The organism is Microbacterium murale (genome assembly GCF_014635185.1).
Lineage (GTDB): Bacteria > Actinomycetota > Actinomycetes > Actinomycetales > Microbacteriaceae > Microbacterium > Microbacterium murale.
The window spans coordinates 1-230,686 of the sequence record NZ_BMCM01000004.1; the positions used below are offsets into that span (position 1 = coordinate 1).

General features: G+C 67.2%; 209 protein-coding genes, 2 tRNA genes and 1 riboswitch (1 of these 212 cut by a window edge). Of the genes, 88 read left to right on the forward strand and 123 right to left on the reverse strand.

From position 1 onward, the window contains the following. Nucleotides 1-610: 610 nt before the first annotated feature. Nucleotides 611-1,858 (forward strand): CoA transferase, encoded by a 1,248-nt coding sequence (locus tag IEV67_RS12375; protein ID WP_229703090.1) that lies wholly within the window; start codon nt 611-613, stop codon nt 1,856-1,858. Here IEV67_RS12375 and IEV67_RS12380 read toward each other — a convergent pair. Genes IEV67_RS12380 through IEV67_RS12390 form a run of 3 tightly spaced genes read right to left on the reverse strand, consistent with a single transcriptional unit; the run spans nt 1,785 to nt 4,876 of the window. Then, nucleotides 1,785-2,594 carry a DUF4184 family protein gene (locus tag IEV67_RS12380; protein ID WP_188436900.1) on the reverse strand — a complete coding sequence of 270 codons (810 nt, stop codon included), beginning with the start codon at nt 2,592-2,594 and terminating at the stop codon, nt 1,785-1,787. The two genes, IEV67_RS12375 and IEV67_RS12380, sit on opposite strands and share 74 nt — an antisense overlap. Continuing rightward, nucleotides 2,594-3,895, reverse strand: a complete 1,302-nt coding sequence (tyrS, locus tag IEV67_RS12385) for a tyrosine--tRNA ligase (RefSeq protein WP_188436901.1) — start codon at nt 3,893-3,895, stop codon at nt 2,594-2,596. Before tyrS ends, IEV67_RS12380 begins: the two co-directional genes overlap by 1 nt. Nucleotides 3,896-3,922: 27 nt before the next feature. Further along, entirely contained in the window at nt 3,923-4,876 is a 954-nt protein-coding gene (locus IEV67_RS12390; RefSeq protein WP_188436902.1) for an aldo/keto reductase, read from the reverse strand. A gap of 54 nt (nt 4,877-4,930) precedes the next feature. Between IEV67_RS12390 and IEV67_RS12395 the strand changes: the two genes are divergently transcribed. Then, on the forward strand, nt 4,931-5,287 hold the full coding sequence (locus IEV67_RS12395) for a MerR family transcriptional regulator (RefSeq protein WP_188436903.1): 357 nt from the start codon (nt 4,931-4,933) through the stop codon (nt 5,285-5,287). A gap of 1 nt (nt 5,288) precedes the next feature. On the opposite strand, the gene IEV67_RS12400 is transcribed toward IEV67_RS12395, so the two are convergent. Next, nucleotides 5,289-6,452 (reverse strand): ATP-binding protein, encoded by a 1,164-nt coding sequence (locus tag IEV67_RS12400; RefSeq protein ID WP_188436904.1) that lies wholly within the window; start codon nt 6,450-6,452, stop codon nt 5,289-5,291. Nucleotides 6,453-6,543: 91 nt separating this feature from the next. On the opposite strand from IEV67_RS12400, the gene IEV67_RS12405 reads away from it, so the two are divergent. Further along, entirely contained in the window at nt 6,544-7,116 is a 573-nt protein-coding gene (locus tag IEV67_RS12405; protein ID WP_188436905.1) for a DUF1349 domain-containing protein, read from the forward strand. A gap of 5 nt (nt 7,117-7,121) precedes the next feature. On the opposite strand, the gene argH is transcribed toward IEV67_RS12405, so the two are convergent. The 19 genes from argH to IEV67_RS12500 all read right to left on the reverse strand — a co-directional run bounded on the left by argH (nt 7,122) and on the right by IEV67_RS12500 (nt 28,434). After that, complete coding sequence (gene argH, locus IEV67_RS12410) at nt 7,122-8,552, reverse strand: argininosuccinate lyase (RefSeq protein WP_188436906.1); 1,431 nt, start codon at nt 8,550-8,552, stop codon at nt 7,122-7,124. A gap of 34 nt (nt 8,553-8,586) precedes the next feature. Beyond that, the gene (locus tag IEV67_RS12415) at nt 8,587-9,675 is read right to left on the reverse strand and encodes a heparan-alpha-glucosaminide N-acetyltransferase domain-containing protein (protein ID WP_229703093.1); all 1,089 of its coding nucleotides are present in this window, start codon (nt 9,673-9,675) and stop codon (nt 8,587-8,589) included. A gap of 67 nt (nt 9,676-9,742) precedes the next feature. After that, the gene (argF, locus tag IEV67_RS12420) at nt 9,743-10,666 is read right to left on the reverse strand and encodes an ornithine carbamoyltransferase (RefSeq protein ID WP_188436908.1); all 924 of its coding nucleotides are present in this window, start codon (nt 10,664-10,666) and stop codon (nt 9,743-9,745) included. Further along, nucleotides 10,663-11,880, reverse strand: a complete 1,218-nt coding sequence (locus IEV67_RS12425; RefSeq protein ID WP_188436909.1) for an acetylornithine transaminase — start codon at nt 11,878-11,880, stop codon at nt 10,663-10,665. Before IEV67_RS12425 ends, argF begins: the two co-directional genes overlap by 4 nt. Then, nucleotides 11,877-12,794, reverse strand: a complete 918-nt coding sequence (gene argB, locus IEV67_RS12430) for an acetylglutamate kinase (protein ID WP_188436910.1) — start codon at nt 12,792-12,794, stop codon at nt 11,877-11,879. The genes IEV67_RS12425 and argB overlap by 4 nt, the downstream gene beginning before the upstream one ends. Next, entirely contained in the window at nt 12,791-13,948 is a 1,158-nt protein-coding gene (gene argJ, locus IEV67_RS12435) for a bifunctional glutamate N-acetyltransferase/amino-acid acetyltransferase ArgJ (protein WP_188436911.1), read from the reverse strand. The genes argB and argJ overlap by 4 nt, the downstream gene beginning before the upstream one ends. Beyond that, a complete protein-coding gene (argC, locus tag IEV67_RS12440) occupies nt 13,945-14,988 on the reverse strand; it encodes an N-acetyl-gamma-glutamyl-phosphate reductase (RefSeq protein WP_188436912.1) in 1,044 nt (347 codons plus the stop codon). Before argC ends, argJ begins: the two co-directional genes overlap by 4 nt. Nucleotides 14,989-15,227: 239 nt before the next feature. After that, nucleotides 15,228-16,187 (reverse strand): NAD-dependent epimerase/dehydratase family protein, encoded by a 960-nt coding sequence (locus IEV67_RS12445; RefSeq protein WP_188436913.1) that lies wholly within the window; start codon nt 16,185-16,187, stop codon nt 15,228-15,230. Between the two features lie 7 nt (nt 16,188-16,194). Beyond that, a complete protein-coding gene (locus tag IEV67_RS12450; RefSeq protein ID WP_188436914.1) occupies nt 16,195-18,411 on the reverse strand; it encodes a bifunctional hydroxymethylpyrimidine kinase/phosphomethylpyrimidine kinase in 2,217 nt (738 codons plus the stop codon). Beyond that, nucleotides 18,408-19,277, reverse strand: a complete 870-nt coding sequence (gene thiM / locus IEV67_RS12455; protein WP_188436915.1) for a hydroxyethylthiazole kinase — start codon at nt 19,275-19,277, stop codon at nt 18,408-18,410. The genes IEV67_RS12450 and thiM overlap by 4 nt, the downstream gene beginning before the upstream one ends. Continuing rightward, a riboswitch (TPP riboswitch) is annotated at nt 19,268-19,362 on the reverse strand. Its footprint overlaps the gene before it by 10 nt. 25 nt (nt 19,363-19,387) lie before the next feature. Further along, nucleotides 19,388-20,101 carry a DUF402 domain-containing protein gene (locus IEV67_RS12460; protein WP_188436916.1) on the reverse strand — a complete coding sequence of 238 codons (714 nt, stop codon included), beginning with the start codon at nt 20,099-20,101 and terminating at the stop codon, nt 19,388-19,390. Then, nucleotides 20,098-20,535: a cupin domain-containing protein gene (locus IEV67_RS12465; protein ID WP_188436917.1), complete on the reverse strand. Its 438-nt coding sequence runs from the start codon at nt 20,533-20,535 to the stop codon at nt 20,098-20,100. The genes IEV67_RS12460 and IEV67_RS12465 overlap by 4 nt, the downstream gene beginning before the upstream one ends. Nucleotides 20,536-20,615: 80 nt before the next feature. After that, nucleotides 20,616-23,111: a phenylalanine--tRNA ligase subunit beta gene (gene pheT, locus IEV67_RS12470; protein ID WP_188436918.1), complete on the reverse strand. Its 2,496-nt coding sequence runs from the start codon at nt 23,109-23,111 to the stop codon at nt 20,616-20,618. Beyond that, the gene (gene pheS, locus IEV67_RS12475) at nt 23,111-24,151 is read right to left on the reverse strand and encodes a phenylalanine--tRNA ligase subunit alpha (RefSeq protein WP_188436919.1); all 1,041 of its coding nucleotides are present in this window, start codon (nt 24,149-24,151) and stop codon (nt 23,111-23,113) included. The genes pheT and pheS overlap by 1 nt, the downstream gene beginning before the upstream one ends. 42 nt (nt 24,152-24,193) lie before the next feature. After that, nucleotides 24,194-25,099, reverse strand: coding sequence for an amino acid ABC transporter permease (locus tag IEV67_RS12480; protein WP_188436920.1), 906 nt, complete (start codon nt 25,097-25,099; stop codon nt 24,194-24,196). Next, nucleotides 25,096-25,752 carry an amino acid ABC transporter permease gene (locus tag IEV67_RS12485; RefSeq protein ID WP_188436921.1) on the reverse strand — a complete coding sequence of 219 codons (657 nt, stop codon included), beginning with the start codon at nt 25,750-25,752 and terminating at the stop codon, nt 25,096-25,098. Before IEV67_RS12485 ends, IEV67_RS12480 begins: the two co-directional genes overlap by 4 nt. A gap of 63 nt (nt 25,753-25,815) precedes the next feature. Further along, on the reverse strand, nt 25,816-26,733 hold the full coding sequence (locus tag IEV67_RS12490; protein WP_188436922.1) for a glutamate ABC transporter substrate-binding protein: 918 nt from the start codon (nt 26,731-26,733) through the stop codon (nt 25,816-25,818). 35 nt (nt 26,734-26,768) lie between these two features. Next, nucleotides 26,769-27,518 (reverse strand): amino acid ABC transporter ATP-binding protein, encoded by a 750-nt coding sequence (locus IEV67_RS12495; RefSeq protein WP_188436923.1) that lies wholly within the window; start codon nt 27,516-27,518, stop codon nt 26,769-26,771. A 103-nt stretch (nt 27,519-27,621) separates the two neighbouring features. Further along, nucleotides 27,622-28,434 (reverse strand): TrmH family RNA methyltransferase, encoded by an 813-nt coding sequence (locus IEV67_RS12500; RefSeq protein ID WP_188436924.1) that lies wholly within the window; start codon nt 28,432-28,434, stop codon nt 27,622-27,624. Nucleotides 28,435-28,520: 86 nt separating this feature from the next. Here IEV67_RS12500 and IEV67_RS12505 point away from each other — a divergent pair, with 86 nt between their 5' ends. Continuing rightward, the gene (locus tag IEV67_RS12505; RefSeq protein WP_188436925.1) at nt 28,521-28,943 is read left to right on the forward strand and encodes a ribosomal maturation YjgA family protein; all 423 of its coding nucleotides are present in this window, start codon (nt 28,521-28,523) and stop codon (nt 28,941-28,943) included. 68 nt (nt 28,944-29,011) lie between these two features. Here IEV67_RS12505 and rplT read toward each other — a convergent pair whose 3' ends face one another. The 3 genes from rplT to infC form a co-directional block, all read right to left on the reverse strand. Continuing rightward, nucleotides 29,012-29,398, reverse strand: a complete 387-nt coding sequence (rplT, locus tag IEV67_RS12510) for a 50S ribosomal protein L20 (RefSeq protein ID WP_033106886.1) — start codon at nt 29,396-29,398, stop codon at nt 29,012-29,014. A gap of 33 nt (nt 29,399-29,431) precedes the next feature. Then, nucleotides 29,432-29,626 carry a 50S ribosomal protein L35 gene (gene rpmI, locus IEV67_RS12515; protein ID WP_017828564.1) on the reverse strand — a complete coding sequence of 65 codons (195 nt, stop codon included), beginning with the start codon at nt 29,624-29,626 and terminating at the stop codon, nt 29,432-29,434. Between the two features lie 71 nt (nt 29,627-29,697). Further along, nucleotides 29,698-30,321, reverse strand: coding sequence for a translation initiation factor IF-3 (infC, locus tag IEV67_RS12520; RefSeq protein ID WP_188437238.1), 624 nt, complete (start codon nt 30,319-30,321; stop codon nt 29,698-29,700). 270 nt (nt 30,322-30,591) lie between these two features. On the opposite strand from infC, the gene IEV67_RS12525 reads away from it, so the two are divergent. Further along, complete coding sequence (locus IEV67_RS12525) at nt 30,592-30,978, forward strand: DUF1844 domain-containing protein (protein ID WP_373284484.1); 387 nt, start codon at nt 30,592-30,594, stop codon at nt 30,976-30,978. A gap of 33 nt (nt 30,979-31,011) precedes the next feature. Here the strand turns inward: IEV67_RS12525 and IEV67_RS12530 are convergent, their stop codons facing one another. From IEV67_RS12530 to IEV67_RS12560, 7 genes are all read right to left on the reverse strand, one after another. Then, nucleotides 31,012-31,410, reverse strand: a complete 399-nt coding sequence (locus IEV67_RS12530; RefSeq protein ID WP_188436926.1) for a hypothetical protein — start codon at nt 31,408-31,410, stop codon at nt 31,012-31,014. A gap of 25 nt (nt 31,411-31,435) precedes the next feature. After that, nucleotides 31,436-32,245 (reverse strand): SseB family protein, encoded by an 810-nt coding sequence (locus IEV67_RS12535; RefSeq protein WP_188436927.1) that lies wholly within the window; start codon nt 32,243-32,245, stop codon nt 31,436-31,438. After that, complete coding sequence (priA, locus tag IEV67_RS12540) at nt 32,229-32,975, reverse strand: bifunctional 1-(5-phosphoribosyl)-5-((5-phosphoribosylamino)methylideneamino)imidazole-4-carboxamide isomerase/phosphoribosylanthranilate isomerase PriA (protein WP_188436928.1); 747 nt, start codon at nt 32,973-32,975, stop codon at nt 32,229-32,231. Before priA ends, IEV67_RS12535 begins: the two co-directional genes overlap by 17 nt. A gap of 111 nt (nt 32,976-33,086) precedes the next feature. Beyond that, complete coding sequence (gene hisH / locus IEV67_RS12545) at nt 33,087-33,722, reverse strand: imidazole glycerol phosphate synthase subunit HisH (protein ID WP_188436929.1); 636 nt, start codon at nt 33,720-33,722, stop codon at nt 33,087-33,089. After that, on the reverse strand, nt 33,719-34,342 hold the full coding sequence (gene hisB, locus IEV67_RS12550) for an imidazoleglycerol-phosphate dehydratase HisB (protein ID WP_188436930.1): 624 nt from the start codon (nt 34,340-34,342) through the stop codon (nt 33,719-33,721). The genes hisH and hisB overlap by 4 nt, the downstream gene beginning before the upstream one ends. After that, nucleotides 34,339-35,433: a histidinol-phosphate transaminase gene (locus IEV67_RS12555; protein WP_188436931.1), complete on the reverse strand. Its 1,095-nt coding sequence runs from the start codon at nt 35,431-35,433 to the stop codon at nt 34,339-34,341. Before IEV67_RS12555 ends, hisB begins: the two co-directional genes overlap by 4 nt. 13 nt (nt 35,434-35,446) lie before the next feature. Further along, entirely contained in the window at nt 35,447-35,821 is a 375-nt protein-coding gene (locus IEV67_RS12560; protein ID WP_188436932.1) for a LysM peptidoglycan-binding domain-containing protein, read from the reverse strand. 309 nt (nt 35,822-36,130) lie between these two features. Between IEV67_RS12560 and lexA the strand changes: the two genes are divergently transcribed. Beyond that, complete coding sequence (gene lexA / locus IEV67_RS12565; protein WP_188436933.1) at nt 36,131-36,817, forward strand: transcriptional repressor LexA; 687 nt, start codon at nt 36,131-36,133, stop codon at nt 36,815-36,817. A gap of 60 nt (nt 36,818-36,877) precedes the next feature. On the opposite strand, the gene metE is transcribed toward lexA, so the two are convergent. Both metE and IEV67_RS12575 read right to left on the reverse strand, forming a co-directional pair. Further along, a complete protein-coding gene (gene metE, locus IEV67_RS12570) occupies nt 36,878-39,193 on the reverse strand; it encodes a 5-methyltetrahydropteroyltriglutamate--homocysteine S-methyltransferase (protein ID WP_188436934.1) in 2,316 nt (771 codons plus the stop codon). Between the two features lie 23 nt (nt 39,194-39,216). Next, entirely contained in the window at nt 39,217-40,164 is a 948-nt protein-coding gene (locus tag IEV67_RS12575; protein ID WP_188436935.1) for a methylenetetrahydrofolate reductase, read from the reverse strand. A gap of 199 nt (nt 40,165-40,363) precedes the next feature. Here IEV67_RS12575 and IEV67_RS12580 point away from each other — a divergent pair, with 199 nt between their 5' ends. Continuing rightward, nucleotides 40,364-42,241 carry a S9 family peptidase gene (locus IEV67_RS12580; protein ID WP_188436936.1) on the forward strand — a complete coding sequence of 626 codons (1,878 nt, stop codon included), beginning with the start codon at nt 40,364-40,366 and terminating at the stop codon, nt 42,239-42,241. 2 nt (nt 42,242-42,243) lie between these two features. On the opposite strand, the gene smpB is transcribed toward IEV67_RS12580, so the two are convergent. The 3 genes from smpB to ftsE form a co-directional block, all read right to left on the reverse strand. After that, on the reverse strand, nt 42,244-42,720 hold the full coding sequence (gene smpB, locus IEV67_RS12585) for an SsrA-binding protein SmpB (protein ID WP_188436937.1): 477 nt from the start codon (nt 42,718-42,720) through the stop codon (nt 42,244-42,246). Nucleotides 42,721-42,829: 109 nt separating this feature from the next. Next, nucleotides 42,830-43,744, reverse strand: coding sequence for a permease-like cell division protein FtsX (ftsX, locus tag IEV67_RS12590; RefSeq protein ID WP_188436938.1), 915 nt, complete (start codon nt 43,742-43,744; stop codon nt 42,830-42,832). Then, a complete protein-coding gene (gene ftsE, locus IEV67_RS12595) occupies nt 43,741-44,718 on the reverse strand; it encodes a cell division ATP-binding protein FtsE (protein WP_188436939.1) in 978 nt (325 codons plus the stop codon). The genes ftsX and ftsE overlap by 4 nt, the downstream gene beginning before the upstream one ends. Nucleotides 44,719-44,889: 171 nt before the next feature. Between ftsE and IEV67_RS12600 the strand changes: the two genes are divergently transcribed. Then, nucleotides 44,890-45,759 (forward strand): DUF2510 domain-containing protein, encoded by an 870-nt coding sequence (locus IEV67_RS12600; RefSeq protein WP_188436940.1) that lies wholly within the window; start codon nt 44,890-44,892, stop codon nt 45,757-45,759. A gap of 98 nt (nt 45,760-45,857) precedes the next feature. Here IEV67_RS12600 and prfB read toward each other — a convergent pair whose 3' ends face one another. Next, complete coding sequence (gene prfB / locus IEV67_RS12605; RefSeq protein ID WP_188436941.1) at nt 45,858-46,967, reverse strand: peptide chain release factor 2; 1,110 nt, start codon at nt 46,965-46,967, stop codon at nt 45,858-45,860. Nucleotides 46,968-47,073: 106 nt separating this feature from the next. Between prfB and IEV67_RS12610 the strand changes: the two genes are divergently transcribed. Further along, nucleotides 47,074-48,291 (forward strand): MFS transporter, encoded by a 1,218-nt coding sequence (locus IEV67_RS12610; protein ID WP_188437240.1) that lies wholly within the window; start codon nt 47,074-47,076, stop codon nt 48,289-48,291. Nucleotides 48,292-48,307: 16 nt separating this feature from the next. On the opposite strand, the gene IEV67_RS12615 is transcribed toward IEV67_RS12610, so the two are convergent. The 7 genes from IEV67_RS12615 to IEV67_RS12645 are packed head-to-tail and all read right to left on the reverse strand — an operon-like array spanning nt 48,308 to nt 52,727. Next, nucleotides 48,308-48,733: a pilus assembly protein TadG-related protein gene (locus IEV67_RS12615; RefSeq protein WP_188436942.1), complete on the reverse strand. Its 426-nt coding sequence runs from the start codon at nt 48,731-48,733 to the stop codon at nt 48,308-48,310. Then, nucleotides 48,730-49,185, reverse strand: a complete 456-nt coding sequence (locus tag IEV67_RS12620; RefSeq protein ID WP_188436943.1) for a TadE family protein — start codon at nt 49,183-49,185, stop codon at nt 48,730-48,732. Before IEV67_RS12620 ends, IEV67_RS12615 begins: the two co-directional genes overlap by 4 nt. Beyond that, nucleotides 49,154-49,555 (reverse strand): TadE/TadG family type IV pilus assembly protein, encoded by a 402-nt coding sequence (locus tag IEV67_RS12625; RefSeq protein ID WP_229703094.1) that lies wholly within the window; start codon nt 49,553-49,555, stop codon nt 49,154-49,156. The genes IEV67_RS12620 and IEV67_RS12625 overlap by 32 nt, the downstream gene beginning before the upstream one ends. A gap of 1 nt (nt 49,556) precedes the next feature. Continuing rightward, nucleotides 49,557-49,754 carry a hypothetical protein gene (locus tag IEV67_RS12630; RefSeq protein ID WP_188437242.1) on the reverse strand — a complete coding sequence of 66 codons (198 nt, stop codon included), beginning with the start codon at nt 49,752-49,754 and terminating at the stop codon, nt 49,557-49,559. A gap of 38 nt (nt 49,755-49,792) precedes the next feature. Next, nucleotides 49,793-50,731: a type II secretion system F family protein gene (locus IEV67_RS12635; RefSeq protein WP_188436944.1), complete on the reverse strand. Its 939-nt coding sequence runs from the start codon at nt 50,729-50,731 to the stop codon at nt 49,793-49,795. Continuing rightward, nucleotides 50,728-51,588, reverse strand: coding sequence for a type II secretion system F family protein (locus IEV67_RS12640; RefSeq protein ID WP_188436945.1), 861 nt, complete (start codon nt 51,586-51,588; stop codon nt 50,728-50,730). The genes IEV67_RS12635 and IEV67_RS12640 overlap by 4 nt, the downstream gene beginning before the upstream one ends. Then, nucleotides 51,585-52,727 (reverse strand): TadA family conjugal transfer-associated ATPase, encoded by a 1,143-nt coding sequence (locus IEV67_RS12645; RefSeq protein ID WP_188436946.1) that lies wholly within the window; start codon nt 52,725-52,727, stop codon nt 51,585-51,587. Before IEV67_RS12645 ends, IEV67_RS12640 begins: the two co-directional genes overlap by 4 nt. Nucleotides 52,728-52,866: 139 nt before the next feature. On the opposite strand from IEV67_RS12645, the gene IEV67_RS12650 reads away from it, so the two are divergent. Both IEV67_RS12650 and IEV67_RS12655 read left to right on the forward strand, forming a co-directional pair. Beyond that, a tRNA-Leu gene (locus IEV67_RS12650) sits at nt 52,867-52,948 on the forward strand. A 46-nt stretch (nt 52,949-52,994) separates the two neighbouring features. Further along, nucleotides 52,995-53,753 (forward strand): DedA family protein, encoded by a 759-nt coding sequence (locus IEV67_RS12655; protein WP_188436947.1) that lies wholly within the window; start codon nt 52,995-52,997, stop codon nt 53,751-53,753. Between the two features lie 18 nt (nt 53,754-53,771). Here the strand turns inward: IEV67_RS12655 and ku are convergent, their stop codons facing one another. Continuing rightward, nucleotides 53,772-54,578, reverse strand: a complete 807-nt coding sequence (gene ku, locus IEV67_RS12660) for a non-homologous end joining protein Ku (RefSeq protein WP_188436948.1) — start codon at nt 54,576-54,578, stop codon at nt 53,772-53,774. A gap of 60 nt (nt 54,579-54,638) precedes the next feature. On the opposite strand from ku, the gene IEV67_RS12665 reads away from it, so the two are divergent. Then, a complete protein-coding gene (locus IEV67_RS12665) occupies nt 54,639-57,059 on the forward strand; it encodes an ATP-dependent DNA ligase (protein ID WP_188436949.1) in 2,421 nt (806 codons plus the stop codon). Nucleotides 57,060-57,068: 9 nt separating this feature from the next. Here IEV67_RS12665 and IEV67_RS12670 read toward each other — a convergent pair whose 3' ends face one another. From IEV67_RS12670 to murI, 4 genes are all read right to left on the reverse strand, one after another. Continuing rightward, nucleotides 57,069-57,986: a cation diffusion facilitator family transporter gene (locus tag IEV67_RS12670; protein WP_188436950.1), complete on the reverse strand. Its 918-nt coding sequence runs from the start codon at nt 57,984-57,986 to the stop codon at nt 57,069-57,071. Between the two features lie 84 nt (nt 57,987-58,070). Beyond that, nucleotides 58,071-58,661, reverse strand: a complete 591-nt coding sequence (gene rdgB / locus IEV67_RS12675) for an RdgB/HAM1 family non-canonical purine NTP pyrophosphatase (RefSeq protein ID WP_188436951.1) — start codon at nt 58,659-58,661, stop codon at nt 58,071-58,073. Beyond that, nucleotides 58,658-59,407: a ribonuclease PH gene (gene rph / locus IEV67_RS12680; RefSeq protein WP_188436952.1), complete on the reverse strand. Its 750-nt coding sequence runs from the start codon at nt 59,405-59,407 to the stop codon at nt 58,658-58,660. The genes rdgB and rph overlap by 4 nt, the downstream gene beginning before the upstream one ends. Next, nucleotides 59,404-60,270 carry a glutamate racemase gene (gene murI, locus IEV67_RS12685; protein ID WP_188436953.1) on the reverse strand — a complete coding sequence of 289 codons (867 nt, stop codon included), beginning with the start codon at nt 60,268-60,270 and terminating at the stop codon, nt 59,404-59,406. Before murI ends, rph begins: the two co-directional genes overlap by 4 nt. Before the next feature lie 82 nt (nt 60,271-60,352). On the opposite strand from murI, the gene IEV67_RS12690 reads away from it, so the two are divergent. Beyond that, nucleotides 60,353-61,678 carry a nicotinate phosphoribosyltransferase gene (locus IEV67_RS12690; protein ID WP_188436954.1) on the forward strand — a complete coding sequence of 442 codons (1,326 nt, stop codon included), beginning with the start codon at nt 60,353-60,355 and terminating at the stop codon, nt 61,676-61,678. A gap of 25 nt (nt 61,679-61,703) precedes the next feature. Here IEV67_RS12690 and IEV67_RS12695 read toward each other — a convergent pair whose 3' ends face one another. From IEV67_RS12695 to IEV67_RS19000, 3 genes are read right to left on the reverse strand one after another with little or no spacing between them, the layout of a single operon-like run. Next, nucleotides 61,704-61,970 carry a DUF3039 domain-containing protein gene (locus IEV67_RS12695; protein ID WP_033106861.1) on the reverse strand — a complete coding sequence of 89 codons (267 nt, stop codon included), beginning with the start codon at nt 61,968-61,970 and terminating at the stop codon, nt 61,704-61,706. A 49-nt stretch (nt 61,971-62,019) separates the two neighbouring features. After that, nucleotides 62,020-63,549, reverse strand: coding sequence for a hypothetical protein (locus IEV67_RS12700; RefSeq protein ID WP_229703096.1), 1,530 nt, complete (start codon nt 63,547-63,549; stop codon nt 62,020-62,022). An 11-nt stretch (nt 63,550-63,560) separates the two neighbouring features. After that, nucleotides 63,561-65,318 carry an ABC transporter ATP-binding protein gene (locus IEV67_RS19000; protein WP_229703097.1) on the reverse strand — a complete coding sequence of 586 codons (1,758 nt, stop codon included), beginning with the start codon at nt 65,316-65,318 and terminating at the stop codon, nt 63,561-63,563. Between the two features lie 234 nt (nt 65,319-65,552). Here IEV67_RS19000 and IEV67_RS12710 point away from each other — a divergent pair, with 234 nt between their 5' ends. The 5 genes from IEV67_RS12710 (at nt 65,553) to IEV67_RS12730 (ending at nt 69,611) form a co-directional block, all read left to right on the forward strand. After that, nucleotides 65,553-66,245, forward strand: a complete 693-nt coding sequence (locus IEV67_RS12710) for a phosphocholine cytidylyltransferase family protein (RefSeq protein WP_033106859.1) — start codon at nt 65,553-65,555, stop codon at nt 66,243-66,245. An 81-nt stretch (nt 66,246-66,326) separates the two neighbouring features. After that, nucleotides 66,327-67,265 (forward strand): hypothetical protein, encoded by a 939-nt coding sequence (locus IEV67_RS12715; RefSeq protein ID WP_229703098.1) that lies wholly within the window; start codon nt 66,327-66,329, stop codon nt 67,263-67,265. Between the two features lie 75 nt (nt 67,266-67,340). Further along, nucleotides 67,341-67,646, forward strand: coding sequence for a hypothetical protein (locus IEV67_RS12720; protein WP_188436956.1), 306 nt, complete (start codon nt 67,341-67,343; stop codon nt 67,644-67,646). Nucleotides 67,647-67,761: 115 nt separating this feature from the next. After that, nucleotides 67,762-69,348 carry an acyl-CoA carboxylase subunit beta gene (locus IEV67_RS12725; RefSeq protein WP_188436957.1) on the forward strand — a complete coding sequence of 529 codons (1,587 nt, stop codon included), beginning with the start codon at nt 67,762-67,764 and terminating at the stop codon, nt 69,346-69,348. After that, the gene (locus tag IEV67_RS12730) at nt 69,345-69,611 is read left to right on the forward strand and encodes an acyl-CoA carboxylase subunit epsilon (protein WP_306440997.1); all 267 of its coding nucleotides are present in this window, start codon (nt 69,345-69,347) and stop codon (nt 69,609-69,611) included. The genes IEV67_RS12725 and IEV67_RS12730 overlap by 4 nt, the downstream gene beginning before the upstream one ends. A gap of 252 nt (nt 69,612-69,863) precedes the next feature. Here IEV67_RS12730 and IEV67_RS12735 read toward each other — a convergent pair whose 3' ends face one another. Genes IEV67_RS12735 through IEV67_RS12750 form a run of 4 tightly spaced genes read right to left on the reverse strand, consistent with a single transcriptional unit; the run spans nt 69,864 to nt 74,001 of the window. Next, a complete protein-coding gene (locus tag IEV67_RS12735) occupies nt 69,864-70,889 on the reverse strand; it encodes a putative universal stress family protein (protein WP_188436958.1) in 1,026 nt (341 codons plus the stop codon). Continuing rightward, nucleotides 70,886-72,121, reverse strand: coding sequence for a sensor histidine kinase (locus IEV67_RS12740; RefSeq protein ID WP_188436959.1), 1,236 nt, complete (start codon nt 72,119-72,121; stop codon nt 70,886-70,888). Before IEV67_RS12740 ends, IEV67_RS12735 begins: the two co-directional genes overlap by 4 nt. Then, a complete protein-coding gene (locus IEV67_RS12745; protein WP_188436960.1) occupies nt 72,111-72,773 on the reverse strand; it encodes a response regulator transcription factor in 663 nt (220 codons plus the stop codon). The genes IEV67_RS12740 and IEV67_RS12745 overlap by 11 nt, the downstream gene beginning before the upstream one ends. 28 nt (nt 72,774-72,801) lie before the next feature. Continuing rightward, a complete protein-coding gene (locus IEV67_RS12750; protein ID WP_188436961.1) occupies nt 72,802-74,001 on the reverse strand; it encodes a class I SAM-dependent RNA methyltransferase in 1,200 nt (399 codons plus the stop codon). A 23-nt stretch (nt 74,002-74,024) separates the two neighbouring features. Here IEV67_RS12750 and IEV67_RS12755 point away from each other — a divergent pair, with 23 nt between their 5' ends. From IEV67_RS12755 to IEV67_RS12820, 14 genes are all read left to right on the forward strand, one after another. Further along, nucleotides 74,025-74,666, forward strand: coding sequence for a Maf family protein (locus IEV67_RS12755; RefSeq protein ID WP_188437245.1), 642 nt, complete (start codon nt 74,025-74,027; stop codon nt 74,664-74,666). A 93-nt stretch (nt 74,667-74,759) separates the two neighbouring features. Continuing rightward, nucleotides 74,760-76,526, forward strand: a complete 1,767-nt coding sequence (locus IEV67_RS12760) for an acetyl/propionyl/methylcrotonyl-CoA carboxylase subunit alpha (protein ID WP_188436962.1) — start codon at nt 74,760-74,762, stop codon at nt 76,524-76,526. 168 nt (nt 76,527-76,694) lie between these two features. Further along, nucleotides 76,695-78,014 carry a hypothetical protein gene (locus IEV67_RS12765; RefSeq protein ID WP_188436963.1) on the forward strand — a complete coding sequence of 440 codons (1,320 nt, stop codon included), beginning with the start codon at nt 76,695-76,697 and terminating at the stop codon, nt 78,012-78,014. Nucleotides 78,015-78,019: 5 nt separating this feature from the next. Further along, the gene (locus IEV67_RS12770; RefSeq protein ID WP_188436964.1) at nt 78,020-78,736 is read left to right on the forward strand and encodes a GAP family protein; all 717 of its coding nucleotides are present in this window, start codon (nt 78,020-78,022) and stop codon (nt 78,734-78,736) included. Nucleotides 78,737-78,747: 11 nt separating this feature from the next. Then, nucleotides 78,748-79,761 (forward strand): DUF998 domain-containing protein, encoded by a 1,014-nt coding sequence (locus IEV67_RS12775; RefSeq protein ID WP_229703099.1) that lies wholly within the window; start codon nt 78,748-78,750, stop codon nt 79,759-79,761. Between the two features lie 147 nt (nt 79,762-79,908). Further along, entirely contained in the window at nt 79,909-88,338 is an 8,430-nt protein-coding gene (locus IEV67_RS12780) for a DUF5979 domain-containing protein (protein WP_188436966.1), read from the forward strand. 56 nt (nt 88,339-88,394) lie between these two features. After that, a complete protein-coding gene (locus tag IEV67_RS12785; protein ID WP_188436967.1) occupies nt 88,395-89,477 on the forward strand; it encodes an AI-2E family transporter in 1,083 nt (360 codons plus the stop codon). Nucleotides 89,478-89,584: 107 nt separating this feature from the next. Then, a complete protein-coding gene (locus tag IEV67_RS12790; RefSeq protein ID WP_188436968.1) occupies nt 89,585-91,246 on the forward strand; it encodes a SulP family inorganic anion transporter in 1,662 nt (553 codons plus the stop codon). Nucleotides 91,247-91,289: 43 nt separating this feature from the next. Beyond that, nucleotides 91,290-91,724: a DUF6325 family protein gene (locus IEV67_RS12795; RefSeq protein WP_188436969.1), complete on the forward strand. Its 435-nt coding sequence runs from the start codon at nt 91,290-91,292 to the stop codon at nt 91,722-91,724. A 1-nt stretch (nt 91,725) separates the two neighbouring features. After that, complete coding sequence (locus IEV67_RS12800) at nt 91,726-92,079, forward strand: SHOCT domain-containing protein (RefSeq protein ID WP_188436970.1); 354 nt, start codon at nt 91,726-91,728, stop codon at nt 92,077-92,079. 6 nt (nt 92,080-92,085) lie between these two features. Beyond that, nucleotides 92,086-92,757, forward strand: a complete 672-nt coding sequence (locus tag IEV67_RS12805) for a GAP family protein (protein ID WP_188436971.1) — start codon at nt 92,086-92,088, stop codon at nt 92,755-92,757. A gap of 75 nt (nt 92,758-92,832) precedes the next feature. Then, nucleotides 92,833-93,408, forward strand: a complete 576-nt coding sequence (locus IEV67_RS12810) for a hypothetical protein (protein ID WP_229703100.1) — start codon at nt 92,833-92,835, stop codon at nt 93,406-93,408. A gap of 7 nt (nt 93,409-93,415) precedes the next feature. Further along, nucleotides 93,416-94,372 carry an HAD family hydrolase gene (locus IEV67_RS12815; protein ID WP_188436973.1) on the forward strand — a complete coding sequence of 319 codons (957 nt, stop codon included), beginning with the start codon at nt 93,416-93,418 and terminating at the stop codon, nt 94,370-94,372. Further along, nucleotides 94,369-96,003: a SulP family inorganic anion transporter gene (locus IEV67_RS12820; protein ID WP_188436974.1), complete on the forward strand. Its 1,635-nt coding sequence runs from the start codon at nt 94,369-94,371 to the stop codon at nt 96,001-96,003. Before IEV67_RS12815 ends, IEV67_RS12820 begins: the two co-directional genes overlap by 4 nt. 9 nt (nt 96,004-96,012) lie before the next feature. Here IEV67_RS12820 and IEV67_RS12825 read toward each other — a convergent pair whose 3' ends face one another. Beyond that, the gene (locus tag IEV67_RS12825; protein ID WP_188436975.1) at nt 96,013-96,906 is read right to left on the reverse strand and encodes a formylglycine-generating enzyme family protein; all 894 of its coding nucleotides are present in this window, start codon (nt 96,904-96,906) and stop codon (nt 96,013-96,015) included. Between the two features lie 48 nt (nt 96,907-96,954). Between IEV67_RS12825 and IEV67_RS12830 the strand changes: the two genes are divergently transcribed. Next, a complete protein-coding gene (locus tag IEV67_RS12830) occupies nt 96,955-98,013 on the forward strand; it encodes an AI-2E family transporter (RefSeq protein WP_229703101.1) in 1,059 nt (352 codons plus the stop codon). A gap of 3 nt (nt 98,014-98,016) precedes the next feature. Here IEV67_RS12830 and IEV67_RS12835 read toward each other — a convergent pair whose 3' ends face one another. Further along, on the reverse strand, nt 98,017-100,350 hold the full coding sequence (locus IEV67_RS12835; RefSeq protein WP_188436976.1) for an arylsulfatase: 2,334 nt from the start codon (nt 100,348-100,350) through the stop codon (nt 98,017-98,019). 139 nt (nt 100,351-100,489) lie between these two features. Here IEV67_RS12835 and IEV67_RS12840 point away from each other — a divergent pair, with 139 nt between their 5' ends. Beyond that, nucleotides 100,490-102,160, forward strand: coding sequence for a SulP family inorganic anion transporter (locus IEV67_RS12840; RefSeq protein ID WP_188436977.1), 1,671 nt, complete (start codon nt 100,490-100,492; stop codon nt 102,158-102,160). A gap of 6 nt (nt 102,161-102,166) precedes the next feature. Here IEV67_RS12840 and IEV67_RS12845 read toward each other — a convergent pair whose 3' ends face one another. Further along, on the reverse strand, nt 102,167-102,997 hold the full coding sequence (locus IEV67_RS12845) for a mechanosensitive ion channel domain-containing protein (protein ID WP_188436978.1): 831 nt from the start codon (nt 102,995-102,997) through the stop codon (nt 102,167-102,169). Between the two features lie 117 nt (nt 102,998-103,114). Between IEV67_RS12845 and IEV67_RS12850 the strand changes: the two genes are divergently transcribed. Continuing rightward, complete coding sequence (locus tag IEV67_RS12850) at nt 103,115-105,682, forward strand: winged helix-turn-helix domain-containing protein (protein ID WP_188436979.1); 2,568 nt, start codon at nt 103,115-103,117, stop codon at nt 105,680-105,682. Nucleotide 105,683: 1 nt separating this feature from the next. On the opposite strand, the gene IEV67_RS12855 is transcribed toward IEV67_RS12850, so the two are convergent. The 4 genes from IEV67_RS12855 to IEV67_RS12870 form a co-directional block, all read right to left on the reverse strand. Then, entirely contained in the window at nt 105,684-105,983 is a 300-nt protein-coding gene (locus IEV67_RS12855) for an SHOCT domain-containing protein (protein WP_188436980.1), read from the reverse strand. 28 nt (nt 105,984-106,011) lie between these two features. Beyond that, nucleotides 106,012-106,434 (reverse strand): DUF6325 family protein, encoded by a 423-nt coding sequence (locus IEV67_RS12860; protein WP_188436981.1) that lies wholly within the window; start codon nt 106,432-106,434, stop codon nt 106,012-106,014. Between the two features lie 22 nt (nt 106,435-106,456). Beyond that, a complete protein-coding gene (locus tag IEV67_RS12865; RefSeq protein ID WP_306440998.1) occupies nt 106,457-106,876 on the reverse strand; it encodes an SHOCT domain-containing protein in 420 nt (139 codons plus the stop codon). Between the two features lie 67 nt (nt 106,877-106,943). Beyond that, entirely contained in the window at nt 106,944-108,392 is a 1,449-nt protein-coding gene (locus IEV67_RS12870; protein ID WP_188436982.1) for an NAD(P)H-quinone dehydrogenase, read from the reverse strand. Between the two features lie 49 nt (nt 108,393-108,441). On the opposite strand from IEV67_RS12870, the gene IEV67_RS12875 reads away from it, so the two are divergent. Genes IEV67_RS12875 through IEV67_RS12885 form a run of 3 tightly spaced genes read left to right on the forward strand, consistent with a single transcriptional unit; the run spans nt 108,442 to nt 111,221 of the window. Beyond that, nucleotides 108,442-109,275 carry a purine-nucleoside phosphorylase gene (locus tag IEV67_RS12875; RefSeq protein WP_188436983.1) on the forward strand — a complete coding sequence of 278 codons (834 nt, stop codon included), beginning with the start codon at nt 108,442-108,444 and terminating at the stop codon, nt 109,273-109,275. After that, on the forward strand, nt 109,272-110,948 hold the full coding sequence (locus IEV67_RS12880; RefSeq protein WP_188436984.1) for a phospho-sugar mutase: 1,677 nt from the start codon (nt 109,272-109,274) through the stop codon (nt 110,946-110,948). Before IEV67_RS12875 ends, IEV67_RS12880 begins: the two co-directional genes overlap by 4 nt. 9 nt (nt 110,949-110,957) lie before the next feature. Continuing rightward, a complete protein-coding gene (locus IEV67_RS12885; protein WP_188436985.1) occupies nt 110,958-111,221 on the forward strand; it encodes an HPr family phosphocarrier protein in 264 nt (87 codons plus the stop codon). Between the two features lie 38 nt (nt 111,222-111,259). On the opposite strand, the gene IEV67_RS12890 is transcribed toward IEV67_RS12885, so the two are convergent. Continuing rightward, complete coding sequence (locus IEV67_RS12890) at nt 111,260-113,182, reverse strand: BglG family transcription antiterminator (protein ID WP_188436986.1); 1,923 nt, start codon at nt 113,180-113,182, stop codon at nt 111,260-111,262. A 124-nt stretch (nt 113,183-113,306) separates the two neighbouring features. Between IEV67_RS12890 and IEV67_RS12895 the strand changes: the two genes are divergently transcribed. From IEV67_RS12895 to IEV67_RS12930, 8 genes are all read left to right on the forward strand, one after another. Next, nucleotides 113,307-113,636 (forward strand): PTS sugar transporter subunit IIB, encoded by a 330-nt coding sequence (locus tag IEV67_RS12895; RefSeq protein WP_188436987.1) that lies wholly within the window; start codon nt 113,307-113,309, stop codon nt 113,634-113,636. Further along, nucleotides 113,633-113,917: an HPr family phosphocarrier protein gene (locus IEV67_RS12900; RefSeq protein ID WP_033106842.1), complete on the forward strand. Its 285-nt coding sequence runs from the start codon at nt 113,633-113,635 to the stop codon at nt 113,915-113,917. Before IEV67_RS12895 ends, IEV67_RS12900 begins: the two co-directional genes overlap by 4 nt. Continuing rightward, on the forward strand, nt 113,914-115,599 hold the full coding sequence (ptsP, locus tag IEV67_RS12905; RefSeq protein ID WP_188436988.1) for a phosphoenolpyruvate--protein phosphotransferase: 1,686 nt from the start codon (nt 113,914-113,916) through the stop codon (nt 115,597-115,599). Before IEV67_RS12900 ends, ptsP begins: the two co-directional genes overlap by 4 nt. Continuing rightward, nucleotides 115,596-117,227, forward strand: a complete 1,632-nt coding sequence (locus IEV67_RS12910) for a PTS mannitol transporter subunit IIBC (protein WP_188436989.1) — start codon at nt 115,596-115,598, stop codon at nt 117,225-117,227. Before ptsP ends, IEV67_RS12910 begins: the two co-directional genes overlap by 4 nt. A gap of 55 nt (nt 117,228-117,282) precedes the next feature. After that, nucleotides 117,283-117,717 (forward strand): PTS mannitol transporter subunit IIA, encoded by a 435-nt coding sequence (locus IEV67_RS12915; RefSeq protein ID WP_188436990.1) that lies wholly within the window; start codon nt 117,283-117,285, stop codon nt 117,715-117,717. After that, nucleotides 117,714-118,859 carry a mannitol-1-phosphate 5-dehydrogenase gene (locus IEV67_RS12920; protein WP_188436991.1) on the forward strand — a complete coding sequence of 382 codons (1,146 nt, stop codon included), beginning with the start codon at nt 117,714-117,716 and terminating at the stop codon, nt 118,857-118,859. Before IEV67_RS12915 ends, IEV67_RS12920 begins: the two co-directional genes overlap by 4 nt. A gap of 78 nt (nt 118,860-118,937) precedes the next feature. Beyond that, a complete protein-coding gene (locus tag IEV67_RS12925; protein ID WP_188436992.1) occupies nt 118,938-120,230 on the forward strand; it encodes a flavin-containing monooxygenase in 1,293 nt (430 codons plus the stop codon). Between the two features lie 78 nt (nt 120,231-120,308). Continuing rightward, nucleotides 120,309-121,007 (forward strand): alpha/beta hydrolase, encoded by a 699-nt coding sequence (locus IEV67_RS12930; RefSeq protein WP_188436993.1) that lies wholly within the window; start codon nt 120,309-120,311, stop codon nt 121,005-121,007. 9 nt (nt 121,008-121,016) lie between these two features. Here IEV67_RS12930 and IEV67_RS12935 read toward each other — a convergent pair whose 3' ends face one another. The 9 genes from IEV67_RS12935 to IEV67_RS12975 all read right to left on the reverse strand — a co-directional run bounded on the left by IEV67_RS12935 (nt 121,017) and on the right by IEV67_RS12975 (nt 131,328). Then, nucleotides 121,017-121,640, reverse strand: a complete 624-nt coding sequence (locus IEV67_RS12935) for a PfkB family carbohydrate kinase (protein ID WP_229703102.1) — start codon at nt 121,638-121,640, stop codon at nt 121,017-121,019. A 258-nt stretch (nt 121,641-121,898) separates the two neighbouring features. After that, nucleotides 121,899-123,017, reverse strand: coding sequence for an adenosine deaminase (locus IEV67_RS12940; RefSeq protein WP_188436994.1), 1,119 nt, complete (start codon nt 123,015-123,017; stop codon nt 121,899-121,901). Nucleotides 123,018-123,078: 61 nt separating this feature from the next. Beyond that, nucleotides 123,079-124,371: a thymidine phosphorylase gene (locus tag IEV67_RS12945; RefSeq protein ID WP_188436995.1), complete on the reverse strand. Its 1,293-nt coding sequence runs from the start codon at nt 124,369-124,371 to the stop codon at nt 123,079-123,081. Then, nucleotides 124,368-124,766, reverse strand: a complete 399-nt coding sequence (locus IEV67_RS12950; protein ID WP_188436996.1) for a cytidine deaminase — start codon at nt 124,764-124,766, stop codon at nt 124,368-124,370. Before IEV67_RS12950 ends, IEV67_RS12945 begins: the two co-directional genes overlap by 4 nt. Before the next feature lie 19 nt (nt 124,767-124,785). Further along, on the reverse strand, nt 124,786-126,066 hold the full coding sequence (locus IEV67_RS12955) for an ABC transporter permease (RefSeq protein ID WP_188436997.1): 1,281 nt from the start codon (nt 126,064-126,066) through the stop codon (nt 124,786-124,788). Continuing rightward, entirely contained in the window at nt 126,063-127,370 is a 1,308-nt protein-coding gene (locus IEV67_RS12960; protein ID WP_188436998.1) for an ABC transporter permease, read from the reverse strand. The genes IEV67_RS12955 and IEV67_RS12960 overlap by 4 nt, the downstream gene beginning before the upstream one ends. After that, entirely contained in the window at nt 127,367-128,887 is a 1,521-nt protein-coding gene (locus IEV67_RS12965) for an ABC transporter ATP-binding protein (RefSeq protein WP_188436999.1), read from the reverse strand. The genes IEV67_RS12960 and IEV67_RS12965 overlap by 4 nt, the downstream gene beginning before the upstream one ends. A gap of 112 nt (nt 128,888-128,999) precedes the next feature. Further along, on the reverse strand, nt 129,000-130,082 hold the full coding sequence (locus tag IEV67_RS12970) for a BMP family lipoprotein (RefSeq protein WP_229703103.1): 1,083 nt from the start codon (nt 130,080-130,082) through the stop codon (nt 129,000-129,002). Between the two features lie 130 nt (nt 130,083-130,212). After that, the gene (locus tag IEV67_RS12975; RefSeq protein ID WP_188437000.1) at nt 130,213-131,328 is read right to left on the reverse strand and encodes a mannose-1-phosphate guanylyltransferase; all 1,116 of its coding nucleotides are present in this window, start codon (nt 131,326-131,328) and stop codon (nt 130,213-130,215) included. Nucleotides 131,329-131,495: 167 nt separating this feature from the next. Here IEV67_RS12975 and sdhC point away from each other — a divergent pair, with 167 nt between their 5' ends. The 8 genes from sdhC to IEV67_RS13015 all read left to right on the forward strand — a co-directional run bounded on the left by sdhC (nt 131,496) and on the right by IEV67_RS13015 (nt 138,816). Next, on the forward strand, nt 131,496-131,930 hold the full coding sequence (gene sdhC / locus IEV67_RS12980; protein WP_229703105.1) for a succinate dehydrogenase, cytochrome b556 subunit: 435 nt from the start codon (nt 131,496-131,498) through the stop codon (nt 131,928-131,930). After that, nucleotides 131,930-132,382, forward strand: coding sequence for a succinate dehydrogenase hydrophobic membrane anchor subunit (locus IEV67_RS12985; protein WP_188437002.1), 453 nt, complete (start codon nt 131,930-131,932; stop codon nt 132,380-132,382). Before sdhC ends, IEV67_RS12985 begins: the two co-directional genes overlap by 1 nt. A gap of 17 nt (nt 132,383-132,399) precedes the next feature. Next, nucleotides 132,400-134,205, forward strand: a complete 1,806-nt coding sequence (gene sdhA, locus IEV67_RS12990) for a succinate dehydrogenase flavoprotein subunit (RefSeq protein ID WP_188437003.1) — start codon at nt 132,400-132,402, stop codon at nt 134,203-134,205. A 1-nt stretch (nt 134,206) separates the two neighbouring features. After that, entirely contained in the window at nt 134,207-134,968 is a 762-nt protein-coding gene (locus IEV67_RS12995; protein ID WP_188437004.1) for a succinate dehydrogenase iron-sulfur subunit, read from the forward strand. Between the two features lie 48 nt (nt 134,969-135,016). After that, nucleotides 135,017-136,225, forward strand: coding sequence for a YihY/virulence factor BrkB family protein (locus tag IEV67_RS13000; protein WP_188437005.1), 1,209 nt, complete (start codon nt 135,017-135,019; stop codon nt 136,223-136,225). 10 nt (nt 136,226-136,235) lie between these two features. Continuing rightward, nucleotides 136,236-137,075, forward strand: a complete 840-nt coding sequence (locus IEV67_RS13005; protein WP_188437006.1) for an exodeoxyribonuclease III — start codon at nt 136,236-136,238, stop codon at nt 137,073-137,075. Nucleotides 137,076-137,118: 43 nt separating this feature from the next. Next, complete coding sequence (trpS, locus tag IEV67_RS13010) at nt 137,119-138,123, forward strand: tryptophan--tRNA ligase (RefSeq protein ID WP_188437007.1); 1,005 nt, start codon at nt 137,119-137,121, stop codon at nt 138,121-138,123. A gap of 69 nt (nt 138,124-138,192) precedes the next feature. Further along, a complete protein-coding gene (locus IEV67_RS13015; protein ID WP_188437008.1) occupies nt 138,193-138,816 on the forward strand; it encodes a hypothetical protein in 624 nt (207 codons plus the stop codon). A gap of 39 nt (nt 138,817-138,855) precedes the next feature. Here the strand turns inward: IEV67_RS13015 and pth are convergent, their stop codons facing one another. Beyond that, nucleotides 138,856-139,437: an aminoacyl-tRNA hydrolase gene (gene pth / locus IEV67_RS13020; protein WP_188437009.1), complete on the reverse strand. Its 582-nt coding sequence runs from the start codon at nt 139,435-139,437 to the stop codon at nt 138,856-138,858. Nucleotides 139,438-139,521: 84 nt separating this feature from the next. Further along, nucleotides 139,522-140,145, reverse strand: coding sequence for a 50S ribosomal protein L25/general stress protein Ctc (locus tag IEV67_RS13025; RefSeq protein ID WP_188437010.1), 624 nt, complete (start codon nt 140,143-140,145; stop codon nt 139,522-139,524). Between the two features lie 223 nt (nt 140,146-140,368). On the opposite strand from IEV67_RS13025, the gene IEV67_RS19095 reads away from it, so the two are divergent. Together IEV67_RS19095 and gnd are read left to right on the forward strand one after the other, a co-directional pair. Beyond that, nucleotides 140,369-140,494 (forward strand): hypothetical protein, encoded by a 126-nt coding sequence (locus tag IEV67_RS19095; protein ID WP_268238588.1) that lies wholly within the window; start codon nt 140,369-140,371, stop codon nt 140,492-140,494. Nucleotides 140,495-140,649: 155 nt separating this feature from the next. Continuing rightward, nucleotides 140,650-142,098 (forward strand): NADP-dependent phosphogluconate dehydrogenase, encoded by a 1,449-nt coding sequence (gnd, locus tag IEV67_RS13030; protein WP_188437011.1) that lies wholly within the window; start codon nt 140,650-140,652, stop codon nt 142,096-142,098. Between the two features lie 71 nt (nt 142,099-142,169). Here gnd and IEV67_RS13035 read toward each other — a convergent pair whose 3' ends face one another. From IEV67_RS13035 to IEV67_RS13060, 6 genes are all read right to left on the reverse strand, one after another. After that, on the reverse strand, nt 142,170-143,408 hold the full coding sequence (locus IEV67_RS13035) for an FAD-binding oxidoreductase (RefSeq protein WP_188437012.1): 1,239 nt from the start codon (nt 143,406-143,408) through the stop codon (nt 142,170-142,172). Nucleotides 143,409-143,464: 56 nt separating this feature from the next. Continuing rightward, entirely contained in the window at nt 143,465-144,505 is a 1,041-nt protein-coding gene (locus tag IEV67_RS13040) for an alcohol dehydrogenase catalytic domain-containing protein (protein WP_229703107.1), read from the reverse strand. A 6-nt stretch (nt 144,506-144,511) separates the two neighbouring features. Next, nucleotides 144,512-145,663 carry a galactonate dehydratase gene (dgoD, locus tag IEV67_RS13045; RefSeq protein ID WP_188437013.1) on the reverse strand — a complete coding sequence of 384 codons (1,152 nt, stop codon included), beginning with the start codon at nt 145,661-145,663 and terminating at the stop codon, nt 144,512-144,514. A 5-nt stretch (nt 145,664-145,668) separates the two neighbouring features. Next, nucleotides 145,669-146,550 (reverse strand): carbohydrate ABC transporter permease, encoded by an 882-nt coding sequence (locus IEV67_RS13050; protein WP_188437014.1) that lies wholly within the window; start codon nt 146,548-146,550, stop codon nt 145,669-145,671. Continuing rightward, entirely contained in the window at nt 146,547-147,473 is a 927-nt protein-coding gene (locus IEV67_RS13055; RefSeq protein ID WP_188437015.1) for a carbohydrate ABC transporter permease, read from the reverse strand. The genes IEV67_RS13050 and IEV67_RS13055 overlap by 4 nt, the downstream gene beginning before the upstream one ends. A gap of 68 nt (nt 147,474-147,541) precedes the next feature. After that, complete coding sequence (locus tag IEV67_RS13060) at nt 147,542-148,852, reverse strand: ABC transporter substrate-binding protein (protein WP_188437016.1); 1,311 nt, start codon at nt 148,850-148,852, stop codon at nt 147,542-147,544. A 135-nt stretch (nt 148,853-148,987) separates the two neighbouring features. Between IEV67_RS13060 and IEV67_RS13065 the strand changes: the two genes are divergently transcribed. Then, nucleotides 148,988-149,758 (forward strand): FadR/GntR family transcriptional regulator, encoded by a 771-nt coding sequence (locus IEV67_RS13065; protein WP_188437017.1) that lies wholly within the window; start codon nt 148,988-148,990, stop codon nt 149,756-149,758. Nucleotides 149,759-149,783: 25 nt separating this feature from the next. Here the strand turns inward: IEV67_RS13065 and IEV67_RS13070 are convergent, their stop codons facing one another. Next, nucleotides 149,784-150,488, reverse strand: coding sequence for an ABC transporter ATP-binding protein (locus IEV67_RS13070; protein ID WP_188437018.1), 705 nt, complete (start codon nt 150,486-150,488; stop codon nt 149,784-149,786). 52 nt (nt 150,489-150,540) lie between these two features. Next, a complete protein-coding gene (locus IEV67_RS13075; RefSeq protein ID WP_188437019.1) occupies nt 150,541-152,043 on the reverse strand; it encodes an ABC transporter permease in 1,503 nt (500 codons plus the stop codon). A 178-nt stretch (nt 152,044-152,221) separates the two neighbouring features. Here IEV67_RS13075 and IEV67_RS13080 point away from each other — a divergent pair, with 178 nt between their 5' ends. Together IEV67_RS13080 and IEV67_RS13085 are read left to right on the forward strand one after the other, a co-directional pair. Next, nucleotides 152,222-152,950 carry a response regulator transcription factor gene (locus tag IEV67_RS13080; RefSeq protein ID WP_188437020.1) on the forward strand — a complete coding sequence of 243 codons (729 nt, stop codon included), beginning with the start codon at nt 152,222-152,224 and terminating at the stop codon, nt 152,948-152,950. A gap of 26 nt (nt 152,951-152,976) precedes the next feature. Beyond that, nucleotides 152,977-154,500: a sensor histidine kinase gene (locus IEV67_RS13085; protein ID WP_444543180.1), complete on the forward strand. Its 1,524-nt coding sequence runs from the start codon at nt 152,977-152,979 to the stop codon at nt 154,498-154,500. Here IEV67_RS13085 and IEV67_RS13090 read toward each other — a convergent pair. The 6 genes from IEV67_RS13090 to IEV67_RS13115 all read right to left on the reverse strand — a co-directional run bounded on the left by IEV67_RS13090 (nt 154,494) and on the right by IEV67_RS13115 (nt 160,023). After that, on the reverse strand, nt 154,494-156,068 hold the full coding sequence (locus tag IEV67_RS13090; protein WP_373284481.1) for a flavodoxin reductase: 1,575 nt from the start codon (nt 156,066-156,068) through the stop codon (nt 154,494-154,496). The two genes, IEV67_RS13085 and IEV67_RS13090, sit on opposite strands and share 7 nt — an antisense overlap. A 15-nt stretch (nt 156,069-156,083) precedes the next feature. Continuing rightward, nucleotides 156,084-156,953 (reverse strand): FAD:protein FMN transferase, encoded by an 870-nt coding sequence (locus IEV67_RS13095; protein ID WP_188437021.1) that lies wholly within the window; start codon nt 156,951-156,953, stop codon nt 156,084-156,086. Between the two features lie 5 nt (nt 156,954-156,958). Beyond that, nucleotides 156,959-157,435 (reverse strand): FMN-binding protein, encoded by a 477-nt coding sequence (locus tag IEV67_RS13100; protein WP_188437022.1) that lies wholly within the window; start codon nt 157,433-157,435, stop codon nt 156,959-156,961. Nucleotides 157,436-157,477: 42 nt separating this feature from the next. After that, complete coding sequence (locus IEV67_RS13105; RefSeq protein ID WP_188437023.1) at nt 157,478-158,512, reverse strand: ribose-phosphate diphosphokinase; 1,035 nt, start codon at nt 158,510-158,512, stop codon at nt 157,478-157,480. A 7-nt stretch (nt 158,513-158,519) separates the two neighbouring features. Further along, complete coding sequence (gene glmU / locus IEV67_RS13110; protein ID WP_188437024.1) at nt 158,520-159,950, reverse strand: bifunctional UDP-N-acetylglucosamine diphosphorylase/glucosamine-1-phosphate N-acetyltransferase GlmU; 1,431 nt, start codon at nt 159,948-159,950, stop codon at nt 158,520-158,522. A 1-nt stretch (nt 159,951) separates the two neighbouring features. Then, nucleotides 159,952-160,023 (reverse strand) — tRNA-Gln (locus tag IEV67_RS13115). A gap of 126 nt (nt 160,024-160,149) precedes the next feature. Between IEV67_RS13115 and IEV67_RS13120 the strand changes: the two genes are divergently transcribed. Genes IEV67_RS13120 through IEV67_RS13130 form a run of 3 tightly spaced genes read left to right on the forward strand, consistent with a single transcriptional unit; the run spans nt 160,150 to nt 162,899 of the window. Then, nucleotides 160,150-161,394 (forward strand): HNH endonuclease signature motif containing protein, encoded by a 1,245-nt coding sequence (locus IEV67_RS13120; protein WP_188437025.1) that lies wholly within the window; start codon nt 160,150-160,152, stop codon nt 161,392-161,394. A 59-nt stretch (nt 161,395-161,453) separates the two neighbouring features. Further along, entirely contained in the window at nt 161,454-161,948 is a 495-nt protein-coding gene (locus IEV67_RS13125; protein ID WP_188437026.1) for a MarR family winged helix-turn-helix transcriptional regulator, read from the forward strand. 39 nt (nt 161,949-161,987) lie between these two features. Next, a complete protein-coding gene (locus IEV67_RS13130; RefSeq protein ID WP_229703148.1) occupies nt 161,988-162,899 on the forward strand; it encodes a pseudouridine synthase in 912 nt (303 codons plus the stop codon). A gap of 22 nt (nt 162,900-162,921) precedes the next feature. Here IEV67_RS13130 and IEV67_RS13135 read toward each other — a convergent pair whose 3' ends face one another. Genes IEV67_RS13135 through IEV67_RS13145 form a run of 3 tightly spaced genes read right to left on the reverse strand, consistent with a single transcriptional unit; the run spans nt 162,922 to nt 165,800 of the window. After that, the gene (locus IEV67_RS13135) at nt 162,922-163,587 is read right to left on the reverse strand and encodes a response regulator (RefSeq protein ID WP_188437028.1); all 666 of its coding nucleotides are present in this window, start codon (nt 163,585-163,587) and stop codon (nt 162,922-162,924) included. Continuing rightward, nucleotides 163,584-164,861 (reverse strand): sensor histidine kinase, encoded by a 1,278-nt coding sequence (locus IEV67_RS13140; RefSeq protein WP_188437029.1) that lies wholly within the window; start codon nt 164,859-164,861, stop codon nt 163,584-163,586. Before IEV67_RS13140 ends, IEV67_RS13135 begins: the two co-directional genes overlap by 4 nt. A 9-nt stretch (nt 164,862-164,870) precedes the next feature. Beyond that, the gene (locus tag IEV67_RS13145; RefSeq protein ID WP_229703109.1) at nt 164,871-165,800 is read right to left on the reverse strand and encodes a type II CAAX endopeptidase family protein; all 930 of its coding nucleotides are present in this window, start codon (nt 165,798-165,800) and stop codon (nt 164,871-164,873) included. A 220-nt stretch (nt 165,801-166,020) separates the two neighbouring features. Between IEV67_RS13145 and IEV67_RS13150 the strand changes: the two genes are divergently transcribed. The 10 genes from IEV67_RS13150 (at nt 166,021) to IEV67_RS13195 (ending at nt 180,650) form a co-directional block, all read left to right on the forward strand. Beyond that, nucleotides 166,021-167,406 (forward strand): serine hydrolase domain-containing protein, encoded by a 1,386-nt coding sequence (locus IEV67_RS13150; protein ID WP_188437031.1) that lies wholly within the window; start codon nt 166,021-166,023, stop codon nt 167,404-167,406. Nucleotides 167,407-167,486: 80 nt separating this feature from the next. Next, complete coding sequence (locus IEV67_RS13155; protein ID WP_188437032.1) at nt 167,487-169,073, forward strand: ABC transporter substrate-binding protein; 1,587 nt, start codon at nt 167,487-167,489, stop codon at nt 169,071-169,073. Nucleotides 169,074-169,084: 11 nt separating this feature from the next. Continuing rightward, on the forward strand, nt 169,085-170,089 hold the full coding sequence (locus IEV67_RS13160; protein ID WP_229703110.1) for an ABC transporter permease: 1,005 nt from the start codon (nt 169,085-169,087) through the stop codon (nt 170,087-170,089). Further along, nucleotides 170,089-171,834: a dipeptide/oligopeptide/nickel ABC transporter permease/ATP-binding protein gene (locus tag IEV67_RS13165; protein WP_188437034.1), complete on the forward strand. Its 1,746-nt coding sequence runs from the start codon at nt 170,089-170,091 to the stop codon at nt 171,832-171,834. Before IEV67_RS13160 ends, IEV67_RS13165 begins: the two co-directional genes overlap by 1 nt. Next, entirely contained in the window at nt 171,831-172,580 is a 750-nt protein-coding gene (locus IEV67_RS13170) for an ABC transporter ATP-binding protein (RefSeq protein ID WP_188437035.1), read from the forward strand. The genes IEV67_RS13165 and IEV67_RS13170 overlap by 4 nt, the downstream gene beginning before the upstream one ends. A gap of 32 nt (nt 172,581-172,612) precedes the next feature. Next, on the forward strand, nt 172,613-175,972 hold the full coding sequence (locus tag IEV67_RS13175; RefSeq protein WP_188437036.1) for a serine hydrolase: 3,360 nt from the start codon (nt 172,613-172,615) through the stop codon (nt 175,970-175,972). Continuing rightward, the gene (locus IEV67_RS13180) at nt 175,972-177,114 is read left to right on the forward strand and encodes a M20 family metallopeptidase (protein ID WP_188437037.1); all 1,143 of its coding nucleotides are present in this window, start codon (nt 175,972-175,974) and stop codon (nt 177,112-177,114) included. The genes IEV67_RS13175 and IEV67_RS13180 overlap by 1 nt, the downstream gene beginning before the upstream one ends. Further along, nucleotides 177,102-177,905: a GNAT family N-acetyltransferase gene (locus tag IEV67_RS13185; protein WP_188437038.1), complete on the forward strand. Its 804-nt coding sequence runs from the start codon at nt 177,102-177,104 to the stop codon at nt 177,903-177,905. The genes IEV67_RS13180 and IEV67_RS13185 overlap by 13 nt, the downstream gene beginning before the upstream one ends. After that, nucleotides 177,905-179,011, forward strand: a complete 1,107-nt coding sequence (menC, locus tag IEV67_RS13190; protein ID WP_188437252.1) for an o-succinylbenzoate synthase — start codon at nt 177,905-177,907, stop codon at nt 179,009-179,011. The genes IEV67_RS13185 and menC overlap by 1 nt, the downstream gene beginning before the upstream one ends. Before the next feature lie 16 nt (nt 179,012-179,027). Continuing rightward, the gene (locus IEV67_RS13195; protein WP_188437039.1) at nt 179,028-180,650 is read left to right on the forward strand and encodes a PucR family transcriptional regulator; all 1,623 of its coding nucleotides are present in this window, start codon (nt 179,028-179,030) and stop codon (nt 180,648-180,650) included. An 18-nt stretch (nt 180,651-180,668) separates the two neighbouring features. Here IEV67_RS13195 and IEV67_RS13200 read toward each other — a convergent pair whose 3' ends face one another. Then, a complete protein-coding gene (locus IEV67_RS13200; RefSeq protein WP_188437040.1) occupies nt 180,669-182,471 on the reverse strand; it encodes an ABC-F family ATP-binding cassette domain-containing protein in 1,803 nt (600 codons plus the stop codon). 46 nt (nt 182,472-182,517) lie between these two features. Here IEV67_RS13200 and IEV67_RS13205 point away from each other — a divergent pair, with 46 nt between their 5' ends. Continuing rightward, nucleotides 182,518-183,009, forward strand: coding sequence for a nucleoside deaminase (locus IEV67_RS13205; protein WP_188437041.1), 492 nt, complete (start codon nt 182,518-182,520; stop codon nt 183,007-183,009). Nucleotides 183,010-183,070: 61 nt separating this feature from the next. On the opposite strand, the gene IEV67_RS13210 is transcribed toward IEV67_RS13205, so the two are convergent. From IEV67_RS13210 to IEV67_RS13250, 9 genes are all read right to left on the reverse strand, one after another. Further along, complete coding sequence (locus IEV67_RS13210; protein ID WP_188437042.1) at nt 183,071-184,189, reverse strand: substrate-binding domain-containing protein; 1,119 nt, start codon at nt 184,187-184,189, stop codon at nt 183,071-183,073. A gap of 30 nt (nt 184,190-184,219) precedes the next feature. Further along, nucleotides 184,220-185,542, reverse strand: coding sequence for a multiple monosaccharide ABC transporter permease (mmsB, locus tag IEV67_RS13215; protein WP_188437043.1), 1,323 nt, complete (start codon nt 185,540-185,542; stop codon nt 184,220-184,222). Further along, on the reverse strand, nt 185,539-187,089 hold the full coding sequence (gene mmsA, locus IEV67_RS13220) for a multiple monosaccharide ABC transporter ATP-binding protein (protein WP_306441000.1): 1,551 nt from the start codon (nt 187,087-187,089) through the stop codon (nt 185,539-185,541). Before mmsA ends, mmsB begins: the two co-directional genes overlap by 4 nt. Nucleotides 187,090-187,239: 150 nt before the next feature. Continuing rightward, on the reverse strand, nt 187,240-188,253 hold the full coding sequence (locus tag IEV67_RS13225) for a LacI family DNA-binding transcriptional regulator (protein WP_188437044.1): 1,014 nt from the start codon (nt 188,251-188,253) through the stop codon (nt 187,240-187,242). 95 nt (nt 188,254-188,348) lie between these two features. Beyond that, nucleotides 188,349-189,284 (reverse strand): 4-(cytidine 5'-diphospho)-2-C-methyl-D-erythritol kinase, encoded by a 936-nt coding sequence (locus IEV67_RS13230; protein ID WP_188437045.1) that lies wholly within the window; start codon nt 189,282-189,284, stop codon nt 188,349-188,351. A gap of 7 nt (nt 189,285-189,291) precedes the next feature. Beyond that, nucleotides 189,292-190,359, reverse strand: coding sequence for an L-glyceraldehyde 3-phosphate reductase (mgrA, locus tag IEV67_RS13235; protein WP_188437046.1), 1,068 nt, complete (start codon nt 190,357-190,359; stop codon nt 189,292-189,294). Between the two features lie 9 nt (nt 190,360-190,368). Next, entirely contained in the window at nt 190,369-191,217 is an 849-nt protein-coding gene (gene rsmA / locus IEV67_RS13240; RefSeq protein ID WP_188437047.1) for a 16S rRNA (adenine(1518)-N(6)/adenine(1519)-N(6))-dimethyltransferase RsmA, read from the reverse strand. Nucleotides 191,218-191,260: 43 nt separating this feature from the next. After that, nucleotides 191,261-191,704, reverse strand: coding sequence for a type II toxin-antitoxin system VapC family toxin (locus IEV67_RS13245; RefSeq protein WP_268238589.1), 444 nt, complete (start codon nt 191,702-191,704; stop codon nt 191,261-191,263). Beyond that, the gene (locus tag IEV67_RS13250; RefSeq protein WP_188437049.1) at nt 191,701-191,958 is read right to left on the reverse strand and encodes a type II toxin-antitoxin system Phd/YefM family antitoxin; all 258 of its coding nucleotides are present in this window, start codon (nt 191,956-191,958) and stop codon (nt 191,701-191,703) included. Before IEV67_RS13250 ends, IEV67_RS13245 begins: the two co-directional genes overlap by 4 nt. Before the next feature lie 120 nt (nt 191,959-192,078). Here IEV67_RS13250 and IEV67_RS13255 point away from each other — a divergent pair, with 120 nt between their 5' ends. After that, complete coding sequence (locus IEV67_RS13255; RefSeq protein ID WP_229703113.1) at nt 192,079-193,353, forward strand: MFS transporter; 1,275 nt, start codon at nt 192,079-192,081, stop codon at nt 193,351-193,353. Here IEV67_RS13255 and IEV67_RS13260 read toward each other — a convergent pair. The 11 genes from IEV67_RS13260 to rsmI all read right to left on the reverse strand — a co-directional run bounded on the left by IEV67_RS13260 (nt 193,332) and on the right by rsmI (nt 206,819). Continuing rightward, on the reverse strand, nt 193,332-194,219 hold the full coding sequence (locus tag IEV67_RS13260; RefSeq protein WP_188437050.1) for a TatD family hydrolase: 888 nt from the start codon (nt 194,217-194,219) through the stop codon (nt 193,332-193,334). The two genes, IEV67_RS13255 and IEV67_RS13260, sit on opposite strands and share 22 nt — an antisense overlap. After that, on the reverse strand, nt 194,216-195,793 hold the full coding sequence (gene metG / locus IEV67_RS13265; protein WP_188437051.1) for a methionine--tRNA ligase: 1,578 nt from the start codon (nt 195,791-195,793) through the stop codon (nt 194,216-194,218). The genes IEV67_RS13260 and metG overlap by 4 nt, the downstream gene beginning before the upstream one ends. 40 nt (nt 195,794-195,833) lie before the next feature. Then, the gene (locus IEV67_RS13270) at nt 195,834-197,003 is read right to left on the reverse strand and encodes a glycoside hydrolase family 1 protein (RefSeq protein WP_188437052.1); all 1,170 of its coding nucleotides are present in this window, start codon (nt 197,001-197,003) and stop codon (nt 195,834-195,836) included. Between the two features lie 40 nt (nt 197,004-197,043). After that, nucleotides 197,044-198,747: an ABC transporter ATP-binding protein gene (locus tag IEV67_RS13275; protein WP_373284485.1), complete on the reverse strand. Its 1,704-nt coding sequence runs from the start codon at nt 198,745-198,747 to the stop codon at nt 197,044-197,046. Between the two features lie 5 nt (nt 198,748-198,752). Continuing rightward, nucleotides 198,753-199,667 carry an ABC transporter permease gene (locus IEV67_RS13280; RefSeq protein WP_188437054.1) on the reverse strand — a complete coding sequence of 305 codons (915 nt, stop codon included), beginning with the start codon at nt 199,665-199,667 and terminating at the stop codon, nt 198,753-198,755. Continuing rightward, nucleotides 199,664-200,644 (reverse strand): ABC transporter permease, encoded by a 981-nt coding sequence (locus IEV67_RS13285; protein WP_188437055.1) that lies wholly within the window; start codon nt 200,642-200,644, stop codon nt 199,664-199,666. The genes IEV67_RS13280 and IEV67_RS13285 overlap by 4 nt, the downstream gene beginning before the upstream one ends. Continuing rightward, complete coding sequence (locus IEV67_RS13290; protein WP_229703115.1) at nt 200,641-202,305, reverse strand: ABC transporter substrate-binding protein; 1,665 nt, start codon at nt 202,303-202,305, stop codon at nt 200,641-200,643. The genes IEV67_RS13285 and IEV67_RS13290 overlap by 4 nt, the downstream gene beginning before the upstream one ends. A gap of 153 nt (nt 202,306-202,458) precedes the next feature. Further along, entirely contained in the window at nt 202,459-203,574 is a 1,116-nt protein-coding gene (locus tag IEV67_RS13295) for a LacI family DNA-binding transcriptional regulator (protein WP_188437056.1), read from the reverse strand. An 85-nt stretch (nt 203,575-203,659) separates the two neighbouring features. After that, a complete protein-coding gene (locus tag IEV67_RS13300; protein WP_188437057.1) occupies nt 203,660-204,271 on the reverse strand; it encodes a class I SAM-dependent methyltransferase in 612 nt (203 codons plus the stop codon). Between the two features lie 17 nt (nt 204,272-204,288). Next, nucleotides 204,289-205,824 carry a molybdopterin-dependent oxidoreductase gene (locus IEV67_RS13305; protein WP_188437058.1) on the reverse strand — a complete coding sequence of 512 codons (1,536 nt, stop codon included), beginning with the start codon at nt 205,822-205,824 and terminating at the stop codon, nt 204,289-204,291. A 173-nt stretch (nt 205,825-205,997) separates the two neighbouring features. Beyond that, the gene (gene rsmI, locus IEV67_RS13310; protein ID WP_188437059.1) at nt 205,998-206,819 is read right to left on the reverse strand and encodes a 16S rRNA (cytidine(1402)-2'-O)-methyltransferase; all 822 of its coding nucleotides are present in this window, start codon (nt 206,817-206,819) and stop codon (nt 205,998-206,000) included. Nucleotides 206,820-206,859: 40 nt separating this feature from the next. On the opposite strand from rsmI, the gene IEV67_RS13315 reads away from it, so the two are divergent. The 3 genes from IEV67_RS13315 to IEV67_RS13325 are packed head-to-tail and all read left to right on the forward strand — an operon-like array spanning nt 206,860 to nt 209,141. Next, nucleotides 206,860-208,410 carry a dolichyl-phosphate-mannose--protein mannosyltransferase gene (locus IEV67_RS13315; protein WP_188437060.1) on the forward strand — a complete coding sequence of 517 codons (1,551 nt, stop codon included), beginning with the start codon at nt 206,860-206,862 and terminating at the stop codon, nt 208,408-208,410. A 43-nt stretch (nt 208,411-208,453) separates the two neighbouring features. Continuing rightward, a complete protein-coding gene (locus tag IEV67_RS13320; protein ID WP_188437061.1) occupies nt 208,454-208,915 on the forward strand; it encodes a hypothetical protein in 462 nt (153 codons plus the stop codon). 10 nt (nt 208,916-208,925) lie between these two features. Continuing rightward, nucleotides 208,926-209,141, forward strand: coding sequence for a hypothetical protein (locus IEV67_RS13325; protein WP_188437062.1), 216 nt, complete (start codon nt 208,926-208,928; stop codon nt 209,139-209,141). A 32-nt stretch (nt 209,142-209,173) separates the two neighbouring features. Here IEV67_RS13325 and IEV67_RS13330 read toward each other — a convergent pair whose 3' ends face one another. The 4 genes from IEV67_RS13330 to IEV67_RS13345 form a co-directional block, all read right to left on the reverse strand. After that, nucleotides 209,174-210,700, reverse strand: a complete 1,527-nt coding sequence (locus IEV67_RS13330) for an HNH endonuclease signature motif containing protein (protein ID WP_188437063.1) — start codon at nt 210,698-210,700, stop codon at nt 209,174-209,176. 135 nt (nt 210,701-210,835) lie between these two features. Next, nucleotides 210,836-212,632, reverse strand: a complete 1,797-nt coding sequence (locus tag IEV67_RS13335) for a thioredoxin domain-containing protein (protein WP_188437064.1) — start codon at nt 212,630-212,632, stop codon at nt 210,836-210,838. Nucleotides 212,633-212,656: 24 nt separating this feature from the next. After that, complete coding sequence (gene msuE / locus IEV67_RS13340; protein ID WP_188437065.1) at nt 212,657-213,223, reverse strand: FMN reductase; 567 nt, start codon at nt 213,221-213,223, stop codon at nt 212,657-212,659. Between the two features lie 73 nt (nt 213,224-213,296). Next, entirely contained in the window at nt 213,297-214,133 is an 837-nt protein-coding gene (locus IEV67_RS13345) for an aldo/keto reductase (protein ID WP_188437066.1), read from the reverse strand. 67 nt (nt 214,134-214,200) lie between these two features. On the opposite strand from IEV67_RS13345, the gene hrpA reads away from it, so the two are divergent. Together hrpA and IEV67_RS13355 are read left to right on the forward strand one after the other, a co-directional pair. After that, nucleotides 214,201-218,088, forward strand: coding sequence for an ATP-dependent RNA helicase HrpA (hrpA, locus tag IEV67_RS13350; RefSeq protein ID WP_188437067.1), 3,888 nt, complete (start codon nt 214,201-214,203; stop codon nt 218,086-218,088). 24 nt (nt 218,089-218,112) lie between these two features. Next, nucleotides 218,113-219,057: a quinone oxidoreductase family protein gene (locus tag IEV67_RS13355; RefSeq protein ID WP_188437068.1), complete on the forward strand. Its 945-nt coding sequence runs from the start codon at nt 218,113-218,115 to the stop codon at nt 219,055-219,057. A 42-nt stretch (nt 219,058-219,099) separates the two neighbouring features. On the opposite strand, the gene IEV67_RS13360 is transcribed toward IEV67_RS13355, so the two are convergent. Next, the gene (locus tag IEV67_RS13360) at nt 219,100-219,438 is read right to left on the reverse strand and encodes a winged helix-turn-helix transcriptional regulator (protein WP_188437069.1); all 339 of its coding nucleotides are present in this window, start codon (nt 219,436-219,438) and stop codon (nt 219,100-219,102) included. Between the two features lie 114 nt (nt 219,439-219,552). Here IEV67_RS13360 and IEV67_RS13365 point away from each other — a divergent pair, with 114 nt between their 5' ends. The 8 genes from IEV67_RS13365 to IEV67_RS13400 all read left to right on the forward strand — a co-directional run bounded on the left by IEV67_RS13365 (nt 219,553) and on the right by IEV67_RS13400 (nt 227,357). Next, nucleotides 219,553-220,194, forward strand: coding sequence for an NADPH-dependent F420 reductase (locus tag IEV67_RS13365; RefSeq protein WP_188437070.1), 642 nt, complete (start codon nt 219,553-219,555; stop codon nt 220,192-220,194). A 30-nt stretch (nt 220,195-220,224) separates the two neighbouring features. Further along, nucleotides 220,225-221,259: an LLM class flavin-dependent oxidoreductase gene (locus tag IEV67_RS13370; RefSeq protein ID WP_188437071.1), complete on the forward strand. Its 1,035-nt coding sequence runs from the start codon at nt 220,225-220,227 to the stop codon at nt 221,257-221,259. 74 nt (nt 221,260-221,333) lie between these two features. After that, on the forward strand, nt 221,334-222,020 hold the full coding sequence (locus IEV67_RS13375) for an alpha/beta hydrolase (RefSeq protein WP_188437072.1): 687 nt from the start codon (nt 221,334-221,336) through the stop codon (nt 222,018-222,020). Next, nucleotides 222,017-223,309 (forward strand): O-acetylhomoserine aminocarboxypropyltransferase/cysteine synthase family protein, encoded by a 1,293-nt coding sequence (locus tag IEV67_RS13380; protein ID WP_188437073.1) that lies wholly within the window; start codon nt 222,017-222,019, stop codon nt 223,307-223,309. The genes IEV67_RS13375 and IEV67_RS13380 overlap by 4 nt, the downstream gene beginning before the upstream one ends. 39 nt (nt 223,310-223,348) lie before the next feature. Continuing rightward, on the forward strand, nt 223,349-224,407 hold the full coding sequence (locus tag IEV67_RS13385) for an LLM class flavin-dependent oxidoreductase (protein WP_229703117.1): 1,059 nt from the start codon (nt 223,349-223,351) through the stop codon (nt 224,405-224,407). A gap of 4 nt (nt 224,408-224,411) precedes the next feature. Continuing rightward, entirely contained in the window at nt 224,412-225,407 is a 996-nt protein-coding gene (locus tag IEV67_RS13390; RefSeq protein WP_188437074.1) for a Gfo/Idh/MocA family protein, read from the forward strand. Continuing rightward, nucleotides 225,400-226,389: an NYN domain-containing protein gene (locus IEV67_RS13395; protein ID WP_188437075.1), complete on the forward strand. Its 990-nt coding sequence runs from the start codon at nt 225,400-225,402 to the stop codon at nt 226,387-226,389. The genes IEV67_RS13390 and IEV67_RS13395 overlap by 8 nt, the downstream gene beginning before the upstream one ends. 14 nt (nt 226,390-226,403) lie before the next feature. Then, the gene (locus IEV67_RS13400) at nt 226,404-227,357 is read left to right on the forward strand and encodes an epimerase (protein ID WP_188437076.1); all 954 of its coding nucleotides are present in this window, start codon (nt 226,404-226,406) and stop codon (nt 227,355-227,357) included. Here the strand turns inward: IEV67_RS13400 and IEV67_RS13405 are convergent. Both IEV67_RS13405 and IEV67_RS13410 read right to left on the reverse strand, forming a co-directional pair. Next, entirely contained in the window at nt 227,315-228,343 is a 1,029-nt protein-coding gene (locus IEV67_RS13405; RefSeq protein ID WP_229703119.1) for an epimerase, read from the reverse strand. The two genes, IEV67_RS13400 and IEV67_RS13405, sit on opposite strands and share 43 nt — an antisense overlap. Beyond that, nucleotides 228,340-228,723, reverse strand: coding sequence for a PLD nuclease N-terminal domain-containing protein (locus IEV67_RS13410; protein ID WP_188437078.1), 384 nt, complete (start codon nt 228,721-228,723; stop codon nt 228,340-228,342). Before IEV67_RS13410 ends, IEV67_RS13405 begins: the two co-directional genes overlap by 4 nt. A gap of 35 nt (nt 228,724-228,758) precedes the next feature. Between IEV67_RS13410 and IEV67_RS13415 the strand changes: the two genes are divergently transcribed. Further along, the gene (locus tag IEV67_RS13415) at nt 228,759-229,361 is read left to right on the forward strand and encodes a GNAT family N-acetyltransferase (protein ID WP_188437079.1); all 603 of its coding nucleotides are present in this window, start codon (nt 228,759-228,761) and stop codon (nt 229,359-229,361) included. A 57-nt stretch (nt 229,362-229,418) separates the two neighbouring features. On the opposite strand, the gene IEV67_RS13420 is transcribed toward IEV67_RS13415, so the two are convergent. Further along, a protein-coding gene (locus tag IEV67_RS13420) for a glycoside hydrolase family 3 protein (protein ID WP_188437080.1) crosses the window boundary here: on the reverse strand, nt 229,419-230,686 show its 3' portion. Its footprint extends 1,054 nt past the window's final position; only the last 1,268 of its 2,322 coding nucleotides appear in the window; its start codon lies beyond the right edge, outside the window — the gene reads right to left on this strand; its stop codon occupies nt 229,419-229,421.

Sequence of the window (230,686 nt, forward strand, 5' to 3'; positions counted from 1 at the left end):
CAGCGTTCATCCTGAGCCAGGATCAAACTCTCCGTAAAAGAAAAAAACCACAACCACCGGAATAAGGTGAATCGCAGCGAGTTTGAACTGACCAAAGAAATGAATCAAACTGACTTCATTAAAATGCCAACCCCCGGAAGGGCTGGTCTTTGATCCAAAGGAATTCTCACCAGTCCGAAGACCGACGAGGATAATTTGGCATTTGACAAGTGCACGCTGTTGAGTTCTCAAGGATCGGACGCTCCCCCGACCCAGTCATCACAACCAGGCCCGAAGGGCAACTTCTCAATCTTACCCCGTGGCATCCGTTTGTCAAATCGGCGATCCGAGCGAACTCAGTCACGATCTGCGGAACCACAGAGGCCCCCCTCACAGCATCTCACCGAGGTGATCTTCTGTGTTGGGAGGTGTTCTACCGCTTGAGGGGAGCTGAGCCTTGGCCCTTGCTCAACCCTGTGGGGCGAACAGGTAATAACTTACGTGGGATGCGGGGGTCGGGCAAATCACGGCGCCGGCCCGGGCGTGTCGCAGAGGCATGGTCGGAGCATCCTGCCTGATCAACTCCATTTTCTGCTCGGAGAGCGCCTCTCAGGCGTACGATCGCGACCATATGAACGCACCATCGGCCCTCCCCTCTCGACTCGCCACCGCCGATCTTGCCCTGGCCAGTGTGACTTCGGTGATGCGCGCGGTAGACATGTCCGGGCAGGTCGACCTCGACCGGATCGCGATGGCATACAGCAGCGACCGAATGTTGCGTATCGACGGCAAGGCTCCCTCGGTGTGGTCGCCGTTCTCCGGATTCTGGCAAGCCGACGACGGATGGCTGCGCACCCACGGCAACTATCCTCACCACGCGAGAGCACTGTGCCGCGGTCTCGACGTGCCGGCCGATGCGGGGGCAGATGATCTTCGCGCGGTGTTCGCCGCGGCATCCGTTCGGGAGTCCGTCGACCGCATCGTCGATGCGGGTGGACTTGCGGTGGCAGTGCGTCGGGAGAATCCCGAATACGACCAGGCCCTGCGCGAGCGACCGCTGATCGAGATCGGTCGAATGGGCGATCACGCCCCCACTCCCACCACGGCATCTCCCGATACGGCAGCACCATTGCACGGCATCCGCGTCCTCGACCTGACCCGAGTGATCGCCGGCCCCGTCTGCACCCGCACGCTCGCCCTTCTCGGCGCCGACGTGCTGCGCATCGATCCCCCGGATCTTCCCGAACCGGAGTGGCAGCACCTCGACACCGGTCACGGCAAGCGCAGCGCCCTGCTCGACGCTCGATCGCCGCAGATGGCGATGCTGCTGTCGGGGGCCGATGTCGTCGTTCTCGGGTACCGGCCCGCCGCGCTCGAACGTCTCGGCCTCTCCCCCGCGGACCTCGCCGCACGGTACCCAGGCCTGATCATCGCCCAGCTGAGCGCATGGGGCCTCGATCATCCCGATCGCGCCGGATTCGACTCACTCGTACAGGCGGAGTCCGGAATCGCGATGATCGAGTCCGCAGACGGCGACCGGCCGGGAGTCCTTCCCGCACAGGCGCTCGATCACAGCGCCGGCTACCTGCTGGCCGCCGCGATCTACGAGACACTGGCGCGACGAGAACGCGAGGGCGGTACGTGGCACGTCTCGACCTCGCTCCGGCGCGTGGCCGCCGAACTGCTCGGGATGCCGCGCCGCGATCAGCCGCAGCCGGAACGCGAGATCGATCCCACCATGCACAGCCAGCAGTTCACGGTCGGCGGACGCTCGGTCGTCACGGCAGCTCCGGCCTTGCCCGGACTCAGCTTCGAGGCGCCACGCGCGTGGGCCGGCGACCACCCACGATGGCGATCACCACGCACAGCGCGAGAGTGAGCATCGCCCAGATTCCGCACGCCGAAGGCAGCACCCGATACGCCAGGTGCTGCAGCGTGAATTCCGCGGTGAAGGGACCGTGCGTCAGATAGCCGATCACCCACGCGGCGACGAGGATCACCGGCAACGAGATCCACCACACCACGCGGACCCAGCCGGGCAGCATGCGCTCGGCATCGGCATGCGCAGCGCTTCGACGCAGCCAGAGCACCGCCCAGATGCCGATGACGATCAGTCCGATGACGCTCGAACCGTGCTGCAGCCACTTGAATCCCTGCAGGGGGCCCCACTGCTCGCCCAGGGCAGGGAAGACCTCGAGCCCGACGCGGCCATCGTGCGTGAAGGCGTCCCACACGATGTGTGAGACGACGCCGAGCAGCAGCGACACTATGAGCAGCGGGATGTAGGAGCGCCGCTGCCCGAATCCGACGGCCTCGGTCGCGGCATCCGCGGCCGGCTCGTCCCACTCGCTCGGGAGCCGGCGTGCCAACCAGGACGGTGACAGCTCGGATGCCGCCGGCCGCAGCACCACGCGCCAGATGAGGAACAGTCCGAAGGCGAGCACCATCGTCCAGAGCACGTTCGCGTAGGTGTGCGTGAACGTGTACGTGACGCCGAATCCGCGCAGGAACAGCGGCAGGTCAGGTGTCATCGCGCCGATCGCGATCGCCGCCGGAACCAACGGCGTGCGGATGAACGGCAGCGCGAGGACCGCGTGACTCGGGGTGAAAGGCATCAGCCGATGAAGACGCCGGCGAGGGTCTTCTTGCCGCGGCGCAGCACCGACACCCCTCCGGGCAGAGTCCCTTGCACGACGGCGTCGTCGTCTTCGACGCGTGCACCGTCAAGGGTCACGCCGCCCTGGGCGATCGCTCTGCGCGCCTCGGAGAGACTCGCGACGAGTCCGGTCTCCACGAGCGCATCGAGCACCGGTGCCCCGGCCGCGACTGTGGCATTCGGCAGCTCTTCGAGCGCAGAACGCAGCGTCGCCGCATCCAGCGCGTTCAGGTCGCCCTGGCCGAACAGCGCCTCTGACGCGGCGATGACCGCTGCGGTCGCATCCGTCCCGTGCACTGTCGCGACCACCTCGAGCGCGAGGCGCTTCTGTGCGGCACGGCGGAAGGGCTCGGTCTCCACGAGCTGCGCGTACTCCTCGATCTCGGCTCGTGTGAGGAATGTGAAGATCTTCAGGCGCTCGAGCACATCGGCATCCGCCGTGCTGAGCCAGAACTGGTACATCCGGTACGGGCTGCACATCTCGGCATCGAGCCAGATGGCGTTGCCCTCGCTCTTGCCGAACTTCGTGCCGTCGCTGTTGGTGATCAGCGGGGTGCCGATCGCGTGCGCGGCCACGCCCTCGGCCCGACGGATGAGGTCGGTGCCGCTGGTGAGGTTGCCCCACTGGTCGCTTCCGCCGGTCTGCAGCACGCAGCCGTACTGACGGTAGAGCTCCAGGTAGTCCATGCCCTGCAGGACCTGGTAGCTGAACTCGGTGTAGCTGATGCCGGCATCCGAGTTGAGGCGCGCGGCGACCGCATCCTTCTTCAGCATCGTGCCGACGCGGTAGTGCTTGCCGATCTCGCGCAGGAAGTCGATCGCCGACATCGGCGCCGTCCAGTCGAGGTTGTTCACGATGCGCGCCGCGTTCTCGCCCTCGAAGCTCAGGTAGCGCTCGACCTGCGTGCGCAGGCGTCCCACCCATTCCGCGACGGTCTCCGGCGTGTTCAGCGTGCGCTCGGCGGTGGGCCGAGGGTCGCCGATGAGGCCTGTGGAGCCGCCGACGAGGCCGAGCGGCTTGTGACCTGCGAGCTGGATGCGGCGCAGTGTCAGCAGCTGCACGAGGTTTCCCAGGTGCAGGCTCGGAGCAGTCGGGTCGAATCCGCAGTAATACGTGATCGGGTCTCCGCCGAGAAGGGCGCGCAGCGCCTCCTGGTCGGTGGACACGTGGACGAGGCCGCGCCACACCAGTTCGTCCCACACGTTCTCGAACGTGGGGTCGATCGCGGGTTCGGCAGTCGTCAGATCAGGATTCGACACGCGCTCCAGGCTATCAGCGCGGCGCGTTCACGCCGGCGCATCCATCGCCTCGACTTCCTCGGGCGTGAGGGTGAGCAGCGCGGCATCCATCGCCGTGTCGAGCTGGTCGATCCTGCTCCCGCCGAGGATCGGGCGGATGCCGTGGGCCAGCAGCCATGCGAGCACGATCTGGCCGCGCTGAAGTCCGCGCTCGCGCGCGATGTCGTCCAGCACCGCGAGGCGGCGCGCGTTACCCGGGTGGTCGTACACGTCCGCGATGCTCTTCTCGGGATTGTCATATGCGCCGGACAGCAGCGGCGTGTACGCCCACGTCTCGATCCCGTGCTCGATGGCGTAGTCGCGCTGTTCGTCGTTCAGCCCGCCGAACCGATGGACCACACCGGGCAGCGGCGCGCCGGGGCGCGCCCGCAGGTACGTGCTGTTCAGCTGGAACGCGTCGATCGGAAGGCTCCCGATCCGCTTCGCATGGGCGCGTGCTCGTTCGATCCGCCAGGCCGGATGGTTGGAGGCTCCGACACGCTTCGCCGTCCCGTCTGCGGTCAGTTCGGCGAGCGCGTCCACGGTCTCCTCGATCGGCACCGAACGATCCTCCATGTGCAACCAGAGCAGGTCGATCGTGTCGACACCGAGCCGGTCGAGGCTGCCGGCGACCGCATCGCGCACGGCTCGGGCAGAGAGACCGGCACGGTTCTCTGGCCAGGATCCGGGCCAGAGTGGCTCGGCACCGACCTTGGTCGAGATCCGCACCTGATCGCGCACCCCTGGGCGAGCCGAGAACCAGCGACCGAGCACGGTCTCCGATGCGCCCCCGTGACCGGTCGGGCTGTCCCAGAAGCTGTAGCAGTCGGCGGTGTCGATCCAGAGCCCGCCACGTTCGACGAAGCGGTCGAGCAGCGCGAACGAGGCGTCTTCGCTCATGCGCGTGCCGAACGCCATCGCTCCGAGGACGAGTGGGAATGTGGGCAGGGTGGCTGAGGTCATGAATCCACGATGCAACCTGGAGCGCACTCCAGGTCAAGTCCTATGCTCGATGCCATGACGACGTACACGCCAGCCGAAGCAGCCGAACGCAGCGGCTTCAGCATCGACACGCTGCGCTACTACGAACGTGAGGGGGTCCTCCCGGAGGTGCAGCGCACGGCCGGTGGGCATCGGGTGTACACCGACGCTGAGCTGGGCACTCTGGATTTCCTCAAGTGCTTGCGTGAGACCGGGATGCCGATGGAGAGACTCCGACGCTACGGCGAGCTGTGCCGCGACGATGACACCGTCCCAGAGCGCATCGCGCTGCTCGAGGAGCACGCAGTCAGCGTCCAGCAGAGGCTCGATGAGGTGCTCGCGCAACAGGCGCGTCTGGCGGGGAAGATCAGCTGGTACCGATCGACTCTCTGAGTCAGCGCGGGTCATCCTCGAGCTCGCGGATGTAGTCGGCGAAACCGGGGACCGGGATCGTGACGCGCCCGTGTCCTTCCGACCGGATGAGACCCTTCGCGATCAGTCGGGCACGCACCGACGACAGGCTGCGTGATGACACGTCGAGCACATCGGCGAGATCGCCACGGTCTGCGGCGTCACCGTGTTCCTGCAACCAGGCGACCGCGACGAGGAAACGGCGCTGATTCGCCGTGGTGTTCGCCCAGCGCGCGGCGAACAGGTTCCGGAGGTCACGATCGACGCTGGATCGTGCGGTCTTCACATGACGCGGGGTGATCGTGCCACCGGCATCCGGTCGCCCGGCCGCGACCCACGACGCATCGCCGTACAGCTGCACCGCGTATGGGTAACCGGCGGCGAGCTCAGCGGCGAGCCCGAGTGCGTCCGGCGCCCACGTCACGTTCAACTCGGATGCCGGATCGCGCAGGGCCGCGACCTGCGCGCCGACCGACAGCATCTCGAGCGGACGGTACGCGAAGCGCTCGCTGAAGGTCACGGCATCCGCGATCTGCTCCGGCGCGTTGGGAAGACCCGCGGCATAGACGGCGGCGGGGATGTCGGATGCCTCGGCCTGCAGGTGCTGCCAGGCGTATGCGAGCGTGCGGATGCCGTCGGCATCTGCCGACTGCACCTCGTCGATGAACAGGATCAGGGCCTTCACTCGCCGCCGGTCATCGGTGGTCGCGCGGATGAGCTTCTCCAGCGCCCTGGCACCGACGGCCTCAGGTGCCGGAATCTTCGTCTTCGCGCTCACGGATGCGATCCCCGGCACGCGCACGGTCACGGTGAGCGCATCGAGGTTCTCGCGGATCGACGCCGCTGTCGCCTGCGGCCACGAACTCGTCGCCTCACGGATGCCGTCGACGATCTGGGCGATCAGACCGCTCTGCTCCCCCGCCGTGACCCAGATGCAGAGCACATCGCGCTCCTCGGCGAGACGCTGGTAGGCACGCAGCAGAGAGGTCTTGCCGATCCCGCGCTCGCCGAAAGCGACATGGATGCGTCCGATCAGCCGCTGCAGGTCGACCAGCAGGGAGAGCCTCTCGGTGAACTCGTCGATCAGCTCGCCTCGGCCGGGAACGGCGCGGGCGATCTCGCCCGGGGTGTACGGACTCGGCTGCATCGGTCCTCCATCGCGCGAGATACTAAGAGATACTTCGGGCCGAGTATCTCAAAGTATCCGAGTGGCGTCAACGCCCGATATGGTGTCGACCATGATCGCCTGGACCGATGGAACCTGGACCACTCCTCCTGCCGCGAGCAGCGAATCCGGGAGCCACCTCGATGTGACCGCGCGGGAGGGAAGCGACGCGTGGCGCCACACGGCGTACGGCTTCGTCCACGAGAACGCCCACGCCCTGCTGGCACCTCTCGCGGTCGGCGAGGCGATGGAGGTCTCGTTCCGCGCGCCGTGGGACGGGCAGTTCGACCAGGCCGGCCTGTATGTCCACGCCGACGAGGAGCACTGGATGAAGGCAGGCCTGGAGTTCGCCGACGGTCATCTCGGGCTCGGCGCGGTGGTCACCGAGATCCGCTCCGACTGGTCGGTCGGGTACGTCGACGACTGGCACGGTTCGCAGATCACGGTGCGCGTGAGCCGATGGGCCGATGCGCTGATCGTGCGGGCACGCGCGGATGACGGCGAATGGCGCCTGGTGCGCGTCGCGCCCTTCGACGGGGATGCCGTCGCCTCAGCCGGCCCGTTCCTCGCCGCCCCGACGAGTGCGAATCTGGTCGTGAGGTTCACCAGTTGGGAGCGCAGCGCCGCGGACGAAGCGCTGCATTAGGTCGCTCAGAGCCCGAGCGCGTGCGCGGCGGTCTGAGCACGGGCGATCAGCTCTGCCCGCTGCTCTGCGACGCGGATCGGCGCCGTGCCGCCGGCACCGGTACGGGAGGCGACGGAACCCTTGATGCTCAGGACCTCGCGCACCTCGGGCGTGAGGTGCGGTGAGACCTGCGCGAGCAGCTCGTCCGAAGCGTCTTCGAGGCCGATTCCCTGCGATTCGCAGGACTTCACGAGCGCACCGGAGATCTCGTGCGCGTCGCGGAAGGGCACCCGCTGCTTGACGAGCCACTCGGCGACGTCGGTCGCGAGCGAGAACCCCTGCGGGGCGAGCTCTGCCATCCGCGCGGTGTCGAAGGTGAGCGTCGCGACCATCCCGGCGAATGCCGGCAGCAGCACCTCGAGGGTGTTCACGGAGTCGAAGACCGGTTCCTTGTCCTCCTGCAGGTCGCGGTTGTACGCGATCGGCAGCCCCTTGAGCGTGGCCAGCAGTCCCGACAGGTTGCCGATGAGACGGCCCGACTTGCCTCGGGCGAGTTCTGCGATGTCGGGGTTCTTCTTCTGCGGCATGATGCTCGACCCGGTCGACCAGCTGTCGTGCAGGGTGACGAAGCCGAACTCACGCGTGTTCCAGAGGATGATCTCCTCGGCAAAACGTGAGATGTCCACGCCGGTCATAGCCGTGATGAACGCGAACTCGGCCACGACGTCACGTGCGGCTGTGCCGTCGAGGGAGTTCTCCGCCGGTCGGTCGAGCCCCAGTTCGCGAGCGACGAGCTCCGGGTCGAGGCCGAGTGTGGATCCCGCGAGCGCTCCCCCGCCATACGGCGAGACACCGGCACGGACGCGCCAGTCGACCAGGCGCTCCAGCTCGCGGACGAGCGGCCAGGCGTGCGCCTGGAGGTGGTGTGCGAGCAGCACTGGTTGCGCATGCTGCAGGTGGGTGCGGCCGGGAAGGATCGCCTCGGGGTGCGCCTCGGCCTGTGCCACGAGAGCGTCGATCACGCGCAGGATGTCGCGGGCGATGACCTTGGCGTGATCGATCAGGTACATGCGCACCAGCGTCGCGATCTGGTCGTTGCGGCTGCGACCGGCGCGGAGGCGCCCGCCGAGTTCGGGCCCGAGCTCGGCGATCAGCGCCTGCTCGAGAGCGCCGTGCACGTCTTCGTCGCTGGGCGCGGGGAGCAGCGAGCCATCGGCGACTCTCTGCGCGATCGCGTCGAGGCCGGCGTGCATCTGCTGCTCCTCGTCCGGCTTGAGGTAGCCGGCCGCGGCGAGCGCCTTGGCGTGCGCGTGGGATCCGGCGATGTCGTAGGGCGCGAGGATCCAGTCGAAGTGCGTCGAGCGGCTGAGCTCTGCGAGCTCGGGAGAGGGTCCGCTTGCGAATCGTGCGCCCCAGAGTGCGCCCTCGTTGGTGCCGTCGTGCTTCGCGTCGCTCATGATTCCAGCCTACTGGCGCGGCGCACTGCCCCCATCAGTGCGTCGTGCTGGACCCGACGGGTCGCGTCGCGCGCTCGAGCAGCCGTTCCAGCGGGCCGCGGCCGATGAGCAGCGCCCAGGCCGTGCACGCGATGAACGTGCCGATCGTCATGGGCCAGAAGGGTTCGAGCGCGATGAACCCGAAGTAGTCCGTGGTGTCGCCGAGCACGATCAGCGCGACGACGGCCCACACGAGAAGCTGCGCGGTATAGGCCGTCAGCGGCATCGCTCCGGTTGCGCGCAACGGAAGAGTCAGCATCCGCAGCACGCCGACGCGCGACAGCAGCAGGCAGGCGGCCAGCACGGCGATCGCGAAGCCGCCGGAGCCGATGGCCTCGAGCACCCCCGAGGAGTGCGGATCCGCCGTCCAAACCGCGTCCCAGTAGGGGTCATTCGACGGCGACGGCAGTTCGGCGAGTTCGTAGCCGACGATGGCGAGCACCACTCCGACGACCAGCATCCGCAGTTGGACGGCGAGCCTCGTCACTCCGGCACGAGCGACGCCCAGACCCGCGAGCACGAACGCGATCCACACCGTGAACGGGTAGTGCCATCCGATCATCGCGTCGAGTTCGTCGCGAAACGGTGCGTCCCAGATCGGCAGCGCCTCGAGCGCCGGCTGCACGAACGGCATGACGACGGCGAGGCCTGCTGCGATCCACAGCACCGTACCTGCGCGCAGCCGGGTGAACGGCAACGCCAGCAGGAACAGGATCGCGTACGCGGGCAGGATGACGTAGACCGGCACCCCGGCGAGGATCAACAGGATGCCGAGAACCAGCAGCATCAGCGCGCGCAGCACGAGTTTGAACCGTGCCACGGCCATTGTCGAGCCGGTCAGCGGCGAGCGCCCACCCGTGACGAGTCCGATCGAGACACCGGCGAGCGTGGCGAACAGGATCGACGAGCGCCCGTCGACGACAGCCGTCCAGGTGGAGGGCTCAGCCCAGACGAAGCTGTCGGCCGTCAACAGCAGGTGCGCGGCGAACATTCCGACCACCGCGAGACCGCGGGCGAGGTCGACGCCGGCGATGCGTGCCGGGCCGTTGAGGCGCTGCCAGTTGAGGCGCAGACGATCCTTCACTTCGACTCGCTCCGCTCGCTCAGCAAGAGCGACAGGCTCAAGGATCGTCTGCGCGCCATGGACCGGATCAGCTCTGGCGGAGCAACCAGACCAGGAGTGCCTTCTGGGCATGCAGCCGGTTCTCGGCTTCATCCCACACGACGCTCTGGGGACCGTCGATGACCTCGGGGTCGACTTCGTAGCCCCGGTCGGCGGGGAGACAGTGGATGAAGATCGCGTCGGGGTCGGCGAGGCTCATGGTCTCGCCGGTGACCTTGTAGCCGCCGAGGTCGCGGATCCGCGCGATCTTCTCCTCTTCCTTGCCCATCGACACCCAGGTGTCGGTGACGACGACGTCCGCGCCTGCGGCCGCCTCGACGGGGTCGGTGTAGAGGGTGATCGATCCGCCGGTCTCGACGGCGCGGCGATCGGCTGCCTCGATCACGTCGGCACGCGGCGCGTACGACTCGGGCGATGCCATGCGCACGTGCATGCCGGCGGTGACACCGGCGAGCGCGTAGGAGTGCGCCATATTGCTCTGCGCGTCGCCGAAGAACGTCAGCGTCAGCCCCTTCAGGTCTCCCTTGTGCTCGCGGATCGTGAGCAGGTCGGCGAGGAGCTGACAGGGGTGGAAGTCGTCAGACAGCGCGTTGACGACAGGTACACGAGTGCCCTTGGCCATCTCCTCGAGCCCTGCCTGCGCATACGTGCGCCACACGATCGCGGCGACCTGACGCTCGAGCACGCGAGCCGTGTCGGCCGGGGTCTCCTTGCCGCCGAGCTGGCTGTTCGCGGTCGAGATGATCAGTGGCGAACCGCCGAGGTCTGCGATGCCCACGGCGAACGAGACCCGGGTGCGGGTGGATGATTTGTCGAATATCACCGCGACGGTCTGAGGACCTGCGAGGGACTTGTCTGCCCAGCGATCCTTCTTCAGCTCGACGGCGAGATCGAGGATCTCGGCCTGCTCGGCAGAGGTGAGATCGTCGTCGCGCAGCAGGTGGCGGGTCATACGGTTACCTTCCCGGTTTCGGATGCTGCGAGCTCCGCCCGCACGTCGGCGAGGGCGGTGGCGAACAGCGTCTGGAATTCTTCGATCTCGACGTCGCCGATGTTCAGGGCGGGCGCGATGCGCACCGTGTCGGGGTTGGCGGCGTTGACGATGAGCCCACGCTCCTGCGCGGCGGCGACGACCTTGCCTGCCACGGGGGCGGTCAGGGCGACGCCGATGAGCAGGCCCCGTCCGCGCACGCCGCTGACGAGCGGCGAGCCGATGCCTTCGATCACGGTGCGCAGCTGCACTCCGCGCGCGGCGGCGTTCTCCACCAGCCCCGCACTTTCGATCTCACCGAGGACGGCGTTCGCGACGGCGGTGCCCAGGGGGTTGCCGCCGAAGGTCGATCCGTGCGATCCGGGCGTGAACAGCGAGCTCGCTGCACCGAACGTGACGAGAGCGCCGATCGGGAAGCCCCCGCCGATGCCCTTGGCGAGCGTGATCGCGTCGGGCGTGATGCCCTCGTGGTTGAAACCGAACCATGCGCCGGTGCGGCCGGCACCGGTCTGGATCTCATCGATGATGAGCAGCGCGCCGTGCTTCAGCGTGAGTGAGCGCGCGGCGGCGAGGTATCCCTCTGGTAGCTCGACGACTCCGGCCTCACCCTGGATGGGCTCGATGAAGACGGCGGCGACGTGCTCGTCGAGGGCTGCTTCCAGCGCCTCGATCGTGGCAGGGATGTGTTCGACGCCGCCCGGCATCGGTTCGAAGGGCGCCCGCATAGCCGCTTTCGCCGTGATGGCGAGAGAGCCCATGGTGCGTCCGTGGAAGGCGTTCTCCAGCGCGATGATGCGCGGCCGTTCTGATCCGCCGTGCAGGCGCGCGAGCTTGAACGCCGCCTCGTTGGCCTCGGCACCGGAGTTCGAGAAGTACACGCGGCCATCGATCCCGGCTCCGGCCAGACGCTTCAGACGTGCCGCGAGCTCGAGCTGCGGAGGTGTGGCGAAGTAGTTCGACACGTGTGCGAGGGTCGCGGCCTGCTTCGAGATGGCGTCGACGAACACCGGGTGCGAATGACCGAGCGAGGTCACCGCGATGCCGGCGAGGAAGTCGAGGTGGCGGTTGCCACTGTCGTCCCAGAGGTAGGAGCCCTCACCGCGTGTGAGCAGTGCGAACCGCTCGCCGGCGTTGAGCACCAGATCCCGTGCTGCGTCTTCCTGCCAGACGGTCATGCCGTCACCCCTGATTCTCCGAGTACCACTTCAGTTCCGATTCCCTTGCTGGTGAACAGCTCGACGAGCACCGAGTGCGGCACGCGTCCGTCGATGATGGCCGCGGCATCCACTCCGCCCTCGACAGCGTCGAGGCATGCGCGCATCTTCGGGATCATCCCCGATTCCAGCGACGGGAGCATCTCGATGAGCTGTGCGGATGTGAGGTGCGAGACGAGCGACTCGCGATTGGGCCAGTCGGCGTAGAGGCCCGGCACGTCGGTGAGGACCACCAGCTTGCGGGCGTTCAGCGCGACAGCGAGGGCGGATGCCGCGGCATCCGCGTTCACGTTGAGCGACTGACCTGGGTGATCCAGGTCGGGCGCGATGCTGGAGATCACCGGGATGCGCCCCGCGGCCAGGTGGTCGTGCACGGCGGTGGGGTCGACCTCGACGACGTCGCCGACGCGTCCGAGGTCGATGTTCTCCCCGTCGATCACCACGCCGCGGCGGCGGCCGCCGAACAGACCGGCGTCCTCGCCGCTCAGACCGGTCGCGATCGGGCCGTGCGAGTTGATCTTGGCGACGAGCTGCGGGTTCACCTGGCCGGTGAGCACCATGCGCACGACGCTGATGGCCTCGGTGTTGGTGACCCGATAACCGCCCTTGAACTCGCTGGGGATCGCGAGCCGGTCGAGCATGTTCGAGATCTGCGGGCCGCCGCCGTGCACGACCACCGGCAGCACGCCGACGTAGCGGAGGTAGGCGATGTCCTGCGCGAACGCCTCCTGCAGTTCGTCCGAGACCATGGCATTGCCGCCGTATTTGACCACGACGATCTGGTCACGGAACTTCTTCAGCCACGGGAGCGACTCGATCAGCGTGGTCGCCTTGACCGCGGCGATCTCGGCGGGCGTGTCCTGGATGTCGGTCATGAGGCGTACGCGCTGTTCTCATGCACGTAGTCGTGCGTGAGGTCGTTCGTGCGGATCGTCGCCTCCGCATCGCCCACCTGCAGATCGATGAGCAGATCCGTGGCACGCGGGGTGAGGTCGACTTCTTCCCTCGGGCGATCGGGGCCGCCCTCGGAGCACACCCGTACGCCGTTCATCCAGACGTCGACGTTGTACGGATCGAACTGCGCACTGGTGGTTCCGATCGCCGCCAGCACGCGGCCCCAGTTCGGATCGTTGCCGAAGATGGCGGCCTTGAAGAGGTTGTTGCGTGCGACCGAGCGGCCGACCTCCACCGCCTCCTGCTCTGAAGCGGCATTGGTGACGCGGATCGTGATGTCGTGGCTCGCGCCCTCGGCGTCGCCCTGCAGTTTGAGCGCGAGTTCATCGCTGAGTTCGGTCAGGGCCGCCGCGAAGTCGTCGAGGTCGGGCCGGATGCCGCTGGCGCCGTTGGCGAGCAGCGTCACCTGATCGTTGGTCGACATGCAGCCGTCCGAGTCGAGCCGGTCGAAGCTCTGCCCCGTCGCGCGGCGCAGTGCCGTGTCGGCCTCGAGTGCGTCGAGGTCTGCGTCGGTCGTGATGACGACGAGCATCGTGGCCAGCCCTGGCGCCAGCATCCCCGCGCCCTTGGCCATGCCGCCGATCGTCCAGCCGTCCCGCGAGACGACAGCCGTCTTCATGACCGTGTCCGTCGTCATGATCGCCTGCGCGGCCGCGTCGCCGCCATCGGCACTGAGCTGTGCGATCGCCTGCGCGGTGCCGTCGAGAACTTTGGCACGGAATGCCTCGTCGCCCGTGCCGATCAGGCCGGTGGAGCAGACCAGGATGTCGCCGGCACTGACCTCGAGCAGCTCTGCGGCCTTCTCAGCGGTCTCGTGCGTCGTCTGGAATCCGAACGCCCCCGTGAAGCAGTTCGCGCCGCCGGAGTTGAGGACGACCGCCTCGACCGTGCGGTCGAGGATGACCTGCTGCGACCAGATGATGGGGTTCGCCTTGGCGCGGTTGCTGGTGAAGACGGCAGCCCCGATCTTGCGCGGGCCGCGGTTGACGACGACGGCGACATCGGGCTTGCCCGTGGACTTGAGACCCGCTGCGACGCCTGCCGCTTCGAATCCCTGCGGTGCGGTGACGCTCATGGCGCGACTCCGTTCAGTGACAGCGCCCGATCCTCAGGGAGTCCGAGCGCGAGGTTCATGGACTGGATGGCGGCGCCCGCCGTGCCCTTGACGAGATTGTCGACGGCGGTGACGACCGTGACGCGGCCCGCTGCACGATCGATCGCGAGACCGATCAGAGCGGTGTTCGCACCGATGACGTCGGCGGTGCGCGGGAACTGCCCCTCGGGCAGCAGATGCACGAAGGTCTCGTCGCCGTACGCGTTCTCCCACGCTGCGCGGATCTCGGCATCCGATACGCCATCGACGATCGGCGCCGTCGAGGTGGCGAGGATCCCGCGTGCCATCGGCACGAGGACAGGTGTGAAGGAGATGCGCACATCGTCCGCGCCTGCGACGCGCAGGGCCTGCTGGATCTCCGGGATGTGCCGATGCGTGCCGCCGACGGCGTACGGATTGGCGCTGCCGAGGATCTCGCTCGCGAGCAGATTCGTCTTGAGGCTCTTGCCCGCCCCTGACGGGCCGACCGCGAGTACGGCGACGATGTCGCTCGGATCGATCACCCCTGCGGCGACGCCGGGCGTGAGGCTGAGGCTCACCGTCGAGGCGTTGCACCCTGGAGCGGCGATGCGCGTCGCGGTTCGGAGCGCATCGCGCTGCTTGCCACCATTGACGAGAAGCTCTGGAACGCCGTATGCCCATGGCTCGTGGAAGTCACCGCCGTAGAACGCGTCCCATGAGTCCCGCGAGGTGAGGCGGTGGTCGGCGCCCGCGTCGATGACGAGCGGCACGTCTTCCAGGGCATCCGTGTACTGGCCGGATTGGCCGTGCGGGAGTGCGAGGAAGACGATGTCGTGACCCGCGAGGATCTCAGGGGTGGTGTCCTGCAGGGTGAGGTGCGCGAGCGAGCGCAGGTGCGGCTGGTGCTGGATCAGCGGCTGACCGGCGTTGGAGTGCGCGGTGACGGTGCGGATCTCGATGTCCGGGTGGCCGGCGAGCAGGCGCAGGATCTCGCCTCCCGCATAGCCGGATGCGCCGGAGACGGCGACGGAATACGTCATGCTTCTACCTTAACGGTCTGGGGGTGTGGGGCCGATGGCGGCGACACCGGTGCTCGACCCTCTCGTCGGGATTCGACGTTCAGGGAGCACGGGGTCGCCTAGAGTCGGCGGCCGCCCAGACGGCTGCGGCGTCGGCGCACCACGATGACGCTCGGAACGAGCGTCGAAGAGGCGGATGCGGCCGGAGGCATGTGGTGACAGTAGCGCCGTCGCAGTGCGGTGCGCAAATCGACTGACCGCTACAGCGCGTCGATCAGCGCGAGCTCCTCGTCACGGGTGAGTCCTGCACGTCGCGCGCGATGCACTCCCCTGGTTCGCTCGTCGTCGACGATGCGCGCGATCGTCGTCTCCAGCGACGTCAGGGTTCCGCCCGCAGCGCGGTAGGCGGCATTCGAACGCGTCATGAATCCGCCCATGTCCATCGGCAGCCACAGCGGCAGCGACCGCTCCCCCGACCAGAACTCGACGCCGTGCGCCTCGAGCCATTCGTCCTCGGCCGTGACGACTTTGCCGCTGTGGGTGGTGGCTGCGCGAACAGCATCCAGCACGTGACCGAGCTCGTGCACGTCGCCGATCGCGTTCACCGGAGCGAACGATTCGCTGTCGACCAGGAAGGAGACCAGATCTTCGACGTCGATCACCTGTGCCTTTCTGCCTTCGACGCGAGGGATGAGAACCGGGCCGTCCGCAGCGCGGTCGAACGCCGCCGCCCAGTAACCGAACCGATCACTGGGATCGCCCGGCCCGACGATGAGACCCGGTCGCACGATGCGGGCACGTTCGCCGAGAGCGAGGACGGCCTCTTCCGACGCGCGCTTCTGCGCGCCGTACTCGTACTCGTCGCCGTCCTGCGCGGGCGCCACGGTCTCGGCCGACTCATCGGTGTCCGGCGTGGCTTCGTCGGCGTACACCGATGCCGACGAGACGTATGTCCAGCGCGCGGTGCGCGCGCCCAGCGCTTCGACTGCACCGCGGGCGTGATGCGCATGGCGCGAGACGTCGACGATCTCATCCCATTCGCCGTGCAGGTCACGGTACGGCTCCGCGTCGTCGCGGTCGGCGCGGACGAGCTCGGCGCCATCCGGCACGGGGTGCGTGCCACGGGCGAGGCAGGTCACCCGCGCCCCGCTGTCGATCCATCGCCTCGTGATCAGACCCGAGACCCACGCAGTTCCGCCGAGGATGAGCACGTTCGTCATACGCCCATCACACCACCTTCGAGTCCCGCGCGGATGGCGATCTGCTCAGAGCGGATGCGTCGCGATCGCTGTTCGATCGGTGGTCGAGTGCGAGCGGTTCTGCGAAGAACGCGAGCTCGTGCCGTGCGGATGCTTCGAACGCACGCAGCATCCGCGCCCGCCCGGGCGCATCGGATGCTGATGCTGCCGACGCCGTGTAGCCGATCGCCTGCTGCGTCGCCTCGGCGAACGAGTCGTCAGCGTACGTGCGCAGCCATGATGCGTACGGATGCGCTGCCGACTGCGCGTACTCGCCGAAGCAACCGGCGTTCAGGCGGGTACCGAGATCGGTGTACAGCCAGAAGCACGGCAGCAGCGCGGCGATCAGCTGCGCATAGTCGCCGCCGTACGCCGTGGATCGGAGGTGATCGAGATACGCGGTCGTCGCCGAGGACGGCGTCGCCGAGAACGTCCCGTCGCTCACGCCGTCCTCCGGTGTGAGCCACTGCGCGTGCAGTTCGAGCTCGCCGACGATCGATCCGTGCGCGGCGTTCGCCCAGAACGCCTGCTCGCCCGCTGTCGGGGCGAGACGTGCCGCGTCCGCGAGCACGCGGGCATAGCCGCTGAGGTACAGGGCGTCCTGCGCGAGATAGTGGGTGAACGCACCCCGGTCGAGCGTTCCGTCGGCGAGCGCACGGATGAACGGCAGGTCATCGATGCCGGCGCGGATCGATGCGATCTGCTCCCACCACCGCGTCACGACCTCGTCGCTCGTGGGAGAGGTCTCGATGCCGCCTCGTGCGCGGAGCCCGGCGAAGTGGTCGATCGGCCCGTTGCCGTGCCCGACCTGCAGTTCCGCACCGCCGCGCAACGATTCGCGCAGCCACTCGCGTGCCGCGCCAACAGCCTCCGGCCAGTCCTTGCCCAGCGCGCGCTGAGTGGCGAGGGCGGAGGACAGCGAGCAGCCAGTGCCGTGCGTGGCATCCGTGTCGATCCGCGTGCCGGGAAACTCGTGAACTGTCGCCGTCGTCGCATCCACGAACGCATCGGGTGACTGGTCTCCGCCGAGGTGTCCGCCCTTGACGAGCACGGCCGCACCGATGTCGGCGGACAGCCGCTCGGCATCCGCGACAGCGTCGGACCAGTTGTCTGCGACCGCCGCATCCGCCAGCACTGCGAGTTCGAGCAGGTTCGGGGTGACGAGGTCGGCGCGTCTGAGCAGCACTCGCAATGCCGCCTCGGCATCCGCCTCGAGCAGGCGATCTCCGCTCGTCGCGACCATCACCGGATCGACGACGACGATCGGCGGGCGAACGTCGTCGAGCCAGCTGATGACGGTGCGGATGACCTCCGCATCCGCGAGCATCCCGATCTTCACGGCGTCGATGTCGATGTCGTCGGTCACAGCGTCGAGCTGTGCGCGGAGGAAGTCGGCGGGAGGTACGTGCACGGCGCGGACTCCCCGCGTGTTCTGGACGCTGAGCGCGGTGATCGCCGCCATCCCGTATCCGCCGTTCGCGCCGATGGACTTCAGGTCGGCCTGGATCCCCGCGCCGCCGGAGGGGTCGCTTCCCGCGATGCTCAGAACACGGGGAACGGATGCCGCGCCCCTCCACCGACGACGCAGCGCTCGCGCCGCCGCTCGCGGATCGTCCGCGGCGCACAGTGCCGAGACCACGGCCACGCCGGCGGCCCCCGCGTCACGGAGCGCTTCGACATCGTCGATCCCGACACCGCCGATGGCGACGCACGGGAACTCGCTGCGCTCTGCGAACGCACGGAAACCCTCGATCCCCAGTGGCTCAGGGTGATCGGGCTTGGTACTGGTCGGCCGGATCACGCCGACTCCCAGATGGTCGATCGTTCCCGGCGGCAGCGCACGCACGGCGTCGAGGTGCGCCGCGGTGTTCGCGGTCAGCCCGATGATCGCATCCGGTCCGAGCAATTCCCTTGCGCGTTCGACCGAGGCGTCGGACTGCCCCAGATGGACGCCGTCGACGCGGGCGCCGCGGGCGCGGGCTTCGAGTGCTGCGTCCAGCCGGTCGTTGACGACGAGCGCTGCGCGTCCGTCGATCACGTCGGACAGTTCGATGAGCTGTTCGACGATCTGCTCGTCGGTCGCCGTCTTGTCGCGCAGCTGGACGATGCCCACACCGCCAGCGACCGCTTCTCGCACGACCTCGACGACTCCTCGTTCGCCGCACAGCACGGGATCCGTGACGAGGTACAGAGAGAGGTCGATCATGAGACGGCCTCGACGATCGGCGTCGCAACGAGTTCGACTCGCGCGGCGGCGCCGAGGTCGTCAGCCGTGGTGGATGCCAGCTCATCCAGGAATGCGACGGCGAAGCTGCCCGGCCCGGCGGACCGTGCAGCAGCGCGCTCTGCGGCGACCGTGTAGAACAGGGTCGCCGCCGTGACCGCGGTGAGGGGCGAGAGCCGGGTCCCGCGGGCCGCGCCCAGGAACGCGGCCATGACAGCGCCGAGCGCGCACCCGCCCCCTGTGACGCGGGTGAGCAGTTCGTGGCCGTTGGCTACGCGGAAGACACGCTCTCCGTCAGTGATGAGGTCGATCGGTCCTGAGACCGCGACGACGCTGCCATGACGGGTCGCGAGCAGACGGGCGGCGTCTGCCGCGGCATCCGGTGAGTCCGTCGCATCCACCCCGCGGCCACCAGCGCTCAGGCCCGCGAGTGCGAGGATCTCCGACGCGTTCCCCCTGATCGCCGTCGGGCGCTGCTCGACCAGGCGCTGGGCGTGCTCGGTACGCACGGGCAGCGCGCCGATCGCCACGGGATCCAGCACCCATGGCGTTCCCGCGGCGACGGCGCCTGCCGCGGCTTCGAGCCCGGCAGCACGCTGCTCAGGTGTGGGCGTGCCGAGATTGATGAGCACACCGGTCGCGACGCCGGCGAACAGCTCGGACTCGCCGACGATGTCGACCATCGCCGGTGCCGCGCCGACGGCGAGCAGCACGTTGGCGGTGAAGCCGGTGACGACGGCGTTGGTGATGCAGTGCGTGAGCGGTGGTGCTTCGCGCACCAGTTCGAGCAATCGCATCGCGTCGGCGACGACGGGGTGGGCGGACGGTGGGTACAGAAGATCGCTCATGGCGACATCCCTTCGCTAGTACGAACTAGATCAGGTTCGACGGGTGTGTTCTCAGCCGCTCGGCGCGGCACCCCGTGTCACTGCTCGAAGTCTAGCGACGTACGAGAGCGTCAGCGCGGCAAGTCGGAGAGTTGCGGGATCGTCCACGCCGGATCCGGACGCCAATCGACCCACTCCTGCGCGAATGCCCAGTGGCCGCCGTGGAAGGCGCCGATCGCAGCATCCGCATGGCGGGTGATCTGCTCCGCTTCATCAGCGGAGATCCGGCCCTGTTCGATCGCCGCTTCCAGCTCGTCCTCGTCCTTCAACCGGACCTCCCCGGACGCGTCGATCTCCACGTCGAGGACGTGGTCGGACGAATGGGTGGCGCTGCCGGTGCGCTGGTGAGCGTTCTCGAGGTTCACGTACCAGCCGTCGAACACCCAATCCGTACCGGTCGCGTCACTCCAGAACAGCCAGACCGACCACGGAGTACCGGTTGGTGCTATGCGCAGCACGCCGTTGCCCCACCACTCCTCCACGATCCTGGTGCGCTCCACGAGCCAGCGTTGGTCGAGCGCGACGGTGCGGATGCGCTGCCCGTCCGGAGCGCCCATCCCCTCCAGGAGGGAGCCCGCTGCCAACCATGCGACCAGGCCACGTTCGTCATCGCGCACGACGCGCATCGGCGCGATGTTGGATGCGTCGCCCGTCTGCCAACCCGGCTTGCGGTAATGCCAGTCGATCTGGCCGCCTGGGCTGAGGAACGGTGCGATGCCGAGGTCTCTGGCGCCGTCGGGCGCAGTCGTCGCGGTCGGACGCGGGTCGACGGTCTGTCCGCTCACGACGCCGGCCACGGCATGGGCCGCTCGGGCGCGCGGGAGCCGTCATTCGGCAGGTGCGGCAACTGCTCACCACCGGCACGGATGCAGAGCCAGCGCAGCTGCTCGGCGCTGTCCGGGCGTGCACGCCAGGTGCGCCAGACGCTCTGTCCGACCCTGACCACCGTGCCTGGGCCGACGTCGACGAGGTCGTCGTCCAGTCCCATCTGTCCGCTGCCTGCGAGGAAGACGTAGAGCTCCTCGACGTGGCTGTGCGTGTGCCAGTAGCCGGCCTCTTCGCCCGGCTCAAGCGCATTCGCGGTCATGCCGATGTACTGCATCGTCAGTTCATGGTCGACAACCCGCCGACCGTCACGGGAACGGGCCTCGTCGAAGCCACCGAAGTGGTCGCGCCACTCGTCCGGTGCACCGATCTGCGTCACCTGATAGTCACTCATGCGTTCATTCTCTCCGGTACTCACCGGAGAGCAGAACGCCGGCATCCACGAATGGACACCGGCGTTCGGCAAGAACAGCGCTACTCGCGCAGCGTCGCACCGAATCGCTCAGTCGCCACTGCTACACCGGCGAGCTTCGCCTCGGTCGCCTCAGCCGCAGTCAGAGTGCGATCATCAGCGCGGAAACGCAACGCGAACGTCAGGCTCTTCGAACCGTCTGCCACGCCCTCGCCACGGTAGTCGTCGACGAGTCGCAGTGATTCCAGCAGTTCACCGGCGCCTTCGATGATGGCAGCACGAAGCTCGCCTGCCGTCACCGACTCGGGAACGACCAGCGACACATCCTGCGTCGCGGCCGGATACGTCGACAGCGATGCGGCGACGACGCGGTTTCCCGCCAGCGACAGAATGGCGTCGAGATCGAGCTCAAGCGCCACGGCGCGACCGGGCAGATCGGCGTCCGCGGCGACGTCCGGGTGCAGTTCACCGACGTACCCCACTTCGGCGCCGTCGACGCTCAGCACACCTGTGCGTCCGGGATGCAGAGCTGCACGCTGCCCCTGCACCACGTCGATCTCGACTCCGGATGCCACGGCGATCACGCGTACAGCATCCAGAGCATCCGCGAGTCCGACGGCCTCCGCCGCGCGCCCCGGCTGGCGGGCGACGACGTTGCCGGTGAAGAGCGCGGCGACATGGCGGTACTGGGGCGGGATCGACGCGTTCAGCTCCGCGAGCTTCTCGTCCGAGGGCCGCTGGCCGAGCGGCGGCACCTCATCCGTTCCGTAGACGACGCCCGGTTCCGGCAAGAACACGACGCCGGTCTCGAAGATCGCGAGGTCGGTGAGTCCACGCGCGATGTTGCGGTGCGCGATCTGCAGCAGACCGGGGATCAGCGAACGGCGCAGGAACGGCGCCTGTCCGTCGAGCGGATTCGCGAGCTTGATACTCGGAAGGTGCTCCCCCGACTCCGAGCCGTGCAGATCGTTGTGCGCCTCGGTGGTGAAGGGGAAGGCCGGTGTCTCAACGAGTCCGGCAGCGGCCAGCGCGTTCGCGACGCGACGACGACCCTGCTGCAGCGCGGTGAGCCCGCGTCCGGAGGGCGGCGTCGGCAGCTCCGACGGGATGCGGTCCAGCCCGTGAATACGGGCGACCTCCTCCGCCAGCGTCCACTTGTCGGTGAGATCGGGACGCCAGCTCGGCGGGATGACCTGCCAGCCGTCAGAGGTCTCGGTGGCCTCCGCGCCGATCGTCTCCAGCGCGTCGACGATCTCCTCGTCGGTGTAGTCGACGCCGATCAGACCGGGAACGAACTCGGCGGGCAGTTCGATACCGGCGATCTCCACGTCGGAGAACAGTGCCCCGCCGACCTCGTCGATCCGACCGCCGGCGAGCTCGACCATGAGGTCGGCCACACGACGCGCGGCGACGAACGGCACCAGCGGATCGACACCGCGCTCGAAGCGCTTGGACGCCTCGCTGGGCAGCTTGTGCCGTCGCGCGCTGCGCGCGATCGAGATCGGATCGAAGATCGCAGCCTCGATGAGCACGTTGTGCGTCTGATCGCCCATCTCGGTCGTGCCGCCACCCATGACGCCGGCAAGGCCGATCGGGCCCGAGTCGTCGGTGATGAGGAGATCTTCGACGTGGAGTGTGCGCTCCTGGCCATCGAGCGTCTTCATCGTCTCGCCGTGCTGCGCACGGCGGACCGTGATGCCGCCGGACAGCTTGTCGAGGTCGTACCCGTGGATCGGGTTTCCGAGTTCGAGCATCACGTAATTGGTGATGTCGATCAGCACACCGAGCGAACGGATGCCGGCGAGCGAGAGTCGTGCGACCATCCACGGCGGCGTCGGCCGGGAGGGGTCGACATCGCGCACGACGCGCACGACGAACTCCTGCACAGCGGCGTTCTCACGAAGCGGCGCAGCATCGACGGCGATCGCGAACCCGGTGCCCGGCTCCACCTCGGACCACTCGTGCTCGGCAGGGTCGCGGAAGTCCGCGCCGGTCGCGTGCGCGTACTCGCGGGCGACGCCACGGATCGAGAAGGCGTAGCCGCGGTCAGGAGTGACGTTGATCTCGACGGCGACGTCGTCCAGACCGAGGAGTGAGATCGCGTCGGTCCCGACGGGCGCGTCGATGCCGAGCGAGGAGAGGATCAGGATGCCGTCGTGCTCATCCCCCAGTCCGAGCTCGCGCGCCGACGCGATCATGCCGTCCGAGACATGACCGTAGGTCTTGCGCGCTGCGATCGGGAACGGACCGGGCAGCACAGCGCCGGGCAGGGTCACGACGACCTTGTCGCCGACGGCGAAGTTGCTCGCGCCGCAGACGATGCCACGAGGCTCGGCCTCGCCGACATCCACCTGGCACCAGCGGATCGTCTTGCCGTTGGACTGCGGCTCTGCGTCGAATGACAGCACCTGCCCGACGACGACAGGACCGGAGATCTCGAAGCGGTGGATCTCCTCCTCTTCGAACCCGACGGTCACCAACGACTCGAGAACGTCCTCTGCCGTGGCATCCGGCGCCACATCGACATACTCACGCAACCACGAAAGCGGGACGCGCATCACACCACCATCCCGAACTGCTCGCTGAAGCGCACATCGCCCTCGGCCATGTCGCGCATGTCCTGCACATCGCTGCGGAACATCAGCCCGCGCTCGATTCCCATCCCGAAGGCGAAGCCGCTGTACACGTCGGGATCGATGCCCGCCGCGCGCAGTACGTTCGGGTTGACCATGCCGCACCCGCCCCACTCGATCCAGCGCGCGCCGCCCTTGAAGGTCGGGTGCCACAGGTCGAGCTCGGCGGACGGCTCGGTGAACGGGAAGAAGTTGGTGCGGAAGCGGGTCTTGGCCTCGGAGCCGAAGAGCTGCTTGGCGACGTGGTCGAGTGTGCCCTTGAGGTGCGCCATCGAGATGTCCTTGTCCACGACGAGGCCCTCGAACTGGGTGAACACCGGCAGGTGCGTCGCGTCGAACTCGTCGGTGCGGTACACGCGTCCAGGGCACAGCACGTAGATCGGCACGTCGCGGTCGAGCATCGATCGCACCTGCACCGGACTCGTGTGCGTGCGCATGACCAGGTGGCGATCGACGGGATCGACGAAGAACGTGTCCTGCATCTGACGCGCTGGGTGGTCGACGTCGAAGTTCAGCGCGTCGAAGTTGAACCACTCGTGCTCGAGTTCAGGGCCCTCCGCGATCTCCCAGCCCATGCCGACGAAGATGTCGGAGACGTCGTCCTGGAGCTGCGAGAGCGGATGCCGTGCGCCGACGCGCGTACGCGACGAGACGGCGGTGATGTCGACCCGCTCGGCCTCGAGTCGCGCTGCGGTCTCGGCCTCGGCGAGTTCGGCCTCGCGGGCGGCGAGTGCCTTGGTGACCTGGCCGCGTCCCTGGCCGACGAGCTTGCCGAAGGTGGCCTTGTGCTCGGGTGCGACCTGGCGCATCGATGCGTTCAGGACCGCCAGCGGCGACCCCTCGGCGACGTGCGCGGCTCGCGCGGCTTTCAGCTGTGCGGTATCGGCAGCGGCACCGATCGCCTCGAGCGCTGCGGCGACGGCGGATTCCACCGCCTCGGGCGTGATTTCAGGAGCATCAGACACGAGACATGAGTCTACCGGCGTGCAGTCTGCGCGTCGTACGGCTCAATGCGGCAGATCCGTTTGCCGTGGGGGCCTCTGTGCGGCAATAAGCTCGGTGTCTGTGCCTTCGTGCATCACGGCGGCGTTGTCGGCGGCGAGCGCCTTCAGCTTCGGCGAACGGCGGGTCTTGATCTCTGCCCACTTCGCGATACCGGAGAGGATCAGACACATCACGATGTAGATGCCACCGATGACCAGCGCCGCCTGCAGGGCGGGACGCCCCTGCTGTGAGCTGAGGAGCTTGGCGTAGTACAGCAGCTCCTGGTAGGTGATGATGAACCCGAGCGCGGTGTCCTTCATCGTCACCACGAGCTGCGCGATGATGACGGGAAGCATGGCACGGACGGCCTGTGGCAGCAGAATCAACGCCATCACGCCGCTCTTTCGCAGGCCGATCGCGTAGCCGGCCTCCCCCTGACCGCGTGGCAGGGACTCGATACCGGCGCGCAGCGCCTCGGCGAGCACGGAGCCGTTGTACACCATCAGCGCGATCACCACGGCCCAGAACGGATCCACCTTGATCCCGAGCGTCGGGAGACCGTAATAGAGGATCATCATCATCACGAGCACCGGCACAGCTCGGAACAACTCTGTTATCACGGTGACGGGGACACGCACCCACGCATGGTCGGACAGGCGTCCGATGGCGAGCACGAACGCGAGCGCGAGGCTCAGCACGGCTGCCAGCGCGAAGGCGCGCAGGGTGTTCAGCAGCATCTCGCCGATCGTCGTCCACACCAGGGAGTAGGTGAACACGTTCCACTTCGCCGGGCTGAACTGGTTTGTCAGTGAAAGGCGCCAGACGAGGAACGCGATCACGGCGACAACCAAAACGACCGTAGCGATCGCGAGGGTCATGTTGCGACGACGGGCGCGGGGGCCCGGGACGTCGAAGAGGACAGACGTCATCGTGCGATCCTCCACCGGTTCTCGAGAGTTCGCTGCAGCCAGGTCAGCAGCATGACCAGAGCGACGAAGATGGCGGCGACCCAGAGCAGGACCTCCATGGGGCTGCCGGGGCGCGTGTGCGAATTGGAGATCGTGGACTGCAATTGTGGAAGGACTGCGATCGAGAAGCCGGCAGCGACCGTTGTGTTCTTCAGCAACGCGATGAAGACGCTCATCATCGGGGGCACAACGGATCGGAAGGCCTGCGGCAACACGATCTGCGTCATCACCTGACCGAAAGGCAACCCGATCGCGCGCGCCGCCTCGGCCTGACCGACAGGCACGGTGTTGATTCCGGCGCGCAGGGTCTCGGCGACATACGTCGCGGTGTACACGCCGATCGCGAGAATGCCGAGCACGGTATTCGACAACGTCGGCAGCGCGAGCGCGCTATAGCCGAAGACGAAGAAGAAGAAGACCAGTGTGAGCGGGGTGTTCCGCACGAGCGTGACGTATGCCGTGCCGACAGCGCGAGCGATCGGCACAGGCGACACACGCATGGCGCCGACGATGATGCCAAGCACGAGCGCAATGATCCCGCCGAAGAAGAACACCAGCAGGGTGTAGCTGATGCCTTCTCCCCATAGGTCGAGGTTGCCGAAGATGGCGTCCACGGACCCTCCCTCTCTGAAGTGGCGGCGGGGAACGCGCTCACACGCGTTCCCCACCGATCCGAATTACCCGACCGGGTCGACCGCCGGCTGTTCGACCTCGATGCCAGACTGCCCGAGCGTCGCGTCGAAGATTGCCTGCCACGTGTCGCCGCCGTCGGTGAACAGCGTGTTGATGTGCTCCACCAGCGCGGTGTCACCCTTCGGGATGCCCACGCCGTAGCGCTCTTCCGTGAACAGGCCGTCGAGCACCTTCAGGTTGTCGGGGTCCTGCGCCGCGTAGCCGATGAGGATCGCCGCATCGGTGGTGACCGCGTCGACCTTGCCGTTGAGCAGGTCATCGACGCACTGGGAGTAGATGTCGTACTCCTCCGTGTTGATCTCGGGGTAGTTCTCCTTGATGTTCGAGATCGGTGTGGATCCCGTTGCCGAGCAGACCGTCATGCCGTTGAAGTCGGAGACGTCGTTCACTTCGGTCATCTCGCTGTCAGCGGAGACCAGGAAGCCCTGGCCGGTCACGAAGTACGGTCCGGCGAACTCGATCTGCTCCTTGCGGGAATCGGTGATCGAGTAGGTGCCGACGTAGTAGTCGATGTCGCCGTTCACGAGCGCCTGCTCACGGTTGGCAGATGCGATCGGTTCGTACGTGATGTCGCTCTCCTCGAAACCGAGCGATGCCGCGATCCAGCGTGAGATCTCGATGTCGAAACCGCTGCGTTCGCCGGTCGTCACGTCGAGGTAGCCGAGGTTCGGCTGGTCTTCCTTGACGCCGATGATGGGACCGCCGCGTTCCACCATCGCGTCGTATGTGGGGCTGCCTTCGAGCGTGACGCCCTCAGCGACCTCGAACAGTGGTGTGTCGCTGTCTTCTCCACCGCCGGTGTCACCACCGGGACTCGTGGGACTGCCGCTGTTGCAGGCGGTCAGGGCGAGCAGCGCAACCGCCGCGATCCCGATCCCTGCCAGTGTCCGTGTGCGTCGCATTTTCGTCTCCTTGTGTGCTGTGTGTACAGAAAAGGTCAGTGTGTGAGGAGCTTCGAGAGGAAGTCCTTGGCGCGATCGCTCTTCGGCTTCGTGAAGAACTCCTCCGGAGTCGCCTCTTCGACGATCTTCCCGTCCGCCATGAAGACGACACGGTTCGCCGCCTTGCGCGCGAAGCCCATCTCATGGGTGACGACGATCATCGTCATGCCGTCCTTCGCCAGGCCGACCATGACGTCGAGCACCTCGTTGATCATCTCGGGATCCAGGGCGCTGGTCGGCTCGTCGAAGAGCATCACCTTCGGACGCATCGCGAGCGCACGCGCGATCGCGACGCGCTGTTGCTGGCCTCCGGAGAGCTGGGCGGGAAGCTTCGACGCCTGCTGCGCGACGCCGACGCGTTCGAGAAGGGCCATGCCCTCCTTGTCGGCGTCCGCCTTCTTGAGTCCGCGGACCTTGATCGGCCCGAGCGTCACGTTCTCGAGGATCGTCAGATGGGCGAAGAGATTGAAGGATTGGAACACCATGCCCACGTCGGCCCGGAGCTTCGCCAGCCCCTTGCCCTCGGCGGGAAGCGGCTCGCCATCGATCGAGATCTTGCCGCTCGTGATCGTCTCCAGACGATTGATCGTGCGGCACAGCGTCGATTTGCCGGACCCTGACGGCCCGATCACCACGACCACCTCGCCCTTGTTCACGGTGAGGTCGATATCGGTCAGCGCCTGGAAGTCGCCGTAGTGCTTCTGAACGTTCTCCACCACGACGAGGGGTGCACCAGTCTCGGTCATGTCCCCACACTAGTGAGTGCATGAGCACGGGAACCAGCATCCGCGTCGGCGGGTTATCGAGTTGTAACCGACCGGTAACAGGTGAAGCGAGTGGATTCGAGGATCAGCGGCCGTCTGCTGCGCGCTGTGTGAAGGCGCTTTCGTAGAGACACACGCTCGCAGCCGTGGCGAGATTCAACGATTCGGCGCGACCGAAGATCGGGAGCTTGAGCACGTGATCCGCCAACGCGAGGGCTGATTCCTCGAGCCCCCATGCCTCGTTGCCGAACAGCCAGGCTGTGGGTTGCGCGAGAATACCGTCCGCTCGTGCCTGCAGCAGATCGTCGCCCTTCACGTCCGCGGCCAGCACAGTGACGCCTGCAGCGTGGGCGCGTTCGACCACGTCCTCAAGGTCTCCGCCGACGGACATGGGCAGGTGGAACAGCGAGCCCGTCGTCGCGCGAACGACCTTGGGATTGTGAGGATCGACCGTGCGCCCCGTGAGGATCACGGCGTCGGCGCCGGCCGCATCCGCGGCACGGATGATGGTGCCGAGATTGCCGGGATCACGCACTTCCTCGCAGATCGCGATCAGGCGAGGGGATGCTGCGAAGATGTCGCGCAGCGACGTCGGAGTCTGCCGCACCACGGCGACCAATCCCTGCGGCGTGACAGTGTCGGCCATGGCATTGAGCACGTACTCGGTGACATGCTCGACCTTGACGCCGTTCGCGGCACTCGCCGCGCGCAGATCCGGATGCTTCTCCCATCCGTTCGGTGTCGCGAACAGCTCGACGATCGCTTCCGGACGGTACGCGAGGGCCTCTCGAACGGCCTGCGGCCCCTCGAGGAGAAAGAGCCCCGTCTCGGTACGCGCGCTGCGCTTCGTCAGCTTCGCGACGGCTCGGACACGCGGGGACCGGGGATTCTCCAGCACGATCCCCAGTCTAGAGACACCAGCGCCGCCCGCGCACACATCCAGGCGTCGAGCCTGCGCGCAGGTTCGCTTCGTACTGTGCTCATGTGACCGATCGCACCAGACTCTCCCCCGCCGGACGCAGGGTTGCGCTCACGACAGCGGCGGTCATCGTGCTCGTCGCCGGGCTGCTGGTGCATCGATTCGGTTCGGGCGACGCCGGCGACATCGCAGGTGACGCCCTGTACGCCGTGTTCGTCTACCTGCTGTTCGCGATCCTGCTGGCGCGGAGTTCTCGCACGCTGCCCGCGGCACTCGCGATCATCTTCTGCACGGTCATCGAGTTCCTGCAGCTCACCGATCTGCCGCGCACCTGGGCGCTCGCATTCCCGCCGTCTGCTCTCGTTCTCGGGTCGGGCTTCGCACAGCGCGATCTGCTCGTGTATCCGGCATCCGTTCTGCTCGCATTGATCGTCGACGTCGCTGCCTCCCGGGGCTCTCGCCGACGGAGGTCACTGCAAGAGCGCTGACGTGTGCGGCACTGAACGACGAAGACGGGCGCCTCCCCGAAAGGAAGCGCCCGTCTTCTGAAAGTTGCTTACGCAGCCGACTTCGGAGCGTTGACGTCGGAAGGCAGGGCCTTCTTGGCCGTCTCGACGAGCGAGACGAACGTCGCGGGCTCGTTCACCGCGAGCTCGGCGAGCATGCGACGGTCCACCTGGACGCCGGCAAGACCGAGGCCCTGGATGAAGCGGTTGTACGTGATGCCGTTCTGGCGGGCAGCGGCGTTGATGCGCTGGATCCACAGACGGCGGAAGTCGCCCTTGCGCTTGCGACGGTCACGGTACGCGTAGACGAGGGAGTGGGTGACCTGCTCCTTGGCCTTGCGGTAGAGGCGCGAACGCTGGCCCCGGTAACCGGAGGCGCGCTCGAGGATGACCCGACGCTTCTTGTGGGCGTTTACCGCCCGCTTTACTCTTGCCATTTTCCTGAGTTCCTATTCCTGCGATCGGGCGCGTCAGCGACCGAGAAGCTTCTTCGCGACCTTGGTGTCAGCCTTCGAGAGCACCTGGTCCTGGTTCAGACGGCGGGTGCGACGGCTCGACTTGTGCTCGAGGTTGTGGCGCATCCCGGCCTGCTGCTTCTTCAGCTTGCCGCTGCCGGTGATCTTGAAGCGCTTCTTAGCACCCGAATGGGTCTTCTGCTTCGGCATCTTCTCTTCCTTCGTAAGGCGCCTTCTCAGGCGACGGTTCAACCCGCGTTGCGGGAGTCTGGGGGCGGGTGTTACTCCGCTGCGGCTTCGGTCGAATCCGCTGTGTCACGCGTCACGTGCGACGCCTGCTTATTGGCCGCGCGCTGCGCATCGCGCTGGGCGTTCTGCTCGGCCTTCGCATCCGACTTGTTCTTCAGCGGCGCCACGACCATCACCATGTTGCGACCATCGATCGTCGGGTTCGACTCGACGGTGCCGAGCTCGGCGACGTCTTCGGCGAACTTGCGCAGCAGACGAACACCCTGCTCTGGGCGCGACTGCTCGCGGCCGCGGAACAGGATCATGGCCTTGACCTTGTCGCCGGCCTTGAGGAAGCCCTCGGCGCGCTTGAGCTTCGTCGTGTAGTCGTGTGCTTCGATCTTCAGACGGAACCGCACCTCTTTGAGGATCGTGTTCGCCTGGTTGCGACGAGCTTCCTTCGCCTTCTGCGCGGCCTCGTACTTGAACTTGCCGTAGTCCATGATCTTGACCACGGGCGGCTTCGAGTTTGGGGCGACCTCTACGAGGTCTAGGTCGGCTTCCTGCGCAAGGCGCAACGCTGCCTCGATGCGGACGACGCCGATCTGCTCACCCGCGGGTCCGACGAGGCGGACCTCGGGGACGCGGATGCGCTCATTGGTGCGGGGATCGCTGATGCGGAACTCCTTTTAGACGATGGATTAAGCCACCGTGACGCAGACTGCGTCACGGGCGAAATCGGAATCGTCCCCCACCCACCGGCATTCAGACGCCGGCTTCGCACCCTGAACATCGGACAGTGTCTGATCTACCGGCGTGAGCCGGTGGAGTGCAAGACCCGGTAGCCTGGAACGGCAAGCGCGGGTGGGAAGTGAATCCTCTTTCGTTCCGGAGCAGTTACGCTCCGAAGCCCGACAAAGTCTAACAGAAGGCAAGGCATAGTGACGATTCCGGTTCAGGATGAAGGCCACGACGAGCGCCACGAGCGCTGGCAGCAACAGGAGGATGCGGCATCCGCAGCCACCCGCGACATCGCGGACGTGCCCGCCGTCGAGGTGATCACCACCGCCGCCGTGCACCTCATGAGCGCAGCAGCAGTAAAGACGGGCCTCGCGGACAATCCGGACGCCGAACTCGACCTCGATGAGGCGCGCAAGCTCATCAACGCCCTCGCCGGGCTCATCACGGCCGGCGCACCCGAGATCAGCGACATGCACGCGCGCTCGCTGCGCGACGGACTGCGCTCCCTCCAGCTCGCCTTCCGCGAAGCATCCGCCATCCCCGACCCGATCGGCAAGGGGCCCGGGGAGAAGTGGACCGGGCCGGTCAACTAGCCCTCGGTGACTTCGGGCGGCGAGGCGCGGAGGTCAGGGAGACAGGACCACCTCGTCGGAGATCGAGGGGCCGCCGCAGGGCTCGGTGGAATGCGTCCATGTGATGTCGTGGTCTGATTCGTACAGGAGCACACCTGCGGCGTCGTAGACGCGGATCGTCGCCTCCTCCGGGGCTGTCATGCTCAGGCTGAACGCGCCGTCCCCGTCCTGTATCGGCACTCCCATGTCGGACGATGCCGTCGGCACTTCCCCGGGACCCGCCGAACATCCGGCATCCATGCAGATCTGTACGAACACGTCCGGTCCGAATGCCGACGCATCGACCTGGACGGTGTTGTTCCAGCCGATCGCGGGGCACACCGTCTGCGCACAGCCCGTTGTCGAACAGAGCAGCGCGACCACCAGCATCCCGACCGCCAGCATCCTGCGCATGAGGCGAGCATATTGCGGGGCGAGCTCAGGCGGAGCGGCGGAGCTTCACCGTCAGGGAGTCCGCCAGCACCGCGATACGGTCGTCGGCGGCCCAACGCTGCGCAAGACGTGCGAGCACAGCATCCAGCACATCGCGCTCGAGACCGTCGACGAGTTCGAGGATGACGATCAGTTCGGGGCCGCTCAGCCTCGCATCGGGATCGCCCGCATCGACTGCGACATCGATCACGGCGAGCTCGCGCGCGACGCTCTCCTGAAGGGCGGTGAACACCTCGGGTGAGAGGAAGCTCGGCTCCCACCGCTGCCCCTGCGCGACCGCCCAGACGGCAGGGCGGCGGATGACGAACTCCGTGTCGGACGTCGGATCCAGCACGATCAGGTCGGTCTGCTCGGACGATGCGGCCAGTGCTGCACGCACGGCTTCCACCGGGATCGGGCGGGCAGTGGCATCCCACTTCTGCATCGCCGTGACCGAGGAGAACACCGGCTGCACGGTACGGCCGTCGGGAGCCGCGACCGTCACGATCGACAGTTCCTGCGTCTTGTCGACGGTGAGGCCGCTGGGTGCCACGCCCTCCTCGCCCTTCTCGGCGACAAGAGGAATCAGAACGCGGGCGGAGCGGAACGCGTCCACGACCTCGGCCTGGCTGCCCCCTCCCGCACGGAAGCGCAGCAGAGCGGCGAGCAGCGCCGGGTCGGCGGAACCGTCATCCCCGGAGTGCGGATTCGACTCGAAGCTGCGGCCTTCCCAGGGGACGCCGGCCGAGTCGCCGGACGGGGCTGCACTGTGCTCGTGCGCGCCGTGGCCTGAGGTGTCGTCAGTCCCCTGCGACATCCAGAGCCTCTGCCAGCGTGAACGCGCCGGCGTAGAGCGCCTTGCCGACGATCGCGCCTTCGACACCGAGGTGCACGAGGTCACGCAGAGCGGCGATGTCGTCGAGGCTCGAGATGCCGCCGGACGCGACGACCGGCTTCGGGGTGCGCGCGGTGACTTCGCGCAGCAGGTCGAGGTTCGGTCCGCGCAGCGTGCCGTCCTTCGTGACGTCGGTGACGACATAGCGGCTGCACCCGGCATCCTCGAGGCGTTCGAGGACCTCCCAGAGGTCGCCGCCCTCCTTCGTCCAGCCACGGGCGGCGAGGGTCGTGCCTCGCACGTCGAGCCCGACCGCCACGGCTTCGCCGTAGCGACCGATCACGTCGGCGGCCCACTCGGGGTTCTCGAGCGCGGCGGTGCCGAGGTTGAGTCGAGAAGCGCCGGTCTCGAGAGCGGCCTCGAGGCTGGCGTCGTCGCGGATGCCGCCGGAGAGTTCCACGTTCACGCCGCGGAACTGCTTGATGACCTTGCGGAGGATGGCGGCGTTGGATCCGCGTCCGAAGGCGGCATCGAGGTCGACGAGGTGAATCCACTCTGCGCCCTGCTCGACCCATTCCGCGGCGGCGTCCAGCGGGTCGCCGTAGCTGGTCTCGCTACCCGCCTCGCCCTGGGTCAGTCGGACGGCCTTGCCCCCGGCGACGTCGACGGCCGGGAGAAGGGTGAGCTTGGGCGTTGACGCGAAGTCGTTCATGTCATCCTCGGGTGGAGATCGATGGGCCGTGAGCGGCACGACAACCGAGAGTAGCCCGGGTCGGCGCAGGGTTCAAAACGATGTCTCGTCGTTGCGCAGCGACACCACGGGTCAGAAGTTCTGCACCCAGTTGCGCAGCAACTGGATCCCCGCGTCCCCGGACTTCTCCGGATGGAACTGCGTCGCCGAAAGCGGGCCGTTCTCGACTGCGGCGAGGAACGGTTTTCCATAGGTCGTCCACGTGAGTGCGGGCTGCGGAAACGGCGGGATCACATCGAGTTCCCAACTCTGCGCCGCGTACGAGTGCACGAAGTAGAACCGCTCGTCCTCGATGCCGCGGAACAGCACGCTGCCCTCATCAGGCGTGACGGTGTTCCACCCCATGTGCGGCAGCACCGGTGCATCGAGCCGGGTCACCGATCCCGGCCACTCGCCGAGTCCTTCGACGTCCTGCCCTCGTTCCATCCCGTGCGAGAACAGCACCTGCATGCCGACGCACACCCCGAGCACCGGTCGGCCGCCGGAGAGACGCCGCTCGATGATCTCGTCGCCGCCCTTGGCGTGGAGCGCCTCGCGCACCGCGGCGAACGCGCCGACACCGGGGACGAACAGTCCGTCCGCTTCGAGTGCCGCCGCACGGTCACCGGTGAGCGTCGCGTCCGCGCCGGCCGCGATGAGCGCCTTGACCGCGGAGTGGACATTGCCGGATCCGTAGTCGTAGACCGCGACGGTGGGTCTGCGCGTCACAGCGCTCCCTTGGTGGACGGGATGCCGACCACATCGGGGTCGAGAGCCTTGGCCTGGCGGAACGCGCGCGCGAATGCCTTGAACTCCGCTTCTGCGATGTGGTGCGGGTCGCGCCCGCCCAGCACGCGCACGTGCACGGTCAGTCCTGCCCCGAAGGTGATCGCCTCGAATACGTGACGCACGAGCGACCCGGTGAAGTGGCCGCCGATGAGGTGGTGTTCGAAACCTGCGGGTTCCCCCGAGTGCACCAGGTACGGGCGACCGCTGATGTCGACCACTGCCTGCGCGAGCGCCTCGTCGAGCGGGACGAGCGCGTCACCGTAGCGGGAGATGCCGGACTTGTCGCCCAGCGCCTCACGGATCGCCTGTCCGAGCACGATCGAGATGTCTTCCACGGTGTGGTGCGCGTCGATGTTCGTGTCGCCGGAGGCACGCACGGTCAGATCGGTGAGCGAGTGCTTCGCGAACGCCGTGAGCATGTGGTCGAAGAACGGAACCGATGTGTCGATGTGGCTCTCGCCCGTGCCGTCGAGATTCAGCTCGAGCTCGACAGTCGACTCGGACGTGCTGCGGGTGCGCTGTGCCGTGCGAGGGCTGTGTGCGGTGCGAGAAGCGGTCATGACGCCGATCCTATCGAGGCCAGCGCATCCAGGAATGCCGTCGTCTCAGCTTCGGTCCCCGCCGTGACGCGCAAGTGGTTCGGGATGCCGACGTCGCGTACCAGCACGCCGCGCTCGTACAGCGCCTGGAACGTCGCGTGCGGATCTGCCACTCCACCGAACAGCACGAAGTTCGACCACGATTCGTGCGGCTCGTAGTCGAGCGCCTCAAGCGTCGCCGTGATCCGGTCACGCTGCTCGATGATGTCATCGACCATGCCGAGCATCGTGGATGCATTGCGCAGCGCGGCCACAGCGGCCGCCTGGGTGAGCGCACTCAGGTGGTACGGCAGGCGCACAAGCCGCAGCGCGTCAATGAACGCCGGATCGGCGGCGAGATAGCCGACCCGCGCGCCGGCGAACGCGAACGCCTTGCTCATGGTGCGCGAGACCGCGAGGCGCGGACGCCCCTCGAGCAGCGTGAGAGCGGATGCCGCGTCACGAGGCGCGAACTCCTGATAGGCCTCGTCGACGACCACGACACCGCGCGCCGCGTCGTAGACGGCCTCGATCACGTCGAGACCGAGCGGGGTTCCGGTCGGATTGTTCGGCGTGCACAGCATGATCACGTCCGGATCGGCCTCGACCACCTGAGCCACCGCGTCCTCGACGGTGAGCGTGTAGTCGGGCTGTCGCTCGCCGGCCACCCAGCGCGCGCCGGTGCCCTGCGACAGCAGCGGGTACATCGAGTACGTGGGCGCGAAGCCGAAGACCGTTCGGCCCGGCCCTGCGAAGGCCTGCAGGATGTGCTGCAGCACCTCGTTCGATCCGTTGCCCGCCCAGATCTGCGAGGCATCCAGGCCGTGGCCGAGGTACTCGGCGAAACCCTCTCGCAACGTCGTGAACTCACGATCGGGATAGCGATTCACATCGCGCAATGCCACAGCGATGTCGTCGAGGATGTCGCTCGCCACCTCATCCGGAACGGGATGCGTGTTCTCGTTGACATTCAGCGCGACGGCCAGAGGGGCCTGCGGTGCGCCGTAAGGGGTGAGACCGCGAAGATCGTCGCGGAGCGGAAGGTCGCTGAGTGAAGCAGTCACCCTCCCCATGTTAACGGGGAGATCAGTGCGTGTACTGCCCCGGGATCGCTAGCTGCTGCCCGACCTGCAGCGAACCGCTGCTCAGCGCGTTCAGCTTCTGGATCTCACTGATCACGGTGCGGGGGTCAGCGGCGGGTGCGACGTCTTCGGCGATCGCCCAGAGGGTGTCGCCGGGCATGACCGTCACGGTGTCGAAGCTGGCAGCCCCGGATGATTCGCCCGAAGCGAGAGCCGAGCCGCCGCTGATGGCCGCGAAGCCGATGCCCGCCGCGAGTGGGAGCGCCGCGAGAGCGACCAGCAGCCGACGTCCGCGCGTCGTCAGTCGAAGCCGCGGTGCCGCGCTGGTCACGGAGCGAACAGGAAGGACTGCGGGGGCGGTGATGCTGATGGTGCTCATGTGATTTCTCCTCTGCCTCTGGCTGCCTCTGGGTTGGAACCCTTTGGCGTAGCGTTCGCATTCGCCGCTCGGCCGGGAGCGGAGAATGCGAAGCTACGTACCGAATGTATATTCGAATTCGAACATCTGTCAAGACTTATTCGAAACCCGTCCTTCGAATTCCTCGACACGCTCGAACAGATATTCCGTTTGAGGGCATTTCTCGGATACGGTTTCGATACAGACACCACATCACGGACCACCGACATTCGAAGACGAGGGTCTGTCCAGGCGAACACCGGCACCGTGAACGCGCACGAAGGAGCACCCATGAGCGACATCTCCGTACCCGGCCCTGAGGCTCCGCGCACCCGTCGGCGCAAGAACCTCAGCCCGAAGCAGCTGGCGATCCTCGAGGTCATCCAGACCTCGATCGCGCGGCACGGCTATCCGCCGAGCATGCGAGAGATCGGCGACGCCGTCGGGCTCAAGTCGCTCTCGAGCGTCACCCACCAGCTGGGTCAGCTCGAACTGAGCGGTTACCTGCGACGCGATCCGGGCAAGACGCGCGCGATGGAGGTGCTCATCGATCTACCCGGCACGAGCAGCGAGAACCCCGCAGACTCCAGCACGCCGGTCGGCGACGCGGCGATGGTGCCGCTGGTCGGTCTGATCGCCGCCGGCGTCCCGATCACCGCCGAGCAGCAGGTCGAAGAGATCTTCCCGCTCCCGCGCCAGCTCGTCGGCAAGGGCGACCTGTTCATGCTGAAGGTCTCGGGCGAGTCGATGATCGACGCCGCCATCTGCGACGGCGACTGGGTGGTCGTGCGCACGCAGAACACCGCGGAGAACGGCGAGATCGTCGCGGCCATGCTCGACGGCGAGGCGACGGTGAAGACCTTCCGCCAGCGCGACGGTCACACGTGGCTGCTCCCCCGCAACTCCTCCTTCGAGCCGATCCTCGGCGACGACGCCGTGGTGCTCGGCAAGATCGTCGCGGTGCTGCGCGCGGTCTGACGGTATCCACGAAGAACCGCCCTCCCGAATTCAGGAGGGCGGTTCTTCGTTATTCGGGTATCAGACGGCGACGTTCACGTCCTCACGCACGCGACGAGTGGCCTCCACGATGTTCCGCAGCGACGCCGTGGTCTCGTCGTATCCGCGGGTCTTCAGACCGCAGTCCGGGTTCACCCAGAGCTGACGGGTCGGGATCTCGTCCACGGCACGGCGCAGCAGCGACTCGATCTCGTCGACCGTCGGAACACGCGGCGAGTGGATGTCGTACACACCAGGTCCGATGCCGTGGTCGAAGCCGACCTCGGCGATGTCCGTGACGACGTCCATGCGGCTGCGCGCAGCCTCGATCGAAGTCACATCGGCGTCCAGCGCGCGGATGGCGTCGATCACGACGCCGAACTCCGAGTAACAGAGGTGCGTGTGCACCTGTGTGGCTGTGCCCGCTCCGCCCGTGGCGAGGCGGAACGACGCCACCGACCAGTCGAGGTATGAGGGCTGATCGGCCTTCTTCAGCGGCAGCAGTTCGCGCAGTGCGGGCTCATCCACCTGGATCACCGCGATGCCGGCGGACTCGAGGTCGGCGATCTCATCGCGCAGTGCCAGGGCGACCTGGTTCGCGGTGTCTGCGAGCGGCTGGTCGTCGCGCACGAACGACCACGCGAGGATCGTCACCGGCCCCGTGAGCATGCCCTTCATGTGTTTGGCGGTCTTCGACTGCGCGTAGGTCGACCATCCGACCGTGATCGGCGCCGGACGCGACACGTCGCCCCACAGGATCGACGGACGCGTCGCGCGCGATCCGTACGACTGCACCCAGCCGTTCTCGGTCACCGTGAAGCCGTCGAGGTTCTCGGCGAAGTACTGCACCATGTCGTTGCGCTCCGGCTCACCGTGCACCAGGACGTCGAGCCCGAGCTCCTCCTGCAGGTCGACGACAGAGTCGATCTCGCGGCGGAGGAACGCCTCGTAGTCTTCGTTCGACAGTTCACCGCGCAGGAACTGTGCACGCGCACGGCGGATGTCGCCGGTCTGCGGGAACGAGCCGATCGTGGTGAGCGGCAGCGCCGGCAGCCCGAGGGCCTCCTGCTGCGCCGCCTCGCGCTCGGCGTAGGCGGCACGTGAGAAGTCGCCCTCTGCCAGTGCACGCGATCGCACCGAGCCGTCGCGCACACCCGGCGCACTGCGACGATCGTCGAGAGCGGCGGATGCGGCATCCAGCGCCTCCTTGATCGCCGGGCGTCCTCCTGCAAGGCCACGGGCCAGCGTCACGACCTGCTCGACCTTCTGGTCGGCGAACGCGAGCCAGCTGACGAGACGCTCGTCGAGCGCGGACTCATCCGTCACGTCGTGAGGCACGTGCAGCAGCGAGGTCGAGGTGGATGCCGACACCGATGCCGCACCGAGCTGCCCCAGCGCGTCGAGCTTCTCGAAGGCGTCTGAGAGGTCGCCGCGCCAGATGTTGTGACCGTCGATCACGCCACCGACCAGGATCTTGTCCGCCAGGCCCGCTGCCGCCGCAGGAACCGCACCGCGCACGAGGTCGACCGCGATCGCCTCGATCGGAGCGGCCACCAGCACCGAGAAGGTGGCCTCCAGCGACGCGTACGGCGCGGCGACGAGGATCGACGGGCGCTCGGCTGAACCGCCGATGACGTCGAGGGCGCGAGCCGCGGCATCCGCCAGCTTCTCCACAGAGGTCGGCAGCGACTCGCTGACGAGAGCAGGCTCATCCAGCTGCACCCACTCGGCGCCGGCGGCTTTGAGGCGTGCGAGCAGTTCGACGTATACCGGAACGAGGTCGTCCAGACGCGAGAGCGGGTCGAAGCCCTCCGGCGCGTCATCCGAGGCCTTCGCGAGGGCGAGCAGGGTCACCGGCCCGACCACGACGGGGCGCGTGACGAACCCGGCCGCGACAGCCTCCTCCACCTGGCGGACCAGGCGATCGCTGGAGAGCGAGAACGTCGTCTCCGGGCCGATCTCCGGCACGAGGTAGTGGTAGTTCGAGTCGAACCACTTGGTCATCTCGAGAGGCGCGCGCTCCCCTTCGCCACGGGCGATCGTGAAGTATGCCGGCAGGCCGATGGTGCCGTCTGCCTCGCGCAGGTTCTCGAAGCGGGCCGGGATCGCGCCGACGGTGACAGCGGCGTCGAGCACCTGGTCGTAGTACGAGAACGACTCGGGAATGGCCGAATCGTCACGGCCGAGGCCGAGCGTCGCGAGCCGCTCACGCGTCGCCGCACGCAGCCCGGCGGCGGTCTGCTCGAGCTGCTGCAGATCGCTGCGACCGGACCAGAACGACTCGACGGCCTTCTTGAGTTCGCGGCGACGGCCGATGCGCGGGTATCCGAGGATCGTCCCCTGGGGGAATGCGGTCATGATGTTTCCTTTCGGGGCGGGAGCTAATGACGCAGGGCAGGAAGGACGCCTGCCTCTGCGAGGACGGTGAGAACGGTCTCATGCTGGTTGAAGGCGTACAGGTGCACGCCAGGGGCGCCGCCGGCGACGACCTCACGGGTCAGGCGCGCGGCCCACTCGACGCCGATCTCACGACGGCCCTCGATCGTGGGCTCGACCTCGAGTGCGATCGAGAGCTCGCTCGGCAGGTCCTCACCCGTGAGCTCGAGCACGCGTGCGAGCCGGTTCGGCGACGTGATGGGCATGATGCCGGGCAGGATCGGGATCGTGACCCCTGCCGCACGGGCACGTTCGACGAAGGCCAGATAGTCGTCGGAGTGGAAGAACAGCTGCGTGATCGCGAACGTCGCACCGGCGGCCTGCTTCGCGAGAAGCGCCTCGACGTCCTGCGTGCGGTGGGTCGAGCGCGGATGCCCCTTCGGGAACGCCGCGACGGCGATGCTGACCTTCCGTCGTGGAGCGACACGTGCAGCTCCGGGGATGCCCGGCACCGGCGACTCCTCGTAGGGGGCCCGCTCGGCCTGTGCGCGGTCGATCAGCTGCACGAGCTGCGCCGCACTCTCGAGGTCGCCGAGGAAGGGCCCGGTCTGCCCCTCGGGCGGATCGCCTCGCAGGGCGAGGAAGCTCAGGATGCCGGCATCCAGGAACTCGCGGATCAGCGTGGCGGCGCCGGCATAGGTGTTGCCGACGCAGGTGAGGTGTGCAAGCGGCTCGACGGCGGTGTTCTCCCGGATGTAGCGCAGCACTTCGAGCGAGCGGCCGCCGGTCGATCCACCGGCGCCGTAGGTGACCGAGAGGAAATCGGGGCCGGCGGCCGCGAGGCGGCGGACCGTCTCGTGCAGCGCCTCTTCGCTTGACGCAGAGCGCGGTGGGTAGAGCTCGAAGGAGAACGGCACACGCGGGGTTGCGAGCGTCGGTGACTCGGAAGACATCATTCTCCTGGGGTGACAGTGCGGGCAGTGCTGCCGCGAACGACGACGTAGTCGGGCTCGTTCGCGGGCGGATGCCGGGCTCGGCTGTCGCTCCACGCCCGGGGTGAACCGGCCGTTTCCACGAAGGTAGCCCGCTGTCGCCGGTGGGCGCATCCTGTGTGACGTCGTGTGTCAGATCGACGCCGCATAGGCTCGAAGCATGCAGCCGTACGGAACCTGGCCCTCTCCCTTCCACGCCGCCGACATCGCGTCATCCGCTCCGCGAATCGACGGCTCCCGCTTCGTGGGCGACGAGATCTGGTGGGGCGAATCGGTGCCGACCGAAGGCGGCCGTGTCTCCGTGCGCAGCTCGACAGGGAAGGTGGTGCTCCCCGCACCGTGGAGCGCCCGATCGCGGGTGCACGAGTACGGCGGCGGCGCGTGGGCGGCGGATGCCGACGGCGTCCTGTACTTCGTCGATGCCGGCGATCAGCGGGTGTATCGGATGCTGCCTGGTGAGGAGCCGGAGCCGTTGACGCCCGCCGGACCGAACCACGGCGGGCTGCGGTTGCAGCACGGGCGCCTGCTGGCCGTGCGCGAAAACCTCTCGACCGACCCGCATCTGCGCGGGATCATCGAGATCCCGACCGACGGGTCCGCCGTCTCGGACGAGGCCGCGATACGCGTGTTGATCCAGGGCAGTGCATTCTTCGCGCACCCTGCGCTCTCCCCCGACGGGACCCGCATCGCGTGGGTCGAGTGGAGCGGTCGGCGGATGCCGTGGCAGGAGGCGAGGCTCCGCGTCGCCGAGGTGGGCGGCGACGTCTTCGCCGACATCCGCGTGCGTGCGGCGCTGCAGCCGGAGTGGATCTGCGACACCGAGCTCGCGTACGCCGATGACCCCACCGGCCGCTGGAACCTCTACCGTCTTCACTTCGACGGAACCGATGTCGCTGCCACCGAACCGATCTCCCCCGCAGACGCCGACACGGGCTACGGACTATGGGTGCTCGGAAACCGCTGGTATCAGCCACTCGCCGACGGCCGGATCGTCGCCGTGCGCACGAACGGCTCCGACGAGGTCGTGCTGATCGAGCGCGACGGTTCCGAGAGACGCATCGAGGTGCAGACCACGGCGCACGTGAGCGTCGACGATGTGTCTGGCACTCGCGTGCTGCTCTCCGGTGGCGGAGCGGGCGTGAGCGCGGGTCTCTGGTGCGTGGACGTGGATTCCGGTGATGTCGAACGCGTGCGCGGTGGTCAGCCAGTGGACGAGCGCTGGATGCCGCCGGCCACCCGCATCACGCTGGAGGGCGCGAACGGTCCCGTGCATGCCTTCGATTACCCGCCGTCGAATCCCGACGCCGCAGCGCCCGAAGGCGAACTCCCGCCGTACATCGTCTTCGTGCACGGTGGTCCGACCGCGCACGTGGCGGGGGCGGCTTCCGCCGCCATCGCGTTCTACACGAGCCGCGGCATCGGCGTGCTCGATGTCAACTACGGCGGCTCGACCGGGTACGGCCGCGCCTATCGTGAGCGCCTCGACGGCCAGTGGGGTGTCGCGGACGTCGACGATGTGCTCGCCGCGGCACGCGGGCTCGGAGATTCCGGGCGTGCGGATCCGAAGCGCATCGCGATCCGCGGCGGATCGGCGGGTGGGTGGACGGTGCTCGCGGCGCTCGTGCGTGGCGGCGTCTTCTCTGCCGGCATCAGCCGCTACGGAGTGACCGATCTGCGTGCGCTCGCACAGGACACGCACGACTTCGAGAAGTACTACCTCGACGGGCTCGTTGGTCCGTTGCCGGCGGCTGAGCAGATCTACATCGATCGCTCACCGCTCACTCATGCCGAACAGATCGACGTGCCGGTGCTGCTGCTGCAGGGCGAAGACGACCGGGTCGTGCCGCTGGCGCAATCCGAGTCGATCCGCGATGCTCTCGCCGCACGCGGCATTCCCCACGAGCTCGTCGTGTATCCCGGTGAGGGGCACGGCTTCCGTCGCGCGGAGACGATCATCGACGCGCTCCAGCGCGAACTGCGTTTCCTCGGCGAGGTGTTCGGCTTCGAGCCTTCGACAGGCTCAGGGATCGCGCTGTAGGGCTACTCCCCCACGCGGTTGCGCAGGCGCATGGCGCGTTGGGCCTCTCGGGTGTCCTGTCGTTCGCGGAGCGTCTGACGCTTGTCGAACTCGCGCTTGCCCTTCGCGAGAGCGATCTCGACCTTGGCCCTGCCATCGGAGAAGTACAGCTTGAGCGGGATCAGCGTGTAGCCGCCCGCCGACACCGCATGCTGCAGCTTCTCGATCTCCTCGCGATGCAGCAGCAGTTTGCGGATGCGCTTGGCCGAGTGGTTCGTCCAGTGCCCCTGCGAGTACTCGGGGATGTGCACCGAATCGAGGAAGACCTCGTTGCCCTTGACGAACGCGTACCCGTCGCTGAGGTTCGCGCGGCCCTGCCGCAGTGACTTCACTTCGGTGCCGGTGAGCACCATCCCCGCCTCGTACGACTTCTCGATGATGTAGTCGTGACGTGCGCGACGATTGGTCGCGACGACCTTCTCCCCGCGTTCCCTGGGCATGATGCTCTCCTGATCCGTGCCGCATCGAACGCACGACAGCCCATCAGTCTACAACGACGACTGCTGATTCCGAGACGACGGCGGCGGATGCGACGTACGCGCTCGGATGCTACGTACGCAGCCAGCGACGGATCGCGAAGCCAGCCGACAGGGCAGCCAGGATCACGCCGATGCCGATGAGCACCGGCACGACGAGCGCAGCATCCTGCATCGTCACCCACGTGGTGATGAACGGCACCCGGCCCTTCAGATAGCCGTTGACACCGAAGTGCACTCCGGCGACCACGGCCGCGCTGGCGAGCACCGAGCCGATGAAGGCTGCGAACACGCCTTCGAGGATGAACGGCGTCTGGATGAATCGGTTCGATGCGCCGACGAGGCGCATGATGCCGATCTCCTTGCGTCTGGCATAGGCGGACAATCTGATGGTCGTGGCGATCAGCAGAATGGCGGCGATCAGCATGAGCACGGCGATGCCGACCGCGATGTAGGTCGCCACGGTGAGCGCGGAGAACAGCGGGTCGAGATACTGCAACTGGTCGCGCACCTCTTCGACGCCGTTGATGCCGGCGAACGCCTCGACGATCACCTGCGACTGACCTGGGTCCTTGAGGGTGACGTAGAACGTCTCCGACATCTGCTCCTCGGTGAGCACGCTCGCCTGCTCTTCGCCGAGCAGTTCAGTGATGTTGGCGTACGCCTCGGCCTTGTTCTCGAAGCGCAGCTCGCCGATCAGCGACGCGAGCGGATCGCTCTCGAGTTCTGCGCGCACCTGAGTGATCTGGTCCTCGGTGGCGGCGCCGTCGAGGCAGCTCTCGCCGGTCGAGACCGTCGAGCACATCGAGACGGACACCTGGGCGCGCTCGGTCCAGTAGGCGCGCATGGTGCTGATCTGGCCCTGCATGAGGATCGCCGCGCCGACGAACGTCAGCGAGACGAACGTCACGAGTACGACGGAGATCACCATCGAGATGTTGCGCCTCAGGCCCCCGAGGGCCTCGGTGAGGATCAGACCCACTCTCACGATGTCGGTCCCACTTCCTCGTCGTCGCCGCTGTCGGAGAGTCCGAGACGATCGGCCACTCCGAGCTCCGCCACGTTCACATCCGGAAGGACGATCGCCGACGTGTCGTCGGGCTTCGCCTCGACTGCCGGAGCTGCATCGGCGCTTCGCGCTGCGCGCATCGACGCGATCATCTCGGCGGTGAGCGGCTCGAGCGACTCGGTCTGGCGCTGCACCTCCTGCACCGCTGTGAGGGCAGCCGTCGCGGCGGCGCCGCGCTCCTGCTCCGGGACGAGCTGCGGGATCATCGACCGATCGCCGTAACCGCCGTGCACCTCGTCTCGCACCATCTCGCCGTCGCGCAGTTCGATCACACGGCGCTGCATCTGATCCACGAAGGCGGCCTCGTGCGTGGCCATCAGCACTGTCGTGCCTCCGGCGTTGATGCGAGCCAGAAGCTGCATGATGTCGACGGAGGTCGCGGGGTCGAGGTTTCCGGTCGGCTCGTCGGCGAGCAGCACCTGAGGGCGGTTGACCAGTGCGCGGGCGATCGCGACGCGCTGCTGCTCGCCACCGGACAGCTCGTGCGGCATCCGCTTCTCCTTGCCGGCGAGGCCGACGAGTGCCAGCGCCTCCGGCACCGCCTGCTGGACGAACCCTCGAGAGGACCCGGTCACCTGCAGGGTGAAGGCGACGTTCTGGAACACGGTCTTGGTCGAGAGCAGGCGGAAATCCTGGAAGACCGAGCCGATGTGACGGCGGAAGTACGGCACTTTGCGGTTCGCCAGCGCACGAAGATCGCGGCCGAGCACGGCGACGCGTCCCCCGGACGGCACCTCCTCCCGGAGGATGAGCTGGAGGCAGGTGGACTTCCCAGACCCCGACGCACCGACGAGGAAGACGAATTCGCCCCGCTGGATCTCGAAGTCGACCCCGGCGAGGGCCGGTCGCTTCGTCCCGCGGTAGCGCTTGGTGACATTCTCGAACCGAATCATGGCTTTACGAGCCTAAGCGCGGGTTCCTCACTCACTGCGAGCGACACCCCATCGAGATGGAGAGTGCTCCCCATGTGAGCGTGAGCGGAATCCCTGATAAGCATGTCCCATCGGGAGTTCGCGTCACTGCGTACCCGAGGTGATCGCCGAACACGGGTATCGAGGAGAGACATGAGCACGCCTGCAGGCTGGTACGACGACGGATCCGGACGCCAGCGCTGGTGGGATGGTCAGCAGTGGACCGAGAACTTCGCGCCTGAGGCGCCAGCGGCGCCCGCTGCTCAGACGCCGGCCGTGCCTCAGATCCCGGCCGTCCCCCAGGCGCCCGCCGTTCCGCAGGCACCGCCGGCATCCGCTGCCCCGCCGTACGCTGCTCCGGGCGGATACCCTGCGCCGACAGGCGGCGGGTATCCGGCCGCCGTAGGGAACTACTCCTCCGCACCGACGCCTCCGCCGGCATCCGGCCCGTCCATCGTGGGGTGGATCGCACTCGGCGCAGCCGTGCTCGGATTCATCACGGCGTGCATTCCACCGATTCTCGGCGTCGGCTGGTTCCTGCTGGCGGCTGCTTTCGTGCTCTCGATCATCGCGTTCTTCCTCCGCGGGAGGAAGTGGGCTCCGATCGTCGCCATCTGTCTTTCGGTCGTCGGCGCGATCGTCGGCGGCATCATCGCCTTCGTGCTTCTCACCGCCGCGTTCGTGACGGCCGTCGACGAATACTCGCCTACGCCCGTTCCGTCGATCTCGGCGGACGCCGATGACGATTCAGATGCCGATGCGGGTTCCACTGGCGATCGTCCGAGCACGGATGAGGTCGCCGAGGGACTGCGCACGATCGTCGGCACGCAGGGCGCCACCGGCTATGAGAATGAGACCATCACGTGTCTCGCCCAGGAGCTGGTCGACAACCCTGACGTGTCGGACGAGACGTTGTCCACCATCGCGCGTGGTGAGAGCGACTTCAGCGATCCGACGGGGGCATTGGAATTCACCACCGGCCTGTCCGAGGCGATCGCCGTCTGCGCCCCGGAGCTTCAGTAGCCGATGTGACGGAAGAGACCCACGAAGTCATGCTTCGTGGGTCTCTTTCTCCGTCTTCTCAACGTAGGTGTCGTCTGACCGTCGGTGTCGTCTGACTGTCAGTCTTCGTCTCTGCGCTTGCGCCAGCGGATGCCGGCGGAGATGAAATCGTCGAGATCGCCGTCGAACACGGCCGCGGGGTTGCCCGATTCCTGGCCCGTGCGCAGGTCCTTGACCAGCTGCTGGCCGTACAGGAAGTACGAGCGCATCTGATCGCCCCAGCTCGCCGTGATGTTGCCGGCGAGTTCCTTCTTCTTCGCAGCCTCCTCCTCCTTCTGCAGCAGCAGGAGTCGGGTCTGCAGCACGCGCATGGCGGCGGCACGGTTCTGGATCTGCGACTTCTCGTTCTGCATCGAGACGACGATGCCGGTCGGAAGGTGCGTCAGGCGCACGGCCGAGTCGGTCGTGTTGACGGACTGACCGCCAGGGCCCGATGAACGGAAGACGTCGACGCGGATGTCGCCCTCGGGGATCTCGACCGCAGTGGCCTCCTCCATGAGCGGGATGACCTCGACCGCGGCGAAACTGGTCTGGCGCTTGTCCGCAGAGCCGAACGGGCTGATGCGCGCGAGGCGGTGGGTGCCTGCCTCGACCGACAACGTGCCGAAGGCGTACGGAGCCGTGATCTCGAAGGTCGCGGACTTGATGCCCGCGCCCTCCGCATATGAGGTGTCCATGACCTTGGCGGGGTACTTGTGCTTCTCAGCCCATCGCAGATACATGCGCATGAGCATCTCGGCGAAGTCGGTGGCGTCGTCGCCGCCTGCGCCGGAGCGGATCGTGATGATCGCCGAGCGATCGTCGTACTCGCCGTCGAGGAGCGTCTGCACCTCGAGCTGGTTGATCACGTCGGTCAGCGCGGCAAGTTCGCTCCGCGCCTCCTGACCGGATTCCTCATCCCCCATCTCGTTGGCGAGTTCGACGAGCACCTCGAGATCGTCGAGGCGCTGTGCGATACCGGTGATGCGGGCGAGCTCGGACTGGCGGTGGCTGAGGGCGCTGGTCACCTTCTGAGCGCGCTCGGTGTCGTCCCAGAGGTCGGGTGCGCCCGCTTCCTCACTGAGACGGGCGATGTCCTCGCGCAGTCGCGAAACATCGACGACCTCGCTGATATCGCCGAAGGTGTGCCTGAGCGCCTGAATTTCGGCGGAGAGATCTAGTTCGAGCATGACACCCCAGCCTACCGTGGATCGTCCTGTGATCTGAGGGGGCGCCTTCGCGGAGTAGCGTGATCGTGTGAGCAGCGCGTCGTCGGTCCTGAGACAGTTCGGACCGATGGTGTATCTGCCCACGATCCTGTTCGCCCTCGGAGAGGGCGCCGTCATCCCGCTGATCCCGGTGATCGCAGCGAACATGGGTGCCGACGTCGCGTCCGCCGCCCTGGTCGCATCGGCGCTCGTGATCGGACAGCTGTGCGGCAACCTCCCCGCCGGATGGGCGGTCGCCCGAATCGGCGAGCGCTTCACCATGGTGATCGCCGGCGTGATCTCCATCGGTGCCGTGGTCGGGATGGTGCTCGCTCCGGTGCTTGCGGTGTTCGCGGCATCCGTGTTCCTCCTCGGATTCTGCGCCGCAGCCTTCGGCCTCGCCAGGCACGCGTTCATGACGACCAGGGTGCCGGTCGCGTTCCGGGCCCGTGCGCTGTCGCTGCTGGGCGGCAGCTTCCGCCTCGGCGTCTTCGTTGGGCCGTTCGTCACCGCGGCGCTCCTGCAGGTGTTCGGTGACGAGCACGCCGCGATCTGGTTCTTCCTCGGGTGCCTGATCGTCATGGTGGTGCTGGTGCTGTTCGGGCCGGATCCTGAGAAGACCACTCCCCCGATCGCCTCCAACTCCACTCTCGCGGAAGACTCCGGTGAGGCGGTGACAGGCTCGATCCCGACCATCGAACGTGTCGGCATCTTCCGCACCATGTGGCAGTATCGCGGCGTGCTCGGACGACTCGGGATCGCCGCCGCCAGCCTGTCGGGGGTGCGATCCGCGCGACAGGTCGTGCTGCCCCTGTGGGGCGTGTCGCTGGGGCTGGACGCCCAGACGATCGCGCTGGTCGTCGGCGTCTCGGGGGCGATCGACTTCGCCCTCTTCTACGCCAGCGGCCAGGTGATGGACCGGTTCGGCAGGCTGTGGGCGGCGATGCCCGCGATGGTGCTGATGGGCATCGGCTTCCTCGTGCTCTCGTTCACGCACGACGGGGATTCCGCAGTCCTGTGGTTCGGGATGCTGGCAGCAGTGCTCGGCGTCGGCAACGGGCTCTCCAGCGGCATCCTGCTGACGCTCGGCGCCGACACCGCACCGAAGCAGGAACCGGCGGCCTTCCTCGGCTCGTGGCGGACGCTCACGGATGCCGGTGGCGCTGTCACTCCGCTGATCGTGTCCGGCGTGACCGCGGTCGCCTCGCTGTCCGTGGCATCCGGCGTGATCGGCGTCGTGGGCCTGCTCGGCGCACTCGGGTTCATCCGCTGGATCCCGCGGTTCAGTCCTCGGCCGGAACGCTAGCGTTCGTCGACTCGTCTCAGCGCAGCGCTGTGCGGCTCGTCGCAGTGGCTTCCAGCGGCACGCCACCTGGCACGAACGGCGAGAACAGCGGCGGATGCCAGGCAGCGGCGACCGTGACGCGCGCCGTCACGCCGTCGGGAGCGGATGCCGAGACGAGGGTCGCCTCGGTCGTCACGGCGTCGACGATCGCGACCGCCTGCTCCTGCACACCGGCATCCGTCAGCTCGGCGCGCACCGCGTCGCCGTCGACGACGAGCGTGAATCCGTCGGCTCCGGCGAGCGCCGCGGCATCCGCGAGGGAATCGAGCCGCTTCTGCGCGATGTACAGGTCGGTCGCGCAGGTGCAGACGAAGATCACGGCGATCGCGAGCACGACGTATCCGAGCAGGAGCGGGAGGATGCTGCCGTCCTGATCATCCTCGAAGACCAGACGCCGCGTCATCCGGTGCCCCACAGACGTGACACCTTCTGTGCGGCGGCGGCTTCGAGCGGGATGCTCGCTGCCTCGTCGAGGCCGAAGATCGGAGGCACGAAGGGCAGCGAGACGCGCGTACTCACCGTCACGATGACGGTCGCGCCCGCCGAGGGGCAGGCAGCCCCTGCGGGCATGCACGACATGGAGACATCGACGCCAGCGGCATCCATGCCGTACTCGTCGATCACGCTCGCCAGCACGGCGTCGCTGTTCGCGGCGGCGGAGTCGATATCGTCCGCCTGACCGATCACCCGCGCGGTGTGCCTCGCGGCGGCCTCGACCCCCAGAAGCCTCTCCTGGACCGCACCGAGCGTGACCACGAGGTACGCGAGCGGGACGAGCAGGATGACGCCGACGGTGATGAACTCCAGTGCCGCGGAGCCGTCGTCATTCTTCGCCGAGAGTCTCCAACGGCGCATCCGCGTTCACCTCCATCGCGTAGGGGATGCCGAGCAGGCCGACGATGGGCAGGGTGGTGCGCACCGTCACGACCGCGGTCGCATGGCCGAGCCGGTCGCTCTCGGCGACTGCGATGTCCTCCGCATAGGTCGCACCGACCGCTCGAGTGATCGACAGTCGAGTGCGCTCGGCGCCCTCCTCGAGCGCGGTGTCGGCGAGAGCCGCGTAGTGCGCGCCTTCGACGGCCGCATCGTGCACGACGTTGCGCACGTATACGGCGAGCCCCAACTGCAGCACGGCGAGGGTGAGGACGGTGAGCAGCGAACCGACGAGCACGAACTCGACCGGGCTCGACCCGCGCTCGTCCGACGCCACCTCCCGCCAGCGCACGTCAGAGTCCGGACACTCGCGAAATCGCCTGCTCGAACAGCCCGGTCAGCGCTGGGCCCGCCACCGCCCAGATGAGGACGACCAAACCAGCCGTCATGAGGGTCACCAGAACCCAGCCGGGTACGTCGCCGGTCTCGTCTTCGGCGAGCGCTCTGGCATCGGCGGTCAATCCCGCCCACCAGCGTTCGATTGCCTTCATCATCAGTCCTCTCGTAGTGGATGGATCGTGGTTCTGCTTCAACCGAGTCCGAGTCGCAGAATGAACAGCCCGGGGAACACGGCGAAGAGCACGCTCAGCGGCAGGATCAGGAAGACCAGAGGGAGCATCATGTAGATCTCGCGCCGACCCGCCTGTTCGATGAGCACGCGTTTCGCGTCCTCCCGTGCGTCTGCGGCCTGCGAATGCAGCACTCCGGCGAGCGGAGCGCCGTGCTCGAGCGCCGCGATCACCTGGTCGACCGCGCGCGACAGCCCAGGCAATCGCAACCGTGCGGCCATCTCCGCGAGAGCATCCGCCAGCGGCGAGCCGGTTCCGACGGCGAGCACGACCTGTCGCAGCTCCTGAGTGAGCTCGCCCGAGCCGATCGCGGCGACACGGCGCAGCGCGTCGAGGAAGCCTTCACCGGCAGACAGGCACAGCGCGAGGAACTCCAGGGTGGTCGGCAACTCGTCGCTGAGCCGCCCCAGCCGCGACTTGACGCGAGATGAGAGAAGCACGTCGACGACGATCGCTCCCGCCGCTGCGACGAGCAGCGGCAGCACCGCGGCCGGTGGCGTCATCCGCCCGGTCAGCGCGAGGATCACGACGAGCACGCAGCCGACGCCGAACCCCGTCACCGCCCACCCGAGCTGGCGGGCGCGGAACGACGCCGGCGCCTCGTCGATTCCCGCCTGGGCGAGTCGCAGAGCCAGCGCGTCGCTCCCGCCGAGTCCGCGCGCGAACATGCTCTTCAGCCGCTCCCACGAGCTTGCGGTGTGGAGGGGAAGTACGCCCGCCCTCGGAAGAATCCCGGACGGAAGCGCGGCATCGTCGACGGCATCCCGCACGTACGGTGCGATGCGCGTGGTCAACGACGCGGCGCCCCACCGCGGCGCGGCAGCCAGGATGCAGAGGATCCCGGCGGCCAGGATCCCTCCGAGCAGAATCGCCATCGCCGCATCGGTGACACCGCTCATGCGAACCACCGCCTGGGCTCCGGCAGCCGTCCGATGCGCACCATGATGCGGAACGCCACGACCGAGACGGCCGCACCACCGCAGATCACGAGCACCCCTTCCGGACTCGTGTACGCCTGCGCCCCTTCGGGGCGCAGCGCCAGCAGCCCGAGAATGATCCACGGCGCGACGACACCCAGCACAGCCGCCCCACGAATCCACGACTGTCGCGCTTCGACCTCGCCACGCAGGGCTGCGTCCGCGCGTACGGAGGACGACAACGCGCGCAGAACCCCGGTGAGTTCGGTTCCGCCCACCTGCCGCGCCATCTTCAAGGTCTCGACGATGCGGTCGGCGATGGGATCGGCGAGCGAGGTCTTCAATCTCTCGATGCTGCTCTCGAAACGACCGGTGGAGTGGAGATCTCTCGCGAACACGACGAACGCCGGGCGAACCATGGCGGGTGCCGATTCGGCCAGCGACGCCACGGCATCCGGTAAGGACAGCCCGACGCGGATCGACGCGATGAGGAGATCGCAGACGTCGGGCCACAGCTGCCTGCGAGCCTTCAGCAGTCGCAGACGACGCGAGCGCAGGAATGCGATCGGAGCAGACGCTCCGCCGATCGCGGCGAGGACCGCCAGCGTCGGAATGCCTGTGACCAGCCAGGCAGTCGCCGCAGCAGCCAACGCGATCGCGATGACGACGGCCACGACGGTGCGCTGCTGCACGGAGGCGTAGCCGGCCTCGTCGATCAGTCGAGCGAGCCATCCGCCTCTGGTCGCCGGGCGCTCATCCTTCTCGCGTTGCGGCCAGAGCCACGGCGATGCGCACAGGAGCAGCCCCGCCGCGAGAATCGCTCCGACCAGCAGTGTCATGCCGGTGGCTCCGCCCTGTAGAGCGAGCGCGTGATGATGCGCCCCTCCACGACCTCACCGGTCGGAGCGATCACCTCGGTGACACGCCGACCTCCTGCGGCATCCCGTGCGCAGTGCACGACCAGCGAGACCGAGGCCGCGAGGGCGGGTGCGATGAACGAGCGATCGATGTTGCGACCGGCGAGCAGCGGCAGGATCGTGAGCTTCTCCAGCGCCTCCACTGCCGAGTTCGCGTGGACCGTTCCCGCGCCCGGCACGCCCGTGTTGAGAGCGAGCACCAGGTCGAGGGCTTCCGAATCGCGGACCTCACCGACGACGAGGCGGTCCGGTCGCATGCGCAGCGCCTCTTTCACGAGCCGGCGCAGCGTGATCTCGCCGCTTCCCTCCAAGCTGGCCTGACGCCCCTGGAGCGCGACGAGATCGGGGCCGTCCACGGCGAGTTCGAAAGTCTCCTCGACGGTGATGATGCGCTGACTGTCCGCGCAGGAGGCGAGCAGGGCACCCAGGAGGGTGGTCTTACCTGCGTGGGTTGCTCCCGACACGATCACGCTGAGTCCGTCGCGCATCGCCCTGCTCAGCATCTCAGCGACTTCCATCGGCAGAGTCCCCAGTTCGACCAGCGCCTCCAGGGTGCGATACCGGGACAGGAACTTCCTGATGTTCACGGCCCAAGAGCCGCGGACGACATCGGCGATGGCGACATGCAGACGCGAACCGTCGGGCAGCGAAGCATCCACGAAAGGTTGGCTGATGTCGACGCGACGGCCGGTCGCCTGCAGCATCCGCTCCACGAGATCGCGCACCATCGCGTCCGTCAACCGCAACCCGATCCGCTCCGAGACTCCGTCGCGCGCGATGTAGACGCGATCGGGCCCGTTCAACCAGATCTCCTCGATGTCGGGATCGTCGAGGAGCGGTTGAAGGGGCCCGAAACCGCTGACCGAGGCGAGCACGTCCCGCACGCAGGCGGTCTCGTCGTCGATCGTCTCTTCGCCACGCGACAACGCGAGGTCGTTGTGCCGTCGCACTTCGGCCTGCGCGATGCGCCTGGCCTCCTCCGGCGCGAGAGAGGGATCAGTCCTCTCCGCGCGCAGACGCCGACGCACACGCTCGGCGACGACGAGGGTGCTCTGGCTCACACCGGCATCCTCGCAAGAATCCGCCCGCGACCTCGGAAGTTATCCACAGGCGGATGACATGGAGACGGAGAACCCTCCGCATTCTCTCCGGATATCCCCCGGTGGTCACAGCGAACGCACTGGCTAGACTTGACCACGCGCGGGAGTGGTGGAATTGGTAGACACGCAGGATTTAGGTTCCTGTGCCCCAGGGCGTGTGGGTTCAAGTCCCACCTTCCGCACAGCACGAATCGACTGACCTCTGCACGACCTGCTCGACGGGACACCATGCATCACATCGCACTCATCCCCTGGCTCGACCCCGAGCTCATCATCGGGGCGGCGGGCCCCTGGGCCCTGCTCGTGGTGTGCTTCATCGTCTTCGCGGAGACCGGCCTGCTGGTCGGGTTCCTGCTGCCGGGCGACACGCTGCTCGTGATCGCCGGGCTCCTCACCCACACGAACAACGTCTTCGGGCTGAACATCTGGCTGGTCGCGCTGCTCATCGCACTCGCGGCGTTCGTCGGCGGTGAAGTCGGCTACCTCATCGGGCACAAGGGCGGCCCGGCGGTGTTCGAACGCAAGGAGTCCGGGCTGTTCAGCCGCAAGAACGTCGAACGCACGAACGCGTTCTTCGAGCGCTACGGCGGGCTGACCGTCATCCTGGCGCGCTTCGTGCCGATCGTGCGCACCTTCGCGCCCGTCGCTGCCGGCGTCGGTCACATGCCGTGGAAGAAGTACAGCCTCTACAACCTCATCGGTGCTGTCCTGTGGGGCTTCGGGCTGACGATGCTCGGCTACCTGATCGCCTACATCCCGTGGATCGCCCACCTCGTCACCGAGTACATCGACATCATCCTGCTCGCGGCGGTCGGCGGCACCGCCGTGATCACGCTGTGGCACTACTTCTCAGAGCGCCGCAAGGTGAAGAAGGAACTCGCGGCAGGCGGCGACGTCGAAGTCGGTGCCGCCGAGGCAGACGATCTCGCCCTCGACAAGGACGTCTTCGACCGCGCCCCCGACCTGGACGGCGACGGCAAGCACTAGCCGGTCAGCGGCAGCGCCTCACCCGGCATCCTTCTTCTTCGCCCGTGAGCGCTCGACGCTCGCCTTGAGCGCCTCCATGAGGTCGATGACCTCGCCGCCCTTCTCCTCCTCGCCCTCCTCTGCGAAGGTCTCCTTGACGTCGAAGGTCTCGCCGGCTTCGATCTTCGCGTCGATGAGTGTGCGGAGTTCCTTCTGATATTCGTCGACGAACGACTCCGGATCGAAGTCGCTCGAGTAGCTGTCGACGAGGCTCGATGAGAGCTCGAGCTCCTTCTTCGAGATCTTCACCTCTTCGTCGAGTGACGAGAACTCCGCCGCACGCACCTCGTCGGCCCACAGGAGCGTCTGCAGCACGAGCACATCACCGCGCACGCGCAGCGCGGCGAGCCGCGTCTTCTGGCGGAGCGTGAAGCGCACGATGGCCGTGCGATCGGTCTGCTCCAGCGTCCTGCGCAGCAGCACGTACGCCTTGGGAGACTTGGAATCCGGCTCCAGGTAGTAGGCCTTGTCGAGCGTGAGCAGATCGACCTGATCACTGGGCACGAACTCGACCACGTCGATCTCACGACTGCGCTCGGCCGGCAGCGCGTCGAGGTCCTCCTTCGTGAGGACGACCATCTGACCGTCATCCTCATACGCTCGGTCGATGTTCTGGTAGGCGACGACCTCGCCGCAGACCTCGCACGTGCGCTTGTAGCGGATGCGCCCGCCGTCCTCATCGTGCACCTGGTGCAGCGAGACGTCGTGATCCTCGGTGGCGGAGTACACCTTCACCGGGACGTTCACGAGCCCGAACGTCAGGGCTCCCTTCCAGATCGACCTCATGGGACCAGTACACACCGCGAGAGCAGTCGAATGCCAGAGGCTTGCGGATACTCTTTCGTCATGGCAACAGCCGCGCAGGTCGTCGACGTCGGCGGCCGCCGTGTGCGCCTCACGAATCTCGACAAGGTGCTCTACCCCGAGACGGGGACCACCAAGGGCGAGGTGATCGCGTATTACACGGCGGTCGCGCCCCGGATGCTGCCATTGCTCGCGGGGCGACCGATCACCCGCAAGCGCTGGGTAGAGGGCGTGGGCACGGCGGATGCCCCTGCCGACGCATTCTTCGCGAAGCAGATCGATGCGGGGGCTCCCAGCTGGGTGCACCGGATGCCGATCGAGCATTCCGGCGGGCCGAAGGAGTATCCGATCGCGGATGACCTGCCGGCACTGGTGTGGCTGGCTCAGGTCGCCAGCATCGAACTGCATGTGCCGCAGTGGCGATTCAGCGCGTCCGGGGAACGGCGAAACCCCGACCGGCTCGTACTGGATCTCGACCCCGGTCCCGGCGCCGACCTTCCGCTGTGCGCGCATGTCGCCGGTCTTGCTCGGGACATCCTGCGCGACATCGGGCTGGACCCCGCACCTGTGACGAGCGGTAGCAAGGGCATCCACCTGTACAGCCATCTGGACGGCACGCAGACGAGCGACCAGGCCTCGGCCATCGCCCGCGAGCTCGCACGCTCCATAGAGGCCGATCACCCCGACATCGCGACGAGCACGATGGCCAAGGCCTCCCGCGGCGGGAAGGTGTTCCTCGACTGGAGCCAGAACAACGGCAAGAAGACGACGATCTCCCCGTACTCGTTGCGCGGGCGGGCACAGCCGACCGTGGCTGCTCCTCGCACCTGGGACGAACTCGACGACCCTGATCTGCGCCAACTGCGCTTCGACGAGGTCATGGACCGCGTGGAGGTCGGTGTGGATCCTCTCGCGGGCCTGGTCGCCGCCGCGAACGCCGACCTTCTCGGTTCGTACCGTGAGAAGCGGGACGCGGCCAAGACACCGGAACCCATGCCGCAGACGCTTCCGGCACTGGGTGCCGGCGGACTCCCCCGGTTCGTCATCCAGGAGCATCATGCGCGAAGGCGCCACTTCGACCTGCGCATCGAACGCGACGGAGTGCTGGTCAGCTGGGCAGTGCCGAAAGGTGTCCCTGAGACACCCGACGGCAACCATCTCGCGGTCATGACCGAGCCGCACCCGCTGGAGTACCTCACCTTCCACGGCGAGATCCCGAAGGGCGAGTACGGAGCTGGCACGATGACGGTCTGGGACACCGGCACCGTCGAGCTGGAGAAATGGCGCGAGGACGAGGTCATCGGCACGTTCTCCGGAGCGGGGCCGCTGGGCCGCACACGCCTCGCGCTGATCCGCACCACCGGATCGGGCGAGAAGTCATCCTGGCTGCTGCACCGCATGAAAGAACAGAAGGATGCTGCGCACCGCCCCGATGCGCAGAAGCGGGCCCCCGCGGCATCCGTCGACGATGCGCCCGTCGCGAAGAGCCGGACTGACTCTCCTCCTCGTCCGATGCTCGCCGATTCGGGGACAGCGGGCCTGGTCCGCTCGCTGCGCGACCCGTGGATCGAGATCAAGTGGGACGGCATCCGCGCTCTCGGCACCTGGGCGGACGGCCGGATGACGCTGCACGCCCGCAGCGGCACAGACATCACGTCGCGGTATCCGGAACTCACCTCTGACGGTGCTCCCCACCTCGCGGTCGACGACGCGATCGTCGACGGCGAGATCGTCGCGCTGGATCCCTCGGGGCGCCCGAGCTTCAGCAGGCTGCAGAGCCGGATGCACCTGACGAAGGCGCGCGAGATCGAGCGCGAGGTGATCCGCACGCCGATCGCCTACTACCTCTTCGACCTTCTCCGACTCGATGGTCATGACCTCACACGGATGCCGCTGCGCGACCGTCGAGCGCTGCTGGAGACGCTCGTGGACGGCGTCGATGCGCCGATCGTCGTGCCGCCGGTGTTCGACGATCTGGATGCTGCGCTGGAGACCAGCGATGCGTTCGATCTCGAGGGCGTGGTGGCGAAGGAATCCGGATCCACCTACCGCGCCGGCATCCGCTCCGGGTCCTGGCTGAAGATCAAGCGCACCCGCACGCAGGAGGTCGCGATCGCGGGCATCCGCCCTGGGAAGGGTGACCGTGAGGGTCGGATCGGCTCATTGCTGCTCGGGATCCCGGATGCCGAGACCGACGTGCTGCGCTACGTCGGAAGGGTGGGCAGCGGCTTCACCGAACGGATCCTCGGCGACCTCTCGGCGCAGTTGGAGCCGCTGCGCACGAAGAGCGCCGAGATCTCCGGGGTTCCGGCACCCGATGCACGCGATGCGCTCTGGGTGCATCCGACCCTGGTCGGAGAGGTCGAGTTCGCGAACTGGACGCCCGACGGGATTCTCCGTCACGCCCGCTGGCGAGGACTGCGTCCGGACAAGTCCGTCGACGAGATCGTCGTGGAGTCCTGATCCGACCGGTCAGGCGTGGGCGTCTTCGCATTCGCCCGCCGAGGCCGATTCGATCTGGAACGTGGAGTGGGCGACATCGAAGTGGTCGGCGAGGCACGCCTGCAGCTCTTCGAGAAGAAGATCGGAGCGCCCCGTCGCCAGCAGTGCCGGATCGACCTTGACGTGCGCGGTGAACACGGGTGCGCCGCGGGTGAGTTGCCAGACGTGCACATCGTGCACGCTGCGCACGCCGTCGAAGGCGAGTAGATGATCGCGGATCTCACTGACGTGCGTGTTCTTCGGCGCCGACTCGGCGAGCACCGAGAACACCTCGCGCAGCAGCGAGATCGCCCGCGGGATGATCATGACGGCGATCAGCAGCGACGCGATCGCATCCGCCGGCATCCACCCTGTCGTCACGATGACGATCGCCGCGACGATCACGGCCGCCGAGCCGATCATGTCGCCGAGAACCTCGAGGTAGGCGCCGCGCACGTTGATGCTGGTCTTCTGCGCTGCGCTGAGCAGCCACATCGCCACGGCGTTCGCGATCAGGCCGATCACAGCGACGACGAGCATGAGGGGGCCGGCGACCTCGGTCTCGGTCGGCTCCAGCAGACGTTTCACACCCTCGATGCCGACCAGCACGGAGAGCACGATGAGGATGATGGCGTTGATCAGCGCACCGAACACCTCTGCCCGCTGGTAACCGAACGTGCGCCGGTCATCGGCGGGGCGTGCAGCGACCGCTGTGGCGATCAGAGCGACCACGAGTGCCGAGGCATCCGTGAACATGTGGGCGGCGTCGGCCAGCAGCGCGAGCGAGCCGGTGAGGATCGCGCCGACCACCTGCACGAGCATCACGGTCGCGGTCAGGCACAGCGAGATGGTCAGCAGCCGACGGTTGCCGAAACCGCGGATCCCTCCACTCGGCGCGTGATCGTGCATGCTTCCAGGCTACGGCCGGGACGTGTCGAGGAGCGCCTTTTCTCCTAGTCGGGAAGGGTAACGATTCTCAGTAGCCCGACGGCGTCAGAGCGTCGCCAGCAGCGGGATGAACGCCTGGAAGGCGCGCGCCCTGTGCGACTGCGACTGCTTCTCCTCGTCGGAGAACTCCCCGACCGAGCGCTCGGGAGCTTTCTGTCCGTCGGGGATGAAGATCGGGTCGTAGCCGAATCCGCCGGAACCAGACGCCTCGCGTGCCAGCCGTCCCGGCCACACGCCTGCGACCGTGTGCTCGATACCCTCGGGAGTCACGAGCGCGATCGTCGACACGAACTGCGCCGTGCGGTGCGGATCGGCGATGTCGGCGAGCTGGTCGAGAAGCAGCTCGAGATTCGCCTTCGCATCCTTCCTCTGCCCTGCCCAGTAGGCGGAGAAGATACCGGGCGACCCGCCCAGCACGTCCACGCAGATTCCGGAGTCGTCGGCGAACGCTGCGAGCCCCGTGTGGGCGGCTGCGGCGCGCGCCTTGAGCAGGGCGTTCTCGGCGAAGGTCACACCGTCTTCGACCGGCTCGGGGCCGTCATAGCCGACGACCTCCAGGTCAGGTCGCGTCATCGCAACGATCTGCTGGAACTCCGCGATCTTGTGCGGGTTGTGCGTGGCGAGGACGACCTTCACGCCTGCGCCTCCGAGGGAGCGAGCGCCTCCAGCTGATGCCCCTTCAGCGTCTCGCAGCCGGCCAGGCCGAGCTCCAGCAGCGCGTCGAGTTCACGCTTGTCGAACGGCGCACCTTCGGCCGTCCCCTGCACCTCGACGAACAGTCCCCGACCGGTCACGACGATGTTCATGTCGGTCTCGGCGCGGACATCCTCGACGTATGGCAGATCAAGCATGGGCGTGCCATCGATGATCCCGACCGAGATCGCCGCCACAGAGTCCAGCAGCGGCGTCGCGTTCTTCCCGATGAACTTCTTCTCCCGGCCCCACTCGATCGCGTCCGCGAGCGCGACATAGGCACCCGTGATCGCCGCGGTGCGCGTGCCGCCGTCGGCCTGCAGCACGTCGCAGTCGATCACGATCGTGTTCTCACCGAGCGCCTTGGTATCGACGACCGCGCGCAGCGCGCGTCCGATCAGACGCGAGATCTCGTGTGTGCGCCCGCCGATGCGGCCCTTGACGCTCTCACGGTCGTTGCGGCTGTTCGTCGCACGAGGAAGCATCGCGTACTCGGCGGTGACCCATCCCTTGCCTTTGCCGGTGAGCCAGCGCGGCACGCCGTTGGTGAAGGATGCCGTGCACAGCACCTTCGTGCCACCGAAGCTGATCAACGCGGAGCCTTCGGCATTCGCGCTCCAGCCGCGTTCGATGGTGATCTCACGGAGCTGGTCGGTGGCGCGGCCGTCGGCGCGGACGATGTCGGTCATGAAGTTCCTTCTGGGTTGGAGATACCGGCCTCAGCCAGTTCTGAGAGGTCGGGAAGCGTGATCACGCCGGTCTGCACGTGCTGAACGTCGCGCACCTCGCGACCCATGAGCCGGTTGGCGAGCGCGGTGAACTCCTCGGTGGATTCACCGGTGGCCTCGTACACCGCAGTGGCCACGGCATCCGGCGGAGCGAGAAGATCGCCGCGCACGAGCTGACGGTACACATCGCCGGCCGTCTCGTCGTCGCTGGAGACGAGAGACACTCCATCGCCCATGACGTAGCCGATCGCGCCGCGCAGGAACGGGTAATGCGTGCATCCCAGCACCAGAGTGTCGACGTCGGCTTCGCGCAACGGAGCGAGGTACTCCTCGGCGATGGCGAGCACCTCCTCGGTACCGGTGATGCCCGACTCCACGAACTCGACGAAGCGCGGGCATGCGGCCGTGAACACGGAAAGCCTCTCGTTGACCTCGAGCATGTCCTGGTAGGCGCGTGAGCCGATCGTCCCGACCGTACCGATGACGCCGACGCGGTTGTTCCGCGTGGTCGAGACCGCGCGGCGGACCGCGGGACCGATCACTTCGATGACGGGGACGTCGTAGCGCTCTCTGGCGTCGCGCAGCATGGCGGCGGATGCCGTGTTGCACGCGATCACGAGCATCTTCACGCCCTGGTCGACGAGAGTGTCGAGCACTTCGAGCGAGTAGCGGCGCACGTCGGCGATGGGCTTGGGACCGTAGGGCGAATGAGCGGTGTCGCCGATGTACACGAACGATTCTCTCGGCAGCTGGGCACGGATCGCGCGAGCCACCGTGAGCCCGCCGACACCGGAGTCGAAGATTCCGATCGGCGCGTCATTCATGACTATCGAGCCTATCCCTTCGACGGGCTCAGGGAGCACGCCGCCGCCATGTCGCACTCGCCGCGCTCACTAAACTGAGCGCATGACCTCGTCGACGGCGCTGCTCACAGACCGATACGAACTCACGATGCTGGGCGCAGCACTGCGCGATGGCACCGCCGCGCGGCCGAGCGTCTTCGAGCTCTTCTCCAGGCGACTGTCCGGTGGACGGCGTTTCGGCGTCGTGGCCGGCACAGGGCGCCTTCTCTCACTGATGCGCGAGTTCCGCTTCGGCGACGACGAGCTGCGGTTCCTGCACGACGGCGGAGTCGTGGATACCGAGACGCTCAAGTACCTCGAGAACTATCGGTTCACCGGCTCCGTTCACGGTTACCGTGAGGGGGAACTGTACTTCCCCGGCTCCCCCATCCTCACCGTCGAGGGCACTTTCGCGGACGCCGTGGTGCTGGAGACCCTCGCATTGAGCGTGCTCAACCACGACTCCGCCGTCGCGACTGCCGCCTCGCGGATGAGCATGGCTGCCGGTGAGCGGCCTCTCGCGGAGATGGGCTCTCGCCGAGCAGCCGAGATGTCCGCGGTCGCCGCGGCCCGAGCCGCATTCATCGCCGGGTTCGGTTCGACGAGCAACCTCGAAGCGGGGCGGCAGTGGGGCATCCCCACGATGGGTACGGCCGCGCATTCGTGGACGCTGCTGCACGACACCGAGGAAGACGCCTTCCGCGCACAGATCGAGAGCCTCGGCACCGACACCACCCTGCTCGTGGACACCTACGACATCCGCACCGGTGTCGAGACCGCCATCCGGGTCGCCGGCACCGGGCTCGGCGGCGTGCGACTTGACTCCGGTGACCTTCCTACGGTCGCCGCGGCAGTGCGCACGCAGCTCGACGAACTCGGTGCGACCGGGACGAAGATCACGGTGACAAGCGACCTCGACGAGTATGCGATCGCCGCTCTGGCGGCATCACCGGTCGACTTCTACGGTGTCGGCACATCGGTGGTGACCGGGTCCGGCTATCCGACGGCGGGCATGGTCTACAAGCTCGTCGCCCGTCAGGATCCGTCGGGATCGTGGGTCGGCGTCGCGAAGGCGTCGACCGACAAGGCCTCGAAGGGCGGACGCAAGGCTGCTTTCCGCACGCTGCGAGACGGGGTCGCGGTGGCGGAGACCGTGGTGGTGTCAGACGGTTTCGAAGCGATCAGCACCGGATCCGAGCATCCGGATTCTCGATCGTTGCAGGTGATGCTCGTCGAGGGCGGCGAGATCGACGACGCTCACGAAGGAGTGCAGGGCACGGCATCCGCTCGGGAGCACCATATGCGCGTGCGCGAGGAGATGCCGGTGCGAGCGCTTGCGCTCAGCAAGTCCGATCCGGCCATCCCGACGGTCTTCGTCGACGCGGAGTAGATCGAGAGCGGGGTCCCGAGTCCGGTCAGTTGACCATCGACTCGTAGATCTCCTTGCAGGTGGGGCAGATCGGGAACTTCTCGGGATCGCGGCCCGGTGTCCACTTCTTGCCGCACAGGGCGCGCACCGGCTTTCCTGAGATCGCCGACTCGAGGATCTTGTCCTTCTTCACATAGTGAGAGAAGCGCTCATGGTCGCCCGGTTCGAGGTTCTCTTCGTTGAGAAGTTCTTCCAGTTCGCGATCAAGCGTTGCCACGCCGCCCTGATCGGGGCTGTCCAGCGGAGTACTCATAGCGGTGAGTCTAACCGTCCTGAGCCCGGTGCGGGCCCGCATCGTGCACTCAGGCGGTCTCCACGAATTCCATGAGACGCGCGCCGCCGCGGTCGTAGATCCTTCCGCCGGCGAAAGCGCCGAGCGCGAGGATGACCACGCCGGTGCTGAGGCCGATCCAGAACGTCAGCGGGTTGTACACGCCGTCGGTGATGATCGTCATGATGAACAGCCACAGGGTGGGAGCGCTGACGATCAGGGTGCCGATGAATGCGGCGGCAGGACCGAAGGAACCGCGGGATGCCGATCGCTGCGGCTGCTGGAACGGGCTGTCGCCGGGGCGTGAGACGGCGTACGGCGAGACGACGGACGAGATGCTGGACAGGCCGAGGCCGGAGAGGAACAGGCTTGCGGCGAGCCCGATCATCGGCAGCAGCAGATACCAGCTCTCGATGACGGCGAGCGTCAGAGGAATCGCGATCGCGAGCACGGGGAGCGCCACAAGTGCCACCGGGACCAGTCGGCCGAGGCGATCAGGAAGTCCGCGTACGCCGCTGGCGACGTGCGTCCACAGCGCGGTGGAGTCGTACGCCACATCGTTGTGCGGCAGCCAACCGAAGAACAGCGCCATGACCGGGGCCGGCACGAGGGCGGCGATGTACAGCGGCACACCGGCGACGAGCAGGGGGAACACCGTGAGGATCCCGGCGATGGGCACGACGACGATGTTCACGATGTAGCGGCGATCGCGGAGCCAGTACACCAGGCTCCGCGCCGCGATCGCACCGAAAGCAGTGCTGGGCAGCAGTGCGAACCAGCCGAGGCCGGTGCGTTCGCGCGATGTCGCCGGTCGCCCCGTGGTCGTGAGCAGTCGACGTACGACCCATGACCAGGTCAGCCACACCGCAGCGACGGTCACAGCGGCGACGATTCCGCTGATCCACGCCCCCACGACATCGCCGGCGGCGATCGCGAACGGGAACGCCGGGATCGCGGCGAAGGGAGTGAAGCCGACGATCGTCGTCACGACGGCGACGGGGCCGGGCACCGCACCGTCCCATTCCAGCGAGGCGAGGAACACTGCGACGGGGAAGGCCACGACGACCACTGCGAGGGCGAACAGGGCCGTCAGCTCCCTTGAACGCCGCTCGGGCAGCAGAAGTGCACTCAGCGCCATCCCGATGCGGGCGGCCAGTGCGGAGGCGACGACGCCGATCAGCGACACGAGCACCGCTGTGATCCACGGAGCGCCGAGCTGTACGGCCAGCACCACGATGCATGCGCCCACCGCAAGCAGAGCGAACGAGGGCACGCTGAGCAGCGAGGCGAGCGCGAGGATCCACGGCATCTGCCGCTCGTCGACTCCGAACACGCCGAACCGACGCGGGTCGAGCTGGTCGGACGTGCCGGTGAGGATCGGCCCGATCAGGAAGCCGAGCAGTACAGCGGCGCCGCCGAGCACGATCACCGTGCGCGCCACGGCGAGCGGCGCATCGGCGAGGCTGAGCACGGCGATGCAGACCGCGACGGTGACGATCACGACTGCGGCGAGTCCGAGTACGGTGCGCAGCACTCGTCCCCCACGCAGGGAGCCGAGCATCAGCGTCAGCCTCAGTCGGAGAACGTGTGCAACCATTCGAGGCCCTCCACCTCGCTGACGCCGCCGGAGAGTTCGACGAATCGGGACTCGAGCGTCTGTCCTGCGCGCACTTCTTCGATCGTCCCCTCGGCGAGCACATCACCGCCGACGATGATCGCGACCCGGGAGCAGACCCGTTCGACGAGATCCATGCCGTGACTCGAGAGGATGACGGTGCCGCCGTGTGCGACGTACGCGCGCAGGATGTCGAGGATCACTGCGGATGAGACCGGGTCGACGGCTTCGAACGGTTCGTCGAGCACGAGGACGCGAGGCGAATGGATCATGGCTCCTGCGAGCATGATCTTCTTGGTCATACCGGCGGAGTAATCGGAGACGACGCGACCCAGTGCATCCGCGAGATCGAATGCACGGGCGAGATCTGCCGTGCGCTTCTCGATCACCTCGGCCGCCAATCCACGCAGCAGCCCGTAGTAGTGCAGCAGCTGCCGGCCGGTCAGCCGGTCGAAGGTCCGCAGACGGTCGGGAAGGACCCCCATCAGGCGCTTGGCGCTCAGTGCGTCCGAAGCCTGGTCGATGCCGCACACGACGACCTGACCGGAGGTCGCGCGCAGCAGCCCTGCCAGGATCGACAGCGTGGTGGTCTTGCCGGCACCGTTGGGTCCGACGATGCCGTAGAACGAACCGGCGGGAACGGTCAGGTCGATGCTGTTGACCGCTCGCTGATCGCCGAAGTCCTTGATGAGGCCGCGGAGGACGACAGCGGGATGCGCGGATGCCGGCACCGCAGTGGTGTCGTCGGCCACGGTGGCGGCTGCAGCGGCCGCAGTCTCGAGGTCGATCTCGGACGCGGGCTCGGCCACCGCGATTTCGGGTTCGGCTTCCACGGGCTCGGGCGTGACGGGCAGGGCCACCGCGGCATCCGCCGTCGTGTCGACGATCGCAGGTTCGGTGACCGATTCAGCATCCGCCGGATCGAGGGAGAGGAGGTCGGCGAACAGAGCGTCGTCAGCGACGGCATCATGTGCCGGGGTCTCGATCTCGCCGACCGGAGACGCAACGGCCTCGCCTGTCGGCGCGGCGGCATCGGCAGCGACGGCCGGCTTGGAACGAGCCGTCGGCCTCGTGTCGCGCGGCTTCGTCGTGCGCGGCTTCGCCGGTGTGGTCTTCTTCGCCGGTGTGGTCTTCTTGGCCGTCGTGCGCTTCGCGGCCGGCTTGCGGGATGCTGTGCTCGCAGCGGACTCGTCGGGAGCGGCGGATTCGTCGGGAGTGGCGGATTCGTCGGGAGCGGTCGTCGACGCCTTCGTGTTCTCGGACGCATCGTCGCCGGTTGCGGCGTGAGACCTCTCAGTCTCTTCTGCAGCGGCTGCAGCTTCTGCGGCGGCCTTCGCTGCAGCCGCCTTCGTCGCGGCGGCCTTCGCTGCAGCCGCCTTGGCTGCGGCAGTCCTGGCCGTGGTGGCCTTCGCGGCGGCCGTCTTAGCGGCGGTCCTGCTCGCGGCCGTGCGCGCGGCTGCGGTCTTCGCGGCGGCCGTCTTCGCGGCTGCGGTCCGTGCGGTGGCGGATTTCGCGGCCGCTGATTTGGCCTCGCCCGACTTCACCGCAGCTGCTTTTTCGGCCGTCGTCTTCGCGGCTGCTGTCCTCGGCTTCGCCGCCGCGGTCTTCGACTTCGCAGCCGCTGTCTTCGCCGGGGGCTTCTTGGCAGAGCCGTCGACGGGGGCTGCCGTCACATCGTCTGGGCGATCGAAGCCGTCATCTGGAGAAGCAGTCACCGTCCTAAGGTATCAACGGCTCTGGACTTTCCGAGGGTCAGGCGAAACAATTCAGTCATCGCCTGATCGCGGGACGCTCGACCTGTGCGTCAGGTGTGTACTCGATCACGAAACGGCAACGGCGGCGTCCTCTCCCGGGTGTTCCCAGGGGGCATCGCTAACATGAACAACGGCACGAAGAAGTGTCTGGTCGGTGAACCGACCGTGAACACAGATTTCTTGTTAGGAGTAATCGTGACTCTTCAGACCGTCATTCTTGCCGCAGGCATGGGCTCGCGCCTCGGCCGCGCCCTTCCGAAGCCGCTGACCGAGCTCAGCGACGGACGCACGATCATGCAGCAGCAGCACGAGAACATCCGTGCCGCATTCGGCAGCGATGCCCGCATCACCACCGTCGTCGGGTACCGCGCAGAGACGGTCATCGAGGCTTTCCCGCATGTGAACTACGTGCACAACGAGCGCTACGACGAGACCAACACCTCCAAGAGCCTGCTGCGCGCCCTCGGCGCCACGGGCAAGAGCGGGGTGCTCTGGATGAACGGCGACGTCGTCTTCGACCCGCGCATCCTCGGCCGCGCGATCGAGTTCATCGAGCGCGACCAGTCGTTCGTCGCCGTCAACACCTCCAAGGTGAGCGACGAAGAGGTCAAGTACACCGTGACCGCCGAGGGCTTCATCGACAAGCTCTCGAAGAGCGTCAAGGGTGGTCTCGGCGAGGCGATCGGCATCAACTACATCTCGTCCACGTACAAGAAGGCGTTCATGCGCCAGCTGTCGCGTGTCGACGACCAGGAGTACTTCGAAGGCGGCCTCGAGCTGGCGATCGCCGAAGACGGCCTGCTGCTCGAGCCGATGGACGTCTCTGACCTGTACGCGGTCGAGGTCGATTTCGCCGAGGATCTCGAGCAGGCGAACCTGTACGTCTGATCTTCGCTTCTCAGAGAGCCGCGCCCTGTTGCAGGGCGCGGCTCTCTGCTTTCTCCCTGCGGGCGAACCTAGGATCGTGCTGTGGCTAAGAAGGTGCATAAGATCCATTCCCTCCCAGACGACTCCGCTTGGGACAGGGGTGTCCCACCCGTGGGTTCGAGCGAGCACCCGGCCACGGTGCGGGGCCTTGATCGCGTGCTCGCCATTCAACGCCCGCTCGTGCTGGCGCATATCCGCAGCATCCGTCTGCGCAATCCCCAGGCCACACCCGACCAGCTCGTACGCGTCCTTGAGCGCCGCTATCTCGCGGCCGTGACGGCCGGTGGTGCGGCGGTGGGCGCGACGGCCGTCGTCCCCGGCATCGGAACCGGCATCACCTTGGCGCTGTCTGGTATCGAGACCGTCGGCTTCGTGGAGTCGACCGCTCTGTACGCGCAGTCGCTCGCCGAAGTGCACGGGATCGCGATCGACAATCCCGATCGGGCCCGGGCGCTGGTGATGACGCTGATGCTCGGCAAGGAGGGCGTCGACCTGGTGGCACAGCTCACCAAGCAGGCCACCGGGCGTGGTGCGAGCCGCTCATCGTACTGGGGTGAGCTCGTGACCAAGTCGCTTCCTCGTGCAGCAGTGGGTCCCACTGTCGATGGGCTCAAGTCGATGTTCTTGAAGCGATTCGCGGCAGCGGGCACGACATCGTTTCTCGGCAAGGCGCTGCCCTTCGGTGTAGGCGCAGCGGTCGGCGGTGCGGGAAACCATCTTCTCGGCAGGCGCGTTCTCACGACATCGCGACGTGCGTTCGGCGTCGCGCCCGCAGTACTCCCCGCCGAGCTCGAGCCCGTGACCGGCGCGGAGAAGATCGAGACTCGTGTGCTGCGCGGGGCTCGGTATGCGGGCGCTGCCGTCTCAGGCGCTGCAGGGACCGTGGCGCGGGGCGCCGGGTGGGTAGGGCACAAGGTCGGAGATCTCACGCATCCGAAGCGCAGAGAGCTCGACTCGCCCTCCACCGACCCGAATATCTGAGTCCTCTCCCCCGGTCGTGGACGCCGCCTGCTGAGCAGGCTCGGGGCGTCGGATGCCGCTCCTACCGTGGCGGTCATGCTGAGACCCATCGATCCGAACGAGCTGCCCCCTCCTCCTGCGTACCGCGTGCCGTGGCGGGTGGTGCGGTCGGATGCGTCTCATCCGGTCGTCATCAACGACGGGCGCGACGCCGCCGACTTCGTGCGCGTCTTTCGGGATGATGGCGCTGCGCCCGAGCGCACGCAATTGTGGGGTCAGGTGCTGCCGACAGAGGAGATCGAACTGTGCCTGTGTGCGGCCGACCCGGATGAGGCTGTGGTCACACTCGCGTGGTTCCGCCCCGCTGACGGGCTGGAATACGTGTGGCGGTTCGTCCCATGATGCTTCAGCACGAACGCCGCCACGCCGCCAGTCCGTCATGTTCGCCAAAGGATCAGCCGACCCGTTGTGGCGAGCATCCAACGTCGGCTCGCTTCCCGCCGCTAGTGTGGAAATCGTGACGGACACCCCTGACCTCTCCACGACCGCCGGCAAGATCGCCGACCTCCGCGCGCGCTACAGCGAAGCAGTGGTCGACGCCGAGACGAAGGCGAAGGAGAAGCAGCACGCCAAGGGCAAGATGACCGCTCGAGAGCGCATCGAGCTGCTCGTCGACCCGGGAAGCTTCGTCGAATTCGACGAGTACGTGCGCCATCGCACCACCGCGTTCGGCATGGACCGCAATCGTCCGTACGGCGACTCGGTCGTCACCGGCATCGGCACCATCCACGGCCGAACAGTCGCCGTGTACTCCCAGGACTTCACCACATTCGGCGGCTCGCTCGGCGAGGTCTCCGGGGACAAGATCATCAAGATCATGGAGTACGCCCTTCAGGGCGGCATCCCCGTCATCGGCATCCTCGACTCCGGCGGCGCCCGCATCCAGGAAGGCGTACTCGCCCTCAGCAAGTACGGCGAGATCTTCCGTCTGAACACCCGCTCATCCGGCGTCATCCCGCAGATCTCGATCATCATGGGCCCGGCAGCCGGAGGCGCCGTCTACGGCCCCGCCCTCACCGACTTCGTCATCATGGTCGACAAGACCAGCCAGATGTTCGTCACCGGCCCCGACGTCATCAAGACCGTCACCGGCGAAGACGTCGGCATGGAAGAGCTCGGCGGCGCCCTCACACACAACACCCGCTCGGGCGTCGCGCACTACCTCGCCGAAGATGAAGACGACGCGATCGACTACGCACGCACGCTGCTCGGCTTCCTGCCCGACAACAACATGGCCGAGATCCCCGGCTACGAAAGCGACTTCGAGTGGGAGACCACGGATGCTGATCGCACACTGAACACGATCATCCCGGACTCCGCGAATCAGCCGTACGACATGCACACCGTCATCGACCATGTCATCGACGACGACTTCCTCGAGGTGCAGCCGCTGTTCGCCCCGAACATCCTCATCGGCTTCGGCCGCGTCGAGGGCCGGTCAGTCGGCATCATCGCCAACCAGCCGTCGCAGATGGCAGGGACGCTGAACATCGAAGCCGGCGAGAAGGCCAGCCGCTTCGTGCGCTTCTGCGACGCCTTCTCCATTCCGATCGTCACGCTCGTCGACGTGCCCGGCTATCTGCCCGGCACCGATCAGGAGTGGACCGGCGTCATCCGTCGCGGCGCCAAGCTCATCTACGCCTACGCCGAAGCCACGGTGCCGCTCGTCACAGTGATCCTCCGCAAGGCCTACGGTGGCGCCTACATCGTGATGGGCTCCAAGCAGCTCGGTGCAGACGTCAACCTCGCATGGCCCACCGCGGAGATCGCCGTCATGGGCGGCCAGGGCGCCGTCAACATCCTCTACCGCGGTGAGATCAAGAGGGCTGAAGAAGCCGGCGAAGACGTCTCCGCAGTGCGCACCCGCCTCGCCAACGAATACACGTACAGCGTCACCTCTCCGTTCCTCGCCGCAGAGCGCGGTGAGATCGACGGCATCATCGAACCCGCGAACACGCGCGTCTCGATCGCCAAGGCGCTGCGTTCGCTCCGCGGCAAGCGCAGCGAACTGCCGGCGAAGAAGCACGGGAACATCCCGCTGTGACCACATCGCAACAGCCCCCGGGCGAAGAGAACTCGGTCACGGGCAGCGCGACGGGACAGAGCGCGGCAGACGTGCGGATCATCCGCGGCGCCGCCACAGAAGAAGAGCTCGCGGCCCTCATGGCCGTGGTCACTGACGCCTATGCAACCGAGTCGGCGGATGCTGTCGCCGAAGAGCCTCGCATCTCTGCGTGGCGGCGCACCCAGCGCCCGCTGCGCACGCCGCTGCGCCGCGACATCCCGTGGGGACGATTCTCGGGCTGACGACTGCGCGTCCGACGAGCTCGGGGCCGATCCGGCTTGTCCCCCAAAATACCTACAGACAAGCCATGCACGCCACAGCAGAATTAGATCAACGCTTCGCGTTCGGTCGGTCTCTTTGCTCCAGGGTAGGCAGACGGTGATCGACCATCTGCGGTCAGTTTTCGGGTAACTGAATCGCAACTGGCGAGGGGCGGGCGGCTTCGCCGCCCCTCGCCCATCTCAAGCTTCGGCCGCACACTCTTGGTGCGACGATCAGCTGTCGCCGGCGGGATCCGTCACGCGTTCGCGCGGAATCTCGTGCCACAGCCCGACAGAGTCCTCGTCAGAGGAATCACCGGAGCCGGAGCGCCCGACGACGGTCACGGCCGTCTGGGGGTCTCGAGCAGCACGGATGATCACACGACCGGCTTCGGCGCTCGTCAGGACGCGCGCGAGCTCATCGCGGATCTCGGCCCGACGATCCTCATCGAGCTCATCCAGCCCGCCCTCGTCGAACACCGTCACGGCGGCCCCGCGCAACCGCGCCTGCTGGATCGCCTCGCGCACCGCGTCGTTCAGCAGACTCGCACCGCGCAACTCGTCGCGCAGCCGCCCCTCGGCGAGCCGCGCCTCCAGACGATCATCATCCGTGAGCAGGCCACGTGCGGCGACAGTCCTGGTCAACACGGGGCCGGCGACCGCCAGCGCGTACTTCACGCGGACGCGGCGCTCACGCTGGCGCACCAGCTGAGTGGCATGCCACGCCGACACGGCCTGCTGGATGTCCGCCAGATGCTCGGTGTCGTGCACGGCACGATCCCAGAAGAGCACCAGCAGCTGCGCCACCACCGTCCACATCATCGATCCGACCAGTCCGAGCTCGAGCGCGACGAGCGGCCCGATGCACGCCGCGGACGACACGGTGAGCGCGGCCAGCACCAGCCAGCCCGCGATCGCCCGTCGCCGGACGATGCACACCACCGCGAGCAGACCCAGGGCTCCGATGTACCAGGTCGCGAACGGCGCCGTCCGGTGAGCGTGACTCAACGATTCACTGGCCATCACCGGGATCACCGCCGCGACGACCACCGCGACCACGCCCCACCAGCGCGGCAGCTGCGGCCCCGTCGGCGCCTCCAGCAGCACCGTCGTCACCACGACGACGAGATACAACAGGATCGCAGCCACCATCAGCAGCGGAGCAGTCGGCTGCACGGTCCACCACACGGCGCGCGCCGCGAAGTACACGGCGAAACCGACCGCGAGCGAAGTCGCGACGCTGCGGACCGAGCGGTTCATTCGCGCATCCAGCCCAGCACCACAGTGGTGCCCTCACCATCGGAATCGATCGTGGCCGTGCCGGCGACACCCGCCATCCGGGCGATGATCGACGCACGGATGCCGAGCCGATCCTCACCGATCGCGTCCATGTCGAATCCGCCTCCGGTGTCCATGACCGTCACCGTGAGCCCGTCGTCACCGTGACCCTCCACGATGAGATGAAGCCCACGTCCGTGCGCGTGGGTGACCGCGTTTCCGACGGCTTGACGCGCAGCGAGCACCAGAGCACGGGCCGCGCGGCCGGGTATGAGGCCGGATCCGCCGCGCTCCTCGACGATCGCGTCCGCGCCGCGTTCGGACAGCGCGCGCCGTAGTTCGATCACGATCTGTGCGGTGCCCACGGGCTCGTCGCTGCCCTCCTGCGCCACGGCCGCTTCGGTGTTCGCGAGCCGCGTCAGCGCCTCGCGCGCCATGGCCACTGCCAGATCACGCGCCCGATCGGTGTCGGCGCGCTCGGCGGCGATCAGCGCCGCGAGCACGCTGTCGTGCATGAGCGCAGCCATCGCGACGCGTTCCTCCTCGGCAGCCGCCGCAGCTGCCGCGCCGGCATAGGAGGCGACCGCCCGGCCCCGCGCATCGTCGACTCCGGCCGCGACCGAGCGGAACATCCAGCCCAACGAGACGATGACGATGCCGAGGATCAGCGTGAACGAGACGTCGAACGCCGTCAGAGTCCAGAACGAACCGGCGAACTCGCCTTCCACGAGGCGCACATAACCGTAGACGAGGGGAACTCCCACCGCCCAGACCATCTGGATGCGCACCGGGAAGGCCAGCATCGCGGCCACCACGCCGACGTTCACGAGGAAGAAGATCCACGGCTGGTTGACCGCCCGTTCGTGGCCGGCATCCACCGTGAGCGGCCAGATGGCGAGCGCCACCAGATAGACCACGGCGAAGGTTCCGGAGGCCGACCGCACACCGCGGCCGATCACGCATGCGACCAGCATCGCGATCAACGAGACGTACACGACGATCAGAAGGACGACACGCACAGCCGACGTCCCGGTCGACATACTGCCGATGGCAGCGAACATCGCCTGAGTCCCGAGCATGGCGGATCCGATCGCCACGACCGTGGCGAGGATGCGCTCCATCCGCTTTCCTGTGAAGCGCTCGAACGCCGTCTCTGCGGTGCCCAGGGAAGGGATACGGCTCCAGGCGTCCTTGAGGACGGTGTCAGCCTGCATTGGAGGCCCCGTCGGCCGCCACGATTCCGTCCTCCATCGCGCGGCGCAGCAGGTCGATCTTGGTCGATGCCTGCCGGCCGACCTCGACATACTTCACGCGCACGCGGGTGATGTTCTCCTTGGCGGTGGAGTACGCGACTCCGAGCCGCTCAGCCACGACCTTCAACGGAAGCCCCGCGGCGTAGAGGCGCAGCACCTCGCGCTCGCGCACCGACAACTGCGCGTCGGCGAACTCCCGGTCGCCCTCGACGGCGCTGGCCCACTCGACATTGTTGAGCGCATCGCCACGTGCGACGGTGCGGATCGCGTCGAGCACGTCATCCAGCGCTGAGGACTTGCTCACGACGCCCGCGGCGCCGGCTGCGAGAGCTTCCCGCACTGCGGCCGGGCGGTCTGCGACGCTGTGGATGACGACGCTGGCGCCGTCGGAGACCAGAGCCCTCACGTTCTCGGTGACGGTGGTGCCGTCTCCGAGCGTCAGATCGAGGACGACGACGTCAGCCGGAGCCGAGACCGTGGAAGTACGCCATCCCAGATACGAGCCGACAGTACTGCCGGAGAACACGACCGTCTGCGCGCCGTCGCGCTCGCATGCGAGCTCGAGCCCGAGACGAACGGACTCGTGATCATCGATGAGTGCGACCCTGCTCATTGCTCCACCCTATCGATCTGCTGAGAACTCACCGACTGAGCAGCGCGATGACCTCGAAATGGTGCGAGTGCGGGAACAGGTCGAAGCCCTGCAGAGACTCGACGTTCCATCCGAGATCACGGAACGTGCCGAGGTCGCGTGCCAGCGCCACCGGGTCGCATGCGACGTAGACGATCGCGTCGGGGCTGAGGGCGTGCACGCCCTCGACGACAGCGCGCCCAGCGCCGGCGCGAGGCGGATCCAGGACGACGGTGCCCGCCTGCATCCCCGAAGGAAGCCCCGTCAGGTAGCGGTCGACGCGATCGGTGACAGCGGCGACGTCGAACGGGTCGAGGTTGTGCTTCGCGTGCTCGGTCGCGCGGCGGCTCGATTCCACCGTGACGAGGTCGGTCGCACCGAGCTCGGCGAGAGTGGCAGCGAAGAGGCCGACCCCGCCGTACAGGTCGAGATGGGTCTTGGCCGGGTCGATCCGACCGTCGAGGACAGAGCGCACAGCCGCGTCGAGCGTGTCGGCGGCGCGTGCGTGCACCTGCCAGAACCCGTCGGCATCCACGCGGAACGTACGCTCGCCGACCTGCTCCTTGATGACCTCTGCGGGCTGGCGCTTGCCCCGCTCCGGGCGACGGATGACGTGCACCTTGCCGTCTGCATCCTGCACGAGGTCGATGCGACCGGGCTTGGCGTTCTTGAGCGAGAGCGCCTCGGCAGCCACGCGGCGGCGGGCCAGCGGATGCGACTGCACCGGGATCACGCGGTGACTGCGGGCCGCGAACGGCCCGACCACGCCATCGGCGTCGACGTGCAACGAGACACGCGTGCGCCATCCCGTGCCATCGCCGTCATCGATCGCCGCGATCTCCGGAGCCTCGAGGCCGGAGCCTGCGAATTTGTCGAGCGCCTCGGTGAGCACCTGACGCTTGAGCGTGCGCTGGTGCGCGAGCTCGATATGGCCGAGGTCGGCGCCGCCGGCACGATCAGCAGGATCGCGCGAGATGTCGGCTTCCTTCCACACATGCGGGCGACGATGCGGTGATTCCTCGAGCACCTCGAGCGCCTCCGCCCGCCAGAACGACGACTTCGCACCGTCGGTCACGCGTGCGCGCACGCGTTCGCCCGGGATCGCGTCAGAGACGAACACCACGCGACCTTCGTGACGTGCGATGAAGGTGCCACCGTGCGCGATGCCGGTGATGTCGAGGTCGAGCGTCTGGCCCGCAGAGGAAGTCATCCCTCCAGGATACGGTGATGGACATGCGCGTCTGCCTGGCTTCCACCTCCCCCGCCCGTCTCATGCTGTTGCGTCAGGCCGGGATCGAGCCGCTCACGCTCTCTCCGCAGACGGACGAGGACGCCGTCGCCGCCGCGGCCGCGGCAGAGCGAGGCGCCGATCTCCCGCCTGCCGAGCTCGTCCTGCTGCTCGCGCACGCCAAGGCCGCTGACGTCGCACGGCGCCTGGCGGCGGACGACCCCGACTTCGACGGGATCGTGATCGGCGGCGATTCCATGTTCGAGCTCGACGGTCGCGTGTACGGCAAGCCCTACACGCCGGAGGAGGCCACGCGCCGCTGGCACAAGATGCGCGGCGCGACCGGCATCCTGCACTCCGGGCACTCGGTGTTCCGCGTCTCACCCGGCGCCCCGCTGAGGGAGGCCACCGCGGTCGCCGAAGCATCCGTCACGTTCGCCGACGACGTCTCGGACGAAGAGATCGCAGCCTACGTCGCGAGCGGCGAACCGCTGCATGTGGCGGGCGCCTTCACGGTCGACAGCCTCGGCGGAGCGTTCATCACCCGGGTCGACGGCGATCCCTCGACGGTGGTCGGCATGTCCCTCTCCACGATCCGCCGACTCGTCGGCGAGCTCGGTGTCACCTGGACGGACCTGTGGTCGTAGAGATACCGGTCGTAGAGATGCCGCCACGTTCTCGCGAGTTTCTTGTGGAGAGTCGTCAAAAGTATCGACGTCGATCTCGCTAGGCTGACATTCATGCCTGCTATCGCCAAGGTCCTCATCGCGAACCGCGGCGAGATCGCCGTACGCATCATCCGCGCCGCCCGTGACTCGGGGATCGGCTCCGTCGCCGTATACGCCGATCAGGATCGGGATGCTCTGCACACCCGCCTCGCGGACGAGGCGTACTCGCTCGACGGCGAGACAAGCGCCACCACCTACCTTCAGATCGACAAGATCCTCTCCATCGCGCGCCGTGCCGGCGCCGACGCCGTCCACCCCGGCTACGGCTTCCTCGCCGAGAACGCCGAGTTCGCACGCGCCGTGATCGGTGCGGGCATGATCTGGATCGGTCCGTCTCCCGAGGCGATCGAATCACTCGGCGACAAGGTCACCGCGCGCCATGTCGCCGAGAAGGTCGGCGCACCTCTCGCGCCCGGCACGCCGGGGCCGGTCGAGAGCGCAGACGAAGTCGTCGCCTTCGCGAAGGAATTCGGTCTCCCGATCGCCATCAAAGCCGCCTACGGCGGAGGCGGCAGAGGGCTCAAGGTGGCCAGGGAACTCGACGAGGTCGCCGAGCTGTTCGAATCGGCCACCCGCGAGGCGGTCGCGGCCTTCGGCCGTGGCGAGTGCTTCGTCGAGAAGTATCTCGACAAGCCGCGGCACGTCGAGACGCAGTGCCTCGCCGATGCCGAGGGCAACGTCGTCGTGATCTCCACCCGCGACTGCTCGCTGCAGCGCCGCCACCAGAAGCTCGTCGAAGAAGCACCGGCGCCCTTCCTCACCGAAGAGCAGAACGATCTGCTGTACTCCGCGTCGAAGGCGATCCTCAAAGAGGTCGGTTACGTCGGAGCCGGCACCTGCGAGTTCCTCATCGGCGCCGACGGCACCGTGTCATTCCTTGAGGTGAACACCCGACTGCAGGTCGAGCATCCGGTCTCGGAAGAAGTCACCGGCATCGACCTGGTGCGCGAGCAGTTCCGCATCGCCGCGGGTGGGACGATCGACTACGACGACCCGACTCCGACCGGCCACTCCTTCGAGTTCCGCATCAACGGTGAAGATCCCGGTCGCGGGTTCCTCCCCCAGCCCGGCCCGATCCACGTCTTCAAGACGTTCGGCGGACCAGGCATCCGCCTCGATTCCGGTGTCACAGCCGGAGACGCCGTCTCGGGTGCGTTCGACTCGCTGCTCGCGAAGATCATCGTCACCGGTCGCGACCGTGCCGAGGCGCTCGAGCGCGCCCGCCGCGCCCTCGACGAGTTCGAGGTCGCCGGTCTCCCGACCGTGCTCCCCTTCCACCGCAAGGTCGTGCGTGATCCCGCGTTCACCGCGGAGGACGGCACGTTCGGGATCTTCACGCGGTGGATCGAGACCGAGTTCGACAACGACATCCCTGCGTGGGATGGCGAACTGGATGCTCCGGCACCCGCCGAGAGCCGCCACACGGTGGTCGTCGAGGTAGCGGGCAAGCGCCTCGAGGTCAGCCTGCCCGATCGCGTCGCCGTGGCCTCCGGCGTCTCAGGACGCCCGGCAGCGGTGCCGCCGTCGAGGCGCAGCCATGCGACCTCGGTCTCAGCCGGTGCCTCTGGCGATGCGGTGAAGTCGCCCATGCAGGCCACAGTCGTGAAGGTCGCCGTCGAAGAGGGTCAGCGCGTCGTCAAGGGCGACCTGGTGGTCGTTCTCGAGGCGATGAAGATGGAGCAGCCCCTACAGGCGCACAAGGACGGCGTGATCGCGAGTATCAACGCCGCCGCCGGCGCCACGGTCTCCTCCGGCCACCAGTTGCTGCTGATCTCCTGACCCGTACCGCGCACAAGCGGACGCACCTTCGGAGCTCTGACGCGCGCTACTGATCTGCACGACAGATCTCAGCGCTCACCCACGCAGGGTGAGCGCTGATAATCAGGACGTCATCCTGGCACCTACGTTGTCGCGTGAGAATTCATTTCCGGCGAGCGGGTGGGCATCATGACTGAGGCGGACGATCTCCGGCTCCGAGTGGCCGATCTCGAACGCGAGAACGAACGACTGCGCGCTTCGGAGACGCCAGGTCGGAAACGCGGCCGGACACGTACGGGGATCGCCGTCGTACTGATCGCGGTCGGACTGCTCCTGGCGCCTGTCGCGGCGCTCGGCACCTGGGCGCGGTTGCAGCTGGTCGACACGGACCAGTTCGTCTCCACCTTCGCACCATTGGCGCAGGACCCGGAGGTGCAGGCCTTCGTCGCTGACGAGGTGACGACCGCGATCACCGCCGAGATCGACGTGCCACAGTTGATCGGCGAGCTGTTCGATGGGGTGCGCGGACTCGACCTTCCGCCGAGGGCGGATGCCGCGCTCGGCCTGCTGGAGGGACCGGCGGCGCAGGGCGTGCAGACGCTGATCGGCAACGTTGTCGACCAGGTCGTCGCGTCGCCGACGTTCGCCGAGATGTGGGAGAGCTCGCTTCGGATGACGCACGAGCGGGCGGTGGCGATCATCCAGGGCGACCCTCAGGCGGCGCTGCAGCTCGCCGAGGACGGCACCCTCTCGCTGCAGCTCGATGTCGTGGCCGCCAGGGTCAAGGCGGAGTTGGCCGACAGAGGGATCGCCATCGCTGACCTGATCCCGGAGATTGACCGTGAGATCCCGATTTTGCAGGCCGACGCGCTCGTGCTCGTGCGCACGGTGTACACGACGGCCGTTGCGGCGGGGTACTGGCTGCCATGGGTCGTTCTGATCCTGCTCGTCGCGGGTGTGGCCATCGCGCGTCGGCCCGTGCACGCGCTGGCATGGACCGCCGCACTGTTCGCAGTCGTGTTCGCACTGTTCGCCGCCGGGATCGGGATCGGGCAGGCATTCTTCATCGGTGCAGTGAGCCCTGCCGTGATGCCGGAGGCCGCGGCCGCAGCACTGTTCGCCCAGCTCACCGTGCTCCTCCGATCGACGGCCGTCGCACTGGCAGTGCTCGGAGCGCTCATCGCCGTCGGATCGTGGCTGGCCGGCTCCACCCGCACCGCGCGAACGTTGAGGGGCGCCACAAGGCAGGGGGCGAATGCCGTACGAGCGGCCGGTGAACGCCGAGGTCTGAGCACCGGGCGATTCGGGGAGTTCGTCGAACGATGGCGATCCGCGATCCTCACCGTGGTGGCGGTCGGCGCGGCGCTGCTGATATTCGCGAATCGTCCGCCCACGCTCGGCGGTGTCGTCGGCGTGGTCATTGGCGCCGCTGTGCTGTTGCTGATCGTGGAGCTCGTCCGTCGCCCGGAACCGTCCGCGGTCGCCGGTACTGCCGATGACGAGGGCTGACAACCGTGCCATGGGAACTCGTCCCGATCGCTCTAGGCGTGATCGCGAGTCCGATCGCGGTGATGGCCCTCCTCGGAGTGCTCCTGTCGAAGGATGCTCGCCGCACCGGTACGGCGTATCTCATCGGATGGACGATCGCCGTCGTTGTGTCGATCGTGTTCTGGGATCTGATCTTCGAGCGACTCGAAGTCGGAGCGCCCCTCGGGACCGGACTGTGGGTGCGCGGCGTGCATATCCTCCTGGCGATAGGTTTCGCCGTCGGCGCGGTGCTGACATACCGCCGCGCCAGGACGGTGCTCACCCGGATCGCCGCCGCTCAGACACCGGACGAGCTCGCCGCCGCGACACCGCAGCTGCCCGGCATGCTGAGATCCGCCACTCAGTTCACTCCACAGCGGGCACTCGTCGTCGGAGGTGGGATCTTCCTGCTCAATCCGCTGAACGTTTCGCTTGTGATAGCTGCCGCGCTCGAGATCGCCCTCTCTACAGTTCTTCCGGCTCAGCGGGCATGGCTGATCATGGGCTTCGTCGTCGCAGCCGCGGCGCCCGTCGCCGTGCCGGTCGCCCTGGTGCTGGCACGTGGCGCGAAGGCGACACCCGTGCTCGAACGCCTTCGATCATGGGTCATGCGCAACAACGGCATGGTCAGCGCAGGCCTCCTCCTCGTCGTCGCTGTGATCCAGCTCGGTAAGGGCCTCGACGGCGTGTTCGGAACGTTATGAAAGGACGTGCCGTGACTGACAATGAGATGCAGACGAGTCTGCAGTCGCAGGAGTCGCTGTCGCTCGGGCTCGCCGTCGTCGCCTTCATCATGGCGGCCCTCGTCGCCTTGCCAGTCTTTCAGTTGCAGCGCGTGCCGATCTCCGGAGACGGCTCGATCGGTCAGTATTCGGCGATCGCCGGCGCCGTCGTCGCCACGCTCGCCTTCATCGCCGGCCGGTACGTCGTCCGCACACGGGGCACGCGCATCGGCTTCCTCGACGTGATCGACATCGGCGCACTTTGTCTCGCGCACGCAGTCATCGCCTTGCTGTCCTGGACGCTGCTGGCGGTCATCCTTGAGCGAGGCTTCCTCGGTGCCGAGGTGTACCCGGTATCGACGCTGCTGCTCGGGGGCGCCGCGGCCGCCGTGACGGCGTATGTGAGCTTCGTCTCCGCCACCCGGATGAGCCTCTCGCTGCTCGCCATCGTGCTGGCCGCATTCCTCATCCAGGGCGTTCTCGCGAGCACACTGACCGCGAGCGACCCGAACTGGTGGAAGGAGAATCTGAGCGCACTCGGGATGACGGACGACCTGTCAGCCTTCGCGTTCAATCTGACCCTCATCGTCGCGGGCGTACTCGTCACAGCCCTCGCCAGGGCTGCGACCCGCGGCATCCCCAATCCCTATCCGCACGGAACCGTACGCATCCGCACCTGCCTCATCATCGTCGGGATCTTCCTCGGCCTGGTCGGCGTCTTCCCGGTCGACAGGTTCTTCGTGATCCATAACACCGTCGCGTCGGGAATGGCGGTGACGTTCGCGGTCATGGTCGTCATGCTCCACCGTTGGATGCCGACGATGCCGCGGGCGTTCGTACTGGTCGGTTGGCTGTTCGTCGGCGTGATCGTGGTGCTCGCGGTGTTCTTCGCCACCGGCTTCTACACGCTCACCGCGGTCGAACTCGTCGCAGGGATCCTGGTGTTCACCTGGATCATCCTGTTCATCCGCAACGCGGCGGCGCTCGAGATGGATGCCGCGACCTGACTGGCTCGCATCGCGGTCACCCGCTGTGGATGAGTCTCGGCCGAATCGCCGGTGCACGCCTTGCAAGACTGCACGAACCGAGACCGCGCCGCTCTGGAACACATCCAGCGGCTCACGGCGCGCGTACGAAGCCGGGGGTTGAGCTTCATGGCGGCACGAACACGCACACGTCGGAGAGGACTGCGGGCACTGTGGGCGGCCACGGCGGCGATCGCGATCGGGATGACGAGTGTGATCGGCGGTGGGTTACCGGCCGCGTACGCCGCCGACGGCGACCTCGAGCCCGTCAAGACGGCGAGTGTCACAGAGGTCGCACCCGGCCAGTCGTTCAGTTACGCGATCGGCGTCTCGTGCACATCGATCACGACCGGCTGCGTGAACGCCACCCTCACCGACACGGTGCCCGACGCCTTCGAGATCCTGGATGCCACCATCGGGACCGGGCTGGACGGCGATCTCACCATCACAGGGCAGACCGTCGATGTGGCGTTCACGATGCCGATCGCCAACGGCGGCCAGGGTGTTCCCGGCGGCACGACCGGAAGCGTGACGATCGAAGTTCGGCTCCGCGCGGACACTCCCTATGAGGCGAACGGCATCCCGATCCGCAACACCGCCACGACCGACGGCGACTCGCAGACCAGCGGACCGCTGCCGTCGTTCGCCGACGTCACCCCCGTCATCCCACTGTCGCTCGCCGTCACGGCGTCCAAGACGATCGATCCCGCCAGCGCCGTCGCCGCGCCCGGTCAGGCCGTCACCGCGACGGTGACCGCCCAGAACGCGTCCAACGCCCTCGCCGAGAGCATGATGATCGTCGACCCGATCGATCCGGCCACCCCCGGCAACCCGTTCGACACGCTGCCGTTCACCGGCCTCGGTGCGGTCACCTACCCCGCCGGAGCCGATCAGGCGCAGACAGAGGTGTGGGACGGCGCCGCCTGGGTGCCCGGCCCGGTCGTCGCGGCGACGGCACCGCCGACCACGCCGGCCTCGGTCGACGACGCCGATGTGCGCGGCGTGCGCATCACGTTCACAGACACGGACGACAGCGGCATCGCCGCGGACGCCTCCGCCTCCGCCGAGATCGGCATGGAGCACCCCGACGACATCGGCGAGATCACTGACGACGTGACCGTGACGAACACCACGCGCAGTACCGTCGCGCGCGACGGCACCACGGCGAGCGGCGACGGATCCGCGACCCACCAGATCATCGCCGAGGACATCGAGATCACGACGCAGAAGAGCTTCGACCCGTCGTCGGTCGCGGCCGGCGACGCCACCACGGCGACGATCACCTCGGGCAACGCGAGCGAGTTCCCCCTCGCCGAGCTGACGATCACAGAGCCGGCGATGCCCGGCGGCGACCCGTACGCGGACGGGTTCGACCAGAGCATGCAGTTCGCCGGTTTCGACACGGCGATCACGTACCCGCAGGGCGCGACGGGCGCGACCATCACCTACTACTACGCGGACGGGACGGAAGAGGGTCCGGTGGCCTTCGCCGACGGCGCCGTCCCCCCGGCCCCCGCCGGTGACCCGGTGCGATTCCAGATCAGTTTCACCGGGCAGATAGCGCCGGAAACGCAGGTCGTCATCCCGTTCGGTGTGCAGACCGACCCGGATCAGGCCGGATACCCCGCGACCATCACCAACACCGCCACGACGACCGGCACCAGCGCCGGCGGCGCGGAGGTGTCGCAGGACGGCAGCGCCGACCTGCTGGTGTACGAGGCGCACATCGAGACGACCACCAGCAAGTCGATCTACCCCGGCACGATCCTCGACCGTCCGGGCGAGTGGGAGCTGGTGACGCTCAACGGCATGATCGACCCGTTCCCGCAGACGACGACGGATGCTGACACGTTGGTCGTGCAGGACCCGGCGGTGGTGCCCTACGCGGTCGACGACACGTTCTGGGACACGTTCGACGCCACCGCGATCACCGAGACCGCCGTCCCTGCGCGGTCCACCCTGACGATCAACTACTGGAACGGCACCGACTGGGTGCCGCTGCTCGATGAGAACGGCGACGAGGTGATCGTCGCCGGCCCGACCGTGTTCAGCATGGACATCCCGCCCACCGAGCAGGACGAGATCCTGGGACTGCAGTTCGTCTACGAAGCCGACGACGGGTCGTCGTTCGCGGCCGGAACGACCGTGGAGCCGCACTTCACCGCGGAAGTCCGCGAAACCGAGCGGGATCCGGCGACGACGACCACACCGCCGGTAGACATCGAGAATTGCGCCGTGACGTCGGCATCGACCACCGACACCCAATCGGCGGCGGACGGCGACGCGATCGGGTGCGCGAACTCGCACCTCGACCCGTACGACCCCGACGGCGACGGGCCCGACGTCATCGACAAGACGCTGGCTCCGGAGATCGTGACCTCGCGATCGGCAGCCGATGTGCGCGCGCAGCTGCACTGGTCGACCGGCGGTCTCAGCGGCATCGAGCAGGTGACCGTGCAGGATGAGGCCGCTCCTGGCTCGCTCGCGGACGTCGGCGACTCGTTCTACGACGCGTTCGACCTGGTCGGCGTCGATGCCATCACCGCGGATATGGATCCGTATCTTCAGTTCGATCAGATCACCGGGGTGGAGATCTGGGACGGCGCCCAGTGGCGTGAGATCGCCAACGATCCGTGCCCCGACGCCTGCGTGGGTGGCTTCCCCGGGGTCACGTTCGTCGATAACGACCGCGACGATGCGCTCGGCGTGCGCCTGGTCTTCGAGGAGAGCGAGGATCGGGCGGATGCCGCGGCCGGTGACCCGACGGCCCCGCCGGTGGGCAGCGGGGTGGCGCGCTCGAGCGGCAACGACCGCCGCGTGGACCTGCACTTCGAACTGCGCGACACCCGCCGCTCGGACGGCGTCCCGGCGACGGGAGCGCTCGACTACAACGTCACGGAGGATCCGGACGATCCTGCCGTCGGCACGGTCGGGAACACGGCCGCCGTCACCGGTACCACCGACGGCGAGCAGTTCATCCGGACGGAGGACGGTGCGACGATCGGCATCGTCGACGTGCCCCTCAACGTCGACACGAGCAAGACGTGGTCGAACAGCCCGTTCGGCATCCCGCCGGAAGGCACACCGACCTCGGACTTCCCGACCGGCCGCGTGACGCTGGACGCCACGAACCGCACCGCCACGCGAGTCGACACGCTCACGATCGCCGACCCGGCACCGGGCAGCCCGCAGAACCCGTTCACGTACTTCGATCTGGACGACATCCGGGACATCGTCGTGCCCACGGGTGCGGTCGCCGACGAGACCAGCGTGGTGCTCAGCCGCGACACCGACGACGACGGCATCGCCGATTCGGGCAGCGCGACCGAACACACGATCGCCGAGGCCGAGGCGCTGGAGGCCGCGGACATGACCGACGTCGTCGGCATCGTCGTGACCTTCGAAGGACGCATCGATCCCGACGCCTCCGCCGCGGTCGTCATGGATCTGCGCATGCGCGAGTTCGTGCGCGGCACCGCAGACGATCCGGTCGACCTCGACGACAGCCCGGTCACGAACGTCTCCCAGGCGACGGTTGCGGACGCCGGTGGAGGGACGTCAGGAAACACTCCGACGGATCAGGCCTCGGCTCAAGTGGAGTTCGCCGATCTCTCACTCGATGTGGCGACGCAGAAGTCGTTCGCTCCCGACGCGCAGACCGAACCGGACGACGGCCCAGTCGTGATGACGCTCACCGGTCAGCCGACAGGTTCCGCACGTACCCAGGGGATGCGCATCGACGACGAGGACACCTCCTTCTGGAACGCGTTCGACTATGTCGGCATCGATCCCTCGTTCACACTGACCTCGCCCATCAACAGGGTGCGCATGGACGTGCTCACCGGTGCGACGTTCACGCCCCTCGGCGACGAGATCCTGAGAACGGGCGGTGACTGGATCGAGGGCGAGTTCCTGACGCAGGCCGATTTCCTGGCGAATACTCTGCCGACCGGGGTCGATCCGGACGAGGTGCAGGCGATCCGCTTCACCTTCGCCGAGCTGGACGATGCCGGCGAACCCCAGCAATGGGAGAACCCGATTGACCCGGTGCAGAACGTTCCGGTGCTCGTACAGCGCCGAGCCGATCTGCGCACCGGTGGCGAGGTGCCGAGTGATCGGTCAGACCTCGAAGCCGCACCAGGAGAGAACTCACCGGGAGAGTTCACCAATGACATCACGACGACGGTATGCGCGAACCTGCAGGCCACCTGCGCACCGGGAGAGGTCGGAGTCGTCACGGCCATCGCGACGGATACCATCCGCTACGTTCACGCCACCTCTGCCGTCGAGATCACGAAGACGCCCACGGAGGGCAGCCAGTTCGCGCCGGCCACGCCCATTCCCTACGTCATCTCCGTGACGAACACTGGTCAGTGGCCGATCGAGAATCCCGTGATCGTCGACGATCCCACGGCCGACGGGCAGCTGATCCTCGATCCGGATGCCGGCCCGGAGGGCCCGTACACCTACACCTCGAGCACTGCGTCGATGCCGACCGACACCGAGCTCGTGGACGTGGAGGAGTCCGATGACGCCCTCACCTTCACGTTCCCTGAGGGAAGCGTGCTCGAACCCGGCGAGACGTACGCCGTCGGCATCGACCTGGTGATCGCACCGGGCGTCGAGGGCGGCACCGAGATCGAGAACACCGCATCCGTCAGCGGCGACCGCCCGTTCGACGAGTGCAACGGCGCTGCGGGCCCCACGGACGACTGCGCGACCGACACCTTCATCACGGTGCTGGCGGCAGGTGCCGTGCGCTCCGGAAAGCTGGTGCGGCCCATCGACCAGGAGCTCGGCTCGTTCGACAACAACACCGGCGAGGAGTGCGCGCCCGCGGACCTGTCCGCCTACGACCCGGACGGCGAAGGCTTCTCCGCCACGCCGTGCGTGCCGATCGCGAAGCCCGGCGGCGAGGTCGAATGGCGATTCGCGATCGTCAACACCGGAAACATCCCGATGGACCGCATCGTGCTCGCCGATCGCCTGCCGACCCCCGGCGACACCGGTGTGCTCAGCGGCCTCGACAGGGGAAGCGAGTGGACCCCGCTGTTCGACGGCGGAGTCGAACTCGTGCAGGCCCCGGCAGACGCCGACTGGAGCTACCAGGTCACGACCGGCGACGTGTGCGCGGATGATCTCCCCCAGACGCTGTCGCCGGCATGCGCGGACGGAGCCTGGGTCGATCCCGGTGCTGCGGCGGAATCCGAAGTGACCGGCATCCAGGTGACGATCGACATGCCCACTCCCCTGGAGCCCGGCGGCGTCATCCTGGTCGATTACGACACCGTCGCCGCGGCCTACGCGCCGGGCACCGGGCCCGCGACGCTGACCGAGCACCCCGTCGCCTGGAACACGGTCGCCGCGGGCGCTCACCTGACGGCGACGCAGGCGAGCGGCACGCCGGACATGCCGCCCACCGAGGGCGCGCGCGTCGGCGTCGCCCTCGCCACCGGCTCGCTCATGGTCGAGAAGACGGTGAGCGGAGACGCCGCCGACTTCGCACCGGACACGTTCGATGTCCAGCTCATCTGCGTCTCCGCCGCCGGAACACCGGTGGAGACCGAGCTGCCGCCGATCGACCTGACGCTCGTCGCGGACGAACCCCAGCAGGTCGACGGACTCCCCTGGGGCGCGTCCTGCGAGATCGCCGAGGGCGACAACGGGCAGACCAGCACGTCCGGCACCGGAGGCGTGGTCGTGGATCCAGCCCAGCCCGATGCTCCCGAGATCGAGGCCGCGTCGCTCGACAACGTGTACGAGCTCGCTGGCCTGGAGATCACCAAGACCGTGACCTCGGATGCCGTCGACGCCGACGGCGAGCCGATCGGGTACGGACCGTTCGAGGTGTCAGTCACCTGCACGTTCCTCGGCGAGGCCGTCTATGCGACCGGCTTCAGCGCGGACGATCCGATGGTGTTCGAGATCGCACAGGGCGAGACCGTGACCCTCGACGGACTGCCCGCCGGCGCGGAGTGCAGCATCGAGGAAACCGACGCCGCCGGAGCGATCGCCGTCAGCACGACCGGCTCGAACGCGAACGGGGACGTCGACCAGGGCGGGGCGGACGGCATCGACATCGTCCTGACACCGGACGACGCCGGCCACACGAACGAGGCGGATGTCGACAACGCGTTCGGCGTCGGCTCGCTCAGCGTCCTCAAGGTCACCGAACCCGCTGACTCGCCGTTCGCGCAAGGACCGTACGTCGCGCTCGTGGAGTGCACGCTGGAGGGGCAGTCGACCTGGAACGGCGAACTCGTCTTCGCCGCCGCCGAGGATGACCCGGCGACGGAGGACGACGACACCGACCTGGAGGCGACCGTCGACGACATCGCCGCGGGATCGGAGTGCGTGGTCACCGAGACCGACGACGGCTTCGCGACCAGCAGCACGGTGTCCCCCGGAACCGTGACCGTTCCGCTCGGCGATGTCGTGACGGTCACGATCACGAACGTGTTCGCCGAGGGCTCCGTCACCGTCACCAAGGTGTTCGAGGGAGACACCAGGTGGGCGGACTCCAGCTATGACGTGACGATCCGATGCGTGGACCTGACCAGCCAGGACCTCGTCGTCAGCATTCCCGGTGGCGCGACGCGCACACTCACCGAGGCGAACTCGTGGACGACGACGTACGATCCGCTCCCCGCCGGCGCCCTGTGCACCCTTGCGGAGACCGATGCCGGCAACTCCTCGTCGACGCAGATCCTCGACGAGGACGGAGACCCGGTCGGCATCTGGCAGGTCGGCACGGCCGACGCCAGGGCGTTCAGCGTCGTGAACACGTTCGAGGTCGGCAGCATCGAGGTGACGAAGACGACGTCGGGTGACGGCGCCGAGCTGTGGGGGACGTCCTCCTTCTCCGTCCATCTCGAGTGCACCGCGATGATCGACGGCGCCCCCGCCGTCATCGACATCCCCGGCGGCGCCGACCGCGTCCTTCAGGTGACCGCCGACCCCGCGACGGCGACCACCACGTACGAGGCGCTTCCGCCGGGAGCCGAGTGCATCGTGACCGAGACCGATCCCGGCGGCGCGAGCGGTGTCGTGATGGAGCCGGCTGGCGGCGCCGTCACCGTCGGGGATGCCACCGGACCGGTCACGGTCGACATCGACAACGTGTTCGACGTCGGCGAGCTCGTGGTCGAGAAGACGATCACCGGCGACGGCGCGCAGTGGGCGACCGGGGACTTCGAGGTCTCGCTCGCCTGCACCTGGAACGGCGCACCGGTCGACATCCCCGGGGGTGCAACCCGCGTGCTCTCGCAGTCGGCAGGCATGACGACGACGTACGAGGAGCTTCCGGACGGCGCCGTGTGCCAGGTCTCCGAGAGCGACGCGGCGAACGCTTCGGAGAGCACGATCAGCCCCGATGACGGCCTGGTCGTGGTGGAGCCGGGAGCCGTGGTGACGGTGGATGTCGAAAACCGGTTCGACGCCGGCGAGATCGTCGTCACCAAGGAGGTCACCGGCCCCGGCGCCGAGCTCGGCAGCACCACCTTCCTTGTGCAGCTCAGCTGCGAGTGGACGCTGCAGGGCGAGGTCGTCCAGCTCGACGTTCCGGGCACCGCGATCCGACGCCTGGGCGAGGCGAACGGCTTCACGACCACCTACGAGGGGCTGCCGGACGGCGCGGTGTGCACCCTTGTCGAGCAGTACGACGGCGGAGCGGGCTCGACGACGCTCTCGCCTGTGGACGGGGTCGTGACGGTGCAGGAGAACGCGAGCGTCAGCATCGACGTCGTCAACGACTTCCCGGCGGGCAGCCTCGACCTTCGCAAGGTGCTCGCAGGATCGGGAGCGGACTACTTCGGCGCGGGACCTTTCACGCTGCACGTGACATGCACGCTCGAGGACGGCAGGTCGATGCCGCGGACGGTGTACGACGAAGACGTGATCCTCGGCGGCGACGAGCCGATGGACACGACGATCGACGGCATCCCCACCGGCTCCGTGTGCACCGTCGAGGAGACGGACGACGGCGTCGCGGACAGTCAGCTGATCCAGGGCTCCCCCGCAACGATCGGCGACGGCGATGTCGTGACCGTCACGGCGACGAACACGTTCCTCACCGGCAGCGTCGTCGTCTCCAAGAAGGTGACTGGCAGCGGCGCCCCGACGCGCGGTAGCGGGCCGTTCGAGGTGACAGTGCAGTGCATCGATCCGGCCAGCGGCCGCGAGCTCGTGGACATTCCCGGTGGAGCCGTGCGAGTGCTCGACGAGGGCAACGACTACCTGACCGAGTACGAGGTGCTGCCGGCCGGTGCCCTGTGCGGCATCGCCGAAACCGATGACGGCGGAGCGGACGAAAAGCGGCTTCTCGACGCTTCGGGTGCGGAGATCGGACTCATCGCGCTGGACAGCGGCAGCCGGGTCGGCTTCTTCCTCGTACGCGCGGACGTGGAGGCGAGCTTCGAGCTGGAGAACACCTTCCACGCTCTGCCCGCGACCGGAGCAGACGGGACGGCGGCCGTCGTCGGCGGCCTCATCGGAATCATCCTGCTCTCGATCGGCGGCGTGATCTTCGTGGTCGCCCGCAGACGGTCGGGTCGGGCATGAGACCCGGTCGCCGCACGAAGGCGCACGCCCCTGCACAGGGGACGGAGCCTTCCCCGGTGAGCGGTTCGCGACTGGTCCGGATGCTACCGGCGCGCCCGCTGGTCTCCGGCCTCACCGTGGCGATCGGGGTCATCATCGCGGTCGCGCTCGCGACGGCGGTCGCCTCGATCTCCTCCGTGCTGATCACGGTTTTCCTGGGCCTCTTCCTCGCGCTGGGTCTCGATCCAGCCGTTGGCGCACTCGAACGCCGCGGCATACGCCGAGGGTGGGGCATCACGATCGTCGCGGTGTCCTTCCTGATTCTGGTCGTCGTCATCGCGCTCAGCATCGTCCCCGCCACCATCCGCCAGTTCGCGCATCTCGTCGAAGCGGCGCCGGAAGCCTTCGAGGCGATCCAGGCGAGCGACTGGTTCATCCAGGTAGAATCCGCGCTCGGCATCGACCTCTCGGCAGCCGTCGTCGAGGGTCTGCGCTCCGTCACGAATCTCTCCAACTTCCTTGCGGTCTCCGGAGGCGTGCTGCGCGCAGGGTTCGGGATCGTCGGCGGCCTCTCCAGCGCCGTCATGATCGTGGTGTTGACGCTCTACTTCGTGTCGTCGATGCCGATGATGAAAGCAGCGCTGACGAACCTGCGCCCCGCCTATCATCGTGCCCAGTTCGCGTCCCTTCTCGATCAGATCACCACGTCCGTCGGCAGGGTCGTCGCCGGCGGCATCACGCTGTCGACGTTCAACGCCGTCATGGTATTCGTGCTCCAGCTCGCGATAGGATCGGCGATTCCGGTGCTCCTGGGGATCGTCGCGTTCTTCGTGACGCTCGTCCCGATGATCGGCTCGCTCGTCTTCCTCGTGATCGGAAGCGTGAGCGCTCTGTTCGTCAGCCCTTGGGCTGCCGGCGTGTTCCTGATCGGCTACTTCGTCTACATCCAGTTCGAGGCGTACTTCCTGACGCCGCGCATAATGGGACGAGCGGTCGCGCTGCCCGCAGTCCTCGTCATCACAGGCGCGATGATCGGCGCTGCGCTGATGGGCCTGCTGGGCGCGCTCGTCGCGATCCCGATCACCGCGTCTGTGCTGATCATCCTCCGTGAGGTCGTGATCCCTCGTCAGGATGCCAGGACGACAGCCCCGGAGGAGTGACCGATGGCATCGCCCGCTGCGGGTGAACTCCGCATGAGGCCCGCGCACCTGCGATGCCAGCATGAACGCGACCGCCACACGGCGATCGCGACGGACGGGAGCGGACAGTGCAGCGAGCGCTGACAGGGTTGAACCGCTCGAACCTCGTGACCGAGTTGCTCGCGGGGATCACCCTGCTCGCGATCGCCATCCCACTCAACATCGGGTATGCGCAGATCGCCGGCCTTCCTGCGACAGCCGGCCTGTACGCACTCGTGGTGCCGACCGTGATCTATGCGCTCGTGGTGTCGTCCCGTCAGGTAGTCGCATCGCCGGATGCCGCCGCCGCAGCACTCGTCGCCTCCTCGATCGGCGGTCTGGCCGCGGCAGGCTCGGAGAGCTACGCGACCATGGCGCTCGCCCAGGCGATCATCTGCGGCGTGCTGTTCGTGATGTTGGCTGTGTTCAAACTCGGCTTCCTGGCGAATTTCCTGTCCAAGCCGATCCTCATCGGCTTCGTCGGAGGCCTGGCCCTGGACATCCTGGTGTCGCAGATCGCCAAGATGCTCGGAGTGTCGATCGAGTCCGGAGGCGAGTTCGTCGAGAAGGTCGCCGGTCTTGTCGGCGGGCTCGGTACGGCGAACGGCTGGTCCATCCTGATCGCGGTGGCCGCCGTCATCGTTCTCCTCGGCGGCCGGCGGCTGATCGCCGCGGTGCCGTGGGCTCTCGTCGTGATGGTGGCGGCGACGGTCTTCGTCGTCGTCGCGAATCTGGATGAAGCGGGTGTCGCGGTGCTCGGCGAGGTGCCGGCAGGCCCGCCGACCCTCACGTGGCCGGTGCTGACTTGGGTCCAGTGGCTGGCGCTGGTGCCCTCGGCGATCGCGCTGACGCTGGTCACCACCGCGGAGGGTCTGCTGGTGTCTCGCGCCTACGGCGAGAAGCGCGGCTATCCGACGAGCCCGAACCGCGATCTTCTCGCATTCGGTCTCGGGAACATCGCCGCAGGCGCCCAGGGCAGCTTCGCGGTGGGATCGTCGACAAGCCGAACCGCGGCCATGGATCAGGCCGGGTCTCGCACCCAGCTCCCCTCGCTCGTACTGGCAGTAGGAACTCTGCTGCTGCTGATGTTCGGCACGGGACTGCTGGCGGAGATCCCCTCTCCAGCCATCGGCGCGATCGTCGCCGTGGCGATCCTTCCGTTGCTCGGCATCAAGGATTTCACACGGCTGTGGCGGCAGGACAGATTCGAGTTCGCGATCGGCGCTGTGTGCTTCCTCGTGACGCTGTTCATCGGCTCGATCCCCGGCATCCTCGTCGCGTTCGTGCTTTCGCTCATCAACGTCGCCAAGCGGGCATCGGCTCCTGCGATCGACGTGCTCACCGCGGACGGTGACCCGCAGGACTCACTGCTGGCCGATGCTCCGAAGGGAACCACGACCGCACCCGGCGTGATCGTCGTGCGGATGGCGGCCCCGCTGTTCTTCGCGAACGGTGCCGTCTTCACCGAAGCCGTCAAGACGGCCGTCACCGCTGCAGGTCCCGGGGCGGTGCACACGGTCGTCATCGACATGGAGGCGGTCACCGACACCGACGTCACCGCCGCGGAATCGTTCGAGAGTCTGACCGACTGGCTCAGCGACAATCGCATCCGGCTGGCCTTCAGCAGGATGCGCGACGACGCCCGCCCGCGTCTCGAGCGCCTGGGGATCCTCACCGCGCAGCCGGTCTTCGCCACCAATCGCGCCGCCGTCGTCGAACTCTCCGACCGTCCGAGCGATTCGAATGCGTGATCTGAACATACCCAATGCCACCGAAGAGAGGAACCAGATTCACATGACCGATTTCCGATACGGGCCAGTCGAGCTTCATCTCGTCGGCTTCGAAGGCGACCGCCCCGACCCGCGAACGCTCGCGGCGCTCGGCCAGCTCCTGGGTACCGGCGAGATCCGCCTTCTCGACTTCATCATCGTCAGCAAGGCCGAAGACGGAACCGTCGCGATAGTCGAGATCGAGGAGGATGCGGACGGTTCCGGCTTCGAGGAACTCGAGATCCTCTCCGCCGGCCTCGTCGGCGAAGAGGACATCGACGACTTCGCCGCGCAAATTCCTCCGGGGTCGTCGGCGGCGCTGATCGCCCTCGAACTCGCGTTCGCGCGCACACTCGCGGAAAATCTCACGGCGGGTGGCGGAGTGGTGCTTCGCACTGAACGAGTACCCGCACCCATCGTCAACGCTCTGCTCGACGTGGTCGAGCAGGAAGGAGAATGAAATGCCGTTTCGCAGAATGGGCCGCCCCGGCCTGGTCGGTCTCGCCGCACGCACAGCCGTCGTCGCGGGGACGGCCTCGGCCGTATCCGGCGGCATGGCCCGGTCGCAGCAGCGCAGAAGTCAGGAGCAGTACGAGCAGCAGCAGTATGAGGCGGCTCAGCAGCAGGCACAGATCGACGCAGCTGCCCAGCAGGCGGCAGCGCAGTACGCGCCACCGGGAGCTGCGCCCACACCGGCTGCCGCGCCAGCCGGGACCGATGTCGCGACGCAGCTGCAACAGCTCGCATCGCTCATGCAGTCCGGCGTCCTCTCCCCCGACGAGTTCGCTACAGCCAAGGCGAAGCTGCTCGGCTGAGCCGACATGGGCCCCGCAATCGGTCAGACGCTGCCGCTGGCACTGGGAATCGCCATCAGCCCTGTGCCGATCATCGCTGCCGTACTGATGCTGCTCTCCCCCAAGGCGCGGACGACGAGCGTGGGGTTCCTCATCGGGTGGGTGCTCGGCATCGTCCTTGCGACGACGGTGTTCGTGCTGCTGTCCAATATCCTGCCGGGTGCCACTGACACGGGCTCGAAGCCGATCCTCGGCATCGTGCAACTGGTCCTCGGGTCGGGCATGCTCTTCCTCGCGCTACGGCAGTGGCGAGGTCGGCCTGGCCCTGGCGACGAGCCCCACATGCCGAAGTGGATGCAGACCGTCGATCACATCTCGTTCGGCGGCGCTTTTGGCCTCGGTGCCCTGCTCGCCGGGGCGAACCCGAAGAACCTGCTGCTCGCGGCGAGCGCGGGCGCCACCATAGGCAGCGCCGGACTCGGCGCCGGAGAGGCGACCGTCACGGTCGCCGTGTTCACTCTCCTGGCCGCGTGCACAGTGCTGGTCCCGGTTATCGGCTATCTCGTGGCATCGGAGCGGCTCGCCGGTCCCCTGGACGCGCTCCGCGTGTGGCTCTCGATGGAGAACGCCGTCATCATGTCCGTCCTGCTACTCGTTCTCGGCTTGGTGGTCATCGGAAAGGGCATCAGCAGCTTCTGATGCAGCCCTGACAGTGCGAGTGGATGAGAGGACATCATGGAGGAGGAATCCAGGTTGCATAAGGCGTTCGACGTCGTGACCGTTTTCGTGTTGTCGATCATCGCCGTGCTCACAGCCTGGTGCGGGTTCGAGGCCTCCAAGTGGGGCGGCGAGATGTCGATCTCGTTCAGCCAGGCATCCAGCGCGCGTATTCAGGCGGCCGCAGCGGACGGCGAAGCGCGGGACGCCCGCCTGTACGACCTCACGATCTACGCCCAGTGGGTGCTGGCCGAGGCTGACGGGCGCGAGGAGCTCGTGGCATTCATCGAGGAGCGCTTCTCCCCCGAATTCCGGATCGCGTTCGATGCGTGGGAAGAAGACGGACGCAGCGAGCGAGGACCGATGGTGATGACAGAGTACGTACCGCCGGGCACTCTCGAGTCTCAGGAGCTCTCAGAACGGGCCGATGCCAAGTTCGATGAAGCGCTCGTCAACAATCAGCGCGGAGACAACTACTCCCTCCTCACCGTCCTGTTCGCCCTTGTTCTCTTCCTCACTGCCATGTCGCAACGCGATCTCTCGCGGGGCGCCCGCATGTCGCTGCTGACATTGGCCATCGTCGTCGCCCTGGGTGGGTGTGTGGTGCTGCTGACATTCCCGATAAAGATCTGAGGACGACGTGACTGATTCTGATGACCTGAGCTCATGGAGCGATACAGCAACGCGACGTGCCATCGAAGGATTCGTATGGTCGGTGGTCGATGGTCCCGATCATGTGCCGGAGGCCGAACGCGTTGCAGTTTTCGACAATGACGGAACGCTGTGGCCCGAGAAGCCGATGCCGACTCAGCTCCAATACATCGTGCAGCAGTGGCGTGCCGCAGCGAAGCTCGCGCCGGAGTTGGCTCAACAGCAGCCGTACCTTGCGGCCGTGAGCGGCGACTTCGTCTGGCTCGGCACCGCGATCGACAAGCACTACGACGGAGATGACACCGATTTCACCGTGATTCTCGACGCTCTGGTGGGGCTCACTGACGGTATGAGTGTGGAGGACTACGCGCGATCCGTGCAGGAGTTTTACTCGTCGGCGCAGCATCCGACATTGCGGCGCTCGTATGCGGATGCCGTGTATCGACCGATGGTCGAGCTGCTGCGATTCCTGGAGAAGCACGGTTTCACCTGCTACATCGTCTCAGGAGGTGAACGCGACTTCATGCGACCTATGACCGAAGCCAACTACGGGATCCCACCCGAACGAGTTGTCGGAACCGCATTCGGTCTCACCTACGACGTCGACAACGCCGAAGTGCGGTACGCCGCGTCTCTGAGCTTCTTCGACGACGGCGAAGAGAAACCGATTCGGATCTGGAGCAGGATCGGGCGGCGACCGCTGTTCGCAGCCGGCAACTCGAATGGAGACATGGCGATGCTCGACTTCGCCAGGGGCGGATCCCAACCGGGTCTCGCTCTCCTCATCCACCATGACGATGATGCCGAGCGCGGAGATGTGCCATACGACGCCGGAGCGGAGAAGGCTCTTTCTGCCGCGACGGCCCGCGGCTACACCGTTGTCAGCGTTCGAGACGACTGGGAAAGAGTCTTTCCCGACCTCTCACCACCTGCGAAACCGAGATGAGCAGCACGCCAGCCGCGTCGGTGACGCAGACTCGATGGCTGCTGCCGACTCTCGCCGGATATCGACGGTCCTTGCTGGTCTCCGATCTCACCGCAGGGCTCGCAGCCGGCGCGGTGGTGGTACCGCAGGCGATGGCTTACGCCACGATCGCGAACCTGCCGGTGCAGGTCGGGCTCTACACCTGCATCGTCCCGATGCTCGTCTACGCACTCCTCGGCGGCTCTCGCGCGATGAGCGTGTCCACCACGTCGACCATCGCCACGCTCACGGCCACAACCCTCGTCACGGCCGGAGTCGCCGCGGAATCCGAAGACGCCGCCGGTACCCTCATGGCGTTGGCGATGCTCGTCGGGCTCATGCTGCTGGCCGCCCGCCTGCTCCGCCTGGGGTCGCTGGTCGAGAACATCAGCGCCGCGACCGTGCTCGGCGTGAAGATCGGCGTGGGAGGCACGGTCGCCGTCGGACAACTGCCGAAGCTGCTCGGAGAGGACGCGAGCCCCTCCGGGGAGGGGTTCTTCCGCGCGATCGCGGGGGCCATCGAGGCGTTCGACAGTGTCAGTTGGCCGACAGTCGCCGTCTCGATCGGCGCAGTCCTCGTGATCGTGCTGTGCAAGCGCTTCGTGCCCCGGGTGCCAGGAACGCTCGTCGTGGTCGTCGTCGGCATCGTCCTGGTGTGGCTGACAGACATCGAGGATGCCGGTGTAGAACTGATCGACCCGGTACCCGACGGCCTGCCTGTTCCAGGGATCCCCGACTTCTCTCACGTGGTCGCGTTGATACCCGGCGCACTCGCGATCGCTGTCATGGTCTTCCTCGAATCCGCCGCGGTGGCGCGCAGCATCCGGCGCACATCCGAACCTGTGATCGACGCCGATCAGGAACTGCTGGCTGTGGGTGCTGCCAACATCGCGGGCGCCTTCTTCACCGTGCTGCCGGCTGCGGGCGGCTTCTCGCAGAGTGCTGTGAACCAGAGCGCCGGCGCCAAGACGCAACTCGCCACGCTCTTCACGGTCTGCCTCGCGATCCTGGTCGCTGTCTTCCTCGGCCCCGCGGTCTCTCTGCTGCCACAGGCGATTCTCGCTGCCATGGTGCTGGTCGCGGTCGTCAGCTTGATCGACATCCCGCTGCTGGTGCGCTGGGCGCGCATCAGCCCACTGGACTTCTGGGTGGCTCTCGTCGTCGCCGTGCTCGGGCTGACTTCGGGTCTGCTGACGGCGGTCGCCGCGGGTGTGGCCATAACACTTGTCCTCGTGCTCAGAGAACTAAACATCCCACAGCTGGACATCATGGCCGAGCGCGGGCCGGTCCTCGTCGTCTTCCTCGGTCGTGGGATGTACACGGCGAACGCGCTCTCGAACGAGCGGGCGATCATCGACCTCGTCATGAACCGGCCTGTCCCGGTGCGCACCGTCGTACTCGATGTGCGGCGACTATCCATCATGACCATCACCGTGCTCGACACGCTCGCCGACCTGGATCGGGAGCTCGCGGCGAAGGGCGTCACGCTGCACCTGGCTGCGCTGCCGGAGAAGGCGGTGGCTGTCGCGGCGAGAACCGCGTGGTACCAGAGCGTCGTCTCGGCCGGACGCGTTCACGCGAGCGCCGAAGAGGGGCTCAGGACAGCGGGCTGAGTGCGCAGATCATCTGGCGCAGCGGAATCCGACGTGGGTCATCGCGGTGTCCTCGGCCTGCGCCGAACGCGCGGCCGGGCGGTATCGAAGGCAGTACTCCGGCGCGCACAGGTGCGATCCGCCCTTGAGCACTCGCCGCGGGATGCGCGAGCCCGGCTCTGCGGACAGCAGGCTCGCCCGTTCGCCGGCCTCGACCCCGACGGCTCCAGGCAGGATGTGGCGATGCGACCACAGATCCGACGTCCACTCCCATACGTTGCCGATCATGTCGAACAGCCCGTAGTCATTCGCCGGGAACGTGCCGACCGGTGCGGTGCCTACCCAACTGTCTGCACCGGTGTTCCGGTATGGAAAAGATCCCTGCCAGGTGTCTGCCATGATTCTTCCGCCAGGCTGCGGTTCCTGCCCCCAAGCGAACCGCCTGCCGACGTGGCCACCACGCGCAGCCCATTCCCACTCCGTCTCTGTCGGGAGCCTCCTTCCCGACCACTCCGCGAATGCGTATGCGTCTTGGAACGCGATGTGCACGACAGGATGCTGCATCCGATTGTCGATCGACGATTCCGATCCGAACGGGTGACGCCAGTGCGCTCCCGGTTCCCACCGCCACCACTGTCGCCAATCACGCAGATCCACCGGTCCCGCGGTTGGGGTGAACACCATCGCACCGGGAACGAGATCCTCTGGATCGACGTTCGGATAATCAGCCGGATCCATCGGCCGCTCAGCGACCGTTACGTAGCCGGTCGCATCGACGAATTCGATGAACGCCTCGTTGGTGACGGGGTGGGCATCCAACTCGAACGCGGCGACTTCCCGTTCGTGCACAGGACCTTCTTCGGGATAGAACTCGTCGGATCCCATGAGCAGCGTGCCGCCCGGAATCTGGATCAGCGTCGCCATGCCTCCAGAGTAGTGGTGCACCCCTGATGCGGTCGATAGCCTGAACGAGTGACTCCTAGAGCGATCGCCGATGGCGCGCGGTCCCCGGCGCTGTCGCCAGGACTGCGGACGCTGATCGGGCTGGCCGCATCCGTCATCGCTTTGGCAGGGCTGTGGCTCGGTCGCGATCTGGTCGCCCCGCTCGCGCTCGCCGCAGTGATCGTCATCATCTGCCAACCAGTGCGACACCGGTTGGACGGGAGCGGCCGGCCACGATGGCTCGGCACTCTGCTGGTCGTGGCGACGGCGTGGGGCGTGCTCGTTGCGCTGGCGCTGCTGCTCGTGCTGGCGAGCCTGCAGTTCGTGCGTCTGATCGACGATTACACGGACGAGTTGACCGCCGCCAGCCAAACCCTCACGCAGTGGCTGCACGGGTTGGGACTGACGATGCACGACTCGGAGTGGAACGCGGCCTTCCTGCAGCCCTCGACGATCCTCGGGTACGCAGCGTCACTCACGGGGTCCATGTTGTCGGTCATCGCCGCACTGTTCTTCGTCTTCGCCTACCTGATCTACATGTCGGTGGACGCCGCGAGGTACTCGCTCGCCGAGACCTCGTTCGGTGCGGACGCCCGTCCCGCCCTCGCACGGTTCCACCACTTCAGCGCCGGCGTGCGACGGTATTATCTGGTCAACGCCGCGTTCGGCGCGACCGTGGCGGTGGTCGACGGGCTCGCGCTATGGGCGCTGGGGGTGCCCGCTCCGATCGTCTGGGCTGTACTGGCGTTCGTCACGAACTTCATCCCCAACATCGGGTTCGTGATCGGACTGATTCCGCCCGCGCTGCTCGCGCTTGTCGTCGGCGGATGGCCGCTCATGGTCGCGGTCATCGTGATCTACTGCGCCGTGAACGTCGTACTGCAGGTGCTGGTGCAGCCGAAGTTCGTCAGCGACGCCGTGAATCTGAGCCTGACGCTGACGTTCTTCTCGGTGATCTTCTGGACGTTCATCATCGGACCGCTCGGCGCGGTCCTGGCCATCCCGCTCACACTGCTGACGCGTGCGCTCCTCCTGGAGGGCGACCCCGGCTCCCGATGGCTGCGCTGGCTGTCGGGAGCCGCGGTGTGAACGTCACTCGCGCGCGAGCGCTGCCCGTGCCTCGAGCTCGAGGTCGAGGTACTGCTCTCCACTGACGTCGATGCCGACACCGAGGAGCTTGCCGCCCGTGAACGGGAACGGGTTCACATACTGGCCGCTCACCGCATCGGCACTGTCGTAGCCGACGCACAGCCCGTCACCGCACAGCGTGAACTTCCCGGTCTGCGTGCGCATCGGGCCGGAGGCGACGACCTGATCGTCGACGTAGAGCTTGCACGTCCCGGTCGACTCGCCGTGCTCCCCTGCACCTTCTCGGATGAACTCCATACCGAGAGAGTGCGCGCCGGACGCAAGTACCTCCGAGGTGAATGTCTGCTCCGGCGGGATGCCGAGGAAGTTGTACACGTAGGTGAGTCTGCCTTCCTTGATGAACAGCGAGTGACCGCCGAACCGCGAGCCGTGAGCGAAGATGACGCCCTGAGCGCCGTCCTGGAGCACTACCTCGCCGATGATCTTGAACGATCTGCCGCGCACGCTCACCGCCACCGACTCAGGAACGGAGGTGGTTCCGGGATAGTAGATGTACCGGTCGCGCGTGGGCTCAGCCTGCGGACGCTCGATGGTCAACTGCTCGCGCGCGGAACGGTCATCGAGCGGGTACACGAAGTTCGCCCTCGCTTCGACGTCGAACGCTTCCTGCAGATCCCTGAGCTTCTCAGGATGCTCGGCGGCAAGGTTTCTCGACTCGGAGCGGTCGACATCCACGTGGTACAGCTCCCACTCATCTTCGTCGAACCGGCCGTGCCCAGTCAGCGGCGCGTGAACGGCAGCAGCCTTCCAGCCGTCCTTCCAGATACCGCGCGTACCCAGCATCGCGTAGTACTGCACCTTCTTCTCCGTCGGATCATCCGGCGCCGCGTCGAAGGAGTACTTCATCGACACACCGGGCAGGGGACGCTGCTTGACGCCGCGGTACACCTCGGGGAACTCGATGCCGATGACGTCCAGGATCGTCGAAACGATGTCGACGCTGTGGTGGTACTGGTGCCGAACCTCACCGGCCGCCTTGATGCCGGCCGGCCAGTGAATGATCATCGGGTCTCCTGAGCCACCGGCATACTGCGCGTAGCGTTTGAACATCTTGAACGGCGCGGAGAACGCAGCCGCCCACCCGGTCGGATAGTGGTTGTACGTCGCTTCAGAGCCCAGCGTGCCCATCTTGTCGAGGTTCTCCTGCAGATCGTCAGGAAACCCGTTGAAGAACTTGTTCTCGTTGACCGAGCCGTCCGGCGATCCCTCGCCAGACGCGCCGTTGTCAGCGCAGTAGAAGATGAGCGTGTTCTCGAGCTGACCTGATTCCTCGAGATAGTCGATCACCCGGCCGATCTGCGTGTCGGTGTATTCGCTGAAGCCGGCGAAGACTTCCGCCATCCTGCTGAACAGCCGTTTCTCGTCGTCCGAGAGTGAGTCCCAGGGCTTGACGTGATCGGCTGGGTTCGCCTGTTCTTCTGGCATCGGATTGAAATCGGTCAGGCTCGTGCCGGTGGGTAGGATGCCACGCTCGATCATTCGCTGAAGCACCCATGTGCGATATGCGTCGTACCCGTCGTCGAACAGGCCTTTGTACTTCGCGATGTATTCCTCGGGGGCCTGGTGGGGTGCGTGATCCGCACCGGGGTTGTACCAGGTGAACCAAGGCTTCGAAGGGTTGGAGGCGTTCTGGTCGCGGATCATCCGGATCGCCTGATCCGCGAGATCTTTGGAGAGATGGTAGCCCTCCTGCGGCGTATATGGCGGCTCGATGAAGCGGTTGTCCTCGACCAGATCGGGATACCACTGGCTGGTCTCGCCGCCGAGGAACCCGTAGAACCGGTCGAAGCCCATGGCCAGCGGCCACTGCGACTTGCTGCCACCCGATGAGATGTCCTCCTCCGGAACGTTGTGGTTCTTGCCCACCCAGAACGTGGAGTAGCCGTTGTCCTGCAGCACCTGTCCGATCGTTGCGCACTCCTTCGGAATGCGCCCGGAATAACCGGGGAAGCCGTTGGTGCCCTCCATGATCACGCCCATCCCATTGGCGTGATGGTTGCGGCCGGTCAAGAACGTCGATCGCGTCGATGAGCAGATCGCCGTGGTGTGCCACTGCGTGTACGTCAGCCCGCCTTTCGCCAGGCGATCCAGCACCGGCATAGTCACCCGACCACCGTATGGCGACCAGGTTGCCAGGCCCGTGTCGTCGTACAGGATCACGAGGACGTTCGGCGCACCCTCCGGCGCTTTCCGGAGCTCATACGGGCTCCAGTCCGGAGTCGAGTCTCGGATATCGATCTTGATCTCTCCGCCGAACTCGACATTGGATTCCGACATTTTTCGCTCCTCTGCTCGCGGGTGTGCCTCAGACATCTTGCGCGTCACGTTATTCCCGCCCCCTGCGGATTCTGCGGCGGTTCACCCTCGGCGGGTGAGCGATGGCCAATTGTGAAGCCTGGCCGTTAGCGTGAGACAGATGCGGATAGCTCTCCGGCGCTGGTTCTCACGCAAGACGCTCGGCAAGGATCTCGCCGCCGGTGCCGTTCTTGGGGTGGAGAGCGTGCCCGATGGACTCGCCGCAGGGCTCCTCGCCGGAGTGAATCCGCTCGCCGGTCTGTATGCCTATCTGTTCGGCATGGTCGGGGCCGCGTTCTTCACCTCGAGCTCGTTCATGGCCGTGCAGGCGACAGGCGCCATGGCGCTGGTCGTGGCAGACGCAGATCTGGAGAGCAGAGTAGACCCGGAGCGGGCCCTGTACACACTGGCGATGCTGTCGGGGGTGGCTATGGTTGTTGCGGGGTTGCTCCGCGCCGGCCGACTGGTGAGATTCGTGCCGACCGCCGTGATGACAGGATTCGTCACGGCCGTCGGAGTGAACATCGTGCTCGGCCAGCTGTCGAACTTCACGGGCTATCAAGCGCAGGGCGCCAATCGCATCGTGCGGACCATCGATACCCTGTTGCACATCCTGCAGTGGAGTGTGCCCGCGGTCATGGTCGGCTCAATATGCGTCCTGATCATCGTTTGTCTGCAGCCGACACGGTTCCGCAGCCTCGGTCTCGTCGCCGCCGTCATCGTGGCGTCGGCCTGCGGCATGTTGCTGGCGCTCTGGATGGGCGCGCCGGTCGCCTTCCTGCGCGATGTCGTGGATGTTCCCCGAGGGCTGCCTGCACCCGTTTTGCCTCAGGTCGACGACGTGCTCTACCTGATCGTGCCGGCTTGCTCGCTGGCCTTCGTGGGGATCGTCCAGGGAGCTGGAGTTTCCGCCAGCATCCCGACCGCGGCCGGGCGCCCGCGTGCTGACCCGTCCCGCGACGTCATCGGTCAGGGCTTCGGAAACGTCGTCTCTGGGCTCTTCAGGGGCATGCCGGTGGGCGGATCAATGTCCGCTTCCGCGCTTCTCGTCGCCGCCGGCGCCAAGACACGGCTCGCCCTGTTCGTCGCCGCCGCAGTGATGGGACTGGTCGTACTGGTCGCATCGGATCTGGTCGCGTACGTGGCGATGCCGGCGCTCGCTGGGCTTCTCATCGTCATCGGGATCAGCGCGATAAAGCCAGGCCGTGTCTACTCCGTGATCAAGACCGGCCCATTACAGACCGCAGTGATGGCGGTCACCTTCGCTCTGACGCTGTTGATCCCCCTGCAGTTCGCCGTGCTCGCCGGTGTCGGCCTCGGCATCATTCTCTTCGTCGCACAGGCGTCCAACCGGGTGCGTGTTCGCGAGGTGCGGATCTCCGATGACGGACGGATGCGTGAGACCGATCCGCGACCGGTCATCCCGCCCTCCGAGGTCGTCATCCTGCAGCCGTACGGCAGCATGTTCTTCGCCAGCGCGCCGACTGTCGAACGCCAATTGCCCTCCGTCAGCCAGGGATCTCGGCACTCCGTGGTCATCATCCGGCTGCGCGGCACCGATCAGATCGGGCTCGCGCATCTGGATGTGCTGGAGCGATACGCACGCCTGCTCGCTGATGCGGACTCCGTGCTCAAGCTGGTGGTCAGCGAGGAACGGCTTCTGCAGCAGATCAGGGTCGTCGGACTGACCGAGATCGGTCCGGAGGACGTCTATCGGGGTGACGAGTGGATCGGCAGGACGACGCGGCGTGCGTATGACGATGCGCGGCGGTGGGTCGACGAGCAGAGCTGAACCTTCTCACACGTCTTCCGGCGGTGTGAGAGGCGACGGTGTCTGCTCGCTGGTGACGATACCCACCCAGGAGTTCTCGTCGATGACGACTCCGAGCGCTCGCACCACGGCATCTGTGACCGCGACGCCGTGCAGGGGGTGGTGCCAGAACTGCAGTCGGGCACTCACCCGGCGGGGCGAAACCGTCGTCACCAGGGCTCGAGGATGCTCTCGTTGGTGCACACCGTCGGCAGAGCCCACTGCATCGAGCAGTCGCTCCAGAATCGCGTCGACGGCGACGACGGAGCGACGCACGCGCACGTGGACCTCGCTGCGTCGCGCACCGTGTGTGGAGTTGTTGATGATCGATTCGCGAAGTATCGACCCGTTCGGGACGTGCACGACCCGACCATCCGTCGTCGTCAGCACCACCGCACGCCCGTTGAGCTCGATCACCGTTCCGGTGACCTCTCCGTCCGGCCCCTCGACCTGGATCTCGTCACCCACCACGATCGGCTTCCGCGTCTGCAGCAGGACGCCGGCGGCGAAATTATCGGCGATGCCCCGCAGGACGAGTACCAGCACCACCGCAACGACGACGACCATCGCGATCAGCGGCTGGATATTGGCGCCGAGGAACGCGAGCGCGACACCCACGCCCAGCAGCACGATCGTGTACTGCGTGATACGACCGGCGAGATTGGTCATCGGATCGGTTATGCCAGGCGTGCGGTGCCCGATCGCCCGCACTCCCCGCTTGGCGAACCGGGAAAGCACCCAGCCGACGATCAAGGACGCAACCGCGAGCCCGATGTCCAACCAGGTGAGGTTATCCGGAATCCAGGCGCGCAGGTCCATGTCGCCGAGGGTAGCGTCCGACGGTGTCGCGGAGCGCGTGTTACCGCCCGTGTCGGGCGAACACGCCGTTGGCCAGAGGCCGTATCCATTCCACCGAAGCGACGCTACGGTGTTGGTATGTCGCTGCCCCGCTCGTCATCGCGCGCAGCCAGATGGGCGCGTTTCCAGCCGCCGCAGCGCCCTGACGGACACGTCGATCGACCGAGGGTGCAAGGCCTGATCGACTCCACGGTGACCCGTGAGCGAGTGACTGTGGTGACGGCGCCGAGCGGGTACGGGAAGACATCGGCGGTGAGCGCCTGGGCGGCAGTGCACCGCGATCAAGTCGCATGGCTGACTCTCAGCGCGTTCGATGCTGATCCACATCGGCTCGACACGGGGATCGTTCAGGCACTCCAGTCGCTGGCGCGTTCCGGTAACACCGACTTCGCCGAGATCCTGGCCGTCGATGCCGTATCGGATGACCCCGGCGACACCCTGGAGACGCTCTCTGATGCTCTGGACGGCGCCCAGCGCCCCGTGTATCTGGTCATCGACGATGCACACAGAGCGAGAGAGGCTCTCGCGGAAGGCTTGCTCGGCGCCCTGATCGATACGGGCCCGGATCCGCTGCGCATCGTCGTTGTCGGCACCAGCTACGTCGAACTCGCGCTGGCGCGGTGGGCGCTCACGCACCGACGCTCCTCGATCCATGCGGATGAGTTGGCGTTCGATATGAATGAGATCGTCGGGATGCTCGCCGGGGTGCAGACGGACCTCACTCCGGAGAGGATATTCGAGGAGACCCGCGGCTGGCCCATCGCCATCCAGGTCGTCCAGTTGACCGGAGTGTCGCCGTTGTCTCGCGACGGCCACGACGATGAGCTCATGCGCGACTATATCCGGGAGCATGTCCTCGGCGGGCTGCCGCCAGAGCTCGCCCGCTTCGTCCTGCACACCTGCATCTGCCGGGACCTCACGGTCGAGATCGCGGCCGCGCTCTCCGACGCCGACGATGTCGAAAGGCTGTTGCATGAGTGCGTGGCGATGGGACTGTTCCTCGACAGGTTCGACACAGATGAGGGCGCTGTCTATCGCTGGCACGCCAAGTTCGCTCGCCACTGCAACGAGATCCTCGAGCTTTCCCAGCCAGAGAAGCGCGAGCAGCTGCATCGCGCCGCAGCACGGTTCTTCGAGCCCACAGACCCGCTCACGGCGGTATACCACTGGATCGATGCCGCGGATTTCGATGCGGCGCTTTCCACGATTCACAAGCACTGGGTGGGGATCGTCGTGGGTACGGAGTCGGCGATGCTCGAGCGAGTCTGCCTGTCGCTTCCGGAGCCGTACGCGCAGGATCCTACGGTGCTTCTCGTGCGCGCCTGCGCACAGGACATCGCCGGTGCGCAAGACGTCGCGAGGCTCCTGCTGGCCAGCGCGCAATCACGGGCGGCCGAAGGCGACGAGGATCCCTCGTTCGAACTGAGTCTGCCGCGCGCGCAGCTGTTCCTCCTCGATGACCGAGCCGAGGCCGCGAGGGCGTGCGCGGTCGTCCAGGCGCAATTGCAGAGCGCCGACAAAGGGAGTATCCAGGATCACGCCGCGTTGCTCTATCTACTCGGCTGGACCGAGATGCGACACCGCAACAATCCTGAGCGCACCGCGCAGTTGCTCTCTGCAGCAGCCCAGGAGGCGGACGCCGTCGGAGACGACGTCCTGCAGCGCCGCGCGCTCAGCCACCTCGCGTTCGTCCTGGCCTGGACGGGAGACCTGAAGCAGGCCGAGGACGTTCTCGCGGATCTCGGCGAGCGCGTCGATGACGACGGTCCCTGGCATTCCTACGCCGGCGGTGGTGCGTCGACGGCGGCCGGCTTGATCGCATACTTCTCCGATGATCTTCCCCGCGCATCCCAAGCGCTCTCGCAGGTCCTCAAGGGCGGGAGCGGGAAGCGCACCTTCGCGGGTGTAGCCCGGATGATTCTCGCGTGGACGGCCGCGGCCTCGAAGGACCCGCAGTTGCGCCGTCGCGCGGGGATCGAACTGCACGCTCTTCCGACTCAGGAGGCGCAGGGCGTGTCCTGGAACGCATTCCGTCATGCGTCATTGGCCGCGCTCGCGGAGTCGGCAGGACAACGCGATCGCGCCCTGTCGATCGCCGCTCGGTACGCCGAGACGGACGACCTGCCGTTGCTGAGCGTCGTCCTCGCTGGAATCGTCCGGCGCTCCGGCGACCCTCTGACAGCGCTGCAGATGCTGCGCCGCCTCGTTCGATATCAGACGATCTCATACATCCAAGTCGCGACGCTGATCACCGGCGCGATGGTACAGCGCCGCCGCGACAATCTCGAGCTCACCCACAGCCTGTGCGAGCAGGCGTTGGAGATCGCGGAGCGGCAGAATGTGCGTCGCCCGCTCTGCGATGGCGACCTGGAGATGCGGCAACTGCTCACAGAGCACCTCGCATGGGGCACACGTTATGAGGACTTCGTGGCCGTATGTCTGCGTCCGCACGAGTCGAACTCGCCACTCGAGATGCTCTCCGAACGTGAGAAGGCCGTCTTCGACCAGTTACGAACGACAAGGACCATGGCCGAGATCGCTCAGGCTCTGGCAGTGTCCATCAACACGGTCAAGACGCATCAGCGTGCTATCTATCGCAAACTCGGCGTCGCGTCGCGCCGTGAGGCGCTGCGCCTGCTCAGCTGAATCAGGCGGTATTCCCCTTTCCGATGACGCGCATCTTGGCCGCGGCGAACTCGCTGTCGCTGAGTTCACCGGAGCTGTGCAGGATCGCGAGTCGCTCGAGTTCCGTGGGCACATTCGGCACGCGAGCCGAGCTGAAACGCGAGACGGCGGCCTCTGCCCTTGCTACCGCGCGGACTGCCTCATAGAGCAGCTGTCCGCTGTTGCCTGGCGGATCCGAGCTACTGGCGGAGATGGTCCTCGTCCGCTCGGCAAGCCAGATCAGCCCAGGGCGCCCTGCCCTGTTCAGTGTGAGTGCGGGCACGTTGGCTCCCGTCGTGTCATGGCCATGGTCATATCTCGGCGGAGAGCTCGAGGATCGCGTTCGCGACCATGGCCGGGATCCGCTCGGCGCCGATCACGACGGCCCCCGATTCCGCGAGCTGCTGGTCCAGCGTGCGCGACCAGACTGGTTCGAACGCGATGACGGCGGCCGAGGTACCCAACGGCATCCTCTCGGCGAGGGCGCTGAGGTCCTCATACCCGGCGAGGCCGCGCGCACTGAGTTCGAGTCCGGCTAGTGCGAACTCGACGCGATCGACTTCACTGACGGTCACCTGATCGTCCGCTGACTTCTCGAGGACGACGAAGTCGAGGAGTCGTACAGCGCCCGTGTCCACCTGCGCCGCCAGCGACGCCAGGAGCCCGGGCGATGGCCGCCCGGTCTCCTGCGCGACGATGGTCAGCTCCACCGGGCCGAGCGTGAAGGGCTTCATCTCGTCCCATCGCTTTCAGCGGCTACGCCAGTGCCTTCGCCTTGATCTGCGCGAACTCCGCATCGGTGATGGCACCTGATGCGAGCAACTGGGAAGCCTTTTCGATCTGCTGAGCGGGATCTGGTGCGGAGCCTGCCACATCACGGATATACGCGTCCGACGCGGCCTTTTCGTCCCGATATGTCTTCGAGGCACGTTCGCCCATGCCGCTGCCGCGGGCGATCACGTAGACGAGCACCGTGATGAACGGCACGAAGACCAAGAACAAAATCCAGACGGCCTTCGCCCAGCCGTTCAATTTGTGATCACGGAAGATGTCGATCAGCACCGTGAAAAGTGCCAGAAGATAGGCGATGAAGATGTATGCCCAGAACATCCACCAGAAGATGGACCAGACGGATTCCCAGAATGACATGAGGCTACCTTTCGTCGTGACGATCACGTCGTCGGTAGCATGGTGGCATCTCCCTCCCGCGCTTGCGGCGGGCCTCATCCGGGAGGGGTGAGGACTACGAGATGTTGACGAGATGCATCGCGCGGCTGGCATCCGTGATGCTGCTCGACAGCGACGGGTAGGCCGCGAAGACGCGTGAGACCTGGTCGACCGTGAGACGGCGCTCGACGGCCACCGCGATCGGATAGATCAGCTCCGACGCCTTCGGCGCCACGATCACACCGCCGATGACGGTGCCAGAGCCCTTGCGGGCGATGATCTTCACGAAGCCGTCCTTGATGCCCATCATCTTCGCGCGCGGGTTCGCGGCCAGGGGCAGCTTGTAGACCAGTCCGTCGGCGACGCCGTCCTCGACGTCCTTCTCGCCCCAGCCGACCGTGGCGATCTCGGGGGCGGTGAAGATGTTCGAGGTGACCTTGATCTTCTCGAGCGGGATCACGATGTCGCCCAGCGCGTGGAACACCGCGGTGCGCCCCTGCATGGATGCGACGGAGGCGAGCGGCATGAAGTTCGTGCAGTCACCGACCGCGTAGATGTTCGGCACGGAGGCGCGCGCGACGCGGTTGACGCGGACATGGCCGGACTCGGTGAGTTCGACACCAGCCTCCTCCAGGCCGATCCCCGCCGTGTTCGGAACGGATCCGACCGCCATCAGGCAGTGGCTGCCCTCGACGGTGCGACCGTCGGAGAGCGTCACGAGCACACCGGTCTCCGTGCGCTCCACGCTGTCGGCGCGCGACTTGGACAGCACAGTCATGCCGCCGCGCTTGAAGACCTTCTCCAGCACGTGCGCTGCGTCCTTGTCCTCGCCGGGCAGCACCTGATCGCGGCTCGAGACGAGCGTCACCTTCGCGCCGAGGTTCATGTACGCCGAGGCGAACTCCGCGCCGGTGACGCCGGAGCCGACCACGATCAGGTGCTCAGGGAGCGCCTTCATGTCGTACAGCTGCGTCCAGGTCAGGATGCGCTTGCCATCCGGCTTCGCACTGTCGAGCTCGCGCGGCGATGCGCCGACCGACACGATGATGGTGTCGGCCTCGACGCGATCGAAATCGGTGCCGCCTGGCCCGGTGGCGACCACGATCGCGTTCGGACCCTCAAGACGTCCGTGACCGGAGAGGATGCGCACACCGGCCTCGAGCAGCGTCTCGCGCATGTCCTCCGACTGCTGCCCGGCAAGTGCGAGCAGACGCTTGTTGACGGCGGCGAGGTTGATAGCGATCTCAGGCTTGAGCGGCTTTCCCGCCGCGCCCTTCGCATAGAACTGCACACCGAGATCGCTCGCCTCGGAGATCGCGACTGCGGCGTCGGCCGTGGCGATCAGGCTCTTCGACGGCACGACGTCGGTGAGCACGGCTGAGCCTCCGACACCGACGCGCTCGACGAGAGTCACCTCCGCACCGAGCTGGGCTGCGGCGAGCGCCGCTTCGTAACCGCCGGGACCGCCGCCGAGGACGGCAACCCGCTGAGTGCGCTCGAAAGGAGTGGAAGACATGACCCCCATTCTTCCGCAATCCCGAGTGCGTTGCCGTCACCACTCTTAGAGTGGATCCATGACCGACATTCACGACAACCCCCTCGACGACCCGAACGCCGATCCGTTCCAGGTCGCAGCCCTCGCCGCCGCGGACATCGCGCGGCTCAGCGGCGTCGAGAAGCACGACATCGCCCTCACGCTCGGAAGCGGATGGGGCAAAGCCGCCGACCTGCTCGGCGAGACCATCGCGACGATCCCGGCCACCGAGGTCACCGGATTCTCCAAGCCGGCGCTCGAGGGCCACGTCGGCACACTCCGCAGCATCCGCACGCCCGGCGGCACGCATGTGCTCGTCATCGGCGCCCGCACGCACTACTACGAGGACCACGGCGTCCGCCGTGTCGTGCACAGCGTCCGCACCGCAGCCGCCGCAGGGGCGAAGATCATGGTGCTCACGAACGGTGCCGGCGGCATCCGCGAGACATGGAAGCCCGGCCAGCCGGTGCTCATCAGCGACCACATCAACCTGACTGCGGACTCTCCGCTGGAGGGCGCGAACTTCGTCGACCTGACCGACCTCTACTCAGCGCGACTGCGAGACATCGCCCGCACCGTCGACCCGTCGCTGGACGAGGGCGTCTACACGCAGTTCCGCGGACCGCACTATGAGACGCCGGCCGAGGTGCAGATGGCGAAGATCATCGGCGGGAACATCGTCGGCATGTCGACGGCTCTCGAGGCGATCGCCGCCCGTGAGGCGGGCATGGAGGTTCTTGGCTTCTCGCTGATCACGAACCTCGCCGCCGGCATCCAGAAGACGCCGCTCAGCCACACCGAGGTCATCGAGGCCGGCCGCGAGGCCGAGCCGGTGATCTCCGCGCTGCTGGCCCGAGTGGTGGAGGCGCTGTGAGCGAGCAGACCGAGGCGCGACTGGCTCAGGCGCGCGCGTGGCTGCGTCAGGATCCGGATGCCGAGACCCGAGACGAGCTCGCCGGAATCGTCACCAGGGCGGCCTCCGGTGACGCCGCGGCGATCGCCGATCTGGATGACCGGTTCGGCACACGCCTCGCCTTCGGCACCGCCGGCCTGCGCGGAGCGCTCGGCGCCGGCAGCAACCGGATGAACCGCGTACTGATCGCCCAGGCCGCCGCCGGTTTCGCGTCGTATCTGCGCGAGCGCGTGCAGGGCATCCCCACCGTCGTGGTCGGCTACGACGGACGCCGAAACTCCCGGCAGTTCGCGCACGACTCCGCCGAGCTGTTCGCCGGCGCAGGGCTTCGCACGATACTGCTGCCGCGCCTGCTGCCGACGCCGGTGCTCGCATTCGCCGTGCGTCACTTCGGCGCGGATGCCGGCGTCATGGTGACCGCCAGTCACAATCCGCCGGACGACAACGGCTACAAGGTGTACCTCGGCGGTGCGGATGCCGGATCTCAGATCGTGGCTCCCGCGGACGCCGAGATCGCCGCGCACATCCAGCGGGTGGCGGATACCGGCGACATCTCCCGGCTGCCGCGTTGGACCTCGTATGAGACCGCCGCCGAAGACGTTATCTCCGCCTACATCCGCGATACGGCCGCTGTCGCTCCCGCTCCGGAGTCGGCGAAGGGCTTCAACTGGGTCTACACGGCGATGCACGGCGTGGGATGGGAGACCTTCTCCCGCATCCTTCGCACGGCAGGCTACCCGCAGCCGACGACCGTGCGAGAGCAGTTGCGTCCCGACCCGACGTTCCGCACCGTGTCGTTCCCGAATCCCGAAGAGCCAGGGGCGATGGACCTCGCGTTCGCGGCCGCCAAACGCACCCGTGCGGATTTCATCATCGCGAACGACCCGGATGCCGACCGCCTGGCGGTCGCGATACCCGACGAGTCTGCCGACGGCGGCTGGCGCCGGCTGAGCGGCAACGAGGTGGGTCTGCTGCTCGGCGCTCGCGCAGCACGGACTGCGGAGGGCACGCCGGGCGCGTCGCTGGCGTGCTCGCTGGTCTCCTCCCCCGGGCTCGGCGCGATCGCCGCGCACCACGGACTCGACTTCCACGAGACGCTGACCGGCTTCAAGTGGATCTCGCGAGCACCGGGAATGGTGTTCGGCTTCGAGGAGGCGCTCGGATACCTGGTGAACCCGGAGACCGTGCGCGACAAGGACGGCATCTCCGCTGCGATCGCCGTGCTCGGTCTCGCGGCCGAGGCAGAGGAGCGGGGCGCGACTCTCGCCACGCTCGTCGCCGAACTCGGCGACACGTACGGCCATTTCGCCAGCGGTCAGGTCTCCGTGCGCGTGGATGACCTCTCGATCATCGACAGAGTCATGCTCGCCCTTCGCACTCTGCCACCCGCGCGCATCGGCAGCACGACGATCGACTCCGCCGAGGATCTCATGCAGGCGCCCGAGGGACAGCCCTCCGGCGATGTGCTGCGGTACCGACTCGCCGACGGCTCGCGCGTGATCGTGCGGCCGAGCGGCACCGAGCCGAAGCTCAAGGTGTACATCGACGCACGCGGCGATTCGGCCGAGGGCTCCCGGCGCGCGGTCGCCGATCTCGAAGCAGGTGTGCGCGCACTTCTGGAGGAGCGAAGCTAGCATCACTGTATGCCGACCCGACATGTGATCATCAGCGCGCACAACGGTGTGCACGCCCGTCCCGTCGCCGAGCTCGTGCGCCTTGCGCAGGCGCATCACGACTCGATCACGCTGCGGACCGCGAAGGGGACGCAGGTGGATCTCAGCAGTGTGCTGGCCGTGATGGACCTCGCCCTCGTGCAAGGCGATGAGGTCGTGCTGTCCACGGCAGAATCGGCAGGAGCCGCGAGCGTGCTGGATGCGCTGACCGAGGTGCTCGCGAGGCAGGATTGACGCGAGCGGAACTGACGCGAGCGGGGCTGATGTGATGCTCAGCCGTCGATGACGGCGACGAGCTCATCGAGGAACGCCTCGAACGACGTGCCACGGCGGACGATCCGCTGGACGCTCTCGCGTTCGCTGAACACTTCGACGAGCTGCTCGAACACGGTCTGGAACGCCGTGCGATCGCTCTCGCTGAACGCGGCGAGCGCGACGACCTGCACACGACCTTCTCCCCATGCGACCGAGCCATCGGCCACTCCGATCGCGATCGCCGTGCGCTGCGCCGTCATCTGCAGCGCGTGCGGAACGGCCAGCGCGTCCGTGAACGCAGTCGACGACATCCGTTCCCTGACGATCGTGTTCTCGACGTAGTCGCCGGCGATGAGACCGGCACCCACGAGCAGCCCGCCGAGGCGGCGGATGACGGCTTCCTCGCCCTCGTCCTGCAACGGGCGCACGAACGCATCAGCGACGAAGTAGCGCGACAGCTCCTCGCGCAGACGGGTGAGGCGGCGCGTCCGACGCATGCGAGCCGCGGCCTGCGAAACGCGCTCGACGTCGGCCTCGGTGAGGAACGGCTGGATGCGCACGTAGCGGTCGCCGTTCGCACCGGGTTCGATCGTGCTCAGCACGAGATCGGTGTCGATCGCATCCCAGTCGGGATCGACGCTCGTGACGACGCTGGTCACCTCGACCGACGCGCCCAGCGAGCGATCGACGCTCGAGCGCAGCAGCTCGTGCAGTTCGTAGTAGCCGGGGCAGACGATCGTCGCGGTGAGGATCGACTCGGCCTTCCGGCTGCGCTCCAGCCTCCCGCCGATGTGCATCGCGATGTAGGCGATCTCGTCGTCGTGGATCGGGGCGCCCAGCCGATCGTGCAGTCCGCTCGCGATCGACACCGCCACCTCGAAGATCATGGGGTACGACGACTTCAGCGACCTCGTGAGCGGGTTGCGCGTCCAGGCCTGCTCCTCGGCTCGGCGCAGCAGATTCTGCACGTGCAGCGCCAGCCGCAGGATGAACGCCTCATCGACGAGATCGACCTGATAGTCCGCTGCGGCCTGGACGATCTCGGCGCGGACGGCGGCCTCGACCGCCTGATCGACGCCGCTGCGGGCGACATCGTGCCCCACGCTCTGCCCTGGCGCGATCGCCCTCGTCAGCACGAGCGTCGCGAGATGCGCGCTGTCGCCCTCGCCGAGAGCGACGCCGAAGTGCTCTGCGGCGAGCTGCGTGATCACGCCGCCCAGTTTCGGGATCTCCTCCGATGCCCCCGGCTGCGGGGTCTCGAGCGCGCGACCGGCCGAGACACGGTCGGCGGCGATCGCGATGTGCAGCAGCACATCGGAGATCGCGAGCTCGTTGACGTAATAGCCCAGCGCACCCAGCTCGCGTACCAGAGCGGTCTTGAACGGAGCCACGGCATGTGCGGCGACGGCGCTGCCGGTGAGCGCGCGGCGGATGCTCTCCGGGTGGAACGACCCGGCATCCATCTCGTCGTGCGCGAGTCGGCTCAGCAGCCGGCGCTGGGCGATCTCGGTCCCCAAAAGCCTGACCGTCTCGCGCTCGCGTTCGAGCCGGAGTTCCGTGCCGTCCAGCAGCCCGCGCACTCGGGCGAGATCGGCCTCGAGGGTCGCCTCGCTGACATGAAGGCGCTCCGCGGTGGCGAACACATCGATGCCCTCCGACTCATCCAGCAGCATGCGCACCACGGTGTGCAGGCGGTCGCGGGGCGCGGACTCCCCCGTTGCCCGTGCGCGCAGAGTCGCGTGCGCGCCTGCTCCGGCGCGGTATCCGGCGGGCCCTGACTCGACGGCATCGCCGCCTGTCGCGCGGGCGTTGAGCGCGGCGACATAGGAACGGATGCTGCGCGGCGTCACGCCGAACAGATCCGCGAGGCTCGCCGCCGTCGCCCAATCGTCCTGCCGGAGGAGGGTCTGCAGGAGCTGATCCTGACGCTGACGCGACATGTTCCCATGATGCCAGCACCACCGCGCCCGCGGGCGCAGCGGAGGGTTCCGCAGGGGAGGAAAGGAACGTGGTGGCGCCGCTCACAGCTTCTTCCCAGAATGGAGAGCAGGAAGAGGTGCATCGATGAAGATCCTGGTGGTGTGCGGCGCGGGGGCGTCCAGCACATTCGTCGCTCAGCGACTGCGGCGCGCGGCATCGGACGCCGGCCTCGGCTGGGACACCGCCGCCGGCACCGAGCAGACGATCTCGACCGCGTTCGCGGACCTCGTGCTCGTCGGCCCGCATCTCGCCGACCGGGTGGATGCCATCCGCGCCGCATCCCACGCACCCGTCGCGGTACTCCCCGACGACGTGTTCGCCGACCGCGACGGCATCCGCACGCTCGCCGTCGCCCGCAGGGCGCTCTCCTCCTCGACGAACGATTCACCGTCCACCGCGAAAGGAACATCATGACCGAGATCTCACGCACCGTCCGCATCGGCTCCTCCCACGGGTTGCACGCGCGCCCGGCGAAGCTGTTCGCGCAGGCCGCCAAGGACTCCGGCATCTCCGTGACGATCGCGAAGGATTCCGGCAAGCCGGCCAACGCGGCCAGCATCCTCGGGGTGATCGCTCTCGCGATCGAGTACGGCGACTACGTGACGCTCACGGCGGACGGCGAAGGCGCCGAGGGCGTGCTCGACTCGCTCACCGAACTACTGACGACCGATCACGATCAGGAGGCGGCCGGATGACCGAGTTGCGCGGCGTGGGCGTCGGTCGCGGCATCGCCCAGGGCCCCGTCGTCCGCATGGCGGAGCCGCTGCCGGCACCCGAGAACACGCCCAGCACGATCGGCACGGATGCCGAGCGCACCCGCGCCCGCGAAGCCGTGGCGGCCGTCGCCGCGGAGCTGCAGCAGCGTGCGGACACCGCCGGAGGCGCCGCCCAGGAAGTGCTCGAGGCGCAGGCGATGATCGCCGAGGACCCGACCCTTCAGGACGAGGTCGATTCCCGCATCGATGACGGCGGCACTGCCGAGTGGGCGGTGCACGACGCGTTCGCCGGCTTCCGCGCCACGCTCGAGGCCGTCGGCGGCTACCTCGGCGAGCGCGCGGCCGATCTCGACGACATCGCCCAGCGCGTGCTCGCGCACCTGCGCGGCCTCGACGCTCCCGGGGTGCCGGATCCGGGGCATCCGTTCGTGCTCGTCGCCCGCGATCTCGCACCTGCCGACACCGCCCTGCTCAACCTGGAACAGGTGCTGGCGCTGATCACCACCGACGGCGGCCCGACCTCGCACACCGCCATTCTCGCGAGGGAGAAGGGCATCGTCGCGATCGTGGGAGCGACCGAGGCGTCGTCACTCGCGACCGGCACGAGCGTGATCGTGGATGCGGCGGCGGGCGTGGTGACAAGCGATCCGACCACCGAGCAGCTGGAGAAGGCCGCCCAGCGCGCCGCGGCGCTCGACGCGGCGGGGAGCGCTCCGCTCACGCCTGGCGCCCTCGCCGACGGCACGGCCATCGCTCTGCTCGCGAACCTCGGCAAGCCGGCGGATGCCGCGGACGCGGTGTCGCGCGGCGCGGAAGGCGTCGGCCTGTTCCGCACCGAGTTCCTGTTCCTCTCCTCCGCTCAGGCGCCCACGGTGGCCGAGCAGCGGAAGTCGTATCGCGATCTGCTCTCGGCGTTTCCGGGAAAGAAGGTCGTGGTGCGGATGCTGGATGCGGGCGCCGACAAGCCCCTCGCGTTCCTCAATGACGCGCACGAGGAGAACCCTGCCCTCGGGCTGCGGGGCCTCAGGTCGCTGCGCGCCAGCGAGGACATCCTGCGGGAGCAGCTCACCGCTCTCGCCGAGGCGGATGCCGAGACCTCCGCAGACCTGTGGGTCATGGCACCCATGGTGGCCACCGTCGAGGAGACGAAGTACTTCACCGCGCTCGCCCGGGAGTACGGGATCAAGACAGCAGGTGTGATGGTGGAGATCCCGGCCGCCGCGCTGCTGGCCGACCGGGTGCTCGCCCATGCCGACTTCGCCTCCATCGGCACGAACGACCTCACCCAGTACACGATGGCCGCCGACCGCATGCTCGGGTCCGTCGCGAGCTTCCAGGACCCGTGGCACCCTGCGGTGCTGCGACTGGTCGGCGAGGTCGGCGCGGCAGGAGCCCGCCTCGGCAAGCCGGTCGGGATCTGCGGCGAGGCGGCAGCGGATCCGCTGCTGGCCGCCGTGCTGGTCGGACTCGGCGCCACAAGCCTGTCGATGGCGTCGGCGGCCCTCGCCGACGTACGACTCGCGCTCTCCGAGCGCACCCTCGACGAGGCGAAGCACCTCGCCGAGGTGGCACTGGCGGCAGACGATGCCGCAAGTGCCCGCAATGCCGTGGCTGAAGCCGTCACGGCCCTCCCTTCACACCAGAAAGAGACGACATCATGACGACGACGTCAACAGCCGCCCCGAAGCAGAACGGGGTACGGGTGGGCGTGCAGCGACTCGGCACGTTCCTCTCGGGCATGATCATGCCGAACATCGCAGCCTTCATCGCGTGGGGCTTCATCACGATGCTGTTCATCCCCGCCGGATTCTTCGGCGCCGACAGCCCGTTCGGATGGCACTGGGCCCCTGTGGCCGAGATCATCGGCGGCGGCGGCGACTCCGCGCTCATCAACTGGCCGGGCGCCATGACGGCGCTGACGGAGGGCGACAACGGCAACTTCCAGGGCTACGTCGGCCTGGTCGGCGCCATGGTGACCTACCTGCTGCCGCTGCTCATCGCGAACACGGCCGGCCGCCTCGTCTACGCCGAACGCGGCGGTGTCGTCGCGACGATCGCGACGATGGGTGTCATCGTCGGCACGAACATCCCGATGTTCCTCGGCGCGATGATCATGGGACCGCTGGCGGCATGGATCACCAAGCAGATGGACCGGCTCTGGGACGGCAAGATCCGCCCCGGATTCGAGATGCTGGTGAACAACTTCTCCGCCGGCATCCTCGGCATGATCCTCGCGATCGCCGGTTTCTTCGCGTTCGGTCCTGTGATGCTCGGCATCAGCACAGTGCTCGGCGCGGCTGTCGACTGGCTCGTCACGCTGCAGCTGCTGCCGCTCGTCTCGATCATCGTCGAGCCGGCGAAGGTGCTGTTCCTGAACAACGCCATCAACCACGGCGTGTTCACACCGCTCGGCATCGAGCAGGCGACCGAGAATGGCAAGTCGATCCTGTTCCTCATCGAGGCCAACCCCGGCCCCGGCCTCGGTCTGCTGCTCGCGTTCACGTTCTTCGGTGTCGGCGCTGCCAAGGCATCGGCGCCTGGAGCCGCGATCATCCAGTTCTTCGGTGGCATCCACGAGATCTACTTCCCGTACGCACTCAGCAAGCCCACCACGATCCTCGCCCTGATCGCCGGCGGCGCGGCAGGCGTCACGACGAACATGCTCCTCGGCGGTGGTCTGGGATTCCCGGCAGCCCCAGGAAGCATCATCGCCGTGACGGCGGCCGCGATCGGCGGCGGCGTCTGGAACCTGGTGGTGGTGTACCTCTCGGTCATCCTCGCCGCCGTCGTGACGTTCCTGATCACGGCCGTCATCCTGCGGGCATCGCGCAAGCGCGATCTGGCCGCAGAAGGCGACACGTTCGGCGCGGCGATCGCGCAGACCGAGGCGAACAAGGGCAAGAAGTCCGAGCACCTGTCGAACCTCGCAGCCTCCGCATCCGCAGGTGGCACGGCAGCTGCCGCGACGTCGACCACGGCGACGGCGACCGCTCCGATCCAGAACATCGTGTTCGCCTGCGACGCCGGTATGGGATCGTCGGCGATGGGCGCGAGCGTGCTGCGCAACAAGCTGAAGAAGGTCGGCATCGAGGACGTCAAGGTCACCAACCAGGCCATCGCGAACCTCGACGGCACCGCCGACCTGGTGATCACCCAGCAGCAGCTGACCGACCGCGCGAAGGGCAAGTCCCCGAACTCGATCCATGTCTCGGTCGACAACTTCATGAATGCGCCGCAGTATGAAGAGGTCGTCGAGATGGTGCGCGAGCAGAAGGAATCCGGCGAGTAATCGATCCGGTGGGGCGGATGCGAACAGCATCCGCCCCACCTCAGAAAGGAACATCATGGCCGTACTGTCAATCGGACAGGTCCGCATCCACTCCGGCTCCGCCACTCAGGACGATGCGCTGCAGGAGGCGACCGACATCCTCGTGGCAGCCGGCGCCGTCACCCCCGCCTACGTCGACGCGATGCGTCAGCGCGAGGAGACGGTGTCGACCTTCATGGGCAACGGCCTCGCGATCCCGCATGGCACGAATGAGACGAAAGAGGCCATCCTGGACTCCGGCCTCTCTGTCGTGCGCTACGACGGCGGCGTGGATTGGGCGGGAGATGAGGCCACGTTCGTGATCGGCATCGCCGGCCGCGGCGACGAGCACCTCGAGATCCTCTCCCAGATCGCCATCCTGTTCTCGGATGAGGACGATGTCGCCAAGCTCAATGCCGCTCAGACTCCGGACGAGCTCTACGCGCTCCTGTCGGCGGTGAACGAAGGATGAAGGCCGTCCACTTCGGCGCCGGGAACATCGGGCGCGGCTTCGTGGGGCTGCTGCTGCACGAGGGCGGCTACGAACTGGTGTTCTCCGACGTCGCCGACGCCCTGGTGGACGCCATCAACGCCACGCAGTCGTATACCGTGCGCGAGGCGGGCCCCGGCGGCGTGAATCGGATCGTCACCGGCTACCGCGCGGTGAACAGCAAGACGGACCCGGATGCCGTTGCCGACGAGGTCGCGACCGCCGATGTCGTCACGTGCGCCGTCGGTCCGACCGTGCTGCGCTTCATCGCCCCCGCGATCGTCGCAGGGCTCGCGCGCCGCTCCCCCGACCTCGCTCCGCTGAAGGTCATGGCGTGCGAGAACGCGATCGGAGCCACGGATCAGCTCCGTGCCGAGATCGAGAAGCTGGATCCGTCCGTGACGGATCGCGCCGCGTTCGCGAACACGGCCGTCGATCGCATCGTGCCTGCGCAGCCAGAGGGCGGCGGCGTGGATGTGACGGTCGAGCCGTACTTCGAGTGGGCGATCGAGTCCACACCGTTCGCCGGGGATCTGCCGAGCATTCCCGGCGCGCACTTCGTCGACGATCTCGGCCCCTACATCGAGCGCAAGCTGTTCACCGTGAACACCGGCCATGCGGCGACCGCGTACTTCGGCGCGCAGGCAGGTCACGTGCGCATCTCGGATGCACTCGCAGATCCGTCGATCGTCGCACGCGTCGGTGCAGCGCTGGAGGAGACATCAGCGGTGCTCAGCGCCGTGCACGGGCTCGATCCCGCCGAGCTCGCCGAATACCGCGCCACGATCCTCGAGCGATTCCGCAATCCGGAACTCGTCGACACCGTGCAGCGCGTCGGGCGCCAGCCGCTGCGCAAGCTGTCGCGCAACGAGCGCTTCATCGGCCCGGCAGTCCAGGCTGCGGAGCGCGGGCTCTCGACCTCTGCGCTCGTCGCCGCCGTCGCTGCCGCCGTCGCATTCGACGACGAATCGGACGAGCAGTCCGTGGAGCTTCAGCGGATGCTGCGCTCTGAGGACGCGGACGTGCTCACCGCCACCGTCACGGGTCTGGAGCCGGAGCATCCGCTCTTCGACGCCGTGCACGAGGTCTTCGCCGCGCGGCAAGAGGAGCTGCGCACCCTCTGACGACTTCCCGCACGACGATGCCGCTACGATCGAGCCTGGGGGACGCCAGATCGAGCACAGCGTCGTGCGGGGAGCATCATGAGCAGATACGCCGTCATCGGCGCTGGACCGTCCGGCCTGGCCATCGCGCGAGCGCTGCAGGTGCGGGGCATCGAGGTCGACGGCTTCGAGGCGTCGCACGGCGTCGGCGGCCTGTGGGACATCACGAACCCGCGCAGCACGATGTACGAGTCGGCGCACCTCATCTCGTCCCGCACCACGACCGAGTTCGCCGAGTTCCCGATGGTCTCGGACGTCGACTACCCGAGCCACCGGGTGCTGCGCGAGTACTTCCAGTCGTACGCGGATCACTTCGGGCTCACGTCGCTGTTCCACTTCGATACCCGCGTGACCAGGCTCGAACCGCGTGACGGCGGATGGGACCTCGCTCACACGGGTCCGGACGGCGTGGGTACGCAGTGGTACGCGGGGGTCATCATCGCGAACGGTACGCTCGCGGAGCCGACCGTGCCCTCCTTCGAGGGAGAGTTCGCCGGCGACCTCATCCACACGAGCGCATACAAGAGCGCGTCTCAGTTGGACGGCAAGCGGGTGCTCATCGTGGGTGCGGGCAATTCCGGCTGCGACATCGCCGTGGACGCCGTGCACCACGCGGCATCCGTCGACATGAGCGTGCGCCGCGGCTATTACTTCGTCCCGCGCTACCTGTTCGGCAGACCAAGCGACACTCTCAACCAGGGCAGACCGTTGCCGGCGCGCATCAAACAGGCCGTGGACTCCCGCGTCCTCAAGGCGTTCACCGGCGACCCGGTTCGTTTCGGTTTCCCCAAGCCCGACTACCGCATCTACGAATCGCACCCGATCGTGAACACGATGGTGCTGAACCACCTCGGGCAGGGCGACCTGCGTGTGCGCGCCGACGTCGAGCGATTCGACGGGCATGCCGTCCTCTTCCGCGACGGTTCGAGCGGCGACTACGACCTCGTGATGCTCGCGACCGGATACCACCTGGACTACCCGTTCGTCGATCGCGAGCACCTGCAGTGGCGCGGGGCATCACCGCGGCTGTTCCTGAACATGTTCCCCGCGACTTTCAACGGCCTGTACATGATGGGCATGATCGAGGCGTCCGGCATCGGCTGGCAAGGCCGGTACGAGCAGGCTGAGCTCTTGGCGAGCTATCTCGCCGCGGCCGAGAACGCACCGGAGAACGCCGAACGCTTCCGGGCGAGGGTGACCGGCAGCCCGTGGCCGGATGTCACCGGCGGCTACCACTACCTCGGCCTCCCCCGGATGTCCTATTACGTGAACAACCACGCCTACCGCGCGGCCGTCCGCCGCGAACGCGATGCGCTGGAGGCGGCACGATGACGCGGCGACTACGCTGACCATGTGCAGAAGACGCGACGCCGGAGAATCCTGGCCAGGGTCGGATGGAGTGTCCTTCTCGTGGTCGTTCTCCTTGTCGGCGGGACGATCGCCTGGAGCCAGATCGGCGTGAGCAAGGCAGAAGCCGAGCCTCTTGCTGCCGTCCGCGCGAACCCCGATGTCACGATCACGGACGACGCGGCGGGAATCGTCCTCTCCCCATCCGACGGCTCCTCCGACATCGGTCTCGTCTTCATCCCCGGCGCCAAGGTGGATCCTTGGGCGTACGCCGCGACGCTGCAGCAGTTGTCCGCCGAAGACGACATCACCGTCGTCATCACCAAGCCGTGGCTCAATCTCGCCTTCTTCGACCCGCGCCCGTTGGACACATTCGCCTCCCTGGCACCCGAGATCGATCTTTGGATCGTTGGCGGCCATTCCCTCGGCGGCGTGCGCGCTTGTCAGCTCGCTTCAGATGCCGACGCTCTCGCGCTTTTCGCGTCGTACTGTGCCACCGACCTGTCCGACAGCGGGTTGCCCGTGTTGAGTATCTCGGGCAGTGAGGACGGCCTGTCGACCCCCGAGAAGATCGCGGATGCCAGGCATCTGCTGCCTGAAGACGCCGAACTCGTCGAGATCGAGGGGGCATCTCACGCCTCATTCGGGGCGTACGGGCCGCAAGCGGGCGACGGAACACCCACCATCTCCGACGCAGAGATGATCGCCCAGCTCACCGACCTCGTCGGCGACTTCGCGATCGAAGTCGAACCCGCGGACTGAGCGGTCCTTTCAGAGGACGCCGACGTCGACGACCGCATCCAGAATCGGATGCAGGTGCTTGGTGCCGAGCGCCGTCGAGGCGGATGACGCGCCGGACGCGAGTGCCTGAGGCAGCGCCGCGCCCGCGAGCCGTGCTGCCAACACTCCCGCGAAGAAGGCGTCACCGGCGCCGTTGGTGTCGACGACATCCACCGGCACGGCATCCACCCGGTGCGTCTGGCCGTCCCTGTCCACCGCCACCGCCCCATCGGCGCCGAGGGTGCAGACCGCGAACGACGCCCCGGACGCGACGCACGATCGCAGGAATCCGACCGGATCGGTCAGCCTGTCGGCGTTGCAGAAGACCGCATCGGCAGCGTCGAGGAACGGGCGATGGAACTCTGCCTCGCCGTCGTAGTCGTGCACGTCGACCCACACCGGACGCCCGCTCGCCTTCACGAGCGGCAGCAGCCGCAGGGACTCGGCCGCCAGATCGAGCACCACGATCTCGGCATCCGTCATCACCGTACGAACATCGTCAGGTACCTCCGCCGTCTGGGCGGACACCCCCGAGAGATAGAGCGAAACCCTCTCGCCGGCGCGCGTCATCAGATTGAGGTGCCGCTCGGTCACGGTGCTGGGTCCCCAGCGCACGTCGATTCCCGCCGCCGCCAACGCCGCGGCGACCCTGCGTCCCTGCGTCCCGCCTCATCGTCACCCTTGAGCGCGTACAGCACCGAGGATGTCCCCAACGCTGCGAGGCTCAGAGCTTTGCCCGCGCTGGTCCCGCCCACCGTGTCCCAGCTGCCTTCGGCGAACTGCATGTGCGGCACAGGCTCCGGCAGCCGGTCGAGCACGACCAGAGAGTTCCAGGATGCGGGGCCCGCGATGAACACGGAGGGCGAGACGATGTCAGGACCTCCGGAAGCCGTCGGCGATCATCTCGACGAGCTCCTCGCGCTCCTCGATCGGCAGGAATGCCGCGGATGCCGCGTTGAACTGGAAGGCCTCGAGGTCGTCGAGGTCGTAGCCGAAGGCGTCGACGAGCAGCGCGAGCTCACGAGTCAGCGACGTGCGGCTCATGGTGCGGTTGTCGACGTTCACCGTGACGGCGAAGCCGAGCTGGTAGAGCAGATCGAACGGATGATCGGCGAGCTCAGTGCCCCATGCCTCGATCGCGCCGGTGTGCACGTTCGAGGACGGCGAGAGCTCGAGGGGGATCTCCCGGTCGCGAACCCAGCGTGCGAGGTCGCCGAACTTGACCTGAACCTCATCGCCGTCCCGATCGATCACGTCGAGGTCGCTGACGATGCGTACTCCGTGTCCGAGGCGGAGCGCACGCCCGTCGAGAAGCGCACTGCGGATCGATGCGAGTCCTGCCGCCTCCCCGGCGTGCACGGTGACCGGGAAGAAGTTCTCGGCGAGCAGATCGAACGCCTCACGATGATCAGAGGCGGGGTAGCCGTCTTCCGGGCCCGCGATGTCGAAGCCGACCACGCCGCTCTCGCGGTGATCCAGCGCGAGCTCGGCGATCTCGAGCGACCGATCGCTCTGACGCATCGCGCTGAGGATCTGGCCGACGCGGATGCTGCGCCCGCTGCGGTCCACGGCGTCCTCGCCGTCTTCGATCCCCTGCTGGACCGCTTCGACCGCGTCGTCGAGCGAAAGTCCGCCCGCGAGGTGCTGCTCCGGCGCCCACCTGACCTCGCCGTAGATCACGCCGTCTGCCGCGAGGTCCTCGACGAACTCGCGCGCGATGCGCGTGAGGTTCTCGGCCGTCTGCATCACACCGACGGTGTAGTCGAACGACTCCAGGTAGTCCACCAGCGAGTCGGATCGACTGCGCTTCGTGAACCAGTCGCCGAGACCATCGGCGTCGCCCGCCGGCAGTTCCAGGCCGATCTCCGCCGCCAGTTCGACGATCGTCCCAGGGCGCACGGCGCCGTCCAGATGATCGTGCAGCGAGATCTTCGGGAGCGAGCGCAGCGATACGCCCTCGACCTTGATGTCACCGTCGGAAGCGATCGACATGGGATTGTGTCCTCTCAGAGACCGACGCGTCGCCGGACTCAGCGAGCGGTGAAACCCCAGCCTACGCGGTGATGCGCTCGCGGACGAGCGGGCCCTTCTCGGGCGCGGTGTCGCCGATCGACCACGCGCCGTCGAGCGCCTCGAGAGCACGAGGGAAGCGCGCCTCATCCTCCGCCGAGAGCGTGAACAGCGGCTGACCCGCCGTCACATGGTCGCCCGGCTTGGCGTGCAGATCGATGCCGGCCGCGTGCACGACCTTGTCTTCGGCGCGGGCGCGTCCTGCGCCGAGGCGCCACGCCGAGATGCCGAACGGCAGGGCGTCCATGCGCGTCACGACGCCGTCGGCGGGAGCCGTGACGACATGCGTCTCGCGTGCGGTCGGGAGCGCAGCATCCGGATCGCCGTCCTGGGCGCGGATCATCGCCTTCCAGACGTCCATCGCGCGGCCGTCATCCAGCGCGCCCTCGACATCGGCATCCGGGTGTCCCGCCAGTGCGAGCATCTCGCGCGCCAGCGCCAGGGTCAGCTCGCGCACGTCGGCCGGGCCCCCTCCGGCGAGGATCTCGACCGACTCGCGCACCTCGTTGGCGTTGCCGATCGCGAGACCGAGCGGCACGTTCATGTCGGTGAGAAGCGCCGTGGTGGCGACGCCGGAATCGGTGCCGAGTGCGACCATGGTCTGCGCGAGTTCGCGCGCACGGTCGATGTCCTGCATGAAGGCGCCGGAGCCGAACTTCACGTCCAGCACCAGAGCATCCGTGCCTTCGGCGATCTTCTTCGACATGATGCTCGACGCGATCAGCGGGATCGCCTCGACCGTGCCGGTGACATCGCGGAGCGCGTAGAGCTTCTTGTCGGCAGGCGCCAGACCAGAGCCCGCCGCGCAGATCACGGCACCGACGTCGCCCTGCATCTGCGCGAACATCTCCTCGTTGCTGAGCGCCGCGCGCCACCCGGGGATCGACTCGAGCTTGTCGAGCGTTCCGCCGGTGTGCCCGAGACCGCGACCGCTGAGCTGCGGCACCGCGACGCCGAATACGGCGACCAGTGGGGCGAGGGGCAGCGTGATCTTGTCGCCGACGCCACCGGTCGAGTGCTTGTCGACGGTCTTCTTGCCCAGGGATGCGAAGCTCATCCGCTCCCCCGACGCGATCATGGCGTCGGTGAGCACGCGGATCTCATCGCGCTGCATGCCGCGCTGAAACACGGCCATCGCGAACGACGCCATCTGCGCATCCGACACGTAGCCGCGCGTGTAGGCGTCGACCATCCAACGCAGAGCGGGCTCCGGGACCTCGCCGCCGTCGCGCTTCGCGCGGATGACGTCGATCGCGTCGTACGCCTCAACGCTCATCGGGCATCCTCCAGGTCACGCGGTCCGAACGCATCGGGCAGCACCTCGTCGATCGTGCGGATGCCGGACACGGTCTCCAGCAGCATCTCCGGCATGGAGTGCTCGAACAGGAGCTGACGGCAGCGGCCGCACGGCATGATGGTCTGGCCGTCGTTGTTGACGCACACGAACGCGACGAGCCGCCCTCCGCCGGACATGTGCAGATCGCCGACCAGCGCGCACTCGGCGCACAGGGTCACGCCATACGAGGCGTTCTCCACATTGCAGCCGGCGACGATACGGCCGTCGTCCACGAGAGCGGCGGCTCCCACCTTGTACCGCGAATACGGCGCGTACGCCTTGTGCATGGCGTCGGTGGCGATCTGACGCAGCTCGTCCCAGTCGATGTCAGTCATTGTTGCTGTGCCCTGTCCTCTAGCTCTTGATGTACGGCTCGCCGGATGCTGCCGGCGGGCGTGATCGTCCGACCAGACCGGCCACGGCGAAGATCGTCACGACGTACGGCAGCATCAGCATGAACTGGCTCGGCACCGGGGATCCGATGACCGACAGCACTCCCTGAAGGTTCGTGGCGAAGCCGAACAGCAGTGCCGCCAGGGTGGCGCGCACCGGGTCCCACTTGCCGAAGATCACGGCGGCGAGGGCGATATAGCCGGCGCCCGCCGTCATCTCGCGGCCGAACTGCGGGTTGGTGACCAGCGTGTAGAACGCGCCGCCCATGCCGGCGATCGCGCCGGCGAGCATCATGTTCCAGTAGCGGGTCGGTGCGACCTTGATGCCGACGGTGTCCGCGGCCTGCGGGTGCTCGCCGACCGCGCGCAGGCGCAGGCCCCAGCGGGTGCGGTAGAGGCCGAACCACACCAGGAACACCGTGATGTACATCAGGTACACGATGATCGTCTGGCGGAAAAGCACCGGGCCGAGCACCGGGATCTCGCTGAGCACGGGGATCGAGATCACCGGGAACAGCGGAGGGGAGTTGAGTGTCTCGGGATTCGCGTTCAACACCTGGCGGTAGAGGAACGTGGTCAGCCCGGCGACGAGCACGTTCAGCACCACACCGACGATCACCTGGTTGACGTAGTAGGTGATCGCGAACACGGCGAGCACGAGCGAGACCAGCACACCGGCGACCATCGCGGCGATGAGGCCGATCCACGGGCTCCCGGTCGCCGAGCCGACGAGGGCGGCCATGAAGGCGCCGGCCAGCAGCTGCGCCTCGATCGCGATGTTGACGACGCCGACGCGCTCGCCGATCACACCGCCCAGAGCCCCGAAGATCAAGGGCGTGGCGAGCGCAAGAGCACCACCAAGCAGTCCGATCATCGGCAGCGTGCCACCAGCCGACGCCCACGCGAGGAATCCGACCAGCAGGATCACGACGTAGACCACGGTCAGCCAGAGCGGCAGTCTGCGCTGGGCGCGCGTCCACAGCACCGCGAGCAGCGTGGTGGCGGCCATGAGGACGACGCACACCCAGGCGGTCGCGTTGGCCGGGAGGACCAGTTCGGGGAGCTGGATCACGGCGTCGGCCGAGCGCACCAGCCGGAACGTGCTCATCCCGTCTCGGGGTGCCAGCAGTGGCAGCAGTGCGAAGAGCACCGTGAAGAGCGCGAAGATGACCGGCGTCTTCCACGAGGTGATGGCGACGCGGCGCTGCTCGTCGCTGACGACAGCTTCAGCGGAGATGGTCATGCCGACACCTCCTCGGTGCGGGGCGAGTCGTTCGTCGCCGGATCATTCGGCTTCTTGGGCTTCTTCGGCTTCGCGGGCCTCTTGCGAGCACCAGGCTGCGGCAGACCGAAGATCGCACGCACCAGTGGCGGTGCGGCGATGAACAGCACGATCAGCGACTGCACCACGAGGACGATCTCGATCGGCACGTTCTCCGAGGCCTGCATCGCGAACCCACCGGCCTTGAACGCGCCGAACAGGATGCCGGCCGCGAGCACGCCGAGCGGCGTCGAACGTCCGAGCAGCGCGACGGTGATCGCGTCGAAACCGATCCCGGCGTCGATGTCGCTGCCGAAGCCGCTGGTCACGGTGCCGAGCACCTGGCTGACGCCGGCGATGCCGACCAGACCACCGGCGATCACCATCACCAGGAAGTACATCCTCCCGACGCTGATGCCCGCCACGCGTGCCGCCGCCGGGTTCTCCCCCACGGCTCGGAAGCGGAAGCCGAGGCTCGAACGCTCGAGCAGCCACCAGGTGAAGGCGACCGCGATCAGCGCGAGGATGAAGCCGGCGTGCAGCTTGTACTGCGATCCGAGGATTCCTGGCAGCAGTGCCGACTCCGCCATCGCCGCGGTCTTCGGGTTGTTGGAGCCCGGCGCCTGCAGGATGCCGGGTGTGGCCAGCATCCATGCCAGCAGGTAGAACGCGATGTGGTTGAGCATGATCGTCACGATCACCTCGTGCGCGCCTGTTCGCGCCTTGAGGATTCCGGCGATGCCGGCCCAGATCGCACCGGCGATGATGCCGGCGATGATGGCGACCAGCATGTGCAGAGGCCACGGCATGTCCATGCTCGTCGCGACCCAGCCGGCGGCGGCCGCGGCCATGAGCATCTGGCCCTGGCCGCCGATGTTGAACAGACCGGCGCGGAACGCGAGCGCGACGCCGAGACCGGCCGCGATCAGCGGTGTCGCGAATTTCAGCGTCTCGGTGAGCGGTTTGATCCCCGCAGCGAACCCGTCGACGCGGAAGTTGTAGATCGCGCCCTGGAACAGCGCCACGTAGGCGCCGGAGATCGACTCCCACACAGCGAGCAGCATGTCGCCGGGGCGCGCGAAGAAGTACCCCGCCGTGCGCTGCACCTCGGAATCGGTGAAGGCGATCATGATCGACCCCGCCACGAGGGCGAGGATCACGGAGAGGACCGAGATCATCCCGTTGCCGGTGGCGATGCGCTGCAGCGCACTGTTCCAGCGGGTCGGTTCCGCCGAGCCGAAGTCCGCGGGTGCGGCCTTGATCGGGCCAGGTGTGAGAGCGCTCATGCGCCTGCCTCCTCGGTCGTCTCGACCATGCCCGCCATCATCAGGCCGAGCTTCTCCCGTGTGGTGTCGCCCGGCACGACGCCGACGACCTTGCCGCGATACATCACCATGATGCGGTCGGCGAGTGCCGCCGCCTCATCGAGCTCAGTGGAGATGACGATCACCGGGATGCCCGAATCCCTGGTCTCGATGATGCGCTTGTGGATGAACTCGATGGATCCGACGTCGACGCCGCGCGTCGGCTGCGCCGCCACGAAGAGTGAGAGTTCGCGGCTCAGCTCGCGAGCGAGCACGACCTTCTGCTGGTTGCCGCCTGATAGTCGCCCTGCCTGCTGGGCCGGCCCTTGCGTGCGGATGTCGAACTCGGTGATCTTCTCGCGTGCGAACTCGTCGAGCGCACGCAGTTGCAGGGTGCCCGCTTTGACGAACGGGGCGCCGACCGAACGGTCGAGAATGAGGTTCTCCGCGATCGAGAACTCCTTCACCAGCCCGTCGACGCTGCGGTCCTCCGGAACGAAGCCGACGCCGTCGTCGAGGATGTCGCGCACTGATCGCCCCACCAGCTCGGCGCCATTGAGCTGCACGCTGCCTTCGACGCGCGGCTGCAGGCCGACGATCGCCTCGGTGACCTCGGTCTGTCCGTTGCCCTGCACACCGGCGATCACCAGGACCTCGCCGCCGCGCACCGAGAACGACACGTCGTCGACGAGCACAGTGCCGAAGGGATCGGTGACGGTGAGGTTCTTCACGATGAGCGATTCCTCGCCCAGCTTCGGTGCGTTCTTGTGCACCCTGAGCTCGACGGCGCGCCCCACCATGAGCGAGGCGAGCTCCTCGTTGCCGGCGGTCGGAGACGCCTCCCCGACGACCTTGCCGAGTCGGATGACCGTGATCCGGTCCGCGACCTCGCGGACCTCCCGGAGCTTGTGGGTGATGAAGACGATGGAGGTGCCCGATTCCTTGAGCTGACGCATCGTCGCCATCAGCTCATCGGTCTCCTGCGGCGTCAGCACAGCGGTGGGCTCATCGAATACGAGCACTTTGGCATCGCGGGAGAGCGCCTTGATGATCTCGACCCGCTGCTGCACGCCGACGGGCAGATCCTCGACGACGGCATCCGGGTCGACGTGGAAGCCGAAGCGGTCGGAGATCTCGCGCACCATCGCTCGAGCCGCAGGCAGATCGAGCCGGCCACCGAAGCGGGTCTTCTCATGGCCCAGCATGACATTCTCAGCGACAGTGAACACGGGGATCAGCATGAAGTGCTGGTGCACCATGCCGATGCCGGCGGCCATCGCGTCTCCAGGACCTGCGAAGTTCTGCACGACATCGTCCAGCAGGATCTCGCCCTCGTCGGCCTGGTACAGGCCGTAGAGCACGTTCATCAGCGTCGACTTGCCCGCACCGTTCTCGCCGAGGAGACAGTGGATCTCCCCCGGTTCGATCGTGAGATCGATGTGGTCGTTTGCCGTCAGCGCGCCGAACCTCTTCGTTATGCCGCGCAGTTCAAGCTTCATATTTCAGATCCTAATCAGCAAAGGTGCCCCGTCCCAGGTTCGGGTCGGAGCCGGGGCAACAGCGAGGGGAGGCCGGCGGGTCGCCGACCTCCCCCTGTGGTTCGTTCCTCGATCAGCCGAGGTACGAGGTGACGGTCACGTCTCCGTCGATGATCTGCTGCTGCAGGTCCTGGACAGCGGTCCAGAGCTCAGGGTCGACCTTGTCCTCGAAGTTGTGGAGGTCGGCGATGCCGACGCCCTTGTTCTCGAGGGTTCCGACATACGCCTCCGCGTCGAACTCGTCGTTCGCGCTGCTCATGGTCGCCTCGTACGTCGAGAGCTTCATGTCCTTGAGGATCGACGTCAGCACGAAGTCCTCCGTGCTCGGGTCGGTGACGAACAGGTCTGCGTCGGCACCGATGAGTGCGATGTCGCGGCCGGACTCCTTGATGACCTGGAGCGCCGACTGGTAGATCGGACCGCCGACCGGCAGGAGCACGTCGACGCCCTGGTCGACGATGTTCTGCGCGACCGACTTGGCCTCGGGTCCGGCCTCGAAGCCACCGGTGAACGAGGTCATGCCCACGACCTCGACGGCGGTGCCGTTCTGCTCGTTGTAGTAGTCGACGCCCTGCTTGTATCCGTCCATGAAGATCGTCACGGTCGGGAACTCCATGCCGCCGAAGGTGCCGACCTTTCCGGTCTCCGAGTAGCCTGCCGACAGGTAGCCCGCCAGGAAGGCCGCCTGGGCCGTGTCATACAGCAGCGGCTTGACGTTCTCGGCATCCTTCTCGCCGTCGAAGTCGTTGTCCGCGGCGTCGTCGACGAGGATGAAGTCGATGTCCTCGTTCGCTGTCGCGGCCTCGACGGTCGCTGCCGACAGCGCGAAGCCGACGGAGACGATGGCGTTGCAGCCCTGGGAGACGAGGCTCTCGATGTTCGGGGCGAAGTCGGTCTCGCTGTTGGACTCGACGTTCTTGTACTCGACGCCGAGCTCGTCGGCGGCCTGCACGACACCCTCGTAGGAGAGCTGGTTGAACGACTTGTCGTCGAACCCGCCGGCGTCGGAGACGATGCAGGGCAGGAAGTCGATGGTCTCGCCACCGGCATTGCCGCCGTCGGAATCCTCCGGAGCGGCTCCGCAGCCTGCGAGTGCGACGGCGACGCCTGTCGCCACGAGCGCGGCGAGAGCGCGCTTCTTGGTGGAAATGGTCACGTAAGCCTCCACGACTACTGGCCTGCGCCGATCGCAAAGCCCCGTGGGGATAAGTTACCCAGTGTTACGGCATCCGACATCACGGTTGCGGTTAATGGTTACAAACTCGCAATAGACCGGTGACCTGGGGCTAGAGCACGTCGCCGCGTCCGGTGAGCTTGAGGGATTCCACGACGCCCTTGACGCGCTGAGCGTGTTCGGTGGTCGTGACCAGCAGCGCGTCGGGAGTGTCGACGACCACGATGTCCTTCACACCGACGAGGCTGATCACCCGCGAGGTCTGACTGACGAGGATTCCGGTCGCCGCATCGGAGAGCACCCTCGCCTTCGGCCCCAGCACCGCCAGGTCGTTCTTGCGGCCGTTGTTGATCAGCTTGGTGAGCGACGCGAAGTCCCCCACGTCGTCCCAGTCGAAGTGCCCTGGGATCACCGCGAGGCGCCCCTTGTCGGCGGCGGGCTCGGCGACGGCGTAGTCGATCGCGATCTTCTTCAGCGTCGGCCACACCCGGTCGACGACGGGCCCGCGACGCTCGCGGTCGTCCCACGCCTCGGCGAGCTCCATGAGGCCGGCGTGCAGTTCGGGCTCGTTCGCGGCGAGTTCGTCGAGCAAGACGCTCGCCTTGGAGATGAACATGCCGGCGTTCCACAGGAAGGAGCGGTCGGAGTAGTACTGCTTGGCGGTCTCGAGGTCGGGCTTCTCGACGAAGCGCTCCACGGTCGCGGCCTCCGGCGCACCGTCGACGATGAGCTCGTCGCCCTTCTGGATGTATCCGAAGCCGACGGACGGCTCGGAGGGCTGGATCCCGATCGTGCAGATGTAACCGGCGCGCGCCACCTCGACGGCCTGCTGCACGGCGAACTCGAAGGTGCGGGTGCCGCGGATGACGTGGTCGGCGGCGAACGAACCGATGATGACATCGGGGTCACGGCGATGCAGGATCGCGGCGGCGAGTCCGATCGCGGCGGCGGAGTCCCGTGGCTCCGACTCGAGGAACACGTTCGCGTCGGCGATGCCGGGCAGCTCGGCCTCGACAGCGGCCCGGTGCGCCCGCCCTGTAACGACCGAGATCCGGTCTGGGCCGGTGAGCGACTCCAGTCGATCCCAGGTGTCGCGAAGAAGAGAGTTTCCCGAGCCGGTCAGGTCGTGGAGGAACTTCGGTGCGTCAGCACGCGAGAGCGGCCACAGCCGGCTTCCGATGCCTCCGGCGGGGATCACGGCGTAGAAGTCATCGATCGGCTCGGTCATGACCCCAGCGTAGCCGTCCGAAACAATCTCGACGTCGAGATAGTTAGGCCACCCTTCGTCGCTCCCAGCGATTGAACAGGAATAGGATGGAGCACGATCGGGCACGTCTGCGGTCGCCTCAGACCCAGTGCGCGCTACCGACCTCGTATCGATCAGGGAGGACGACCGTGTCCGCAGGCTTACGCCCCGCACCGTCGATTTCGGAGACCACATCGAAGACGCCGCGCGGCACCCTCTACCGGGGTCGCGAAGGCATGTGGTCATGGGTGCTTCACCGCATCACCGGAGTCGCGATCTTCTTCTTCCTGTTGGTGCATGTGCTCGACACTGCACTCATCCGGGTCTCCCCCGAGGCGTACAACGCCGTGATCGGCACCTACAAGAACCCGATCATGGCCATCGGCGAGGTCGTGCTCGTCGCGGCCATCGTGTTCCATGCGATGAACGGCCTGCGCATCATCCTCATCGACTTCTGGTCGAAGGGCGCGCGCTTCCAGCGGCAGATGTTCTGGGGCGTCATCGCCGTATGGATCGTGCTGATGGCCGGCTTCTCCGGTCGGCACCTCGCCCTCGCGTTCTCCAGCATGGTGGGAGGCCACTGATGTCCGCTCAGACCATCCAAGCGCCGGCGCGTCGCCGCCGCGGGATCAACCTCGAGAAGTGGGGCTGGCTGTTCATGCGCGGCTCCGGCGTCGTGCTGATCGTGCTGATCTTCGGCCACCTCTTCGTCAACCTGATGGTGGGCGAGGGCATCCACGCTCTCGATTTCGCCTTCATCGCCGGCAAGTTCGCCACGCCTTTCTGGCAGTGGTGGGACGTGCTGATGCTGTGGCTCGCGCTCCTGCATGGCGGCAACGGCATGCGCACGATCATCAACGACTACGTCACGCACGAGAAGGTTCGCAAGGCCCTGGTCTGGGCGGTCGGCCTCGCAGCCGGGCTCCTGATCGTGCTCGGCACCCTGGTCGTATTCACCTTCGACCCGTGCCTCGGCGTGACCGAGAGCAGCACCCTGTGGGACACCTGCGTGGCCGCGGGCGTCGTCGGGAACTGAGAAGAGAGCAACGAGAAGTGACTACTGAGACACAGGATTCCGTCGTCCGCGATGGTGTGCACTACCACCAGTTCGACGTCGTGATCGTCGGTGCCGGCGGTGCCGGCATGCGTGCGGCGATCGAGGCGGGGCCGGGTGCGAAGACGGCAGTGATCTCCAAGCTCTACCCGACCCGCTCGCACACCGGCGCAGCGCAGGGCGGTATGGCGGCTGCCCTCGCGAATGTCGAGGAGGACAGCTGGGAGTGGCACACCTTCGACACGGTCAAGGGCGGCGACTACCTCGTCGACCAGGACGCCGCGGAGATCCTCGCCAAGGAGGCCATCGACGCGGTCATCGATCTCGAGAACATGGGCCTGCCGTTCAACCGCACCCCAGAGGGCAAGATCGACCAGCGCCGTTTCGGTGGTCACACCGCGAACCACGGCAAGACGCCGGTGCGCCGCGCCTGCTACGCGGCTGACCGCACCGGCCACATGATCCTGCAGACGCTGTTCCAGAACTGCGTCCGCCTCGGCATCAACTTCTTCAACGAGTTCTACGTGCTCGACCTGATCACGGTGAAGGCCGAGGACGGCAGCACCCAGGTCGCCGGCGTCGTCGCATACGACCTCTCCACCGGTGAGCTGCACGTCTTCCAGGCCAAGGCAATCATCTTCGCGACCGGCGGCTTCGGCAAGATCTACAAGACCACCTCCAACGCGCACACCCTCACCGGTGACGGCGTCGGAATCGTGTGGCGCAAGAACCTGCCGCTCGAGGACATGGAGTTCTTCCAGTTCCACCCGACCGGGCTCGCCGGTCTCGGCATCCTGCTCACGGAGGGCGCTCGAGGCGAGGGCGCGATCCTGCGCAACGCGTCAGGCGAGCGCTTCATGGAGCGCTACGCCCCCACCATCAAGGACCTCGCGCCTCGCGACATCGTGGCGCGGTCGATGGTGCAGGAGGTCCTCGACGGCCGCGGCGCCGGTCCTCACAAGGACTACGTCTACCTCGACTGCACGCACCTGGGAGCCGAGGTCCTCGAGACCAAGCTCCCCGACATCACCGAGTTCGCCCGCACGTACCTCGGCGTCGACCCGGTGACCGATCCTGTGCCCGTCATGCCGACCGCGCACTACGCGATGGGCGGCATCCCCACCAACAACGACGCCGAGGTGCTCGCCGACAACGACACGGTCGTCCCCGGCCTGTACGCGGCCGGCGAGTGCGCCTGCGTGTCGGTGCACGGCTCCAACCGTCTCGGCACCAACTCGCTGCTCGACATCAACGTGTTCGGCAAGCGTGCGGGCAACAACGCGGTCGCGTACGCCAAGACCGCGGAGTTCGTGCCGCTGCCGGAGAACCCGGCGGCATTCGTCTCCGGCCTGCTCGAGCAGCTCCGTGACAGCAAGGGCACCGAGCGCGTCGCCGTGCTGCGCAAGAAGCTGCAGGAGGAGATGGATCTCGGAGCCCAGGTGTTCCGCACCCACGACTCCCTCGAGCACGTGCTCGGCGTGATCGCCGAACTGCGCGAGCGCTACAAGAACGTCTACGTCGACGACAAGGGGCACCGCTTCAACACCGACCTGCTCGAAGCCGTCGAGCTCGGGTTCCTGCTCGACATCGCCGAGGTCGTCGTCTACGCGGCGCAGAACCGCGAGGAGAGCCGCGGCGGACACATGCGCGACGACTTCCCGAAGCGCGACGACGAGAACTACATGAAGCACACGATGGCCTACCTGACCGGTGACCCGCACTCGTCGACGCCGGCCGACCACATCAAACTCGATTGGAAACCCGTCGTCATGACCCGTTACCAGCCGATGGAGAGGAAGTACTGAAATGTCGAACGCTGTCGCAGAGGCACCATCCGCGGCTGACCCAGCCATCCAGTCCTTCCTGGTCACCTTCACCATCCGACGGTTCGATCCCGAGAAGGACGCCGAGCCGCGCTGGGTCGACTACGACGTGGAGCTGTTCTCCACCGACCGCGTCCTCGACGCCCTGCACAAGATCAAGTGGGAGGTCGACGGCTCGCTGTCGTTCCGCCGCTCCTGCGCGCACGGCATCTGCGGCTCTGACGCCATGCGCATCAACGGCCGTAACCGCCTCGCCTGCAAGACGCTGATCAAGGACCTCGACATCTCGAAGCCGATCTACGTCGAGGCGATCAAGGGCCTGCCGCTCGAGAAGGACCTCATCGTCGACATGGAGCCGTTCTTCGCCTCGTTCCGCGAGGTGCAGCCGTTCCTCGTCGCGAACTCCACGCCTGAGAAGGGCAAGGAGCGCGTGCAGACGATCGCCGACCGTGCGATCTTCGACGACACCACCAAGTGCATCCTGTGCGCCGCGTGCACCTCGTCCTGCCCGGTGTTCTGGACCGACGGCCAGTACTTCGGGCCCGCCGCCATCGTGAACGCGCACCGCTTCATCTTCGACTCGCGCGATGACAACGCCGACGTGCGACTGGACATCCTCAACGACAAGGAAGGCGTCTGGCGCTGCCGCACGACCTTCAATTGCTCCGAGGCATGCCCCCGCGGCATCGAGGTCACCAAGGCCATCGCCGAGGTCAAGCAGGCCGTCCTCCGCGGACGCCGCTGAGCGCACGCATCGTCAACGACACGCCCCCGCCCTGGATAGGGTGGGGGCGTGTCTGATTCCGGGGCGGATGCATCCGCCGGTCGCCTCGACGTCGCGGTCGAGCGCGCGACCGCGCTGACCCGGCGCACGCTCGCCCTGTTCCCGGTGCGCGTCTGGCGCCACTTCCTGCAGAACAACGGCTTCCTGCTCGCCGCCGGCGTGAGCTATCAGGCTCTGTTCGCAATCTTCGCCGCCGTCTATCTCACCTTCGCCATCTCCGGGCTGTGGCTCGGCGGGAGCACGGAGGCCGTCGACGCGCTGATCGGCGTCGTCAACGGCTACGTCCCCAACCTGATCAGCGAGCACAGCAAGATACTCACTCCCGAGCAGGCGTACGGAATCGCCAGCGACATGGCCGGAGTGCTCACCATCACCGGTGTGATCGCGCTCGTCGCGGTCGTCTGGACGGCGATCGGCTGGGTCACGTTCTCACGACGTGCGGTGCGCGACATGTTCGGCCTCGCGCCCGATCGGCGCAGTTACCTGCTGCTCAAGGCGCGCGACCTGTTCGCGGCCGTCATCTTCGGCGTCGCGCTGATCGTCGGTTCCGCCTTGAGCTATGCCAGTACCGCGGTGCTGACCTGGCTCATCGAGCTGCTGGGGTGGGGCACCGGCTCAGACGCCGTGAACCTGCTGATCCGCATCGGCTCCGTTGTGGTGTCGTTCGCGCTGCTGTCTTCCGCACTGGCCGCGATGGTGCGCTTCCTCACCGGGACCTCTCTGCGATGGCGCACGATCTGGCCGGGAGCCCTGCTCGGCGGCGGCGCCATGACCGTGCTGCAGTTCGGCGCGGGCTTCCTGCTGAGCTACACGCCGGCCAACCCTCTGCTCGCCACGTTCGCGATCTTCGTCGGCCTCCTGCTGTGGTTCCGCGTCAACGGTGTGATCATGCTCGTGGCAGCGGCGTGGATAGCGGTGGCCGCGCGGGACCGCGACCTCCCGCTGCTTCGCCAGAGCGAGGACGAGCGCATCGCCGCCGAGTATCAGGCGCTGCTCATGGCCGCGCGCATCCGCCTGCGCGAAGCCCGCCAGGCGCAGGACGAGGCCGGTTGGTTGCGTTCGTGGAGCACCCGACGAGCGGTGCGCTCGGCGACGGCGGAACTCGACGGGCTCCTCGCCGATCCGCCGGAGGTCACGACGACGCCGGATGCCGCGACCGCTCACCGGCTGCTGACAGAGCTCACGCGATCGCGCCGCGATGTCGGAGGCGCTGGCTAGGCTTGATCCCATGCCTCATCTGCGTATCGCCTCGGTCAATGTCAACGGAATCCGGGCGGCGGCCCGCAACGGGATGAGCCGCTGGCTCGACACGGCAGGCGTCGACATCCTGACCCTTCAGGAGGTCCGTGGTCAGGACGAGCATCTCGAAGCCGCCCTCCCCGGCTGGTCGATCGTCCACGACGAGGCGACGGCCAAGGGGCGCGCAGGCGTCGCCATCGCGAGTCGAACCCCTGCGGTGGCCAGTCGCACGACCTTCGGCGCCGATGACTTCGATTCGAAGGGCCGCTGGATCGAAGGCGACTTCCCGATCGGCGATCGCACACTCACCGTCGTGAGCGCGTACGTGCATTCCGGCGAGGCCGATACACCGAAGCAGGACGAGAAATGGAAGTTCCTCGACGCTTTCGGCCTTCGCCTCGAAGAGCTGAGTCTGGGTGGCGCACTCGCGCTCGTCACAGGCGACCTCAACGTCGGCCACCGGGAGCTCGATATCAAGAACTGGCGAGGCAACCGCAAGAAGGCGGGTTTCCTCCCCCGTGAGCGCGCATACTTCGATCGCTTCCTCGGCGACGCAGGCTCAGAGGTCACGGGCGTCGACGGTACCGTCGGAACCGGTCTCGGCTGGGTCGACGTCGGGCGCCGCTTCCACGGCGAGATCGATGGTCCCTACACGTGGTGGTCGATGCGAGGTCAGGCGTTCGACAACGACAGCGGCTGGCGCATCGACTATCACCTGGCGACTCCGGCACTCGCGGAGCGCGTGGAGGCGTACAGCGTGGCACGCGCAGCCTCCTACGCCGAGCGGTGGAGCGACCACTCCCCCGTGATCGTGGACTACTCGTATTGAGCGACATGCGGATCGCCCCACGTCGTCCCCGTAGGATTGATTCGTGAAGAAACCTCGCCTCTACTCAGGAATGCAGCCCTCCGCCGACTCCCTCCAGATCGGCAACTACATCGGGGCTCTCCTGCAGTGGCGGGATCTGCAGAACTCCTACGACGCATACTTCTCGGTGGTCGACCTCCACGCGCTGACCGTCGCACAGGAGCCGAAAGAGCTCCGCGAGAAGACGCGCCGTACGGCCGCACAGTACATCGCAGCGGGCATCGAGCCGTCCCAGTCGACGCTGTACGTGCAGTCGCACGTGCGCGCGCACGCCGAGCTCGCGTGGATCCTCAGCACCATCACCGGGTTCGGCGAAGCCGGACGCATGACGCAGTTCAAGGACAAGTCGTCCCGCTATGGCGCGGACGCCACCTCCGTCGGCCTGTTCACGTATCCGGTGCTGATGGCCGCCGACATCCTGCTCTACCAGACCGACGTGGTGCCGGTCGGCGACGACCAGAAGCAGCACGTCGAGCTGACGCGCGATCTCGCTGAGCGGTTCAACTCGCGCTTCGGCGAGACGTTCACCGTGCCGATGCCGGTGATCCAGAAGGACACGGCACGCATCTACGACCTTCAGAACCCGACGGCGAAGATGTCGAAGTCTGCGGAGAGCGATGCCGGCGTGCTCTGGATGCTGGATGACCCGGCCAAGTCGGCGAAGAAGGTCATGCGTGCGGTGACGGACAACGAGGGCAGCGTGCGCTTCGATCGGGAGAACAAGCCCGGCGTTTCGAACCTGCTGACGATCTACGCGGCGCTCTCCGGACGTCAGGTCGCGGCGATCGAGGATGAGTACGCCGGCCGCGGCTACGGCGATTTCAAGAAGGGCCTCGCGGAGGTCGTCGTCTCGGAGTTCGAGCCGGTGCGCGCCCGCGCACTCGAGCTTCTCGACGACCCGGCCGAGCTCGACCGCATCCTCGCCGCGAACGCGGCACGAGCCGACGCGGTGGCTGACGCGACGCTCGCCGACGTGTACGACAAGGTCGGGCTGCTGCGTCGAGTCTGATGAGCCCCTCGGCCTGCGCTCCGAGCTCGGCTGCGCTCCGCGATCCGCCCTCGCTCTAGGATGGTGTGCGTGACCGATCCGCAGCTTCCGCCGCCCTCGCCCAACGGCCCAGTGCCGCCGGTGCCGCCCGCACCCGGTTACCCGGCATCGCCTGCCGGTGCACCCGCGTACCAGCCGCCTGCCGGCGCATACCCGGCGCCCGCAGATCCTGCGTACCAGGCGCCGCCCGGAGCATACCCGGCGCCCGTCGGCGGATACAGCGCACCCACCGGGGCATACCAGCCGTCCGCCACGCCGCAGCAGAAGTCTTCTGCACTCGGCATCGTGGCGTTCGCGCTGTCGATCGTGGCCGGCGTCGTCGCGTCGATCGTCGCGGGCGCAGCCGGCTACCAGATCGGCTTCAGGCTGCCGACGGTGATGCAGCAGATCGACGGATCCACGAGCGATCTCTCCTTCCTCGCACCAGTGCGGGACCAGGTGCTGATGGGCGAGGTCTCGTTCTGGCTCGGCACCCTCGCCGGCATCGCAGCGATCGTGCTCGGGATCATGGCGATCGTGAAGCGCTCCGGACGAGCATGGGGCATCACTGCGCTGATCCTCGGTGTGCTCGGCCCGGTGATCTTCTTCACCGTGCTCGGCGTCACGCTCGGAATCGGTGCAGGGGCCGGCTCCGCGACGCTCTACGGAACCTGATCGATCAGTATCCCTGATGGGCGGAGGACGCCGGTCGGATCAACGCGGAGCGTGATGCTTCTGCTGGGCGGCGAGCAGCCCCTCGGTCACCAACAGTTCGACGGCATCCGCTGAGTCGGCGACGAGGATCCCGAGCGTCTCCCGCTCCGCCTTGCCGAACGGCGACAGCACCCAGTCCGCGGGGTCCTGGCGCCCGGGTGGCCGGCCGATGCCGACGCGCACCCGCGGGAAGTCCGCCGTGCCGATCGCGCGCGCGACATCGCGAACGCCGTTGTGCCCGCCGTGCCCTCCGCCGATCTTGAGCTTGAGAGTGTCGAACGGGATGTCCAGTTCGTCGTGGACCACGACCGTGCGCTCTGGCGGAACCGAATAGAACCGCGCCAGAGCAGCCACCGGCGTGCCGGAGACGTTCATGAAGGAGTTCGGCTTCGCGAGCACGAGCTTGTCGGCGCCGGGTCGCACCCAGGTCTCCACCACCCGCGCACCGCCCTTGTGCTCACGGAAGCTCTCGCCACGACGCGCGGCCAGCTCATCCACGACGAGCTGGCCCACATTGTGCCGGGTCGCCTCGTACCGGGGCCCAGGATTGCCCAGTCCCACGATCAGCCAGGTGTCGGCCATCTCACGCCTTTCGAACGTCGTCAGGATACGACAGAGGGGACGCGATGTGCTCGCGTCCCCTCTGTCGTCGGAAGTGCGTGTGGATTACTCCGCAGCAGCTTCTTCGGTCTGTGCTTCTGCGGCTTCGCCCTCGGCGGAGACCTCTTCGGTCGCCTCCTCAGCGGCCTCAGCGGTCGGCACGTAGATCGCGACGATGAGCGTCTCGGGGTCTGCGAGCAGCGATGCACCCTTGGGGAGCTTCACATCGGCGGCCGTGATGTGCTGGCCCTCTTCCAGGCCCTCGATGGAGACCTCGAAGTTCTGCGGGATGTGCGTCGCCTCGACCTCGACCGCGAGGGAGGTCGCGTCGAGGTTGGCAACCGTACCGGCGAAGGACTCGCCGACGACGACGATCGGCACGTCGACCTGGATCTTCTCGCCCTTCTTCACGACGAGAAGGTCGATGTGCTCGATGATCTGGCGCACCGGGTCACGCTGAACGTCCTTGACGAGCGCGAGCGAGGCGGTGCCTTCGATGTCGAGCTCTAGCAGCGCGTTCGCGCGGCGGATGATGAGCGAGACCTGGTGGCCCGGCAGTGCGACGTGCACCGGCTCGGTGCCGTGGCCGTAGATGACGGCGGGGATCTTGCCGGCTGCGCGCAGGCGACGGGCGAAGCCCTTGCCGAACTGCTCGCGGACCTCGGCGTGGACCTTGGTGTCCTCAGACATGAATTCTCCTTCGGGGCACACGACGAACTGCTCGCCGCGTGGTGGTCTATTGGTCGGCTTCCCGGACGCAGACGTGCGAAAAAGCCACGAGGCTTGGTTCGCCGCGTCGATAACGGATGCCGCGCACGCGAAGCATCCCTCGCCGAGGAACTCCTCTATCGTACCGGATGACCGAGTAGGCTGAAACTCAGCTCATTTCCCCTCCCAGAACTTGGAGTCCGGCATGCTCGACGGCGCCTTCCTCTCACACGTCCTCCTCTGGCTCATCGGCGCCATGGCGGTGTGCGCGACGGTTTTCACCCTCGGCGCCCTGTTCTCCATGGGTCGCAGCAGCTACCGCAAGGACTGACTCCGCGCGGGGCCGGATGCCGCCCACCCGACGGCACCGCCGATGCGACGGCGTGCTCGCGCCAACAAACGGCATCTCCCGTCACACACGCGCTCGCCCGTCGCCCTCAGCGATAATCTGAGACCATCCCTAACTTCCCGACCGAGGAGCAGTCTGTGCCCGAAGCATCAGCGAACATCGGAGTCGTCGGACTCGCCGTCATGGGTTCGAATCTCGCCCGCAACCTCGCGAGCCGCGAGGGCAACACGGTGGCGATCTTCAACCGCAGCTACGAGAAGACCCAGGGCGTGCTCGACGCGCACCCCGAGGCCGGATTCATCCCGGCATCCACCTATGAGGAGTTCGCCGCGTCGCTGCAGAAGCCGCGCACCGCGATCATCATGGTCAAGGCCGGCGCGGGCACGGACGCCGTGATCCAGGCACTCACCGAGGTGTTCGAACCGGGTGACATCATCGTCGACGGCGGCAACGCCTACTTCCCCGACACGATCCGCCGTGAGAAGGCCGTCCGCGAGACCGGCATCAACTTCGTCGGCGCCGGAATCTCCGGTGGCGAGGAGGGCGCACTCCTCGGCCCGTCGATCATGCCTGGCGGCTCCGACGAGTCGTGGGTCACCCTCGGCCCGATCCTGAAGTCCATCGCCGCTGTCGCCGAGGGCGAGCCGTGCGTCACCCACATCGGCCACGACGGCGCCGGCCACTTCGTGAAGATGGTGCACAACGGCATCGAGTACGCCGACATGCAGCTCATCGCAGAGGCGTACGACCTGATCCGACGCGGCACGGGCAAGAGCCCCGCCGAGATCGCCGAGATCTTCGCCGAATGGAACAAGGGCGAGCTCGAGTCGTACCTGATCGAGATCACCGCGGAGGTGCTGCGTCAGGTGGATGCCTCCACGGGCAAGCCGCTCGTCGACGTCATCCTCGACCAGGCCGGAGCCAAGGGCACCGGCGCATGGACAGTGCAGACCGCCCTGTCGCTCGGCGTACCGGTGTCCGGCATCGCCGAGGCCACCTTCGCCCGCTCGCTGTCCTCGCACCCCGAGCAGCGCGCCGTCGCCGTGAACCTCCCCGGCCCCGACGACGCGTTCGCCGTCACCGACCACGACGCTTTCATCGAAGACGTCCGCCTCGCGCTCTACGCCTCGAAGATCGTCGCCTACAGTCAGGGCTTCGACGAGATCCGTGCCGGTGCCGCCGAATACGGCTGGAACATCGACCTCGGCGCGGTGTCGAAGATCTGGCGCGGCGGCTGCATCATCCGTGCCCAGTTCCTCAATCGCATCGCCGACGCGTACGCCGAGAACGCCGACCTGCCCGTGCTGATGACCGCACCGTACTTCGCCGACGCCATCGCCGGCAGCCAGGCGTCATGGCGGCGCGTCGTCGTCGCGGCAGCGACCGCAGGCATCCCGGCTCCCGCGTTCAGCTCGTCGCTGTCGTACTACGACGGCATCCGCGCCGACCGCCTTCCTGCCGCGCTCGTGCAGGGTCAGCGCGACTTCTTCGGTGCGCACACCTACAAGCGCATCGACAAGGAAGGCACCTTCCACACGCTGTGGTCGGGCGACCGCACCGAGATCGAGGCGGAAGACACGCACTGAGCGGAGAATCCGCGTAGGCGGGGCCGGTGACCGACAGGTCACCGCCCCCCCTGCACGTCACAGGGTCGGCATCACACGATGATGTTGTGATTGCGCTGGAAGAGGTTCTGCGGGTCCCACTTCGCCTTCGCGGTGCGCAAACGCTCGTACGCCTCCGTGGTGAACATCCCCGGCACGGCTGCGGGTCGCTCCGTGTCGGCGAAGTTGCCGTACTCGGCGAGGCGCCCCGACTCGATCCTGTGCCAGTCGGCGAGGATCGCCGCTCGAGTGTCGTCGTCGATCATGCCCGGGATGTCGAATCCTCCGGCCATCACGAACCAGGCGGCCGACCGAGCGGGGAACGGCGTCTCCTCCTGGGGCACGTCGCCGAATGCTCCGCCCAGGGAGCGCAGGAACACCACGGATGCGGGGTACGCCGCACGGAACGCCACGAGCCGGTCGATCAGCTCGTCATCCAGTGCGGCGAAGAGGCCGTTGCCCCCGATGAAGCCGGGAGGAGCCGGAGCATCCTCCCCCGCCTCCGGCGCCGGCATCTCGAGCAGGATGTCGCGGTACGCCGGGGGCGTCACCGTCGCCTCGACGCCCTCCGATGCCGCCACCGGCGCGAGCGCAGCCTCGAGCGAGTCCACTTCGTCGCCGGCCCAGACCGCGGCCAGTCGTGCGCCTGCCGGCGCGCTCGGATCCATCGCGGGAACATCCATGTACGTCACGGTCAGCTCGCGCGGTGCCGTGCGCATGATGTCGCGGCACGTGCGCAGCACCGCGGCCGCATCGCCGCCGATCACGTACTCGCCGTGGACGATGCCCGTGAACCGATGCGCTTCGAAGTCGAAACGCGTGACGATGCCGAAGTTGCCACCGCCGCCGCGCAGAGCCCAGAACAGGTCTGCGTTCTCATTCGCGGAGGCCTCGACGATCTCGCCGGTCGCCGTCACGACCTGCGCGCCGACCAGCTGGTCGACGGCGAGCCCCCACGCGCGCACCATCCATCCGATACCGCCGCCGAGCGTCAATCCGCCGACGCCGACCGTGGACGTGTCTCCTGAGCTGATGGCCAGGCCCGCCTCGGAGAGCGCGGCGGCGATCGCACCCCACGTCGCTCCGCCGCCGATGTGCACGATGGAGCCGTCGATGCGGATGTCGGCGAGGCTGGTGAGTTCGATGCGCATGCCGTCTGCTTCGTCGTGCGACCATGGCCCGTGACCACCGGATACCACGGTGACGAGGAGCGATTCCTGGTGCGCGCGGCGCACCAGTGCGGCGACGTCCTCCGGGGTCGCCGGACGTACTGCGAGTGGACTTTCTGTCATGCGCAGATCGTATTCCCGGGCGCCGACATCGGCCACCGGCATCCCGCCGTTCGCGCTCAGCGAGCCCGCGTTCCTCCAGGCACGATCACCGTCTTCAGCCCTTCGCCGCGAGCCGCGGCATCCAGAGCATCGAAGAAGGCGTGCAGTGGCACCCTGTTCGTGATCAGAGGAGTCAGCACGACATCGCCCGCCTCGATCAGCCGCATCGCGGCCCGCCACGATATCGGCGTGGACGCGAAGCCGCTGGTCACGGTGAGCTCCTTGTAGAGCACCAGATCGAGCGGCAGCGACACATCGCGTCCGAAGATCCCGACCTGCACGTAGCGGGCGCCGCGACGCGCCGCGCGCAGCGCGCCGGCAGCACCGGGAGCCGAACCAGAGCATTCGATGACGACGTCGAAGGCGTCCTGTTGCGGCGTCGCCGTCGTGGTGCCGATTCCGTGCGCTGCGGCGACGGCGAGGCGCTCCGCATCGGCTGGCAGCCCCGCGAGAGTCACGACGCCGCCGGATGCCTTCGCCACCTGCGCCGCGAGCTGCCCCATCGCACCCGGTCCTGTGACGAGCACCTGGTCTCCCGGTTGCACGACGGGAGGGTCGAGCAGGCACTGCGCGACGCATGCCAGCGGTTCGCTGAGTACGCCGTCGAGGTCGCCCGGAGTGTCCGGCATCCGGTGCAGGTTGATGACAGGCACGAGCAGCTTCTCAGCGAACCCGCCGTTGCGGAACGATCCGATCGAACGACGATCCGTGCACAGGTTGCGCCTGCCGGAGCGGCACATGTCGCACACCTCGCACGCCGAGAAGTAGGTCTCGACGGCGACTCGGACGCCGAGCCACGCCGCATCGTCGTCGGACCCGACCTCGCAGACGACGCCGAGGACCTCGTGCCCCATGATGACGGGAGCCGCATAGCCGTACTCGTCGTGGGCGATGTGCACGTCGGTCCCGCAGAGGCCGGTCGCGAGCACGTCCACGACGGCATGCCCCGGTGTGGCCGTCGGCATCGCCGCCCGGCCGATCTCGATGCCTTCGACGCCGGGGCCGTGCTTGATCACCGCCGCCATCGTGCGCGGCAGATCCGCTCCGTCAGTGGTCATGACCGCTCACCACTCCGCGACCGAGCCATCGGCGTGCCTCCAGATCGGGTTCTGCCAGCTCTCCCAGCGCGAGGATGCGTGGCGCACGGCATCCTCATCGATCTCGATTCCGAGACCCGCTCCGGTCAAGCGTTCGAACCCACCGTCGACGAACCCGAGCGGCGATGTGTCGAGCACGTAGTCGAGCACCTCTGCACCCTTGTTGTAGTGGATGCCGATCGACTGCTCCTGGATGAGGTGGTTCGGCGTCGCGAAGCCGACCTGCAGGCATGCGGCGAGCGCGAGCGGGCCGAGCGGGCAGTGCGGGGCGATCACCGCATCGAACGTCTCGGCGAGTGCGGCGATCCGACGCACTTCGGAGATGCCGCCGGCGTGCGAGAGGTCGGGCTGCGCGATCGCGATGCCGGCCTGCAGCACCGGCAGGAACTCCTGACGGCTGTACAGCCGCTCCCCGGTCGCGATCGGGATGGTGGTGGCATCCACCATCCGCCCGATCACGTGCGAGTTCTCGGGGACGACCGGCTCCTCGATGAAGAACGGATGCAGCGGTTCGAGCAGCGGCGCCAGTCGACGCGCTGTCGCGAGGGTGAATCGGCCGTGCAGGTCGACGGCGACGTCTCGATCGGGCCCGAGCGTGGCGCGGGCGCTGGCGACCCTCGCGACGACGGCATCGATTTCCGCCACCGAGCCGTTGCGGCTCATCTTCCCTGATCCGTTCATCTTCACCGCGGTGAGGCCGACGTCGAGCTGCGCCGAGATCTGGTCGGCGACCTCCGCCGGGTCATCGCCGCCGACCCACCCGTACGCACGGATCCGATCGCGCACCGCTCCGCCGAGGAGGTCGTGCACCGGCACCCCCAGACGCTTGCCCTTGATATCCCACAGCGCCTGGTCTATGCCGGACACCGCGCTCGCGAGCACCGCCCCTCCGCGATAGAACTGGCTCTTGGTGAGCACCTGCCAGTGATCCTCGATGAGCCCAGGGTCAGTGCCGATGAGGTATCCGGCGAACTGATCGACGGCCGCCCGCACGACGTCTGCGTACCCTTCCAGCGACGCCTCTCCCCAGCCCACGAGTCCGTCGCCGGTCTCGATGCGCACGAAGAGCCAGCGCGGCGCGACCGGGAACGATTCGACGCGCTCGATCATGTCGGCCATTCGCCTCAGCCCTTCGTCGCGCCGGCGGTGAGGCCAGTCACGATGTAGCGCTGAGTGAACAGGGCGATCAGCATGATCGGTGTCGTCACGACCACGGAGGCCGCCATCAATGCACCCCAGTCGATCGAGGCGTACCCGATGAAGTCGAAGATCGCCACCGGAAGCGTCTTCGTCGAGTTGCCGGAGAGCACGAGCGCGAACATGAAGTTGTTCCACGAGAAGATGAACGACAGGATCGTCGCGGTCGCGATGCCAGGCACCGACAGCGGCAGCGTGATGCGGAAGAACGCCCCGATCGCGGTGAGCCCGTCGACCTGGGCCGACTCCTCCAGCTCCTCCGGGAGCTGATCGAAGAACGACATCATGATGTACAGGATCAACGGCAGCGAGACGAACATGTGCGAGAGGATCAGCGGCAGGTAGCCGCCGGTCATCTTCAGCTGGGCGAAGATGAAGTACCACGGCACCAGCAGGCTCACGCCGGGGATGATGCGCGCGAGCAGCACGACCATCGCCGACTTGTTCATCATGAACCGGCTCATCGCGTACGCGGCCGGAACGGCGAGCACGAGCGAGAGCGCCGTGGCCATGAAGGCGACGAAGAACGAGTTCCAGATGTAGACGAGGTAGTTGCCACGACGCGGATCGAACACCGTGCCGTAGTTCTCCAGGGTCGGGTCGAACAGGAACGCCTTGGTCGGATCGTAGATCTGCACATTGAGCTTGAAGCTCGCCAGCACCATCCACACGATCGGGCCGAGGAAGGCGAGCACGATGAGCGCGAGTCCGACGAATCGGCCCACCGGTCCCCAGCGGAACTTCCGCCGGCGCCGCACCGGAGCGGTCGCCCCGCCTGTGACGATCGTGCGGGTGTCTGCCGTGGTCATGAGTCCTTGCCCTTTCTCTGCATCTGGAGAACCCAGATCACGCCGAGGATCAGCAGGAAGAACAGGATGAGAACCGCCGACGCCAATCCGTACTCGTTGTAGTCGAAGCTCAGACCGTAGGCGTAGACGTTGAGCGTCTCGACGTCGTGGAAGGCACCGCCGCCCTTGCCCTTGGTGGCATAGAGGATGTCGAAGGTCTTGAGCGCATCGATACCGCGAAGCAGCACGGCAGCGATGATCACAGGGCGCATCAGCGGCACCGTCACGTACCAGAACCGCTGCCAGCCGTTGGCTCCGTCGACCTTCGCCGCCTCCTGCGGCTCCTCAGAGAGGCCGGTGAGGCCTGCGAGCAGGATGAGCGCCACCATGGGCGTCCACTGCCAGATGTCGACGAAGGTCAGCGTCGCGAGTGAGGTGGCAGGGTCCGCCAGCCACGGCTGCGGCGGTATGCCGACCCAGGACAGCATCTCGTTGACGAAGCCGATGTTCGGCTCGAAGAGCAGGCGCCACATCATGCCGACCGCGACGGGAGTCGCCACGAGCGGCAGCAGGATGATCGTGCGCACGACGCCCTGACCGCGGAAGGGCTTCCACAGCAGCAGGGCGATGATCATTCCGAGGATCAGCTCGAAGAAGAGGGCTCCACCGGTGAAGGCGAATGTGCGCCATACGGCCGGCCAGAACCGCTCGGTGTCGGTGAGCGCCTCGACGTAGTTGTCGAGCCCATTGAAGTCGAACTTGCGCCTGACCGAGCGCTTGGCGTCGGTGAAGCTGAGGAACAGCGTCCAGCCCAGCGGGATCGCGAGCAGCAGTGCGGTGAACACGATCGAGGGCCCGGCGAACAGCCACTTGCGATGCCGGTTGGCCCAGCGGCTGAAGTGCTCCCTCGTCCCGACGTCTTCGGGGGTGCGTAGTGCAGTCATGAGTGCTTCCGTGAGGTCCGCCGTCGCCGCCCCGGATGGACTCCGGGGCGGCGACGGACTCGGAATGGTTACTCTGCGTCTTCGAGGAGGAACTCGTCGAACGCCTTGTTCGCGCTCTCAGCCGCAGCATCCACATCGCCACCGGAGATCGCGGCGACGATCGGGTCTCCGACGATCTCACGGGCCTCCGCCACCTGGATCACGAGCGGACGATCCTCGCCGACGCCGTTCTCACCGTTGATCTTGATGGCCTCCACGAGCTCGGCCGGATAGTCGGCGGTGGCGTCCGCGTCGTCCCACACCGAGGTGCGAGCGCCCATGACACCGAGCTTCGACATCTCGAGTGTGATCTCCTTCGAGGTCGCCCACTGGATGAACTGCCATGCGGCCGACTGATTCTCGGAGCTCTCATTGATCGCGAGCGCCCACGCAGCCACGTTGTACGGCTTCGATCCCGCTTCCCCTTCTGGGAAGGGCGCGAATCCGACCTGATCCGAGACCGTCGACTGCGACGGGTCGGTCATGTTCTTGTAGAGGCTGTCGGCATCGGCGATGAACGCCGCCTGTCCCTGCTGGAACACGGCGAACGCCTCGGGCCAGCTCATCTCGGGGTTGATGGTGGCGTCGGTGTGGTCGCGGATGAGGTCGCCGTAGAACTGATAGGCACCACGGGCCTCTTCACTGTCGATCGCCGACGTGCCGTCGTCGTTGATCCACTTGCCGCCGGAGCTGAACAGGAATGCGCTGAACTGGGTCACCGCTGCGGACTTTCCCGTGCGGCCGATGTAGCCGGCAACCTCGGGGTGCAGTTCATGGATCGCGGCTGCCGCGGCGTCGAGATCTTCGAGCGTGGTCGGCACCTCAAGCCCCGCTTCTTCCAGCAGGTCCTTGCGGTAGTAGAGCACCGTGCGCTCGGTGATGATCGGGACGCCGACGACCGTGTCGTCGTACGTCGTGAGCGATGCAGGTCCGGATTGGAAGTCGGACCAGTCCCATTCGTCGTCGCCCTCGACCTGCTCGGTGATGTCCGAAAGGTACCCGTTGCTGGCGAAGAGCTTGTTCTCCTGCAGCGGCCGGTACATCAGCACGTCGATCTCGTCGGTGCCGGCATTGAGCTTGACGTTGTACTGGTCGGAGAGCTGATCCTCCGCGAGTTGCGAGATCTCGACCTTCGCTCCGGTCTCCTCCTCGAACTCCGGGATGAGTTCCTTGATCGTCTCGGTCCAGACATGGTTGGCGAGGGTGACGCGGATGGTGGTGCCCTCGATCCCCTCGCTCTCGTCGATCTCCGAGCCCGAGCTGCAGCTGACGAGCGTGCCGGCGACGACTGCTGTGGTTGCCGCTGCGAGGAAGCGAGCGGTCTTGGATCGGTACTTCACTGTGACTCCGTCCTGAACCACGCAGCATCGCGAGGTTCGCTGGTGCAGATGCTCCGTTACGTCTGCTCAGTGGCCAAGATAGACCCCACAAGTCATACCTTTCAAGATGTGTGACCAGAAAGATATGATCTAGCCATGAGCCCGCTCCCCGGCATCGGTGCCGATCCGGCGTCATCGTCCGTCGCATCCATTCCCGTGACAGGTCGACGCAACCTGGTCTTCGACACTCTGGGCCGGGAGATCTGCGCCGGCGTGATCGCGCCGCAGGCGACCTTCACCACGGAGTCGATCGAGAGCCGGTTCCAGGTTTCGCGCTCGGTCGTCCGCGAGGCGCTGCGCGCACTGGAGGCCCAGGGCCTGATCACACCGAAGAGACGCGTGGGCGTGCGAGTGCTGCCGCTCACCGACTGGAACGTGTACGACCTGCAGGTCATCCGCTGGCGACTCGCCGGTCCGAGCCGCGTCGCGCAACTGCGTTCACTCACTGAACTGCGCGCAGCCATCGAACCGGCCGCCGCCCGCATGGCGGCGCTGCGTGCCCCGCTGAATCAGGCGAGCGACCTCGTCGGACTCGCCGGTCGTCTGTGGGCTGCCGGGCGCGAAGGGGATGCACCGAAGTTCCTCGACCTGGACAAGGAGTTCCACGCCCTCATCCTGACCATGAGCGGGAACGAGATGTTCGCGCAGCTGCACCATCTCGTCGCCGAGGTGCTCACCGGTCGGACCCAGTACGATCTCATGCCGAAGTACCCGGCGCCGGAAGCTCTGCAGATGCACGTCGACATCGCGACAGCGATCCAGACGGGGAACGCCGAGAAGGCCGCGGCCTCCATGGTCTCGATCATGGACCGCACGCTCGCGGAGATGAGTTCCATCTGGGAGCAGAAAGCCCCGATCATCGGCTGACGCATGAAGATCGGGGCCCCTTCGACTACTTCGTGATGTCGTGCACCACGCCCTTCGCCAGGCGCAGGCGGCGGGTCGCGCGCCGGGCCACAGCGGAGTCATGCGTGACGACGATCATCGTGATCCCCTCAGCGCAGAGCCGTTCCAGCAGGGCAAGGATCTCGTCGCGCATGCTCTCGTCGAGATTGCCGGTCGGCTCGTCGGCCAGCAGCACTCTGGGCCTCTTCACGATCGCGCGAGCGATCGCGACGCGCTGCTGCTGACCGCCGGAGAGCTCGGTGGGAAGGTGATCGCCGCGGTCGGCGAGCCCGACGTGTGCGAGCGCCTCCTCGACTCGACGCGTGCGCTCACCGGATGCGAGCTTCATCGGCTCGAGCGCCATGTTCACGTTCTCGGCCGCCGTCAGCGTGGGCATGAGGTTGAAGCCCTGGAAGACGAAGCCGATCTCGTCGGCGCGAATGCGGCTGAGCTCCTTGCCCGACGCCGACGCCAGTTCGATGTCGCCGAGGCGCAGAGACCCCGAGGTAGGCGTGTCCAGAGCTCCGAGCAGCTGCAGCAGGGTCGATTTCCCTCCCCCGGTAGCACCCTGGATCGTGACGAATTCGCCGGGCACGATCTCGAGGTCGACGCCGGCGAGCGCCTTCACGATCCGTCCCTTCTGGCTGTACGTGCGGGTCACATCCTTGAGCCGGTAGAGCGGCGCCGTCCGCGTGAGTGTCACGTCTGTCATGTCTGTCATCTCCGTCATCTCTTTCACATCCATCTCCGTGTCCTCCTGTCTCTCATGCGACCGAGCGAAGCGCCTCGGCTGGGCTCAGCCGGGCGGCTCGCCAACCGCCGAATGCTCCGGCGACGAGTCCGCCGAGCACCGCGAGAGTCACGGCTGCCACGAGAACCCAGAGCGTGACCGGCGCCTGCAGCACGATGTCGGCACCGGCCGCGGCCTGGAACATGCCGCCGCCGCCCGTCGGGCCGCCGCCAGCGCCTGCGCCTGCGCCTGGCCCACCGGAGCTGCCGGCCGGCGTCTCAGCGGTCGCCGAGATCGTCGGCTGGACGATGTTGATGATCAGGATGCCGACCAGTCCCAGTGCAAGCCCGACGACACCGCCGATGAGTCCCTGCACCATCGACTCGCCTGCGACCTGGCGTACGACGCGGCCGTTGGACCAACCGATCGCCTTGAGTGTCCCGAACTCGCGTGTGCGCCGCGAGACGCCTGAGGTGGTCAGGAGCACCGAGATCAGCAGCGCGACTGCGAGCACGATCACGGACAGCCAGGTGCCGAGGCTCGTGATCATCGAGGTCGCGCTCGTGAGGGAGCCGGAGACCGTCGCTGCGAGATCGGACTGTGAGCTCACGGTGGCGTCTGGCAGGTCTTCGGTGAGTGCGGACTGCACCGCGGCGATGTCCGATGCCGACGACGCCTGGACGTAGACGGTCGAGATGACTTCGCCGACTCCCGAGAGCTCCTGCGCCGTGTCCAGCGGCAGGTACACGTTGGCGGCTGTGTCTGCGGAATCAGATGTCGAGCTGACGACTCCGACGATCTCCACCTCGGATCCGGCCACGTCGATCACATCGCCCACCGCGATCTCGGCGGTCGACGCATATGAGCTGTCGACCAACGCAACCAGCGCAGCGGAGTCGTCCGCGTCGAACCCACGCCCGTCGGCGACCTCGACCGATGCGAGCGGGCCGATGGAGTCGGCGTCCGGATCGATGCCCAGCACCGTGAACGAGTCGACCCCGAAGGCACTGCCGCCTGCGCCGTCGGCGCCGCCTTCCGCGGGCGCCTGTCCTTCGGCGGGCGCCTGCATCTCGCCGGTCTCACCGGTATCGCCTTCGCCACCGCCGAACCCGCCGGTCGGCATCTCACCCGAGAACGTGGAGTTGGTCAGGCTGAGCGCCCCGGATGCTGCGGCGACGCCGTCTGTGCCGGTCACGGTTTCGAGGACCGAAGCATCGAGAGTGCCGCGCATCCGCTCGGTCGTGAGCATCGACTGGCTCAGCGTCGTCGTGTCATCACCCGATTCCGCCGCGTCGGCGTCGAACTCGAATCGCTGACCGCCGCCACCTTCTCCCGGCTCTGCCGCCGCGCCGGTGACAGTGAGATCCGTCCCGACCCCGTACACCGATTCGAGCGCCTGCGACTGCGCATCGCGCACTCCAGCGGTGAGTGCGTTCACGATGATGACCAGCGCGATGGCGATCGCCAGTCCCGCTGCGACGATGATCGTCTGTTTCTTGCGGCCGGCCAGTTCCCGCCGCAGATACGTTGCGTACATGTCTCTCCTTCTGCCGCGGATGTCGCGGTGCAGATCTGACGGTATGGAGACAGCTTCTGGAGATGTGAGCAAGCAATGATGAGATCCGTATGAGAATGCAGACGCGATGATCATGATTCACAGGAAGCACATAGTGCACTCCATAGAAATCCCATAGCTGATTCCACAGAATAAGACCATGACAAGCGATCAGCCCGACCTGCGCCGCCCCGACGGCTCCCCCCTGCGCATCCTCGCCGTCGACGACGAGCAGATGCTCACCGATCTGCTCGCCATGGCGCTTCGCATGGAGGGCTGGGAGGTGCGCACAGCATCCTCGGGCCTCGAAGCGCTCCAGGTTGCCAGGGATTTCGAGCCCGATGCGCTGGTGCTCGACATCATGATGCCCGATCTCGACGGCATGAGCGTGCTGCGGCGACTCCGCGAATCGGGCAATCTCGTGCCGGTACTGTTCCTGACGGCCAAGGATGCCGTCGGCGATCGCATCGCCGGGCTCACGGCCGGCGGCGACGACTACGTCACCAAGCCCTTCAGCCTCGAGGAGGTCATCGCGCGCCTGCGTGCGATCATCCGCCGCACCGGGCTCGCCAGCGCCGACGAAGGGCAGTCGATTCTGCGGGTCGGCGATCTCACCCTCAATGAGGACAGCCACGAGGTCGAACGCTCCGGCACCGAGATCGAGCTGACGGCCACCGAGTTCGAACTTCTCCGCTACCTCATGCGCAACGAGCGCCGTGTGCTGTCGAAGGCGCAGATCCTCGACCGGGTCTGGAGCTATGACTTCGGCGGAAAATCCTCGGTCGTCGAGCTGTACATCTCGTACCTGCGCAAGAAGATCGACGCCGGTCGCGCACCGCTGCTGCACACGGTCCGCGGCGTCGGATACATGATCAAGGCCCCGCAGTGACCGCATCGGGGATGATGCACCGCCCGCTGACTCTGCAGACGCGGCTGATGGCCGCCGTCATCGGGTTCGTGTCGCTCATCCTCATCATCGTCGCCGTCATCACGAGCACGCTGCTCGGATCAGCGCAGGAGGGACAGCTCTCCGAGCAGCTGAGGTCGCTGTCCGGCCGCACCACGAACCTGGTCACGCAGGCGTCGATTCCGGCGGCGCTGCATGACACCCGGCTGACGGCACAGTCGACGATGGAGAATGTCGCGCCTCCTCCCACCGGACTCCTCCTCGCCATCGCTGCGCCCGACAGCGGCGCGAGCGGCGTGCTGGTGGATGGCTCGGGAGACGTACGCGACCTGAGCGACGATCAGCTCACCGCGATCAACGACGCGCTGAGCGGCCGCGGCTCGGGATCGATCACCTTCGCGGGGCCAGGCGGCGGCTCGTACCAGCTGACCGTCACACAGACCTCTGTCACACAGTTCTCGGACAAGATCACGGTGGTCACCGGCCTCCCCCGCGATGCGATCCAGAGCACGATGGCACAGCTGTTCACCGTGATCGCGCTCGCGACACTCGGCGGACTCATCCTGCTCGCACTCACGACGGCGATCACGATCCGCGTGAGCCTGCGTCCGTTGCGTGCGGTGGCTGGAACGGCGACCAGGGTGGCCAATCAGCCTCTCGACCGCGGCGAGGTCACCATCACCGAGCGCGTCCCCGCATCCGAAGCGGACCCGCGCACCGAGACCGGGATGGTGGGCGCTGCGCTGAACACGCTGCTCGATCACGTCAACGACTCCCTCGCTTCCCGGCAGAAGAACGAGGAGCGGATGCGACGGTTCGTCGCCGACGCCAGTCATGAACTGCGCACGCCGCTGGCATCGATCCGTGGATACTCCGAGCTGTCGCTGCGCGATCGCGAACTGCCGGAGACGGCGCAGACGGCGCTGGAGCGCATCCAGGCGCAGTCTCTGCGGATGACGCGCCTGGTCGAGGACCTGCTGCTGCTCGCACGTCTCGATGAGGGTCAGGAGCTCGTGCACGGCACGGTCGACCTCACGCAGCTCGCGCTCGAAGGACTGACCGACGCACGTCCGACGGCTCCGGAGCACCACTGGAACATCGACGTCCCGGAGGAGCCGGTGGTCATGCTCGGCGACGCGGGGCGGCTGCATCAGGTCGTCGCGAACCTGCTCGCCAACGCCCGCACCCACACTCCGGCCGGTACCTCGATCACGCTGAGCGTGGCCAAGGAGGGCGATGAAGCCGTGATCCGAGTGCGCGATGACGGCCCAGGGATCGATCCGCAGGTGCGCGAAGAGCTCTTCGCCCGCTTCGCGAGAGGCGACAGCTCCCGTGCACGCCAGACCGGCGGCACGGGTCTCGGTCTCGCGATCGCCAAGGCCATCGTCGAGGGCCATCACGGCACGATCGCTGTGGAAAGCGAGCCCGGCGACACCACGTTCACGGTTCGTTTCCCGCTGACGCCGGCATCCGGAGCTTTCGACAATCACCGGATCGCGCCCGACGGAACCCCGGAGGGCGCTGTTCAGTAGCCGGCGAATGCGTCGGTCGTGACCGAGTGCGCCTTCTGCAGCGCCGGCGCGAGGTCGGCGATCAACCGCGGCGGACCGGAGATGAAGGTGTGGCGCGCGGCGATGTCGGGCACGACGCGCTCGAGGCCGGCCGCGTCGAGGCGGATGCCCTGCGCCCACACCCAGTGGTCAGGAAGGCCCTCGGGCCGGTCGCGGCAGAACACGATCGTGGGCACACCGGTCTCGGCGAGTTCCGCGCGGAACGCGAGCTCTGACGCCTCTGCCGCGACGTAGACCAGCACGACATCGCGCGTTCGCCCTTCGGCATGCAGCTGTCGCAGCTGCGAGACGAACGGCGTCACGCCGATGCCTGCGGCGACCATCAGCACAGGCGCCTCGCCCTTCGGCAGCACGAAGTCGCCCCAGGTGCCGGTGACGGCGAGCGTGGCGCCTGGCTCGGCGGCCGCGAGCGCCCGCTTGTACGAGGACGGATGCTTCTGGTCACCGTTCTTGTACGCGATGCGCAGCGTCGGCAGATCGGCAGGGGCCGAGACGATGCTGAACTCCCGGCGGGTGCCTCGTGCGTCGGGATGGTGATGCGGCACGTCGAGTTCGAGGTACTGACCGGGCAGGAATTTGAGCTTCCCCCTGGCGCGGAAGGTGAGCTCCTGCGCGGTCGGGGTGATGAACTCGCGCTTCTCGAGCGTCAGGCGCACCGAGCCGCGCAGTGCGAAGGCGAACGCGAGCAGGTTGCCGATCAGCAGCGCGCGCTCCTGGCCGAGCGTGAACAGCCCGCCCACCATGATCGGCCATCCGGCGAGCACGCCGACGAGCCCCGCGACCCAGAACTGCTGCCAGCGCCGAGGCGGGAGCGTCAACGGCTCGGACACCATGAAGGCGCCGAGGAACAGGAACGGGCTCTGCAGCACCGCGAACTGCAACGCCGTCGCGATGTCGAAGTCGATGTCGAACTGCTGAGCCTGCACGGCCTGGCGGACGACGGCCGTACCGATCGCGATCAGTAGGAACACGAGGACGACGCGCACCTTCTCCGTGCGCCACAGGACGGCCAGCCCGAGCACGGCGACCGGGATCGCCATCGCGCCGTTCCCGACCCACCACGAGGCCGAGGTGCCGAGCCACTCGAACGCACCGAACGAGCCGATGACCGAGACGACCGCGGCGCCGAATGCCGCAGGGTTGAGGATGTGACGGCCTCGCCAGGCGATCAGGTACTTGGACACGCTCGCGAGGATGCCGGCCAGTGCGAGGCCGATCAGTGCTGCGGGCTCCACACCAGGGCGCATCACGAACAGCATGATCAGCGCGGTCACGAGCGAGGACTCGATGCGCCACGGCAGGTGCAGCAGTCGTTGCACGCCGGCATCGACCGCCGAGATGACGAGCGCGAGCACGACGAACGATGCCAGGAGTTCGAGAGGCGTCGGCGACACGATCACGCCGAAGGTCGACAGCACCAGAGCGATCAGAGCGAGAGCCACCAGCGAGTACAGCACAAGGCGATACATGGACATCGCACCGAGAACCGCCAGAACCCGCTGACGGATGGCCGTGAATGAGAACGTCACGAGTACAACTCTTCCCTATCTGCGGATGCCGGGGGTCGTGAAGAGCTCCACCGGGCAGTTCGGCGAGCGCTCGGCGATGCCGGCCGTGCTCATGCGCACCCATTCCACGCCCCAGCGTGCGGCGAGTTCTGCCCCTCCGTCGAAGAACAGGGCCGTGGCCACGGCATCCGCGTGCATCGCATCCGGTGCGATCGCCCACGTCGCGGCCCACGTGCGCACCGGAACACCGGTACGGGCATCCAGAACGTGATGCAGTCCGTCTCCCCATGCACGCCGGTTGATGGCCGAGGCGCACAGCGCCTGGTCGCGGATGCTCGCGACGCCGATGGCCTTCGTCTGGTCGAACGGGTGCTCGAGTCCGATGCGCACCTCATCGCCGCGCACGGCGATGTCGCCACCGGCATCCACGGTGACGTTGCCGCGAACGCCGGCGAGCTCCGCGAGAACCAGGTCGACGAGGCGACCCTTGCCGAGGGCGCCGACATCGATCTGCCTCGGGGATGCGACGGTCAGACGCGAGTCGGTCCAGGTGAGAATGCCGGCCCAGCCGGCGGGCGCGGGCCGGGGCGCACCCGCGACGAGGGACACCGTGGCGTCGTACCCGAGTGCGCTGAGGCTCTCCCCCACCAACGGGTTCACGGCGCCGTCTGTGGCGTCGGAGAGTTCGCGGTACGCATCGAGCATGGCCACGGCATCCGCTGGGCTGGGCACCTCACCACCGGTGCGGGCGAGCGAGGATACGAGCGAGTCGGCGCGGAATCGCGACCATGTGCGATCGAAGGCGACGATCACCGCATCCACCGCGGCGCGCTCGTCGTCATCAAGCAGACTCTCGGTCTCGATCTCCCAGCGCGTGCCGATCGCGTCGAAGCGCCAGACGGACATGGTGCTCAGGCTGCGGCCTGATCCTTGATGTCCTCGACGGCGGAGTTGAATCCGCCGCTCGTGAGCGATGACCCTGCGACGCGGCTGACGTTCAGTTCATCGATCGACACACCGACGACCTCTTCGGCGATGCCTGCGATGAACTGGCCCTGGTACTGCTCGGTCTCGCGGGCCTGCGGGTCGCCGGTCACCTCGACATCGGTGACGACGCCGGCTTCGAGCGTGAGCGTGACAGAGATCTGTTCGACCGTCTCCGGGGTCTGGTACGAGCCGTCGGCCGAGTACGTGCCGTCAGCGTAGGCGCCGGTGTCGGATGACGGGGTCGACGTGTCGGTGCTTGTTCCGCTGTCGGTCGTCGTGCTGCTGTCGGTCGCATCTTCGGCGTCGGCCGCACCGGAGCACCCGGTCAGAGCGAGAAGACCGGCGACACCTACGACAGCGGCACCCTTACGAACGGAGGAGGAGACTCTCAGGCTGGTCATGGTTCCGAGATTATGTCGACCCGCTATGGGCAGGCTGTGCTGTTACGCGTCGCCGCCGAACATGCTGGTCACGGAGCCGTCTTCGAAGACCTCGTGGATCGCGCGCGCGAGCAGTGGCGCGATCGGGAGGATCGTCAGCCCCTCCCAGCGACGCGACTCGGTGAGTGGGATCGTGTCGGTGACGACGACCTCGTCGATCGATGCATCCTGCAGCCGTTCGCTGGCCGGATCGCTGAAGATCGCGTGCGTGGCGGCGACGATCACCCGTCGGGCGCCCGCTGCCTTCAGTGCCTGCGCGGCCTTGACGATCGTGCCACCGGTGTCGATCATGTCGTCCACCAGCAGGCACGTACGACCCTCGACGGCGCCGACGATCTCGTGCACCGAGACCTGGTTGGCGATCTTCGGGTCGCGGCGCTTGTGGATGATCGCAAGCGGAGCATCCAGGCTGTCTGACCAGGTGTCGGCCACGCGGACGCGACCCATGTCTGGCGAGACGATCGTGAGCGTCTCGCGGTCTTCGGCGGTGAGATTCTCACGGAAGTACTCGAGGAGAACGGGCTTGGCGAACAGGTGATCGACTGGACCGTCGAAGAAGCCCTGGATCTGCGCGGCGTGCAGGTCGACGCTCATGACGCGGTCGGCGCCGGCTGTCTTGAGCAGGTCGGCGACGAGGCGGGCGCTGATCGGCTCGCGGCCACGACCCTTCTTGTCCTGACGCGAATACGGGTAGTACGGCGCGACGACGGTGATGCGCTTGGCCGATGCGCGCTTGGCGGCATCGATCATGATGAGCGTCTCCATGAGCCATTCGTTGACGGGCTCGCCGAAGGTCTGGATGAGGAAGAGGTCGCAGCCGCGGATCGACACCTCGAAGCGGGAGTAGATCTCTCCCGACGCGAACGTGCGGTGCTCGGTCGGGGCGATCTCGGTGCCGAGGCCCGCGGCGACCGCTGACGTCAGGGCAGGGTGAGAGCGCCCGCCCGCGATGACGAGTCGCTTCTTCGTCTTGGCGACGAGTCCCGGCGCGACACCGTTGTCCCGATCCAGTTCAACGGTCTTCTTCTTGCGCGCCATGGTCCGCCTATTCCGCCGATTGTTCTCGAGCTGCGGCATCCGCCGCACCCGTGCCTGCTCTGTTCTTCTCGACCCAGCCCTCGATGTTGCGTTGCGGGGCCACGCTCATGGCCAGCGCTCCGGCGGGGACGTCCTTGCGGACGACGGCGCCTGCACCGGTCTTCGCACCTGCTCCCAGCTTAACGGGCGCGACGAGCACCGTGTGCGAGCCGGTGTGCACCTCGTCGCCGATCTCGGTGCGGTGCTTGTTCACATCGTCGTAGTTCGCGGTGATCGTGCTCGCGCCGAGATTCACGCCACGGCCGATCGTCGCATCGCCGACGTAAGAGAGGTGCGGCACCTTGCTGCCGTCGCCGATCTGCGCGTTCTTGGTCTCGACGAAGGCGCCGATCTTGCCGCCCGCACCAAGTGTCGTGCCCGCCCGGAGGTATGAGAACGGTCCGACCGTGGCGCCGGCGCCGATGACGGCGAGGGTCGCCTCCGAGCGGCGGATGACGGCGTCCGCACCGACCTCGCAGTCGACGAGCGATGTGTCGGGTCCGACGACGGCGCCGGGCTCGATGACCGTCGCACCGACGATGTGCGTGTTCGGCAGGACCGTGACATCGGCTGCGAGCTTCGCGTCGTCGTCGATCCAGGTGGTCGCCGGGTCGACGATCGTGACGCCCTCGAGCTGCCAGCGACGCACGATGCGGGCGTTCAGCAGACGACCCACCTCTGCCAACTGCGCGCGGTCGTTGACCCCGTAGGTCACCGTGACATCAGAGACGACGGATGCCGCGACCCGGCCGCCGTCGCGGCGCAGGAGCCCGGGGACATCCGTGAGATACATCTCGCCCTGAGCGTTGTCCACGCCGATCGCGGGGAGGTACTCGCGCAGCGTGGTGGCACGGAACACGTACATTCCCGCGTTGATCTCCTGGACGGCTGCCTCGTCGACGGTGGCGTCCTTCTGCTCGACGATGCGGTCGACACCGCCGCCGGCATCCCGGATCACACGGCCGTAGCCGGTCGGATCGGCCACGACTGCCGTCATCAGCGTCGCAGCGGCGCCGGCCGCTCTGTGCGCGGCGATGAAGGCGGTCAGCGTCTCGGCATCCGCCAGCGGGCAGTCACCGGAGAGGACCAGCACGTCGCCGTCGTAGTCGGAGGGCAGTGCATCGACCGCGACCTGTACCGCACGCCCGGTTCCTGGGACCTCGTCCTGGTCGACGAACGTCACGTGCGGATGGTCTGCGGCGAGCGCTGCCACCACCTGGTCACGCTCGTGGCGCACGACCACCTCGACGTGCGCGGCGCCGAGCGCAGCCGCGGTCTTCAGCACATGCCCCACCAGCGGGCGGCCGCTGATCGGGTGCAGCACCTTCGGCAGTCTGGACTTCATCCTGGTGCCCTGACCTGCGGCGAGCACGATGATCGCGAGCTTGTTCTCCGTCATGCTCCGCCGCCAGGATTCGAACCTAGACCTAACAGCTCCAAAGGCTGTCGTGCTGCCATTACACCACGGCGGACCGCGACCCTGAGGCCACCAGACGATTCTGCCATGCCGGTCGCCCGACGATTCGCAGGTGTGGATAGATTCGAAATCAGTTCACAGAACTTCTTGCATTACTCGTAGTTCTGTTCGATACTTGAGTATGCCCATCACCGCAGAGCATCGAACAGACCTGGGGGTCGACACCGACCGTCGGGCTGTGCTGCTCGACGAATGGGTCGACGTCGGAGCGGAGATCGCGCGGCTCGAAGCCCGCCGGATGCGCCTACTCGCCGAACGCGACGAGCTTCTTGCCTACGAGACCGGGCCGAAGATCATCCACAGCTCGATGGCGCAGCGTTCGATGGTCTCCGAGTTCGCTGCGGCGGGTCATGTCGCACCCGGTGTGATGACGAACCAGTTCGCGGTCGCCGCGGTGCTCGTCCGAGATTTTCCCGCGACGCTCGAGGCGCTCGCCGAGGGGCGGATCAGTCGCCGTCACGCCGAGGTGATCCTTGAAGAAGCGCCGAAAGGCGAGCACGATGCCGCTGACGGAGGTGCGACGCTTCGAGCCGCCTATGAGCACGACGTCGTCCCGTACGCGTGCAACACGACCGCGCCCCGAACACGAGCACACGCGCGTTCCGTGACCGCGGCGCTACGACCTGTCACACAGGAACAGGCGCACCGCGAGGCGCGGGATGAGCGCGAGGTCAGCGTGCGCCCGACGTGCGACGGCATTGCTCAGTTGATCGGAGTGATCCCGGAAGTTCTCGCCTATGCGATCTTCGACCGTCTCACAGCGATGGCGGCAGCGATGGACGATGACCGCACGATGGACCAGCGTCGCGCTGATCTGTTCTGCGATCTGCTGCTGACCGCGATGGCTTCGACCGCCACCGGCACGGAAATGGATGCGTTCCGCCCGAACGTGCAGGTGACGATCGCGGCGAGCACGCTGGCCGGCCGGGACGACGCGATGGCCGAACTCGACGGTGTCGGGCCCATCCACCCCGACCTCGCCCGCAGCATCGCAGGTCGGGCGCTGAGCTTCTCCCGGTTGTTCCTCGATCCCGACGGCATGGTCACCAACGTCGACACGTACGTCCCCTCCAGTCGCATGAAGAGGTACCTGCGTGCTCGAGATCAGCACTGCCGGTTCCCCGGTTGCCGGGCGAAGACCTCCCGGTGCCAGATCGACCACAATCACGACCGCGCGCGGGGCGGGGCGACCTCACTGTGCAATCTCGCCTGTTTCTGCACGAGTCATCATCCGGTGAAGCATCCGGACGTCGATGCACGACATCGATGGACCGTTCGACAGCAGTCGGAGGGGACTCTGGTGTGGACGAGTCCCCTCGGACGCGAGTACATCGACACCCCCGAACCGCGAGTGATGTTCGTCTGAATCGAGTTGCACGGTCACCACCTGGTCAGAGCGCGGGCGCTTCGACGGATAATAGAAGGATGAGCGAGGCAGACGAAGTCGACCGGATCGTCGGCGCGTGGAACACACAGCGCCCCGATCTCGACTTCTCTCCCCTCGAGGTGCTGTCCAGGATGGACCGGCTCTCCAAGCACCTCGATCGCGCGCGCCGCGACGTGTTCCGCCGCAGCGACATCGAGCCGTGGGAGTGGGATGTGCTCTCGGCGCTTCGGCGCGCTGGCACCCCTTTCCAGCTCTCGCCCAAGCAGCTGCTGCAGCAGACGCTGGTATCCAGCGGCACCATGACGAACCGGATCGACCGGCTGGTCGGGCGCCGCTTCGTCAGGCGCGAGGCAGACCCCGGCGACGGCCGGAGCGTGCTCGTCACCCTGACCGAGGACGGCCAGATGCGAGTGGATGCCGCGATCACCCGCCTCGTCGACGTCGAAGCCGAACTGCTCCAGGCGCTCTCCCGCGCCGACCGCGACCGGATGGCAGCGCTGCTGCGCAAGCTCAGCCTGAGCTACGACTCATGATGGCGGGCCTGCTCTGATGAGGAGCGTGTTCTGATGGCGATGCGCTCTCCTCTGCCCGTGCGCGACGGCGTCGGTGCCACGCGCCTGCACGTGCCGCTCACCGGCCCGTGGCCCACCGTGAGCGCGTACATGGTCGAGCGCTTCTTCCACCTCGATTCCCAGCAGCTTCTGACACGTTTCGACGACGGTGAGATCGTCGCGATGGACGGCTCACCCGTCACCCGTCACGCACCGCTCGGCGCGGAGGAGTTCGTCTGGTACTACCGCGAGCCGCCTGCGGAGACGCACATCCCGTTCGACATCGAGATCCTGCACGAGGACAGGGATCTGGTCGTGATCGACAAGCCGCACTTCCTTCCGTCGACGCCCGCGGGCAGGTACGTGCAGAACTCCGCACTCGTGCGTCTGCGCCGCCTGCTCGACAACCCCGATCTCGCTCCGGTGCACCGCCTGGATCGCGCGACCGCCGGACTGCTGATGTTCTCGGCACGCCCCGTGACCCGCGGCGCCTATCAGACCCTGTTCCAACGTCGCAGGATCGAGAAGGTGTACGAGGCGGTGTCAACGCGGCCTGCCGAGTGGACGAACGATCTTCCTCGCACAGTGCGGCTGCACATCGAGAAACTGCGCAGTCAGGTGTGCGTCGATGTCGACGCCGACCGCGAGCCGAACTCCGAGACGCTCATCGAGCTGATCGACGCCGACGAGCACGTCGTCCACACGCTGCTGCGCCCGCACACCGGCAAGATGCACCAGCTGCGTGTGCATCTCGCGAGCATCGGTCTCGGCATCCTGCACGACAATCTGTATCCGATCCTCACGGACGAGAAACCGGACGACCACGACCGTCCTCTGCAGCTTCTCGCCCGAGAGCTGCGCTTTGTCGACCCGCTCAGTGGTGAAGAGCGGGACTTCCGCACGCGGCAGACACTGCGTTACGCTCCACGCTGATCGCCGTCCCGTCGCGCCCCGGTCATTCCGGAACAGCGACCACTCTGTTCTGATAGGCCCAGACAACCGCCTGCAGCCGTGAGCGGACCCCGAGTTTGGGCAGCATCCTGGCCAGATGAGACTTCACCGTCGACACCTCGACGACCAGCGATGAGGCGATCTCCTCGTTCGACATGCCCTGTGCCAGCAGCAGGAGGATCTCCCGCTCTCGCATCGTCAGCACGTCATGCGCCCGCTGTGCCGTGACCGGCTGGAGACGACGGCGCTGCACGAACTCCCGGAGGATGCGGCGCGTGAGGGCGTGGTCGATGGTGCCGTGCCCGGCGGCGACCTGCCGCACCGCGTCGATGATGATCTCGGGCTCCGCGTCCTTGAGGAGGAATCCGGCGGCGCCAGCCTCCAGCGCACCGAAGACGTAGTCGTCCAGGTCGAACGTCGTGAGGATGAGCACCGGAACCGGCGCTCCCTTCTCGGGTGCGGACAGTTCGCGGGTCACCTCGATGCCGTCGCGTCCGGGCATCCGGATGTCGAGGCAGGCCACGTCGGGGCGGAGCTCGGCGGCGAGATCGAGAGCCTGGATGCCGTCCTCGGCGACGCCCACGACCTCGATGTCGTCCTCCGCGTCGAGCAGGGCGGACAGCCCTGCCCTCACGAGCGCCTGGTCGTCGGCGATCAGCACTCTGATCATGTCGCGTGCTCCTTATCAGGCCCCGTTTCGTCGACCACGCCTTCGCGGGGAATCGCGAGCCTGACCTCCCAGCCGCCTTCGCTCGTGCGGTCGTGATGCAGCTCCGCCCCGACGAGATCGGCGCGCTCGCGCATGCCGACGAGTCCGTATCCACCGCCCGATGGCGGCTCAGGCGTCGTGACCGCCGGTGCGTTGCGCACGACGATGCGCACTTCCGCCGCATCAGTGTCGTCGATCTCGACGACACTGTCTGCACCGGGGGCGTGCATCGCCGCGTTCGCGAGCGCCTCCTGGACGGTGCGGTACGCGGCGAGCTGGGCGAGCGGGCCCACGCCGGATCCGAACGGACGACCGGATGCGGATCGCAGCATGCGCAGTTGCACGTCAGCGTCGTGGTCGGCGCTCACGCGCTCGACCAGATCAGGCAGGGAGGCGAACGTCTCCACCGAACGCCCCGCTGCACCGTCATCGCGGAGCAGACCGACGACGCGGCGCAGGTTCTGAAGCACAGCGGTGCTCTCGGCGCGGATCTGCACCGCCGCATCGCGCGCGGCATCCGGATCGGTGCCGATCTGCCGCTCCACCGCCGAGGCCATCAGCGCGATCCCGGAAAGATGATGAGCCGCGATGTCGTGCAGCTCCCGCGCCATCGCCGTGCGTTCGCGTGCCACCGACGCATCGACCAGGGCGTCCCGCTCTCGCCGGAGCGCGTCGAGCTCGCGCCGCTGAGACTCACGCGATTCCCGCCTGGCGCGCAGAACGGCTGCGAGCAGCAACGGGATGACGAACAGACCGCCGATCTGCACCGCGGCCTCGCCGAACGCGAGTATCGGCTCTGCGCCCTCGGCGAGGATGCCGTTGACGATGCTCCCGGCCGCGACGAGGAGCGCCGCGCTCGCCCAGATCACCCATGCGCTGCGCGTCGGCGCCACGCCGAACCCGAAGAACACCGCCACGGGAACTGCGAATGTGGCGATGTCGAAGACGGCGCCCGGCGTGGTCAAGGCGAACAGGAACGCCACAACGGCTACCGAGAGCACCACTGTCCTGGGCGCGTGGCGCGCCCAGGACAGCAATACGCACTGCACGATGATGACGGCGGCGACCAACCACCAGGACGCCGTGCCGACGGCCGGCGTCGCCGGCTCCCGCTCAGGCAGATCGGCGAGCAGCTGGCGGATCAGCAGCAGAGCGCTGAATGCGACTGCACCCGTCACGCCCGCGATGGCAATGTCTCCCGCACGCGGAGCGCGAAGAGTGTCGGCGACGGCCATGTCCGGAGTCTATTGCCTGGCGATCGCCGGGTCAGTGCCGGGAGCGGGCACTCCGAGCCGTCCCCGCGTCGCCCACCCGATCCATACCGCCGCGATCGTCGCCATGACCATGAGCATGAGCGAGAGGGTCCCACCGTCCAATGTCGGGTACATGTCGGGCAGCAGGATCGACGCCGTGTTGTTCACGCCGACGTGCATCAGCATCGAGAGCGGCAGCGACTGGTTCGTGCGATTGAACACCCACGACATCACGACGTTGAACGCGATGCAGAAGCCGGTGAAGTACAGCATCCTCGTCCAGTCCGCGTCCGGGTATCCGCCCCATTCGGTGAGGAACAGCGGAAAGTGCCACAGCGCCCACAGCGGGCCGAGGATGAAGCTCGATGCCAGAGGGCTGAATCGACTCTGCAGGCGAGGCAGCGCGAAGTCACGCCAGCCCGGCTCCTCGGCGAGGCCGGTCGTGATCATCTGCAGCACCAGTCCGGGCAGGAGGAAGGCGAGTGCCGCGATCGATGGCGCCTGCACGACCCCACCGGAGAACACGAAGCTGCCTGCGACGAGCGCCACCGGGACGCCGATCAGCGCGAGCGCATACCAGCGCCAGTTCACGCGCCAGCGCCACAGACGCCCCGCCCACCGACGCAGGCCCGGCCTGCCGTCGACAAGAGCGGTGATCAGCAGAGCGGAGGTGATCGGCCCGAGGTACGCGCCCGGCAGCACGCCGAGAAGCTGGCTCGTGCCCAGAAGCACCGGGAAATCGTAGTCCCACAGGCCGAGGCCGTTGTTCGACAGGATGTACGGGATCCATGCCAACCAGCTCAGTGCGTTCGCGAGCGCGAAGAAAGAGATGAGCGGATGCCGGGCGATCAGGCCGAGCAGACCTCGCCGTTCAGGCGGGGCGAGAATGCCCGGTGTACGGGCGAGAGATTGGGACGACATTCGATTTCCTTCCGTCATGGCGGGTGTCTTCGACCCGCACTACGACGCTAGGAATCGGGGAGCGCACGATCGAGCGGCGCAAGGATGAAGAACCGAGCCTCCATCGAAGGATGCAATGCGGGCCGCCCGCTCGCACGTTCGTCCGCGAAAACCATTCGGGGACGTCGAATGTGTTCGCTGACACGAATCGTGCGGGTTCTCGCCTGCATAGGGTGAGGCCATGGAGAGCCGTGAAGAAGTCGCTGAATTCCTGAAGTCCGAACTGGCGCACCGGGCAGCAGCCCGCGGAGTTCCGGCGGCCGCGGTCGCGGTCGTCATCGACGGCGAGATCGTCGATCACGCGGTCGGGGTTCTCAGTACCGCGACGGGTGTGGAGGCGACCACGGAATCGGTCTTCCAGATCGGGTCGATCACCAAGGTGTGGACGGCGACGCTTGTCATGCAGCTCATCGATGAGGGGCTGGTCGAGCTGGACGAACCCATCCGCACCTACCTGCCGGAGTTCCGCCTCGGCGATGATTCGGCCACCGGATCCATCACGGTGCGCCAACTGCTCACCCACCAAGCCGGGTTCGAGGGCGACATCTTCACGGACACCGGACGTGGCGACGATGCGATCGAGAAGTTCGTCGACCTGCTCGCCGAGATGCCGCAGACCTTCCCGCCCGGATTCATGTTCTCGTACAACAACGCCGGATACATCGTGCTCGGCCTCCTCGTCGAACGTCTGCGCGGGAAGACCTGGGAACAGGCCCTCGTGGCGCACATCGCTGCGCCGCTCGGCTTGCAGCGCGTATCGCCGAGTCCGTACGAGGCCATCCTGCATCGCGTGGCGGTGGGCCACATGGGACCGGGAGAGGATGGCGTCGCGACGCCTGCCCCGATGTGGGCGATGGCGCGCTCGAACGAGCCGGCCGGCTCGATGCTGGCGATGACAGCACGCGATCTCGCCGGATTCGCACGGATGCACCTCACGGGCGGCACAGCGCCGGACGGCACTGCCGTGCTCTCGTCGTCTGCGGTGGAGGCGATGCGGGCGACCACCGTCCACCTTCCGGTCATCACGGGCCTCGGCGCCGCATGGGGCCTTGGGTGGGAGATCGACCGCGATGACGACGTGCGGCTGTACGGCCATGACGGCAACACGATCGGGCAGGCCTCCTACCTCCGCATCGCACAGGACGCCCGGGTGGCCGTCGTCCTGCTCACCAACGGCGGCGATGGCCCTGGACTTCTCCACGACATCGTCGATCCCCTTCTGCGCGAGCTCACCGGCGAGGGTCTGCCTGCGGCGCCCGTCCCGTCGGCGGACCCGCGTCCCGTGGATGCCACCGGGTATGTCGGCACGTACTCCAACTCGATCTTCGACATGGAACTGTCCCAAGACGACAGCGGCCGGGTCTGGCTCGAGCAGCGGCCCAAGGGTCTGCTGCTCGAGATGGGCGAGCAGCCGTCCCAGGATGAGCTGATCTCGTTCGGCGAGGACTCACTCATCATGCGCGAGGAGAAGAACGGCATGCACATCGTGTACACATTCGTCTCTCCGGATGCCGACGGACGACACGCCTACGTCCAATTCGGGCGCGCGCTCGCACGCACGTCCTGACCACTGCAGCCCGCACCCGCACGACGCACCACACGCACCGCAGGCCAGACCGGAACATTCATCGCCCAGGAGGAAACGAAATGACACGGAAACGCACTGTCGCAGCGGCCGTCACCGCCGTAAGCGCTCTCGCACTCGCCCTCGCCGGATGCTCGTCCGACGGCGGCGGGACGCCGACAGGAGAGCCGGTCGAAGGCGGCACCTTCACGCAGATCCTGAACGCGGACCCCGGCAACCTCGATCCGCAGATGTCCGCCGGCAGCGCGTTGTTCGACGTGTCCGTCTTCGCCTACGACACCCTCGTCGCCGTCGACGCCGAAGGCAAGCCGCAGAGTCAACTGGCCTCGGACTGGACCCAGGACGGGTTGACCGCGACGCTGACGCTGAACGACGGGATCCTCTGCAGCGACGGCACCGAATTCACCGCGCAGACCGCGGCGGACAACCTCAACTGGATCTCGGATCCCGCGAACCAGAGCGCATTCCTCGGAGCGTTCTTCCCCGTGGGCGTCACCACCGTCGCAGAGGGGAACACCATCACGTTGACCCTCAGTGCGCCCGCCCCGTTCCTCCTGCTGGGTCTCGCCAATCTCCCCATGGTGTGCGATGCCGGTCTCGCCGACCGCTCCACGCTCGCGGCGGCATCCAACGGCACAGGGCCGTACGTCCTCACCGAGGCCGTGCCGAACGACCACTACACGTTCGAGCTCCGCGAGGAGTACGCGTGGGGACCGGACGGCGCAACAGTCGACGAGACGGGCATCCCCGCGGTGGTGAACATCCGCATCGTCGCGGATGGGACGACCGCGACGAATCTCATGCTCTCCGGAGAGGGCAACGCCGCACAGCTCCTCGGTCCGGATGCGGAGCGCGCACTCGGAGCCGACCTGTTCGCCCTGGAGTCCAGCGCGGTCGTCGGCGAGCAGTGGTACAACCATGCCGAAGGCCATCCGACCAGTGATCCGGCGGTTCGCATGGCGCTGACGCAGGCCCTCGATCTCGACGAGTTGGCGAACGTCATCACCACGGGCAAGGGGGGACCTGCAAGCGCGCTCGCGACCGTGGATCCCAGAGGGTGCACCTTCGATTCGGTCTCCGACGTCCTTCCCGACTTCGACGTGGATGCCGCGAACGCAGCGCTGGATGCTGCCGGATGGAAGCTCGGCGCGGACGGCGTGCGGGTCAAGGACGGCACTCCCCTGAGCATCGTCTTCCTCTACCAGAACGGTCTGGGCGCAGCGGGCACGGCGGCCGCGGAACTCGCGATCGCGGCGTGGGAGCAGATCGGTGTGGATGTCGACGGCAGAGAGCAGGACGAGCCCTCCATCCTCGATGCGATCTTCAGCACCGGTGCGTGGGATGTCAGCTGGGTCCCGGTCAGCGTCAACAGCCCGGATCAGTTGATCGGCTTCCTCAGTGGGATCGTCCCGCCGGAGGGCGTCAACTTCTCCGGCATCCAGAACTCCGACTACGAGGCCGCCATCGCCGAGGCGATGCAGCTGCCGGGAACGGAAGGCTGCCCGACGTGGCAGGAAGCCGAATCCGCACTCATCGAGGCCGCAGACATGGTGCCGTTCGCAGAAGGCACCGTCTACATGTTCGGCAGCGGCGCGGAGTTCGAATGGACAGGTCAGATCGCACCGACGAGCATCCGCATGCTCGGCTGAGGCGAACAGACGTGAGCACAGCCACCACCGTGACCACCCTCGTGGCGGAGGACGCCACGCGCATCAGCGACAGCCGCTGGCCGCGTTTCATCCTCCGCCGCGGCGGGCGGCTGCTCGTCTCGCTCTGGGTGCTGGTCACGGCATCCTTCCTGATGATCCATCTCGTCCCCGGCGACCCGGTACGCGCAGCGCTGGGGCCGACCGCATCGGCGGCGATCGTGGACGCACGTCGGGAATCGCTCGGCCTCAACGACCCGCTGTGGGAGCAGTACCTGCATTATCTGCAGGGCGTGCTGACCGGTGATCTGGGGGTGTCGATCGGGTCGCAGCTTCCGGTGGCCGACACGATCGCGCAGCGACTCCCCGCCACGGCCGCACTCGCCGTCCTCGCGTTCATCGTGGCGGTGCTCATCTCGATCCCGATCGGCGTCGCCGTCGCCATCGCGACCCAGCGCGGACGCGCACGGGGCCTCGAACTCGGCTTCAGCTCGACGAGCGTGCTGCTGGGGTCCATCCCGGAGTTCCTGCTCGGCGTCGCCCTCGTCGCCGTGTTCGGGGTGCAGCTCGGATGGCTGCCGGTCGCAGGACGGGAAGGTGCCGGCTCCTACATCCTTCCGGTGCTCGCCCTGGCTCTCGGGCCGGCCGCGGTGCTCGCACGCATCGTCCGGCTGGAGGTGCTCGCGGTGCTCGAGACCGACTTCGTCCGCACAGCGCAGTCCAAGCGGCTGCGCACCTGGAAGATCAACATCCGTCACGTGCTGCCCAACGCGCTCACCGCGACGCTCACACTGGGCGGACTGATCCTCAGCAGTCTCGTCGCCGGAACCGTGCTCGTCGAGACGGTGTTCGCGTGGCCAGGACTCGGCAGTACGATCGTCGGCTCGATCCAGACGAAGGACTACCCATTGGTGCAGGGCACAGTGCTCGTCTACGGCATCGGCGTGCTGCTGGTGAACACGATCGTCGACGCGGCACTCGCGATGCTCAACCCGCAATCTACGGTCGCGGAGGGATGATGCGCGCTCTCCGCCTCATGCTGCGCAGCCCACTCGGCGCGACGGCGATCACGCTGTTCGCATTCGTGGTGCTCACCGCCGTCTTCGCTCCGCTGATCTGGGGTGTGCAGGCATCGGTCACCAACACCGGCGACCTGCTGGCCGGCCCCTCAGCCGAGCACCTGATCGGTACAGACAATCTGGGCCGAGACCTGCTGCTGCGCACGCTCGTCGCGACGCGGCTCTCGATCGTGCTGGCCGTGCTGGCCACAGCGGTGGCGGTCGGAGCGGGGCTCATCCTCGGCGTCGCGCCTCTGCTGCTCGGACGCCTGCTCGGTCGACCGGTCATCTGGTTCACCGGCATCGCCGTCGCCTTCCCCGGACTCCTGCTGGCGCTCTTCTTCGCCGCGATCTTCGGCAGCAGTTCGACCGCAGCAGTGTTCGCCATCGGCCTGGCCGGTGCACCGGCATTCGCACGCCTGTGCCAGAACCTCATCGCCGGCATCGAGGCGCGTGACTTCGTCGCCGCCGCACGAGTCGGCGGCGTCGACAGGTTCCGCGTGCTGCTGCGGCACGTGCTCCCCAACATCGGCGAGCCTCTCATCGTGAACGCGACGATCGGGGCCGGTGGCGCACTGCTGGCGTTCGCGGGTCTGTCGTTCCTCGGTTTGGGAGTTCAGCCGCCCGAGTACGACTGGGGCCGGCTCATGATGGACGGAATACGCGGGATCTACCTCAACCCGCTCGCCGCACTCGCGCCAGGTGCGGCCGTCGTGATCGCGGGTCTCGCCTTCAACCTCCTCGGCGAATCCGCGGCGCGCACGCTCGGGATCTCCGATGACGCCATCCTCATCTCCCTTGCACGTCGACGCTCTTCGCGGCGGCTGCGCCCCGTCGCCGCGCCGACCGCTCCCACCCCCGCTGAGCACGACGAGAACGTGCTCGAGGTGCAGGACCTGCGCGTGACCTTCCCCGGGGCCGCCGGCCCCGTCCACGCGGTGCGCGGAGTGTCGTTCTCGGTACGCGAGGGTGAGATCGTCGGCATCGTGGGAGCGTCCGGCTCCGGTAAGTCGATGACCGCGCTCGCCGTCGCACAGCTCGTCGCCGAGCCGGCTCTGGTCGAAGCATCCGTCCTGCGCTTCCTCGGCATCGACCTGCGGACCGCGCGCAAGGAGAAGCTGCGCCGCCTGCTCGGCACGTCGCTCGCGATGGTGTTCCAGGACCCGATGTCGTCTTTCAATCCCACGATGCGGATGGGCGATCAGCTAGCTGAGGTGGCCACGGAGCACGCGGGGCTCAGCCGACGTGAAGCACGTCGACTCGCCGCCGATCGTCTCGCCGCGGTGCGGATCAGCCAACCGGCACGGAGAGTGCGCCAGTACCCCTACGAGTTCTCCGGTGGAATGCGGCAGCGGGCGATGATCGGGATGGGGCTCATGATCTCGCCGCGTCTGATCATCGCCGACGAGCCGACCACCGCCCTCGATGTCACCGTTCAGAGTCAGGTTCTCGAGCTGCTGCGCGAGATCCGCGACAGCGACGGCGCGTCGATCCTGTTCATCAGCCACGACATCTCCGTGGTCGCGGAGCTCTGCGATCGCGTGCTCGTGATGAATGCGGGCGAGATCGTCGAAGAGCTTCGCGCATCCGAACTCTCCTCGGCGCGGCATCCGTACACCCGGGCGCTGCTCGCGGCCGTACCGCACATGGGCACCGATCTGGACCGCCCCCTGGCGGGCATCGAGGACGAGGTGACGACGCGATGAGCGAACTCCGTTTCGAGAACGTGTCGGTGCGCTATGGTCACGGCCGGACCGCCATGACCGCAGTCGACGATGTGTCGCTCACAGTGCCGGACGGCGAGGTGCTCGGCGTCGTCGGCGAATCGGGTTCGGGCAAGTCGACTCTCGCACGCGCTGCCGTCGGCCTGGTTCCGCTGCACTCGGGCAGGATCCTCGTCGACGGTGAGCCGGTCCCCCGGCGCGGCCAGCGCCCGCTGCAGATGGTCTTCCAGGATCCGTATTCCTCGCTCGACCCGCGGATGACGATAGGTGCGAGCATCGCCGAGATCATGCCCTCGGGGATGACGCGGCGAGCGCGTGCAGCCGAGGTCGCGCGGCTGCTCGAACTCGTCCACCTCGACCCCGACAAGGCGGATGTCTTCCCCGCCCGGTTCTCCGGCGGGCAGCGCCAGCGCGTCGCGATCGCACGGGCGCTCGCGGGCAAACCGCGGGTGCTCATCGCCGACGAGATCACCTCGGCGCTGGACGTGCTGATCCAGGGCACGATACTCAACCTCATCCGCGAACTGCAGGCCGAGCTCGGCCTCTCATTGCTGTTCATCTCGCACAACCTCGCCGTCGTGCGCTATGTCGCCTCCCGCGTCGCGGTGATGCACGACGGACGCGTCGTCGAAGAGGGCGCATCCGCCGACGTGCTCGGCGACCCGCAGGATCCGTACACCCGCGAACTTCTGGCCGCGATCCCCCGTCCTATCCGATTCACCCCGTGATGAAGATCCACCCCGCAACGAAGGAGCACAGCGTGACCCGCAGAATGCGCATCGACGACGTCCTCGCTCTCACCGTCCCGAGCCAGCCCGCCCTCTCCCCCGACGGCGCGCGGCTGGCGTATGTCCTCGGAGGCGTCGACGTCGACGCGGATCGGGCGACGAGCGCGATCTGGCTCGCCGAGGACGGCGCCACCCGCGCCCTCACGCACGGCACGAGCGACGCCGCCCCGGTGTTCTCCCCCGGTGGCGACGAACTCGCCTTCCTCCGCGACGGACAGCTGTGGACGCTGCCGCTCGCCGGCGGAGAGCCGCGGCAGCGAACCCGCATCCCGCTCGGCGCCGGCACCGCTGTCTGGAGTCCTGATGGCACGAAGATCGCCTTCGCGGCGCCGGTCGCCAGGGAATCCGGGGAGACCGAGACCGATGAGCAGCGCGCGGCGCGCGAAGGCGCGCCCATCGTCACGGACGCCATCGACTACCTGATCGACGGCGCGTGGCTCGTGCGCGGAGTGCGCCAGCAGCTGCACGTGCTCGATCTCGCGGACGATCGCGTCCGACCGCTCACCGACGGCGACGTGCATGTCGGAAGCCCGGCATGGTCGCCGGATGGCAGGACGCTCGCCTACACGGCACGTCCGTCCGGAGCGACCGATCTGGAGGCCCGCTCCGCGGTGCACGCCATCGATCCGGCCGATCCGGCCGCCGCACCGCGCGTACTCGCGTTCACCGATGGGTACGCGGCGACGGTGTCGTACACGCCGGACGGCGCGTCGCTGATCATCGTCGGCTGGAGTGGCGAGCCGGTCGGGCACGCCGGTCTGTTCACCGTGGAGTTCGCATCCGGAAAGACGACGGATCTCGCAGCATCCCTCGACCGCAACGTGATGCCGGGGGCTCCGGCATACCCTGGCGCCCTGCCGCAGATCACCGAGTCCGGCGACATCCTCTTCGCCGTCCGCGACCGCGGCGCGACGCATCTGTATGCGGTCCCGCCGACCGGGGGCGACCCCCGCCATGTGTTCGGGGGCACCGACGAGGTCGTCAGCGGCCTCTCGGTCGCGGGTGGCGCCGTCGCCGTCGCGCTTGCGACGCCGACGTCTTTCGGCGAGATCGTGCGCGTGGATCCTTCGACCGGGAAGGGCGACGTCATCACGTCGCACGGCTCCGCGCCGGAGGGCGTCGACCTGTTCGTGCGGGAGAGTCGCGAGTTCACCATCAGCGACGGCACCACGGTGCAGGGCTGGATCGTGCGCGACCCTTCGGTGAGCGGACCGACGCCGCTCCTGGTGGATGTGCACGGAGGCCCGCACAACGCCTGGAACGGCGCGATGGACGAGATGCACGTCTTCCATCAGGAGCTCGCCGCCAAGGGCTGGACGATCGTCATGATCAACCCGCGGGGCAGCGACGGCTACGGCGAGGCGTTCTGGAAGGGCGTGAACGAGGCCTGGGGCGTCGCCGACGCGAAGGACTTCCTCGAGCCCATCGGCGAGCTCGTCGCCGACGGCACCGCCGATCCCAAGCGGCTGGCCATCACCGGCTACAGCTACGGCGGCTTCATGACCGCCTACCTCACCGCTCACGACGACCGCTTCGCCGCGGCAGCAGCGGGCGGCATCGTCTCCGACCTCGTGAGCATGGGCGGCTCCAGCGACGACGCGCACCTGCTCAACGTCTACGAGATCGGCAGGATGCCGTGGAGTTCGGCCGACCGCGAGAGCCTCGCGGCGATGTCGCCCTACACCGCCGTGGAGAATGTCACCACGCCGACGCTCGTGCTCCACGGCGAGAAGGACCTGCGCTGCCCCCTCGGTCAGGCGCAGCAGTGGTACGCGGCACTGCGCGAACGCGATGTGCCGACGCGCCTGGTCGTGTATCCGGGCGGCAGCCACATCTTCCCGCTGATGGGCGTGCCCAGCCACCGCGTCGACTACGCGCGGCGCGTCGTCGAATGGGTGCAGCAGTACGCTGGCAGCGCCGAAGGACCACGTCCTGCGCGCATCGACGCCGCGCACTGGCAGCGCCGCCTCGACGCCCTCAGCGCCCTGCACGGCGTCCCGGGTGCGCAGCTCGGCATCCTGCGATTCGACCCCGAGGGCGAAGACGACGTCGTCACCCTCGCGACGGGAACCCTCAACCAGAACCTGCCGTCCGCGTCCGCGAAGACGCTGCCGGATTCCCTCTTCCAGATCGGATCGATCTCGAAGGTCTGGACCGCGACAGTGGTCATGCGTCTCATCGAAGACGGACACTTCACTCTCGACACGCTCGCGAAGGACATCATCTCCGGCCTGCGCCTCGCGAACGACGAGCTGACTGCCGGCATCACCGTGCGGCATCTGCTCACGCACACCAGCGGTCTCGACGGCGACGTGTTCACCGACACCGGGCGGGGCGACGACTGCCTCGAGAAGTACGTCGGTCTGCTCGCGGAGGTCGGCCAGAACCATCCCCTCGGCGCCACTTGGTCGTACTGCAATGCCGGCTTCTCGCTGCTCGGGCGCATCATCGAGCAGGCCACGGGCAAGACCTGGGATGCGGCCATGCGCGATCTGCTGTTCACCCCGCTCGGGCTCACGCACACCGTGACGCTGCCGGAGGAGGCGATCCTGCATTCCGCAGCCGTAGGTCACGTGGATGCCGGTGACGAGCAGATCCTCGCGCCGGTGTGGAGCCTGCCGCGCTCGCTGGGTCCCGCCGGTCTCATCGCCGCACGCGCACAGGATGTGCTGGGCTTCGCCAGGCTGCACCTCGCCGGTGGCGTCGCCGGCGATGGCGTGCGCCTGCTCGACGCCGAGGCGGTGGCCGACATGCAGGCCTTCCACGCCGAGGTGCCGGACAAGCACGTGCTCGGCGATTCATGGGGGCTCGGCTGGATCCGGTTCGACTGGAACGGCGAACGCCTGTACGGCCACGACGGCAACACGATCGGACAGGCCGCGTTCCTGCGCGTGCACCCGGAGTCGGGAGTCGCGGTCACGCTGCTGACGAACGGGGGCCACACCCGCGACCTCTACGGCGACCTCTACCGGGAGATCTTCGCAGAGCTGTCGGGGGTTCGGATGCAGGAGCCCGTCCAGCCACCGGCAGAACCCGTCGACGTCGACATCACCCCGTACATCGGCACCTATGAGCGCGCCTCGGTGCGCACCGAAGTGTACGTCGGTGATGACGGCGACCCGATGATGCGCACGACCGTCCTTGGGCCGCTGGCCGAACTCGAGCCCGATCCGGTGGACGAGTACACCCTGACCGCTCTCAGTGAGAACGAGTTCGCGCTGCGCCAGCCGGGCACGCAGACGTGGGTCACGGTGACCTTCTACGCGCTGCCCACCGGTGAGGAGTACGTGCACTTCGGCGCCAGGGCGACCCCGAAGGTGGCGGCCGGCTGATGAGCACACCGTCCACTGTGCGCGACAGCGCGGTCACCCAGGCCGCGATCATCGACACGATCCGCCGTCTCGTCGAGTGCGAGTCGCCGTCCGGTGACCACGCCGCCGTCGCGCGCTCGGCCGACCTGGTCGCCGAGCTCGGCACGCGGCTGCTGGGCGCGGCCCCGGAGCGCATCGAGGTCGACGGTGTCGTGCATGTGCGGTGGAGGTTCGGTGCATCGACGCGGGTGCTTCTGCTCGCGCACCACGACACCGTCTGGCCGATCGGCACGCTCCGGCGGCTGCCCTACGATGTGCGCGCCGGCGTGCTCACCGGCCCCGGCAGCTTCGACATGAAGACCGGACTCGCCATGGCGCTGCACGCTGTCGCGGGCCTGGACGATCGCGACGGCGTCACCATCCTGGTCACCGGGGATGAGGAGCTGGGTTCGCCCCGATCGCGCGCTCTCATCGAGGAGACCGCGCGCGGTGCGAGTGCCGCCCTCGTCCTGGAGGCGTCAGCGGACGGTGGCGCTCTCAAGACCGAACGCAAGGGTGTCTCGCTGTACGAGATGGTCGTCTCGGGGCGTGCCGCACATGCAGGGCTCGAGCCGGAGAAGGGCGTGAACGCCAGTGTGGAGCTCGCGCATGTCACCATCACGGCTGCCGCTCTGACCGATGCCGCCGCCGGAACGAGCGTCACGCCGACCGTGGCCTCATCCGGTACGACGACGAACACGGTCCCCGCCGCCGCGCGGCTGTGGATCGACGTCAGGGCGCGCACCGCGGATGAACTCGAACGCGTGGACGTCGCACTCCGCGGGTACGTGTGCGTCACACCCGGCGCATCGATCGAGGTGCGTGGCGGCGTCAACCGCCCGCCGCTGGAGCCTGGGATGTCGGCGGGGGTGTTCGCACTCGCGGCACGGCTCGCAGATCGTCTGGGCCACGAACCGTTGACGCACGTCGCCGTGGGCGGCGCGAGCGATGGCAACTTCACCGCGGGAATGGGCGTGCCGACCCTGGACGGACTCGGCGCGGTCGGCGGCGGCGCCCATGCCGATGACGAGCACGTCCTCGTGGACGAGATCGTTCCGCGCACACGCCTTCTGACCGAACTGGTCGCCGCGATATCGAGAACGGAAGAGCCATGGCACAACTGACGCGAGACGATGCGGTGGCAGCGGCAGCGGTCCTGGACGCCGAACGGGCAGCATCCCATGCGGGTGTGAGCCTGCGCGAGCTGACCGGTATGGGCGAGCAGGCGGAGTCGATCCGACTCCTCTCCGAGATCTGGAAGCGTTCGCCGGAGAACCCGCCAGTGCCGCCCGAGCTGCTTCGGGCGATGAGCAAAGCCGGCAACTACATCGCAGGCGCCTTCATCGAGGACGAACTCATCGGCCTGGCCATCGCCTTCCACGCCGACCCCGATCGACACGCACTGCACAGCCACATCGCCGGCATCTCGCCCGCACACGCGGGCCGTTCGGTCGGCTTCGCGCTGAAACAGCATCAGCGGGCGTGGGCCCTCTCCCGCGGCATCGATACGATCGAGTGGACCTTCGATCCGCTCGTCGCACGCAACGCGTACTTCAACCTCAGCAAGCTCGGTGCAGAGCCGGCGGAGTACCTCGCGAACTTCTACGGTGAGATCGCCGACGGCATCAACACCGACGATGAGACGGACAGGCTGCTGGTGAGCTGGCGGCTGCGCAGCGAGGTAGCCGTCGCCTGCGCCGCGGGTGCCTCTGCGGTCGCCGTGCGGGAGCCGGGAGACGTCTGGGTCGCGGTGCCGACCGACATCGAGCAGATCAGACGCGAGGACATGGCCGCCGCGCAGCAGTGGCGACACCGCGTGCGGGATCAACTGACGGAACTGCTGGATGCCGGTGGCCGCATCATCGGATTCGATCGCGCCGAGGGCTACCTCGTGCGCCCGGGAAGGGACTCATGATGAGACTCGAAGGACTGGAGCTGCGTCGGGTGGCGATGCCGCTCGTCTCGCCGTTTCGCACGTCGTTCGGAACGCAGACCGCGAAGGACATCCTGCTGATCAGGGCCGTCACAGCGGACGGCGAGGGGTGGGGCGAATGCGTCACCCTTCCCGACCCGGTCTACTCCCCCGAGTACACCGAAGGCGCCGTCGACGTCATCCGGCGCTTCATCGCACCCGCTCTGGCCGGCGCGCGACTCAGCGGAGCGCACATGATCGGCGAGACGCTTGCGAAGTTCAAGGGGCACCGCATGGCCAAGGCCGCGGTCGAGATGGCGGTGCTCGATGCCGAGCTTCGTGCACAGGGCCGCTCGTTCGCCCGTGAACTGGGTGCGGTGCACGACACCGTGCCGTGCGGGGTGTCTGTGGGCATCATGGATGAGATCCCCCGGCTGCTCGATGCCGTCGACGAGTACCTCGACGAGGGCTATGTGCGCATCAAGTTGAAGATCGAGCCCGGCTGGGACATCGACGTCGTGCGCGCGGTGCGCGAACGCATCGGCGATGGCGTGCAGCTGCAGGTGGATGCGAACACGGCGTACACGCTCCGCGATGCGCAGCACCTCGCACGGCTCGACGAATTCGGGCTGCTGCTGATCGAACAGCCGCTGGAGGAGGAGGACATCCTCGGGCACGCCGAACTCGCCCGAATCCTCAGCACCCCCATCTGCCTGGACGAGTCGATCACGTCGGCGCAGACGACCGCCGCGGCGATCGGCCTCGGAGCGACCAGCATCGTGAACATCAAACCGGGCAGGGTCGGCGGATATCTCGAGGCCCGCCGCATCCACGACGTCGCGATGGCGCACGGGGTGCCGGTGTGGTGCGGCGGGATGGTGGAGTCGGGGATCGGTCGCGCAGCCAACATCGCCCTGGCTGCGCTGCCCGGTTTCACGCTTCCGGGAGATGTGTCCGCCAGCGATCGCTTCTACCGCACCGACATCACCGAGCCGTTCGTGATGAAGGACGGCCACCTGGCCGTGCCGCAGGGCCCCGGCCTCGGTGTCACGCCGATTCCGGAGGTGCTCGACGAGCTCACGACCTGGACCCAGTGGGTGCCGATGTGAGGTTATGCTCACGGTTATGAGCTCGCTGACCCGGTCGAGCTGGGGCCGCGTCTACGACGACCTCGGTGTGACTCTCCTCGACGTCGCGCATGGCGCGATCGACGTGGATCAGCAGGTCGGCGGCGTCGTGATCCACGACCCGATCGACGAACCGGTCTATCCGCCGGATGCGATCGTCCTCGCGGTCGGAGTCCAGGACCCTGGTGCCCTGGCGTCACTGATGTCGGATGCCGGTGGGCGCGGCGCCGTCGCCGTGGTGGTGCGCGCGTCGATCGAACTTCCGGACGCCGTCCTCGGCGAAGCGGACGACGCCGGTGTCGCGATCCTCAGTCTTGCGCGTGGAGCGACCTGGACGCAGTTGGCTGCCCTTCTGCGCTCCGTGCTCTCGGAGGACGACATCGGGCGCACGCCGTCCGAGTCGCTCGGCGGTGTCTCGGCCGGCGACCTTTTCGCCGTCGCGAATGCGATCGCCGCCCTCTTGGGCGCTCCCGTCACGATCGAGGACCGCTCGTCGCGCGTGCTCGCGTTCTCCGGCGGACAGGAGTCTGCCGACGAGTCGCGGGTCGAGACGATCATCGGCCGCCAGGTGCCTGATCGATATGCGCGCGTACTCACCGAGATGGGCGTGTTCCGAGATCTGTATCGCGACGACGTCCCCGTCGTGATCGACCCGATGGATCTCGGTCAGGGTGTGACGACGCAGCGCATCGCCATCGCGGTGCGCGCCGGCGATGAGGTGCTGGGCTCGATCTGGGCGGCGATGGACGGGCCGCTCACACCCGAGCGCACGTCGACGCTGCGGGATGCCGCGAAACTCGTCGCGCTGCATCTGCTGCGGGTGCGTGCAGGAGCGGATGCCGAGCGTCGGCTGCGGGCAGAGCTCGTGAGCAGGGCGGTCGACGGCGGTGCAGAGGCGCGTGACGCGCTGAGCCGCCTCGGCCTGGCGGGTCAGCGCGTCTGCGTCGCCGCAGCCGCACTCGCCAGGGGCCCGGGAGGCGAGACCCGAAGCGATCAAGACCTCATCGCCGACCGCGAGCGCCTCACCGATGCCCTTGCTCTGCATCTTTCCGCCGTGCAGCGCGGTGCGGCGGTGGCGCTCGTCGGAGACACCGTCTACGGCATCCTTCCCGTCGCCGACGTGTCGGCCGAGGAGCGCTCGGCACGCCTCGCCGAGGATTTCCTGCAGCGCGTCGGTTCTCGACTGCCGGCGCTGATCGGGATCGGTCAGCCGGCGGAGTCGGTCGCCGACATCGCCCGCTCGCGCACGCAGGCGCGACGGGTGCTGCGTGTTCTCGCGGAACGGCCGGGCCACCGCACGATCGCCCGTCTCTCCGAGGTCGAGACGGAATCGCTCCTGCTGGAGCTGCGTGACATGCGCGCGTCTCGCGGCGACGTCATCTCGGGGACGCTCGAACGCCTTGTCGAGTACGACGCACGCAATGACGCGCATCTGATCGAGACGCTCTCGGCCTGGCTGGACAGCTTCGGCGAGGTGAAGACCGCCGCAGCGGCGTGCTTCGTGCACCCGAACACGTTCCGCTATCGGCTGCGCCGCGCCGTGGAGGTCAGCGGCATCGACCTCGACGACCCGGAGGCGCGCTTCGCGACCATGCTCGAACTGCGCACGCTTCCGCACTGATCACTGCTGCCGGGCGACTCAGTTGACCTGGTCGCTGACCTCCAGCCAGCGCGTCTCGTTATCTTCGACCTCGGACTCCAGCGCGCTGATCCGCTTCATCTTCTGAGCGAGTCCTTCGTAGTCGGACTGATCGTGCTCCACCAGCGCGTGCTTGGCCTTGTCGATCTGCTGGGTGAGCTTCTGGATCTTGCGCTCGAGAGCTGCGACCTCCTTCTGCGCTGCGCGGAGAGCAGCGCCGTCCAGGCCGGACGATGACGTCGTCGCCTTCGCCGATGGTGCCCCATTCTGCTCTGCCGCCCGCAGCCGCAGATACTCGTCCACACCACCCGGAAGGTGTCGGAGTCTGCCTCCCATGACGGCGAACTGCTGGTCGGTGACGCGCTCGAGGAAGTACCGGTCGTGGCTGACCACGAGCAGAGTGCCTGGCCAGGAGTCCAGCAGGTCCTCGATGGCCGCGAGCATGTCGGTGTCCATGTCGTTGGTCGGCTCGTCGAGGATCAGCACGTTGGGCTGTTCGAGCAGCACGAGCAGCAGCTGGAGCCGTCGCTGCTGACCACCGGAGAGATCCTTCACCGGCGTCGAGAGCTGAGCGGATGAGAAGCCGAGGCGCTCGAGGAGCTGGCCGGGTGTGAGCGACTGCGACTTGGACCCGGTACCGAAGGTGTACTCGGTGCGCAGGCTCTCGATGACCTTTCTGACCGGATCGTTCCACACCGCGGCCAGCTCGTCGATCCGCTGAGTGAGGGTCTTGACCTTGACCGTCGTGCCGCGCTTCACCCGTCCGCTGGTCGGCTCGATCGTTCCCGCGACGAGCCCGAGCAGCGTCGACTTGCCTGCACCGTTCACGCCGAGGATCCCGGTGCGCTCGCCCGGTGCGATGCGCCATTCCACGTCGTGCAGTACCTCGCGGGCTGCGCCGGTGTCCGTCGCGGGGTACGTCACGCCGGCATCCAGCAGGTCGACGACGTCCTTGCCGAGGCGGGAGACGGCGAGGGACTGCAGCGACACCTTGTCGCGGATCTCCGGCACATCCTCGATCAGTTCGTTCGCGGCATCGATGCGGAACTTCGGCTTCGCCGTACGCGCCGGCGCACCGCGGCGCAGCCACGCGAGCTCCTTGCGCGCGAGGTTCTGCCGCTTCGCCTCTGTCACCGCCGACATGCGATCGCGCTCCACGCGCTGCAGGATGTACGCGGCGTAACCGCCCTCGAAGGGCTCGACGATGCGGTCGTGCACCTCCCAGGTCTCGGTGCAGACCTCGTCGAGGAACCAACGGTCGTGCGTGACGACGAGGAACGCGCCGGAGTTCACGGCCCAACGCTTCTTCAGGTGCCCGGCGAGCCAGGTGATCGCCTCGACGTCGAGGTGGTTGGTCGGCTCATCCAGCGCGACGATGTCCCAGTCCTTGACGAGCAGTGTGGCGAGCGCGACACGACGCCGCTGGCCACCGCTGAGACCCAGCACCTGCGCGTTCCAGTCCAGATCTGCGAGCAGTCCCTGGATGACGTCGCGCACGCGGGCGTCGCCCGCCCACTCGTACTCCGGCATGTCGCCGACGACCGACTGTGCGATCGTGAGCGAGTCGTCGAGGGTGTCGGCCTGATCCAGCACGCCGACGGTGGTGCCGGCGCGCATCGTCACGCGTCCGGCATCCGGCTCCTTGCGACCGGCGAGCATCGCCAGCAAGGAGGATTTGCCGTCGCCGTTGCGACCGACGATGCCGATCCGATCCCCCTCCTCGATGCCGAGGGTGATGGAGTCGAAGACGACCTTGGTCGGGTATTCCAGATGGAGGCCCTCGGCCCCGAGAAGATGTGCCATGTCACTCCAAGGCTACGGCAGTCGGCTGATTGCTAACCTCGGTGCCATGACGACCTTCCATGAGCCCACTGCCGCCGAGTCCGCACATCTTCGCCGCTGCGTCGATCTCGCCCGCGAGGCGCTCGACGACGGAGACGAGCCGTTCGGATCCGTCCTCGTCGATGCCGAGGGCGCTGTCCGCTTCGAAGACCGCAACCGTGTCAAGGACGGGGATCAGACGCGGCATCCGGAGTTCGAGATCGCCCGCTGGTCGGCGACGAATCTCACCGCCGAGGAGCGCGCATCGAGCACGGTGTACACCTCGGGCGAGCACTGCCCGATGTGCGCGGCGGCGCACGCGTGGATGGGGCTGGGCCGCATCGTCTATGCGGCGAGTTCGGCGCAGCTCGTGCAGTGGAGTGCAGAGCGCGGCGCCGCGCCCTCCCCCGTGGCGGCGCTGCCCATCACGGCCATCGCCCCCGGTGTCCCCGTCGCGGGGCCCGTCGCCGCGTTCACGGACGAACTTCGCGCACTGCACCTTCGCCGAGGGCGCGGCTGACACGGAACGAGCCGCCCGGACCCTGAGGTCCGGACGGCTCGCGCGTCCCCAAAGGGAGTCGTTACTTGTACGACTCCACGATCTCCAGGAGGCTCGGCACGTTGGCGTATGCCTCGGCAGCGTTCTCCTTCGTGACGATGACCGGGTCGAGCAGGTACGACGGGACGACCTTCGAGCCGTTGTCATAGGACTCGGTGTCGTTGACCTCGGCCTCTTCGCCCTTCTGCAGCTGTCCGACCATCTTGATGGCCTGCTCCACGAGCAGCGTGGTGTCCTTGTTGATCGTGGAGTACTGGATGCCCTCCATGATCGACTTCACGGACTCGACCTCGGAGTCCTGACCGGTGACGACCGGCACGCCCTTACCGGCCTGCTGTGCAGAGGTGAGGATGGCGCGTGCCAGGGTGTCGTTCGGCGACAGCACGCCGTCGAGCACCACGTCGCCGCCGTACGAGCCGGTGAGCAGCGTGTCCATGCGGTTCTGCGCGTTCTCCGCGAGCCAGCCCTCGGTGGCGGTCTGAGCGATCTCGGTCTGACCCGAGACGACGTTCAGCGTGCCGTCATCGATCGCCGGCTGCAGGACCTCCATCGCGCCGTCGAAGAAGACGGCCGAGTTGGCGTCGTCCGGCGAGCCGGAGAACAGCTCGACGTTGTACGGCGCCTCGTGACCGGCGCGCTCTGCGAGCCCGTCGAGCAGGGCCTGGCCCTGGAGGTTGCCGACCTTGAAGTTGTCGAACGCGACGTAGTAGTCGAGCGCATCGGTGTTCTCGATGAGGCGGTCGTACGCGATCACGTAGGCGCCGGCATCCTTGGCCGCCTGTACCTGCGTGGCCAGCTGCTTGCCGTCCTTCGCGCCGATGATGATGACCTTGGCGCCGTTGGTGACCATCGACGTGATCTGGTTCTGCTGCTCGGCGACGGTGTTGCTGGCCGGCGCGTACTGCACGTCGGCCTTGTAGCCGGCCTCTTCCAGTCCGTCGGTGAACAGCTGACCGGCCAGCACCCAGTTCTCACTGGTCTTGTCCGGCAGCGCGACGCCGATCGTCGAGCCTGCGTCGAATCCGGTGACTTCCTCGTCGGTACCGCCGCCGGTGTCGCCGCCACGGTCGGATGAGCAACCGGTGAGGGCGAGAGCTGTTGCGGCGACAAGCGCTGTGGCCGCAAATGCCATTCTCTTCATGCGATCTCTTTCTCTGTTTCTTGGTGTGGATTACTTGGGTTTTGGATAGTCGGTGAGGTTGGGGCCGTCCGGACGGTTGCGCCGGCGCATCATGAAGCCGATCAGCGACGGGCGGCCCTGTTGCTTGTTCCAGACGTCGATGCCGACGGCGACGAGGAGCACGAGGCCCTTGATCATCGCGACCACGTCGGCGCCCTGGCCGAGCAGCTGCAGACCGTTGTTGAGGAACGCCATCACGAGACCACCGATGATCGACCCGATCACCGTGCCGATGCCGCCGGCGACGGCGGCGCCGCCGATGAACACACTGGCGATGGCGTCGAGTTCCCAGCCGTTTCCGTCACCGGGGCCGGAGGCCTGCGATCGTGCGACGAAGATCATGCCGGCGAGAGCGGCGAGCGTGGACATGTTCATCATCACGAAGAAGTCGACCCAGCGGTCCTTCACACCCGACAGGCTGGCGGCCTGCCGGTTGCCGCCGACCGCGTAGATGTGCCGGCCGAAGACCGTGTTGCGCGTGACGAAGGAGTAGATGATGACCAGTGCGAGCAGGATGATTCCCGACACCGGGAAGCTCGTACCAGGACGACCGGTGGCGAACATCCAGCCGGCTACGAGGACGACGACCGACAGCAGCACGACCTTGGTCACACTCACCCACAGGGGTGCGGTGTCAGAGCCCATCTTGTGCTGAACGCGGCGGGTGCGGATCTCCCAGAAGATCAGCCACGCGACGCCGGCGAGGGCGAGGATCATGGTCGGCACGTTGAACGGCAGCGGAAGCGAGACCTCGGGCAGGTACCCCGCACCGATGTAGACGAACTCCTTGGGCACCGGGATGGACTGCGAGTCGCCGATCCACTGGTTGGCGCCACGGAAGAACAGCATGCCGGCCAGCGTCACGATGAACGCCGGCACCCCGATGTATGCAACCCAGAACCCTTGCCATGCCCCGACCAGGGCACCGACGACCAGGCCGAGGACGATGGCCAGCGGCCAGGGAAGGTTCCACTCCGCCATCGATTTCGCGACGATGATGCCGACGAAGGCTGCGACCGATCCGACCGACAGGTCGATGTGACCCATGATGATCACCATCACCATCCCGATCGCGAGGATCAGGATGAAGGAGTACTGGTTGATGACGTTGATCAGGTTGCCGGGTGTCAGCGTCGCGCCGTTCGGGCCGTTGCGCACCAGCGTCATGACCTCGAAGAAGAGGACGATGACGATCAGGCTGCCGAAGATGCCGAACTGGCGCAGCGACGACTGCGCACCACCGAACATCTTTCGGATGTCGCGGAAGTGGAACCCCTGATCCTTGACCTCGGGGGTGGTGCTGGTGCTGCTCATGCGGTCGCTTTCTGGTTCGTGGAGGTCATGCTGCGCATGAGCGCCTCCGGAGTTGCCTGGTCAGCGGGGATGCAGTCGGTGACGCGCCCCTCGAAGATCGTGTAGATGCGATCGGAGATGCCCATCAGCTCTGGCAGCTCGCTGGAGATGACGATGACGCCCTTTCCGGATGCCGCGAGCTCGTTGATGATCGAGTAGATCTCGTACTTCGCGCCGACGTCGATGCCACGGGTGGGCTCATCGAGGATCAGCAGGTCGGGGTCGGTGAACATCCACTTGGCGAGCACGACCTTCTGCTGGTTTCCGCCGGAGAGCTTGCCGACGCCCTCTTCGACCGAGGGGGTCTTGATGCGCAGGGCCTTGCGGTACCGCTCGGCCACCGCGAACTCCTCGCGGCCGTCGACCACTCCCCGGCCTGCGATCTTCGACAGCTTGGCGGAGACGATCGCGCGCTTGATCGTGTCGAGCAGGTTCAGCCCCAGGGTCTTGCGGTCTTCGCTGACGTAGGCGAGGCCGTGGCGGATGGCACTGGACACGTCGCGCAGTTCGATCTCCTCGCCGTCCTTGAACATCTGGCCGCCGAGGAAGTTGCCGTACGAGCGGCCGAAGATGCTGCGGGCGAACTCGGTGCGTCCGGCGCCCATGAGACCGGCGATGCCGACGACTTCGCCGCGACGGACGGTGAGTCCGGATCCCTTGACGACCATGCGCTCGGCGACGGTGGGATGCTGCACCCACCAGTCCTTGACCTCGAAGAAGACCTCGCCGATCTCCGGCGTGCGGTCGGGGTACCGGCTCTCGAGGGAACGACCGACCATGCCCCGGATGATGCGGTCCTCGTTGATCTCGCCCTTGGTGATGTCGAGGGTCTCGACGGTGCGGCCGTCGCGGATGATCGTGATCTCGTCGGCGATCTGCTCGATCTCGTTGAGCTTGTGGCTGATCATGATCGACGCGATGCCCTTGGCCTTGAGGCCGAGGATCAGATCGAGCAGGTGCTGCGAGTCGTTCTCGTTCAGCGCCGCCGTGGGCTCGTCGAGGATGAGCAGGCGCACATCCTTGTTCAGCGCCTTGGCGATCTCGATCAGCTGCTGCTTGCCGACACCGAGGTGCTTGATCGCGATATCGGGATCCTCGTTGAGGCCCACGCGGGCGAGCAGCTCAGTGGCACGGGTCTTCGCCGCGCTCCAGTCGATGACGCCGCCGCTCGCGATCTCGTTGCCGAGGAAGATGTTCTCGGTGATCGAGAGCTCGGGGATCAGCGCGAGCTCCTGGTGGATGATGGCGATGCCGGCCTGCTCGCTGGCCACGATGTCCTTGTAGCGCTGCTCTTCGCCGTACAGCAGGATGTCGCCGTCGTACGTGCCGTAGGGGTAGACCCCGGAGAGCACCTTCATCAGAGTCGACTTGCCGGCGCCGTTCTCACCGCAGATCGCGTGGATCTCGCCCGCGCGCACGGTGATCGAGACGTCGGAGAGTGCTTTCACACCGGGGAACTCCTTGGTGATGTTTCGCATCTCCAGGATCGGCCCCGACACTGCTGGCATCGTTGCTGTGCTGCTCACGGATCTTCCTCGATACTTGACGGTCATTCTCAATGTGACCGTTCACATGAGACACAATATTGCGCCTGTTGATCTCCGGTGTCAAGTGGAGGTCTTCTCTCGTTGCGTTATCGAGACGCGATCGGCGCGATGTCAGCGCGACGCGCTGGAGGACCGCAGTCGGAGTTGCGGCGCGACGGGGCCGAATTCCGGGATCGCTTCGCCGCGGATCTGCGCGAGAAGGATGTGCACGGCACGCTGTCCCAGTGACGGAAAATCCTGGTGCACGGTCGTGAGCGGTGGCCAGACATGAGCGGCGACGGGGATGTCATCGAAGCCCACGACGCTGACCTGGCGGGGCACCTCGATCCCGGCATCCCTGAATCCGTGCATCAGGCCGATCGCCATCAGGTCGTTCGCGGCGAACACGGCGGTGAAATCTCGGCGGCGCACGAGTTCGGTGCCCGCGAAGTAGCCGAAGTCCGCCGTCCAGTCGCCGCGGATCGGCGGGAAGGTCGGCAGATCCGCCTCACGCAGGGCGTCGAGGTACCCGCGCATGCGTGACTCGGCCTCGATCCAGTCCTGCGGTCCTGCCAGATGCAGGATGTCGCTGTGCCCCAGGGAGATCAGATGCTCTGTGACAGCGCGCGCACCGGCCACCTGGTCGGCCGAGTGCGAGATGCCGTCGGAGCCCGACGCGGTCTGCAGACTGACGAACGGCACGCCGACAGCCATGCCGCGCAGCACGTTGAACACGCGCACCTGCGGGGCGAGCACCACGATGCCGCTGACCTGCTCCCGCCCGAGCTGCCGGATCGCATCCCCGATCGCCTCCGGCGTGGTGGCTGGGAGGTTCACCGTCGTGACCGAGTACCCCTCTGCCCTCGCCGCATCCTCGATGCTCGCGATCGACGATGTCGGCCCGAACTCGCCGATCGTGGCCGACAGCACTCCGATGGTGCGCGAGCGACTCGTGACGAGTGCCCGCGCAGCGAGGTTCGGCTTGTAGTCGAGCACCTGGATCGCGTCCTGCACGCGCTTCTTCGTCTCGGGACGGATGCTGGGGTGATCATTCAGCACTCGGGAGACGGTCTGATGCGAGACGCCGGCCAGGCGCGCGACATCGCGGATGCTGGGGACTCGTGCACGCTCGCCGGAGGCTGCCATTGCGACGCCCTCCTTCGCGTGTGCACGGTCACATAACTCAGTCCATTATGTCCCCAGCGCACACGCGGCGCATCCAGGCAGGCGCAGACGGGAGCTCAGGCGGAGATGATCCGTGCGCCCGGCACTGGCCCATGCACGTGCAGAGCGGTGCGTCCGGCGTCCATGAGTTCGCCCTGCACGTACCGCGCGCTCTCCGGTGTCTCGCACAAGAATGCCACCGTCGGCCCTGAGCCCGAGACGATGCCGCTCAGCGCGCCGGCGTGCAGTCCTTCGCTGATGATGTCGTCGAGCGCGGGACGTTCCAGCAGTGCCGGCACCTCGAGGTCGTTGAACATGCACGCGGCGAGCGAGTTGGGATCTCCCGCGCGCAGCGCCTGCAGAACCGGGATGGGCACGTCCAATGACAGCGGCGGGTCATCGGCCAGCGCGCCGTTCTCTGCGCGATGCGTGTCGAGGCGGGCGTAGATCTCGGGCGTCGACAGCCCCTCGTCGCTGGGCACGAGCACCCAGTCGAAGCGTCCCCGCGCGAGCGCGGGGTTGAGCTGATCCCCTCGCCCTGTGCCGACCGCGGTGCCGCCGTGCAGCGCGAACGGCACGTCGGCGCCGAGGCGGGCGGCGAGTTCGTGCAGGCGCTGCGGCGAGAGCCCGGTGCCCCACAGTGCATCGCACGCGACGAGGGCGGCCGCGGCATCCGCTGATCCGCCACCCATTCCACCCGCGACCGGTACGTTCTTACGCAGCTCGAGGTGCACCCCGCCGGTGTATCCGGTCGCCGACGCGAGCATCTTCGCGGCTCGCATCGCGAGGTTGCGGTCATCGACCGGCACGGTGCTCGGGTCCGCGACGCCGAACACGCTCAGCGTGAAGTCGTCTGCGTCACGGGCGATGACATCCTCATAGAGCGATACCGCCTGGAACACCGTCGCGAGTGCGTGATAGCCGTCATCATGGCGCCCGCCGACGCCCAGGTAGACGTTGATCTTCCCCGGGGCGCGCACATGCACCGCTTCCGGGAATGCGGCGAGGCTCATGCGGATCTCACAGAGCGGACGATGAGGCCCAGAGGTTGACGTCGATGCCGTCGGAGAGGGCATCGATGCGAGCAAGCTCCTCGTCGGTGAGCGCGGGCCCGTCGAGCGCCGCGATGTTCTCGTCGAGCTGCTCCGGCCGCGAAGCGCCGATCAGCGCCGAGGTGACGACCGGATCGCGCAGCGTCCACAGCAGCGCCAGCTGCGCCAGCGACTGTCCGCGCTCCTTCGCGATCTCGTTGAGGCTGCGGAGAATGCCGAGGCCCTCGGCAGACAGTGGCTTGTCGGAGATCGAACCGCGCTTCTGCGCACGCTGCGCGGTGCCGTCACCGAGGTACTTGTCCGTCAGCAGTCCCTGCGCGAGCGGCGTGAACGCGATCGCGCCCATGCCCTCGGTACGCAGCGCGTCGGTGAGCCCGTCCTCGATCCAGCGGTTGAGGATCGAGTAGGAGGGCTGGTGGATCACGAGCGGCGTACCGAGCTCGCGGGCGACCTCTGCGGCCTTCGCCGTGCGCTCGGCGCTGTAGGAGGAGATGCCGACGTACAGCGCCTTGCCCTGACGAACGAGGGTGTCGAGTGCGCCGACGGTCTCCTCGATCGGCGTGACAGGGTCTGCACGGTGCGAGTAGAAGATGTCGACGTAGTCGAGGCCCATCGAGGTGAGCGACTTCTCGGCGCTCGCGATGAGGTACTTGCGGCTGCCGAAGTTGCCGTAGGGCCCTGGCCACATGTCGTAGCCGGCCTTGGACGAGATGATCAGCTCATCGCGGTACGGGCGGAGGTCCTCGGCGAAGATACGGCCGAAGTTCTTCTCGGCCGAGCCGTAGGGCGGGCCGTAGTTGTTGGCCAGGTCGAAGTGCGTGATGCCTCTGTCGAACGCGTGGCGCAGCAGCGTGCGCTGGTTGTCGAGCGGGATGTTGTCACCGAAGTTCCACCACAGTCCGAGCGAGATGGGCGGCAGGTACAGACCGGACGTGCCGACCTGGCGGTACTCGAAGTTCTTGTACCTGTCCTCGTTCGCCGCATAGGGGCGGTGGAGTTCGGCGATGTCTGTGGGGAAGCGCGGCGTCTCAGTCACGCCTCCAGGTTAGCCGTCCAGCGCCTCGGCGATTCTCACGAAGTCATCCACCGTCAACTGCTCGCCGCGTGCGGTCGGTGCGACGCCTGCCTTCTCGAGAATCGCGGATGCTTCGGCAGCGGTGCCGCCGAGCACGACGGACAGTGCCTGGCGCAGCATCTTGCGGCGCTGCTGGAAGGCCGCGTCGACGATGCGGAAGGTGGCTTTGCGCAGTTCTTCGCTGCCGCGGGGCACCGCGTCGCGCTCGAAGGCGACGAGCACGCTGTCGATGTTCGGCACCGGCCAGAACACCTGCCTTGACACGTTGCCGGCAAGTCGCCACGGACCGTACCAGGCCGCCTTGACGCTGGGAGCGCCGTAGATCTTGCTCCCTGGTGGGGCGGCGAGGCGCTCGCCGACCTCGGCCTGCACCATCACGACACCGCGCTGCAGGTGCGGGAACGTCTCCATGAAGTGCAGCAGCACGGGCACCGAGACGTTGTACGGCAGGTTCGCGACGAGCACGGTCGGGTCCCCTGGAAGCTCTGTGATGCGCAGCGCGTCCGCGTCGACCACGGTGAGCTGATCCGACGGAACACCGTGGTCCGCGGCCGTCTGCGGCAGCCGTGCGGCGAGGCGGTGGTCGATCTCGACGGCGGTGACGGATGCTCCGGTCTCGAGGATCGCGAGCGTCAGCGAGCCCAGCCCTGGGCCGACTTCCACGACCCGCTCCCCCGCCTGCACCTTGCCGACGTGCACGATCTTGCGCACCGTGTTGGCGTCGACGACGAAGTTCTGTCCGAGCTTCTTGGTCGGGGTGACGTCGAGCTCGGCGGCAAGACGGCGGATCTCGGTGGCGCCGAGCAGCGTGACGGTCATCCTGCCATTGTCCCCCATGCGTGCCCGGGCCCCGTCCGGACGTTCAGGACGCAGAATTCAACGACCCGCTCGTGTCCACCGTCGTGAATCCTTCTTCAGATGCAGCTGCGAGCAAACGCTGATCGCCTGAGGCGAAGACGACGTCGCTGGCACGGATCAGCGTCGCTGTCGCCAGATGAACAGAGTCGTAGCCCCGAAGACCGCGTGAGACTGCCAGCCTGGCGGCACGCTCGATCACGGTCGTCGTCACGTCTATCAGGGTGGCGTCGAAGATGAGTTTCGATGCTGCTTCTTGCAGGTATGGGTGGTCATCATCCGCTACACGGCCGATGCGATTGCCCTGCGCGATCGCTGCAGCGGCCTCTGCGACGATGAGATGCGTACTCACCACATCGTCGGCGTCATGCCAGAGACGCTCCGAGATTGCGGTACCGGATTCAGCAATCACCAGTGGCAGGAATGCGGACGTATCGAAATAGACGATCACTCGCGTTGCTCGGAGACGAGATCGCTCACCGGCCCGTCGGTGATCAGTGGATGCGGCGTCGCACGCCGTCGATGTGCGGGCGGCATGGCGATGCCCTCATCGATCAGGCGCTGCAGCGCCGATTCCCCTTCGGCGGGAACGATCTGCGCCACCACGGTGCCGCGGTCGGTGATGACGATGCGCTCGCCATCCCGAGCCGACTTCACATACGCGCTCAGATGCGCCTTGAGATCGCGGATTCCGATCTGGGTCATGCGCAGCTCCCATCAATGTAGTCACAAGAATACGCCAAAGTGACCACAGTGGGTCGTGGATATCGCACAGCATGCGTACGGGCACCCTGCGGGGCTCTTCCATGCCGGTAATGTGTTCGGGTGCCCTCGCTCGGAGAACTCGTCGCGCCCCGCCGCATGGGCCGGGATTTCCGCTGGCTGCTAGCGTCGTCTTGGACGAGCAATGTCGGCGACGGCATCGCTCTGGCGGCCGCTCCTCTGCTGATCGCGTCGATGACCTCATCGCCGATCCTGGTGGCGGCGGGCGCGGTGCTGCAGTTCCTGCCCTGGCTGATCTTCGGGTTGCACGCCGGCGCCATCGCCGACCGTTTCGACAGGCGCCGACTGGTGATGTTCGCCAACGCCGCACGAGCGCTCGTGCTGGCGGGGCTGTGCGCGTTCCTGTTCACCGACACGGCGAACATCTGGGTCGTGCTCGCCGCGGCGTTCCTCTACGGCACCGCAGAGGTGTTCGTCGACACCACGAGCAGCACGCTCCTGCCGATGCTCGTGAGGCCCGCAGATCTCGGCACCAGCAACGCCCGGCTGCAGGCGGGCTATCTCGTGGCGAACCAGTTCGCCGGTCCTCCGATCGGTGCGTTCCTGTTCGCCGCGGGTCACGCCCTGCCCTTCCTCGTCGAGGTCGTGTGCGTGCTGCTCGCGGTCGTGCTCATCTCACGGATGGCGCGGACACCGGTGCCGCCGCGCGCCGCTGCGTTCGAGAAGCCATCGCCCGTGCACACCGACATCGCTGAGGGCGTGCGCTGGATGTGGCGCAACCCGCCGGTACGGATGCTCGTGCTGATCATCCTCACGTTCAACATCACCTGGGCGGCCCCGTGGGGCGTGCTCGTGCTCTACGCGACCGAGCACCTGCACATGGGCGCAGTCGGCTATGGGGCTCTCACCACGGCATCCGCCGCCGGAGGCATCCTCGCGACTCTCACATTCGGGTGGATGGAGCGGCACGTGTCGTTCGCCACCCTCATGCGTGTGGCGTTGTCACTCGAAGTGCTCATGCACCTCGCCTTCGCCCTGACGAGCGTGGGATGGGTGGCGCTGATCATCATGTTCGTGTTCGGCACCTACGCGTTCGTCTGGGGCACGATCTCCACGACCGTGCGCCAGCGTCTCGTGCCGCACGAGCTGCAGGGCAGGGTCGCGTCGGTGAACATGGTCGGCGTGTTCGGCGGAATGGTGATCGGCCAGGCGCTCGGCGGCGTCATCGCCCAGGTGTGGGGGCTGACTGCGCCCTGGTGGTTCGCGTTCGTCGGCGCGGCCATCACGCTGGTGCTGGTGTGGAAGCCGATCTCGCACATCGTGAACGCCAAGCCGGTGGCCGACGACGATGAAGCTCAGCCGGCGAAGTCTCCGTAGACGCGGAGCGTGTTTCCGGCGATCTGCGCCGCGAGTTCGTCGACCTCGAGGCTGAGCTCAGCGGCCATGAAACGCAGCGTGAGCGGGATCAGGTACGGCGCGTTCGGGCGGCCGCGCAGCGGCACGGGTGTGAGGAACGGTGCATCCGTCTCGACCAGGATGCGCTCCAACGGGGTGACGTGCAGCGCATCGCGGAGGTTCTGCGCGTTCTTGAAGGTCACGTTCCCGGCGAACGACAGGTAGTACCCGGCATCCGCGCAGACCCTGGCCATCGCGTCGTCGCCGGAGAAGCAGTGGAACACCGTGGTCTCCGGTGCGCCGACACGGGTCAGGGTCTCCAGCACGGCGTCGTGCGCATCGCGGTCGTGGATCTGCATCGCGATGCCGTGCTTCTTCGCGAGCGCGATATGCGCCTCGAACGATTCGAACTGCGGGCCCCGGCGGTCCTCCTCGGTACGGAAGAAGTCCAGGCCGGTCTCGCCGATCGCTCGTGTGCGGGGATACGCGGCGAGTTCGTCGATCACACCGATCGCGTGGTCGAGCCGGCCGGCCTCGGCGTAGACGGGCGCATCGTTCGGATGGATCGCGACGGCTGCGAGGACGCGAGGATCGGATGCCGCGGCATCCACCGCCCAACGGGACGACTCGATGTCACCCGAGGCCTGCACGACGCCCGCGACGCCGACGGCCTCGGCCCTGTCGAGCTGCTGCTTCAGAGAGAGCGGCTCGACGCCATCGGTGATCTCCAGGTGCGCATGGTTGTCGTACACCGGCACCGTCAGCGGCTCGGGTGCGGGCGGGTAGCGGAGGTCCTTGCGGCCCTCCGTCGCCCGCTCTCGAACGTACTGGCTGGGGTTTTCGGTCAAGCCTGCGACTCCACACGAGGGAACAGCGGCGCGAGAGCCGCAACCCGTGCGCCGGGCTGCAGCACACCCCACGCTCCGGCCTCACGAATCGACTGAGCCTGCAGCACGCCGAGGCTCTCGGCCGCGCCGAGCGCCGACCACAGCTTCTCAGTGGACTGCGGCATGACGGGCGAGAGCAGCACGCTCAGTGCGCGAAGTCCCTCGGCGCACGTGTACAGGACTGTTCCGAGACGGGCACGCTTGTCCTCGTCGCGGGCGAGGGCCCACGGCTCGTTCTCGGTGATGTAGCCGTTCAGCGCGTCGACGATCGTCCAGATCGACGAGATCGCCTCATCGATGCGGAACTGCTCCATCCAGCGGTCGGCCGCGGTGGCAGCATCCGCCACGGTCTTCTGGATCGCGAGATCCTGTTCGGTGTACTCCGCCGCCTCGGGCACGACACCGTCGAAGTACTTCTCGATCATCGCGACCGTGCGCGAGGCGAGGTTGCCGAATCCGTTGGCGAGCTCGGCCTGGTAGCGCGCAGCGAGGTCTTCCCAGGAGAAGGATCCGTCCTGGCCGAACGCGATCGCGGAGAGGAAGTAATAACGGTAGGCGTCGGAACCGAAGACGTCGGTGATCTCGGTCGGCGCGATGCCGGTGAGCTTCGACTTCGACATCTTCTCGCCGCCGACGAGCAGCCATCCGTGGGCGAAGACGCCCTTGGGCACGTCGACGCCGGCAGCCATCAGCAGCGCGGGCCAGATGACGGCGTGGAAGCGGAGGATGTCCTTGCCGACCACGTGATACGCGGGCCAGCGGCGGGCGAAGGTCTCCTCGTCGGAGCCGTAGCCGACACCGGTCGCGTAGTTGAGCAGGGCGTCGACCCACACATAGATGACGTGCGACTCATCCCAGGGCAGCGGGATGCCCCAGTCGAAGGTCGAGCGCGAGATCGAGAGATCCTTCAGCCCCTGGCTGACGAACGAGACGACCTCGTTGCGGGCCGAGTGCGGGCGCACGAAGTCGGGCTCGGTCTTGTACAGGTCGAGCAGGCGGTCCTGGAACTCGCTGAGCTTGAAGAAGTAGTTCTTCTCCTGCAGCAGCTCGAGCGGCTTGGAGTGGATCGCACAGACCTTCAGGCCCTCGAAGGGGCCGGTGCCGTCGACGATCTCCGACTCGGGCTTGAACTCCTCACAGCCCACGCAGTAGAGCGCCTCGTACTCGCCGGCGTAGATGTAGCCCGCGTCGTACAGCCGCTGGAAGAACACCTGCACGTTCTTCTCGTGGCGCTCCTGCGTGGTGCGGATGAAGTCGTCGTTGGCGACGTCGAGCGTCTCCAGCAGCGGGAACCAGCTCTCCGTGACGAGCTTGTCGACCCACTCCTGCGGCGTGACGTTGTTCGCCGCGGCGGCACGGAGCATCTTCTGCCCGTGCTCGTCCGTGCCGGTCAGCATCCAGGTGTCATCACCCGACTGACGGTGCCAACGCGCGAGCGTGTCGACCGCCACCGACGTGTACCCGTGGCCGATGTGGGGCACATCGGACGGGTAGTAGATGGGCGTGGTGATGTAGAAGGATTCGCCTGAGGGCATGGGGTCAATTCTAGGCCGGTCTGCCGGGGTGGTTACGCGCTCACAATCCGTTGCGGCGGGCCACTTCTCCGAGCCACGCGAGGCTGGGTTTGGGGTGGCGGGCGAAGGTCTCGTGGTCGAAGCCGATGAGTCCGAACGTCGGGGCGAAGCCGCTGGCCCACTCATAGTTGTCCAGCGCGCTCCAGTGCTGGTACGCGCGCACGTCGATGCCGTCGGAGATCGCACGGTGCAGCCCCTCCAACGCGCCCTGCGTGTATGCGATGCGGCGCGTGTCGTCGGCTGTGGCGATGCCGTTCTCCGTCACGAGGATCGGCACTCCCCCGCTCAGCTCCCACGCACTGCGCACCCCGAGCTCGAGCGCTGCGGGGAAGAATTCCCACCCCGTCAGGGTGGTCTCGACGTCCGAGGCCACCGGGCGGGGCCCCTCAGGACCGATGAACGTGCGCGTGTAGGCCTGCACGCCGACGAAGTCATCGCCGGCCGAGCGCTCCAGATACCAGAAGTCGCGCGGATGCCCGTATTCATGCAGCTTCTCGTCCGCGCCGGACTCGCCCGTGGAGTGGAAGGCCTGCGTCGCGATGGTCCACCCAGCCTGCGCGCCCGACACCGAGTGCACGATCTCGGATGCGCGGTGGTGCGCGTCGAGGAGCGTATCGGCGACGGCGAGATCCGGGTTCGGGAGACCGTAGGCGACGAGGTTCGCGGCGTCCTCTCCCCCGGCGAGCATCGCAGCGATGTTCGGCTCGTTGATCGTGCAGACGTACTTAACTCCGTCGAGGATCGGCAGCACGGTCTCGACGTAGCGCGAGAACAGGTCGACAGCGTCGCTCGCACGCCAGAAGCCGTCGCGCTGGAACCACTGCGGCACTGTGAAATGCATCAACGTCACAGTCGGGTCGAGGCCGAGCTCACGCGCCGTGTCGATCATGCGACGGTAGTGGTCGATCATCGCGCGTGAGATGAATCCACGCTCCGGCTCGATCCGTGCCCATTCGACGGAGAACCGGTACGAATTCAGTCCGGCGTCCGCGAGCAGGCGCATATCCTCCGGGTAGCGGTGAAAGTGATCGGCGGCATCTCCGGATGGCTCGACCATCGTCGTGTTCGGAGCGTGCTCCATCTGCCACCAATTGCTGGTCGTGTTGTTCCCCTCCACCTGATGGGCCGCAGTCGCGGCGCCCCAGAGAAAGCCGTCAGGGAATTCGAGCACAAGTGCCCCTTTCGTCGTTGTCGTTCAGCCGTCGCTGCGCTCAGCGCGCCGCGCGGGCCGGGTTGGGAACCGCGTCGAGGAGTTCGACGGTGTACGGGTCTTCCGGATGCTGCAGCACCTGAGAGGTCTCGCCGCGTTCGACGACCCGGCCGCTGTTGAGTACGAGGATGTTCTCGGTGACCAGGCGCGCGCTGAGCAGATCGTGCGTGATGTAGAGCATGCTGATGCCCCACCGCTCTCGCAGATCTTCGAGCAGTGCGAGTACCCCGGCGCGCAGTGAGACGTCGAGCATCGACACCGGCTCATCCGCGATGAGCACCTGCGGGTCGCTCGCGAGCGCACGCGCGATCACGACGCGCTGGCGCTGCCCTCCGGAGAGCTGATGCGGCAGCTTGGCGGCGAACTGCTCGACGGGGGTGAGCCCGACGGTCTCGAGGAGCTCGAGCACCCGCGCCCTCGCCTCCTGCCCGCGAAGGCGGGTGTAGTTGTGCACCGGCCGCGTCAGCGCGTACTCCACGGTGTGCAGCGGGTTCAGCGCCGAGTACGGATCCTGGAAGACCATCTGCACGTCTTTGCGGAGGTCTCTCAGGCCGCTGCGCTTGAGAGAGGCGACATCGCGGTCACCGAAGTGCACGGTGCCGGATGTCGGCTTCTCGACGCCGGTGATGAGTTTCGCGAGCGTCGACTTCCCCGACCCGGATGCTCCGACCAGTGCGAGCGCCTCGCCGGGCTCCAGGCGGAACGACACGTCATCCACGGCCGTGACCTTCTTCTGTCCGCGGCGCGGCGCGGGATAGACCTTCGAGACGCCCTCCACGACGATCGCGGCATCCGCTCTTCGCGCATCGCGCTGCGACACCGTCGGCAGGGTCTCGGTGAGGTCGGTACGCGACTTCCCCTCGCTGCGACGTGTGCCGAGGTCGACGAATCCGGGGATCGAGATGGATTCCGCGCGCGGGTCCGCATAGTGGCTGAGCAGCATCTGGGTGTATTCGTCCTGGGGCCGCTCGAGGATGTCGCGACTGGACGCGTCTTCGACGATCCGCCCCTCGTGCATCACCATGACGCGGTCGGTCGCCTCGAGCACGATGCCCAGATCGTGACTGATGAGGATCGCCGTGAACTGCTCCTCGCGCTGCAGATCACGGATCGTGTCCATCACGGCGTGCTGCACGAGCACGTCCAAGGCCGTCGTCGGCTCGTCGAACACCATGAGCTGCGGCTCGAGCGACAGGGCAAGCGCGATCGACGAGCGCTGACGCATCCCGCCCGACAGTTCGCTCGGGTAGCGCTTGAGCACCTCCGCATCGAGGCCCACCTTGCCGACCAGATCGATGGCCCGATCGGTGCGTGACTCCCGGGCCACATGACCGTGCGCGGCGAAGATGTCCTGGAAGTGCGCCCCGACAGTGCGCACCGGGTTCAGCGCGTTCATGCCGGACTGCAGCACCATGGCGAAACCGCCCTGACGCTGCCTGCGCAGTTCCTCGGCACCCAGCTCGCGGATGTCGCGGCCATCGAACAGGATGCGTCCTCCGCTTATCCGCGCCGGCGGCTTCTGCAGCCGGGTCAGCGCGAAGCCCAGCGTCGACTTGCCTGAACCCGACTCGCCGACCAGTCCGACGAACTCTCCTCGTCGCAGCGTGAACGACACATCCTCGACGGCGGTCACCGGTGTCGTACCCGGTGACGCGTACTCGACGGAGAGGTTCTGGACGTCGAGCAGGATCTCGTCATCTGCCATGGCGCTCATCGGCCTTTCCCCTCTCGAAGACGCGGATTGGATATGCCGTCCACGCCGAAGTTGATGAGCGTGAGGCTCAGCGCCAGCAGCGCGATGCAGAGACCAGGTGCGAACAGCAACAGCCATTGCCCTGTGAGCAGCGAATTGGAGTTCTGCGCCCAATAGAGCATCGTGCCCCAGCTGACGATGCTGGAGTCGCCGAGACCGAGGAACTCCAGGCCCGCCTCGGCGAGGATCGCCGCCGTCGCCGCCCCGAAGAGCGTGCCGGCGATGATCGACGTCATGTTCGGCAGGATCTCGCGGAAGACGATGCGCGCCCGGCTGTCGCCCGAGAACTGCGCAGAGGTGACGAAGTCGTTGCCTCGCAGCGACTGCGTCTGGCTGCGCAGTACACGCGCACCCCAGGCCCAGCCCGTCACCACGATCACGGCGATGATCATGAGGATGCCGCCGTTCTGCAGATAGGCGGCGATCACGATCATGAGCGGGAGCCCTGGGATCACGAGGAAGAGGTTGACGATGAATCCGACCACTTCCCCGGGGAATCCGCGCATGTAGCCCCAGCTCAGGCCGATGAGAACGGCGACGATGGTGGAGAGGATGCCGGCGGCGAAGCCCACGAGCAGGCTGATCTGCGAGCCGAAGATCAGCTGGCTGAGCACGTCCTCACCTGCGGCGGTCGTCCCGAGCCAGTGCGCTGCCGAGGCATCCGCATTGCGCTCGAAGCCGTTGTCCTTCGGACCGTACGGAGCGATGAGCGGGGCGAACACCGCCACGATGACGAAGAAGGCGAGGATGCAGAGCCCGAGGCGCGCCTTGCCGTTCGACCAGAGCGTGCCGACCATCCGGCCGAAGGCGCGCCATGGGCTGGGCGCCGCGATCCGGTCGGCGGGAATCTTGACGTTCATCGTGGAAGTCATCGGCGAGTCCTTGGGTCCAGCACGCCGTACAAGATGTCGACGAGGAAGTTGGCGATGAGCACGCTGACGGTGATCATCAGGAAGAGCGCCTGCATGAGCGGATAGTCCTGTCCGATCACGGCGTTGAAGAGCAGGTACCCGATGCCCGGATAGCCGAACACCTGCTCCACGAGGATCGAGCCGCCGACCACGCCGCCGAGCGTGAGCCCGAAACCGGTGAGGTTCGGCAGGATCGCGTTGCGGGCGGCGTAGCGCAGGGCGATCGTGCGGCCCCGCAGCCCGTTCGCCTCCGCGAAGGTGACGTAGTCGTCGCCGAGCGTGTTGATCATCGCGTTGCGCATGCCGATGATCCACCCGCCGAGCGAGGTGAGGAGGATCGTCAGCGCCGGAAGCACGGCGTGACGTAGCAGATCGCCGATGAACTCCCAGGTGAAGCCGGGTGTCGTCGTGGCGGCGTATGCGCCGGTCGTCGGGAACCAGTGCAGCACGTAGCCGAGGAAGAACAGCAGGAGCAGGGCGGTCCAGAAGTACGGGAACGTGCTCAGGAACGACCCGGTGAGCGTCGGCAGCGAGTCCAGCCACGTGCCTCGCCGCCACGCGGCGGCGACGCCGATGAGAGTGCCGATGACGAAGGCGAGCACCGTCACGACTCCGACCAGGACGATCGTGTACGGCAGCGCGGTGGAGACCATGCTCGCCACCGACTGCGGATAGAAGGTGTAGGAGACGCCGAAGTCGAGCCGTGCGACCTGGCCGAGATAGGCGACGTACTGGTCCCACATCGAGCCGGTGGGAACACCCAGTTGAGCCTCGATCGCCGCGCGCGTGGCGTCGGAGACCGGACCGTTCTGCGACAGCTTGGCGATCGCCGCGTCGGCGGGCGAGCCGGGCATGAGCCGCGGGAGGAAGAAGTTCAGCGTGATCGCGGCCCACAGCGTGAGCACGAACAGACCGAGTTTCTGGAGCAGATACTTCACTGGTCGTCTCCGTTCACGCGCGTGAGATGGGTGAAGATCATCAGCGGAGCGGAGTCGTAGTTCTGCGGAATCATGTACGGGTCCTCCTCTGAGGGCCAGCCGGTGAACTTGGCATCGCTGAACAGGCCCCAGATACCGCCGTAGTAGAGGCCGATGACGGGCAGATCGTCGTAGACGAGGGTCTGCAGCTCATTCACGATCTCCTGCTGCTCGGCCGGATCCACGGTGGCGCGGTACTCCGCGAGAAGAGCGTCGGCGTCATCGGACTGATAGCGCTGGAAGTTGTTCGCAGTGGTCTCTCCGACCGGCACGTAGAACTCGCTGGAGAGCAGGTTGTTGAAGGCCTGGTAGACGTCGCCGTTGCCCATGCCGCCGATCGCCATCTCGAAGTCGCCGTTGCTGATCGCGCTCTGGTAACCCGCCGGCTGCGGCAGCTTGAGGCTGACCTTCACTCCGACCTCCGCGAGCTGTCGCTGCACGGTCTGCGCTGCGCGCGTCCAGTCGGAGAAGCCGTTGGCCGCGGTGAGGGCGAACTCGAGCTGCTCGCCGTCCGGGCCGACAAGCCGGTCGCCGTCCAGTGTGTAACCGGACTCGGCGAAGGCCGCGAGCGCCGCATCCGTGTCCTGCGTGAGCATGCCCGCATCGGGGATCTCGGGGTTCAGGTACTCCTCCTGGTTCGGCAGGATGAGTCCGGTCTGGCCGGCCGGCTCCATGTACCCCTCGGATGCGGTCTCGGCGATCTCGTCGCGGTCGAGCGCGAGGGCGATGCCGCGGCGCACGTTCACGTCGTCGAACGGTGCGACCTCGAGATTCGGCATGAGCGAGATCACACCGCCCGGCGGGAACCACCACGCGTTGTGCGGGCTCGCTGCTCCCCACGTGCCCTCCACGTCGGAGATGAAGGCGTAGGCCCAGTCGTAGCCTCGCGTGACGGTGTCGAGCTGGGAGTTCGTCGCCGGCAGGATGATGTGCTCGATCTCGATCGAATCCGCCTGCCAGTAGTCCGCATTCCGGTCCATCGAGTACTGCTGGTCGTTGTAGTTGCCGAGCACGAACGGACCGGTGCCGACCGGCTTCTCGTTCCGCCAGGTTCCTGGGTCGTCGACGTCCGCCCAGAGATGCTCTGGCACGATCATCGTCTGACCGATGATCGACAGTGAAGGCGCATCCTCGCTCTTGAGGTGGAAGACGACATCGCCACCGTCGACCTCGACGCTGTCGAGGTGCTGCCATGCGCCCTTGATGTCGAGTGCCGGAGCGTCCTTCAGCAACTGGAAGGTGAAGGCGACGTCATCCGGGGTCAGATCCTCGCCATCGCTCCACTGGACGTCGTCGCGTATCGTCATGACGATGGTGCGGGCGTCCGGCTGCGACCATTCCGATGCCAGCCACGGGTTCTCCTCGCCGTCGAGCGGATTGATGAGGATGAGGGGTTCGTAGATCCAACGCGAGGCTGTGCGCGTGTTCGTGAGGTACGGATTGAAGTTCCGTGTGAAGAACGGGTTGCCGTGGTCGGCGTTGATCAGCATCGTGTCATCGCCGATCGAGGGATCGGGCTGAGAGCTGATCTGGATGCTGCATCCGCTGAGCGCCACGGCTACAGCTGCAAGCCCCATCACCGCGGCTCTCCGCCAGCGTCGGAACATGTGCGTCTTCGACACCCTGCTACCTCATGTCGTCTCTGTCATGACGAGCGCTCCCCAGTCGGAACGCTCACACGGCAACGCCGCATCAGCGATTGTAAGCGCATACATTTTGCGAGCGCAACCCCTTGACACGCCTCGGGGTGCATGGATCCGGAAGAAAGCGGGACGTCAGGGTCGGCGCAGCGAGCTCTCTCGCAGCGTGATCTCGAGCGGAAGTCGGACGAAGATCGGGTCGGTGTCAGGGTGCTCCAGCCTGTTCATCAGCACCTGCACCGCCGCTCGACCGAGCTCGATCATCGGCTGGCGGACGGTCGTCAATCGCGGATGCGACAACGCCGCGGCGTCGATGCCGTCGAAGCCCGTGACGAGCAGATCTTCCGGCACCCTCACGCCCGCCGCACGGAAGGCATCCAGGGCACCGAGGGCCATCTGGTCGTTCGCAGACATCAGCGCCAGAGGTAGTCCGTTCGCCATCAGCTCTTCCGCCGCGCGGCGACCGGAAGCGCGAGTGAAGTCGCCTCGAACCACCACGACGTCGTCGAGCGCGATACCCGCCTCCGCCATCGCATCCGAGAACCCCTGCCACCGTTGCGCACCGTCGGGCGAATCGGCCGGTCCGGCCAGGAATGCCGGCGCTCTACCGCCCGACTGCTCCAGCACGAGCCTGGCGAGTTCGGTCATCGCCTCGGTGTTGCTCACGGTCACATGGTCGTAGCTGTCCCCTCGGGGCGGGCCGGACAGCACAACGACGGGGATGCGCACGGCGAGGCGCTCGAGCACGTCATCCGGAACGCTGCTCGCGAGCACGACGAGCCCATCCACTCGTCCAGCCATGTCGCGCACGGTGGAGCGGTCGGGGTCGTTCCTTCCGACACCGACCATGAGGACGAAGCCCTGCTTCCACGCCTCCAGCTCGGCACCGCGGAGCACCTCGTCGAGGAAGAGCATCGATCCGGGACCCTCTTCCGGTGTCGTCCCTTCCGCGGCAGCCTCGTCGTGGATGATCGTGAACGGATGCGCGGCGCCCACTGAGAGCACATCCAGCGTCGGCGCCTCCTCTGCGGCGTCGAACCCGGGGAAGTATAGACCGATCACTCCGGTGCGGCGCTCGGCAAGACCCCTGGCGCTGCCACTGGGCACGTATCCGAGAGCGGTGACGGCATCCAGCACGCGATCGCGCGTGACGGGACGCACCGCGTCAGGCATCCGCAACACTCGGGAGACCGTCGCGATCGATACACCGGCGCGATCGGCGACGTCGTACACCGTCGGGGCCTTGGCCACACTCGTCTCCCTCGCTGAACCTCAGCCCAGGGTACCCGCGCCGAATCCGTGCGCTGTCGGACGCTCCGCCGGAGGCGATTCGCGATCAGCGTCGACGAGCGGTCACCGCACCGTGCGGGCGCCGGCTCACTTCCCCGGGCGTGCGGTCACGCCGTTCGCGGGAGATGACGGTGAGATCGACATCCGCAAGGAGTTCGGAGAGCGCGTCGCCCGACCAGAAGTATGCGGGGACGACGGCGTGGGGGAACTGCTCGCGGGGAACGCCTTCGAAGTAGCCGATGAGCAGCGAGCCACCTGGCTCGAGCACCCGAGCGAGCTCGGCGAGGATCAGCGGAAGCTCGGCCGGAGGCGTGTGGATGAGGGAGTACCAGGCAAGGATGCCGCCGAAAGACGCGTCCGCGAACGGCAGGTCGCGGAGCGTTGCCTGTTCGAAGACGAGATGCGGCGAGCGAGCGCGGGCAGCGACGAGAAACTGCGACGCGATGTCGACGCCGACGACGTCGCGGTGTCCATCGTGGAGGAACTCGGTCCACAGCCCTGGGCCGCATCCGGCATCCAGCATCCGTCCCTGTGATTGATCACGCCATGCCCCGATGAGCTCCCGATCGGCGGCGTCCATCTGCGCGATCGATCCCGCGATCTCGAGGTACTCGGTGGCGCGGGCGTCATAGGCCGCGGCGATCGCATCGTCGGTCATGACGACGAGCCTACGGATCAACTGACGGTCACGTTGATCCGGTGCCAGCCCTGCGCGCCATCCGGGGCAGGCGGCGCGGGGGTCGAGGTCTGCGTCTCGCCATCGACGCTGAGCGCGCGGCATTCGATCTCATGCGTGCCGGTCTCGGCGGTCCATGGCAGGCTCCACTGCACCCACGTGTCATCGGAGATCGCCGACGCGAGTTCCGCTCGTCGCCACGCCCCGCCGTCGATGCGCACCTCCACCCCGTCGACGCCGACGTGCTGATGCCACGCCATGCCGGCGATCACTGACGATCCCGCCTCGACGTCGCGTCCGTCTCTGGGCACGTCGATCCGCGACTGCAACTTGATAGGGCCGCGCTCCGACCATCCGCGCGACGTCCAATAGGCGCTCGCCCTGTCGAACCGCGTGACTTCGAGTTCGGTCACCCACTTGGTGGCCGACACGTACCCGTAGAGGCCGGGGACCACCAGTCGCACGGGGAAGCCGTGCGCGAGCGGGAGCGGCTCGCCGTTCATCCCGACGGCGAGTAACGAGTCCCGGTCGTCGGTGAGCGCCTCGAGCGGCGTCGATGCGGTGAATCCGTCGATCGAGGTGGAGAGCACCATGTCGGCATCCGTGGACACACCGGCCCGCGCGAGCAGCTCGCGCACCGGATACCCGAGCCACCTGGCATTGCCGATGAGGTCGCCGCCGACGGTGTTGGAGACGCACGCGAGGGTGATGTCGCTCTCCTGCAGCGGCAGCGCCAGGAGCTCGTCCCACGTGAGGACGACTTCGTGATCGACCATGCCGTGCACCCGCAGACTCCAATCCGCCGCATCGACCTGCGGCACCACGAGGGCGGTGTCGATGCGGTAGAACTCGCCGTTCGGTGTGATCACCGGGGCAAGACCCTCTATTCCGAGCTCGGCCGCTGCCGGCACAGCCGGTGCAGCAGTCGTCGCGGCAGGCAGCCGCACTGCTGCGCGCGCGGCCTCGACCGTGCGCACTGTCGCGCGTGCGAGGTTCCCGAAGACGAGCGCGGCCGCGCCGAGCGCCGCCGTCGCGCCGGTCCACACCAGGAACTGCCGACGATCGGGACCGTCCTTCGGCGCTTCCGCCGCAGGGGTCGCACGTTTCATGAGCACGCGCAGCGCGATCGCTCCGGCCGCGCCCGCGAGGATCGAAGGCAGCCATGCCAGCAGATCTCCGTCGGATCGCACCGTCGCCACGACGGCCCCGACGATACCGAGCGCGACGAAGATCGCTGTTCCGACAGGGCGTCGCCACAACTCGAGCAGCCCAGCGGCTGCGGCTGCGAGACCGGCCACCAGCGCCATCGCCGTGAGGAGCGCAGCTTTGTCGCCGGTGCCGAACAGCTCTATCGCGAGGTCTTTCGCCCAGCTCGGCGCGATGTCGATGAGCCCGCCGCCGATCGCCGCGAACGGGCTCGCGGACGGCGCGAGGAGGGATGCCGTCAGCTCACCGAGACCGGCGGCGAAGAGCACGGCCGCGAGACCGGCGGCCGCGGCACGCCATCGGGTTCTCGCAGCGCTGTATCGCCTCATTCGATGAGCTTACGCGCGGATGCGCGCCTATCGACCCGCAGAACGCGGCATCACCGCCCGCTGCGTGGCGTGCGTGCGCTTCGCTCGGAGAATTGCGCTATCTTCGGAGCGATTCTGGCGATTCTCTCCGAGACGAGCGCAGTTCTCCGAAGAACGTGCACGGCTCGCGTCCGTCATGGCTTACGGGCTGCGAGCGCCTGCTGGTAGAGGTCGCGCGAGCTCAGGCCGGTCGCAGCGGCGACCTCCGCACACGCCTCCTTCAGACGCATGCCGCTTTCGACGAGCGCCTGCACCTGGGCGCCGGCATCCTCTGCCGAGACATCTTGATGCGGGGCGCCTTCGACCACGACGACGATCTCGCCCTTGACGCCGTTCTCGGCCCACTCCACGAGCTCGGATGCTGTGCCACGGCGCACCTCCTCGTAGAACTTCGTCAGCTCACGGCACACCGCGATGCGGCGGTCTGAGCCGAATGCCGCCCCCATGTCGGCGAGCGTCGAGACGAGGCGGGCGGGCGATTCGAAGAAGACCATGGTGCGTTTCTCGCTCGCGACGGACCGGAGCGCCGTCCGCCGCTCCCCCGGTTTGCGCGGCAGGAAGCCCTCGAACGTGAAGCGGTCGGTCGGCAGACCCGAGATCGCGAGCGCCATGAGCACCGCGCTCGGTCCGGGGATCGCCGTCACCGTGACGCCCTGTGCGACCGCTTCCGCGACCAGCCCGTAGCCGGGATCGCTGACCGCCGGCATCCCGGCGTCGCTGACGACCACGATGTCCTGCTCGGCGGCGAGGGCGGCGAGCTCGGCTGCCAGGTGCTTCTCGTTGTGATCGTGCAGGGCGATGAGTCGCGGTCGATTCTCGATCTGCAGCGCGCGAAGCAGGTGAGCTGTGGTGCGGGTGTCCTCCGCTGCGACGATCTCGGCGTTCTCCAGCACCTCGATGAGGCGGCGGGACGCATCGCCGAGGTTTCCGATCGGAGTCGCGGCGAGGATGATCACAGGATCAGCTTAGGCGCGCCCTGCCGCTTAGGCTTATGCCGTGACCGCGCCCGTGCCTCTGCTTCCGCCCCCTGCGGAGCGTCTGACCAGGTGGGGCCGGTTGCGTGATCGGCTGCTGCTCGATCCGGACTGGAATCGCGTCATCCGCTGGCTCTCGCCGCTGGTGATCACTGCGCTCGCGGCGGTGCTGCGCCTGGCGAACCTTGCGCATCCGAATGTGCTCGCGTTCGATGAGACGTACTACGTCAAGGATGCCTGGTCGCTGTGGACGCTCGGCTACGAAGGCACCTGGGGCGACGGTGCGAACGAGGCGTTCATCACCGGCGACACCACAGCGCTGAGCGCAACCGGCAGCTTCGTGGTGCACCCTCCACTCGGCAAGTGGATCATCACCCTCGGCATGGGCGTGTTCGGTGCGGGAGGCAGCGCGGCCTGGCGCCTGATGGTCGCCCTGATCGGCGCGGCCACGGTTCTGCTCGTGTACTTCGTCGCCAATGAACTGACGAGATCGGTCGTCGCGGCGACGGTCGCGGGGCTCCTGCTCGCGATCGACGGACTCAGCATCGTGATGAGCCGGATCGCGCTGCTCGACGGCATCCTGACTTTCTTCATCCTGCTGGGGTTCTTGTTCATCCTGTACGACCGCCGACGCAGCATCCCGCTGGTGGAGAATGCCGATCCGGATGCACCCGATCCGCTCTGGGGGCGTGTGATCTGGCGCCGCCCGTGGGTGATCGCGGCGGGTGTCGCGCTGGGCGCGGCCTGCGCGGTGAAGTGGTCGGGGCTCTACGCGCTGGCGGGTGCAGGGCTGTATCTCGTCGTCACGGATGCGCTGGCGCGTCGACGTGCAGGTGTGCTGTTCTGGCCGACGGATGCCGCGTTCCGGCAGGGCGCGGTCTCGTTCGTTCTGCTGGTGCCGGCGGCGCTGCTCACGTATCTCGTGAGTTGGACGGGGTGGCTGGTGACGGCCGGTGGGTACGATCGCCAGGCTGCTGGGAATCCGTTCGCGTCGCTGTGGAAGTATCACGAGTCGATCTACGGCTTCCACGTCGGGCTCAGCAGCGGGCACCCGTACGCGAGTCCGGCATGGCAATGGCCGTTCCTCATCCGTCCGACCGCGGTCTGGGTGGGAGATGATCAGAGCTGCGGCACCGATCACTGCATCTCGGTGGTGTCGTCGGTGCCGAATCCGCTGATCTGGTACGCCGGGATCGCCGCGGCGATATTCCTGCTCTATCGCTTCGTGCGCGGGCTCATCCGGCGCTCGCCGATGCCGTGGACCTACGCGATCCCACTGGTCGGCCTCGGCGTGACCTACGTGCCGTGGCTGCTGTACCCCGAGCGCACGATCTTCCAGTTCTACACAGTGGTGATGATGCCGTTCCTGGTGCTCGCACTGGTGCTCGCGCTGAGGGAGATCGCCGGACGCCGCGATGAACCGCTGCATCGCCGGCAGTCGGGCGAACGCACGGTCATCGTCTTCCTCGTGGTCACGGTGCTCGTTTCGGCATTCTTCTACCCGGTATGGGTCGGGATGAACGTCCCGTACGAATTCTGGCTGATCCACAACTGGATGCCGACCTGGGTGTGAGTGCGGTCGGTTCGATGTCGGTGGCCCCGACGAATATGGCCGCATGCAGAGGCAGCGACCACACATCGACGAGATCCTGACCGCTTTCCTGAGCGCGCAGCTCAAAGGCAAGACGGGTCTGCGTCGCCGACGAATCGCTACGGCCGATGCGCAGCTGCGCCGATGCTTGGAGGCTGAGGGGCACCGCATCTTGACCGATGGCGATCGCTCGGTGCTGGACCTCGAACGCGAGATCACGCCCGAAGATGCCTTCGTGCGAACGATGTTCGCCGACGATCTGCTTTTCGGGCTCGGCATCTATGTGTCCGAGCCATGGCTGCTGCCTGACCGGATCGACCGCGGGGTGCAACTGCGTTTCGCCGAGACGCTCGCGACGCAGCTGATCTCCTGGCGACTGATCGACCAGTGGGACTTCAGCTGCGCGCTGCTCGATCTGCGCGGCTCGATCCGCAGGGCGAAGGCTGCGCAACGAGCGAGCCACCCGGCACCGCCGATCGGCAGATAGCATCGCGTCCATGGGCGCTCCAAGCGGGTTCGCATATGAGATGCACGGCGAGGACGTCGTGATCAGCCACCATGGCAGGCGAGCGACCGTGCTTCGCGGAGAACGCGCAGCGGAATTCCTGGCTGAGGTGGATCGGGGTGATCCGCAACTGCTCATGGCACGCGTGACGGGGAACTATCGACGAGGCAACGAGCGGATGGCACGGCAGCACCCGCGCAACCAGTAACTGCTCGCCCGGGATTCTCGCGCCCGGGTTTCTCATCCTGGTGCGGGTTGTCGTTGGTGTGGGCTTCGGGTGGGGTGCCAGTGCTGGTGGGGGTCCCACCAGGCGGGGCCGCGGACTTCGGGGACGCCGTGGTTCATGCGGATGACCCATTCGGTCAAATGCAGGGTGCGGTGATGGAACCAGCACAGCAGCACCCCGTTGTCGGTATGCGTGGGTCCGCCCTGGGCGTGCTCGTGCACGTGATGCACTTCGCACCAGGTCGCGGGGATCGTGCACCCCGGGATCACACACCCACCATCTCTCGCGGTGATCGCGCGGCGTTGCAGGGCGTTGAAGATCCGGCCACTGGTGCCGATCGACACGATCCGGCCATGCTCGTCGAACAGGATCCGTTGGATACCGCCCGCGCACCCGGTCTGCAGTGCCGCAGTCAACGGGACGAGGTCACCGGTGTGCCCGATCTGCGCCCACCCGTTCCCTGCCGCGAGGTCCGCGGCGGTCGCCGCGACAGTGAGCGTCGGCGCGGCACCACCCAGGTGCGGGAACAGATCGGTACGAGCCGCGGTGTTCAGAATCGCCGCCAGCGCATCATGGACCTTCTGCCCACGCGTGCGGGTGTCCGTGAACACGGGACCGTCCGCGGGATCCGTCTCCTCTGATGGCTCGAACCGCACACCACTGTGCTGCCCCGTCGACCCGCCACCGGTCGACCCGCTGCCCGTCGTGCCGGTGTCGGTTGACTCGCCGCCGGTTGCGTCGCCGTCCCTGCCTGGGTCGTCCGCCCCGTTCACCTTGGGGTTGAGGAGACTGTCGATCAGCAGGGCGAGTTGCGCGGCCACTTCGGGCAGCAGGCTGCCGCGCACGGGGGCGGCGCCGTCCTTCACTTTCCCGATGGAGAAGTACCGTCCTCGCATCGCGGCCTCTTCCGCCGGCTCCGCACCATCCGGGTCCAGATACGCGACCATCACCCGCGCCAACACTCCCAGGTCCTCCGGCAGAGGGATCGGACGCGGCGCCTCACTGTCCGCAGCATCGCCAGTCATCCCGCGGGCGAAGTCGGCAAGCTGCCGGTCGGCCTCGACCCGGTTCTCGTCACTGATCCGGCGGGCGGACTGCTCGATCGGATCCGTCGCCGCCAACAACCCCGCCACCCCCAGACGCCCCTCGACCATCACCTCACGCAACGCCTGATACCGGGCCGGCAGGAACACCCCATCCGTGATGCCGCGGTCTCGGCGCACCAGGCGTGCCGCCCGCACGAGCCGCGTAGCTCCTCGAGTATCGGTGCCGGTCAGCATCCGCACCAGATCCGCGGGCTTGGAGCAGCCGTACCGGGTCGTCATCCGCTCTTCCTTCACCCCGGCCGACCGGTCGCAGACCTGCACCGTCGCCTCGACCTGCACGCCTTCCAGGCGCCGCTGCATCTTCCCCGTCAGCGCGAGCAACTCCGCAGCATCCGCATCCGACAACCCCGGGATCGCCTCCGCACCGAACGCATCACGCGCCACGGAATCGAGGGACTCCTCGAGTTCCCGAAACCGAGCAACGATGCTGTTCATACCACCCATTCAACACCGGGCCACAGACATTCCACCCCGCTTTTCAGGCTGATCAGACAACTATTCCGAACAATTCTCCCCGCGCTACACACTGCAGCATCCGCTACATAATCCGACGTCAGATACGACCAGGAATCACCGCTCCCCGACGAGCTCCGCGGGATCATCGACCGGTAGTCGGCAGACGAACGCCCGACAGTCATACGCGAGACCGGACGCCGCGCCCTTGCCCTCGAACAGCTCGAAACCGGCATCCGCGAACGCACGCGCCTGAGCCGGCGTCACGACTGCGATCACGTCGGCGTCCACTCCGCGCGAAGCGACGGCGAGCGGCCCTGAACGATCATCGGTGACGACGACCAGCTGACGAGGCGGTTCGATCAGACCCGCGGCCACCGCCAGAAGCGAGCCATGTCCGAACGGATGCTGCAGAGCGGATGCCGCATGCGCCTGCACCTGCTCCTCGGCCGCCGCCCGATATCGCGACCCGGCACCCAGTCGCCACGCCGCCAGCGCCGCCCCTGCAAGAGCCGAGACGGCCGACGGCAGGTCGCCATCGGTCTGATCGGGAGCGGATGCCACACCCTGCGCCGCCAGCACTGGGTCTGCCGCGGCGCCCTCGTCGAGCGCCTCGTCGAGGAGATCGCGACCCGCCGAAGCCCACGACACGTCACCCGTGGCCACTGCCAGGCCGAACAGCCCTTCCGCGAGGAGCCCCAGATCCGCAAGGGTCGCGACGGCTGTCGATGCGACACCATCCAGCGACGCTCTGACGAGCCGCCCGTCAGGCGAGCGGTTGGTCGACAGCACGAACGACGCCGCTGCAGCCGCAGCATCCGACCATTCCGGCTCTCCGAGCACAGCACTCGCCCGCGCCACGGCACCGATCGCGAGGCCGTTCCACGCCGTGATGACCTTGCCGTCGACCGCGGGCGGTTCCAGAGACGAACGATCGGCGGCGAGGTAGTAGCCGCCTTCGCTGCGCTGCCCGTCGATCCAGGATTCCGAGTCCTGCGCAGCGCCGAAGGCGCCGCCCTCGCGCCGCAGCACATCGAGCAGGAAGGAGGCGATCCCCCGCGCCGTCGATTCGTCGCCTTCCGCGACCGCCACATCGAGCAGCTGCGCGTTGTCTGTCAGCATCCGCTCGTAGTGGGGCACGGTCCAATCGCGCTGCGTCGCATACCGGAAGAAGCCTCCGTCGACGTCGTGCAGAGCGGATGCCGACATCGCGGCGAGCGCGCGCGTCGCAGCGGCCGCCGCATCTGCTGCCTCACGGTGCACGAGCGGACTCTGCAGGAACCGCAGCGTCGTCGCCACAGGGAACTTCGGCGCTCCACCGAACCCGCCGAACGTCGCGTCCTCACGCGCGGCGATCGCCGCAGCAGCGGCGGCCAGGCCCGCAGACGACGGCAGCGGAGACGGCGTGGTGTTCGCAGCGCTCGCGAGCGCATCGGCCACAGCATCCGCCGATTCGATCGCCTGCTCGCGACGAAGCGTCCAGGCCTCCCGCACCGCGGCGAGCACATCCCGGAATCCGGGCATGCCGCCCGTCGCGGAAGGAGGCCAGTACGTGCCGGCGTAGAACGTGCGCCCCTGCGGTGTCGCGAATACGGTCAACGGCCAGCCGAGATTCTGCGTGAATGCGGACGCCGCAGCCATGTACGCTCCGTCGACATCAGGGTGCTCCTCCCGATCGACCTTGACCGCGACGAAGCCGTCGTTGATGAGCGCAGCAGTCTCGGGATCCGAGAAGGACTCGCGTGCCATGACGTGGCACCAGTGGCACGTCGAATAGCCGATCGAGATCATCAGCGGCACGTCTCGTCGCTGCGCCTCGGCGAATGCATCCACGCCCCACGGGAACCAGTCGACCGGATTGTCGGCGTGCGAGCGCAGATACGGACTGAGCGTGTCGGCGAGACGATTCGTCATGCGCCCCACGCTACGCCGACCAGGTCAGACGAGCGCCTCCACCGACCGCGATGCCGCGTATCCGACCAGCGGCAGGGCACGCTCCGCCGCGAGCGAGATGCGTGCCTGCAGGATCTCGGAGTTCACGACGTATCCGTCGAAGTCGGTGTCGCTGGCGTAGACGCCGAGCGGAAGCGTGAGCGCCTGGAAGAACGCGAACAGCGGTCGCAGCTGGTGTTCGATGATGAGCGCATGGCGCTCTCCCCCGCCGGTCGCCGCCAGCAGCACCGGCTTGCCGACCAGCGCGTACTGGCCGACGAAGTCGAACAGATGCTTGAACAGCCCGGTGAACGATGCCCGGTAGACCGGGCTGCCGACGATCAGCAGGTCGGCCTGCTCGATCGCGACCAGCTGCTCCTCGACGCTCGCGGGCAGGTGATCGCGTCGCAATGCGCCGGCGAGCGCCGGGCCGATTGTGGTGAGTTCGATCAGCTGCACCTCGACCTCCGCCCGCTCGGCGACGGCAGCGGCGATGGCTCGCAGAAGCGCGGTCGTCTTGCTGGGCTCGTGGAGCGAGCCGGAGACGGCGACGATGCGATAAGGAGCGGTCATGCCATAGAACGTACCCATGACGACGCCCCGTGGCGCATGGAGCGACACGGGGCGTCATGTAAGCGTCAGGCGCTCAGTCGAACTCGTTCGGGTGCGTGCCCACGCGGCCCGAGCCATCGAGCGGGTCGAGACCGTCGATCGCCGCGATCTCGGCATCGGTGAGGGTGAAATCGAACACGTCGAGGTTCTCGCGCAGGCGTTCGGCGCGCACCGACTTCGGGAACACGATGTTCCCCTTCTGCAGGTGCCAGCCCAGCACGACCTGCGCGGGGGTCTTGCCGTGCGCGGTTGCCGCATCGGCGACCGCCGGAGTGCCGAACAGGTCGTACTTGCCCTGTCCGAGCGGACCCCAGGATTCGATGCGGATGCCGTGGTCCGCCGCCCATGCGACGGTCTCGCGCTGCTGGTACGCGGGGTGCAGCTCGATCTGGTCGACGGCCGGGGTCACGCCGGTCTCGTTCACGACGCGCTCGAGGTGCTCGGCGAGGAAGTTCGAGACGCCGATGCTGCGAGTGAGTCCCGCCTCGCGCAGCTCGATGAGCTTGGCGAATGCGTGGACGTAGTTGTCCTTGCCGGGCGTCGGCCAGTGCACGAGGTACAGGTCGACGTGCTCGAGCCCCAGCTTCTCGAGGCTCTCGGCGATCGCGGCGTTCGGCTCGTCGCCGTCGTGCCGGTCGTTCCACAGCTTGGTGGTGATGAACAGCTCGTCACGGGCGATGCCGCTCTTCGCGATCGCGGCGCCCACGCCCTCCTCATTGCCGTAGATCGCCGCGGTGTCGATGTGGCGGTAGCCGATCTCGAGCGCTTCGCTGACGGTGCGCTCGGTGTCTGCCGGCGGCACCTTGAAGACGCCGTAGCCGAGTTGAGGAATGGTGTGTCCGTCGTTGAGAGTCACAGTGGGGATCGTCATGCGTCCAGCCTACGACCTGTGATGACAGGTCGCCTCGCGACGCGTCACCGTCATACGATGGAGGGCTATGTCTTCTGCCGATCTCGTCATCACCTATCCCCCGGAGCTGCCCGTCAGCGCTGCGAGGGACGAGATCGCCGATGCCATCCGCGACAATCAGGTCGTCGTCGTCGCCGGCGCGACGGGCTCGGGCAAGACCACCCAGCTGCCGAAGATCTGCCTCGAGCTCGGCCGCACGAACATCGCGCACACTCAGCCGCGCCGACTCGCCGCCCGCACGATCGCCGAGCGGATCGCCGAGGAGCTGCACGTCGAACTCGGCGGAGTCGTCGGCTACAAGGTGCGGTTCACCGACCAGGTGTCGGATGCGACGAAGGTCGCGCTGATGACCGACGGCATCCTGCTCAACGAGATCCACCGCGACCGGCTGCTGCGCCGCTACGACACGATCATCATCGACGAGGCGCACGAGCGCTCGCTCAACGTCGACTTCCTGCTCGGCTACCTCACCCGCATCCTCCCGGAGCGCCCGGACCTCAAGGTCATCATCACCTCGGCGACGATCGACCCGGAGAGCTTCGCGAAGCACTTCGCTGCGCCGGATGGCGAGCCCGCGCCGGTCATCGAGGTCTCAGGTCGCACCTATCCGGTCGAGATCCGGTACCGGACGCCGTCCGAGGACGAGAGCGAAGACGAGGTCTCGGCGATCGTCACGGCGCTGCGCGAACTCGATCGCGAGGCCCAGGGCGATGTGCTCGTGTTCCTTCCCGGCGAGGCCGAGATCAGGGATGCTGCGGATGCCGTGCGCGCGGCGTACACGTCGAGCAAGGCCCCCGTCGAGGTGCTTCCGTTGTACGGAAGGCTGTCCGCCGCCGAGCAGCATCGCGTGTTCGAGCCGAGCCGCGTCGCCGGAGTGCGGCGGCGCGTCATCCTCGCCACGAACGTCGCGGAGACCAGCCTCACCGTCCCCGGCATCAAGTACGTCATCGACACCGGGACGGCGCGCGTCTCCCGGTACAGCAACCGCTCGAAGGTGCAGCGGCTGCCGATCGAACCCATCTCGCAGGCATCGGCCAATCAGCGCGCGGGGCGAGCGGGGCGCACGAGCGACGGCATCGCGATCCGCCTCTACGGCGAAGACGACTTCGAGAAGCGTGCGGAGTTCACCGAACCCGAGGTGCTGCGCACGTCTCTCGCCTCGGTCGTGCTGCAGATGCTCTCACTCGGGTTCGGCGACATCGCCGCGTTCCCGTTCCTCACTCCACCGGATTCGCGCGGCATCAAGGCTGCGTTCGACCTGCTCACCGAGCTCGGTGCCGTGGACCTCGCTCGAGACACTCCGCGTCTCACCCGTGTCGGGCGGGACATCGCCCGGATGCCGATCGACCCCCGCTTCGCACGCATGCTGCTGGAGGCGCAGAAGCACGGCGTCACCGAGCCCGTCCTGGCGATCGTCGCCGGGCTCACGATCCAGGACGTCCGCGAGCGCCCATCGCAGGAGGCACCGCAGGCCGTTCGCGACGCCGCCGAACGGATGCACGCGCGCTTCACCGATCCGACGAGCGACTTCCTCGCGACGCTGAACCTGTGGAACCACCTGCGCGAGCAGCAGCGCGAACTCGGCTCGAGTGCGTTCCGTCGCCTGTGCCGCTCCGAGCACCTGAACTACGTCCGCGTCCGCGAGTGGTTCGACGTGCACCGCCAACTGCGCTCGCTCGTCAAGGCCCCGCAGGCATCGAAAGGCGGTGGCGCCGCAGACCCTGACGCCATCCACCGCGCCCTGTTGTCCGGTCTGCTCTCCCAGATCGGCATCCTCGACGAGCGCAACACCAAGACGCCGCCCAAAGGCCAGTCGAAGAGCCAGAAGGACCCGAAGCGCCGGATCGCCGAGTATCGGGGTGCACGCGGCATCCGCTTCTCGATCTTCCCCGGATCCGGCCTGCGCAAGCAGAGCCCGCAGGCGGTCATGGCCGCCGAGATCGTCGAGACCTCTCGCACCTTCGCGCGCACGGTCGCCGCGATCGATCCCGCGTGGGCCGAGTCGCTCGCCGGCGACCTCGCCAAGAGGCAGGTCTCCGAACCGCACTGGTCGAAGGATGCCGGCGCCGCCGTCGCCTTCGAGAAGGTGACGCTGTTCGGCGTCGAGATCATCCCGCGACGGCGCATCCAGTTCGCTCGCATCGACCGCGCCGCCTCCCGCGAGCTGTTCGTGCGGCACGCGCTGGTCGAGGGCGAGTGGGACCCGACACAGCTCGACAAGCGGGTCAGCGCGTTCTGGCGCAGCAACGGCGAACTGCGCAAGCGTCTGGAGAAGCTGGAGGAACGCGAGCGCAGACGCGACATCCTCGCCGGCGACGAAGAGGTGTTCCGCTTCTACGACGAGCGGATCCCCGCCGAAGTGTTCGATGTGCGCTCGTTCGAGAAGTGGTGGCGCGAGACACTGCAGCAGACCCCGAAGCTGCTCGTCATGCGCGAGAGCGACCTGATCGAAGATGACGAACGCGCAGACCAGAACGACTTCCCCACGCGATGGACCCAAGGCGATCAGGTGCTCGGGCTCGCTTACCGCTTCGAGCCGGGCGCTCCGGATGACGGCGTCAGCGTCGTCGTGCCGCTCGCGCTGCTGGCGCAAGTCGAGAATCGCGGCTTCGACTGGCAGATGCCTGGGCTGCGCGCCGACCTCGTCACCGCTCTGCTGCGCGCGCTGCCGAAGGCGATCCGCAGGCATGTCGTGCCTGCCGCCGACTGGGCGGACAAGTTCGGGGCGGCCCTCGCCGAAGAGGGGCCGGAGAACCACGGCGGACGACCACCGCGCTCGTTGAAGGAGGCGCTGGCACGCATGATCCAGCCGCTGGCGAATCAACCGGTGTCTGCTGCCGACTTCGACGACGAGCGCGTGCCTGGGCACCTGCGTATGAACTTCCGCGCGGTCGACGAGCGCGGCCGGGTCGCCGGATCAGCACGCGACCTCGGCGAACTGCAGAACTCCCTCTCGGATCGCGCTCGCTCCAGCGTCGCGCGTTCGATCGCGCGGCCCGAGAGAGGCAGAGGGCGCCCCGATGCTCAGGCTGTGGCCGCAGCATCCGTTCGAGGATCCATCGAGCAGGACGGCCTGACGACCTGGACCTTCGGCGACCTGCCCGAGGTGCTCGATACCAAGGTCGCGGGCGGCGTCGTGCGCGGGTATCCGGCGATCGTCGACCAGGGCAAGACCGTCTCGGTGCGCGTCGAGGCGACAGCGGATGCGGCGGCCGCGGCCACCCGCGACGGCGTGCTGCGCCTCGCATTGCTGAACGTCCCATCGCCCGCGTCCTACGTGCAGGAGCACCTCACCTCGCAGGAGAAGCTGGCGCTCGCCGCGTCGCCGTACTCGTCGGCCGCCGCGCTGATCGAAGATGCCAGGGCCGCCGTCGTGCGCGCAGCACTGCCCGCGAACCCGATCCGCACCGAAGCGGAATTCACCGCGGCGAGGGATGCCGTGAACGCCACTCTCGTGGACCAGCTGTTCGCCACCGTCTCCCTCGTCGCACGCATCCTCACGAAGTCGCGAGACGTCGAGCGCGGCATCAAATCGGAGAACTCGCTCGCTCTGCTCGGTCCGCTCAACGACATCCGTTCCCAGCTGAGCGCGCTGCTACATCCGGGGTTCATCTCGGCGACCGGCGCCGAGCGCCTCACGCACATCCCCCGGTATCTCGACGGCATGCTCGATCGACTGAAGACGCTGTCGAACGAACCAGGCAAAGACCGCACGCGGATGACGGAGTTCGAGAGAGTGTCGAAGGCATTCGAGGATGCCGGGGGCACGATCCCACTCGCCGCAGACGCCGCACCCGCTCTGGTCGAGGCGCGCTGGCTGCTGGAGGAATACCGGATCAGCGTGTTCGCACAGCGGCTAGGCACCGCGCAGCCGGTCTCGCCGCAGCGCATCCAGAAACTGCTGACCGCACGTTGAGCGCAGCCCGGGTAGCCTGGCGGCATGGCTCGTGCGATCGTCTACACAGAACTCGGCTCCCCTGACGTCCTCCAGCTCGTGGAGATCCCCGACCCCGTCGCCGGCCCAGGCCAGGTCGTCGTGCGGGTCGAGGCTGCCGGCGTCAATCCGCTCGATGCGAAACGGCGCAGCGGCAAGCGGCCCATGCCACCCATCACCGAGCCCCGCCGCGTCGGCTTCGACGGCGCCGGTGTCGTCGACTCGGTCGGCGACGGCGTGACCGACTTCACCGTCGGTGACCGCGTCGCATTCGGTGGCGCGGACGGAAGCTACGCGACGCATCTCGTCGTGCCCGCCGAGAATCTCCATGCGTTGCCGGATGGCGTCACCGCCGCCGAAGGCGCGGCCCTCAGCATTCCGGTCGGGACCGCCTACCAGTGCCTGCGCTCACTGCAGGTCGGTGAGGGTGACACGCTGCTGATCCACGCCGGCTCCGGCGCCGTCGGACAGGCCGCGATCCAGTTCGCCGTCGCGTGGGGCGCGACCGTCATCGCCACCGGCAGTCCAGAGCGTCACGAGCAGCTGCGTGAACTCGGCGCGATCCCCGTCGCCTACGGCGATGGCCTGGCCGACCGTGTCCGCGCCGCGGCGCCGAACGGCGTCACAGTGGCGCTGGACTGCATCGGCACCGACGAGGCGATCGAGGTGTCGAAGGAGCTGGTCGCCGACCACGATCGCATCGCGACGATCGTGCGCGGACCGGATGCTGAGAGCCTCGGCATCCGCGCCTTCAGCGGTGGCTCCCCCATCCCTCTCACGAAGCAGGAGATCGCCTGGCGCGACGAGGGTGTGCGCGTCGCGATCGACCTCATCGCGAGCGGCGACTTCCAGGTGGAGCTCGGCGCTGAATTGCCCCTCTCGGAGGCCGCTCAGGCGCACGAACTGATCGAGGCGCACGCCGCGCGCGGCAAGATCACGCTGGTTCCCTGATGCATCTTCGAGTTGGATCGGGGCCGGCGTCGCCAGACTTCCTCACTCCGCACGCGTGACCTGCTCCCAGCGCTGAGACCACTGCACAAGAGGGTTCAAGATTCGGATCAGATCGCTCCCGGCGGGCGTGAGCCGGTACAGAATCTGCACGGGGGTGCTCGGAATGACTTCCCGATCGACCAGTCCGTGAGACTCCATCTCGCGCAACCGCGCCGCGAGGAGCCGGTCTGAGAGACCCTCGACCGAGTCGATGATGCTCGAGAAGCGGTCGGCACCACGGGACAGCGCCAGGAGGATAGCGGCGTTCCACTTCTTTCCGGCGAGTTCTGCGGATCGACGGAAGGCTCGGCAGAGCTCTTCATCGATGTGCTGCGTCTCCATCTGCACCCTCCTCGACTTACTAATAGTTAGTAACTTATCACCGATTCGTCGCGGAGGAATCTGCGTCACAGACTGGAAGAGCACACGTCGGAGCGATGCGTATGAGGAGAAACAGTGACCACGATTGCAGTGCTGGGTGTCGGAAGAGTGGGTTCAGCCGTGGCGCGGACCGCGCTCAGGGCCGGCTTCGACGTCCATGTCGCAGGTTCAGGAGCGGCTGACGACATCTCGTTGCTCACCGAGATCGTCATACCCGGTGCGACACCGATGACGGCCGGCGGCGCAGTGCGCGACGCGGACATCGTCATCCTCGCGGTGCCATTGCACAAGCATCGATCCATCGACCCCGCTCCTCTGGCCGGAAAAGTCGTCGTCGACGCGATGAACTGGTGGTCGCCTGTCGATGGCGAGCAGGATGAGCCCGATGTCGACGACACGACGACGAGCGAGGTTGTCGCACGGCACTTCACGGGCGCTCGCCTCGTGAAGTCACTCAACCACATCGGCTATCACGAGTTGGAGGAGGACTGGGCAGACGAAGGCACGCCCGATCGACGAGCTCTCGCCATCGCGAGCGACGATGAAGACGCCGCTCGGCTGGTCTCCAAAATGATCGATCGCTTCGGCTTCGATTCGGTCTATTCCGGCCCGCTGCACACCGGTCGCGCCTTCGGTCCCGGGACGGACATCTTCAACAGCATCCTCACACGCGAGGCACTCGACGCCGCACTTCCGACTCACGAATTCGCACTCTGAATCCCGATCGCAAGAACAAAGGACACCACCATGGAACTCGGCGCCTACAGCTTCGGCGACACTCAGCGCAACGGCGACGGCACCCTTCGCTCAACATCCGAGGCGATCAAGAACCTCTTCGATGCGATCGTGCACTCGGACACCGTGGGACTGGACTACTTCGCCGTCGGCGAGCACCATACCTTCGAGATGCCGGCGTCATCGCCCGGTGCCATGATCGCGGCGGCAGCGGGGGCGACGAAGCAGATCCGCCTCGGCTCCGGTGTCAGTGTGATCAGCACCGACGACCCGGTCAGGGTGTTCCAGCAGTTCGCCACCGCCGACGCCGTTGCTGGCGGCCGAGTCGAGATCACTGCGGGTCGCGGATCATCGGTCGAGTCGTACCCCCTTTTCGGCTATGACCTGCGCGACTACGACCGTCTCTACGAGGAGAAGCTGGATCTGCTGATGCGGATCAATGCCTCAGACCACGTCACCTGGCGGGGCACGGTTCGCTCCGACATCGACAATCTTCCCGTCGTGCCGCGGCCCGCAGGCGGTTCGCTGCCGCTCTGGGTCGGAACAGGTGGCAGCGCCCCCTCCTCAGCGCGCGCGGGCCGACTCGGCCTGCCGATCAGCTACGGCATCATCGGCGGCGCCCCGCACCGTTTCGCACCGCTCGCCCAGCTCTACCGGGCAAGCGCCGCAAAGGCGGGTCACACAGGCGCCGGTATCAAAGTGTCGATCGCCGCGCTCGGCCTGATCGCACCGACCAAGAGCGAAGCACTCGAGCGCTTCTACCCTGGCTGGCGAAACCTCAACGAGTCGATGGCCAAGCTGCGCGGCTGGGCAACGCCGAGCGACGACGATTATCACGCACAGGCGCACGCACCGGGTGCGTACTACGTCGGAGATCCGGATGACGTCGCCGAGCGCATCGTTCACCTGCACGGTTACATGGGGCATACACGCCACTTCCTGCAGATGGACCTGGGTGGTCTGCCACAGGAGCACTTGATCGAATCGCTCACACTGCTGGCAACCGAAGTGAAACCGCGCGTGGAAAGGCTTCTCGCGAAGTCGTGATGCTGGGCGACACAGACTGCAACAGTTCGACACATCCATGTCGCACACCCTCTGACAGCGCCCAATATGGACGCATGACCACGAGTTCCCCCGCCGCCGTTTGGACCCCACCTGCCCGCGTGCGCGGCACCATCGCCGTCGTCACCGGTCGCGGCGAGGGTGCACCTGTGTACGAACGATTCGGGAAGCGCCTCAGCGCCGACGGGTACACCGTGGCCGTCTTCGAGGCGGATGCCGATGCCGCAGCCTCGTGGCTCGCGAACACGGAAGACGCCCCGCGGGTGCTGGTCGGCTCGGACACCGGAGCCGCCGGTGTTCTCCGGGTGCTCGCAGAGGGCGAGACACCGGATGGCGCGATCATCGCCGGTACGCCCGTGGATGTCGACACCGACCAGCCCGCCGATGAGGAGCGCACGGCGTGCCCCGTCCACCTCGGCGTGCTCGGCACGGCTGAGGCGCGCACGGCACCGGCCACCGCGGAGCCGGTCCCGGCGGCCCCCGACCTCGCGGCCATCGCCGTGCCTGTTCTCGCGTTCCATGGATCCGCCGACACCGTCTCCCCCATCGCGGAGGCCGGCGCACTGCTGGCCGCTGTCCCGGACATCGAACTGATCGAGACCGTCGACGGCCTCCACGATGCGCTGAACGACCAGTCGCACCGCAGCGTCGCGGCATCCATCGTGCTGTGGCTGGAGCGACTGCGCAGTGGAGACGTGCACGCCCCGGTCGTGCGCGTTTCAACCGGGGTGCTCGCCGCATGACCGGGTTCTCGACGCAGCAGGTGCAGGGCGGATACACGCCCGGGGTCCCGCAGAACAGTGCGGTGCCGCCGATCTATCAGACCGCCGCCTACGAGTTCGCGTCGCTGGCCGACGCCGCCGACCTCTTCGCGCTCAGGCAGACCGGCAACCTCTACAGCCGCAACGCCAGCCCCACCCAACAGGTGCTGGAGGAGCGCGTCGCGGCCCTCGAGGGAGGCTCATCAGCGGTGGCCGTCGCGTCAGGGCAGGCGGCCGTCGCCGTCACGCTGATGGCGCTCGCCGGACGGGGCGGTCACGTCGTCTCCGCGAACCAGCTCTACGGCGGCACCGTCGACCTGTTCCAGGACACGTTCGCCGACTTCGGCATCGAGGTGACCTTCGTCGATCAGGACGACGCGGGCGCGTGGCGGACCGCCATCCGCCCCACCACGCGCGCCGTGTTCGCCGAGTCGATCGCCAATCCGATCGCCCAGGTGCTCGACTTCCGCCTCGTCGCCGACATCGCGCATGCGGCCGGCGTGCCGCTCGTGATCGACAACACCGTCGGCACGCCGTACCTGATCCGCCCCGGCGAGCACGGCGCCGATTTCGTCGTGCACTCGGCGACCAAGTTCCTCTCCGGCCATGGCACTTCGCTCGGCGGCGTCGTGGTCGATCAGGGCTCGTTCGACTTCGGTGCCGAGCCCGAACGCTGGCCGCAGTTCACCGAGCCGTACCCACGGTTCGGCGAGTTGGTGCTCTGGGAGCGCTTCGGCATCGGACAGGCGTTCGCCGCCCTGGTGAAATCCAAGTACGTGCATGATCTCGGTCCATCGCTCTCGCCGTTCAACGCGTGGCAGATCCTGCAGGGCATCGAGACGCTCGACCTCCGGGTGGCGCGTCAGAGCGCGACAGCGCTGACGATCGCCGAGCATCTGGCGCAGCATCCGAAAGTCGCCGCCGTCCACCATCCTGGGCTCGAGGGCAACCGCTGGCACTCGCTCGCCGAACGCTACCTGCCTCGTGGAGTGCCGTCGGTGTTCTCGATCGACCTTCGCGCAGCGGAGGATGCCGGAGCCCAGGCACGCGTCGCGCAGGTGATCGATTCTCTCGAGGTCTTCCGTCTGGTGGCCAACATCGGGGACGCACGAAGCCTCGTCTCGCATCCGGCATCCATGACCCATTCGCACCTGGATGCCGAGCAGCGGGCCGCCGCCGGCATCTCGCTGAATACGATCCGCCTGAGTGCAGGGCTGGAAGATTCCGCCGATCTCATCGCCGATCTCGACCGCGCGCTCGCCCGCATCTGAACCCGCCCTCACACGAAGCGCCCCGCGCACAGGAGAATCATGAGCATCAACCTCGGATACTGGACGCCCGTCTACGGCGGATTCCTGCGCAACGTCACCGACGAGGGTCGGATGGCAGCCACATGGGAGCACATCCGCGAGGTCTCGGTGAAGGCCGACAGGCTCGGGTTCCACACCACACTCGTTCCCGAGCTGTATCTCAACGACCGCAAGGGCATCGAGGCGCCGAGCCTGGAGGCGTGGTCGCTGTCGGCCGCGATCCTCGCGGTCACCGACCGGCTGCGGGTGATGACGGCCGTGCGTCCCGGTTTCCATCTGCCCGCCGTACTCGCGAAGACGGTCGGCACACTCGACAGCATCGCTCCGGGGCGCGTGTCCTTGAACGTCGTCGCCGCGTGGTGGGCCGAAGAGGCCAGGCAGTTCGGCGGCAACTTCCCCGCGCACGATGAGCGCTACACGCAGGCGAAGGAGTTCGTCGAGGTGCTGGACGGGCTGTGGGAGCAGACGCCGTTCTCGTACGCGGGCGACCACTACGAGTTCGAAGGCACGATCGTCGAACCGAAGCCGCAGGCGCACCCCGTCGTCTTCGCCGGGGGTGAGAGCGACGCAGGGCGGGAGGCCATCGCCGATTTCGCCGATGCCTACGTCATGCACGGCGGCACTCTTGACGAGGTGCGCGGCAACGTCACCGACATGAACACCCGCTCCGAGCGGATCCATGGCCGTCCCATCGCCGAATTCGGGATGCCGGCGTACGTGATCGTCCGCGACACCGAGGCGGAGGCGCAGCGGGAACTCGACCGGATCACGACAGTGGACCCCGACTCCCCCGGCTACGCATCGTTCGAGGAGTTCGTCACGAACTCGAAGCTGTCACTCGAGGTCAGCCGTCGCGAGTACTCCGTCGGCACGCGCGGGCTGCGCCCGAACCTCGTCGGCACGGCCGAGCAGGTCGCCGAGCGCATCAACGACTACGCGGACGCCGGCATCACGCTGCTGCTGATCCAGGCCTCGCCGCTGGACGAGGAACTCGACCGCATCGCCGAGCAGGTCTTCCCGCTCGTGCCGCAGGAGGCACTCGCGACTGCTCTACGCTGAGAACATGACTGGTCTTCGCTGGGGAATCCTCGCAACCGGCGGCATCGCGTCCGCCTTCGCCTCCGATCTGCGCACCTCAGGACGTGATCTCGTCGCCGTGGGTTCGCGCTCGCAGTCCTCGGCCGACGCGTTCGCCGCGAAGTTCGACATCCCGCACGCGCACTCGTCCTATCAGGCGCTGGTCGCCGACCCGGACGTCGACATCATCTACGTCGCCACGCCGCATCCGATGCACCACGCCGACGCGAAGCTGGCACTCGAGAACGGCAAGCACGTGCTCGTCGAGAAGGCGTTCACCGTCAACCGCACCGAGGCGGAGGATCTGCAGCGCATCGCCGCCGAACGCGGCCTGTTGGCGATGGAGGCGATGTGGACGCGCTATCTGCCGCACATGGTGCGCATCCGTGAGATCGTCGCAGCAGGCGAGCTCGGAGAGATCCGCGCGGTGTCAGCCGACCACACGCAGCTCATCACCGATGACCCCGCGCATCGCCTGAACGACCTGAAGCTCGGCGGAGGCGCCCTGCTCGACCTCGGCATCTACCCGATCTCGTTCATCTGGGACATCCTCGGCGCCCCGACCAGCATCCAGGCCACGGCGCGACTCATCGAGACCGGCGCCGATTCCGAGGTCGCCACTATCATGACGCACGATGGCGGCGCGGTCTCCACGAGCCTGTCGTCGTCGAGGGCCGCCGGTCCGAATGCCGCGTCCATCATCGGCACCGAGGCGCGGATCGACATCGATCGCGTCTGGTACACGCCGACGACTTTCCGCGTCGTCACGCCAGACGGCACGGTGCGCGAGACCTACACCTCAGAAGTCGAGGGGCGCGGCATGCAGTACCAGGCCCTGGCGGCCGAGCGCCTGGTGAGCGAGGGCAACTTCGCCGGCGACATCCTGCCGATCGCGGAGAGCGTCGCGATCATGGGCACGCTCGATGAGATCCGCGCCCAGATCGGCGTGAGCTACCCCGGAGAGGAGCGCAATCATGGCTGACACCCAGGACCCTCGCGTCGCCGTCTACCTGGACTTCGACAACATCGTCATCTCCTGGTACGACCGCGTCCACGGCAGAAACGCCTACGGCAAGGACCGCCAGCGCATCGCCGAGAACCCCCACGACCCCGAAGTCGTCGAGCGGCTGAAGGCAGCGATGATCGAGGTCGGTGCGATCATCGACTACGCCGCCTCGTTCGGCACGCTGGTGCTCACGCGCGCCTACGCCGACTGGTCGTCTCCGGTGAACGCCGAATACCGCTCGCAGCTCGTCGCACGCGCGGTCGACCTCGTGCAGCTGTTCCCCGCTGCGGCGTACGCCAAGAACGGCGCCGACATCCGCCTCGCCGTGGATGCCGTGGAAGACATGTTCCGCCTCTCCGACCTCACCCACGTGGTGCTCGTCGCCGGCGACAGCGACTACGTGCCGCTCGCCCAGCGCTGCAAGCGCCTCGGTCGCTACGTGATCGGCGTCGGCGTGGCCGGCTCCACCGCGAAGTCGCTGGCGGCGGCATGCGACGAGTTCGAGTCGTACGACTCGCTACCCGGCGTCGTGCGTCCGTCGACGACCAAGGTCGCTGCGAAGGTGGAGCCTGTTGCCGAGGCGCCGAAGGCGGATGCCGAAGCGGATGCCGAGGCAGAAGCACCGGTGAAGGCCAAGGCCCCGCGGACACGCGCCAAGAAGGTGGCCAAGCCCCCCGAGCCGGACGCGACCGTCGAGCAGGAGACCACGGCGCTCACCGAGCAGGACGAGGCGACACTCCTGCTCGAGCGCGCGCTGCGCCTCGGCCACGACAAGGCCGACGCAGACGAGTGGCTGCACAGCTCAGCGGTGAAGACGCACATGCGCCGCATGGATCCGTCGTTCAGCGAGAAGGCGCTCGGATACCGGTCGTTCTCCGACTTCCTGAAGTCCCGTGACGAGATCACGGAGCTCGAGGAGACAGGGCACGAGCGACTGGTGCGTCTGCGCGAGCGCTGAGCGGGCGGCATCGCGTGAGTTCCGGCAGAGTGGTGATCGGCGGATCATCCGGCTTCATGGGGCAGCACCTGCAGCAGAAGTACCGCAGCGAGGGACGGGAGATCGTCACGGTCTCCCGCTCAGGCGCCGACCTCAGCTGGGACGATCGCGCCGGAATCGAGCAGGCCGTCAACGGTTCAGCGCTCGTGATCGGGCTCGCCGGCAAGAGCGTGAACTGCCGCTACACCCCGGACAATCGTGCGGAGATCTTCCGTTCGCGTCTCGACACCACGGCAACGCTGAGCTCCGCGATCAAGGCAGCCGCGACCCCGCCGCCGGTGTGGGTGAACTCATCGACCGCGACGATCTATCGGCACGCCGAGGATCGGCCCATGACGGAGAGCGACGGCGAGACGGGCACGGGATTCTCGGTGGAGGTCGCAAAGGCGTGGGAAGTCGCACTCTTCGCCGATGGGCTTCCGGGAACGCGGCGAGTGGCGCTGCGCAGCACCATCGTGCTCGGTGACGGCGGCGTGCTCGGGCCGCTGAGGAATCTCGCCAGAGTCGGTCTGGGCGGCGCGCAGTACGACGGCTGGTGGCCGGTGACGAAAGCCCGAAGGTCGGCCCGTACCGCGCACCTGCCTGGTGCGAAGCACGGACGACAGAAGTTCAGTTGGGTGCATCTCGATGACATCGGTCGGATCATCGACTTCATCGAGGAGCATCCCGATTTGGAGGGGCCGATCAACGCGGCCGCCCCGCATCCCGTGGACAACGCCACGTTCATGGCGACGGTTCGTCGGGTTCTCGGGGTACGGATCGGTCCGCCGATGCCGCGATGGATGCTGGAGATCGGCGCCATCGGCATCCGCACCGAGACCGAGCTCATCCTGAAGAGCCGGTGGGTGCTTCCCGAGAAGCTCACGGACGCCGGATTCGAGTTCGCCTACCCGACGCTCGAGCCCGCGATCCGGGCGTCTTTCGACTGACCGCGATCGCCGCGCCGTGCGCGGATGTCGCGGAGTGCTTCCTCGAGTTCGGGGTGCGCGAATGTGTACCCGGCCTCGGTCAGGACACCCGGGGCGATCCAGCGGCTCTTGAGCACGAGCTCCGGCTCGGTGCGCAGCACCCACATCGCCGGCTCGAGCATGAAGCGCCATGCCGGCAGTCCGAGCGGCATGCCGACCGTGCGCCGCAGCGCCGCCATGAGCTCGCGGTTCTCCACCGCACCGGGCGCCGCCAGGTTGACCGCTCCGTCGATCTCCGGATGAGCGAGGAGGAACCGCACGGCGCCGACGAAATCGTCGATGTGGATCCAGCTGAAGCGCTGACGACCACGAGAGCGGACACCCGACTGCCGAGGCTCGGTCGGATGCGGACCGATTCCGCGGTACCGCCGATGCGGGAACCACCATCCATCGTGCTGCGGGCCGCCGACCCCGAACCGTGCGAGCCGGAAGAGCACGTCGCCGACCGGCCCCTCGCCGAGCACGATCGTGGTGCGCAGCGCGATGCGGCGCGTACCGGGCAGGTCGCCGCGGAACAGCTCGGCCTCCCAGTTGCGGCCGACGTCGGGAGAGAATCCGGTGTCGAAGTCGGTGTCCTGCTCGGTCTGCGGACGATCGAGCGCGTACCGGTACAGGGTCGCGGTGCTCGCGTTCATCCACACGAGCGGTGGATGAACGGCGCGGGCGATCGCCTCGTTCAGCGCACGGGTGGTGTCCACCCGCGAGCGCAGGATCTCGTCACGATTGGCGTCGGTGTAGCGGGTATTCACCGACTTTCCGGCGAGCCCGATCACGAGCTCCGCACCATCGACGAGGCGCAGGATGCCGTCGGGGTCATCCCACCGCGCATCGGGGCCGTTGCGACCGATCACCCGCACGTCGTATCCGTCGTCGGTGAGAGCACGAGCGAGGGCGCTGCCGAGTGCGCCGCTCCCCCCACCCAGAACTGCGCGCCGGGCGCCGGTCACGCCGTGTCCGCTTCGCCGCGTTCGCGCCTGCGGGCCTCGATCTGCTGACGCAGCTCCCATTCCTCGATCTCGCGGTCGAGGTCGGCGATCTGCTGCTCGGTGGTGCGGGCCTCTGCCGGCGGCGACCAGGTCCGAGTCGCCGGTGACGCCTGCGTCGTCGGCGCGGCGGTGCGGCGCGGCATCCGCGGCATCGATATGCCACCTCCGGCATATTCGCGGCCGAGACCGAACCAGAGCGCGCTGCCGATCAGCGGCAGCAGGATGACGATGATGACCCAGACCATCTTCGGCAGGTGCTTCACCTGCGAATCGTCGCGCGTGATGACATCGATCAGCGCGAAGATCATCAGCGCGATGACGAGGATCGAGATGAACGGCATGCATTCAGAGTAGCCGTCGCTCATAGAATGGCGCCATGGATTTTCGCACCGCGCCCGGCCCCCTCACGTTGACCGGACGGCTGGTGGAACTGCGTCCGCTGGACCGCTCGCACCATGACGGCCTCGTCGAGGCGGTACAGGAGAACGACCTGTGGCAGACGGCGTGGTACACGTCTGTCCCCGCCCCCGACGGAGTCGCCGCCGAGATCGATCGCCGGCTCGCACTCGCGGAGAAGGGTGAGATGGTGCCGTTCACCGCCTTCGATGCATCCGGTCGCGTGATCGGGATGACGACGTACTACGACCTGGTGGCCGAGGTGCCGAGGCTGCACATCGGCTACACCTGGAATCGCCCGTCGGCACACGGCACGGGCACGAACGCCGAATCGAAGCTGCTGCTGCTCAGGCACGCGTTCGAGACGCTGGGCGTGTTCCGCGTGGGGTTGACGACCCAGTGGGCGAACTTCCAGTCACGCGCGGCGATCGAGCGCCTCGGAGCCAAGCAGGACGGCGTGATGCGGGCGATCTCGCGCTACCGCAACGGCGCGCTGCGCGACTCCGTCGAGTTCTCCATCATCGAGCCGGAGTGGCCTGCGGTGAAGGCGAACCTCGAAGCGCGGCTGGCGAAACGCGCCTGACACCGACAAGCGCCGCCCGGGGATGATCCCGGACGGCGCTTGACGGTGGTACCCGGGTCAGTCGTCGTAACTGAGACCGAAGCCGTACGGGAACAGCGCCCCGTCGGCGGTCTCGTCGTAACCCGGTGTGTCGCTGTTCTGCTCGAGGATGGCCTCGGGCGTTCCGGCAAGGGCGAACGGCAGCTTGCCCTGTGGGTTGAAGTCGCCGGAGACGACGTCCATCAGCGCCGTGGTCGTGTTGCCGAAGTTGGCCATGATCGCCCCGGCATCACGCAGGCCGCTCTCCTCGTCGAGCACGAACGGCTGACGGAAGTAGATGTCGAGAACCGTGTTCTCGGCACCGACCTCGCTCATCACCTGCTGCACGGTGTCGAGCGCAGGTGTCACCTCCCACGATTCTGCGTTCGCCATGCCGGTGAAGTCGATCACGCTCGACTCCCACGGCAGCGAGCCACCGAAACGCAGACCGCTGTCGGTGCAGGCCTCGGCGCCGGCGGTGACGCATGCATCGCCCGCGCCATACGGGCTCTCACCGTCAAGACCGGTGACGCCGTCGATCACGCTGGGATTGATGTGATCGGGGTTCAGGCCGGTCGCCGGGTCGTTGCTGACGTACGCGCCGGTGTTCACATTGCGCGCGGTCATCGAGATGAGCGCGACATCGGCATCTGCCGCGGTCCGCTGCTCGTCGGCGTTGTTGCCGTCGATGACCTCGTAGCCTGCGGCTGCGACCTCCGCGGCATCGACGTTGCCCAGCACGTAGACCGTCTCGCCGCCCGAGAGCGGGAGGAGCGAGTCGTCGTTCTGCAGCAGAACGGTCGACTTGCGCTGCAGGTCGAGCGCCGCTTCCTGGTGCTCTGCGCTGCCGACGGTGGCTGTCGCGACCTCGGGGTCGACATAGGGGTTCTCGAACAGCCCCATCTCGAACATCGGCGTCAGCAGCCGCTCGGCGGCGAGGGTCACGCGCTCCTCGCTCACGAGGCCCGCGTCGACCAGGTCGGTGATGGTGGCGACGTCGTGGAAGCCGGAGAGCGTGTCTGTGCCGCCGTTGACGGCTGCCGCGACGCGCTCGGGCACCGTGGCATCCTCAAGACCCCATGCACGGTCGTTGATGATGCCGGTGTCGGAGTTCACGTAACCCTGGAATCCCATCTGGTCACGCAGCAGGCCGTTGACGATCTGATCCGAGAACGCCATGCCGACCTCGTCGTAGTCCACGCCTTCGTAGGTGACGTCGACGGGCACGCCGTAGTACGGCATGATCGCCGAGACTCCGGCCTCGATGGCGGCCTCGAACGGCTTCAGGTGGTACCCGAACGCGTCAC

Coding starts and splice junctions, on each gene's coding strand:
- IEV67_RS12375 (WP_229703090.1), top strand. CDS start 611: ATGAACGCACCATCGGCCCTCCCCTCTCGACTCGCCACCGCCGATCTT.
- IEV67_RS12380 (WP_188436900.1), bottom strand. CDS start 2,594: ATGCCTTTCACCCCGAGTCACGCGGTCCTCGCGCTGCCGTTCATCCGC.
- IEV67_RS12390 (WP_188436902.1), bottom strand. CDS start 4,876: ATGACCTCAGCCACCCTGCCCACATTCCCACTCGTCCTCGGAGCGATG.
- IEV67_RS12395 (WP_188436903.1), top strand. CDS start 4,931: ATGACGACGTACACGCCAGCCGAAGCAGCCGAACGCAGCGGCTTCAGC.
- IEV67_RS12400 (WP_188436904.1), bottom strand. CDS start 6,452: ATGCAGCCGAGTCCGTACACCCCGGGCGAGATCGCCCGCGCCGTTCCC.
- IEV67_RS12405 (WP_188436905.1), top strand. CDS start 6,544: ATGATCGCCTGGACCGATGGAACCTGGACCACTCCTCCTGCCGCGAGC.
- argH (WP_188436906.1), bottom strand. CDS start 8,552: ATGAGCGACGCGAAGCACGACGGCACCAACGAGGGCGCACTCTGGGGC.
- argF (WP_188436908.1), bottom strand. CDS start 10,666: ATGACCCGCCACCTGCTGCGCGACGACGATCTCACCTCTGCCGAGCAG.
- IEV67_RS12425 (WP_188436909.1), bottom strand. CDS start 11,880: ATGACCGTCTGGCAGGAAGACGCAGCACGGGATCTGGTGCTCAACGCC.
- argB (WP_188436910.1), bottom strand. CDS start 12,794: ATGACCGACATCCAGGACACGCCCGCCGAGATCGCCGCGGTCAAGGCG.
- argJ (WP_188436911.1), bottom strand. CDS start 13,948: ATGAGCGTCACCGCACCGCAGGGATTCGAAGCGGCAGGCGTCGCAGCG.
- argC (WP_188436912.1), bottom strand. CDS start 14,988: ATGACGTATTCCGTCGCCGTCTCCGGCGCATCCGGCTATGCGGGAGGC.
- IEV67_RS12445 (WP_188436913.1), bottom strand. CDS start 16,187: ATGACGAACGTGCTCATCCTCGGCGGAACTGCGTGGGTCTCGGGTCTG.
- IEV67_RS12450 (WP_188436914.1), bottom strand. CDS start 18,411: ATGATCGACCTCTCTCTGTACCTCGTCACGGATCCCGTGCTGTGCGGC.
- thiM (WP_188436915.1), bottom strand. CDS start 19,277: ATGAGCGATCTTCTGTACCCACCGTCCGCCCACCCCGTCGTCGCCGAC.
- IEV67_RS12465 (WP_188436917.1), bottom strand. CDS start 20,535: ATGAGTGACTATCAGGTGACGCAGATCGGTGCACCGGACGAGTGGCGC.
- pheT (WP_188436918.1), bottom strand. CDS start 23,111: ATGCGCGTCCCGCTTTCGTGGTTGCGTGAGTATGTCGATGTGGCGCCG.
- IEV67_RS12480 (WP_188436920.1), bottom strand. CDS start 25,099: ATGACGTCTGTCCTCTTCGACGTCCCGGGCCCCCGCGCCCGTCGTCGC.
- IEV67_RS12490 (WP_188436922.1), bottom strand. CDS start 26,733: ATGCGACGCACACGGACACTGGCAGGGATCGGGATCGCGGCGGTTGCG.
- IEV67_RS12495 (WP_188436923.1), bottom strand. CDS start 27,518: ATGACCGAGACTGGTGCACCCCTCGTCGTGGTGGAGAACGTTCAGAAG.
- rplT (WP_033106886.1), bottom strand. CDS start 29,398: ATGGCAAGAGTAAAGCGGGCGGTAAACGCCCACAAGAAGCGTCGGGTC.
- rpmI (WP_017828564.1), bottom strand. CDS start 29,626: ATGCCGAAGCAGAAGACCCATTCGGGTGCTAAGAAGCGCTTCAAGATC.
- IEV67_RS12530 (WP_188436926.1), bottom strand. CDS start 31,410: ATGCGCAGGATGCTGGCGGTCGGGATGCTGGTGGTCGCGCTGCTCTGT.
- IEV67_RS12535 (WP_188436927.1), bottom strand. CDS start 32,245: ATGTCGCAGGGGACTGACGACACCTCAGGCCACGGCGCGCACGAGCAC.
- priA (WP_188436928.1), bottom strand. CDS start 32,975: ATGAACGACTTCGCGTCAACGCCCAAGCTCACCCTTCTCCCGGCCGTC.
- hisB (WP_188436930.1), bottom strand. CDS start 34,342: ATGACCGCTTCTCGCACCGCACACAGCCCTCGCACGGCACAGCGCACC.
- IEV67_RS12555 (WP_188436931.1), bottom strand. CDS start 35,433: ATGGGGAGGGTGACTGCTTCACTCAGCGACCTTCCGCTCCGCGACGAT.
- IEV67_RS12560 (WP_188436932.1), bottom strand. CDS start 35,821: ATGAGCACCATCAGCATCACCGCCCCCGCAGTCCTTCCTGTTCGCTCC.
- lexA (WP_188436933.1), top strand. CDS start 36,131: ATGAGCGACATCTCCGTACCCGGCCCTGAGGCTCCGCGCACCCGTCGG.
- metE (WP_188436934.1), bottom strand. CDS start 39,193: ATGACCGCATTCCCCCAGGGGACGATCCTCGGATACCCGCGCATCGGC.
- IEV67_RS12575 (WP_188436935.1), bottom strand. CDS start 40,164: ATGTCTTCCGAGTCACCGACGCTCGCAACCCCGCGTGTGCCGTTCTCC.
- IEV67_RS12580 (WP_188436936.1), top strand. CDS start 40,364: ATGCAGCCGTACGGAACCTGGCCCTCTCCCTTCCACGCCGCCGACATC.
- smpB (WP_188436937.1), bottom strand. CDS start 42,720: ATGCCCAGGGAACGCGGGGAGAAGGTCGTCGCGACCAATCGTCGCGCA.
- ftsE (WP_188436939.1), bottom strand. CDS start 44,718: ATGATTCGGTTCGAGAATGTCACCAAGCGCTACCGCGGGACGAAGCGA.
- IEV67_RS12600 (WP_188436940.1), top strand. CDS start 44,890: ATGAGCACGCCTGCAGGCTGGTACGACGACGGATCCGGACGCCAGCGC.
- prfB (WP_188436941.1), bottom strand. CDS start 46,967: ATGCTCGAACTAGATCTCTCCGCCGAAATTCAGGCGCTCAGGCACACC.
- IEV67_RS12610 (WP_188437240.1), top strand. CDS start 47,074: ATGGTGTATCTGCCCACGATCCTGTTCGCCCTCGGAGAGGGCGCCGTC.
- IEV67_RS12615 (WP_188436942.1), bottom strand. CDS start 48,733: ATGACGCGGCGTCTGGTCTTCGAGGATGATCAGGACGGCAGCATCCTC.
- IEV67_RS12620 (WP_188436943.1), bottom strand. CDS start 49,185: ATGCGCCGTTGGAGACTCTCGGCGAAGAATGACGACGGCTCCGCGGCA.
- IEV67_RS12630 (WP_188437242.1), bottom strand. CDS start 49,754: ATGAAGGCAATCGAACGCTGGTGGGCGGGATTGACCGCCGATGCCAGA.
- IEV67_RS12635 (WP_188436944.1), bottom strand. CDS start 50,731: ATGAGCGGTGTCACCGATGCGGCGATGGCGATTCTGCTCGGAGGGATC.
- IEV67_RS12640 (WP_188436945.1), bottom strand. CDS start 51,588: ATGACACTGCTGGTCGGAGCGATTCTCGCGGCGGGGCTGCTCCTGTGC.
- IEV67_RS12655 (WP_188436947.1), top strand. CDS start 52,995: ATGCATCACATCGCACTCATCCCCTGGCTCGACCCCGAGCTCATCATC.
- ku (WP_188436948.1), bottom strand. CDS start 54,578: ATGAGGTCGATCTGGAAGGGAGCCCTGACGTTCGGGCTCGTGAACGTC.
- IEV67_RS12665 (WP_188436949.1), top strand. CDS start 54,639: ATGGCAACAGCCGCGCAGGTCGTCGACGTCGGCGGCCGCCGTGTGCGC.
- IEV67_RS12670 (WP_188436950.1), bottom strand. CDS start 57,986: ATGCACGATCACGCGCCGAGTGGAGGGATCCGCGGTTTCGGCAACCGT.
- rph (WP_188436952.1), bottom strand. CDS start 59,407: ATGACCGACATCGTCCGCGCCGACGGCCGCGCCACCGACCAGCTCCGT.
- murI (WP_188436953.1), bottom strand. CDS start 60,270: ATGAATGACGCGCCGATCGGAATCTTCGACTCCGGTGTCGGCGGGCTC.
- IEV67_RS12690 (WP_188436954.1), top strand. CDS start 60,353: ATGACCTCGTCGACGGCGCTGCTCACAGACCGATACGAACTCACGATG.
- IEV67_RS12695 (WP_033106861.1), bottom strand. CDS start 61,970: ATGAGTACTCCGCTGGACAGCCCCGATCAGGGCGGCGTGGCAACGCTT.
- IEV67_RS12700 (WP_229703096.1), bottom strand. CDS start 63,549: ATGCTCGGCTCCCTGCGTGGGGGACGAGTGCTGCGCACCGTACTCGGA.
- IEV67_RS12720 (WP_188436956.1), top strand. CDS start 67,341: ATGCTGAGACCCATCGATCCGAACGAGCTGCCCCCTCCTCCTGCGTAC.
- IEV67_RS12735 (WP_188436958.1), bottom strand. CDS start 70,889: ATGAACCGCTCGGTCCGCAGCGTCGCGACTTCGCTCGCGGTCGGTTTC.
- IEV67_RS12740 (WP_188436959.1), bottom strand. CDS start 72,121: ATGCAGGCTGACACCGTCCTCAAGGACGCCTGGAGCCGTATCCCTTCC.
- IEV67_RS12745 (WP_188436960.1), bottom strand. CDS start 72,773: ATGAGCAGGGTCGCACTCATCGATGATCACGAGTCCGTTCGTCTCGGG.
- IEV67_RS12750 (WP_188436961.1), bottom strand. CDS start 74,001: ATGACTTCCTCTGCGGGCCAGACGCTCGACCTCGACATCACCGGCATC.
- IEV67_RS12755 (WP_188437245.1), top strand. CDS start 74,025: ATGCGCGTCTGCCTGGCTTCCACCTCCCCCGCCCGTCTCATGCTGTTG.
- IEV67_RS12760 (WP_188436962.1), top strand. CDS start 74,760: ATGCCTGCTATCGCCAAGGTCCTCATCGCGAACCGCGGCGAGATCGCC.
- IEV67_RS12765 (WP_188436963.1), top strand. CDS start 76,695: ATGACTGAGGCGGACGATCTCCGGCTCCGAGTGGCCGATCTCGAACGC.
- IEV67_RS12780 (WP_188436966.1), top strand. CDS start 79,909: ATGGCGGCACGAACACGCACACGTCGGAGAGGACTGCGGGCACTGTGG.
- IEV67_RS12795 (WP_188436969.1), top strand. CDS start 91,290: ATGACCGATTTCCGATACGGGCCAGTCGAGCTTCATCTCGTCGGCTTC.
- IEV67_RS12800 (WP_188436970.1), top strand. CDS start 91,726: ATGCCGTTTCGCAGAATGGGCCGCCCCGGCCTGGTCGGTCTCGCCGCA.
- IEV67_RS12805 (WP_188436971.1), top strand. CDS start 92,086: ATGGGCCCCGCAATCGGTCAGACGCTGCCGCTGGCACTGGGAATCGCC.
- IEV67_RS12820 (WP_188436974.1), top strand. CDS start 94,369: ATGAGCAGCACGCCAGCCGCGTCGGTGACGCAGACTCGATGGCTGCTG.
- IEV67_RS12825 (WP_188436975.1), bottom strand. CDS start 96,906: ATGGCGACGCTGATCCAGATTCCGGGCGGCACGCTGCTCATGGGATCC.
- IEV67_RS12835 (WP_188436976.1), bottom strand. CDS start 100,350: ATGTCGGAATCCAATGTCGAGTTCGGCGGAGAGATCAAGATCGATATC.
- IEV67_RS12840 (WP_188436977.1), top strand. CDS start 100,490: ATGCGGATAGCTCTCCGGCGCTGGTTCTCACGCAAGACGCTCGGCAAG.
- IEV67_RS12845 (WP_188436978.1), bottom strand. CDS start 102,997: ATGGACCTGCGCGCCTGGATTCCGGATAACCTCACCTGGTTGGACATC.
- IEV67_RS12850 (WP_188436979.1), top strand. CDS start 103,115: ATGTCGCTGCCCCGCTCGTCATCGCGCGCAGCCAGATGGGCGCGTTTC.
- IEV67_RS12860 (WP_188436981.1), bottom strand. CDS start 106,434: ATGAAGCCCTTCACGCTCGGCCCGGTGGAGCTGACCATCGTCGCGCAG.
- IEV67_RS12870 (WP_188436982.1), bottom strand. CDS start 108,392: ATGGGGGTCATGTCTTCCACTCCTTTCGAGCGCACTCAGCGGGTTGCC.
- IEV67_RS12875 (WP_188436983.1), top strand. CDS start 108,442: ATGACCGACATTCACGACAACCCCCTCGACGACCCGAACGCCGATCCG.
- IEV67_RS12885 (WP_188436985.1), top strand. CDS start 110,958: ATGCCGACCCGACATGTGATCATCAGCGCGCACAACGGTGTGCACGCC.
- IEV67_RS12890 (WP_188436986.1), bottom strand. CDS start 113,182: ATGTCGCGTCAGCGTCAGGATCAGCTCCTGCAGACCCTCCTCCGGCAG.
- IEV67_RS12895 (WP_188436987.1), top strand. CDS start 113,307: ATGAAGATCCTGGTGGTGTGCGGCGCGGGGGCGTCCAGCACATTCGTC.
- IEV67_RS12900 (WP_033106842.1), top strand. CDS start 113,633: ATGACCGAGATCTCACGCACCGTCCGCATCGGCTCCTCCCACGGGTTG.
- ptsP (WP_188436988.1), top strand. CDS start 113,914: ATGACCGAGTTGCGCGGCGTGGGCGTCGGTCGCGGCATCGCCCAGGGC.
- IEV67_RS12910 (WP_188436989.1), top strand. CDS start 115,596: ATGACGACGACGTCAACAGCCGCCCCGAAGCAGAACGGGGTACGGGTG.
- IEV67_RS12915 (WP_188436990.1), top strand. CDS start 117,283: ATGGCCGTACTGTCAATCGGACAGGTCCGCATCCACTCCGGCTCCGCC.
- IEV67_RS12920 (WP_188436991.1), top strand. CDS start 117,714: ATGAAGGCCGTCCACTTCGGCGCCGGGAACATCGGGCGCGGCTTCGTG.
- IEV67_RS12925 (WP_188436992.1), top strand. CDS start 118,938: ATGAGCAGATACGCCGTCATCGGCGCTGGACCGTCCGGCCTGGCCATC.
- IEV67_RS12940 (WP_188436994.1), bottom strand. CDS start 123,017: ATGTCGATCGCTTCCGACGGTGACATCAAGGTCGAGGGCGTATCGCTG.
- IEV67_RS12945 (WP_188436995.1), bottom strand. CDS start 124,371: ATGAGCGTTGAGGCGTACGACGCGATCGACGTCATCCGCGCGAAGCGC.
- IEV67_RS12950 (WP_188436996.1), bottom strand. CDS start 124,766: ATGACTGACATCGACTGGGACGAGCTGCGTCAGATCGCCACCGACGCC.
- IEV67_RS12955 (WP_188436997.1), bottom strand. CDS start 126,066: ATGACCATCTCCGCTGAAGCTGTCGTCAGCGACGAGCAGCGCCGCGTC.
- IEV67_RS12960 (WP_188436998.1), bottom strand. CDS start 127,370: ATGAGCGCTCTCACACCTGGCCCGATCAAGGCCGCACCCGCGGACTTC.
- IEV67_RS12965 (WP_188436999.1), bottom strand. CDS start 128,887: ATGAAGCTTGAACTGCGCGGCATAACGAAGAGGTTCGGCGCGCTGACG.
- IEV67_RS12975 (WP_188437000.1), bottom strand. CDS start 131,328: ATGACCGAGCCGATCGATGACTTCTACGCCGTGATCCCCGCCGGAGGC.
- IEV67_RS12985 (WP_188437002.1), top strand. CDS start 131,930: ATGTCCGCTCAGACCATCCAAGCGCCGGCGCGTCGCCGCCGCGGGATC.
- IEV67_RS12995 (WP_188437004.1), top strand. CDS start 134,207: ATGTCGAACGCTGTCGCAGAGGCACCATCCGCGGCTGACCCAGCCATC.
- IEV67_RS13005 (WP_188437006.1), top strand. CDS start 136,236: ATGCCTCATCTGCGTATCGCCTCGGTCAATGTCAACGGAATCCGGGCG.
- pth (WP_188437009.1), bottom strand. CDS start 139,437: ATGGCCGACACCTGGCTGATCGTGGGACTGGGCAATCCTGGGCCCCGG.
- IEV67_RS13025 (WP_188437010.1), bottom strand. CDS start 140,145: ATGTCTGAGGACACCAAGGTCCACGCCGAGGTCCGCGAGCAGTTCGGC.
- IEV67_RS19095 (WP_268238588.1), top strand. CDS start 140,369: ATGCTCGACGGCGCCTTCCTCTCACACGTCCTCCTCTGGCTCATCGGC.
- IEV67_RS13035 (WP_188437012.1), bottom strand. CDS start 143,408: ATGACAGAAAGTCCACTCGCAGTACGTCCGGCGACCCCGGAGGACGTC.
- IEV67_RS13040 (WP_229703107.1), bottom strand. CDS start 144,505: ATGACCACTGACGGAGCGGATCTGCCGCGCACGATGGCGGCGGTGATC.
- dgoD (WP_188437013.1), bottom strand. CDS start 145,663: ATGGCCGACATGATCGAGCGCGTCGAATCGTTCCCGGTCGCGCCGCGC.
- IEV67_RS13050 (WP_188437014.1), bottom strand. CDS start 146,550: ATGACCACGGCAGACACCCGCACGATCGTCACAGGCGGGGCGACCGCT.
- IEV67_RS13055 (WP_188437015.1), bottom strand. CDS start 147,473: ATGACTGCACTACGCACCCCCGAAGACGTCGGGACGAGGGAGCACTTC.
- IEV67_RS13065 (WP_188437017.1), top strand. CDS start 148,988: ATGAGCCCGCTCCCCGGCATCGGTGCCGATCCGGCGTCATCGTCCGTC.
- IEV67_RS13070 (WP_188437018.1), bottom strand. CDS start 150,488: ATGACAGACGTGACACTCACGCGGACGGCGCCGCTCTACCGGCTCAAG.
- IEV67_RS13075 (WP_188437019.1), bottom strand. CDS start 152,043: ATGTACGCAACGTATCTGCGGCGGGAACTGGCCGGCCGCAAGAAACAG.
- IEV67_RS13080 (WP_188437020.1), top strand. CDS start 152,222: ATGACAAGCGATCAGCCCGACCTGCGCCGCCCCGACGGCTCCCCCCTG.
- IEV67_RS13095 (WP_188437021.1), bottom strand. CDS start 156,953: ATGTCCGTCTGGCGCTTCGACGCGATCGGCACGCGCTGGGAGATCGAG.
- IEV67_RS13100 (WP_188437022.1), bottom strand. CDS start 157,435: ATGACCAGCCTGAGAGTCTCCTCCTCCGTTCGTAAGGGTGCCGCTGTC.
- IEV67_RS13105 (WP_188437023.1), bottom strand. CDS start 158,512: ATGGCGCGCAAGAAGAAGACCGTTGAACTGGATCGGGACAACGGTGTC.
- glmU (WP_188437024.1), bottom strand. CDS start 159,950: ATGACGGAGAACAAGCTCGCGATCATCGTGCTCGCCGCAGGTCAGGGC.
- IEV67_RS13120 (WP_188437025.1), top strand. CDS start 160,150: ATGCCCATCACCGCAGAGCATCGAACAGACCTGGGGGTCGACACCGAC.
- IEV67_RS13125 (WP_188437026.1), top strand. CDS start 161,454: ATGAGCGAGGCAGACGAAGTCGACCGGATCGTCGGCGCGTGGAACACA.
- IEV67_RS13130 (WP_229703148.1), top strand. CDS start 161,988: ATGCGCTCTCCTCTGCCCGTGCGCGACGGCGTCGGTGCCACGCGCCTG.
- IEV67_RS13135 (WP_188437028.1), bottom strand. CDS start 163,587: ATGATCAGAGTGCTGATCGCCGACGACCAGGCGCTCGTGAGGGCAGGG.
- IEV67_RS13140 (WP_188437029.1), bottom strand. CDS start 164,861: ATGGCCGTCGCCGACACTCTTCGCGCTCCGCGTGCGGGAGACATTGCC.
- IEV67_RS13145 (WP_229703109.1), bottom strand. CDS start 165,800: ATGTCGTCCCAATCTCTCGCCCGTACACCGGGCATTCTCGCCCCGCCT.
- IEV67_RS13150 (WP_188437031.1), top strand. CDS start 166,021: ATGGAGAGCCGTGAAGAAGTCGCTGAATTCCTGAAGTCCGAACTGGCG.
- IEV67_RS13155 (WP_188437032.1), top strand. CDS start 167,487: ATGACACGGAAACGCACTGTCGCAGCGGCCGTCACCGCCGTAAGCGCT.
- IEV67_RS13165 (WP_188437034.1), top strand. CDS start 170,089: ATGCGCGCTCTCCGCCTCATGCTGCGCAGCCCACTCGGCGCGACGGCG.
- IEV67_RS13170 (WP_188437035.1), top strand. CDS start 171,831: ATGAGCGAACTCCGTTTCGAGAACGTGTCGGTGCGCTATGGTCACGGC.
- IEV67_RS13180 (WP_188437037.1), top strand. CDS start 175,972: ATGAGCACACCGTCCACTGTGCGCGACAGCGCGGTCACCCAGGCCGCG.
- IEV67_RS13185 (WP_188437038.1), top strand. CDS start 177,102: ATGGCACAACTGACGCGAGACGATGCGGTGGCAGCGGCAGCGGTCCTG.
- menC (WP_188437252.1), top strand. CDS start 177,905: ATGAGACTCGAAGGACTGGAGCTGCGTCGGGTGGCGATGCCGCTCGTC.
- IEV67_RS13195 (WP_188437039.1), top strand. CDS start 179,028: ATGAGCTCGCTGACCCGGTCGAGCTGGGGCCGCGTCTACGACGACCTC.
- IEV67_RS13200 (WP_188437040.1), bottom strand. CDS start 182,471: ATGGCACATCTTCTCGGGGCCGAGGGCCTCCATCTGGAATACCCGACC.
- IEV67_RS13205 (WP_188437041.1), top strand. CDS start 182,518: ATGACGACCTTCCATGAGCCCACTGCCGCCGAGTCCGCACATCTTCGC.
- IEV67_RS13210 (WP_188437042.1), bottom strand. CDS start 184,189: ATGAAGAGAATGGCATTTGCGGCCACAGCGCTTGTCGCCGCAACAGCT.
- mmsB (WP_188437043.1), bottom strand. CDS start 185,542: ATGAGCAGCACCAGCACCACCCCCGAGGTCAAGGATCAGGGGTTCCAC.
- mmsA (WP_306441000.1), bottom strand. CDS start 187,089: ATGCCAGCAGTGTCGGGGCCGATCCTGGAGATGCGAAACATCACCAAG.
- IEV67_RS13225 (WP_188437044.1), bottom strand. CDS start 188,253: ATGGCAGCCTCCGGCGAGCGTGCACGAGTCCCCAGCATCCGCGATGTC.
- IEV67_RS13230 (WP_188437045.1), bottom strand. CDS start 189,284: ATGAGCCTCGCCGCATTCCCGGAAGCGGTGCATGTGCGCGCCCCGGGG.
- rsmA (WP_188437047.1), bottom strand. CDS start 191,217: ATGACCGTCACGCTGCTCGGCGCCACCGAGATCCGCCGTCTTGCCGCC.
- IEV67_RS13250 (WP_188437049.1), bottom strand. CDS start 191,958: ATGACCCAGATCGGAATCCGCGATCTCAAGGCGCATCTGAGCGCGTAT.
- metG (WP_188437051.1), bottom strand. CDS start 195,793: ATGCCCTCAGGCGAATCCTTCTACATCACCACGCCCATCTACTACCCG.
- IEV67_RS13275 (WP_373284485.1), bottom strand. CDS start 198,747: ATGGCAGATGACGAGATCCTGCTCGACGTCCAGAACCTCTCCGTCGAG.
- IEV67_RS13280 (WP_188437054.1), bottom strand. CDS start 199,667: ATGACTTCCACGATGAACGTCAAGATTCCCGCCGACCGGATCGCGGCG.
- IEV67_RS13300 (WP_188437057.1), bottom strand. CDS start 204,271: ATGACCGACGATGCGATCGCCGCGGCCTATGACGCCCGCGCCACCGAG.
- IEV67_RS13305 (WP_188437058.1), bottom strand. CDS start 205,824: ATGAGGCGATACAGCGCTGCGAGAACCCGATGGCGTGCCGCGGCCGCC.
- IEV67_RS13320 (WP_188437061.1), top strand. CDS start 208,454: ATGCAGAGGCAGCGACCACACATCGACGAGATCCTGACCGCTTTCCTG.
- IEV67_RS13325 (WP_188437062.1), top strand. CDS start 208,926: ATGGGCGCTCCAAGCGGGTTCGCATATGAGATGCACGGCGAGGACGTC.
- IEV67_RS13330 (WP_188437063.1), bottom strand. CDS start 210,700: ATGAACAGCATCGTTGCTCGGTTTCGGGAACTCGAGGAGTCCCTCGAT.
- IEV67_RS13335 (WP_188437064.1), bottom strand. CDS start 212,632: ATGACGAATCGTCTCGCCGACACGCTCAGTCCGTATCTGCGCTCGCAC.
- msuE (WP_188437065.1), bottom strand. CDS start 213,223: ATGACCGCTCCTTATCGCATCGTCGCCGTCTCCGGCTCGCTCCACGAG.
- IEV67_RS13345 (WP_188437066.1), bottom strand. CDS start 214,133: ATGACGATCCCCACTGTGACTCTCAACGACGGACACACCATTCCTCAA.
- hrpA (WP_188437067.1), top strand. CDS start 214,201: ATGTCTTCTGCCGATCTCGTCATCACCTATCCCCCGGAGCTGCCCGTC.
- IEV67_RS13355 (WP_188437068.1), top strand. CDS start 218,113: ATGGCTCGTGCGATCGTCTACACAGAACTCGGCTCCCCTGACGTCCTC.
- IEV67_RS13360 (WP_188437069.1), bottom strand. CDS start 219,438: ATGGAGACGCAGCACATCGATGAAGAGCTCTGCCGAGCCTTCCGTCGA.
- IEV67_RS13370 (WP_188437071.1), top strand. CDS start 220,225: ATGGAACTCGGCGCCTACAGCTTCGGCGACACTCAGCGCAACGGCGAC.
- IEV67_RS13375 (WP_188437072.1), top strand. CDS start 221,334: ATGACCACGAGTTCCCCCGCCGCCGTTTGGACCCCACCTGCCCGCGTG.
- IEV67_RS13380 (WP_188437073.1), top strand. CDS start 222,017: ATGACCGGGTTCTCGACGCAGCAGGTGCAGGGCGGATACACGCCCGGG.
- IEV67_RS13385 (WP_229703117.1), top strand. CDS start 223,349: ATGAGCATCAACCTCGGATACTGGACGCCCGTCTACGGCGGATTCCTG.
- IEV67_RS13390 (WP_188437074.1), top strand. CDS start 224,412: ATGACTGGTCTTCGCTGGGGAATCCTCGCAACCGGCGGCATCGCGTCC.
- IEV67_RS13395 (WP_188437075.1), top strand. CDS start 225,400: ATGGCTGACACCCAGGACCCTCGCGTCGCCGTCTACCTGGACTTCGAC.
- IEV67_RS13410 (WP_188437078.1), bottom strand. CDS start 228,723: ATGCCGTTCATCTCGATCCTCGTCATCGCGCTGATGATCTTCGCGCTG.
- IEV67_RS13415 (WP_188437079.1), top strand. CDS start 228,759: ATGGATTTTCGCACCGCGCCCGGCCCCCTCACGTTGACCGGACGGCTG.